The organism is Streptomyces sp. NPDC006687 (genome assembly GCF_040636215.1).
Taxonomy (GTDB): Bacteria; Actinomycetota; Actinomycetes; order Streptomycetales; family Streptomycetaceae; genus Streptomyces.
In genome coordinates, this window is sequence record NZ_JBEYJJ010000011.1 from 1 (window position 1) to 216,170 (window position 216,170).

178 protein-coding genes, 4 tRNA genes, 3 pseudogenes and 1 riboswitch are annotated in these 216,170 nt (G+C 73.1%); of the genes and pseudogenes, 116 read left to right on the forward strand and 69 right to left on the reverse strand.

Annotated features, from left to right (window positions below):
• Positions 1 to 267: 267 nt before the first annotated feature.
• The gene (locus ABZ716_RS15880) at positions 268 to 2,010 is read left to right on the forward strand and encodes an MFS transporter (RefSeq protein WP_358811406.1); all 1,743 of its coding nucleotides are present in this window, start codon (positions 268 to 270) and stop codon (positions 2,008 to 2,010) included.
• A gap of 55 nt (positions 2,011 to 2,065) precedes the next feature.
• On the forward strand, positions 2,066 to 2,287 hold the full coding sequence (locus tag ABZ716_RS15885; RefSeq protein ID WP_358959461.1) for a hypothetical protein: 222 nt from the start codon (positions 2,066 to 2,068) through the stop codon (positions 2,285 to 2,287).
• A 65-nt stretch (positions 2,288 to 2,352) separates the two neighbouring features.
• Here the strand turns inward: ABZ716_RS15885 and ABZ716_RS15890 are convergent.
• A tRNA-Arg gene (locus ABZ716_RS15890) sits at positions 2,353 to 2,425 on the reverse strand.
• A gap of 210 nt (positions 2,426 to 2,635) precedes the next feature.
• Here ABZ716_RS15890 and ABZ716_RS15895 point away from each other — a divergent pair.
• Entirely contained in the window at positions 2,636 to 3,853 is a 1,218-nt protein-coding gene (locus ABZ716_RS15895; protein ID WP_358959463.1) for a cytochrome P450, read from the forward strand.
• On the opposite strand, the gene ABZ716_RS15900 is transcribed toward ABZ716_RS15895, so the two are convergent.
• Together ABZ716_RS15900 and ABZ716_RS15905 are read right to left on the reverse strand one after the other, a co-directional pair.
• Positions 3,819 to 4,298 (reverse strand): RidA family protein, encoded by a 480-nt coding sequence (locus tag ABZ716_RS15900; protein ID WP_358959465.1) that lies wholly within the window; start codon positions 4,296 to 4,298, stop codon positions 3,819 to 3,821. The genes ABZ716_RS15895 and ABZ716_RS15900 overlap by 35 nt on opposite strands.
• Before the next feature lie 26 nt (positions 4,299 to 4,324).
• Entirely contained in the window at positions 4,325 to 5,602 is a 1,278-nt protein-coding gene (locus tag ABZ716_RS15905; RefSeq protein ID WP_358811328.1) for a M6 family metalloprotease domain-containing protein, read from the reverse strand.
• A gap of 306 nt (positions 5,603 to 5,908) precedes the next feature.
• Here ABZ716_RS15905 and ABZ716_RS15910 point away from each other — a divergent pair, with 306 nt between their 5' ends.
• From ABZ716_RS15910 to ABZ716_RS15925, 4 genes are all read left to right on the forward strand, one after another.
• On the forward strand, positions 5,909 to 6,553 hold the full coding sequence (locus ABZ716_RS15910; RefSeq protein WP_358959467.1) for a TetR/AcrR family transcriptional regulator: 645 nt from the start codon (positions 5,909 to 5,911) through the stop codon (positions 6,551 to 6,553).
• Positions 6,554 to 6,695: 142 nt separating this feature from the next.
• Positions 6,696 to 8,249: an MFS transporter gene (locus ABZ716_RS15915; protein WP_358811326.1), complete on the forward strand. Its 1,554-nt coding sequence runs from the start codon at positions 6,696 to 6,698 to the stop codon at positions 8,247 to 8,249.
• Positions 8,250 to 8,447: 198 nt separating this feature from the next.
• Positions 8,448 to 9,209 carry a class III extradiol ring-cleavage dioxygenase gene (locus ABZ716_RS15920; RefSeq protein WP_358811405.1) on the forward strand — a complete coding sequence of 254 codons (762 nt, stop codon included), beginning with the start codon at positions 8,448 to 8,450 and terminating at the stop codon, positions 9,207 to 9,209.
• Positions 9,210 to 9,586: 377 nt separating this feature from the next.
• Positions 9,587 to 10,564: a sigma-70 family RNA polymerase sigma factor gene (locus tag ABZ716_RS15925; RefSeq protein ID WP_351882639.1), complete on the forward strand. Its 978-nt coding sequence runs from the start codon at positions 9,587 to 9,589 to the stop codon at positions 10,562 to 10,564.
• 61 nt (positions 10,565 to 10,625) lie between these two features.
• Here the strand turns inward: ABZ716_RS15925 and ABZ716_RS15930 are convergent, their stop codons facing one another.
• Positions 10,626 to 11,588: a YafY family protein gene (locus ABZ716_RS15930; RefSeq protein WP_358811404.1), complete on the reverse strand. Its 963-nt coding sequence runs from the start codon at positions 11,586 to 11,588 to the stop codon at positions 10,626 to 10,628.
• Positions 11,589 to 11,647: 59 nt separating this feature from the next.
• On the opposite strand from ABZ716_RS15930, the gene ABZ716_RS15935 reads away from it, so the two are divergent.
• Entirely contained in the window at positions 11,648 to 13,216 is a 1,569-nt protein-coding gene (locus ABZ716_RS15935; protein ID WP_351882643.1) for an MFS transporter, read from the forward strand.
• A gap of 83 nt (positions 13,217 to 13,299) precedes the next feature.
• Here ABZ716_RS15935 and ABZ716_RS15940 read toward each other — a convergent pair whose 3' ends face one another.
• Complete coding sequence (locus tag ABZ716_RS15940; protein ID WP_358959471.1) at positions 13,300 to 14,094, reverse strand: DUF6227 family protein; 795 nt, start codon at positions 14,092 to 14,094, stop codon at positions 13,300 to 13,302.
• Positions 14,095 to 14,276: 182 nt separating this feature from the next.
• On the opposite strand from ABZ716_RS15940, the gene ABZ716_RS15945 reads away from it, so the two are divergent.
• Entirely contained in the window at positions 14,277 to 14,924 is a 648-nt protein-coding gene (locus tag ABZ716_RS15945; protein WP_358811322.1) for a vitamin K epoxide reductase family protein, read from the forward strand.
• Between the two features lie 107 nt (positions 14,925 to 15,031).
• Here the strand turns inward: ABZ716_RS15945 and ABZ716_RS15950 are convergent, their stop codons facing one another.
• Positions 15,032 to 15,442, reverse strand: a complete 411-nt coding sequence (locus ABZ716_RS15950) for a rodlin (protein WP_358811403.1) — start codon at positions 15,440 to 15,442, stop codon at positions 15,032 to 15,034.
• 282 nt (positions 15,443 to 15,724) lie between these two features.
• Here ABZ716_RS15950 and ABZ716_RS15955 point away from each other — a divergent pair, with 282 nt between their 5' ends.
• Both ABZ716_RS15955 and ABZ716_RS15960 read left to right on the forward strand, forming a co-directional pair.
• On the forward strand, positions 15,725 to 16,204 hold the full coding sequence (locus ABZ716_RS15955) for a hypothetical protein (RefSeq protein WP_358959473.1): 480 nt from the start codon (positions 15,725 to 15,727) through the stop codon (positions 16,202 to 16,204).
• Positions 16,205 to 16,365: 161 nt separating this feature from the next.
• A complete protein-coding gene (locus tag ABZ716_RS15960) occupies positions 16,366 to 16,608 on the forward strand; it encodes a chaplin (RefSeq protein WP_358811320.1) in 243 nt (80 codons plus the stop codon).
• Positions 16,609 to 16,702: 94 nt separating this feature from the next.
• Here ABZ716_RS15960 and ABZ716_RS15965 read toward each other — a convergent pair whose 3' ends face one another.
• From ABZ716_RS15965 to ABZ716_RS15985, 5 genes are all read right to left on the reverse strand, one after another.
• Entirely contained in the window at positions 16,703 to 17,044 is a 342-nt protein-coding gene (locus tag ABZ716_RS15965) for a hypothetical protein (protein ID WP_351882655.1), read from the reverse strand.
• Positions 17,045 to 17,230: 186 nt separating this feature from the next.
• Entirely contained in the window at positions 17,231 to 18,475 is a 1,245-nt protein-coding gene (locus tag ABZ716_RS15970) for a chaplin (protein WP_358811319.1), read from the reverse strand.
• Positions 18,476 to 18,595: 120 nt separating this feature from the next.
• Complete coding sequence (locus tag ABZ716_RS15975; RefSeq protein ID WP_358811318.1) at positions 18,596 to 18,829, reverse strand: chaplin; 234 nt, start codon at positions 18,827 to 18,829, stop codon at positions 18,596 to 18,598.
• A 213-nt stretch (positions 18,830 to 19,042) separates the two neighbouring features.
• A complete protein-coding gene (locus ABZ716_RS15980) occupies positions 19,043 to 19,453 on the reverse strand; it encodes a rodlin (protein WP_351882661.1) in 411 nt (136 codons plus the stop codon).
• Between the two features lie 118 nt (positions 19,454 to 19,571).
• Positions 19,572 to 19,805 carry a chaplin gene (locus ABZ716_RS15985; RefSeq protein WP_358811402.1) on the reverse strand — a complete coding sequence of 78 codons (234 nt, stop codon included), beginning with the start codon at positions 19,803 to 19,805 and terminating at the stop codon, positions 19,572 to 19,574.
• Between the two features lie 319 nt (positions 19,806 to 20,124).
• Here ABZ716_RS15985 and ABZ716_RS15990 point away from each other — a divergent pair, with 319 nt between their 5' ends.
• The 8 genes from ABZ716_RS15990 to ABZ716_RS16025 all read left to right on the forward strand — a co-directional run bounded on the left by ABZ716_RS15990 (position 20,125) and on the right by ABZ716_RS16025 (position 30,631).
• Positions 20,125 to 21,327 (forward strand): glycosyltransferase, encoded by a 1,203-nt coding sequence (locus tag ABZ716_RS15990; RefSeq protein ID WP_358959476.1) that lies wholly within the window; start codon positions 20,125 to 20,127, stop codon positions 21,325 to 21,327.
• 2 nt (positions 21,328 to 21,329) lie between these two features.
• Positions 21,330 to 22,901: an exopolysaccharide biosynthesis polyprenyl glycosylphosphotransferase gene (locus ABZ716_RS15995; protein WP_358959668.1), complete on the forward strand. Its 1,572-nt coding sequence runs from the start codon at positions 21,330 to 21,332 to the stop codon at positions 22,899 to 22,901.
• A gap of 84 nt (positions 22,902 to 22,985) precedes the next feature.
• Positions 22,986 to 24,593: an O-antigen ligase family protein gene (locus ABZ716_RS16000; protein WP_358959670.1), complete on the forward strand. Its 1,608-nt coding sequence runs from the start codon at positions 22,986 to 22,988 to the stop codon at positions 24,591 to 24,593.
• A gap of 473 nt (positions 24,594 to 25,066) precedes the next feature.
• On the forward strand, positions 25,067 to 26,749 hold the full coding sequence (locus ABZ716_RS16005) for a lipid II flippase MurJ (protein ID WP_358959478.1): 1,683 nt from the start codon (positions 25,067 to 25,069) through the stop codon (positions 26,747 to 26,749).
• The gene (locus tag ABZ716_RS16010) at positions 26,739 to 27,521 is read left to right on the forward strand and encodes a polysaccharide deacetylase family protein (RefSeq protein WP_358811314.1); all 783 of its coding nucleotides are present in this window, start codon (positions 26,739 to 26,741) and stop codon (positions 27,519 to 27,521) included. The genes ABZ716_RS16005 and ABZ716_RS16010 overlap by 11 nt, the downstream gene beginning before the upstream one ends.
• Positions 27,518 to 28,684: a glycosyltransferase gene (locus tag ABZ716_RS16015; protein ID WP_358959481.1), complete on the forward strand. Its 1,167-nt coding sequence runs from the start codon at positions 27,518 to 27,520 to the stop codon at positions 28,682 to 28,684. The genes ABZ716_RS16010 and ABZ716_RS16015 overlap by 4 nt, the downstream gene beginning before the upstream one ends.
• A gap of 76 nt (positions 28,685 to 28,760) precedes the next feature.
• Positions 28,761 to 29,492 carry a lipopolysaccharide biosynthesis protein gene (locus ABZ716_RS16020; RefSeq protein WP_358959483.1) on the forward strand — a complete coding sequence of 244 codons (732 nt, stop codon included), beginning with the start codon at positions 28,761 to 28,763 and terminating at the stop codon, positions 29,490 to 29,492.
• On the forward strand, positions 29,489 to 30,631 hold the full coding sequence (locus ABZ716_RS16025; protein WP_358959485.1) for a GNAT family N-acetyltransferase: 1,143 nt from the start codon (positions 29,489 to 29,491) through the stop codon (positions 30,629 to 30,631). The genes ABZ716_RS16020 and ABZ716_RS16025 overlap by 4 nt, the downstream gene beginning before the upstream one ends.
• A gap of 5 nt (positions 30,632 to 30,636) precedes the next feature.
• Here the strand turns inward: ABZ716_RS16025 and ABZ716_RS16030 are convergent, their stop codons facing one another.
• A complete protein-coding gene (locus tag ABZ716_RS16030; protein ID WP_358959488.1) occupies positions 30,637 to 32,082 on the reverse strand; it encodes a glycosyl hydrolase in 1,446 nt (481 codons plus the stop codon).
• 150 nt (positions 32,083 to 32,232) lie between these two features.
• Between ABZ716_RS16030 and ABZ716_RS16035 the strand changes: the two are divergent.
• The 4 genes and pseudogenes from ABZ716_RS16035 to ABZ716_RS16050 form a co-directional block, all read left to right on the forward strand.
• Positions 32,233 to 33,291 (forward strand): annotated as a pseudogene (locus tag ABZ716_RS16035) (ATP-grasp domain-containing protein); the annotation flags it as partial.
• A gap of 1,608 nt (positions 33,292 to 34,899) precedes the next feature.
• On the forward strand, positions 34,900 to 35,208 hold the full coding sequence (locus ABZ716_RS16040) for a hypothetical protein (protein ID WP_358959490.1): 309 nt from the start codon (positions 34,900 to 34,902) through the stop codon (positions 35,206 to 35,208).
• On the forward strand, positions 35,166 to 37,310 hold the full coding sequence (locus tag ABZ716_RS16045) for a SpoIIE family protein phosphatase (RefSeq protein WP_358959492.1): 2,145 nt from the start codon (positions 35,166 to 35,168) through the stop codon (positions 37,308 to 37,310). The genes ABZ716_RS16040 and ABZ716_RS16045 overlap by 43 nt, the downstream gene beginning before the upstream one ends.
• Before the next feature lie 133 nt (positions 37,311 to 37,443).
• Positions 37,444 to 37,584 carry a hypothetical protein gene (locus ABZ716_RS16050; RefSeq protein ID WP_358959494.1) on the forward strand — a complete coding sequence of 47 codons (141 nt, stop codon included), beginning with the start codon at positions 37,444 to 37,446 and terminating at the stop codon, positions 37,582 to 37,584.
• A 47-nt stretch (positions 37,585 to 37,631) separates the two neighbouring features.
• Here ABZ716_RS16050 and ABZ716_RS16055 read toward each other — a convergent pair whose 3' ends face one another.
• Positions 37,632 to 38,072: a DUF6299 family protein gene (locus ABZ716_RS16055; protein ID WP_358959496.1), complete on the reverse strand. Its 441-nt coding sequence runs from the start codon at positions 38,070 to 38,072 to the stop codon at positions 37,632 to 37,634.
• A gap of 519 nt (positions 38,073 to 38,591) precedes the next feature.
• Between ABZ716_RS16055 and ABZ716_RS16060 the strand changes: the two genes are divergently transcribed.
• Positions 38,592 to 39,086 carry a DUF5949 family protein gene (locus tag ABZ716_RS16060; protein ID WP_351882687.1) on the forward strand — a complete coding sequence of 165 codons (495 nt, stop codon included), beginning with the start codon at positions 38,592 to 38,594 and terminating at the stop codon, positions 39,084 to 39,086.
• A gap of 96 nt (positions 39,087 to 39,182) precedes the next feature.
• Here the strand turns inward: ABZ716_RS16060 and ABZ716_RS16065 are convergent, their stop codons facing one another.
• From ABZ716_RS16065 to ABZ716_RS16075, 3 genes are all read right to left on the reverse strand, one after another.
• The gene (locus ABZ716_RS16065; protein ID WP_358959498.1) at positions 39,183 to 40,439 is read right to left on the reverse strand and encodes a cytochrome P450; all 1,257 of its coding nucleotides are present in this window, start codon (positions 40,437 to 40,439) and stop codon (positions 39,183 to 39,185) included.
• A 145-nt stretch (positions 40,440 to 40,584) separates the two neighbouring features.
• Complete coding sequence (locus tag ABZ716_RS16070; RefSeq protein ID WP_358959502.1) at positions 40,585 to 41,742, reverse strand: low temperature requirement protein A; 1,158 nt, start codon at positions 41,740 to 41,742, stop codon at positions 40,585 to 40,587.
• A 626-nt stretch (positions 41,743 to 42,368) separates the two neighbouring features.
• Positions 42,369 to 42,692 (reverse strand): hypothetical protein, encoded by a 324-nt coding sequence (locus ABZ716_RS16075; protein ID WP_358959505.1) that lies wholly within the window; start codon positions 42,690 to 42,692, stop codon positions 42,369 to 42,371.
• Positions 42,693 to 42,898: 206 nt separating this feature from the next.
• Here ABZ716_RS16075 and ABZ716_RS16080 point away from each other — a divergent pair, with 206 nt between their 5' ends.
• Positions 42,899 to 43,105, forward strand: coding sequence for a hypothetical protein (locus ABZ716_RS16080; RefSeq protein WP_358959508.1), 207 nt, complete (start codon positions 42,899 to 42,901; stop codon positions 43,103 to 43,105).
• A gap of 13 nt (positions 43,106 to 43,118) precedes the next feature.
• Here the strand turns inward: ABZ716_RS16080 and mscL are convergent, their stop codons facing one another.
• From mscL to ABZ716_RS16115, 7 genes are all read right to left on the reverse strand, one after another.
• Positions 43,119 to 43,619 (reverse strand): large conductance mechanosensitive channel protein MscL, encoded by a 501-nt coding sequence (gene mscL, locus ABZ716_RS16085; RefSeq protein ID WP_358811301.1) that lies wholly within the window; start codon positions 43,617 to 43,619, stop codon positions 43,119 to 43,121.
• Positions 43,620 to 43,742: 123 nt separating this feature from the next.
• Positions 43,743 to 44,303, reverse strand: a complete 561-nt coding sequence (locus ABZ716_RS16090; protein ID WP_358811300.1) for a hypothetical protein — start codon at positions 44,301 to 44,303, stop codon at positions 43,743 to 43,745.
• Positions 44,304 to 44,464: 161 nt separating this feature from the next.
• Positions 44,465 to 45,022, reverse strand: coding sequence for a carboxymuconolactone decarboxylase family protein (locus ABZ716_RS16095; protein ID WP_358811299.1), 558 nt, complete (start codon positions 45,020 to 45,022; stop codon positions 44,465 to 44,467).
• 203 nt (positions 45,023 to 45,225) lie between these two features.
• Complete coding sequence (locus ABZ716_RS16100; RefSeq protein WP_358811298.1) at positions 45,226 to 46,059, reverse strand: S-methyl-5'-thioadenosine phosphorylase; 834 nt, start codon at positions 46,057 to 46,059, stop codon at positions 45,226 to 45,228.
• Positions 46,060 to 46,137: 78 nt separating this feature from the next.
• On the reverse strand, positions 46,138 to 46,449 hold the full coding sequence (locus tag ABZ716_RS16105; protein ID WP_351882707.1) for an FmdB family zinc ribbon protein: 312 nt from the start codon (positions 46,447 to 46,449) through the stop codon (positions 46,138 to 46,140).
• 67 nt (positions 46,450 to 46,516) lie between these two features.
• Positions 46,517 to 47,860: an MFS transporter gene (locus ABZ716_RS16110; protein WP_358959513.1), complete on the reverse strand. Its 1,344-nt coding sequence runs from the start codon at positions 47,858 to 47,860 to the stop codon at positions 46,517 to 46,519.
• A 416-nt stretch (positions 47,861 to 48,276) separates the two neighbouring features.
• Positions 48,277 to 49,782 (reverse strand): potassium/proton antiporter, encoded by a 1,506-nt coding sequence (locus ABZ716_RS16115; RefSeq protein WP_358959673.1) that lies wholly within the window; start codon positions 49,780 to 49,782, stop codon positions 48,277 to 48,279.
• Between the two features lie 236 nt (positions 49,783 to 50,018).
• Between ABZ716_RS16115 and ABZ716_RS16120 the strand changes: the two genes are divergently transcribed.
• Positions 50,019 to 52,901, forward strand: a complete 2,883-nt coding sequence (locus tag ABZ716_RS16120) for a penicillin acylase family protein (RefSeq protein WP_358959517.1) — start codon at positions 50,019 to 50,021, stop codon at positions 52,899 to 52,901.
• Positions 52,902 to 52,937: 36 nt separating this feature from the next.
• Here the strand turns inward: ABZ716_RS16120 and ABZ716_RS16125 are convergent, their stop codons facing one another.
• Positions 52,938 to 53,564 (reverse strand): 5-formyltetrahydrofolate cyclo-ligase, encoded by a 627-nt coding sequence (locus tag ABZ716_RS16125; protein WP_358959519.1) that lies wholly within the window; start codon positions 53,562 to 53,564, stop codon positions 52,938 to 52,940.
• Between the two features lie 94 nt (positions 53,565 to 53,658).
• Between ABZ716_RS16125 and galU the strand changes: the two genes are divergently transcribed.
• From galU to ABZ716_RS16160, 7 genes are all read left to right on the forward strand, one after another.
• On the forward strand, positions 53,659 to 54,561 hold the full coding sequence (gene galU / locus ABZ716_RS16130; RefSeq protein ID WP_351882715.1) for a UTP--glucose-1-phosphate uridylyltransferase GalU: 903 nt from the start codon (positions 53,659 to 53,661) through the stop codon (positions 54,559 to 54,561).
• Positions 54,562 to 54,565: 4 nt separating this feature from the next.
• A complete protein-coding gene (glp, locus tag ABZ716_RS16135; RefSeq protein WP_358959521.1) occupies positions 54,566 to 55,906 on the forward strand; it encodes a gephyrin-like molybdotransferase Glp in 1,341 nt (446 codons plus the stop codon).
• Positions 55,907 to 56,070: 164 nt separating this feature from the next.
• The gene (moaC, locus tag ABZ716_RS16140) at positions 56,071 to 56,550 is read left to right on the forward strand and encodes a cyclic pyranopterin monophosphate synthase MoaC (RefSeq protein WP_351882719.1); all 480 of its coding nucleotides are present in this window, start codon (positions 56,071 to 56,073) and stop codon (positions 56,548 to 56,550) included.
• Between the two features lie 104 nt (positions 56,551 to 56,654).
• Positions 56,655 to 57,146, forward strand: coding sequence for a MogA/MoaB family molybdenum cofactor biosynthesis protein (locus ABZ716_RS16145; protein WP_351882851.1), 492 nt, complete (start codon positions 56,655 to 56,657; stop codon positions 57,144 to 57,146).
• A gap of 17 nt (positions 57,147 to 57,163) precedes the next feature.
• Positions 57,164 to 57,784 (forward strand): GNAT family protein, encoded by a 621-nt coding sequence (locus ABZ716_RS16150; RefSeq protein ID WP_358959523.1) that lies wholly within the window; start codon positions 57,164 to 57,166, stop codon positions 57,782 to 57,784.
• Between the two features lie 154 nt (positions 57,785 to 57,938).
• Entirely contained in the window at positions 57,939 to 58,961 is a 1,023-nt protein-coding gene (locus ABZ716_RS16155) for a hypothetical protein (RefSeq protein WP_358959525.1), read from the forward strand.
• Between the two features lie 129 nt (positions 58,962 to 59,090).
• A tRNA-Ala gene (locus ABZ716_RS16160) sits at positions 59,091 to 59,164 on the forward strand.
• A gap of 225 nt (positions 59,165 to 59,389) precedes the next feature.
• On the opposite strand, the gene ABZ716_RS16165 is transcribed toward ABZ716_RS16160, so the two are convergent.
• Positions 59,390 to 59,899 (reverse strand): GNAT family N-acetyltransferase, encoded by a 510-nt coding sequence (locus ABZ716_RS16165; RefSeq protein WP_358811291.1) that lies wholly within the window; start codon positions 59,897 to 59,899, stop codon positions 59,390 to 59,392.
• A 38-nt stretch (positions 59,900 to 59,937) separates the two neighbouring features.
• On the opposite strand from ABZ716_RS16165, the gene ABZ716_RS16170 reads away from it, so the two are divergent.
• Positions 59,938 to 60,741, forward strand: coding sequence for an exodeoxyribonuclease III (locus tag ABZ716_RS16170; protein WP_358959527.1), 804 nt, complete (start codon positions 59,938 to 59,940; stop codon positions 60,739 to 60,741).
• On the opposite strand, the gene ABZ716_RS16175 is transcribed toward ABZ716_RS16170, so the two are convergent.
• A complete protein-coding gene (locus ABZ716_RS16175) occupies positions 60,723 to 61,445 on the reverse strand; it encodes a MerR family transcriptional regulator (protein WP_358959529.1) in 723 nt (240 codons plus the stop codon). The two genes, ABZ716_RS16170 and ABZ716_RS16175, sit on opposite strands and share 19 nt — an antisense overlap.
• Before the next feature lie 208 nt (positions 61,446 to 61,653).
• On the opposite strand from ABZ716_RS16175, the gene ABZ716_RS16180 reads away from it, so the two are divergent.
• From ABZ716_RS16180 to ABZ716_RS16190, 3 genes are read left to right on the forward strand one after another with little or no spacing between them, the layout of a single operon-like run.
• Positions 61,654 to 63,267 (forward strand): NAD(P)/FAD-dependent oxidoreductase, encoded by a 1,614-nt coding sequence (locus ABZ716_RS16180; protein WP_358959532.1) that lies wholly within the window; start codon positions 61,654 to 61,656, stop codon positions 63,265 to 63,267.
• Positions 63,264 to 64,256, forward strand: a complete 993-nt coding sequence (locus tag ABZ716_RS16185) for an alpha/beta hydrolase (RefSeq protein WP_358959534.1) — start codon at positions 63,264 to 63,266, stop codon at positions 64,254 to 64,256. Before ABZ716_RS16180 ends, ABZ716_RS16185 begins: the two co-directional genes overlap by 4 nt.
• Positions 64,253 to 65,140: an SDR family oxidoreductase gene (locus ABZ716_RS16190; RefSeq protein WP_358959536.1), complete on the forward strand. Its 888-nt coding sequence runs from the start codon at positions 64,253 to 64,255 to the stop codon at positions 65,138 to 65,140. The genes ABZ716_RS16185 and ABZ716_RS16190 overlap by 4 nt, the downstream gene beginning before the upstream one ends.
• Before the next feature lie 137 nt (positions 65,141 to 65,277).
• On the opposite strand, the gene ABZ716_RS16195 is transcribed toward ABZ716_RS16190, so the two are convergent.
• Complete coding sequence (locus ABZ716_RS16195) at positions 65,278 to 68,541, reverse strand: S41 family peptidase (protein WP_358959538.1); 3,264 nt, start codon at positions 68,539 to 68,541, stop codon at positions 65,278 to 65,280.
• A 207-nt stretch (positions 68,542 to 68,748) separates the two neighbouring features.
• Between ABZ716_RS16195 and ABZ716_RS16200 the strand changes: the two genes are divergently transcribed.
• Both ABZ716_RS16200 and ABZ716_RS16205 read left to right on the forward strand, forming a co-directional pair.
• Positions 68,749 to 69,327 (forward strand): TetR/AcrR family transcriptional regulator, encoded by a 579-nt coding sequence (locus tag ABZ716_RS16200; protein WP_358811399.1) that lies wholly within the window; start codon positions 68,749 to 68,751, stop codon positions 69,325 to 69,327.
• A gap of 163 nt (positions 69,328 to 69,490) precedes the next feature.
• Positions 69,491 to 71,701, forward strand: a complete 2,211-nt coding sequence (locus ABZ716_RS16205; protein ID WP_358959541.1) for an MMPL family transporter — start codon at positions 69,491 to 69,493, stop codon at positions 71,699 to 71,701.
• Positions 71,702 to 71,828: 127 nt separating this feature from the next.
• On the opposite strand, the gene ABZ716_RS16210 is transcribed toward ABZ716_RS16205, so the two are convergent.
• Positions 71,829 to 72,284, reverse strand: coding sequence for an SsgA family sporulation/cell division regulator (locus ABZ716_RS16210; RefSeq protein WP_358811284.1), 456 nt, complete (start codon positions 72,282 to 72,284; stop codon positions 71,829 to 71,831).
• Between the two features lie 176 nt (positions 72,285 to 72,460).
• Between ABZ716_RS16210 and ABZ716_RS16215 the strand changes: the two genes are divergently transcribed.
• From ABZ716_RS16215 to ABZ716_RS16230, 4 genes are read left to right on the forward strand one after another with little or no spacing between them, the layout of a single operon-like run.
• A complete protein-coding gene (locus tag ABZ716_RS16215) occupies positions 72,461 to 73,528 on the forward strand; it encodes an energy-coupling factor ABC transporter permease (protein WP_358959544.1) in 1,068 nt (355 codons plus the stop codon).
• Between the two features lies 1 nt (position 73,529).
• Positions 73,530 to 74,291 carry a cobalt ECF transporter T component CbiQ gene (gene cbiQ, locus ABZ716_RS16220; RefSeq protein WP_358811282.1) on the forward strand — a complete coding sequence of 254 codons (762 nt, stop codon included), beginning with the start codon at positions 73,530 to 73,532 and terminating at the stop codon, positions 74,289 to 74,291.
• Positions 74,279 to 75,088, forward strand: coding sequence for an ABC transporter ATP-binding protein (locus tag ABZ716_RS16225; protein WP_358811281.1), 810 nt, complete (start codon positions 74,279 to 74,281; stop codon positions 75,086 to 75,088). The genes cbiQ and ABZ716_RS16225 overlap by 13 nt, the downstream gene beginning before the upstream one ends.
• Before the next feature lie 22 nt (positions 75,089 to 75,110).
• Positions 75,111 to 76,274, forward strand: a complete 1,164-nt coding sequence (locus ABZ716_RS16230) for a serine hydrolase domain-containing protein (RefSeq protein ID WP_358959546.1) — start codon at positions 75,111 to 75,113, stop codon at positions 76,272 to 76,274.
• Positions 76,275 to 76,346: 72 nt separating this feature from the next.
• Here ABZ716_RS16230 and ABZ716_RS16235 read toward each other — a convergent pair whose 3' ends face one another.
• Positions 76,347 to 77,999 (reverse strand): penicillin-binding transpeptidase domain-containing protein, encoded by a 1,653-nt coding sequence (locus tag ABZ716_RS16235; RefSeq protein ID WP_358959548.1) that lies wholly within the window; start codon positions 77,997 to 77,999, stop codon positions 76,347 to 76,349.
• Positions 78,000 to 78,078: 79 nt separating this feature from the next.
• Entirely contained in the window at positions 78,079 to 79,797 is a 1,719-nt protein-coding gene (locus ABZ716_RS16240; RefSeq protein WP_358959676.1) for a phospholipid carrier-dependent glycosyltransferase, read from the reverse strand.
• 116 nt (positions 79,798 to 79,913) lie between these two features.
• Here ABZ716_RS16240 and rsmI point away from each other — a divergent pair, with 116 nt between their 5' ends.
• The 12 genes from rsmI (at position 79,914) to ABZ716_RS16300 (ending at position 95,118) form a co-directional block, all read left to right on the forward strand.
• Positions 79,914 to 80,810, forward strand: a complete 897-nt coding sequence (rsmI, locus tag ABZ716_RS16245; protein ID WP_358959551.1) for a 16S rRNA (cytidine(1402)-2'-O)-methyltransferase — start codon at positions 79,914 to 79,916, stop codon at positions 80,808 to 80,810.
• Positions 80,811 to 81,076: 266 nt separating this feature from the next.
• Positions 81,077 to 81,460: a hypothetical protein gene (locus tag ABZ716_RS16250; protein ID WP_358959679.1), complete on the forward strand. Its 384-nt coding sequence runs from the start codon at positions 81,077 to 81,079 to the stop codon at positions 81,458 to 81,460.
• A 9-nt stretch (positions 81,461 to 81,469) separates the two neighbouring features.
• Entirely contained in the window at positions 81,470 to 82,366 is an 897-nt protein-coding gene (locus tag ABZ716_RS16255) for a TatD family hydrolase (RefSeq protein ID WP_358959553.1), read from the forward strand.
• A 791-nt stretch (positions 82,367 to 83,157) separates the two neighbouring features.
• Positions 83,158 to 84,375, forward strand: coding sequence for a ubiquitin-like domain-containing protein (locus ABZ716_RS16260; RefSeq protein ID WP_358959682.1), 1,218 nt, complete (start codon positions 83,158 to 83,160; stop codon positions 84,373 to 84,375).
• Positions 84,376 to 84,491: 116 nt separating this feature from the next.
• Complete coding sequence (gene rsmA / locus ABZ716_RS16265; RefSeq protein WP_358811397.1) at positions 84,492 to 85,334, forward strand: 16S rRNA (adenine(1518)-N(6)/adenine(1519)-N(6))-dimethyltransferase RsmA; 843 nt, start codon at positions 84,492 to 84,494, stop codon at positions 85,332 to 85,334.
• Positions 85,331 to 86,278 (forward strand): 4-(cytidine 5'-diphospho)-2-C-methyl-D-erythritol kinase, encoded by a 948-nt coding sequence (locus ABZ716_RS16270; protein WP_358959556.1) that lies wholly within the window; start codon positions 85,331 to 85,333, stop codon positions 86,276 to 86,278. The genes rsmA and ABZ716_RS16270 overlap by 4 nt, the downstream gene beginning before the upstream one ends.
• A 156-nt stretch (positions 86,279 to 86,434) precedes the next feature.
• Positions 86,435 to 88,234: an ABC-F family ATP-binding cassette domain-containing protein gene (locus ABZ716_RS16275; protein ID WP_358811274.1), complete on the forward strand. Its 1,800-nt coding sequence runs from the start codon at positions 86,435 to 86,437 to the stop codon at positions 88,232 to 88,234.
• 173 nt (positions 88,235 to 88,407) lie between these two features.
• Positions 88,408 to 90,045 (forward strand): PQQ-binding-like beta-propeller repeat protein, encoded by a 1,638-nt coding sequence (locus ABZ716_RS16280; RefSeq protein WP_358959558.1) that lies wholly within the window; start codon positions 88,408 to 88,410, stop codon positions 90,043 to 90,045.
• 41 nt (positions 90,046 to 90,086) lie between these two features.
• Complete coding sequence (locus tag ABZ716_RS16285) at positions 90,087 to 91,817, forward strand: PQQ-binding-like beta-propeller repeat protein (RefSeq protein ID WP_358959561.1); 1,731 nt, start codon at positions 90,087 to 90,089, stop codon at positions 91,815 to 91,817.
• Positions 91,818 to 91,974: 157 nt separating this feature from the next.
• Complete coding sequence (locus tag ABZ716_RS16290; RefSeq protein WP_358959685.1) at positions 91,975 to 92,685, forward strand: LuxR C-terminal-related transcriptional regulator; 711 nt, start codon at positions 91,975 to 91,977, stop codon at positions 92,683 to 92,685.
• A 111-nt stretch (positions 92,686 to 92,796) separates the two neighbouring features.
• Positions 92,797 to 93,756 (forward strand): UDP-glucose 4-epimerase GalE, encoded by a 960-nt coding sequence (gene galE, locus ABZ716_RS16295; RefSeq protein WP_358811271.1) that lies wholly within the window; start codon positions 92,797 to 92,799, stop codon positions 93,754 to 93,756.
• 531 nt (positions 93,757 to 94,287) lie between these two features.
• Entirely contained in the window at positions 94,288 to 95,118 is an 831-nt protein-coding gene (locus ABZ716_RS16300; protein ID WP_358811270.1) for a response regulator transcription factor, read from the forward strand.
• Here the strand turns inward: ABZ716_RS16300 and ABZ716_RS16305 are convergent.
• Positions 95,077 to 95,574 carry a MarR family transcriptional regulator gene (locus ABZ716_RS16305; protein WP_344168491.1) on the reverse strand — a complete coding sequence of 166 codons (498 nt, stop codon included), beginning with the start codon at positions 95,572 to 95,574 and terminating at the stop codon, positions 95,077 to 95,079. The genes ABZ716_RS16300 and ABZ716_RS16305 overlap by 42 nt on opposite strands.
• 146 nt (positions 95,575 to 95,720) lie before the next feature.
• On the opposite strand from ABZ716_RS16305, the gene ABZ716_RS16310 reads away from it, so the two are divergent.
• Positions 95,721 to 96,587, forward strand: a complete 867-nt coding sequence (locus ABZ716_RS16310; protein WP_358811269.1) for a trans-aconitate 2-methyltransferase — start codon at positions 95,721 to 95,723, stop codon at positions 96,585 to 96,587.
• Positions 96,588 to 96,589: 2 nt separating this feature from the next.
• On the forward strand, positions 96,590 to 96,958 hold the full coding sequence (locus tag ABZ716_RS16315; protein WP_351882862.1) for a VOC family protein: 369 nt from the start codon (positions 96,590 to 96,592) through the stop codon (positions 96,956 to 96,958).
• Between the two features lie 87 nt (positions 96,959 to 97,045).
• Here ABZ716_RS16315 and ABZ716_RS16320 read toward each other — a convergent pair whose 3' ends face one another.
• The gene (locus ABZ716_RS16320) at positions 97,046 to 97,717 is read right to left on the reverse strand and encodes a TetR/AcrR family transcriptional regulator (protein ID WP_351882864.1); all 672 of its coding nucleotides are present in this window, start codon (positions 97,715 to 97,717) and stop codon (positions 97,046 to 97,048) included.
• On the reverse strand, positions 97,717 to 98,697 hold the full coding sequence (locus ABZ716_RS16325; RefSeq protein ID WP_358959563.1) for a fatty acid desaturase: 981 nt from the start codon (positions 98,695 to 98,697) through the stop codon (positions 97,717 to 97,719). Before ABZ716_RS16325 ends, ABZ716_RS16320 begins: the two co-directional genes overlap by 1 nt.
• 445 nt (positions 98,698 to 99,142) lie before the next feature.
• Between ABZ716_RS16325 and ppc the strand changes: the two genes are divergently transcribed.
• Positions 99,143 to 101,836, forward strand: coding sequence for a phosphoenolpyruvate carboxylase (gene ppc / locus ABZ716_RS16330; protein WP_358811395.1), 2,694 nt, complete (start codon positions 99,143 to 99,145; stop codon positions 101,834 to 101,836).
• 93 nt (positions 101,837 to 101,929) lie between these two features.
• On the opposite strand, the gene pth is transcribed toward ppc, so the two are convergent.
• The 6 genes and pseudogenes from pth to ABZ716_RS16360 all read right to left on the reverse strand — a co-directional run.
• Positions 101,930 to 102,520: an aminoacyl-tRNA hydrolase gene (gene pth / locus ABZ716_RS16335; RefSeq protein WP_358811267.1), complete on the reverse strand. Its 591-nt coding sequence runs from the start codon at positions 102,518 to 102,520 to the stop codon at positions 101,930 to 101,932.
• 116 nt (positions 102,521 to 102,636) lie between these two features.
• Positions 102,637 to 103,221, reverse strand: a complete 585-nt coding sequence (locus tag ABZ716_RS16340; protein ID WP_358811266.1) for a 50S ribosomal protein L25/general stress protein Ctc — start codon at positions 103,219 to 103,221, stop codon at positions 102,637 to 102,639.
• A 190-nt stretch (positions 103,222 to 103,411) separates the two neighbouring features.
• A complete protein-coding gene (locus tag ABZ716_RS16345) occupies positions 103,412 to 104,389 on the reverse strand; it encodes a ribose-phosphate diphosphokinase (RefSeq protein ID WP_351882780.1) in 978 nt (325 codons plus the stop codon).
• A gap of 146 nt (positions 104,390 to 104,535) precedes the next feature.
• Positions 104,536 to 105,972: a bifunctional UDP-N-acetylglucosamine diphosphorylase/glucosamine-1-phosphate N-acetyltransferase GlmU gene (glmU, locus tag ABZ716_RS16350; RefSeq protein WP_358811265.1), complete on the reverse strand. Its 1,437-nt coding sequence runs from the start codon at positions 105,970 to 105,972 to the stop codon at positions 104,536 to 104,538.
• A 109-nt stretch (positions 105,973 to 106,081) separates the two neighbouring features.
• Positions 106,082 to 106,152: transfer RNA gene (locus ABZ716_RS16355), tRNA-Gln, on the reverse strand.
• A 25-nt stretch (positions 106,153 to 106,177) separates the two neighbouring features.
• Positions 106,178 to 106,411: pseudogene (locus tag ABZ716_RS16360) on the reverse strand (hypothetical protein); the annotation flags it as partial.
• 103 nt (positions 106,412 to 106,514) lie between these two features.
• Between ABZ716_RS16360 and ABZ716_RS16365 the strand changes: the two are divergent.
• The gene (locus ABZ716_RS16365) at positions 106,515 to 107,771 is read left to right on the forward strand and encodes a histidine kinase (RefSeq protein WP_358959566.1); all 1,257 of its coding nucleotides are present in this window, start codon (positions 106,515 to 106,517) and stop codon (positions 107,769 to 107,771) included.
• Positions 107,772 to 107,792: 21 nt separating this feature from the next.
• On the opposite strand, the gene ABZ716_RS16370 is transcribed toward ABZ716_RS16365, so the two are convergent.
• Complete coding sequence (locus tag ABZ716_RS16370) at positions 107,793 to 108,326, reverse strand: SUKH-3 domain-containing protein (protein ID WP_351882788.1); 534 nt, start codon at positions 108,324 to 108,326, stop codon at positions 107,793 to 107,795.
• Between the two features lie 5 nt (positions 108,327 to 108,331).
• Positions 108,332 to 108,880 carry a YwqJ-related putative deaminase gene (locus ABZ716_RS16375; protein ID WP_358959569.1) on the reverse strand — a complete coding sequence of 183 codons (549 nt, stop codon included), beginning with the start codon at positions 108,878 to 108,880 and terminating at the stop codon, positions 108,332 to 108,334.
• A 229-nt stretch (positions 108,881 to 109,109) separates the two neighbouring features.
• Here ABZ716_RS16375 and ABZ716_RS16380 point away from each other — a divergent pair, with 229 nt between their 5' ends.
• The 3 genes from ABZ716_RS16380 (at position 109,110) to ABZ716_RS16390 (ending at position 113,891) form a co-directional block, all read left to right on the forward strand.
• A complete protein-coding gene (locus ABZ716_RS16380; RefSeq protein WP_358811261.1) occupies positions 109,110 to 110,123 on the forward strand; it encodes an SMI1/KNR4 family protein in 1,014 nt (337 codons plus the stop codon).
• A 7-nt stretch (positions 110,124 to 110,130) separates the two neighbouring features.
• Positions 110,131 to 112,857, forward strand: coding sequence for an SUKH-4 family immunity protein (locus ABZ716_RS16385; protein WP_358959572.1), 2,727 nt, complete (start codon positions 110,131 to 110,133; stop codon positions 112,855 to 112,857).
• 146 nt (positions 112,858 to 113,003) lie between these two features.
• On the forward strand, positions 113,004 to 113,891 hold the full coding sequence (locus ABZ716_RS16390) for a cellulose-binding protein (protein ID WP_358959574.1): 888 nt from the start codon (positions 113,004 to 113,006) through the stop codon (positions 113,889 to 113,891).
• A gap of 61 nt (positions 113,892 to 113,952) precedes the next feature.
• Here the strand turns inward: ABZ716_RS16390 and ABZ716_RS16395 are convergent, their stop codons facing one another.
• Both ABZ716_RS16395 and ABZ716_RS16400 read right to left on the reverse strand, forming a co-directional pair.
• Complete coding sequence (locus ABZ716_RS16395; RefSeq protein WP_358959576.1) at positions 113,953 to 114,825, reverse strand: hypothetical protein; 873 nt, start codon at positions 114,823 to 114,825, stop codon at positions 113,953 to 113,955.
• Between the two features lie 76 nt (positions 114,826 to 114,901).
• A complete protein-coding gene (locus ABZ716_RS16400) occupies positions 114,902 to 116,563 on the reverse strand; it encodes an MDR family MFS transporter (RefSeq protein ID WP_358959578.1) in 1,662 nt (553 codons plus the stop codon).
• 305 nt (positions 116,564 to 116,868) lie between these two features.
• On the opposite strand from ABZ716_RS16400, the gene ABZ716_RS16405 reads away from it, so the two are divergent.
• From ABZ716_RS16405 to ABZ716_RS16425, 5 genes are all read left to right on the forward strand, one after another.
• A complete protein-coding gene (locus ABZ716_RS16405) occupies positions 116,869 to 117,657 on the forward strand; it encodes an ABC transporter ATP-binding protein (protein ID WP_351882802.1) in 789 nt (262 codons plus the stop codon).
• Complete coding sequence (locus ABZ716_RS16410; RefSeq protein ID WP_358959580.1) at positions 117,654 to 120,227, forward strand: FtsX-like permease family protein; 2,574 nt, start codon at positions 117,654 to 117,656, stop codon at positions 120,225 to 120,227. Before ABZ716_RS16405 ends, ABZ716_RS16410 begins: the two co-directional genes overlap by 4 nt.
• Before the next feature lie 230 nt (positions 120,228 to 120,457).
• A complete protein-coding gene (mfd, locus tag ABZ716_RS16415) occupies positions 120,458 to 123,991 on the forward strand; it encodes a transcription-repair coupling factor (RefSeq protein ID WP_358959582.1) in 3,534 nt (1,177 codons plus the stop codon).
• A 168-nt stretch (positions 123,992 to 124,159) separates the two neighbouring features.
• Positions 124,160 to 124,765: a hypothetical protein gene (locus ABZ716_RS16420; RefSeq protein WP_358811254.1), complete on the forward strand. Its 606-nt coding sequence runs from the start codon at positions 124,160 to 124,162 to the stop codon at positions 124,763 to 124,765.
• Positions 124,762 to 126,288 (forward strand): serine/threonine-protein kinase, encoded by a 1,527-nt coding sequence (locus ABZ716_RS16425; protein ID WP_351882810.1) that lies wholly within the window; start codon positions 124,762 to 124,764, stop codon positions 126,286 to 126,288. The genes ABZ716_RS16420 and ABZ716_RS16425 overlap by 4 nt, the downstream gene beginning before the upstream one ends.
• Positions 126,289 to 126,315: 27 nt before the next feature.
• On the opposite strand, the gene ABZ716_RS16430 is transcribed toward ABZ716_RS16425, so the two are convergent.
• The gene (locus ABZ716_RS16430) at positions 126,316 to 128,733 is read right to left on the reverse strand and encodes a YfhO family protein (RefSeq protein WP_358959585.1); all 2,418 of its coding nucleotides are present in this window, start codon (positions 128,731 to 128,733) and stop codon (positions 126,316 to 126,318) included.
• 176 nt (positions 128,734 to 128,909) lie between these two features.
• Here ABZ716_RS16430 and ABZ716_RS16435 point away from each other — a divergent pair, with 176 nt between their 5' ends.
• The 9 genes from ABZ716_RS16435 (at position 128,910) to ABZ716_RS16475 (ending at position 138,071) form a co-directional block, all read left to right on the forward strand.
• Positions 128,910 to 129,533 carry a SurA N-terminal domain-containing protein gene (locus ABZ716_RS16435; RefSeq protein ID WP_358959587.1) on the forward strand — a complete coding sequence of 208 codons (624 nt, stop codon included), beginning with the start codon at positions 128,910 to 128,912 and terminating at the stop codon, positions 129,531 to 129,533.
• 28 nt (positions 129,534 to 129,561) lie between these two features.
• Positions 129,562 to 130,620: a nucleoside triphosphate pyrophosphohydrolase gene (locus ABZ716_RS16440; protein WP_358959590.1), complete on the forward strand. Its 1,059-nt coding sequence runs from the start codon at positions 129,562 to 129,564 to the stop codon at positions 130,618 to 130,620.
• A 76-nt stretch (positions 130,621 to 130,696) separates the two neighbouring features.
• Positions 130,697 to 131,986 carry a cytochrome P450 gene (locus ABZ716_RS16445; protein ID WP_358811249.1) on the forward strand — a complete coding sequence of 430 codons (1,290 nt, stop codon included), beginning with the start codon at positions 130,697 to 130,699 and terminating at the stop codon, positions 131,984 to 131,986.
• A gap of 118 nt (positions 131,987 to 132,104) precedes the next feature.
• Entirely contained in the window at positions 132,105 to 133,190 is a 1,086-nt protein-coding gene (locus ABZ716_RS16450) for a transglycosylase family protein (protein WP_358959592.1), read from the forward strand.
• 274 nt (positions 133,191 to 133,464) lie between these two features.
• Positions 133,465 to 133,634, forward strand: a riboswitch (cyclic di-AMP (ydaO/yuaA leader).
• A gap of 2 nt (positions 133,635 to 133,636) precedes the next feature.
• Positions 133,637 to 134,371, forward strand: a complete 735-nt coding sequence (locus tag ABZ716_RS16455) for a transglycosylase family protein (protein ID WP_358811247.1) — start codon at positions 133,637 to 133,639, stop codon at positions 134,369 to 134,371.
• A gap of 272 nt (positions 134,372 to 134,643) precedes the next feature.
• Positions 134,644 to 135,930, forward strand: a complete 1,287-nt coding sequence (gene eno, locus ABZ716_RS16460) for a phosphopyruvate hydratase (protein WP_030028493.1) — start codon at positions 134,644 to 134,646, stop codon at positions 135,928 to 135,930.
• A gap of 89 nt (positions 135,931 to 136,019) precedes the next feature.
• Complete coding sequence (locus ABZ716_RS16465; protein ID WP_358959594.1) at positions 136,020 to 136,508, forward strand: septum formation initiator family protein; 489 nt, start codon at positions 136,020 to 136,022, stop codon at positions 136,506 to 136,508.
• A 76-nt stretch (positions 136,509 to 136,584) separates the two neighbouring features.
• Positions 136,585 to 137,133 (forward strand): DUF501 domain-containing protein, encoded by a 549-nt coding sequence (locus tag ABZ716_RS16470; RefSeq protein ID WP_358811246.1) that lies wholly within the window; start codon positions 136,585 to 136,587, stop codon positions 137,131 to 137,133.
• Positions 137,130 to 138,071 carry a Ppx/GppA phosphatase family protein gene (locus ABZ716_RS16475; RefSeq protein ID WP_358811245.1) on the forward strand — a complete coding sequence of 314 codons (942 nt, stop codon included), beginning with the start codon at positions 137,130 to 137,132 and terminating at the stop codon, positions 138,069 to 138,071. The genes ABZ716_RS16470 and ABZ716_RS16475 overlap by 4 nt, the downstream gene beginning before the upstream one ends.
• A 59-nt stretch (positions 138,072 to 138,130) precedes the next feature.
• On the opposite strand, the gene ABZ716_RS16480 is transcribed toward ABZ716_RS16475, so the two are convergent.
• A complete protein-coding gene (locus ABZ716_RS16480) occupies positions 138,131 to 138,400 on the reverse strand; it encodes a type II toxin-antitoxin system RelE/ParE family toxin (protein WP_358959597.1) in 270 nt (89 codons plus the stop codon).
• Positions 138,397 to 138,483: pseudogene (locus ABZ716_RS16485) on the reverse strand (prevent-host-death protein); the annotation flags it as partial. The gene ABZ716_RS16480 and the pseudogene ABZ716_RS16485, both read right to left, overlap by 4 nt.
• A gap of 566 nt (positions 138,484 to 139,049) precedes the next feature.
• On the opposite strand from ABZ716_RS16485, the gene ABZ716_RS16490 reads away from it, so the two are divergent.
• Both ABZ716_RS16490 and ABZ716_RS16495 read left to right on the forward strand, forming a co-directional pair.
• Complete coding sequence (locus tag ABZ716_RS16490) at positions 139,050 to 140,435, forward strand: NAD(P)/FAD-dependent oxidoreductase (RefSeq protein ID WP_351889268.1); 1,386 nt, start codon at positions 139,050 to 139,052, stop codon at positions 140,433 to 140,435.
• A 231-nt stretch (positions 140,436 to 140,666) separates the two neighbouring features.
• A complete protein-coding gene (locus tag ABZ716_RS16495) occupies positions 140,667 to 142,049 on the forward strand; it encodes a cyclopropane-fatty-acyl-phospholipid synthase family protein (RefSeq protein WP_358811243.1) in 1,383 nt (460 codons plus the stop codon).
• Between the two features lie 82 nt (positions 142,050 to 142,131).
• Here ABZ716_RS16495 and ABZ716_RS16500 read toward each other — a convergent pair whose 3' ends face one another.
• Positions 142,132 to 144,681, reverse strand: a complete 2,550-nt coding sequence (locus ABZ716_RS16500) for an ABC transporter permease (RefSeq protein ID WP_358959599.1) — start codon at positions 144,679 to 144,681, stop codon at positions 142,132 to 142,134.
• 71 nt (positions 144,682 to 144,752) lie between these two features.
• Positions 144,753 to 145,520 carry an ABC transporter ATP-binding protein gene (locus ABZ716_RS16505; protein WP_358811394.1) on the reverse strand — a complete coding sequence of 256 codons (768 nt, stop codon included), beginning with the start codon at positions 145,518 to 145,520 and terminating at the stop codon, positions 144,753 to 144,755.
• 474 nt (positions 145,521 to 145,994) lie between these two features.
• Here ABZ716_RS16505 and ABZ716_RS16510 point away from each other — a divergent pair.
• Both ABZ716_RS16510 and ABZ716_RS16515 read left to right on the forward strand, forming a co-directional pair.
• Positions 145,995 to 146,076 (forward strand) — tRNA-Leu (locus ABZ716_RS16510).
• 109 nt (positions 146,077 to 146,185) lie between these two features.
• Positions 146,186 to 147,040, forward strand: a complete 855-nt coding sequence (locus ABZ716_RS16515; protein ID WP_358811241.1) for a Bax inhibitor-1/YccA family protein — start codon at positions 146,186 to 146,188, stop codon at positions 147,038 to 147,040.
• A 71-nt stretch (positions 147,041 to 147,111) separates the two neighbouring features.
• Here the strand turns inward: ABZ716_RS16515 and ABZ716_RS16520 are convergent, their stop codons facing one another.
• A complete protein-coding gene (locus ABZ716_RS16520) occupies positions 147,112 to 147,342 on the reverse strand; it encodes a DUF4287 domain-containing protein (protein WP_351889278.1) in 231 nt (76 codons plus the stop codon).
• Positions 147,343 to 147,440: 98 nt separating this feature from the next.
• Here ABZ716_RS16520 and ABZ716_RS16525 point away from each other — a divergent pair, with 98 nt between their 5' ends.
• Positions 147,441 to 147,794, forward strand: a complete 354-nt coding sequence (locus tag ABZ716_RS16525) for a hypothetical protein (RefSeq protein WP_358959603.1) — start codon at positions 147,441 to 147,443, stop codon at positions 147,792 to 147,794.
• Here ABZ716_RS16525 and ABZ716_RS16530 read toward each other — a convergent pair.
• From ABZ716_RS16530 to ABZ716_RS16540, 3 genes are all read right to left on the reverse strand, one after another.
• The gene (locus ABZ716_RS16530; RefSeq protein ID WP_358811393.1) at positions 147,778 to 148,608 is read right to left on the reverse strand and encodes a hypothetical protein; all 831 of its coding nucleotides are present in this window, start codon (positions 148,606 to 148,608) and stop codon (positions 147,778 to 147,780) included. The two genes, ABZ716_RS16525 and ABZ716_RS16530, sit on opposite strands and share 17 nt — an antisense overlap.
• Positions 148,609 to 149,054: 446 nt before the next feature.
• Entirely contained in the window at positions 149,055 to 150,275 is a 1,221-nt protein-coding gene (locus ABZ716_RS16535) for an acetyl-CoA C-acetyltransferase (RefSeq protein ID WP_358959606.1), read from the reverse strand.
• A 136-nt stretch (positions 150,276 to 150,411) separates the two neighbouring features.
• Positions 150,412 to 151,419, reverse strand: a complete 1,008-nt coding sequence (locus ABZ716_RS16540) for an SGNH/GDSL hydrolase family protein (RefSeq protein WP_351889285.1) — start codon at positions 151,417 to 151,419, stop codon at positions 150,412 to 150,414.
• A 124-nt stretch (positions 151,420 to 151,543) separates the two neighbouring features.
• Between ABZ716_RS16540 and ABZ716_RS16545 the strand changes: the two genes are divergently transcribed.
• Positions 151,544 to 152,929: a cystathionine beta-synthase gene (locus ABZ716_RS16545; RefSeq protein WP_351889399.1), complete on the forward strand. Its 1,386-nt coding sequence runs from the start codon at positions 151,544 to 151,546 to the stop codon at positions 152,927 to 152,929.
• Between the two features lie 433 nt (positions 152,930 to 153,362).
• Positions 153,363 to 154,205 (forward strand): MurR/RpiR family transcriptional regulator, encoded by an 843-nt coding sequence (locus ABZ716_RS16550; RefSeq protein WP_358811238.1) that lies wholly within the window; start codon positions 153,363 to 153,365, stop codon positions 154,203 to 154,205.
• A 10-nt stretch (positions 154,206 to 154,215) separates the two neighbouring features.
• On the opposite strand, the gene ABZ716_RS16555 is transcribed toward ABZ716_RS16550, so the two are convergent.
• Complete coding sequence (locus ABZ716_RS16555; protein WP_358959608.1) at positions 154,216 to 155,559, reverse strand: diaminopimelate decarboxylase; 1,344 nt, start codon at positions 155,557 to 155,559, stop codon at positions 154,216 to 154,218.
• Positions 155,560 to 155,663: 104 nt separating this feature from the next.
• Here ABZ716_RS16555 and hutU point away from each other — a divergent pair, with 104 nt between their 5' ends.
• From hutU to ABZ716_RS16595, 8 genes are all read left to right on the forward strand, one after another.
• The gene (gene hutU, locus ABZ716_RS16560; RefSeq protein WP_358811236.1) at positions 155,664 to 157,328 is read left to right on the forward strand and encodes a urocanate hydratase; all 1,665 of its coding nucleotides are present in this window, start codon (positions 155,664 to 155,666) and stop codon (positions 157,326 to 157,328) included.
• Between the two features lie 95 nt (positions 157,329 to 157,423).
• Complete coding sequence (locus tag ABZ716_RS16565; protein ID WP_358959687.1) at positions 157,424 to 158,614, forward strand: allantoate amidohydrolase; 1,191 nt, start codon at positions 157,424 to 157,426, stop codon at positions 158,612 to 158,614.
• On the forward strand, positions 158,605 to 159,969 hold the full coding sequence (locus ABZ716_RS16570) for a formimidoylglutamate deiminase (protein WP_358959610.1): 1,365 nt from the start codon (positions 158,605 to 158,607) through the stop codon (positions 159,967 to 159,969). Before ABZ716_RS16565 ends, ABZ716_RS16570 begins: the two co-directional genes overlap by 10 nt.
• Positions 159,970 to 159,983: 14 nt before the next feature.
• Entirely contained in the window at positions 159,984 to 161,162 is a 1,179-nt protein-coding gene (gene hutI / locus ABZ716_RS16575; RefSeq protein WP_358811234.1) for an imidazolonepropionase, read from the forward strand.
• A gap of 119 nt (positions 161,163 to 161,281) precedes the next feature.
• On the forward strand, positions 161,282 to 161,935 hold the full coding sequence (locus ABZ716_RS16580; RefSeq protein ID WP_358811233.1) for an LPXTG cell wall anchor domain-containing protein: 654 nt from the start codon (positions 161,282 to 161,284) through the stop codon (positions 161,933 to 161,935).
• Between the two features lie 14 nt (positions 161,936 to 161,949).
• Positions 161,950 to 162,933 (forward strand): hypothetical protein, encoded by a 984-nt coding sequence (locus ABZ716_RS16585; RefSeq protein WP_358959612.1) that lies wholly within the window; start codon positions 161,950 to 161,952, stop codon positions 162,931 to 162,933.
• The gene (locus tag ABZ716_RS16590) at positions 162,930 to 163,985 is read left to right on the forward strand and encodes a hypothetical protein (protein WP_358959615.1); all 1,056 of its coding nucleotides are present in this window, start codon (positions 162,930 to 162,932) and stop codon (positions 163,983 to 163,985) included. The genes ABZ716_RS16585 and ABZ716_RS16590 overlap by 4 nt, the downstream gene beginning before the upstream one ends.
• Complete coding sequence (locus ABZ716_RS16595; RefSeq protein ID WP_358959618.1) at positions 163,982 to 165,307, forward strand: hypothetical protein; 1,326 nt, start codon at positions 163,982 to 163,984, stop codon at positions 165,305 to 165,307. Before ABZ716_RS16590 ends, ABZ716_RS16595 begins: the two co-directional genes overlap by 4 nt.
• Positions 165,308 to 165,372: 65 nt before the next feature.
• Here ABZ716_RS16595 and ABZ716_RS16600 read toward each other — a convergent pair whose 3' ends face one another.
• Positions 165,373 to 166,890, reverse strand: coding sequence for an oligopeptide:H+ symporter (locus ABZ716_RS16600; RefSeq protein WP_358811229.1), 1,518 nt, complete (start codon positions 166,888 to 166,890; stop codon positions 165,373 to 165,375).
• Between the two features lie 471 nt (positions 166,891 to 167,361).
• Between ABZ716_RS16600 and ABZ716_RS16605 the strand changes: the two genes are divergently transcribed.
• On the forward strand, positions 167,362 to 168,039 hold the full coding sequence (locus tag ABZ716_RS16605) for a response regulator transcription factor (protein WP_351889311.1): 678 nt from the start codon (positions 167,362 to 167,364) through the stop codon (positions 168,037 to 168,039).
• A 67-nt stretch (positions 168,040 to 168,106) separates the two neighbouring features.
• Entirely contained in the window at positions 168,107 to 169,375 is a 1,269-nt protein-coding gene (locus ABZ716_RS16610; RefSeq protein WP_351889314.1) for an ATP-binding protein, read from the forward strand.
• A gap of 6 nt (positions 169,376 to 169,381) precedes the next feature.
• Here ABZ716_RS16610 and ABZ716_RS16615 read toward each other — a convergent pair whose 3' ends face one another.
• Positions 169,382 to 169,921, reverse strand: a complete 540-nt coding sequence (locus tag ABZ716_RS16615; RefSeq protein ID WP_358811228.1) for a GtrA family protein — start codon at positions 169,919 to 169,921, stop codon at positions 169,382 to 169,384.
• A gap of 255 nt (positions 169,922 to 170,176) precedes the next feature.
• Between ABZ716_RS16615 and ABZ716_RS16620 the strand changes: the two genes are divergently transcribed.
• The 4 genes from ABZ716_RS16620 (at position 170,177) to ABZ716_RS16635 (ending at position 174,243) form a co-directional block, all read left to right on the forward strand.
• A complete protein-coding gene (locus ABZ716_RS16620; RefSeq protein ID WP_358959690.1) occupies positions 170,177 to 171,295 on the forward strand; it encodes a 5-(carboxyamino)imidazole ribonucleotide synthase in 1,119 nt (372 codons plus the stop codon).
• Positions 171,292 to 171,819: a 5-(carboxyamino)imidazole ribonucleotide mutase gene (gene purE, locus ABZ716_RS16625; protein ID WP_351889318.1), complete on the forward strand. Its 528-nt coding sequence runs from the start codon at positions 171,292 to 171,294 to the stop codon at positions 171,817 to 171,819. Before ABZ716_RS16620 ends, purE begins: the two co-directional genes overlap by 4 nt.
• Positions 171,816 to 172,994 carry a dipeptidase gene (locus ABZ716_RS16630; protein WP_358959621.1) on the forward strand — a complete coding sequence of 393 codons (1,179 nt, stop codon included), beginning with the start codon at positions 171,816 to 171,818 and terminating at the stop codon, positions 172,992 to 172,994. Before purE ends, ABZ716_RS16630 begins: the two co-directional genes overlap by 4 nt.
• A gap of 172 nt (positions 172,995 to 173,166) precedes the next feature.
• The gene (locus tag ABZ716_RS16635; protein WP_358959624.1) at positions 173,167 to 174,243 is read left to right on the forward strand and encodes a membrane dipeptidase; all 1,077 of its coding nucleotides are present in this window, start codon (positions 173,167 to 173,169) and stop codon (positions 174,241 to 174,243) included.
• Here the strand turns inward: ABZ716_RS16635 and ABZ716_RS16640 are convergent.
• Together ABZ716_RS16640 and ABZ716_RS16645 are read right to left on the reverse strand one after the other, a co-directional pair.
• Positions 174,240 to 175,571, reverse strand: a complete 1,332-nt coding sequence (locus ABZ716_RS16640) for a glycosyltransferase family 87 protein (RefSeq protein ID WP_358959626.1) — start codon at positions 175,569 to 175,571, stop codon at positions 174,240 to 174,242. The two genes, ABZ716_RS16635 and ABZ716_RS16640, sit on opposite strands and share 4 nt — an antisense overlap.
• Positions 175,572 to 175,674: 103 nt before the next feature.
• Positions 175,675 to 177,018, reverse strand: coding sequence for a UDP-glucose/GDP-mannose dehydrogenase family protein (locus ABZ716_RS16645; RefSeq protein ID WP_358959628.1), 1,344 nt, complete (start codon positions 177,016 to 177,018; stop codon positions 175,675 to 175,677).
• 243 nt (positions 177,019 to 177,261) lie between these two features.
• On the opposite strand from ABZ716_RS16645, the gene ABZ716_RS16650 reads away from it, so the two are divergent.
• From ABZ716_RS16650 to ABZ716_RS16660, 3 genes are all read left to right on the forward strand, one after another.
• Positions 177,262 to 178,419, forward strand: a complete 1,158-nt coding sequence (locus tag ABZ716_RS16650) for an acyl-CoA dehydrogenase family protein (protein ID WP_042812866.1) — start codon at positions 177,262 to 177,264, stop codon at positions 178,417 to 178,419.
• A gap of 372 nt (positions 178,420 to 178,791) precedes the next feature.
• A complete protein-coding gene (locus ABZ716_RS16655; RefSeq protein WP_355968488.1) occupies positions 178,792 to 179,874 on the forward strand; it encodes an NDP-sugar synthase in 1,083 nt (360 codons plus the stop codon).
• 24 nt (positions 179,875 to 179,898) lie between these two features.
• The gene (locus ABZ716_RS16660; protein WP_351889332.1) at positions 179,899 to 180,705 is read left to right on the forward strand and encodes a polyprenol monophosphomannose synthase; all 807 of its coding nucleotides are present in this window, start codon (positions 179,899 to 179,901) and stop codon (positions 180,703 to 180,705) included.
• A gap of 67 nt (positions 180,706 to 180,772) precedes the next feature.
• Here ABZ716_RS16660 and ABZ716_RS16665 read toward each other — a convergent pair whose 3' ends face one another.
• Entirely contained in the window at positions 180,773 to 181,918 is a 1,146-nt protein-coding gene (locus tag ABZ716_RS16665; RefSeq protein ID WP_358959632.1) for an acyltransferase, read from the reverse strand.
• Between the two features lie 97 nt (positions 181,919 to 182,015).
• A complete protein-coding gene (locus ABZ716_RS16670; protein WP_358959635.1) occupies positions 182,016 to 183,377 on the reverse strand; it encodes an LCP family protein in 1,362 nt (453 codons plus the stop codon).
• Between the two features lie 106 nt (positions 183,378 to 183,483).
• Between ABZ716_RS16670 and ABZ716_RS16675 the strand changes: the two genes are divergently transcribed.
• From ABZ716_RS16675 to ABZ716_RS16685, 3 genes are all read left to right on the forward strand, one after another.
• Positions 183,484 to 184,020 carry an acyl-CoA thioesterase gene (locus ABZ716_RS16675; protein ID WP_358959638.1) on the forward strand — a complete coding sequence of 179 codons (537 nt, stop codon included), beginning with the start codon at positions 183,484 to 183,486 and terminating at the stop codon, positions 184,018 to 184,020.
• Positions 184,021 to 184,227: 207 nt separating this feature from the next.
• Positions 184,228 to 185,358: an acyltransferase gene (locus ABZ716_RS16680; RefSeq protein WP_358959640.1), complete on the forward strand. Its 1,131-nt coding sequence runs from the start codon at positions 184,228 to 184,230 to the stop codon at positions 185,356 to 185,358.
• A gap of 145 nt (positions 185,359 to 185,503) precedes the next feature.
• Positions 185,504 to 187,018, forward strand: a complete 1,515-nt coding sequence (locus ABZ716_RS16685) for a glycosyltransferase family 39 protein (protein ID WP_358959643.1) — start codon at positions 185,504 to 185,506, stop codon at positions 187,016 to 187,018.
• A gap of 15 nt (positions 187,019 to 187,033) precedes the next feature.
• Here the strand turns inward: ABZ716_RS16685 and ABZ716_RS16690 are convergent, their stop codons facing one another.
• The gene (locus ABZ716_RS16690) at positions 187,034 to 188,551 is read right to left on the reverse strand and encodes an LCP family protein (RefSeq protein ID WP_358959645.1); all 1,518 of its coding nucleotides are present in this window, start codon (positions 188,549 to 188,551) and stop codon (positions 187,034 to 187,036) included.
• Between the two features lie 144 nt (positions 188,552 to 188,695).
• Here ABZ716_RS16690 and ABZ716_RS16695 point away from each other — a divergent pair, with 144 nt between their 5' ends.
• A complete protein-coding gene (locus ABZ716_RS16695) occupies positions 188,696 to 189,721 on the forward strand; it encodes a glycosyltransferase family 2 protein (protein WP_358959648.1) in 1,026 nt (341 codons plus the stop codon).
• A gap of 120 nt (positions 189,722 to 189,841) precedes the next feature.
• Here the strand turns inward: ABZ716_RS16695 and ABZ716_RS16700 are convergent, their stop codons facing one another.
• The 4 genes from ABZ716_RS16700 to ABZ716_RS16715 form a co-directional block, all read right to left on the reverse strand.
• On the reverse strand, positions 189,842 to 191,362 hold the full coding sequence (locus ABZ716_RS16700) for an LCP family protein (RefSeq protein ID WP_358811390.1): 1,521 nt from the start codon (positions 191,360 to 191,362) through the stop codon (positions 189,842 to 189,844).
• A 353-nt stretch (positions 191,363 to 191,715) separates the two neighbouring features.
• Positions 191,716 to 193,470, reverse strand: coding sequence for an LCP family protein (locus ABZ716_RS16705; RefSeq protein ID WP_358959650.1), 1,755 nt, complete (start codon positions 193,468 to 193,470; stop codon positions 191,716 to 191,718).
• Between the two features lie 222 nt (positions 193,471 to 193,692).
• The gene (locus ABZ716_RS16710) at positions 193,693 to 194,946 is read right to left on the reverse strand and encodes an LCP family protein (protein WP_358959652.1); all 1,254 of its coding nucleotides are present in this window, start codon (positions 194,944 to 194,946) and stop codon (positions 193,693 to 193,695) included.
• Positions 194,947 to 195,154: 208 nt separating this feature from the next.
• Positions 195,155 to 195,904 (reverse strand): TIGR03089 family protein, encoded by a 750-nt coding sequence (locus ABZ716_RS16715; RefSeq protein WP_358959654.1) that lies wholly within the window; start codon positions 195,902 to 195,904, stop codon positions 195,155 to 195,157.
• A gap of 140 nt (positions 195,905 to 196,044) precedes the next feature.
• Between ABZ716_RS16715 and ABZ716_RS16720 the strand changes: the two genes are divergently transcribed.
• Together ABZ716_RS16720 and ABZ716_RS16725 are read left to right on the forward strand one after the other, a co-directional pair.
• Positions 196,045 to 197,466, forward strand: coding sequence for a peptidoglycan recognition protein (locus ABZ716_RS16720; RefSeq protein WP_358959656.1), 1,422 nt, complete (start codon positions 196,045 to 196,047; stop codon positions 197,464 to 197,466).
• Positions 197,467 to 197,636: 170 nt separating this feature from the next.
• Entirely contained in the window at positions 197,637 to 198,635 is a 999-nt protein-coding gene (locus ABZ716_RS16725; RefSeq protein ID WP_358811213.1) for a DNA-3-methyladenine glycosylase 2 family protein, read from the forward strand.
• A 30-nt stretch (positions 198,636 to 198,665) separates the two neighbouring features.
• Here ABZ716_RS16725 and ABZ716_RS16730 read toward each other — a convergent pair whose 3' ends face one another.
• The 3 genes from ABZ716_RS16730 to ABZ716_RS16740 are packed head-to-tail and all read right to left on the reverse strand — an operon-like array spanning position 198,666 to position 201,508.
• Entirely contained in the window at positions 198,666 to 199,961 is a 1,296-nt protein-coding gene (locus tag ABZ716_RS16730) for a coenzyme F420-0:L-glutamate ligase (RefSeq protein WP_358811212.1), read from the reverse strand.
• Positions 199,958 to 200,920 carry a 2-phospho-L-lactate transferase gene (gene cofD / locus ABZ716_RS16735; protein WP_358959658.1) on the reverse strand — a complete coding sequence of 321 codons (963 nt, stop codon included), beginning with the start codon at positions 200,918 to 200,920 and terminating at the stop codon, positions 199,958 to 199,960. Before cofD ends, ABZ716_RS16730 begins: the two co-directional genes overlap by 4 nt.
• Positions 200,921 to 200,941: 21 nt before the next feature.
• On the reverse strand, positions 200,942 to 201,508 hold the full coding sequence (locus ABZ716_RS16740) for a cysteine dioxygenase family protein (protein ID WP_358811210.1): 567 nt from the start codon (positions 201,506 to 201,508) through the stop codon (positions 200,942 to 200,944).
• A 649-nt stretch (positions 201,509 to 202,157) separates the two neighbouring features.
• Between ABZ716_RS16740 and ABZ716_RS16745 the strand changes: the two genes are divergently transcribed.
• From ABZ716_RS16745 to ABZ716_RS16755, 3 genes are all read left to right on the forward strand, one after another.
• Positions 202,158 to 202,421: a WhiB family transcriptional regulator gene (locus ABZ716_RS16745; protein ID WP_003983763.1), complete on the forward strand. Its 264-nt coding sequence runs from the start codon at positions 202,158 to 202,160 to the stop codon at positions 202,419 to 202,421.
• A 269-nt stretch (positions 202,422 to 202,690) separates the two neighbouring features.
• Positions 202,691 to 206,356 carry a glycosyltransferase family 2 protein gene (locus ABZ716_RS16750; protein WP_358959660.1) on the forward strand — a complete coding sequence of 1,222 codons (3,666 nt, stop codon included), beginning with the start codon at positions 202,691 to 202,693 and terminating at the stop codon, positions 206,354 to 206,356.
• The gene (locus ABZ716_RS16755; RefSeq protein WP_358811208.1) at positions 206,353 to 207,837 is read left to right on the forward strand and encodes a DUF5719 family protein; all 1,485 of its coding nucleotides are present in this window, start codon (positions 206,353 to 206,355) and stop codon (positions 207,835 to 207,837) included. Before ABZ716_RS16750 ends, ABZ716_RS16755 begins: the two co-directional genes overlap by 4 nt.
• Positions 207,838 to 207,859: 22 nt before the next feature.
• Here ABZ716_RS16755 and ABZ716_RS16760 read toward each other — a convergent pair whose 3' ends face one another.
• Positions 207,860 to 208,243: a metallopeptidase family protein gene (locus ABZ716_RS16760; RefSeq protein WP_351889411.1), complete on the reverse strand. Its 384-nt coding sequence runs from the start codon at positions 208,241 to 208,243 to the stop codon at positions 207,860 to 207,862.
• Positions 208,244 to 208,553: 310 nt separating this feature from the next.
• Between ABZ716_RS16760 and ABZ716_RS16765 the strand changes: the two genes are divergently transcribed.
• The 6 genes from ABZ716_RS16765 to ABZ716_RS16790 all read left to right on the forward strand — a co-directional run bounded on the left by ABZ716_RS16765 (position 208,554) and on the right by ABZ716_RS16790 (position 214,186).
• Positions 208,554 to 208,928, forward strand: a complete 375-nt coding sequence (locus tag ABZ716_RS16765) for a DUF3499 domain-containing protein (protein ID WP_351889374.1) — start codon at positions 208,554 to 208,556, stop codon at positions 208,926 to 208,928.
• Between the two features lie 78 nt (positions 208,929 to 209,006).
• Positions 209,007 to 210,377, forward strand: coding sequence for a phosphomannomutase/phosphoglucomutase (locus ABZ716_RS16770; protein ID WP_358811207.1), 1,371 nt, complete (start codon positions 209,007 to 209,009; stop codon positions 210,375 to 210,377).
• Positions 210,378 to 210,590: 213 nt separating this feature from the next.
• Positions 210,591 to 210,776 (forward strand): Trm112 family protein, encoded by a 186-nt coding sequence (locus tag ABZ716_RS16775; RefSeq protein WP_045947230.1) that lies wholly within the window; start codon positions 210,591 to 210,593, stop codon positions 210,774 to 210,776.
• A 61-nt stretch (positions 210,777 to 210,837) separates the two neighbouring features.
• A complete protein-coding gene (locus tag ABZ716_RS16780) occupies positions 210,838 to 211,971 on the forward strand; it encodes an SIS domain-containing protein (RefSeq protein ID WP_358811206.1) in 1,134 nt (377 codons plus the stop codon).
• Between the two features lie 46 nt (positions 211,972 to 212,017).
• On the forward strand, positions 212,018 to 213,175 hold the full coding sequence (gene manA, locus ABZ716_RS16785) for a mannose-6-phosphate isomerase, class I (RefSeq protein WP_358959662.1): 1,158 nt from the start codon (positions 212,018 to 212,020) through the stop codon (positions 213,173 to 213,175).
• Positions 213,176 to 213,250: 75 nt separating this feature from the next.
• Positions 213,251 to 214,186, forward strand: coding sequence for a cation diffusion facilitator family transporter (locus ABZ716_RS16790; protein WP_358811204.1), 936 nt, complete (start codon positions 213,251 to 213,253; stop codon positions 214,184 to 214,186).
• Between the two features lie 81 nt (positions 214,187 to 214,267).
• Here the strand turns inward: ABZ716_RS16790 and lepB are convergent, their stop codons facing one another.
• Positions 214,268 to 215,014 carry a signal peptidase I gene (lepB, locus tag ABZ716_RS16795; protein WP_358959663.1) on the reverse strand — a complete coding sequence of 249 codons (747 nt, stop codon included), beginning with the start codon at positions 215,012 to 215,014 and terminating at the stop codon, positions 214,268 to 214,270.
• A 314-nt stretch (positions 215,015 to 215,328) separates the two neighbouring features.
• Here lepB and ABZ716_RS16800 point away from each other — a divergent pair.
• Positions 215,329 to 216,170: adenosylhomocysteinase (locus ABZ716_RS16800; protein ID WP_358959665.1), on the forward strand; the 842-nt coding region annotated here is incomplete at its 3' end.

Genomic DNA, 216,170 nt, shown 5'->3' on the forward strand with positions numbered 1-216,170 from the left:
CCGCGTCGCCCGCCCCCGCCCGCGCCCCCTCCTCCCGCGCTCGCCGCCCCCCGCCCCGGCGGCCCCGGGCGGCGCCGCGCGGCGCCCGCCCCCCCCCCCCCGCCGCGTCCAGGAGCCGGCGCGACACGCGGGTGTCGTGCCGGGAAGAGAGCATCGGTCGTGACCACAGCAGAGCAGCACAGACCCGGGGGCCGCGTCCCCGGACAGAGACGGCACCCGTCCGACGACGGACCGTCCGACGACGGTCCCGGGGCCGGCGGCCGCGCCCTGGGCTGGGCCCGCCGCCACCCCGTGCCGGTCGCCGCCGCCGTGGCGGCCGTCCTCCATGTGGTCTGGTTCTTCTGCTTCGCCAACAGCGGCGGCGACCTGGCCGCACAGGACGCGTGGGCGGAGTTCGTCGGCCGGCACCCGGACACGGCGTACAACCTCGCCTGGTACGGGGGGATGCACCCGGTCTCGTACAGCGTCGTCTCCCCGTACGTCATGCACATGCTTGGCGTCCGGACGACGATGATGATCGCCGGGACCTGCTCGGCCGCCCTCCTCGCCCTGATCCTGACCCGCTGCCGGGGCGCCGTCCGGCAGCCCCTGTGGCCCGCCCTGGCCGGGGTGTACGGGCTGCTGTGCAACGCCCTCTCGGGCCGCGTCACCTTCGGGCTGGGCAGCCTGTTCGCGCTGGGGGCGGTGGCCGCCGTCTTCTGCTGGCCCCGCAAGTGGGCCCGCCGGCGCTGGGCCAAGGCCGCCGTCGCCGCCCCCCTGGCGGCGCTGGCCACCGCCGCGAGCCCGGTCGCGGGGCTGTTCCTCGGGGTGGTCGCGGCCGCGCTGTTCCTGAGCGGGCGGCGCCCGGGCGCGTACGCCCTCGGACTGGCGCCGGCGGCGGTGGTCGGACTGTCGGCCTGGCTCTTCCCGTTCTCCGGGACCCAGCCGATGAAGTTCGGCTCCGCCTGGGTGCCCTTCGTCTTCGGGCTGGCCATCGCCTTCCTCGTACCGAAGCGGTGGAAGACGGTCCGGATCGCCGCCGCCGTCTACACCCTCGGGGTGTTCCTGACCTGGGTGATCGACTCCCAGGTGGGTTCGAACGTCACCCGCATGGTGATGCTCTTCGGCGGGGCGGTGCTGCTCGCGGCCCTCCCGTACGAGGTGCCGCGCACCCGGCGCTGGTACGCCCTGCTGCTGGCCTTCAGCGGGCTGACCTTCTGGATCACCGTCAACAGCATCACCGACATCGTCCGCACCACCCCCCTCGCCGCCTGGAACCGGGAGCTGGCCCCGCTGGTCGACCAGCTCCAGAAGGCCGGCGCCGACCGGGGCCGGGTCGAGGTGGTCCCGGCCAGCAGCCACCGCGAGTCCTCCGCCTTCCCCGCGTACGTGAACCTCGCGCGCGGCTGGAACCGCCAGGCCGACCTGGAGCGCAACCCGCTCTTCTACGACGACACCCTCACCGCCGACAGCTACCGCGACTGGCTGGAGCGCTGGGCGGTGCACTACGTGGTCCTGCCCGCCGACCAGCCCGACTCGGGCGGGGCGGCGGAGGCGCAGCTGCTGCGCGGGGGGCTGCCGTACCTGCGGCAGATCTGGGGGGACGCGAACTGGCGGCTCTTCCAGGTGGACGACCCGACCAGCATGGTCACCGGGCCGGCGCGGGTGGTCCGGGCGGGCGCTGACCAGCTGGTCCTCGACGTCTCCGCGCCCGGCCGGGTCCTGGTGCGGATCCCGCACTCACCGTGGCTGGGCCTGGTGGACGGCGCGGGCAAGGCCGTGGAGCCCCCGCAGGAGACCCCGGCGTCGAAGGCCCGGGGCGCGGCGGGGTCGAAGGCGCCGAAGGAGTACGCGAACACCGCCGGCTGCCTGTCCAAGGCGACCGCCGACGCCGAGGGCGACACGTGGACGGAGCTCCTGGCCCCGGCGGCGGGGGAGTACCGCATCGCGGCGAAGTACCAGCTCCCCCGGGGTACGCCCTGCCCGGAGGAACTCCTCCGTCGGCCCGTTACGCCCCATCCGGGTGCATAGGGGGGCATCTCTGCATAGGATCCCAATTAGTCCACTCGAAGGAGTTGATGACGGGATGAGCAAAGAGCAGAACCAGGACGTCCAGGCCGCTGTCGCGAAGGCGGTGGAGCGCCTCCAGCTCCAGACCCGGCGCGACGCGGGCCACGGCCCCGACCACGGCTTCGAGGGCCCGCTCCACACCAAGGTGAAGGGCGGCGCCCACACCAAGGCATCCCTCAAGCGCTCCGGCACCCCCCAGGGCGACCGCATCGGCGAACGCAGCAAGGGCCTCAGCTGACCCAGGCCCCCGCCCCCCACACGGAAGACCCCCGGCCGCTCCCGGCCGGGGGTCTCCTGTCACTGTGCCCCCGGCAGGATTCGAACCTGCGACACCCGCTTTAGGAGAGCGGTGCTCTATCCCCTGAGCTACGAAGGCGGGGCCTCGGTGGAGGCCCGGAGCTGCCGTGGAGGCGGCCCAGGCACAGCGTAGCGGATCAGGTCGGGGCTCCGTCGGCCGTCGGCGGGGTTGGGCCGGAGGGGGACGCCGGTGGGGTGGGGGTGGTCGTGATCATGGCGGTGGGGGTGGCCCGCATAATCGGGGTAGGGGCAGCGCCGTACGTGAGGGGGAGATGTGACGGGTGCCGGGTTGGCCCAGCCGTTCGGGGCGGGGTTCCAGGAGGATCCGTACGGGGTCTACGCGCGGCTGCGCGCCCAGGGGTCCGTGCATCGCGTCGCGCTGCCCGACGAGGCGCCGGTGTGGCTCGTGACGCATGAGGCCGATGTGCGTGCGGGGCTGGCCGACGCCCGGTTCTCCGTCGACAAGCGGCATGCGCGGGGCGGGTTCCAGGGGTTCTCGCTGCCCCCGGCGCTCGACGCGAACCTGCTGAACGTCGGCCCCGAGGACCACCTCCGGCTGCGCCGCCTCGTCGCGCAGGGGTTCACCCCCCGCCGCGTCGAGGGGATGCGCACGGCGGTCCGGGCGGCGGTCGACGCGTGCGCGGACCGGCTCGTCGCGCGGGTGGAGTCCGACGGGGTCGCCGACGTGGTCGCCGAGTTCGCCGGGCCGCTGCCGCTGAAGGTCATCGGGGACCTGCTGGGCGTGCCGCAGGAGGCGTACGGGCGGTTCGCCGGGTGGATCGCCACCATGCTGGTGCCGGGCAGCCGCGAGGAGCTCGCGGGGGCGGTGCGGGAGGTCCACCGGTTCCTCGTCGAGCTGGTCGCCGCGCGCCGCGCCGCCCCGGGCGAGGACGTCCTGTCGGGGCTGGTCGCCGCGCGCGACGCCGGGGACCGGCTCAGCGAGGACGAGCTGGTCTCCCTCGCCTTCCTGATCCTGATGGCCGGCAGCGAGACCGTCCAACACCTGATCAGCGGCGGCCTGTTCACCCTCCTGACGCACGAGGAGGAGCTGGAGGCGCTCCGGGAGCGCCCCGGGCTGCTGCCGGAGGCCGTCGAGGAGCTCTTCCGGTACGCGGTCCCCAACCACAGCGCCATCCGCCGCTTCCCGACCGAGCCCGTCGAGATCGGCGGCGTACGGATCCCCGCGGGCGACACCGTGCTCTTCTCGCTCGCCTCCGCCCACCGGGACCCCGCCCGCTACCCCGAGCCCGACCGCTTCGACATCGGCCGGGCCGACAAGGCGCACCTGGCCCTCGGGCACGGGGTGCACTACTGCCTCGGCGCACCGCTGGCCCGTATGCAGGTCACCCTCGCACTGGAGGCCCTGCTCCGGCGGCTGCCCGGGCTGCGGCTGGCGGTGCCCGCGGACGAGCTGCGGTGGAGCACCACGTTTCGGTTCCGGGCGTTGCGCGCGCTGCCGGTGACGGGGGCGGTCACACCCCCATCGGGGTGTGCAGTTCCACGGTGAGTTCCAGTTCCACCGGGGCGTCCAGGGGCAGGGCGGCGACGCCGACCGCGCTGCGGGCGTGGATGCCCGCGTCGCCGAAGGCGGTGCCGAGGAGTTCGCTCGCGCCGTTGATCACGGCCGGCTGGCCGGTGAAGTCCGGGGTGCAGGCCACGTAGCCGACCACTTTGACCACCCGTTTCACCGCCGACAGGTCGCCCGCCACCGAGGCCACCGCGGCGAGGGCGTTCAGCGCGCACCGCCGGGCCAGTTCGGCGCCCTGCTCCGGGGTGACCTCGCCGCCCACCTTGCCGGTGCGCGGCAGTGCGCCGTCCACCATGGGCAGCTGGCCGGAGGTGTACACGTAGTGGCCGCTGACCACCGCCGGGACGTACACGGCGACGGGCGGGGCGACGGGGGGCAGGGCCAGCCCGGCGGCCGCCAGGCGTTCCTCGGGGGTCGTGTTCATGGGCGGGGGCTCCTCACGGACGGGGGTCAGGGGCGGGTGACGCGGATCCGGTAGCCGCCGCCCGGGAGGGCCGCCACCACCGAGACGGTGATGCGGGCCTTCTCGTCGGTGAAGCTCTCGCCCGGCCGGAACGGCGCGTCCGACAGTTCGGCGTGCACGTTGGGGCGGCGCGTGCAGCCGCCGCTGCCGGTCGCGCTGTCGGAGACGGTCACCGGCCCGCGCCCGGTGTCCACGTCCGAGTCGACCTTGTAGATCAGTACGCCGGGCTTGCAGACGGCCTCGTCGTTGCCGGCCCGGGTGCGGACCTCGATCGCGTAGCCGGCGCTCTCCGAGAGGGGGACGAAGGCCAGTTTGGTGCCGCCCGCCGAGGCGAGGGGGGTCAGCAGGTGTTCGCTGGTACCGGGCTTGGCGGCGCAGGAGATCTGGGATCCGTCGAGCCAGCCGAGCTTCCACTTGTGCCAGCCGAGGAGGTCGTTGTTGGCGCCCCAGTCCTCGCTCATGATGTCCCAGTGCCCGACCGTGCCGCCGCCTTCGGAGGTGTAGAGGTCGGGGAGTCCGAAGACGTGCCCGTTCTCGTGCGGCAGGACCCGGTAGCCGGTCTCGCGGTAGGAGCCGGAGCCGTCGTCCTGCCGGCTGTAGACGAAGGACGTGTTCGCCAGCGGCACCCCGTCGGCCATCGGGGCCTCGCCGTTGCCGGAGAAGGTGACGGACAGGACGGTGTCCAGGGCGGAGGGGCCGGCGTTCGGGGTGACCAGGACGTTGATCAGGTCGTAGCGGCTGAAGTCCACCTCGGGGTCGGCGGCCCGGGCGATGTGCTCGACGAGCTGCCGGTAGCCCGGCTCGTAGGCGGAGCCGCGCTCGATGCCGTACGCCGAGAAGGGCATCGGCATCCGCAGCCAGCCCCGTATCGGGGCCTCGGCCCGGTAGGTCAGCCGGCCGTAGGAGCTGGTGCGGAACCACTCGGAGGTCTGGGGGAAGAACTCCGCCAGCCGGTCCATGGCCGAGCCCTCGCCCTTGGCGTCGGGGAAGTCGATCATCAGGTTGAGGGCGCGGATCTCGCCCGTCGAGCGGGAGTACCCGGGTGCGGTGGGCAGGCCCTCCGACAGCTGCACGCCCATGGTCGCGGAGATCCGGCACGGTGCCAGGGCGGATTCGGCGCTGGTGGCCTTGGGGCCGGAGGTGGCGTGTCCGCGGGTGGGGAGGCCGCCGCTGGCGGTGGCGGTGACCCCCAAGGCCAGGGCGGTGAGGCCGATGAACGCGCTGGTGCGGCAGGGCCTGCGTATCCGGTGGCGGGTCTGCGGCATGGAGCTCGCCTTCGGGTGCGCGGCAGCCGGCCGGGTCCGGACTGCTCTGTGCGCTCACCCTCCGACGGCTGCGACACGCCCGCGCGTCGAAAGCGGCCGAATGGGACGAAAGTGCAGGGATCGGGTGTGGTTCAGCTCACACGGAGGAGTGAAATAACCGGGGACTGGTTCCCCGTTTGGAAGAGAGTCCCCACAAGCGGGGAGCAGGTCCCCGGTTCGGGGGCGGCTCGCCGGTTCGGGGGACCGGGTCCCGGGTCCTGGGACCGCTCACACATCCGTACGAGTTCCAGCCCAGGGAGGCCCGGAATGCAGAGCGCCACCGTCACGCGGGTACCCAAGCCGCGCGCCGACGCGGTCCGCAACCGGGAGCGGATCCTGGGGGCCGCCCGGGAGATGTTCGTCGAGTACGGCGCCGACGCCCCCCTCGACGAGATCGCCCGCCGGGCCGGCATCGGCAACGCCACCCTCTACCGGCACTTCCCCGACCGGGCCGACCTCGTCCACCACGTGGTGCTCTACGTGATGGACCGGGTCACCGCCCAGGCCGAGGACGCCCTCGCCGAGGAACCGGACGCCTTCGCCGCGCTCTGCCGCTTCGCGCACGCCGCCGTCGACGAGCGGATCGGCGCCCTGTGCCCGATGCTCTCGGACGGCTTCGACCACGACCACCCCGAACTCCTGTCCGCGCGCGAGGCGTTGGGGGGAGCCGTGGAGGAACTGGTCACCGCCGGCCGGCGCGCGGGGCTGCTCCGCGCCGACATCGGCACCGGCGACCTGATGCTCGCCCTGTCCCAGCTCGCCCGTCCCCTCCCCGGGACCGACTGCACCATGGTGAGCGGGTTCGTCCACCGCCACCTCCAGCTCTTCCTCGACGGGCTGCGGGCCCCGGCCCGCTCCCAACTCCCCGGCACCGCCGTCACGTTGCAGGACCTGAGCCGGAAAACCATGTGACGCGGCGCCCCCTCGTTCAGTAGCCTCGAAAACTGCCACTTTTCATTTCATTTCATCTCATCACCCTTCAGTCATTCCGCGGTCCTCGCGGAGCCTTTCTGCCTTCCCGTCTTTTTCGCCGTTCAGTGAAGTGGGTACCCCCATGTCCAAAACAGCCGCGTCCGCCTCGCCGGCTGCCGCCGCCCTCGCCGATCCCAGTCGCTGGAAGGCCCTGGTCTTCATCGCGCTGGCGCAGCTGATGGTCGTCCTCGACGCGACCATCGTGAACATCGCCCTGCCCTCCGCGCAGACCGACCTCGGCATATCCGACGGCAACCGCCAGTGGGTCATCACCGCCTACGCCCTGGCCTTCGGCGGACTGCTCCTCTTCGGCGGCCGCATCGCCGACAAGTGGGGCCGCAAGAACGCCTTCATCACCGGTCTCGCCGGCTTCGCCCTGGCCTCCGCGCTCGGCGGCGCCGCGAACGGTGAGGCGATGATGCTGGGCGCCCGCGCCCTCCAGGGCGCCTTCGGCGCGCTGCTCGCCCCGGCCGCGCTCTCCCTGCTGGCGGTCACCTTCACCGACGCCAAGGAGCGCGCGAAGGCGTTCGGCATCTACGGCGCGATCGCGGGCGGCGGCGGCGCCGTCGGCCTGATCCTCGGCGGCTTCCTGACCGAGTACCTCAACTGGCGCTGGACGTTCTTCGTCAACATCCCCTTCGCGATCGTCGCGGCCGCGGGCGCCTGGATGGTCATCCGCGAGCCGGCCGGCACCCGCAACGGCGCCCGCCTCGACATCCCCGGCGTGGTCCTGTCGACCCTGGGCCTGGTCTCGCTCGTGTACGGGTTCACCCGCGCCGAGTCGGCCGGCTGGACGGACGCGGTCACCGTGGGGCTGTTCGTCGCCTCCGTCGTCCTGCTCGCCGCCTTCGTCGCCGTCGAGTCCAAGGTGAAGTCCCCGCTGCTGCCGCTGCGCGTCCTGCTGGAGCGCAACCGCGGCGGTGTCTACCTCTCGCTGGGTCTCGCCGTCATCTCGATGTTCGGCCTGTTCCTCTTCCTCACCTACTACCTCCAGGTCGTGAAGGGCTTCTCGCCCGTCAAGACCGGCTTCGCCTTCCTGCCGATGATCGCGGGCATGATCACGGGCTCCACCCAGATCGGCGCCCGCCTCATGACCCGGGTCGCGCCCCGGCTGCTGATGGGCCCGGGCTTCCTGCTCGCCGCCACCGGGATGCTGCTGCTGACCCAGCTGGAGGTCGGCTCCTCCTACCCGGCGCTGATCCTGCCGGCGCAGCTGCTGCTGGGCCTCGGCATGGGCACGGCGTTCATGCCGGCCATGTCCCTGGCCACGTACGGGGTGAACCCGGCCGACGCCGGCGTGGCCTCGGCCATGGTCAACACCTCGCAGCAGGTCGGCGGCGCCATCGGTACCGCGCTGCTGAACACCATCGCTGCCTCGGCGACCACCGCGTACCTGACCGACCACGCCGCCCAGGCCGCGGCGGGCGGCTCCGCGGGCCGGCTGGTGCAGGCGCAGGCCATGGTGGAGGGCTACTCCTCGGCGATCTGGTGGGCCGTGGGCATCCTCGCGGTCAGCGCGACCCTCGCGTTCACCCTGATCACCACCGGCCGTCCGGGCCAGGGCGGCCCGGTGGCCGCGGGTTCCGGCGCGGACTCCGAGGAGGCCGAGTTCAAGGTCCCGGTGATCGCCCACTGACGGGGGCGCCGCTGGTACGGGAATGACTGAGAACCCCGCTTCGTTCAAATTTGAACGAAGCGGGGTTAGTCTTTTCGGGTGAACCCGTACGCCTCCCCGTGGACGACGTACCCGCACGACGTACGACGACGGCCCGAGGAGCGCCCCGTGACCACAGCCGCCACCCCCACCCCCACCCCCACCCCCACCCCCACCCGCATGCCAGCCCTGTACCTCAGCCACGGCGCGCCCCCGCTCGCCGACGACCCGCTGTGGCCCTCCGAACTCGCCGCCTGGTCGGCGGCCCTGCCCCGGCCGCGCGCCATCCTGATGGTCTCCGCCCACTGGGAGGAGGCCCCGCTGGCCCTCGGTGCCACCGAGCCGGCACCGCTCGTCTACGACTTCTGGGGCTTCCCCGAGCACTACTACCGGGTCCGCTACGAGGCCCCCGGCGCCCCGGAGCTCGCCGCCTCGGTCCGCGCCCTGCTGAAGGCCCCCGGCACCCCCGTCCAGGACATCCCGGACCGCGGGCTGGACCACGGCGCGTACGTCCCCCTCGTGGAGATGTACCCGGAAGCCGACATACCGGTCCTCCAGATCTCCCTGCCCACCCTGGACCCGGCCCGCCTGATGGACCTCGGCCGCAAGCTGGCCCCGCTGCGCGACGAGGGCGTCCTGATCGTCGGCAGCGGCTTCTTCACCCACAACCTGGCCGCCCTGCGGCACACCGGCCCTGGGGTCCCCGGCTGGTCGGCGGAGTTCGACGCCTGGGGCCGCGAGGCCCTGGCCGCGCGCGACATCGACGCCCTCCTCGACTTCGAGGCCAAGTCCCCGGCGGGCCGCCTGGCCCACCCCCGCACGGAACACTTCGCCCCCCTCTTCGTCACCCTCGGCGCCGCCGCGTCCGACCTCGGCGCCCAGACCACCCCGGTGGACGGCTTCTGGATGGGCCTGTCGAAGCGCTCGCTGCAGTTCGGCTAGGAGACCCTCACCCGGACGGGTGCGCGGCAGGCAACCGGAAACCGGTGCGGGCCGTCTTGCGGGGTAGGAGAGCGGGCTGTGGGCGCTGTCGGGGCGGATGTGCCGGGTGTGACGGCCGTCTCATCGCCGGCGTGGCCGCGCGGATCGCCCCGGGTACCCCGGAGCGGGTCTGACCTGCGCCTCTACGGGTTCTCGCGGCCCGCCGGACCCCCCGGGAGGGCGGCGCGGCGGGGCAGGATACTGCAAGATCCCGGAAAAGAGGGAGGCGTGTGGGAATTCTGTCCCGATTCCAGTCGTTGTTTCCCTCGGAAGCGGGCACTCGGGAGAGTGTCCGAAGACGCACCGCGACCGTTCATCGCATCGCAAGGGAGCACCGCATGGCAACCCGCGCCGTCGCCCGTCGTCAGTCCACGAGCAGCGCCCGCGACGCGGGCGGGGAGATCGTCGACCGCGACCTGGTCGGCATGTACCTGGACGAGATCGCGCGCACCCCGCTGCTGGACGCCGCGCGGGAAGTGGAGCTCTCCCAGATCATCGAGGCGGGCGTCTACGCCCGGCAGATCCTCGACGGCGAGGTCGAGCGTGACGGGGAGACCCCCGCGCGCGAGGAGCTGGAGGCCCTGGCCGCCGAGGGGGAGCGGGCCAAGGAGGTCTTCATCCGGTCCAACCTCCGCCTCGTCGTGGCCGTCGCCCGCCGCTACCCGCGCAGCGGGCTGCCCCTCCTCGACCTGATCCAGGAGGGCAACGCCGGCCTGGTCCGGGCCGTGGAGAAGTTCGACTACACCAAGGGCTTCAAGTTCTCCACGTACGCCACGTGGTGGATCCGCCAGGCCATCACCCGGTCCATCGCCGACCAGTCCCGCACCATCCGCCTCCCCGTCCACCTGGTGGAGGAGCTCGGCCGGATCCGCCGGATCCAGCGCGAGTTCAACCGCGAGAACGGCCGCGACCCGGAGCACGCCGAGATCGCCGCCGCACTGGACACCACCGAGAAGCGGGTCGGTGACGTCCTGGACTGGGCGCGCGACCCGGTCAGCCTCAACATGTCGGTGGACGACCAGGGTGAGACCCAGTTCGGCGACCTTCTGGAGGACACCGCCGCGATCTCCCCCGAGCAGTCGGTGCTCGCGCTGCTGCGCAGCGAGGAGCTGGAGGACCTCCTCGGCAAGCTGGACCAGCGCACGGCGTCGATCATCAAGATGCGCTACGGCATCGAGGACGGCCGCGAGCGGACCCTGACGGAGGTCGGCAAGCAGCACGGGCTGACCCGCGAGCGGATCCGCCAGATCGAGAAGCACGCGCTGCTGGAGCTGAAGCGGATGGCCCGCGACACCGGCTTCGACGCGGTGGCCTGACCCCCCTCCCCCCCCCAAGACGAGCCCCGGCACCTACCCCCCCAGGTGCCGGGGCTCCCCCCTACCCCGGCGCCCCGCCGCCCGACGCCGCCCCCGCCAGCCGGGCCGCCAGCGCGCCCGCCGCCCGCGCCAGCAGCTCCGGCCCCCGCACCGTGAACTCCAGCCCCGTCAGCGCCATCCGGGCCGCCAGCCACTCCGGCGAGTCCCCGCTCTCCAGCCGCACCCGGGACCCGTGCCCCTCCGCCACCGCCTCCTCCCGCAGCCACCCCGGCAGCTCCTGCGGCGGCGCCGCGAAGAAGACGTCCGCCCGGTAGGTCTCCGCGCCCCGCAGCCCGCGCCGGACGAACTCGGCCGCCTCCATCGGCAGGGGCCGCGGCGCGAACCGGGCCCCGGTCGGGAAGGGCTCGCTCACCCGGTCCACCCGGAAGGTGCGCCAGTCCTCCCGCTCCAGGTCGAAGGCGACCAGATACCAGCGGCTGCCCGTGCTGACGAGCCGGTACGGCTCCACCAGCCGCCGCGAGTCCGCCCCGTCCCGCGCCCGGTACGCGAACCGCAGCCGCTCCGGGCCCGCCACCGCCGCGGCCATCGCCGTCAGCGTCCGCGGATCCACACTCGGCCCGTCGCCCCGGGTCACCGCCACCGTGGCCGACTGCAGCGCCCCCACCCGGTGGCGCAGCCGGGCCGGAAGCACCTGCTCCAGCTTGGCCAGCGCCCGTACGGACGCCTCCTCGACCCCCTCGATCGCATGCCCGGCCCCCGCCCGCAGCCCCACCGCGATGGCCACGGCCTCCTCGTCGTCCAGCAGCAGCGGCGGCATCGCCGCCCCCGCCACCAGCCGGTACCCGCCGACCGCGCCCAGCGTGGCCTCCACCGGATAGCCCAGGTCACGCAGGCGCTCGATGTCCCGCCGGATCGTCCGCGCGCTCACGCCCAGCCGCTGCGCCAGCTCGCTTCCGGGCCACTCGCGCGGCGTCTGGAGCAGGGACAGCAGGGTGAGCAGCCGGGCCGGGGTGTCGTTCATGATGCAAGATTGCCAGGTAAATAGGACACACTCTGGCCTACATCCCGTCTACGTTTCTCCCCATGAGCACCGAGACGCCCACAGCATCGCCCGAGCGAGAAGACGGGCCCGTACGAGAAGAGGGGAACGCGGACGCCGGAGCAGCACCGGGCGACGCCCCCGCCCCGGCCACCCCCGACGCCCCGGCCGACCGCCTGCGCTGGCTGGCGCTCGCCATCGTGATGACCGCGTCCTTCATGGACCTGGTCGACGTCACGATCGTCAACATCGCGATACCCAGCATGCGCCAGGACTTCGGCGCCTCGACCAGCGCCATCCAGTGGATCACCGCCGGCTACGCGCTCGCCTTCGCCGCCGGCCTGATCACCGGCGGCCGTCTCGGTGACATCTACGGCCGCAAGCGGCTCTTCCTCGTCGGCGTCTTCGGCTTCACCGCCGCCTCCCTGCTCTGCGGCATCGCCGCCGACCCGGCCATGCTCGTCGCCTCCCGCCTCCTCCAGGGCGGTATGGCGGCGATGATGGTCCCGCAGGTCCTGGCGATCATCCACGTCACCTTCCCGCCGCACGAGCGCGGCAAGGTCTTCGGCATGTTCGGCGCGATCGTCGGCCTCGGCGCGGTCTCCGGTCCGCTGCTCGGCGCGCTGCTCACCGAGTGGAACCTCTTCGGTCTCGAATGGCGCACCATCTTCCTGATCAACCTGCCCGTCGGCATCGCCGCCGTGATCCTCGGCCGTAAGTTCATCACCGAGTCCAAGGCCCCCAAGGCCCTGCGCCTGGACCTGGCCGGCGTCGTCCTCGCCACCCTCGCCCTGGTCCTGCTGATCTACCCGCTCACCCAAGGCCGCGAGAACGACTGGCCGCTGTGGGGCTTCGTCTGCATGATCGCCTCACCCGTGGTCTTTGCCGTCTTCATCGCCTACGAGAAGTACAAGATCAAGAAGGACGGCTCCCCGCTCGTGGAGCTCTCCCTCTTCCAGGTCAAGAGCTTCGCCGGCGGTATCACCGTCCAGCTGGCCTTCGGCCTGGCGACCGGCATCTTCTTCCTGGTCTGGACGCTCTACATGCAGATGGGCCTCGGCTGGAGCCCGCTGCGCGCGGGCAGTACGGGGATCCCGTTCTCCATCGCCGTCTCCGTTGCCGCCGGCCTCTCCGTCGAGAAGCTCGTCCCCCGCTTCGGCCGCAAGGTGCTCCAGGCCGGCGCGCTGATCATGGCCGCGGGGCTGCTCCTGTACATCTGGGAGTCGCAGCGCTACGGCATGGAGATCGCCTCCTGGCAGATGGCCGCTCCGCTGATCGTCATGGGCGCCGGCATGGGCCTGATCGTCGCCCCGCTGAACGACACCATCCTGTCCCAGGTGCCGCGCGAGCACGCCGGTTCGGCCTCCGGCCTCATCAACACCACCGGCCAGATGGGCAACGCCCTCGGCCTGGCGCTGACCTCCGTGGTCTTCTTCGGGTCCATCGACGACGACCGCGTCCTCGGGGTCCCCTACGTCGAGGCGTTCCGCGGCGCGCTGTGGTGGGTCGTGGCGGTACTCGTCCTGATCTTCGCGGTGATGTTCGTCCTGCCGCGCAAGCAGGTCCCGCTCTCCGAGCGCGAGGGCGCCGTCGAAGCGGCCGTCCAGGTCTGAGCCGACGGGTTCCCCCGCCACGGCGGCCCGCCGCCCGGCCCCGCGCGGCCAGGGCGACGGGCCGCCGTCAAGTCGCGGCGGCGTTACCGGACGCGGGTGCGCAGTTCCATCGCCCCGCGGGCGGCGGCCTCGGTCGCGTACACCTCGCACATGTGCCGCCCGTCCGGCGTGGCCGTGTGCTCGACCTCCCACAGGCTGAGCTCGCTCCCGTCCAGCAGGACGAAGGCGTGCTCGTACAGGCTGAACCCGGCGTCCCGCCCGTCGGCCAGGCAGTGCCGGCCGCCGAACGCCTGGGTGATCTGGTGCGCGTACGCCGACCGCAGCAGCGCGGCCGTCTCCGGCCCGGGGCGGTCGGCGTTCTCCGCGCGCCGCAGCACCCGGCGGGCGTGGTCGGCGGACTCCTCCCCCGTGTAGGCGCGGTGGCGCTCCCCGGGGCCGGGGGCGGCGAACAGGGCGCTCAGCAGCGCCAGTTCCTCCTCCACTCCGTCCGCGTCCGCACCCCAGCCCGGCTCCTCGGGGCCGTCCGGCCCCAGGGAGGGGGCCGGTACCACGGCGGCCTCGCCGAACAGCCGGGCTCCGGCCAAGGAGAGCTCCTCCCGGCTGGCGAACACCTCGTGCCGGGCGTCGCCTTCGCTGCTCAGCCGGTACACCAGCTCCCACAGGGACACCGTCTCGCCGTCGGAGAGCAGGTAGGTGTGCCGGTGGGTCTCCCGCCACACGCCCGCCGACGGACTGTGGTGCGTGGTGTAGAGGGAGGAGCTGTGGGCGAGCGCGGCAGCGAGGCGCTCGACCAACGCGTCGGGAAGGTCGAAGGAGTTGAGGGCGCGGCCCAGGAGTCGGTCGAGGTGGGCCTCGGTTGTCTCGTACGGATCGCTCAAGGTGGGCTCCAGGCCGTCGCAGCTTGTCACTTCGCGGAAGCACAACGTAGCCCCTGGCTCTGACATCACGTCCGGGATTCGGTAAAACGTCCGGGAAGCGTCAGGGGTTCCCGCCACACCTTCAGGTCAACTTGCCCGGAAATGGCCAGGGTTCGCCCGGCCCGGCGGCCGTGGGCGGGAGCATGGGCGGCATGGCAACCGACACCGTGGACGTCCCGCGCCAGCGGCGGCGCTCCAGCACCTCCACCGAGGGCGAGCCCGACGCCCCCACCTCCCTGGCCTGGCTGCTGGTGGCCACCGGGGCCGCCGGACTCCTGGCCTCCTGGGTGATCACCCTCGACAAGTTCCTCCTGCTGGAGGACCCCGGCTTCAAACCCGCGTGCAGCCTCAACCCCGTCGTCTCCTGCGGCAGCGTCATGAAGAGCGCGCAGGCGGCCGTCTTCGGCTTCCCCAACCCGATGCTCGGACTGGCGGCCTACGGGGTCGTGGTCTGTGTGGGCGCGTCCCTGCTCGCGGGAGCCCGCCACCGCCGGTGGTTCTGGCTGGGACTCAACGCCGGGACCGCCTTCGGCACCGGCTTCTGTGCCTGGCTCATGGCCCAGTCGCTCTACGAGATCAACGCCCTGTGCCTGTGGTGCTGCCTGGCCTGGGTGGCGACGCTGCTGATGTTCTGGGCGGTCACGGCCCACAACGTCCGTACCGGCCGGCTGCCCGCGCCCGGCGCGCTGCGGACGTTCTTCACCGACTTCGCCTGGGCCCCGCCCGCCCTGCACCTCGGGGTGATCGGGATGCTGGTCCTGACCCGGTGGTGGGACTTCTGGACGGGCTGAGCCCGCCCCCGCACGCACGAGGGCCCCGGTGGCGCAATGCCACCGGGGCCCTCGTCACTTCGCTCCACGGGCTGACGCGGCCCTAGACCAGGAGGGGTGGAGCGGCGTCAGCTGCCCGCGGACGCGTTGCCGGAGAGCACCGGGATGTTGTCCAGGATGTGCGAGAGCGGCTCGTCGCCCTTGGCCTGGGTGGAGTTCTCGGTGCACTGCTGGTTCTGCGGGTTGGACAGGACGTTGATGTCCTGGACACCGACGTTGACCAGCGCCAGGATCGACTGGGCGTTGACCTTGACCGGCAGGCCGATGCAGGGCTTGTTCAGGGTGCCCTGGACCAGGCTGAGCTGGGGGCTCATGTCCCCGGCGGTCTTCTGGTTGCCGTAGATCTGCTGGGCGCCGTTGCCGTTGACGGTGTTGACCCCGTTGTCGTTGCCGATGGCCATGGCCGGGGCGGTGGCGGCAGCGCCGGCGCCGATGGCAACGGCGGAGACCGCGGCGGCGGTCATGATCTTCTTGAGCATCATTGATCCTTCAGTCGCACGAGTGCCCGCTAGTGGAGCGCCCTGATCAACCGGCCGCCGGGGGGGTTGGTTGCGGTGCTTCACTCAAACGGACCGTCGGGCGCGGGGTTTTCCCCGGCGCGGGTGAGGCCGCTGCGGACACCTGCGCGAAGCCCGTACGCAGCCCCTGGCGGGGGCGGGGGCGTTCAAGATCCTGTTGCGCTCCGTAGAGGGTGTTCGCACGGTGGGTGAGTAAGTGGACCGCCCCGGTCCGCTCGCGAGACCCTCCTCGAAGGATTTCCCATGCACTCCACCAAGGCGTTCCGCCTCCGTGTCCTCGTCCCGTCGGCCCTCGCCGTCGTCATACTGTCCGGCGCGGCCGCCCCGGCGGGTGCCGTGGACGGTCAGGGTGCCGCCGCCGTCGAGAAGAAGGCGGCGGCCGTGCAGCAGCAGATCGAACGGCTGGAGGAGGCGGCGCAATCCCGGGAGCGGGTCGCGGCCGGCCCGATCGACGACCTTCTCTCGGGGCTCACCAAGACCCTCACGGACCTGCTGAACTCGCTCACGGGCCTGCTCGGCGGGATCAAGCTGCCGGCGATCGAGATCCCCAAACTCCCCGAGATCAAACTCCCGGAGCTGCCGGTCAGCCTCCCGGCCACTCCGGCCACTCCGGCTACTCCGGCCACCCCGGCCACTCCAGCCACCCCGGCGGCCCCGGGGGCCGTTCCGGCCGTTCCGACCGTCCCCGACATCGAGATCCCCGAGATCCCCATCAGCAACTAGCGGCCGGGCCCGGCGGGCCCCGACCGGCAGGATGGTTACGACTATTCGGCTGAACAGGTCAGATCTGGCCGTGGGCCGTGTCGTTTTGGGAAGCTGGACCGTTTCGCTCGGTGTGAGCCCCGGGACCGGGGCAGGACATCGAACGAGAAGGTGCACTCCCCATGAACTCTGCTGCCAAGAAGGCCGCCGTGGCCCTGGCCTCCGCTGGTCTCGCCGTGGCCGGTGCCGCCGGTGCCGCCTCCGCCGACGCCCAGGCCGAGGGCGCGGCCGTGGGCTCCCCCGGTGTTCTCTCGGGCAACCTGGTGCAGGTGCCGGTCCACATCCCGGTCAACGTCTGCGGCAACTCCGTGAACGTCATCGGCGCCCTGAACCCGGCGTTCGGCAACGTCTGCCTCAACGACTGACGTCTTCGCAGTCGGCACCACGTGACCGTGGGCGCCACCGGCCTCGCCGGTGGCGCCCACGGTCGTGTCCGGAGCTGTTCTTCCCGCCTCCGGCTTACTTGCCCCCGTTGAGCTCCACTCCGCCGAGCAGCGGGGACGCCTTGGTCGCGCCGTTCGCCAGGCCCAGGGCGGTGCCGGGGACGTCGTTGCGGATCTTGTTGACGCCCTGCGCCGTGTGGACCACCTTCCCGAGGGTGTCGCCCTGTTCGGCCAGCGCGTTGCCCGCCGTCTGGGGGAGCGCCTCGGAGACCGGGTTCACGGCGTCCAGTACCTCGGTCAGTCCGCCCGTCGCGCTCATGGGGGGCATCGCAGGGGCGTCGGCCGCGAAGGCGGGGGCCGTGGCGCCGAGGGCGGCGACGGAGCCGACGACGACGGCGGCGACCTGGGAGAGCTTCATGGTCGAAATCCTCTTTCTATTCGTGGACCGGGCGGCAGCGGCGACCCGCGACCGGTTCGCCGCTTTCGCCTTGGCTAACGACTCCCGGCCGCTCCGGAAACGCCGGCGCGGCGGCGCACGGCAACGGCCGGAGAATCCGACGAGGGATTCTCCGGCCGATATTTCTTCCGATTACCGGTATTGCCGTCAGGAGAGCGCGGACCTCCGGTAGAGAATCGCGCCGCCCAGGACGAGCGCCGAGGCGAGGGCCGCCATGGCCCCCAGCTCACCCGCGCCGGTGGCCGCCAGCTGCGGCCCCGCCTGCACGGGGGCGGGCAGCGTGACGGGCGCCGGCAGCGTCACCGGCGGGGCGGGGGCCGGAGCGGGGGCCGGCACGGGAGCGGGCGCCGGAGCCGGGGGCAGGTGCACCGGGAGGTCGCCGGCGGGGGCGGCCGGGGGCTGGTCCGCCGGGACGGTGTCCGGTACGGGGACCGGAGCCGGGAGCGGCCGCTGCGGCTGGCTGCCGTGCGGGGGCCCGGAGGCCGGGATCTCCTCGGGGCCCGGGACCGGCGCCGGGAGGGTGTGCGGCTGCTCCCCGACGGGGGCGGGCAGCGTGTGGGCGTGCTCCTGCGGCGGTACGGGGACCTCGGCGGGCGGCGCCGGGGCGTGCTGCTGCGCCGGGGGCGGAACGGGGGCGGGCGCGGGGCGCGGGGCGGGCGCGGGGGGCGCCGGGTGCGGGGCCGGGGGCCTGCCGTGGTGGGCCGGCGGGTGGTCGTCGCACTCCTCCCCGCCGCCGCGCGGGCCGTGGTCCTCGTCGCCGGAGCCGCCGTAGGCGTCCTGGTGCCGCGCGTCGTCGTGGCGGGGCGCCGCGTGGCGCGGTACCTCGGGACGGGGGGCCTGGGGACCGGGCGCCGCGTGGCGCGGGGTCTCGGGACGAGGGGTCTGGGAACCGGGCGCCGCGTGGCGCGGGGTCTCCCGGCGGGGGAGCTCGGGGCGGGGTGCCGCGTGGCGGGGGGCGTGCGGGCGGGGTGCCTCGTCGCCGCGCTCCTCGTGGCCGCCCCCGTCCTCCCGGCGCTGCCCGGGCAGCGCGTGCCGGCCGCCGCCGTCCTGCCGCTCCTGGAGGTAGCGCTCGAACGCCTCGGCGTTCTCCGGGCTCAGGTAGCGCTCGTAGTCGTGGTGGCCCGCGTCGGAGCCGGTCACGTTGGCGCACTTGTTGCCCATCGCGGGGTTGAGCGCCCCGGCCGCGTCCACGCTGTTGCCGCACACGTTCGGCGAAAAGGTGATGGGTACCGAGACGCTGTTGCCGGACACCACGCCCGGTGAATGCGCGGCCTCGGCCATTGCCGCGGGATGCGCGTAGGCCGCGCCGGTCGCGATCGACAGCAAGCTCGACGCGGCAGCAGCCGTGAGCACCCCCTTGCCCAGTACCTGTCGGCTCAGTACCTGTCGCATGGGTCCTTCCCTGTCTACCGGCGCGGGGGCCGGTCCTTCAATCGAAGGTGGCCTCGGAATGCACCGCCGTGCACTCCGAGGCCACCGAGGAGGTCCGCCCTCGCGGGCTCAGGCGCTTCGTCAGCTGTTGACGCAGGTGTTGCCGAAGGCCGGGTTCAGCAGCCCGATGATGTTGACGGTGTTGCCGCAGACGTTCACGGGGATGTGCACGGGAACCTGGACGAGGTTCCCGGAGAGAACGCCCGGGGAACCGACGGCCTGGCCGTCGGCGACCGCGTCGGCCATGGCGGGGGAGGCGGCGCCGGCGGCGACGAGAACGCCGGCGGCCATCACCACTGCCTTCTTGTACTTCATTTTTTCGATCCTTCCCGCAGAGGTCTGTCCACTGCATCAATAACAACGAGTGGGTCGGGAAAAAGAAACCGTCGAAATGGCGGTCCATTCCCGCCCGGCGGTGCCGGGCAATGAATTCCGGCCCGTATTCGGAGGGGTGGAATTCGGGCTGATACGCGGCGAGGCCGCCGCGACCCGGGGGGTGCGACGGCCTCGCGCGGCGGGGCCTTCTCGTCAGCTGCCGGAGGAGACGTTGCCCGAGAGGACCGGGATGTTGTCCAGGATGTGCGAGAGGGCCTCGTCGCCCTTGGCCTGGGTGGAGTTCTCGGTGCACTGCTGGTTCTGCGGGCTGGACAGGACCGGGATGTCCTGGATGCCGACGTTGACCAGGGCCAGGATCGACTGGGCGTTGACCTTGGCCGGCAGGGCGATGCAGGGCTTGTTGAAGGAGCCCTGGATCAGCGCCATCTGCGGGCTCATGTTGCCGTAGGTCGCCTGGTTGCCGTAGATCTGCGCGGAGTTGTTGCCGTTGACGGTGTTGATGCCGTTGTCGTTGCCGACGGCCATCGCCTGCGGGGCCATGGCGGCGCCCAGGCCGACGGTGGAGGCGGCAACCGCTGCGCCGGCTACAAGCTTCTTGATCATTATCGTCCCTTTTTTGCAGGATTGCCCGGTACTGGAGCACCCGGATCAACGGCCCGGCTCGGGCTCGGGTTGCGTCACTTCACCCGGATGCCGCCGTTTCGGGCGGCGTGGTTGACGTTCAGGCGTTCACGCAGGTGTTGCCGAAGGCGGGGTTCAGGAACCCGACGAGCTGGGCGGTGTTGCCGCAGACGTTGACCGGGACGTCGACGGGCACCTGGACGAGGTTGCCGCTCAGCACGCCGGGGGAGCCGGCGGCGAGGCCCTCCGCCGTCGCGCCGCCGTGCGCGGAGGCGAGGCCCGCGCCGCCCGTCAGCAGTGCGGTCCCCGCGAGGGCCACGGTCGTGCCGCGCATCAGCCTCTTCTTCATCGCGGTATTCCTTTCGGGTCGAGCGCCGGACGGTGATGCGACCGCATAACGACCCGCCCGCCGACGGGGTGCGTGTTATCGCCCGAAAGGCCGTACGAGCGAGTCCGGCGTGATTTCCAGCCTGATTTCTGACAAAGTTCACTCCTGTTTTGCTCGCTTGATCGAAAATGGTTCACGGAATTCGGGCGGCCTATCCGTACGACAGTCTGAAAATATTAATAATCTCGGATATGGCTGCCCGCGTTACCCGGTGTGCTCTTCGTCCCGACAGACGCGCGCCGCTGAGCGCAGGAGACCGCTCCACGTGCCGAAACATCGCTCACCGGCCGGATCGACGGCCGCGCAGTCCTTCACCGTCCTGCACCTCGTCCAGCCCGTCGACGGCGGTGTCGCACGGGTCGTCACCGACCTCGCGGCGGCCCAGTCCGCCGCCGGGCTGCGCGTGGTCGTCGCCTGCCCCGACGCGGGCGTCCTCCCCGGCGGTGCCCGGGCCGCCGGGGCCGAGGTGCTCACCTGGCGGGCCGGGCGCTCGCCCGGACCGGGGCTGCCCGCCGAGGTGCTCGGCGCCGCCCGGCTGATCCGCCGGGTCCGCCCCGACTTGCTGCACGCCCACAGCGCCAAGGCCGGACTGGCCGGGCGGATGGCCGTACGGGGCAGCCTGCCGACGGTGTTCCAGCCGCACGCCTGGTCCTTCGACGCCGTCGGCGGCACCACCGCCGCCCTCGCCCTGCGCTGGGAGCGGGCCGGCGCACGCTGGGCCGACCGGGTGCTCTGCGTCAGCGAGGCCGAACGCCGGGCCGGACAGTCCGAGGGCATCCACGCCCGCTGGGCGGTCATCCGCAACGGCGTCGACCTCACCCGCTTCCGCCCCGGCCACGCCGACCGCGACCGCGACCGCGCCGAGGCCCGCGCCTGCCTCCGGCTGCCCGCCGCCCTCCAGGGCGCGGGCCCGCTCGCCGTCTGCGTCGGCCGGCTCTGCCCGCAGAAGGGCCAGGACGTCCTGATCCGGGCCTGGCCGGAGGTGTCGGCCACCGTCCCCGGCGCCCGTCTCGCCCTGGTCGGGGACGGTCCCGACGCCGAACGGCTGCGCCGCACCGCACCCCCGGGAGTCCACTTCGCGGGATCCGTCGCCGACATCCGACCGTGGCTTCGGGCCGCCGATCTCGTTGTACTGCCGTCGCGGTGGGAAGGCATGGCGCTCGCCCCCCTCGAAGCCATGGCCTGCGGCCGACCGGTCCTGGTCTCCGACGTCAGCGGTGCGCGGGAGAGCCTGCCGTCCGGCCACGGACGGCTCTGCCTGGTACCGCCGGATGACCCGACGGCGCTGGCCAAGGCCCTGGGACGGCTGCTCGCCGAACCGCGGCTGCTCACCGAACTCGGGGAGCAGGCCCAGCAGCACGCCCGGACCGAGTTCGACGTGCGGCGGACCACGGACGCGGTCACCGGCCTGTACCACGAACTGCTGGGCAGGTCCCGGCCCTTGAACCAGGAGCGCATCACCCGATGACGATGGACAGCGCAGCCGCCCGGCACACCGGGGGCCAGAGCGGCACGGGGCACGCCGGCGCCGGCTCCTTCGCCTCCGTGTCGCCGGCCGTCCCGCCGGCCGCCCCGCCCGCCGGGTCACCCCCGGTGAACCGCCGTGCCGCGACCGCCATCCACCCGCCGCGCCGGCCCCGGGCCGACCGGGCCCGTCCCGCCGTCCGCCCGGGCCGGGTCCGCCGCGGCCGCGGCCCCGCCGCGCTCCTGGCCGCCGACGCGCTGGCCGTCGTCGTCACCGTGGCCGCCCTGCCCGCGGCGCCGCTCCCGCCCGGGGCCATGGCGCCCGCCGCCGTCCTGCTCGCCGCCGCGGGCGCCGCCCTCCAGGCGCAGGGCGGCCTCTACCGGCCCCGCCTCGCGCCCTCCGCCCTCCTGGAACTGCCCGCCCTGGCCGGGCGGGCCGCCGCCCTGTGGTGCGGGGCCGCCGCCCTCCTCGCCGCCGCCGCGCCCGGGCGGGCGCTGGGCTGGAACGCCCTGCTGACCGCCGTCTGCCTCCAGGTGGTGCTGGCCTGCGCCGGGCGGGGGCTGGTGCACCAGGGGTGGCGCCGCTCCGCCGTGCGCCGTCCCGTCTCCACGCTCGTCGTCGGCCCCGGGGAGGGCGCCGGAGCCGTCGCCGCCGCCCTGCACCAACGCCCCGAGTACGGGCTGCGGCCCGTCGGGATCGCCGACACCGCCGAACCCGCCGAAGGGGAGGGCGGAGCGCTGCCCGTACTCGCCACCCACGAGGACGTCCGCCGGGCCGTCATCCAGAACTCCGTGCGCTGCGCCGTCCTCACCCGCCCGCCCGAGGCCGACGAGCGCACCGCCGCGCTGGTGCGCCTCTTCCACGACCACGGCTGCCGGCTCTGGCTCGCCGACCCCGCCGGCACCGCCAAGGTCACCGGAATGCGGCTCGCCCACCCCTCCGACCAGCTGTGGGGCCACGCCGTACAGCCCCTGCTGCCCCGCCCGGCCCGGCCGCTGGAGCGCTTCGCCAAGCGGGTGATCGACTCCGTCCTCGCCGCGCTCGCCCTGCTCGCCGCCGCCCCCGTCATGGGCGCCTGCGCCCTGGCCGTACGGCTCTCCGACGGGCCCGGGGTGATCTTCCGTCAGGAGCGGGTCGGCCTCTACGGGCGGCCGTTCACCCTGCTGAAGTTCCGCACCCTGAGCGCCGACCCGCACGAGTCCGCCACCCGCTGGACGGTGGCCGGCGACCGCCGGATGAGCCCCGTCGGCTCGTTCCTGCGCAAGTCCTCGCTGGACGAGCTGCCACAGCTGTGGAACGTGGTCCGCGGTGACATGAGCCTCGTCGGCCCCCGGCCCGAGCGCCCGTTCTTCGTCGCCAAGTTCACCAGCGTCCACCCCGGCTACGAGGCCCGCCACCGGATGCCCGTCGGCATCACCGGACTCGCCCAGATCAACGGGCTGCGCGGGGACACCTCCATCGAGGACCGGGCCCGCTTCGACAACCACTACATCGACACCTGGTCGCTCTGGCAGGACCTGTGGATCCTCGCCCGGACCGCCGCGTCCTTCTTCCGCTTCCGCCTGGGCGGGAGCTGAGCCATGACCCTCGCCGTCCCCGGACCCCTCCCGCTCAGCGGCGCGCTCACCGGTGCGGCCGCCGCGCTGCGCCGGCACTGGCCGCTGCTGCCGCTCGCCGCGACCGTCCTGTTCCTGCTCGCCCCGCTCCCCGCCGGCGACGCCACCGCCTCCGGGAAGGTCGGCCCCGCCGACGCCGCCTCCCTGCTGCTCGCGGTGGTCTGCGCCGTGCAGGCGCTGCGCGGCCGGGTGCGGACGCTGAACCCGCTGGGCGTGCTGGTGCTCGGGACTCCGGGGATCGGGCTCGCCGTCTCCACCGTGACCGCCGGTGACCCGTACGCCGCCCTGCCCGGGTTCGTGCGCTACCTCCAGGTGTTCGTGCTGGTCCCGGCCGCCGTGGTGCTGCTGGTGCGCGACGCCCGCGAGTTCCGGCTGGCCGCCGGGTGCTTCGTGGTCCTCGCGCTGGTGCAGGGAGCGGTGGGGGCCGTGCAGTACGCCACGCACACCGGGGCCTCGTACCAGGGCGAGGACATCCGCGCCGTGGGCACCTTCGGCCCCGGCGACGTCATGGGCATGGCCACCGTCGTCTCGTACGGGCTGATCGTCGCCACCGCCGCCGCGCTCGCGCCGGGGGTGTCCGCGAAGGTGCGGCGGGCCGCCGGGTGCTGCGCGCTGGCGCTGGCGGTGCCGCTGGTGCTGTCCTTCAGCCGGGGCGCGTGGATCGCGACGGCCGGGGCGGCGCTGCTGGTGATGTGCCTGGCGGGGATCCGGCGGGCGCTGGCGGTGCTGGTGGCGCTGGGCGCCCTGGGGGTGGTGCTCGTCGGCGGGCTGGGGCTGGGCTCGGAGATGGTCGCGGAGCGGCTCGGCTCCATCACCCAGGTCTCCAGCGCCCCCGACCAGTCGGTGACCGACCGCTACACGATGTGGGCCGCGGCGGAGTCGATGTGGCGCGAGCGGCCGGTGGTGGGTGTGGGGCTCAAGGGATTCCCCGCGCACCGCGACGGACACTCCTCGCTCGGCCTGTCCTCCGGCAGCGACACCGCGGGCGCGGGCCAGGCGTTCCTGAAGCAGCCGCTGCTGTCCCCGCACAACATGTACCTGCTGGTGCTGGGGGAGCAGGGGCTCGTCGGACTGCTCGCGCTGGTGGGCGGCTGGGCGGCCCTGCTGGTCGCGGGGCTGCGGCGGTACGCGGTGGCCTCCGGCGGGGCGGGTGGATCGGGTGGGGCTGTTTGGCCGGGTGCGCTGGGCGGGTCGGGCTGGGCCGACGGGGCTGATGCGCTGAGCGGGTCGGGCTGGGCTGGTGGGTCCGGTGGGTCCGGTGCGTCCGGTGCGTCCGGTGCGTCCGGTGCGTCCGGTGCGTCCGGTGGGTCCGGTGGGTCCGGTGGGTCCGGTGGTCTCGGCCGGTTCGGCAGCCTCGGTGGTCTCCGTGGCCCCGGCGGACCCGGCGGGTCCAGTGGCCCCGGCCGGTTCGGTGGTGCGGGTGGCTTCGGGGCCGGGGGGCGGGACTGCGGGCTGATCGCCATGGGGCTGTTCGTGTGGCAGCTGACCGACTTCCTGTACGCGGACATCGGCGGCCCCTCCACCGTGCTGACCGGTGTGATCATCGGTCTCGCGGCCTGGTGGGCCCTCCCCTCGCCCGACCCCGCAGCCCCGGCGCCCCCAGCCGGCCCGCCCCCAGCCGGCCCGCCCGCTGACGGGCCGGCCGTCCGGTGACCGACACGACGCCCTGGCGGCGGCCCGCGGCCCCGGCGACCGACCTCGCCGCGCCCGCGGGCCCCCGCACCACCCCGCCCACCCCCGCCGCGGACCCGGCGGGGGTTCCGGGCGTTCCGTACACGGCCGGGCTCCCGGGTCCGGCCGGGGCGCCGGGGGCCGCGCGGCTTCCCGGCGCGGCCGGGATCTCGTACACGGTCGGACTTCCCGGCGCCGCCGGGGCCGCGCGTTCGGCCGGGCTCGGGGGGCCCGCGGGGCTTCCGGGCGGGGCCGGGCGCCCCGGTCCGGCCGGGGTGCCGGGGGCCGCGCGGCCTCCGGGTACGGCTGGGACTCCGCGCACGGCCCGGACTCCGCGCGCGGCCGGGCGCCCGGGTCCGGCGGGGGTTCCGGGGCCGGCCGGGGCCGCCGGGGGATCCGGGCGGCGCCCCGCGGGGTCGGCCGGGCGGCCCGCGGGCGGGCCGGGGGCCGCCGGGGTGGCCGGGGCGGCAGGGCGGCGGCGGGGGGCCGGCAAGTCCGGCGGGGCCGTGCCGCTCGGGCGGTTCCTTGCCAAGGCCGCCGCCGTCACCGCCGGACTGACCGCCGCCGGAGCCGTGTTCGGCCTGGTCCGCGACCAGACCATCGCCCACCTCTTCGGCGCCGGCCACGACAGCGACGCGTTCCTCATCTCCTGGACCGTCCCCGAGATGGCCTCGACCCTGCTGATCGAGGACGCCATGGCCCTGCTGATGGTGCCCGCCTTCAGCCACGCCCTCGCCCGGCGCGCCGCCAGCCGGGCCGGCCTGACCCGCAAGGAGGCCCGCGCGGCGGACCCCGTACGCCTGCTCGTCGGGGCGACCCTGCCGCGCCTGATGGTCTTCCTCGCCGCCGTCGCCTCCGTCCTCGTCGTCGCCGCGCCCCTCGTCGTCAAGGTCCTGGCACCCGGTCTGCCCGACCCGGAACTGGCCGTCCAGTGCACCCGGATGACGGCCCTGACCGTCCTCACCTTCGGCATCGCCGGATACTTCAGCGCCGCCCTGCGCGCCCACCGGTCCTTCCTGCCGCCCGCCGCGATCTACGTCGCCTACAACGTCGGCATCATCGGCACGATGGTCACCCTGCACACCCTGTGGGGCGTCCGGGCGGCCGCCGCCGGAGTCGCCGTCGGCGGGGTGCTGATGGTGCTGGTCCAGCTGCCCGCCTTCATCCGCAACGTCGGCTTCGGACCGCCCCGCCCCAAGGCCGCCCCCCGCAGCCAGCGCGACCGCGACCGGCCCACCCTCATCGCCTTCGGGCTGATCGCCCCCGTCATCTCCTTCGCCGTCTTCCGCCAGTCCCAGGTCCTCGTCGAACGCTTCCTGGCCGCCTCCCTGCCCCCCGGCGCCATCTCGCACCTCAACTACGCGCAGAAGGTCGCGCAGATGCCGATGGTGCTCTCGCTGATGATCTGCACCGTCACCTTCCCCGTCGTCGCCCAGGCCATGGCCGGCGGCGAACGCGAAAAGGCCCGCCGGCGCGTCGAACAGGACCTCGCGCTCGCCTCCCTCGCCGTCCTGCTCGGCATGTCCCTGGTCATCGGCTACGCCCCCCAGATCATCGAAGTCCTCTTCGAACGCGGCGCCTTCACCCACCAGGACACCCTCACCACCGCGTCCGTCATGCGCGTCTACGGCCTCGGACTCCTCGGCCACTGCCTCGTCGGCGCCCTGTCCCGGCCCTTCTTCTCGACCGCCCGGCCCACCTGGTTCCCGGCGTTCGCGATGGGCGCCGGGCTGCTCGTCAACATCGCCGCCGGAGCCCTCTTCGTCCGCTGGTGGGGCACCTACGGCATCGCCGCCGCCAACGCCGCCGGCATCAGCACCACCGCCGCCCTGCTCCTGACCGGCATCGGCTCCCGCATCATCGCCATCCAGGCCCGCCGCGTCGCCGTCAGCATCGGCCGCCTCGCCGTCGCGGCCGCCTCCGCCTGCGCCACCGGCTGGCTCGCCGGCCCGATGATCCCCGACCCGCTGCTCAGCGCCGCCCTCGGCTGCCTGCTGGTCCCGGCGATGTTCGGAGCCACCGGACTGGCCATACGGGCCCTGGAGATCACCGCCCTGCCCGGCCAGATCGCCCAGCTGGCCACCCAGCTCGCCGCCCACACCGCCCAGCTCACCCAGAGGTTCCGCAATGCCCGCTGACACCGACACGGCACCCGCGGCCGTGGCGGCCGCCGCCCGCCGGACCCCGCTGCCGTGGGTCCTGATGTACCACTCCGTCGCCGAGTTCACCGACCCCGCCGAAGACCCGTACGGGATCACCGTCACCCCCGGCGCCCTGGAGACCCAGCTGCTGTGGCTGCGCTCCCGGGGCCTGCGCGGGGTGGCCGTCGGCGAACTGCTGCGCGCCCGCGCCGCCGGCCGCGGCCACGGGCTCGTCGGCCTCACCTTCGACGACGGCTACTGCGACTACCTGACCCGCGCCCTGCCCCTGCTGCGCCGCCTCGGCTTCACCTCCACCCTGTTCGTGCTGCCCGGGCGGCTCGGCGTCCACAACGCCTGGGACCCCCTCGGCCCCCGCAAACTCCTGCTGAGCGCCGAGCAGATCCGCGAGGTCGCCGCCGCAGGCCAGGAGATCGGCTCCCACGGGCTGCGCCACGAACACCTCACCGCCGCCTCCGACGACGTGCTCCAGCAGGAAGTACGCGGCAGCCGGGAGCTGCTGCGGGAGATCACCGGGACCCTGCCCCAGGGGTTCTGCTACCCGTACGGACACCTCGACGCCCGCGTCGTCGACGCCACCCGCGCCGCCGGGTACGGGTACGCCTGCGCGATCTCCCCCGGCCGGTACGCCGGCCTGCACGCCCTGCCCCGTACGCACATCAGCCAGGCCGACGGGGCCGCCCGGCTGCGGATCAAGGAGCTCCGGCACGGGGCGCGCGAGCTGCGCCGGAAGGTGCCGGTGCTGCGGTGAAGGCCCTCCACATCATCACCGGACTCGGCGTCGGCGGCGCCGAACAGCAACTGCGGCTGCTGCTGCGCCACCTGCCGATGGAATGCGACGTCCTGACCCTCACCAACCCCGGCCCGGTCGCCGACGGGCTGCGCGCCGACGGGGTCCGGGTCGTGCACCTGGGCATGCGCGGCAACCGCGACCTGGGCGCGCTCCCCAAGCTCGTCCGCTTCATCCGGCGCGGCCGCTACGACCTGGTCCACACCCACCTGTACCGGGCCTGCGTCTACGGCCGCCTCGCCGCCCGCCTCGCGGGCGTCGGGGTGGCGGTGGCCACCGAACACTCCCTGGGCGAGGCCGAGATCGAAGGCCGCCCGCTGACCGGCGGGGTCCGCGCCCTCTACCTGGCCAGCGAGCGGCTCGGCGCGGCGACCGTCGCCGTGTCGGACACCGTCGCCACCCGCCTCGAAGGGTGGGGGGTGCCCGCCGACCGGGTGCACGTGGTCCCGAACGGCATCGAGTCCGCCCGCTTCCGCTTCGACCCCGCCGTACGCCGCGCCACCCGCGCCCGCACCGGGCTCCCCGAACGGGCCTTCGTCGTGGGCGGGGTCGGGCGGCTGGTGCCGGGCAAGCGGTTCGACGTCCTCGTACGGGCCGTCGCCGCACTGCCGGGGGCGCACCTGCTGCTGGCCGGGGACGGCCCGGAGCGGGCCGCCCTGCGCACGCTCGCCGCCGAGCTGGGCGCGCAGTCGCGGATCCACCTCCTGGGGGAGCGGGACGCGCTGGGCGACAGCCCCGACGGGCGCACGGCCGGGATCCCCGCGCTGCTGGCCGCCATGGACGTCTTCGTGTCCCCCTCGCGGGAGGAGGCGTTCGGGCTCGCCGTGGTCGAGGCCCTGGCCGCCGGGCTGCCGGTGCTGCACGTGACCTGCCCCGCCATCGACGACCTCCCCGCCGCCCAGGCGCCGGGGGCGCGGCGGATCGGCGCCGGCACCGAGGAACTCGTCGCCGCGCTGCGGGGGCACATGGAGGCGGGGGCGCGCCGGCTGCCGGCGCCGCCGGTGGCGCGGCACTACGACATCACCCGGAGCGCGGCCCGGCTGCTGGACGTCTACGCGCTCGCGCTGGACGCGCCCGTACCCGTGCCCGCGCCTGCGGCGGGGCGCGACCTCACCGGCGGCTGAGCCCCGTCCCGTCGCCGCCCGTACGCACTTCCCTTTACCCCTTCCCCCTTCATCCAGGAAGCGAGCATCCGTCCTCATGGCCGACAGCGCCCACGAGAAGTCCGACCAGACGAAGCCCCACCAGACGAAGCCCGACCAGACGAAGCCCGACCACCGTTCGGGCAGGAAGCGAAGGTTCCTGCCACCGCCGGTGTGGTGGCCGCTGCCCGCCTGTGCGCTGCTCGGGCTGGCCGCCGGCGGGGCCTACGGGGTGCTCAAGGCGCCCGAGTACGCCGCCACCAGCTACGTCGTCGCCGTCCCGAACGAGACCACCGAACCCGCCACCGCCCAGGGCTTCGCCCAGGCGTACGGGCGCATCGCCACCAGCAGTTCCACCCTCGCCTACGCCCAGCCCCGCGCCGGCATCGGTGCCCGGCAGCTGCGCAGCCACGTCCAGGCCGAGACCTCCCCCGACTCCCCGATGATCGCGATCACCGGCACCTCCCGGAGCGCCTCCGAGGCCGCCGACATCGCCAACGCCGTTGCCGACGCCCTCTCGCTGAGCAGCAACCAGGCCGCCAAGCACACCGGTGTGCAGCTGATGCAGTTCAGCCAGGCCGTCGCGCCGGCCGAGCCGTCCTCCCCGTCCGCCGCGATCAGTGGCGCCGTCGGCCTGTGCGCCGGCGGGCTGCTCGGGGGCCTGTGGCTGCTGGCCCGGCCCGCCCGCCGCCGGCCGGAGGCGGTCACGCGCCCGGCGGGTGAGGAATACGCCGCGCTGCCCGCCCAGGGTGAGCCCGCCGAGGCCAAGGAGAAGGAGCCGGTGCGATGACGCGGGGCTCCACCGGGGCCCTGACGGTGACGCTGTGCCGGGACTCCCGGCAGTTCGCGGCGCTGGAGGAGTCCTGGGGCCGGCTCGTCCGCGAGTGCCCCACCGCCACCCCGTTCCAGAGCCACGCCTGGCTGCACTCGTGGTGGCTGTCGTACGGGAAGGACGGCCGGCTGCGGATCCTGCTCGTGCGGCGGGGCGAGGAGCTCGTGGGGGCGGCCGCGCTGATGCTCGTCCACCGGCCGCTGCCCCGGCTGGTGCCGCTGGGCGGGCAGATCACCGACTACTTCGACGTGCTCGTCTCGCGCGAGCACGCCGCGGAGGTCGTGCCGGCCCTGGCCCACGGGCTGCACCAGGCGGCCCGTCGCGCCGTGGTCGACCTGCGCGAGGTGCGGCCGGGGGCCGCCGCCGAAGCGGTGTTCGACGCCTGGCCCGGGGTGTCCAGCAGGCTGACCGACTCCACCTGCATGGAGCTGCCCGCGCTCCCCTTCGACCAGCTCGTCAAGCGGATGCCGTCCTCCGGTGCCCAGCGGGTGCGGGCCAAGCTGCGCAAGACCGACGCCGCCGGGATCGAGGAGCACGAGGTCACCGAGCACGAGGTGCCGCAGGCCGTACGGACCCTGCTGCGGCTGCACGAGAAGCAGTGGCGCGGCCGCGGGGTGACCCCGGAGCACCTGCGGCCCCGCTTCGCCGAGCACCTGACCCGGGCCACCCGGCGGATGGTGCGGACGGGGGAGGGGCGGCTGACGGAGTTCCGGCTGGACGGGAAGGTGGTGGCGGCCAACGTCACCCTGCTGTCCGCAGCGCTCAGCGGCGGCTACCTGTACGGCGCGGACCCGGACCTGCGCGAGCGGAAAGTCGATGTGTCGACACTGCTGCTGCGCTACGAGGCCGGGCGGGCGCTGGAGGAGGGCCGGCCGGTGGTGAGCTTCCTGCGGGGCAACGAGCCGTACAAGAACCACTGGCGGCCCGAGACGGTCGTCAACCAGCGCCTCCTGCTGGCCACGCACGCGCTCGCGCCCCTGATGCGGCTGCACGAGTCGCAGGTCATGGGGCGCGAGCGGGCGGTGGGGGCGCTGCGCGAGGCGCTGCCGGCCGCCCGGGACTGGCGGGCGCGGCTGAACGAACTGCGCGTGCGATGACCCGGCTAGAAGGGCCAGAACCGGAAGTCCCCGCTCCAGCCGCCGATGGTGACGCAGACCTGCTGCTTGCCCATCAGCTTCGACAGCCAGTCGCCGAAGTCGAGCGGGAGGCACCACTGCTTGCTGTTGAGGGGCGGCTGGGGCTCGGGCCGGGGCTTCTGGGGCTGCGGCTTGGGCAGCGGCTTCGGCGGCTGCGACACCGACGGGGTGGGCCGGGCGGGCTGGGACGGCTGAGGGTCGGGCTTGGGGACGACGGGGCTCGGGGACGGGACCTGCGGCGTCGGAACCTGCGGGCTGGGGACCTGCGGGCTCGGAACCTGCGGGGTCGGGAACTGGGGCGAGGGGACCTGGGGCGTCGGGATGGGCGGGGTGGGGACGGCGGGGGTCGGTACGACGGGCGTGGGGACCACCGGGGTCGGGATCACGGGCGTGGGAACCACCGGCGTGGGCACCACCGGGGTCGGTACCACCACCGGGCCGTGGTCGGACAGCGCGTCGCGGAACGCCTTCGCCGACCGGGGGTTCTGCTTGCACTGCCAGACGCCGTGCGGGCAGTAGTCGGTGATCGTGTGGTAGAGCGGGTGGTGCTCGTCGATCCACTGGAGCATGCGCCGCACGTACTCCGGGTTGTCCCCGTTGCGGAACAGCCCCCACTCCGGGTACGAGATCCGCTTGCCGTGTGCTTTCGCGAAGTCGACATGCTGCTGGAGCCCGTACGGCTGGCTGACGTGGTCGTCGAAGGTGCGGCCGGGGCCCTGGTCGTACGAATCCATGCCGATGATGTCGACGACGCCGTCACCCGGGTAGCACCGGGTCCAGGGGATCGCGTCGGTGCCCCGGTTCGGGGTGAAATCGAACTTGAACCGCTGACCGGGGACGGAGCGCATCGTGTTGACGACGCGCTTCCAGTACGCCTTCCAGTGCTCCGGGTCGGGGCCGCAGCGGTGGCTGTAGGTGGTGCCGTTCATCTCCCAGCCGAGCACGATCACCGTGTCCGGAACGCCCAGCTCCACCAGCCGTTCGGCCAGCCGCCGGAAGTGCCGGTCGTACTCGCCCTCCGCGCCGGCCCGGATCAGCTGGGCCACCTGCCAGTCGGGGAGCCGGTCCTCGTTGTGGGCCTGCATGGGGACGTTGAGGACGAACATCCGGTCGTCCTCCGCCCGCCGCCACCGCGCCCAGTCCTCCAGGAACGGGACGCGGCCCTCGATGCCGGGCCAGGAGTCACCGGGCAGGTAGGTGTGCCCGACGCGGATCTCCCGGCCGCCCAGCCAGCGCGACAGGGACGGGATGCGGGCCACTCCGGCCGGCCCGTAGTCGAGGTAGGCGCCGAAGGCGGTGTCGGAGTCCTTGGCCGGGTCGTCCGGGGCCGCGAGCGCCGCGCCGGTGGCGAGCAGGCCGGCCGTGACCGTACCGACGCAGGTGCTCACCAGGCGGTGGTGTGGTCTGGGCATGTCGTCTCCCGCGAGCTCGGCCGAACCGGTGTGCTTGCCACCGACGTTAGACATCACATGTGACGAACGGCCTGTCAGGTGGCCGCTGCCTAGGCCATTCGCAGCTGCGCATCCATCCCGCTTGGTCCGACTAGGTGAAAGTCCGCTTGTATGTACGCGTTCGACGGCCGTGTGCCCGCAGTCCTGCTCCGACTCGATCGCAATCCGTTCCACCACGGAACCCTCGGCGCCGTCAGATCCCTGGGGCGCGAGGGGGTGGAGGTGCACGCCGTCGCCGAAGCCGGGGCGGGGCCGGTGGGCCGCTCGCGCTACCTGCGCGCCACGCACCCCGGTCCGGCCGGCGGCCTGGACCCGCGGGAGCCCGAGGCGCTGGTGGAGTGCCTCGGCGCGGTGGCGGAGCGGATCGGCCGGCCGGCGGTGCTCTTCGCGATGGACGACCTGAGCGCCATCAGCGTGTCGCGCCTGGCATCGGTGCTGACGGATCGTTTCCGGATGCCCCATCAGCCCGACGACCTCCCCGCCCGGGTGGCCGACAAGGCCGAGCTGGCGCGGCTGTGCGCCCGCTGGGGCATCCCGCACCCGGAGACCGTGATCCCGCAGAGCGCGGCCGAGGCGGGGCGGGCCGTGTGGGAGCTGGGGCTGCCGGTGGTGGCGAAGTGGAGCCGGCCCTGGCTGCTGCCCGCCGGGAGCGGGCTGCGCAGCACCACCCTGGTGGACAGCGCCGCCGGGGCGCGGACGCTGTACGAACGCTCCGCCGAGGCCGGGAGCCGGCTGCTGCTCCAGCGGTTCCTGCCCGCGGGGCCCGACACGGACTGGTTCTTCCACGGGGCCTTCGCGCGCGGCGGCCGGCCCCTGCTGACCGGGACGGGCCGCAAGGAACTGGCGTGGCCGGTGCGCGCGGGGCTGACGGCGGTGGGCCGGTGGCTGACCGACCCGGCGCTGGAGGAGTCGGGCCTACGGCTCGCCGAGCGGCTCGGCTACGAGGGCATCCTGGACCTGGACTTCCGCCGCGACGAGCGGGGCACCTTCCGCCTGGTCGACTTCAACCCCCGCCCGGGGGCCCAGTTCCGCCTGTTCACGGACGACACGGGCCTGGACGTGGTCCGGGCGATGTACCTGGACCTGACCCACCAGCACGTCCCGCAGCGCACGGGCGGCCCGGGACGCGTCTTCGTGACGGAGAACTACGCCCTCCTGGCAACCCTCCGCACCCGCACCCTCCCACCCCTCCGCGGACGCGACCCCTCCGGCACGGGGGGCGCGGAGGCGGCCACGGGGCAGGGGAGTGCCGAGTCGGTCTCGGCGCGGTCGGGGGACGCGCCGTCAGGACCCGCGCGACCGGGGCCTGTAGGGGCGGCGGTTGGCGAGCCGGGGTGTGGAGCGTCCGGGTGTGTGGCGGTGGGTGAGGCCACCGGGCCGGGGTGTGTGCCGTCGGGTTCCGCGCGGCCCGGGCCCGTACGGGCGTCGGCCGGCGAGCGGGGGCGGGGAGCGCCCGCGCACGCGGCAGCGGAAGCGGCCGCCCGGCCGGGAGGTGCACCGTCGGGTTGCGCGCGGCCCCAGCCCGAGGGTGCGGCCGTCGGCGAGCCGGGGCGTGGAGCGCCCGGGTGCGTGGCGGCGGATGGGGTCACCGGGCGGGGGTGTGTGCCGTCGGGTTCCGCGCGGCCCGGGCCCGTACGGGCGTCGGCCGGCGAGCGGGGGCGGGTGGAGGCGGCCTGGTTCGCGGCCGACGACCCCGGGCCGTTCCTGGCGATGCTCCGCGCCTTCCTGGGCCGGGGGCTGGGCAAGGGGGCGCGCGCCCTACGCGGCGTTCCGGCACAGGGCCGCCGCACCGCCCTCGGGGTGTGGACCCCGCGCCAGCGCGGCGGGGAAGGCGAGCCGTGCGATGCCCTCGCGACGACCGCTCCGACGGCGTCCGCTCCCACGGCCGGGCCGGCGGCCGGGCCCGTCGCCGGGTTGGCGGCCGGACTAGCCACCGGCCGCCTGACCACGCCGGGCGTTCCGGCCCCGTCGGGGGCCCTGGCGGCCCCGGCATCCCCGGCGGAGCCGGACGAGCTGGTGTCGCGCTGACGGCTGGGTGACGGCGACCCGCCCCCCCACCCCCCCCGGGCGGGCGCTACACCCTCGCCCGGCACTGCGCCATCCGGCGTCTCATGGCCGAGCCTGACACCCCGCTGCCGACCGGCGCCCTGCGCGCTCACGGCCACCGGTTCCGGGTGCGGCCGCCGGACCGGCCTGCCCTTCGCCGCCGGGACCCGCGCCGGGCAGGCCGCCCCGCTCCCGCAGCGCCGGGTGGCCAGGCGGTCCCGGCTGCGCTGGACACGGCCCGCGCCCCTTGCGACGGCCGACGCTGCGGGCCTCGGACCGGCCGACGCTGCGGACGGCGGCCCCCGCCTGCGCCGTACAGCACCGCCCCGCAAGCGGTCCCGGCGGCGCTGGACCTCGTACCGCGCCCCCTGCGGCGGCCGGTGCTGGGGGCGGCCCTCGCCTGCCCCGTACAGCGCCGGCCGGGCCCGCCCCGCGCGGTGCGCAATCCGTGCGTGCCGGCTCGGGGACGGGGCGCCGCCACGGTCCCGGGCCCGTGCGGGGGCGGGCGTCCTCCCGGAGGCATCCGCGGAGCCGGCGGCTCCCTCATTCGGACCTTCCATGCGATTCGCGCGCGGCGCGGGCCGCACGGCGGGGAGACTGGTGGAGGGAGTCCGCGAGCGCCTCGGCGCGCGGGGTCCGCTGCCGGGCTCGACCGGCGGGGTCCGGCCCGTCCGGTGCCCGCCGGGCACCGGAGACGTATCTACGCTGAGATCCACCTGAGAGGGGTCCGCGATGGACGCGGAACGAGCACAGGGCGGCCGTGGCTGGGTGCGCATCCCCGCCAGCCGGGGGGAACAGCCCCCCTCGGGGGCGGCCACGCCGAAACCGTACGGATCGGGCCAGTACGGGGCAGGCCCGTACGGAGCGGGCACGCACCCCTCCGGCCCCTACCGCGCGGCGGGGGCGGCCGGGTCCGCGGACCCGGCGGCGATCTACCTCTCCCTCGTCAAGCGCTGGAGGGAGGCCGGACGCACCCTCCCGGGGCATCCTGACGAGGAATGGGAGCGTCTGATCTCGCAGCCGTGCTGGCCCGGCCGTTAGGTGGTGGGTGTCTCGTGGCAGCGGCGCAGCGGGACGGCGAGGGGCAGGGAGCGCCCGTACCCCGGACGGGCCCCGGCGAGCGGCTCGCGCTCAACGGCATGGGCAGCTTCGAATGGGACCTCGACAGCGGCACCCTCGCCCTGGACGAGGCCGGGCTGACCGTCTTCGACCTGGAGCCGGACGAGTTCGACCACACCCCCGAGGGCCTCGGCCTGCGGATCCCGGCCGACGACTCGGCCCGCCTGAACGACACCGTGACCGGCGTCCTCGCGGGCGGCGGCGAGACCTACGGCTCCTACTTCACCGTGCGCCGCCGCGACGGCCGCGACCAGTGGACGCACACCCAGGGCCGCGTGCTGCGCGCCCCCGACGGCAGACCCGTGCGCATCGTCGGCATCGTCCGCGACGCCACCGCCGAGCTCGCCCACGCGACGGTGCTGCGGAAGCTGGAGAACGCCCGCATCCAGCAGGCGGCCATCGTGCAGCGCACCACCGAGGCCCTGTCGCGGGCGGTGACCGTCGACGACGTGACGGCCGCCCTCACCGGCGCCGGCGCCCTGGAACGGCTCGGCGCCGACGGGCTGGCCCTGGGCCTCGTCGAGAACGACGCCATCAAGATCATCGCGCTGAGCGGGGAGTCCCTGGAGATCCTCGACGAACGCAAGTTCACCCGTCTGGACGGCTCCCTGCCGCTCTCCCAGGCCGTGATCACCCGCAAGGCCCGCTTCGTCACCTCCCTCACCGCGCTCGCCGACGAGTTCCCGCTGCTCGGCGACTACCTGCGCCGCATCCGCTTCGACGCCGCCGCCTACCTGCCGCTGATCGCCCAGGCCCGGGCCATCGGCGGGCTGGTGCTCTTCTACCGGCGGCGCACCGAGTTCAGCCCCGAGGAGCAGAACCTGTGCCTGGGCCTGGCCGGCATCGTCGCCCAGTCCCTCCAGCGGGCGCTCCTGTTCGACCAGGAGCGCGAGTTCGCCACCGGACTCCAGGCGTCGATGCTCCCGCGCCGCATCCCCGAGATCACCGGCGGGGAGATCGCCGTCCGCTACCACTCCGCCTGGAGCGGACGGGAGGTCGGCGGGGACTGGTACGACGTCATCTCCCTGCCCCGCGACCGCGTCGGCATCGTGGTGGGCGACGTCCAGGGCCATGACACGCACGCAGCCGCCATCATGGGCCAGCTGCGCATCGCGCTGCGCGCCTACGCGGGCGAGGGGCACCCGCCGTCCACCGTGCTGGCCAGGGCCTCCCGCTTCCTCGCCGAACTCGACACCGAACGCTTCGCCACCTGCATGTACGCCCAGGTCGACCTGGAGACCGGAGGCGTACGGGCGGTCCGCGCGGGCCACCTCGGCCCGCTGATCCGGCACACGGACGGGCGCACCGGCTGGCCCAACGTGCGCGGCGGCCTGCCGCTGGGGCTGGCCTCGGCGTTCGAGCAGGAGGAGTTCCCCGAGACCCGGCTGGACCTGGTCCCCGGCGAGACCCTCGTCCTGTGCACCGACGGGCTCGTCGAGGAGCCCGGCTCCACCATCACCGCCGGCATGGATGCCCTCGCCCACGCCGTGCGCACCGGGCCGCAGAGCCCCGGGGAACTCGCCGACCACCTCTCCGACCAGCTCTGGGAGCGCTGGGGCTCCGGCGACGACGTCGCCCTCCTCGTCCTGCGCCGGGCCCCCGACCCGGGAACCCACCGCGCCCCCCGCATCCACCAGTACGTCCACCAGGCCGACCCCGAGGGGCTCTCCGACGCCCGCTACGCCCTGCGGCAGGCCCTGCGTGACTGGAACATGGCCGAGCTGGCCGACGACGTCGAGCTGGCGGCGGGGGAGCTGCTGGTCAACGCCCTGCTGCACACGGACGGCGGGGCGGTGCTGACCATGGAGGTGCTGCCGGAGCCGGTGCGGCGGATCCGGCTGTGGGTCAAGGACCGCTCCAGCGTGTGGCCGCGCCGGCGCTCCCCGGGGGAGGCGGCGACCACGGGGCGCGGGCTGCTGCTGGTGGACGCGCTGGCCACGCACTGGGGGGTGGAGTCCCGGGGCGACGGCAAGGCGGTGTGGTGCGAGTTCGACGTGGGGAGCGCAGTGCGCGGCTCGGGGTGACCGTCCCGTCACGCGGAGTTGTGGGATGTGGGGAGCGGGGTGATGATTCGGCCATGAAACCGAAGCGTGGTCTTCCGTGCGGTGTCCGGAACGAGCCGTGCGCCGCCTGAACAGGGGCACCGTCACGGGCATCGTGGCAACGCTCCTGGTGCTGCTGCTGGCGGCCGGGGCGCAGGCGGTCGTGGACTGGACGACCGGGCGGCCGCACAGCGACCCCGGGTGCCAGACGGTCGCGTTCATGTCGATGACGGGCGTCGCGCCGGAGTGCCGGTAGCCGCCGCTACCGGCACTGCCATCCGCCTGTTGGCCTGCCGCCTGCGGCTAGCCGTGGTCGACGATCACCTCGATGTCCCGCCGGTCCTGGGCGACCGTGCTCAGCGCACGCGGCATCAGCCCGGCCATGTGGATCTCCTGGAGCTCCGCGACGGCGGACGCGGGACCCTCGTGCAGGCCGGCCGTCAGCGGGCTCACCGCCTTCCAGTCGTGCTCGCGGCCGTCGCAGAGGATCTCGCCGGCGCCGATGCTCAGGCGGGTGCCGTCCTGGACGACGGTCGCCTTGATCTGGACCGCCCCCGAGGACGGGGAGAGCTCGCAGTGGTAGCGGCCCGCGAGGACGACCTCGCCGTGTGGGGTGATGTGGGCCTGGGGCCGTACGGAAATCCCCTGCTGGTAAACGGTGGCCAGGGCGGGGGTGGCGAACAGGGCCGTGGAGGCCAGGGCGGAGAAGGCGGTCAGTGCCATTCGGCGGACGGGGGTGCGCATTCTTCCTCCGGGGTGGGGGTGGGCGGCGGAATTCCGCCGGAACGCATTGTGCTGGCAGTCGGCGGCCGGCTCCGTCCCCGCGCTCGTGTCGGTGGCGGCAATTTCCCCGCACGGGCGTGTGAGGGGTGGGCGAAAGGCGGCGAAGGCTGCCCGTGTGGGTGACTCCGTACGGGTGCAAGGGCGTCAACCCCGGCGCTACCTCGTACGGGGCGTCCGGGCGCATACGGGCGTACGGGGCGAGGGTGACTGCCACCCGGCGGCGACCTCCGACCGGCCGGAGGCCGTCACCCGGCCTTCTCCGTTTTCTCGCGGGGGTCGGTGAGCGGTTCGGGGGGATCGCCTTTGCGGAAAGTGTTCGAAATTTAGGAATTCCGACGCATGAGGCGGGGTGATGCGGGGTCACTGACAGCGCGAGAACGCGAACACGCGGGCGAATTCCGTAGGCGGATGCGGGCCGTGTAGTCCGCGCGGGTGAAAGGCCGTGAAAGGCCCCGGCGGGAGAGCACTAAGGTGCGGCGCATGACTTCAACGCAAGCCGAAACCGACCGCTCCCTGCTCGGCACTCTTTCCGTCCTCGCCTGGATCGGTGACCCCTCCGAGGGTCACGATGTCCCGTACCTCATCGCCTACACCCTCGGCGACGGCCCGCAGGGCCGGGAGGGCGGCGAGGCGGCCGCCCGCGGGCTGCTGGCGGAGATCGGCCTGCAGATCGGCGACGTCGTCATGGACGGCACGCGCAACCCGCGCACCTTCCCCGTGCAGATCCTGCTGGCCGACGACCAGATCGCGCTGACCCTGCCCGGCCTGAACGCCACCTGCACCGCCCCGCCGGAGTGGGTCGCCGCCGCCAACGAGAGCGGGCAGGCGTACTTCCTGTTCGCCACCCGCGCCTGGCCCGAGGCCGTTCCGGGCCAGGCCGTGACGCCCGAGCTGCTCCAGGCGTTCGCCGGCGACGAGGCGGTGCTCACCAGCAGCGCCCACTGCGTCCTCGCGGTGCAGAGCCTGCAGAAGTAGCCGCGGCGGCGGCCGCCGTCGCGCTCCGGCCGCCGGGCCCCCAGCCTGCCCGGCGGCCGGCCCCTTGATCGGAGCACCGCCCTGAGTAGGTCTGCGTCAGGGGCTGTCGAAGGCGAAGCGCAGCGAGCGGACACGGTTGTCGAAGTTGGACCCCGCCAGATCGGGCAGGCCCACCGCCCGCAGCCCCACCGGCCGGGTCAGCAGCTCCCGGAACAGGGCCTTCATCTCCACCCGCGCGAGATGGGCCCCCAGGCAGAAGTGCGGCCCGCCACCGCCGAAGCCCAGATGCGGGTTGGGCGAGCGGGTGATGTCGAAGGAGTCCGGGTCCGGGAAGACCGCCTCGTCGCGGTTGGCGGACGCGTAGTACAGCACCACCTTGTCCCCCGGCACGAACGCGTGGCCGCCCAGCGTGTGCTCAGCGATGACCGTCCGCCGGAACTGGATGATCGGCGTCGAATGGCGGATCATCTCGTCCACCGCGCCGTCCGCGTACTTCTCGAAGTCGGACAGCAGAAGGTCCCGCTGGGCGGGGAAATCCGTCAGCAGGGTCAGGCCGTGGGTGATGGCGTTGCGGGTGGTCTCCACCCCCGCCACCATCAGCAGGCTGAAGAAGGCCCCCAACTGGCGTGCGCCCAGCGCCTGCCCGTCCACGTTCGCGCAGACCAGCGCCGAGATCAGGTCGTCCGACGGGTTCCGGCGCCGCTCCCGCCCGATGCCCGCCACCATCCGCTGCATCCGGGCCAGCGCCCGCAGCCCCCGCCCGGGCATCCGCAGCCGCGACGCCAGGCCGCGCTCCACGCCGATGTTCTCCGAGGCGTGGTTGACCCGGTCGGCGATCTCCGCACGGTAGCGCTCGGGGATGCCCATCATGTTGCAGATGACCTCCAGCGGCAGCCGGGAGGACACCGCCGAGACGAACTCCTCGGGCCGGTGCTCCAGGACGTCGTCCACGATCCGGGCCGCCACCGCGTGGATGTCCTCCTCCGCGGCCGCCAGCAGCCGGGGCGTGAACGCCCGCTGCACGATCTTCCGCAACTGCGCGTGGTCGACGCCGTCCAGGTTGACCATCGAGTCCCCGAACAGGGCCCGCACCCAGCGGGCCGGCTCCGGCGTGGTGACGCCGGGAGCGCTCGCGAACACCTTGGGCAGCCGGCTGGCCTCCTGCACGTCCGCGTGCCGCACCAGAGCCCAGTGGCCGGTCCGGCCGCCGCCCTCCGGGACGAACGCCGGTGAGTTCAGGGCCCGCAGGCGGGCGAAGGCCGCGAGCCGCTCGGCGGGCGGCCGCTGCCAGAAGCCCGGCTCGGCCAGCTCCCCGCCGGGGCCGCTTCCGAGTCGCTGTGAGGGGAGTGTCATCCGAGGTGCCTCTCTGCCGTCGCCCGCCACCGTGGCGTCCTGCGCTGGAGAACGCCGCCGACACCACACCGGTGACGGCCCCACCCACCCCGTCCTCGTCCTCAGCCGCCGCCGCGAAGGGTGACGGCCCCGCCCACCCCCGGCCTCAGACGGCCGCAGGCGCCGAGCGCATCGCGAGAACCGTCCCCGCCGCCACGGCGCCCGCCGCCGCGAAGCCCGCGTACAGGACGGCGTACGTACCGGCCCAGGTGCAGCCGAGGATCGCGACGGCGGACAGCGGCAGCACCAGCTGCTGAGCCGCGCCCCGCTTGAAGTGCCGCGAGTGCAGCAGCCACACCGTCAGCAGGAACAGCGCCGCAGGGACGGTCACGGACGCGTTCGCCGCCACCTGCGAGATGTGCGCCTTGCCGATTGCGTGCTCCACCGCGACCTCGATACCCGCACCGATCGCCGCACCCGAGGCGAAGATCAGCAGATGGCCGTAGCCCCACGGGATGGCCTCCCGGTTGGAGTTCAGCCGCTCGTGCATGGGTACCGCGAAGTAGATCCACCACGCGGCGAAGACGATCAGCAGCCCGCCCGCGGCGATCGGCAACAGCACACCCAGCGCCTCGTGCTCGTCGATCGCCGACTTCACCGCCACCGTGCTCGCGGCGATCGTCTCGCCCAGCACGATGATGGTGAACAGGCCGTACCGCTCCGCGATGTGGTGGGCGTGCCACGGCGTCTGGTGCCCCCGCTCGGCCACCACCGGCACCATCAGCTCCGCCACCACCAGCACCAGAAACAGCCAGCGCTTCCAGCCGGCCGGCGCGAACAGCAGGGCCACCCAGCCGGCCTGGCACAGCACCAGCCCGGCCGCGTACGTCAGCGCCGAGGTCCGCGCCGCCCCGCTCTCCCCGGCCGCGGCCCGCAGCCACTGCGCCGTCAGCGCCACCCGCATGATCAGGTAGCCGATGACGGCCACCGTCCAGTCGTTCCCGTCGAAGGCCCGGCCGACGCCCGCCGCGTAGACGAGCACCCCGGCGATCTGCACGAGCGTCGTCACCCGGTAGGGCACGTCGTCGCAGTCGTAGGCGGAGGCGAACCAGGTGAAGTTCATCCACGCCCACCACACACCGAAGAAGACGAAGGAATAGCCGACCACGCCGCTTCCCGGATGCCCCTCCACCAGCGCGTGCACCAGCCGCTGCCCCGCCTGGGCGATCGCGACGACGAAGCACAGGTCGAAGAACAGCTCCAGGGTGGTCGCGGTCCGGTGGCCTTCGACGCGGCTTCGTGCGGTCATCGGTACGTACGCCATACCGCCCAGCACATCAGCCCCCGGCCGCCCCACGCCCGAGGCGCGCGGCCGCCTCCTCCCGGGTACCCCGGCCGGACGCGGGCACCGGGGAAGCGACCCGCAACCCGTGGATCACGTCCCGGTGCCCCCGAAGCCGAGGCGGTGTTCGCCACCCCCGGGAGGAAGGCGCGCAGGACCCGTTCGGAGCAACCAGGAGATCCGTATAACGGGCTGAAACAACACAAACCACCTAGCGTGGTGCCGTGTCCGAGCCCGCAGAAGTACTCGCCGCAGCCTCGCTGCCGCCACCCGGCGCACCGGTCCCGGCCCCCGCCCCGGCCTGCGCGCCGGCACCGAACGCGTCGGCACCGAACGCGCCGGCGCCGAACCGGAACCCGAGCGCTCCGCGAAGCTCAACGCCCCTCTCGCCGTCACCCTCACGCTGGTCATCGGACAGCTCGGGGCGCTGACCGTGACCGTCAACGAGTGGAAGAAGGGCAACACGGCCGCGGCGTGGGGCCGGGCGGGATTCCTGGTCCTGTCCTTCCCGGTCGTGACCGCCCTGTGGCCCCTCGACCCGGAGGACCGGTGACCATGGCCATCCCGACACTCACCCCGTCCCCGGCGCGCTCGCACCCGAAGGAGACCTACGGACCTGGGGCCCTCATCGGGGACTGGCGACCCGAGGACGAGGGCTCCTGGCAGTCCACCGGCCGCCGGGCGGCCCAGCGGAACCTCTTCGCGCTGCCCTCCGGTGGCGACCAGGGCAGCTTCTGGTCGTTCTTCGCGGGCTTCCTGGTGGCCTTCGCCTTCTCCGGCCTGGGCCACGGGTCGACCTTCCGGCAGATCCCCGTGATCTTCCGGGACCCGCACAGGCGCCGGGCCGTGGGGCAGGGTCCCGAGGCGGGGGCCGCCGCGCTGAAGCAGTCGGAGAGGGAGGCGGGCGCCGTCACCGGCTTCTCGTCCGCCATCGCTGCCTACGGCTTCTTCATCCCCGCCGTGTTCGCGGCCATGGCCGTCACGAGCGCCCTGTGGATGTTCATCGGCTTCTACGCGTCCTGCCTCACCGTCTGCTGGTGGCTCTACGCCCGCAGGGGCGCCCTCCGCCGAGCCGGACCGGGAGCGGGGCTGGAGGCCGGGCCCTGTCCCGGGCAGGGACCGGCCGTACTCTTGGGGCATGAGCACCGCCGCCTCCGACCCGCAGTCCCCCGAAGCCGAGCCCGAGCCCGCCCCGAAGCCCAGGCCGAAGCTGGTCTTCGACGACCCGCTGGACCGGCAGTCCTCGGACGACACCGACCGGGGCTGGGGGGAACGGCCGCCCGCCGGCGGAAGCGGGGCCGACCTGGCCCGCTTCCTCGACGAAAAGCCGCCGCACCACATCTGATCCGCCGCGGCGGTCAGAACCCCCCGCGCGCCCCCGGCGTCCTGGCGCTCTCCCCGTTCCCGCTGCGCTGCGCGACCAGGTGGTCGCGGATCTCCTTGAGCACCTCGAGCTCGGTGACCTCGATGGTCTCCTTCACGCCCTCCTTGGCCTTGCGGCGCGCCTCCATCCGCGACAGGTACTTCGCCATGGGCAGGACCATCAGGAAGTACACGACCGCGGCGGTGATCAGGAAGCTGAGCGTGGCGTTGAGGACCGAGCCCCACATGATGTTCACGCCGGTCGGCTCGCCCTTGGCGTCCACCCCACAAGGTGCCTTCAGGCACGAGGTGTAGACATCCAGGTTTTTTGTGCCGATGGCGCCCACAACCGGGCTGATGATGCCTTTCACGATCGAGTTCACGATGTTCGTGAACGCGGCGCCGATGACCACGGCCACGGCCAGGTCCACCACGTTGCCGCGCATCAGGAAGGCTTTGAAGCCCGCCAGGACGCTCTCCTTCTTCTTCTCGCTCATGACCGAGCCTCTCTTCGTCACTGCTGTACACGGAGCCAACGGTTCCGAAAGCTACGGCAGTGATGGCATGCCATGTCCAATCGGCGCCCACCCCAGAGCGACTCGGCTGAGCGCCAGTGCGAATCAGCACAGGGTCACCGCCAGCCGTGCCACCGCGCCCGCCCCCACCAGGGCCCGCGCGGTGTCCCGGGGCACCGACAGCACCACCAGCGCCCCACCGTCCTCCAGCCCCTTCTCCGGCGCCGGAACCTCCGCCACCCGGGCCCCCGACGCCACCACCCTCGGCGGCCCGCCGCGCTCAGCCGCCACCACATCCACCCGGTTCCCGGGACGCAGCAGCCGCACCGTGGCCGCGTCCGCGATGCGCACGGGAGCCGACACCATGCGCACCGCCGCAGGCGACGGCTTCACCTCGGGCGGAGCCGCGCCCCGGGAGGCACGCGCATCCGTCCCGCCCACGGCCAGGGCGGCGGCCACCACGGCCAGCCCCGCCGAGGCGACCCGGCGCCTGCGGCGCACTGCACGGCGCAGCCGCCCCCGGGCGCGGCCCACGCGCAGCGGCGGGAACGGCGGGACGGGCCGCGCCGGGCGGCACGCCGAGGACGGGGAGGACGAGCAGGACGGGGCAGAACCCGGGGAAGCCAGGGGAGCGGGGGAGGACGAGTCGGGAGAGGTCCTGGACATGCTGATCACCGCCGAAGGGGTCGAGGTCCGGTGTCCGGGTCCAGCGCCCGGACCCTCCCACGATCCGCCCCTTCGCCGGGAGCCGCTCCGGCCTGTGGACGATCCCCAGGTTGTGGACAACCCGTTCACCCCCAAGGGGGTGGGGCACCCGTGCCGTGCGCTCAGGCCCGGCCGGGCACCCGGCACGCCTCCGAGAACCCCTGGCCGGTCAGGCCGAACGCGCTGTTCACCCGCGAACGCCAGTTCTCCAGGGCGACCACGGCCGTGAGTTCGACGAACGCCGCCTCGCCGAGCCGCTCCACGAGCCCGGCCGCCATCTCGTCGGTGACCGCCGGCTCGGTCTCGGTCATCGCCTCCGCGTACTCCATGACCAGCAGTTCCAGCTCGGTGAACACCTCCCGGAACTCCCGCCACCGCGGCACCCGCTCGATCTTCTCCGGCGACAGGCCCAGCCTGTGACCCTCCCAGTAGCCGAAGTCCATGCACCAGGAGCAGTTGATCCGGGCGGCGCAGGACATCACCGCGAGGTGCTTCAGGCCGGCATCCAGCTTGTTCCACTTCGCCGCCCGCTGCTCCAACCGGGCGTACGAGAACAGCACGCGCGCGTTGTGACCGTACGCCTGGCCGGGGTCGAGCACCTTGCCGTAGGTGCGGCGGGAGTACCAGGCGACGACGCGCGTGAGGAGGGTGCGGGGCGGGTCGAGCGAGATACGCGGCATGGCGAGCCTCTTCCGTGAGGGGGGTCCCGTCGACCCCTTCGCCCGGGAGACAGGGCAGCCCGGCGGAATGTGACATCACCCGCGGCGCCGGTCCTCGCCACCGGCGCCGACCGCCGCCCAGCGCGCCCTCGAAGGCGGCGGTCGGAGCGTGGGCACGGGCCGCGCGCCGCCTCCACGGCGGCTGCGGCCCGTCTCCAGTGCGCCTACGGCAGCTCGATGCCGAGATCCCAACCGTCATGGGCGTGCGTGCACAGGCAGTCGCGGTCCGCGGTCGCGGGCAGGGCCGCCACCGCGTCGAACAGCACCTCGCGCAGCCGGCTGACGTTCTCGCCGAACACCTTCAGGACCTCCGTGTGCGAGACCCCTTCACCGGTCTCCGCGCCCGCGTCCAGGTCCGTCACCAGCGCCATCGACGTGTAGCAGAGCCCCAGCTCACGGGCGAGGACCGCCTCCGGGTGTCCGGTCATGCCGACCACCGACCAGCCGGCCGCGGCGTGCCACTGCGACTCCGCGCGCGTCGAGAACCGCGGCCCCTCGACGACGACCATGGTCCCCCCGTCCACCGGCTCCCACTCCCGCCCGCGCGCCGCCGCGAGCGCGACCGAGCGCCCCACCGGGCAGTACGGGTCGGCGAAGGTGGTGTGGACGACGTTGGGAACGCTGCCGTCCGGCAGCGGCTCCCCGTCGAAGAAGGTCTGGACGCGTGACTTCGTGCGGTCGACCAGCTGGTCCGGGACCAGCAGAGTGCCCGGCCCGTACTCCGCCCGCAGGCCGCCGACCGCGCACGGCCCCAGTACCTGCCGGACGCCGACCGAGCGCAGCGCCCACAGGTTGGCCCGGTAGTTGATCTTGTGCGGCGGAACGGTGTGGCTGCGCCCGTGCCGCGGCAGGAAAGCCACCTGGCGGCCGGCCAGCTCGCCCAGGTAGAGGGAGTCGCTCGGGGGCCCGTAGGGGGTCTCGACCTGGACCTCGGAGACGTCCTCCAGGAAGGAGTAGAAGCCCGAGCCGCCGATTACACCGATCTCTGCGTTCACCATGCGGCCACCCTAACGGGGGACACGAAAGGCCCCGCCGCCCGGTGAGGGCGAACGGGGCCTTGCGGAAGGCTTACGAGGTCAGGCGGCCGAGCTGGAGCTGCTGCCCGTGCTCGAGGACGTCGAGGAGGACGCGGCGGCCGGAGCCGAAGCGGTCGACGTCGTCGTGGACGACGAGGAGGACGGCTTCGAGGCGGGCGTGCTGCTCGACGAGGCGCCACGACTGTCGTTCCGGTAGAAACCGGAGCCCTTGAAGACGATGCCGACGGCGGAGAACACCTTCTTCAGGCGTCCGTCGCAGCTCGGGCAGACGGTCAGCGCGTCATCGGTGAACTTCTGCACGGCCTCAAGGCCCTCACCGCACTCGGTGCACTGGTACTGGTAGGTCGGCACGAATTTCCTCCTGGCACTCTCACTCAATGAGTGCTAACGACGCTCCATGGTGACCTATTCCGGCGGATCAGTCCACCGTCACAGGCGTGCGGTGACCGATCCCACGCTCCGCGGCGCGCTCGCGGCCGGCCTCCCCAGCCGTCGCGGAGGCCGTCTCGGCCGGAGCGGACGAGCTCACGATGCGGCTCGACGGGGCCTTCGGCGCCAGCTTCGCGCGCAGCGCCACCAGGGTGACGAGCGCCAGCGCGGTGGCGGCCAGCGGCACCAGGAAGCCGTACGAGGACCCGTGCGCGTCCGTCAGGCGGCCGGCCACGGTCACGGCGACGGCCTGCCCGAAGGCGACCGCACCGGTCAGCCAGGTGAACGCCTCGGTGCGCGAGGCGGCCGGGATCAGCTGTTCGATCATCGTGTAGCCGGTGATCAGCGCGGGTGCGATGCACAGGCCGACCAGCATGCCGACCGCGCCCATCAGGACGGCCGAGTTCACGGCCCACAGGACCGACGCGGCGGCGGTCAGGCCGGCGTAGCCCAGGATCAGGCGGCGGCGCGGGCCGATCTTCCAGGCGACGGCGCCCATGGTGATGCCCGCGATCATGTTGCCGGCCGCGAAGACGCCGTACAGCAGGCCGTTGGCGCCCGGGTTGCCGATCTCGTTGGCGAAGGCGGTGAGGGAGACCTGCATGCCGCCGAAGACGGCGCCGATACCGAGGAAGGCGACGATCAGGACGCGCAGCCCGGGGAACGACAGGGCCGAGGCGTGCTTCTCGCCGGCGTCCGTCGTCGGGGCGGTCTTCGGTTCGGTCGAGCGCTGGGCGGCGAAGAACAGGCCGCCGAGCAGGGTCAGGGCCGCCTCGGTGGCCAGGCCGGCCGCCGGGTGGACGCCCGTGCACAGCGCGGTGGCGAGCACCGGGCCGACGACGAAGGTGAACTCGTCCGTGACCGACTCGAACGCCGCCGCGGTCGCCAGCAGCGGCGAACCCTCCAGCTTGGCCGCCCAGCGGGTCCGGACCATGGGTCCGACCTGCGGGACGGAGGCGCCGGCCGGGACGGCGGCCAGCGCGAGCGCCCACAGCGGGGCGCCGAGGAGGGCCAGCGCGGTCAGAGCGGAGACCGCGGTGGCGTGGACGAGGACGACCGGCACCAGCACGGCGCTCTGGCCGCGGCGGTCGGTGAGCTTGCCCATGACCGGGGCGAACAGGGCCATGGAGACGCCGGTGACGGCGGAGACGATGCCGGCGTCGCCGTAGGAGCCGCTGGCGTGCTGGACGAGCAGCAGGATGCTGATGGTCAGCATGCCGAAGGGCAGGCGGGCGGCGAAGCCGGGGAGGACGAAGGAGAGGGCGCCGGGTGTGCGCAGGAGCTGCCCGTAACCGGGTCGGGCGGACGTGTCGGTCGTGACCGCGGATGTCACGGCCTGGCCTTTCCGCTGCCTGGTAGAGCGTCCCCGTCTGCGGACGGCGGGCCACCTTGTGAGCGGCCGCACCCGTACATGTGGGAGCCCCGAGAGCTGTCCTCTTGCGCAGAACCGAGTGATACCTGGGCGCCCACTGCGGGAGGGTGCCACGGCCGCTTTGCGGTCGCGCCAGCTCTGCGTCAGGCAGAGTTGGTTCGATCTGGTGTGCCTTCATCGTACAGGGGAATCCACTACCACGCCCTGTGATTACGGTGACAAGGCATGTCTTCACCTGCGATTAACTGGAACTTCGCATTCCGACCCTCGGAATTAGTGGTCAGGTCAGGGCCAAGCCACTGAAATTGGCTGATTTAGAATGCCGTTCCAACCGAAAACCGCCGTCCGGGCGGCGGTCCGCAGCCACACTCCGGTACCTAGAGTGACGTTCTGCCACCGGTTCCCAGCCACCCCGCGAGCTTGCCCCCGCGCGCCACCGCCCGCAGCCGGGCCTCGGCCGCGTCCCGGACCGGATCCGTGGCCACCACCAGCAGCTCGTCCCCCCGGCGCAGCACCGTCGACGGCGCCGGCACGAAGCTCGTCCCGTCCCGGACCACCAGCGTCACCGAGGCCCCGGCCGGCAGCCGCAGCTCCCCGACCTCCACGCCGTGCATCCGCGAGGCGCCCGGTATCGCGAAGGACAGCAGGTGCCCGCGCAGCTTCTCCAGCGGCGCGGACTCGATCCCCAGGTCGGCGGCGGCCTCGTCGGTGTCGCGCAGGTTCAGCTTCCGCGCCAGCCACGGCAGCGTCGGCCCCTGCACCAGCGTGTAGACGACGACCAGGACGAAGACGATGTTGAAGACCCGTTCGCTGCCCTCGATCCCGGTCACCATCGGGATCGTCGCCAGGATGATCGGTACGGCGCCGCGCAGCCCCGCCCACGACATCAGCACCTGCTCCTGCCAGGCGACCCGGAACGGCAGCAGGCTGACGAACACCTCCAGCGGCCGCGCCACCATCGTCAGCACCAGTCCGATGATCACCGCGGGCCAGAAGTCGCCGGCGAGCTCGTGCGGGGTCACCAGCAGGCCGAGCAGTACGAACATGCCGATCTGGGCGATCCAGCCGAGCCCGTCCGCGAACCCCCGCGTGGCCGGCCAGTGCGGCAGCTTCGCGTTCCCCAGCACCATCGCCGCCAGGTAGACCGCGAGGAAGCCGGAGCCGTGCGCCATCGCGCCGGCCGCGTACGCGGTGACGGCGATCGCCATCACCGCGATCGGGTACAGGCCGGAGGCGGGCAGTGCCACGTGCCGCAGCCCGTACGCCCCCAGGAAGCCCACCGCCAGACCGATCGCGGCACCGATCGCGAGCTCCAGCGCGATCTTGCCGACCAGCACGTACCAGGGGTCCACCGGCCCGACCGTCGCGAAGGCCACCACCAGGATGACCACCGGGGCGTCGTTGAAGCCGGACTCCGCCTCCAGGACGCCCGTCACACGGGAGGGGAGAGGGACTTTCCGCAGGACCGAGAAGACCGCCGCCGCGTCGGTCGAGGAGACGACCGCACCGATCAGCAGCGCCTGCCGCCATTCGAGTCCGACCAGGTAGTGCGCGCCGGCCGCGGTGACCCCCACGCTCACCGCGACTCCGACCAGCGACAGGACGATCGCCTGCGGCAGGGCCGGTCTGATCTCTTTCCACTTGGTGCCCAGACCGCCCTCGGCGAGGATGACGACGAGCGCGGCGTAACCGATGACCTGCGTCAGCTCGGCGTTGTCGAATACGACGTTGCCTATGCCGTCCTGGCCTATCGCGACGCCTATGCCGAGGTAGATGAGCAGGCTGGGGAGGCCGCTGCGTGAAGAGATGCGTACCGCCGCGACCGCGACGAGCAGCACGAGCGAGCAGACCAGCAGAAGCTCGTTGAGCGTGTGGACAGTCAGCGGGCGGCCCTTTCCTCAAAGCGCGCCGGACGGAACGTTCCGCCGGCGGCGTATTCGGCAAGTGCTTCGTTACCTTACCTAATCTTTGACGGACTCTTTACGCGATACCCACATTGTGAAACGGCAGTTCGCCCCTGTCCTATGGACCTTGACCCCTGGCGGATCAACGAAGGGGGTCCTGCGCCTATGGTTGCTCCCAGCACTCCCAGGACCACCCTGCCCCTCGAAGGACAGCGATGCCCGCCAACGAATCCGGACCTTCCGTCAAGAAGAAGGGACGACGCGCACGCCTGCTCGTGCTCGTCTTGGTCCTGGCGCTCTTGGCGGGCCTCGGCTACGGCGCGTACTGGAGCGTGGACACCGTGCGCGCTTCGTTCCCGCAGACCACCGGCTCCCTGAAGGTCCCCGGCCTGACCGGGACCGTCGACGTCAAGCGTGACGAGCACGGTATTCCCCAGCTCTACGCCGACAACGACGAGGACCTCTTCCGCGCGCAGGGCTTCGTGCACGCGCAGGACCGGTTCTGGGAGATGGACGTACGCCGTCACATGACCTCCGGCCGCCTGTCGGAGATGTTCGGCGCCGGCCAGGTCGAGACGGACGCCTTCCTGCGCACGCTCGGCTGGCGGCAGGTCGCGCAGGAGGAGTACGACAAGAAGCTCTCGCCGGAGACGAAGAAGAACCTCCAGGCGTACGCCGACGGGGTCAACGCGTACCTGAAGGGCAAGTCCGGCAAGGACCTCTCCGTCGAGCACGCCGCCCTCAAGATCACCGACGACTACAAGCCCGAGCAGTGGACGCCGGTCGACTCGGTGGCCTGGCTCAAGGCGATGGCCTGGGACCTGCGCGGCAACATGCAGGACGAGATCGACCGCTCGCTGATGTCGAACAAGCTCACGCAGGCGCAGATCGACGAGCTCTACCCGGCGTACCCCTTCGACCGGAACAAGCCGATCGTCGAGGGCGGCAGCGTCGCGGGCGGCAAGTACGCCCCCCAGGGCACCACGGGCTCTTCCTCGACGGGCGCCACCACCGGCACCACCGGCACGGGGACGGGTACGAGCACGGGTACGGGCTCCAGCGCGGCCACCGGCACGGGCTCGCAGGCCACCCCCAACGGCGCCGCCAACCCCGCCACCGGTCTCGCCGACAACGCGAGCGCCCAGGGCGCGACCGTCGGCCTGCGCACCCAGCTGACCGCCCTGGCCAAGACCCTGGACGACATCCCGGCCATCCTCGGCCCCAACGGCAGCGGCATCGGCTCCAACTCCTGGGTCGTCTCCGGCAAGTACACGACCACCGGCAAGCCGCTGCTGGCCAACGACCCGCACCTGTCCCCGCAGCTGCCGTCGGTCTGGTACCAGATGGGCCTGCACTGCCGCGCCGTCTCGGCCAAGTGCCAGTACGACGTCGCCGGCTTCACCTTCTCCGGCATGCCCGGCGTGGTCATCGGCCACAACGCCCAGATCGCCTGGGGCATGACCAACCTCGGCGCCGACGTCACCGACCTCTACCTGGAGCAGGTCCGTCCCGAGGGCTACGTCTACGACAACAAGGTCGTCCCCTTCACCACGCGTGAGGAGGAGATCAAGATCGCGGGCGGCTCGACCAAGAAGATCACCGTCCGCTCCACCAACAACGGACCGCTGATCTCCGACCGCAGCGAGGAACTGGAGACCGTCGGCTCCCGCGCCCCCGTCCCCAGCTCGGCCCCCGACCGCGGCACCGGCTACGCCGTCGCCCTGCGCTGGACCGCCCTGGACCCGGGCAAGTCGATGGACGCCGTCTTCAAGCTCGACCGGGCCAAGGACTTCCCGAGCTTCCGGGCCGCGGCCGCGGACTTCGAGGTCCCGTCGCAGAACCTCATCTACGCCGACAACCAGGGCCCCACCGGCAACATCGGCTACCAGGCCCCGGGCCGCATCCCGGTCCGCGGCCAGGGTGACGGCCGTATGCCGGCGCCCGGCTGGGACCCCAAGTACGCCTGGAAGGGCGGCCGCGACGGCAACGCCGGCTACATCCCGCAGAACGAGCTGCCCTGGGAGCTCAACCCGCAGCGCGGCTACATCGTCACCGCCAACCAGGCGGTCACCGAGTCGGGCACCGGCGCGGGCAAGTACCCGTACGTCCTGACCACCGACTGGGGCTACGGCGCCCGCAGCCAGCGGATCAACGACCTCATCGAGGCGAAGATCAAGGACAGCGGCAAGATCTCCACCGACGACATGCGCACCATGCAGATGGACAACAGCAGCGAGATCGCCGCGCTGCTCACCCCGATGCTGGCCAAGATCCCGGTCTCCGACCCGGACGTGCGATCGGCGCAGAAGCTGCTGGAGGGCTGGAACTACACCCAGGAGAACGACTCCGCGGCGGCCGCCTACTTCAACGCGGTCTGGCGCAACATCCTCAAGCTGGCGTTCGGCGACAAGATGCCGAAGGACCTGCGCGTCGAGGGCAGCTGCATGAACGTGATGGAGGAGGGCACCGGTCCGAACGACGACCTCGCCAAGACCGTCCGCGAGTGCGGCACCCGCGGCCCCGACTCCGCGCAGCCCGACGGCGGCGACCGCTGGTTCGAGGTCGTGCGCCGACTGGTCAAGGACGAGAAGTCGCCGTGGTGGACGGCCGCCCCGAAGACCGTCCACGACAAGCCCGTCAAGACCCGCGACGAGCTCTTCGCCCGGGCCATGGAAGACGCCCGCTGGGAGCTGACCGCCAAGCTCGGCAAGGACCAGTCGACCTGGAGCTGGGGCCGGCTGCACCAGCTGACGCTGAAGAACCAGACCATCGGCAAGGAGGGCCCGGGCTTCATGCAGTGGCTCCTCAACCGCGGCCCGTGGAACCTGGGCGGCGGCGAGGCCACCGTCAACGCCACCGGCTGGAACGCCTCCAGCGGGTACGACGTCACCTGGGTGCCGTCGATGCGGATGGTCGTCAACCTCAACGACCTGGACAAGTCCCGCTGGATCAACCTGACCGGCGCCTCGGGCCACGCGTACGACGGCACCTACACCGACCAGACGACCCTGTGGGCCAAGGGTGAACTGCTGGACTGGCCGTTCGGAAAGGGCGCTGTCGACAAGTCGACAGTGGACACCCTCACGCTCAAGCCGTGAGCGGTGCGCCCGCCCGGCGGTGATCCGGTGACGTGATCAGGCTGTGAAGCGCAGCACCCCCGACGGGGTGGCGACCGCCTGGACGGGGTGGTCGTGCGGTTCCTCCGGGACCCGCGCGACCACCTCTTCGTCATAGAGCAGCACCACCAGCGCCGGATGCGCGCCGGCCCGCTCCAGCCGGGCCAGCACCCGGTCGTACGAACCGCCGCCGCGCCCGAGCCGCATGCCGCGCCGGTCCACCGCCAGCCCGGGCAGCAGCACCGCGTCCGCCCCGGTGACCGCCTGCGGGCCCAGCGGCGGACCGGAGGGCTCCAGCAGCCGCATCTTCCCCGGGTGCGCGGCCTCGGCCAGGCTGCCCGGACCCTCGTACGCCGCCCAGTCGAGGTCGTTGTCGGGCAGCAGCAGGGGCAGCAGCACCCGCTTCCCGGCGTCACGCAGCGCGTCGAGCAGATCGCGGGTACCCGGCTCCGCGCCGACGGAGACGTACGCGGCCACCGTGCGCGCGTCGGCCAGTTCGGGCAGCGCCAGCGCCGAGCGCGCGAGCGCGCGGGCCGCCGTGCGGCGGGACTCGGGCGACAAGGCCCGGCGGGCGGCGAGCAGTTCCCGGCGCAGGGCGCCCTTCCCGGCAGGGAGGGGGAGCGGTCCGGACGGGTTCGTTACCACAGTTAGGTCACATTTCCTTTTCTATCAGGACAGAGTTGGATCTATTTGCCGGAATCTGGTCGGGTGTTCGGTACGACCCACTAGGGTTCTGCCCATGAATCAGTCGCACCCCGTGATCAAGAAGGCCGTCATTCCGGCTGCGGGCCTCGGTACCCGGTTCCTCCCCGCGACCAAGGCAACCCCGAAGGAAATGCTCCCGGTCGTGGACAAGCCGGCCATCCAGTACGTGGTCGAAGAGGCCGTCTCGGCCGGCCTGGACGACGTCCTCATGATCACAGGACGTAACAAGCGGGCTCTCGAAGACCACTTCGACCGCAACTACGAGCTGGAGTCGGCCCTGATCGCCAAGGGCGACGACGACCGGCTGAAGAAGGTCCAGGAGTCCAGCGACCTCGCCACCATGCACTACGTCCGCCAGGGCGACCCGCGCGGCCTCGGCCACGCCGTCCTGTGCGCCGAACCGCACGTGGGCGAAGAGCCCTTCGCGGTCCTGCTCGGCGACGACCTCATCGACCCGCGCGACCCGCTGCTGCGGCGGATGGTCGAGGTCCACGCGAAGACCGGCGGCACGGTCATCGCCCTGATGGAGGTCGACCCCGCGCACGTGCACCTCTACGGCTGCGCGGCCGTCGAGGCGACCGGCGAGGACGACGTCGTCCGCATCACCGGTCTCGTCGAGAAGCCCGAGCCCGCCGAGGCGCCCAGCAACTACGCGGTCATCGGACGCTACGTCCTGCACCCCGCGGTCTTCGGCATACTGCGGGAGACCGAGCCGGGCCGCGGTGGGGAGATCCAGCTCACCGACGCCCTGCAGAAGCTGGCCGCCGACGAGAGCGTGGGCGGCCCGGTGCACGGCGTCGTCTTCCGCGGCCGCCGCTACGACACCGGGGACCGGGGGGACTACCTGCGGGCCATCGTCCGACTCGCGTGCGAGCGTGAGGACCTGGGCCCGGAGTTCCGCACCTGGCTTCACCGTTACGTCACGGAGGAGATGTAGCAACGTGAGCAGAGCACCGCAGGACACCGGCCACCACCGCCTGTGGTCGGTGGACGAGCACCTCGCGGACGTACTCGCGACCGTCCGGCCGCTGGAGCCCATCGAGCTCCAGCTGCTCGACGCCCAGGGCTGTGTCCTGGTCGAGGACGTCACCGTGCCCGTCGCCCTCCCGCCCTTCGACAACAGCTCCATGGACGGGTACGCCGTCCGCACGGCCGACGTCCAGGGCGCGAGCGAGGAGTTCCCCGCGGTGCTCACGGTCATCGGGGACGTGGCGGCGGGCAGCGGTGAGCTGCCCACCGTCGGCCCCGGCCAGGCCGCCCGCATCATGACCGGCGCCCCCCTGCCGCCCGGAGCGGAAGCCGTCGTACCGGTCGAATGGACCGACGGCGGTACGGGTGGCGGCGCCGCCTCCGGGATGACCCCGGCCAGCGCCGCCCCCGAGGGCTCGGGCGGCGAGGTGCGGGTCCACCGCGCGGCCGAGGCGCGGGCGCACGTCCGCGCGCGCGGCAGCGACGTGCAGGCCGGTGACCTGGCGCTGGCCGCCGGCACGGTCCTCGGCCCGCCGCAGATCGCCCTGCTGGCGGCCATCGGCCGGGGCACGGTGCGGGTCCGGCCGCGTCCGCGCGTGGTCGTGCTGTCCACCGGCAGCGAGCTGGTCCAGCCGGGTGAGGCGCTGGCCGCCGGGACGATCTACGACTCCAACAGCTTCGCGCTGGCCGCCGCCGCCCGCGACGCGGGCGCCATCGCCTACCGGGTCGGCGCGGTCGCCGACGACGCCGACACGCTGCGCGCGGCCATCGAGGACCAGCTGATCCGCGCCGACCTGCTGGTCACCACGGGCGGGGTCAGCGTCGGCGCGTACGACGTGGTCAAGGAGGCCCTGACCATGGCCGCCGCCGGCGACGGCGAGGAGCCGCAGGCCGGCGGGGTGGACTTCCGCAAGCTCGCGATGCAGCCCGGCAAGCCGCAGGGCTTCGGCACGGTCGGCCCCGACCACACCCCGCTGCTGGCCCTGCCCGGCAACCCGGTGTCCTCGTATGTCTCCTTCGAGCTGTTCGTGCGCCCTGCGATCCGCGCGCTCATGGGGCTGCCGGCGTCGCAGGTCAGCAGGCCGGGCGTGCGGGCGGTGCTGAAGGCGGACGCGCCGCTGCGCTCCCCGGCCGCCCGGCGGCAGTTCCTGCGCGGGAAGTACGACCCCCAGGCGGGCACCGTCAGCCCGGTCGGCGGTTCGGGCTCGCACCTGATCGCCGCGCTGGCGCACGCCGACTCGCTGATGGTCGTACCGGAGGACGTCACCTCGGTGGAGCCGGGCACCGAGCTGGAAGTCATCCCGCTCGGCTAGCCGCCCCGCCCGCACGGGGCACCTGTCCGGCCGGCCGCGGCGCGCGGCCGGCCGTGCTGTTCGCCCAGTGGTCCTGCCCGGCTGCGGACCGCCCGGTGCGGGTAGCGTGTTGCACCACACAGGCTCCGTCGTTTCGGGGCCCGGAGCGGGAGCGGCACGTAGACATGAGTACGCACAGCAGGCTGACGCACATCGACGAGGCCGGCGCGGCCCGGATGGTCGACGTATCGACAAAAGACGTCACCACCCGCACGGCGCGCGCCAGCGGCCGCGTCCTGGTCTCTCCGCGGGTGATCGAACTGCTGCGTGGCGAGGGCATGCCCAAGGGCGACGCCCTCGCCACCGCGCGCATCGCCGGGATCATGGGGGCCAAGAAGACCCCCGACCTGATCCCGCTCTGCCACCCGCTGGCGGTCTCCGGGGTGAAGGTGGACCTCAAGGTTGCCGACGACGCCGTCGAGATCCTCGCCACCGTCAAGACCACCGACCGCACGGGCGTGGAGATGGAGGCGCTGACCGCGGTCGCCGTCGCCGGCCTCACCGTGATCGACATGGTGAAGGCCGTCGACAAGGGCGCGGTCATCACCGACGTCCGGGTGGAGGAGAAGACGGGCGGCAAGTCCGGCGACTGGACCCGGTCGTGACGCCCCCGCGCGGCGGCGAGGTCCACAGCCACGTGCCGCCGGTGGCCGAAGAGGCGCGAGGTGGGGCGGCCGACGCCGCCGCTGCGGCGCCCGCACCGCGCGGCCTGGTGGTCACCGCCTCCAACCGTGCCTCGCGGGGTGTGTACGAGGACAAGGGCGGCCCGCTGCTGGCCGAGGCCCTGGAGAAGCTGGGCTTCGCGGTCGACGGCCCGCGCGTGGTCCCGGACGGCGACCCCGTCGAGCAGGCGCTGCGCGAGGGTGTGGCCGCGGGGTACGAGGTCATCCTGACCACCGGCGGCACCGGCATCTCGCCGACCGACCGCACCCCGGAGGCGACCGCCCGCGTGCTGGACTACGAGGTTCCGGGCATCCCGCAGGCCATCCGCGCCGAGGGCCTCGCCAAGGTGCCGACCGCCGCCCTGTCGCGGGGTCTGGCCGGCGTGGCGGGCCGCACGCTGATCGTGAACCTGCCCGGCTCCACGGGCGGAGTCAAGGACGGCCTCGCGGTGCTGGCGCGGATCCTGCCGCACGCCGTCGACCAGATCCGGGGCGGCGACCACCCCAGACCGGACGCGGCCTCCGGGAGCCCGAGCTGAACGGCCCGACCTGGCCGGTGGTGCTGGCGGACGGCGACGTCACGCTGCGGCCGATAAAACTACGCGACCAGCGGGCCTGGCGTGAGGTCAACCGCCGCAACCGCGACTGGCTGCGGCCCTGGGAGGCCACCATCCCGCCGCCGGCGCCGTGGGGGCCGGTGATACACCGGCCGACGTACCGGCAGATGGTCCGCCACCTGAGGGCGGAGGCGCACGCGGGCCGGATGCTGCCCTTCGTCATCGAGTACCGGGGGCGGCTGGTCGGCCAGCTGACGGTCGCCGGGATCACCTGGGGATCGATGTGCGCCGCCCATGTGGGGTACTGGGTGGACCGTGACGTGGCGGGCCGCGGGGTGATGCCGACGGCCGTCGCGCTCGCCGTGGACCATTGCTTCCTGAAGGTCGGGCTGCACCGCATCGAGGTGTGCATCCGGCCCGAGAACGGGCCCAGCCGGCGGGTGGTGGAGAAGCTGGGCTTCCGTGAGGAGGGGCTGCGGCCGCGTTATCTGCATATCGACGGAGCGTGGCGCGACCACCTGGTCTTCGCGCTCACCGCCGAGGAGGTCCCGCAGGGGCTGCTGCGCCGCTGGCACCTGGCGCGCAGGAAGGAAAGCCCGCCGTCGGCGACCGCACCGTAAACCGGGTAATCGTAAATGCGTTCGAATTTGAGCTCGATTCGCCCATAACCTGATCCGAAGAATCACAAAAAAAGTCGGTGATATCAGCCGGATCGTGCGACACACCGGCCCAATTGGCTGATCCGGTCGGCCGCACCCCTCTACGGTGTGGGGTGTGAGCAGCAGCGGCCTCATCTACGCAGTCATCGTCGGGGCCTGGGCCGCCTACTTGGTGCCCATGTGGCTCCGGAGGCAGGACGAGCTGAACGAAGCGCGTCCGACGGAACGCTTCTCCACCGCCATCCGGCTGCTTTCCGGCCGGGCGGGAATGGAGCGCCGTTACGCCAAGGGGCTGCGTGAGCGCGGTGAAGTCCAGGCGGAGCCCCAGCCCTATGCGGACCCGGAAGCGGCGACGGAAACGGTGAATTCCGTGGACGCCGACGCCCGGGCCCTCGGCGTGTCCCCGACCAGGGCCCAGCCAAGATCGGTCGAGGTCGAAAGGGTCGAGCGGGTCCGGCGCCAGCAGCGCCTCCAGGTCCTGGCGCGCCGCCGGCGCACCACGGCCCTGCTCTTCCTCGCCTTCAGCGGCGGCGCGGTCGCCGCGGCCGTCGGCGGGCTGCGTTACCTGTGGGCGCCGGCCGTGCCCGCGCTGCTGCTGAGCGCCTACATCGTGCACCTGCGGGTGCAGGAGCGGCGGCGCTACGAGTTCACGATGGACCGCCGCCGCGCCGAGGCGGCCGCCCGCGCCCTGCGCGAGAGCCGTTCCCGCCACCGGGACCCCGAGCCCGCCGGTGCCGCCGAACCCGACCCCGCACCGCCGGTCTCCCCCCAGGAAGCCGGCCGCCGCGCGCTCGTCGAGCAGACCGACCACGCCGAGTGGGTCGACCAGCAGAGGGAGCGCGAGCGTGGCCCGGCGCGGGGTGACAGCTGGGAGCCCGTACCGGTCCCGCTGCCGACGTACGTGACGGCCCCGGTGGCCCCGCGCGCCACCGGCCCCGTCAACCCGGACGGCTGGAGCGCCACCCGTTCGAGCACCGCCGAGCCGACCAACCCCCGCCTGCGCGCCCAGCCCGGGCCGCCCCCGGCGAAGCCCGAGCCCCACCCCGCCACCCCGCGCCCGCGCGGCCGCGAGGCGGGCCGGACCCCGCTCTTCGACCAGTACGAGAGCGACGACCGCCCGCGCGCCGCGAACGAGTGACGGCCCCGGCACCCGGTGGCTGACCTGCGGTGACTCCGCCGGAATCAGTCGACGGGGGCCGGTGTCCCGCCGCCCGGGAACGCGTTTTGGAGCAGCGGCGCGGGGATGCTAATGTTTCACACGTCGCAAGGGCCTGTGGCGCAGTCTGGTAGCGCACCTCGTTCGCATCGAGGGGGTCTGGGGTTCAAATCCCCACAGGTCCACAGACGACAGTTCTTGAGTAGCTCTCAGGAATCGTCACGAGATCCCGTTCCGCCGAAAGGCGGGGCGGGATCTCGGCGTTTGTGGGTGCGTTCGAGAGGTGCCGGATGGTCCGTGCGGTCCTCCGCGCCCAGGATCGGACGCAGAGGCTCGCGTGTGCGCGGGGCTTCAGGCCGCCCCGCGCGTTGCCCTCGCGTTCCCGGGTCCGTCCCTCAGGGCGGTGGGGGTCAGGACAGGGTGGTGGGCGTCCGTAGCGGTTTGGCCATGCAGCGGCTTGATTCGTACGCGCGGTAGTAGCCGAACTTCTCCGACAGCGTGTACCCCGCCGACAGGTACAGGGCGATCGCCTCCGGCTGGCGGTCGCCGGTTTCCAGGACCATCCTGCGGCGGCCGGCCGCGGTCGCGTCGGCTTCCAGTTCGGCCAGGATGCGGCGGGCCAGGCCCTTGCCGCGGGCCTCGGGGACGACGTACATGCGCTTGATCTCCGCGTCGCCGTCCGAGTAGCCCTCGTCGTTGTGGTCCTGCGCACGCCAGGCGCCGCTCGCGAGGGGGGTGTCGGAGGCGTCGTAGGCGAGGAGGTAGAGGCCGGCCGGCGGGACGAACATCGCCGGGTCGAGGAAGGTGGCGTCGCCCTCGCCGTCGTAGCGCTCCTGGTATTCGAGCTGGACCTGGGCGTCGAGTTTCAGCGCGTCCGGGTGGTCGTACGGTACGGCGCGCAGGTGTATCCCGTGAGACATCAGAACATCGTACGGAAGGCTGCGGTTATCGTGCTGGGATGCTCACCGTGACCTCCGTGAATGTGAATGGGATCCGCGCCGCCGCGAAGAAGGGCTTCGTGGAGTGGCTCGCCGGATCCGACGCCGACGTCGTGTGCCTCCAGGAGGTACGGGCCGAGGAGGGGCAGATTCCGGTCGAGGCGCGGGAGCCCGAGGGCTGGCACACCGTGTTCGCGGCGGCCGCCGCCAAGGGGCGGGCGGGCGTCGCCGTGTATACGCGCAGGTCACCTGAACGGGTGCAGGTGGGCTTCGGCAGTGACGAGTTCGACGCGAGCGGGCGGTACATCGAGGTCGACCTTCCCGGGGTGACCGTGGCGAGCCTCTACCTGCCCTCCGGCGAGGCCGGGACGGAGAAGCAGGAGGAGAAGTACCGCTTCATGGCGGAGTTCCACACCTACCTCCAGGCGCTGAAGGTGCGGGCCGCCGCCGACGGGCGGGAGGTCGTGGTGTGCGGTGACTGGAACATCTGCCACCAGGAGGCCGACCTCAAGAACTGGAAGACCAACCGGAAGAACGCCGGCTTCCTGCCCGAGGAGCGGGAGTGGCTCGGGAAGGTGTATGCGGAGGCCGGGTACGTGGATGTGGTGCGCGTGCTGCACCCCGACACCGAGGGCCCGTACTCCTGGTGGTCCTACCGGGGGCGTGCCTTCGACAACGACGCCGGCTGGCGCATCGACCTCCAGGTCGCGACGCCGGGGCTGGCGGCGAAGGCCGTCAAGGCGTTCGTCGAGCGGGCGCAGACGCACCCGGAGCGGTGGTCGGACCACGCGCCGGTGACCGTCGTCTACGAGCTCGGCGTCTGAGGGGGCTGGGGCTCCCGGGGCGTCTGAGACGGCTGGGTGGCCTGGGGCGAGTCGGTGCCGGGGGCGCGTCGCTGGTGGAGGCGGTCCATCGCCATCGTGAGTTCCGCCTCGACCACGCTCTTGGCCAGCGGACGCAGCCGGCTGACGGCCTCCTCCCCCAGGTGGTCGGAGATCAGCTCGGTGAACAGTGCCGCCAGCGCGTCCGCGTGCTCGCGCACGCGGCGGCCCGTCTCCAGGACCGCGGCGAGCGGTACGCCCTCGCGGACCAGGGCGGAGGAGACGTCCAGCAGGCGCCGGCTGACGTGCACGATCTCCTCGCCGTCGGCTGCGAGGTAGCCGAGGTCGAGGGCGGCCGCCAGGTTCTCGGCGGTGACCTCGCCCTCGAAGTGGTCGGCCAGGGCCTCCGGCGACAGCCGCACGGGGGTCTCGTCCGACCAGCCCATGCCGAGCAGCTCGCCGAGCTGGCCGACGTCGCGGCCCTTCTCGAAGGCGGCGGTGAGTTCCGCGATGCCGCCGAGGGTGTGGCCGCGTTCCAGCAGGGCGGCGATGGTGCGCAGCCGGGCCAGGTGCTGGTCGTCGTACCAGGCGATGCGGCCCTCGCGGCGCGGTGGCGGCAGCAGCCTGCGCTCGCGGTAGAAGCGCAGGGTGCGCACCGGGATGCCGGCGGCCTCGGCCAGCTCCTGAGTCCGGTACTCGCGCGTCACAGCCGCCTCCGCCTCCCGTGTCCCCCGCGTCTCCACATGCGCAGCCTAGGGCGTACCGGCAGTAACTTTCCGGGCGCGACCCCTACCCATGGGTACGGAGCTGCTCTACCCTCCCGATTGTGCCAGTAATTGCTGGCAATGTTCGGATGAGTGTGACGGCGTGGCTTGACGTGGCTGGGACGGACTGCGGAAGCGGGAGGCGGCGGGCATGAGCGGCAGTGGCATGGACGGGCGGCGCGGAGACGGGCGCGAACACGTACGGGTGGCGGTGATCGGGTCCGGCTTCGGCGGGCTCGGCGCGGCCGTCCGGCTCCGGCGCGAGGGGATCACGGACTTCGTCGTCCTGGAACGGGCCGACTCCGTCGGCGGCACCTGGCGCGACAACAGCTACCCGGGATGCGCTTGCGACGTCCCCTCGCACCTGTACTCCTTCTCCTTCGCGCCCAACCCCGACTGGCCCCGCACCTTCTCCGGGCAGCCGGCCATCCGCGCCTACCTGGAACACGTCACCGACACCTTCGGGCTGCGGCCGCACATCCGCTTCGGCCACGAGGTGCTGATGATGCGCTGGGACGCCGAGGAGCTGCGCTGGGAGATCGACACCTCGGCGGGCGCCTTCACCGCCGACGTCGTGGTGTCGGCGACCGGCCCGCTGTCCGACCCGAAGCTGCCGGAGATCCCGGGGCTGGCCGGCTTCCCCGGCAAGGTGTTCCACTCCGCGCGCTGGGACCACGACTACGACCTGCGCGGCAAGCGGGTCGCGGTGATCGGTACGGGCGCCTCGGCGATCCAGATCGTGCCGGCCATCGCCCCGAAGACGGCCCGTCTGACGCTCTTCCAGCGCACCCCGCCGTGGGTCATGCCGCGTACCGACCGGGCCATCAGCTCACTGGAACGCACGCTGCACCGGCGGCTGCCCTTCACGCAGGCCGCGCGGCGGGGGCTGCTGTGGGGGATCCGGGAACTCCAGGTCAGCGCGTTCACCAAGCGGCCGAACCAGCTCGGGCTCGTCGAATCGCTGGCCAAGGCGAACATGGCGCGGTCCATCAAGGACCCGGCGCTGCGGGCCAAGCTGACGCCCTCGTACCGGATCGGCTGCAAGCGGATCCTGCTGTCCAGCGAGTACTACCCGGCGCTCGCCCGGCCCGATGTGGACCTCGTCGCCTCCGGGCTGAAGGAGGTCAGGGGCTCCGTCCTGGTGGCCGCCGACGGGACCGAGGCCGAAGTCGACGCGATCATCTTCGGCACCGGGTTCCACGTCACCGACATGCCGATCGCCGACCGGGTGGTCGGCGCGGACGGGCAGACGCTCGCGGACAGCTGGAAGGACGGGATGCAGGCACTGCGCGGGGCCACGGCCGCCGGCTTCCCGAACTGGATGACGATCATCGGACCGAACACCGGGCTCGGCAACAGCTCGATGATCCTGATGATCGAGTCCCAGCTGAACTACATGGCGGACTACCTGCGGCAGCTGTCCCTCCTCGGCGACGGCAGCCGCGGCGGCCGCACGGCGCTCGCCGCGCGCCCCTCCGCCGTCAACCAGTGGAACCGGCGGGTGCAGGCGCGCATGGAGCGGACGGTGTGGAACACGGGCGGCTGCACCAGCTGGTACTTGGACGCACAGGGCCGCAACACCACCGTGTGGCCGGGTACGACGGGTGAGTTCCGGCGCGAGACGTTGACGGTCGACCTGGCCGAGTACGAGGTCGTACGGGTACGGGGGCGCGACAGCGAGGCCCAGCGCCTCCCCGCTTCGGCCGCCGCCGCCGGCGCCGGTGCCGGCGTCGAGTCGGCCTCCGCCGGGGAGGGTGCCGCGTGAGCCGGCTGCCGTACATCACCGCCGGGCGGTACGCGCCTCCCGTCGCCGGCCGCGAACTGGTGGCCGTATCCGCCGACGGGTCCCGGCTGCACGTCGAGGTGCACGGGCCCGAGGGCGCCCCGGCCGTCGTCCTGTCCCACGGCTGGACCTGCTCCACCGCCTTCTGGGCCGCCCAGATCCGGGAACTGGCCCGCGACCACCGGGTCATCGCCTACGACCAACGCGGCCACGGCCGCAGTCCGGCGGCCGCCGCGTACAGCACCACCGCCCTCGCCGACGACCTGGTCGCCGTACTCGAAGCCACCCTCGCCCCCGGCGAGCGGGCCGTCGTCGCAGGTCACTCCATGGGCGGCATGACCGTCATGGCCGCCGCAGGCCGCCCCCGGTTCGCCGAGCACGCCGCGGCCGTCCTGTTGTGCAGCACCGGCAGCTCGGGGCTGGTCGCGGAGGCGACCGTGCTGCCGCTGCCCGCCGGCCGCGCGCGGACCCGTATGACCCAGGGGCTGCTGGGCTCGCCCGCTCCGCTCGGGCCGGTCACCCCCGTCACCCGGGCGGTGCTCAAGTACGCGACCATGGGCCCGGGGTCGTCGCCCGAACGGGTGGAAGCCTGCGCGCGAATCGTCCACGCCTGCCCCGCCGGGGTGCGCCGGGCCTGGTCGCGGGTCCTGGCCGGCCTCGACCTGGACGGCGGGGTGGCGCGGCTGACCGTACCCACGGCTGTCATCGTGGGCCGTGACGACCGGCTGACCCCCGTCGTGCACGCCCGGCGGCTCGCGGCCGCGCTGCCGGACTGCCTGGGGCTGACCGAGCTGACCGGAATGGGGCACATGACCCCGATCGAGGCACCCGAAGCGGTGAGTTCCGCCCTGCGTGAGTTGACGGCCCGGTACGTCACCGCGTCGGTGACACCGCCGCCCGTCGACGACACCATCGCGCCTCCGACCCCGACCCCGGCCCCGACCTCGACCGAGAAGGAGAAGACGCCGTGAGCGCTCGCAGCAGTCTGGAAGGACAGGTCGCCGTCGTCACCGGCGCCGCCCGCGGAGTCGGTGAGCTGCTCGCCCGCAAGCTGTCCGCGCGCGGTGCGAAGGTCGCGCTCGTCGGCCTGGAGCCGGAGGCGCTCAAGGAGGTCTCCGAGCGGCTGCACACCGACAGCGACCACTGGTACGCCGACGTCACCGACCACGAGGCGATGGCCCGGGTGGCGCAGGAGGTCAAGCAGCGCTTCGGCAGGGTGGACATCGTCGTCGCCAACGCGGGTGTCGCCTCGGGCGGCCCGTTCGTGGACTCCGATCCGGAGGCGTGGCGGCGGGTGATCGAGGTCAACCTGATCGGCGGGGCGGTCACCGCCCGCGCGTTCCTGCCCGTCCTCATGGAGAGCCGCGGCTACTTCCTCCAGATCGCCTCGCTCGCCGCGATCACCCCCGCGCCGATGATGTCGGCGTACTGCGCGTCCAAGTCCGGGGTCGAGGCGTTCGCGCACTGCCTGCGCGCCGAAGTCGGCTACAAGGGGGTCAAGGTCGGTGTCGGTTACCTCTCCTGGACCGACACCGACATGGTCCGCGGCGCCGACCAGCACGACGTGATGCGCGAACTGCGCGGGCGCCTGCCCTGGCCGGCGAACCGGACGTACCCGCTCGGACCGGCCGTGGACCGGATCGTCGCCGGGATCGAACGGCGTTCGGCACATGTGTACGCGCAGTGGTGGCTGCGCGGCACGCAGGGCGTACGGGGCTACCTGCCGGCGGTCATCGCCGCGGGCGGGCGGCGCGAGATGAAGCGGTTCGAACCCCGGCTGTCCGGAGTGCCCAAGGGGCTGGTCGGCGCGGGCGGCGCCGCCGACGAACAGGAGCGCACCCGCAGCGGCCGTTGATCAGAAGGCGGGGCATGTCCCACCGTGCCGACGGGGACTGACCGTCCGGACGCCAGCCGTCCGCGTGGAGCGCCGAGCGGCGCGGCCCGTACTCGTCACGGGCCGCGCCGCTCGCATCGCGTTCCTTTCGCCGTGCGCTACGGCCGCGGGGGCAGCTTCGGGCGGCGGCGGTCCGGGACGTCCGTGTAGCCGGGCGGGATCGCGGCCGGGTCCTGTTCCAGCAGCTCCAGCGCGAGGTACACCGCGTCGTCGAGCTGCGCGTGGCGGCCCTCCGCCCAGTCCAGCGGGGTGCGCATGATCTCCAGGTCCGGCTCCACGCCGTGGTTCTCCACCGACCACCCGTACTCGGGGAACCAGGCGGCGTTCATCGGCACGGTGATGACGGTGCCGTCGCCGAGGGTGTGCCGTCCGGTCATGCCGACCACCCCGCCCCAGGTGCGCTGGCCCACCACCGGTCCCAGGCCCAGCAGTTTGAACGCGGCGGTGATCATGTCCCCGTCGGAGGAAGTGGCCTCGTCGGCCAGGGCGACGATCGGTCCGCGCGGCGCGTTGGAGGCGTAACTCACCGGCTGGGCGTCGCGCGTCAGGTCCCAGCCGAGAATCGATCGGGTGAGTTTTTCGACGACCAGTTCACTGATGTGCCCGCCGGCGTTGCCGCGTACGTCCACGATCAGGGCGGGCCGGGACATCTCCATCCGCAGGTCGCGGTTGAACTGCGCCCAGCCCGAGCCGCCCATGTCGGGGATGTGCAGGTAGCCGCAGCGGCCGCCGCTGACCTCGCGGACCACGGCACGGCGCTTGGACACCCAGTCCTGGTAGCGCAGCGGCCGTTCGTCGACGAGCGGCATGACCGCCACGCGCCGGGAGCGGCCATCGCCCCCGGCCGGGGTGAACGTCAGCTCGACGGTGGTGCCGCCGGCCGCCGTGAGTAGCGGGTAGGGGCCCGTGACCGGGTCGACGGGACGGCCGTCGACGTGGGTGAGCACCGCGCCCTCGCGGATGCCGGTGCCGGCGAGGGGGGAGCGGGCCTTGGAGTCGGAGGACTCGCCGGGCAGGATGCGTGCGACCACCCACCCCTCCTCCCGGCGCACCAGGTTGGCGCCGAGCAGGCCGATCGCCCGCTGGTAGTGGGGCGGCCCCTCGTTGCGGCGGGCCGGGGAGACGTAGGCGTGCGAGGTGCCGAGTTCGCCGAGCACCTCCCGCAGCAGGTCGGCGAACTCGTCGGGGGAGGCGACCCGTTCGACCAGCGGCCGGTACTGGTCCAGGACGGCGTCCCAGTCGATGCCGCACATGTTCGGTTCCCAGAAGTACGCGCGGATCAGCCGTCCGGCCTCCGCGTACGCCTGGCGCCATTCGGCCGCCGGGTCGACCTCGTGCAGGATGCGGCGCAGGTCGAGGTAGACGGTGGAGTCGCCGTCACCCGATTCGGTGGCCGGTACGGCGCGCAGTTCACCGTCGTCGTTGACGACGAGCCGGGTGCCGTCGCCGCTGACCGAGAACCAGTCCAGCCCGGAGGCCAGTTCGCTCTTGCGGGCCTTGGTCATGTCGAAGTGCTCCAGCGTCGGCTTGCCGCTGGTGTCGGCCGGGTTGGCGAAGGTCTCGCCGAGCGCGCCCGAGATCGGCCAGCGCAGCCACACCAGTCCGCCGCCGTGCACCGGGTGCAGGGCCGAGTACTTCGACGCGGCCACGGGGAACGGGGTGACCCGGCTCTCCAGGCCCTCCACCTCCACGGTCACCGTCCCGTCGCCCTCGTCGGGCTCCCCCTCGACGGGGTCGAGCCCGCCCGCCGCCGGGCGGCCGTCGGGGGAGAAGGCGAAGGGGGAGGGCGTGGCGGAGGACAGCGGTACCAGGTACGGGCGGCAGCCCAGCGGGAAGGACAGGTCGCCGGTGTGGACGTCGTACACCGGGTCGAATCCGCGCCAGGACAGGAACGCGAGGTAGCGGCCGTCCCGCGTGAAGACCGGGTTCTCGTCGGCGAAGCGGCCGGTGGTGACGTCGACGACGGCGTGTGCGCCCGGCCCGGAGATCTTCGCCATCTTGATCTGCCGCAGCGAGTGGCCGATGCCCGGGTGCGACCAGGTCAGCCAGCAGCCGTCGGGGGAGAACGCGAGGTCGGTGACGGGCCCGTTGATGGACCGGATCAGCTCGGTGATCTCCCCGCCGGCCTCCTCCGTCGCGTCGAGCAGCAGCAGCCGTCCGTCGTTGGAGGCGATGGCGAGCCGCTCGCCGGCCGGGTCGGACAGCAGCTCGGTGACGCGGCCCAGCTCGCCCGAGGCCAGCCGGCGCGGCGCGCGCTCCCCGGTGGCGCGCGGGAGGTAGGCGATCTCGACGGCGTCCTCGCCCTCGGCGTCGGTGACGTACGCGACCTGGCCGCTGCTGCCGAGCATCTCCGGGAGCCGGACGCGCACGCCCGGGGTGTCGGCGATGGTGCGGGCCGGGCCGTCGCGGTGGGTGAGCCAGTACAGGCTGCCGCGGACGACGACGGCGCTGGCCCGCCCGGTGGTGTCCACGGAGAGGGAGTCCACGTTGCTGGCGGCCGGCACCTGGTACGTACGCCGTCCCGCGCGCGGGCCGCCGAGGCGGACGTCGAGCTTGCGCGGGGTGGAGTCCTCGGCGAGGGAGTCCACGAGCCACAGGTCGCCCGCGCACTGGTAGACGACGCGGGAGCCGTCGCTGGAGGCGTGGCGGGCGTAGAACTCGTCGTGGTCGGTGTGGCGGCGCAGGCCGGTGCCGTCGGGGAGGCAGGAGTAGAGGTTGCCGACGCCCTCGTGGTCGGAGAGGAAGGCGATGCGTCCGCCGACGAACATCGGTGCGTCGAGGTGGCCTTCGATGTCCTGGAGCAGGCGGGTGCCGTGCAGCCAGAGCCGGCCGGTGGCGCCGCCGCGGTAGCGCTTCCAGGCGGCGGGTTCGTGCGGGGGTTTGCCGGTCAGCAGCAGGGTGCGGTGCTCGCCGTCGGTGTCGGCGACCTGGATGTCGGAGACCGGGCCCCAGGGCAGGCGACCGCCGGGGCTGCCGTCGGTGGGCAGCTTGTAGGCCCAGGAGTAGTACGAGAACGGCTGCCCGTGCGAGGAGACGGCCAGGATGTTGCCGTCGGGGTCCCAGCCGCAGACGCGGGTGTCGCTGGAGCCCCAGTAGCTGAGCCGGCGGGCCGGGCCGCCGTCCACGGGGGCGAGGTGGATCTCGGGGTCGAGGCTGCGCCAGGTGGTGAAGGCGATGTGCCGTCCGTCGGGGGAGAAGCGGGGGTGGCCCACCCGGGTGCGGTCGACGGTGAGCCGCCAGGCCCGGCCCGGGGTGGCGCCCTCGGGGACCAGGGGGGCGACCCACAGGTCGTCCTCGGTGGCGAAGCACAGGAGTTCGTCGTGCAGGTGCGGGTAGCGGAGGTACGCGACGTCGTGGCTCACCCCCCAATGCTTTCCGGGCCAGGGGGGTGCGGCAACTCGTACAGGTGATCGCCGTGTGACGGACGCCACCGCCTCTAACGAAACGGAACGGTTTCGTTTCGTTAAGGTCGCGGGTAGGCTCCGGGGTATACCGGTGTACCGGTGTACGAAGCCGTTTCGTCCGGATGGGTGGTCGTGATGAAGGGAAGCTGCCGGGTCACCGACGCGATGTCGGCGCGGCGCAGCCGGATCACGCCCGAGCGGGAGGCCGAACTCCACGGGGCGGTCCTCGACCTCCTGCGCGAGGTCGGCTACGAGGCGCTGACCATGGACGCGGTCGCCGCCCGTACGAAGTCCAGCAAGGCCACCCTCTACCGCCAGTGGGGGAGCAAGCCGGAGCTGGTCGCGAAGGCCCTTCGATGTGCCCAGCCGGTTTCGCTGCGGGAGATCGACACGGGCACCCTGCGCGGTGACTTCGCCCTCATGGTCGAGCACTCCGACGAGGCGCAGATGGCCAAGGACACGGCCCTGATGCGGGGTCTGTCCCATGCCGTCCACGCGAGTCCGGAGCTGCACCGGGCCCTGCGCGACCTGCTGGTCGACCCGGAGATCAACGGCCTCCAGGCCATGCTCCGGCGCGCGGTGGAGCGGGGCGAGGTCCGGCCGGACTGTCCGGCGCTGGACTTCGTACCGCACATGCTCATCGGTGCGTTCATCGCACTGCCGCTGATCGAGGACCGGTCCGTCGACCGGGCGTTCCTCAACCAGTTCATCGACGCCGTGGTCTTCCCCGCCCTCGGCGTCTGACCCCTTCCCCGACGTACCGCACGTACTGCTCATACTGCCTGCTGCTCCTGACACGCCGCTCTCGTCGTCGGGCCGGCTTTCCACGCCCTGATCCGCCCACGGACCGCCCGCCGGCCCCTGGGCGCAGGATCCATCCCACGACCTGAAACGGGAGAACCACGACGTGGCCACCTTCCTCTACCGGCTCGGGCGCGGCGCTTTCAGGCGCCGCGGCCTCGTCGCCCTCATATGGGTGGCGCTGCTGGTCGCCGCCGGCTTCGGCGCGGCGACGGCCGCCGCGCCCACCTCCGGCTCGTTCTCGATCCCCGGCACCGAGGCCCAGCGGGCCTTCGACCTGCTGGACAAGAAGTTCCCGGGCATGTCCGCCGACGGCGCGACCGCCCGCATCGTCGTCAAGGCCCCGGCCGGGGCCAAGGTCACCGACCAGGGGCCCAAGGCCGAGGTCGAGAAGCTGATCTCCGGCCTGAAGCAGGGCGAGGGGGCCGCGCAGGTCGCCTCCGTCGACGACCCGTACCGGACGCAGGCGGTGAGCAAGGACGGCTCCACCACCTACATCACGGTGAAGTACAAGGTCAGCGGCATGGAGCTGAAGGACGTCACCCGTGACGCCCTCAAGGACTCCGGCCACGACGCGCAGAAGGCCGGCCTCCAGGTGGAGATCGGCGGCGACGCGCTGATGGAGGCACCCGAGACCGGTTCCGGCGAGGCCATCGGCATCCTGATCGCCGGCATCGTCCTGGTCATCACCTTCGGCTCGCTGATCGCGGCCGGGCTGCCGCTGCTGACCGCGCTGATCGGCGTCGGCATCGGCGTCTCCTCGATCACCGCACTCGCCAACGTGCTGGACCTCGGCTCCACCACCTCCACCCTCGCGATGATGATCGGCCTGGCGGTCGGCATCGACTACGCGCTGTTCATCGTCTCCCGCTACCGCGTGGAGCTCGCCGAGGGCCGCGACCGTGACGAGGCCGCCGGGCGCGCCGCCGGGACGGCCGGCTCCGCCGTCGTCTTCGCCGGTCTGACCGTGGTCATCGCCCTGGTGGGGCTGGCCGTCGTCAACATCCCGATGCTGACGAAGATGGGCTTCGCGGCGGCCGGCACGGTGGTCATCGCGGTGCTCGTCGCCCTGACGCTGGTCCCGGCCATCCTCGGCTTCGCGGGCCGCAAGGTGCTGCCCGCCGGCCAGAAGAGCAGGCTCTTCGGCAAGGGCCGCCCGGCCGGCGAGAAGGAGAAGCCGAACGGTGGCACCCGCTGGGCCAGCTTCGTGCTGCGCCGCCCGGTCACGGTGCTGCTGGCCGGTGTGATCGGCCTCGGCGCCATCGCGGTGCCGGCGAGCAAGCTGGAGATGGGCCTGCCGGACGACGGCTCCAAGCCGGTCTCCACCAGCCAGCGCAAGGCGTACGACATGCTGTCCGAGGGCTTCGGCCCGGGCTTCAACGGTCCGCTGATGGTGGTCGTGGACGGTGACAAGGCGCTCGCCGACAAGACCGCCGACCGGATCAAGGGGCTGGAGGGCGTGGTCGCGGTGACCCCGCCGCACCAGAACGAGGCCAAGGACGCCGCTGTCATCAGCGTGATCCCGAAGGAGCGTCCGTCCTCGACGCAGACCGAGGACCTGGTCCACAAGATCCGCGAGGGCAGCGACGGCGACGTGTTCGTCACCGGCGCGACGGCGATGAACATCGACTTCTCGCAGAAGATGAACGACGCGCTGCTGCCCTACCTGGCGCTCGTGGTGGGCCTCGCGTTCCTGCTGCTGATGCTGGTGTTCCGCTCGGTGCTGGTCCCGCTCAAGGCGGCGCTCGGCTTCCTGCTGTCGGTGGTCGCCGCGCTCGGCGCGGTCGTCGCGGTCTTCCAGTGGGGCTGGCTCGGTTCCGTCTTCGGGGTGGAGCAGACCGGTCCGATCATGTCGATGATGCCGATCTTCATGGTGGGCGTCGTGTTCGGCCTGGCGATGGACTACGAGGTCTTCCTGGTCACCCGGATGAGGGAGGCGTACGTCCACGGCGAGCGCCCCGGGCAGGCGGTGGTGACCGGATTCCGGTTCAGTGCCCGTGTGGTCGTGGCTGCGGCCGTCATCATGATCGCCGTCTTCTCCGGCTTCCTCGGCGCCAGCGACGCGATGGTCAAGATGATCGGCTTCGGTCTGGCCGTGGCCGTGCTGTTCGACGCCTTCGTGGTGCGCATGGCGATCGTGCCGGCGGTGCTGGCGCTGCTCGGCCACCGGGCCTGGTGGCTGCCGGGCTGGCTGGACCGGCTGCTGCCCAACGTGGACGTGGAGGGCGAGAGCCTGCGCAAGCACCTCGGGGACTCCGCGCCGGAGAGCGGCGCTCCGGAGGACCCCGACAAGCGGCGGGAGCTGGTCAACGCGTGATCCGTCACGTCTGATCTGTCGCGTGTGATCCGTCACGTGTCGCACGGTGTGTGCCGCGTCGGGTTACGCAGCACGGGAACCCCGGCCCCGCATCTGGAACCCCAGGTGCGGGGCCGGCCGCGTTCCGCTACGCCGTACGGGTGGCTGCGGGGCGGGCGCCGGAGCCGGCGGTGGTGGCGGCGTAGGTGAGCCGCAGGAAGCGGCGCAGTACCGCGCTGTCGAACTGGATGACGGCGACGCCCTCGGGGGAGTGGAACTCCACCACCACCTGCACCCGGCCGCAGGGCCAGATGCGTACGTCGCCGGTCCCGGTCGGCGCGAGCAGGCCCGCCTCCAGCAGGGCGCGGGGGAAGACCCACTCGTTGTCGGTGCCCTCGGGGGACAGCTCGGCCGGGAAGACGATCCGTACGGCCAGCGGCTCGGCCGGGGTGAACCGCAGGGCGGCCGGGATCGCGCGGTAGAGGGGGTCGTCGCTGATGACGCGGGCGGTGACGCGCTCCTCGACGGGCGCGGCGACGGCGGTGGCGGTGGCGGAGCCGGTGGCGCCGGCGCTGGCGGGTGGATTCTCGGCGGTGGCTGACATCGACCGGACTCCTCGAATCGGAACTTTTGCGTCCGTTTACCCGTCCAGCCTCGCACATTCCCACGAAACCGCACGGATCTATTTGTGCGGTGGCAGCTCTTGCCAATCATTTGCAAGTGGGCACTACTCTTGAACGGTTCAACATTCCGGTGAGGAAGAGGAAGCGGAGCCGCTCCATGCACGTGCCCGACGGATTCATCGACGCACCCGTCTCGGTGGCCGCAGGAGTCGCGGCCGCCGCCGCTGTCGCGGTCAGCCTGCGCGGTGCCCGCCGCGAGCTCGACGAACGCACCGCCCCGCTGGCCGGTCTCGTCGCCGCCTTCATCTTCGCCGTGCAGATGCTGAACTTCCCCGTCGCCGCCGGCACCAGCGGGCACCTCCTCGGCGGCGCGCTCGCCGCGATACTCGTCGGCCCGTACACCGGTGTGCTCTGCGTCTCCGTCGTCCTGCTGATGCAGGGCATCCTGTTCGCCGACGGCGGTCTGACGGCGCTCGGCGTCAACATCCTGAACATGGCCGTGGTGACCGTCCTGGTCTCCTACGCCGTCTTCCGCCTGCTGCTCAGGGTGCTGCCGGCCGGCCGGCGGTCGGTCACCGTCGCCGCCTTCGCCGGAGCCCTGCTCTCCGTGCCCGGCGCGGCCGTCATGTTCACCCTCCTCTACGCCCTCGGCGGCACCACCGACGTCCCGATCGGCAAGGTGTTCACCGCGATGGCCGGCGTCCATGTGCTCATCGGCATCGGCGAGGCGCTGATCACCGCCGCGACGGTGGGCGCCGTGATCGCCGTACGCCCCGACCTGGTGCACGGCGCTCGCGGGTTGGCCGCGCCGCTCAAGCTGCGGGTCGGCGGGGTGCTGGTCGACGCCCCGGCCGCGGCCCCCGTCACCGTCCCCGCCGCCCGGTCCGCCCGTTCCCCCCGCAGGCTGTGGCTGACCGGCCTGGTCACCGCCCTCGTCCTCGCCGGGTTCGTCTCCTTCTACGCCTCCAGCAGCCCGGACGGCCTGGAGAAGGTCGCCGCCGACAAGGGCATCGACGCCAAGGCGCGGCAGCACGCCGCCGCCGACTCGCCGCTCGCCGACTACAGCGTCAAGGACGTGGACGACGCCCGCCTGTCCGGCGGACTCGCCGGGGTCATCGGCGTGGGCGCGACGGTCGCCGTCGGCAGCGGGATCTTCTGGGCCGTGCGCCGCCGCCGAGCCCAGGACCTGACCGCGTCCGCCACGACCGCCCCTTCGGCCGGCTGACATGGGAGCGGGCCACGCGCACAAGCTCTACCGGCACGGGCACTCGCCCGTGCACGGGCTGCCGCCGCACTGCAAGATCGCCGCGACCGTCGCCTTCGTGATTGTCGTCGTATCGACACCGCGGGAGGCGATGTGGGCGTTCGGGCTGTACGCCGTCCTCCTCGCCGCCGTCGCCGTGGCCGCCCGGATCCCCGCCGGGTTCCTGCTGCGGCGGCTGCTGATCGAGGTGCCGTTCGTGCTGTTCGCGGTGCTCATGCCGTTCGTGTCGCAGGGCGAGCGGGTGGACGTCCTCGGCATGTCGCTGAGCGTCTCGGGGCTGTGGGGCGCCTGGAACGTCCTCGCCAAGGGCACTCTCGGCGTGGCCGCCTCCGTCCTCCTCGCCTCCACCACCGAACTGCGGGCGCTGCTGCTCGGCCTCCAGCGGCTGAAGCTGCCGCCGCTGCTCGTGCAGATCGCCTCGTTCATGATCCGCTACGGCGACGTCATCACCGACGAGCTGCGCCGGATGTCCATCGCCCGCCGCTCGCGCGGTTTCGAGGCGCGGGGGATCCAGCACTGGGGGGTGCTCGCCAAGACCGCCGGCGCCCTGTTCATCCGCTCCTACGAGCGCGGCGAGCGGGTCTACCTCGCGATGGTCAGCCGCGGCTACGCCGGTTCGATGCCGGTGATCGACGATGTCACGGCCACCCGCGCCCAGTGGGCGTACGCGGCCGTGCTGCCGGTGACGGCGCTGGCCGTCTGCATGATGGGATGGACGCTGTGACCGCTCTCTCCGCCTCCGACGCCTCCGCGGCATCCGCTGCCGTCAGCCGCCCCGTGCCTTCGCTGGAGGTGTCCGGCGTCGCGTACGCCTACCCGGACGGGCATCAGGCCCTCTTCGGCGTCGACCTCACCGTCGGGCGCGGCGAGCGGGTCGCCCTGCTCGGGCCCAACGGCGCCGGGAAGACCACTCTCGTGCTGCACCTCAACGGCATCCTGGGCGGCGGTGTCGGCTCGGTGACGGTGGCCGGACTGCCCGTGGAGAAGCGCAATCTCGCCGAGATCCGCCGCCGCGTCGGCATCGTCTTCCAGGATCCCGACGACCAGCTGTTCATGCCGACCGTCCGCGAGGACGTGGCCTTCGGCCCGGCGGCCGCCGGTCTGCGCGGCGCCGAACTGCAGACCCGGGTCGCCGAGGCCCTCGAACAGGTCGGCATGTCCGCCTTCGCCGACCGGCCGCCGCACCACCTGTCCTTCGGGCAGCGGCGCCGGGTGGCGGTGGCGACGGTGCTGGCGATGCGGCCGGAGATCCTCGTCCTGGACGAGCCCTCCTCCAACCTCGACCCCGCCTCGCGGCGCGAGCTGGCCGACATCCTGCGCGGGCTGGACGTCACCGTGCTGATGGTGACGCACGACCTGCCGTACGCCTTGGAGCTGTGTCCCCGCTCGGTGATCCTCAGCGAGGGAGTCATCGCCGCGGACGGGCGCACCCGGGACCTGCTGTGCGACGAGGAGCTGATGGGCGCGCACCGGCTGGAGCTGCCGTTCGGCTTCGACCCGCGTTCGGTGGCGGCGGCATAAGCGCAGGTCCGCGGTTGTTGGGGTGCTCGTGAACATCGAGGGTGTGGTGACCGAGGGCTTCGAGCCCGTACGAGAGGCGTTCGCGCGCAACTTCGAGGTGCTCGGAGACCGGGGCGCGGCCGTGGCCGTGTACCGGGACGGCCGCAAGGTCGTCGACCTGTGGGGCGGCACGAAGGACGCGGACGGGACCGAGCCCTGGGCCGAGGACACCGTGACGATCGTGCGGTCGGCGACCAAGGGCGTGGCCGCGGCGGTACCGCTGCTGCTGCACCAGCGCGGGCTGCTGGACCTGGACGCGCCGGTGGCCTCGTACTGGCCGGAGTTCAAGGCGGGCGGCAAGGAGCGGACGCTGGTGCGCCACCTGCTGGCGCACCAGGCCGGCGTTCCCGCCCTGGACCGCGGCCTGACGACGGCGCAGGCGGCGGACGGGGTGACGGGGGCGCGGGCGGTCGCCGCGCAGCGGGCGTTCTGGGAGCCGGGCACCGCGCACGGCTACCACGCGCAGACCTTCAGCTGGCTGGTGTCCGAGCTGGTGCTGCGGGCCACGGGGCGCACCGTGGGCGGGATCCTGGCCGAGGAGATGGCCGAGCCGCTGGGGCTGGACTTCTGGATCGGGCTGCCGGAGAGCGAGGCGCACCGGGTGGGCCGGGTGGCGCCGGTCGAGCCGCCGGCGAGCGCGGGGGTGCTCAGGACGCGGCCGAGGAGGAACGTTTCGGAGGCGTATGCCGACCCGGAGTCCCTGACCCGCCGCGCCTTCGCCGCCATCGACCCCCAGCCGGACGAGAACGACCCCGTCTACCAGGCGGCCGAGCTGCCGGGGTCGGCCGGCATCGGCACGGCCCGCGCCCTGGCCCGCTTCTACGCGGCGACCGTCGGGGTGGTGGAGGACGGGGCCCGGATCTTCACCCCGGCGACCACCGCGCTGGCCGGCACCGAGCTGGCGTCGGGCCCCGACCGGGTGCTGGTCGTCGGCACCCGCTTCGGCCCCGGCTACATGCTGCACGGGCCGGCGTCCCCGCTGCTGTCCCCGGCCTCCTTCGGCCACCCGGGCCGCGGCGGCTCGCTGGCCTTCGCGGACCCGGAGGCGGGCATCGGGTTCGGGTACGTCACCAACGCGCACGCCAAGTCGGTCACCGCCGATCCGCGCGCGCAGGCGCTGGTGCGGGCGCTGCGCGGCTGCCTGTAGCGCTTTGTCGCTTTAGCGGTTTTCAGTAGCGCTCGCGGACGTCGGCCGGTTCGGCGGCTGCGCGGGGCACGCTCAGCGGGCGTTGAGGACCGTGGCGACGATGGGGCCCGCCGCGTCCGCCCCGTGGCCGCCGCCTTCCACCATCGCCGCCGCCGCCACGTCGCCGCTGTAGCCCGTGAACCAGCTGTCCGGTGCCGCCGCGCCGTCGACCTCCGCCGAGCCGGTCTTCGCCCCCTTGTCGGAGCCGCCGACCGCGGCCATCGCCTTCGCCGCGGTGCCGCTGGCCGCCGTCTGCCGCATCATCCGCACCAGCTGCGCCGACACCCCCGGCGCCAGCGGACGGGAGGCCGTCGCCAGGGTGCGGCCGTCCAGGGACGCCTTGACCAGCACCGGCTGGCGGAACACCCCCGTGCGGGCGGTCGCCGTCACCGAGGCGATGTTCAGCGGGTTCATCTGGATGGCGCCCTGACCGATGTACTCCGCGGCGGCCGCCGGGCCCGAGGTCACCGGAACGGTGCCGTCCTGCGAGGGGATGCCCGTCTTCCAGTCCAGCCCGATGCCGAAGGCGTCCTTGGCCGTCCGCGGTAGCGCGCCGTTGTCCTTCACGTCGTCGATCAGGCTGATGAAGGCGGTGTTGCAGGACCGGGCGAAGCTGGTCGAGAAGGGCTGGCCCTGGAGCGAGAAGCCGCCCTGGTTGCGGAAGACCTTGCCGTCCCACGTGGCGCTCTCCGGGCACGCCGCCGGCCGGTCGGCCGCCACCAGGCCCTTCTCCAGCAGCATCGCGGCCGTCACGATCTTCATCGTGGAGCCGGGTGCCCGGCGTCCCTGCATCGCCGCGTTGAAGCCATCCTGGCGGTGGTTGGCCACCGCCAGGATGTCACCGGAGCTCGGCTGGACCGCGACCACCGAAGCCTCGGCGTACTGCCCCACCGCCTTCTCCGCCGCCGCCTGCACGTCGGCGTCGAGCACGGTCTGGAGCCGCCCCGGCTTGCCCTCGACCAGCGTCGCCAGGGTCCTGCGGGGGGCGTCGGCGGTGGCCGGTTCGATCCACACCTCGACGCCGGGGGTCCCGCCCGCCTTCTGCCCGTACGTCTTGCGCAGCGCGTCCAGCACCGGCCGCAGGGACGGGTACCGCTCGGGCGTCAGCTCCTTGCCGTGGCGGTCGACGGCCTGGACGGGCGGGCTGGCCGGGGTGCCCGCGTGCAGCCGTTCGTCCTTCTGGAGCTGCGGGTGGATCACCGAGGGCTGCCAGTCGACCAGCGGCTTGCCGCTGCTGGTGCCGCGCACGACGGTCAGCTGTGAGTCGTAGACGAAGGGCGTGGCCGTGCCGTCGTGGCTGATCTCCGCCTCGACCTTGAAGGGCACGGTCGTGCCGTTCGGGGCGCCGGGTGTGATGACCGCCTTGGTGACCACCCCCTTGGAGCGGAAATCGGCCACCGCCGGCTGCGCGGCCTGGGCGTTGTTCGTCAGGTCGGCCGCCGTGCGGGCGTCGCCGGACGCCCATGCGGCGAGGAACGCCCTGGCGACCTCGGCCGTCTCCTGGCCGGTGACAGGTCCGGTCGCCCGCTGCGCGGTGACCGCGCCGGCGTCCCCCGCCCCGTTTTTGCCCGCGCCGGTGCTCCCGTCGCCGCTGTCACCCACCAGGGTGAGTACCCCGTACGCCGTACCGCCGGCCATCGCCAGGAACACCCCGCCGACGATGGCACCCTTCGCCGCCCCGTTCACTCGCGTCCCCTCCCCAGGAGCCCGTTCTCTGAACGTGTTCAAAGAACTTGTGCGGCTCACCCTACGCGCCGGTACGCAGTCAGATCCAGGTGTCCAGCCACATCCGGCCACGCCACGAGTCCAGGGGCACGGACTGGCCCGTGTAGATCGGCCAGAAATAGATGAAGTTCCAGACGATCAGCAGCACCAGCACCCCCGCGCCGATGGCCCCCAGGGCCCGCCGCCGTTCGGAGGAACCCGACGGCCCCAGCAGGGCGCCGATCATCATCGCCACCGCCAGGCACAGGTACGGGACGAAGACCACCGCGTAGAAGTAGAAGATCGTCCGCTCCTGGTAGTTGAACCAGGGCAGCAGGCCCGCGGCCAGCGCGCACACGATCGCGCCCGCCCGCCAGTCGCGCCGGAAGAACCACCGCCACAGCACGTACAGCACCGCGAAGCAGCCCGCCCACCACAGCAGCGGCGTGCCCACGGCCAGCACCTCGCGGGCGCACTTGCCCGCCTCGGTCGCGGGGCAGCCGTCGGTGCCGGGCGAGGGGGACTCGTAGAAGTAGGAGACGGGACGGCCCAGGACCAGCCAGCTCCAGGGGTTGGACTGGTAGGTGTGGCCCGAGGTCAGGCCGACGTGGAACTTGTAGACCTCCGTCTCGTAGTGCCACAGGCTGCGCAACCACTCGGGCAGGAAGGACAGCGTGCTGTTCTGGTCGTACTTCGCGGCCCAGTCGCGGAAGTAGCCGCCCTTGCCGTTGTCCGGGCTGAGGATCCAGCCGAGCCAGGAGGCCAGGTACACGGCGACGGCCACCGGCACCGTCGAGAGGAAGCCGGGCAGCGCGTCGCGGCGCAGCATCGCCGCGTACGGGGCGCCCGCGCCGGCGGTGCGGCGTGCGGCCGCGTCCCACAGCACGCTCAGGATCCCGAAGAAGGCCAGCACCACCAGGCCGTTCCACTTGGTGCCGAACGCCAGCCCCAGGCAGACGCCGGCCAGCAGCCGGTACGGGCGCCAGCCCAGCCGCAGCGTCTCCGCGACCTGGGCGTCGGGGCGGGCGCGGCCCTCCTCGTCGACCGGGAGCGCCGCGGCCAGCCGGGCGCGTGTCCGGTCACGGTCGACGACCAGCGCCCCGAAGGCGGCCAGGACGAAGAACATCAGCACCAGGTCGAGCAGGGCGGTGCGGCTCATCACCAGGTGCAGGCCGTCGACCGCGAGCAGGGCGCCCGCCAGGCAGCCGAGGAAGGTGGAGCGGAACAGGCGCCGGCCGATGCGGCACAGCATCAGGACGGACAGGGTGCCGAGCACCGCCGTCATGAACCGCCAGCCGAACGGGTCGAACCCGAACATCCACTCGCCGAGGCCGATCACCCATTTGCCGACCGGCGGGTGCACGACGTAGCCGGGGTCGGCCGGCAGCGGGACCGCGTCGGGATTCGCGAGGATCGACTTGTCGACATCCTTGGGCCAGCTGGCCTCGTAGCCCTGCCGGATGGTGGCCCAGGCGTCCTTGGCGTAGTACGTCTCGTCGAATATCACCGCCTTCGGGCTGCCCAGGTGCACGAACCGCAGCACCCCCGCGACGGCCGCCACCAGCAGCGGCCCCGCCCACGCCATGACCCGCTGCCAGGTCCGCCGGCTCGCCTCCGGGATCCCGAGAGCCGCCCAGAGCTGGGCGGAGGGCCGGGCGTACGGGGGCACGAGGCGGGTGCGGACATCGGCCGCCGGCGCGGCCGGCGCGTAGCCGAACCCCCGCAGGCGGCGCAGCCACACGGGGCGCTCGTGCTCGGAGCCGCCTGCGCCCGGCGGCACGGGCGGGGCCCCCGCGGGGCTGGGCGACGGCGTCGCGGTACTGGTCACCGGATCATCGTAGGGAACGCCCCTGTGCGAACCCCAGTCCCCACGAGCCCCAATGAGAGGATGAGGCGGTGACTGCAGACCAGCCCCGCGCCGACCGATCCCCCTCCTCCCACGGCGTACTCGTCCTCGCCGGGACCCCGATCGGCGACCTCGCCGACGCCCCGCCGCGGCTCGCCGCCGAGCTGGAACGGGCCGAGGTGATCGCCGCCGAGGACACCCGGCGGCTGCGCCGGCTGACCCAGGGGCTGGGCGTGCACACCACCGGGCGCGTCCTGTCGTACTTCGAGGGCAACGAGTCCGCCCGCACCCCCGAGCTGGTCGAGGCCCTGGAGGCGGGCCGGCGGGTGCTTCTGGTCACCGACGCCGGGATGCCCTCGGTGTCCGACCCCGGTTACCGGCTGGTCGCGGCCGCGGTGGAGAAGGACATCAAGGTCACGGCCGTGCCCGGGCCCTCCGCCGTCCTCACCGCGCTCGCGCTCTCCGGGCTGCCGGTGGACCGCTTCTGCTTCGAGGGCTTCCTGCCGCGCAAGGCGGGCGAGCGCCTCGGGCGGCTCCGCGAGGTGGAGGGCGAGCGGCGAACGCTCGTCTACTTCGAGGCCCCGCACCGGCTCGATGACACCCTGGCGGCCATGGCCGAGGTGTTCGGCGCCGGCCGGCGGGCCGCCGTGTGCCGGGAGCTCACCAAGACCTACGAGGAGGTCAAGCGCGGCGGGCTCGGCGCGCTCGCCGAGTGGGCCGCCGAGGGGGTGCGCGGTGAGATCACCATCGTGGTCGAGGGTGCTCCCGCTCCAGGTCCGGCCGACCTGGACGACGAGGAACTGGTGCGCAGGGTGCGGGTGCGCGAGGAGGCGGGCGAGCGGCGCAAGGAGGCCATCGCGGCGGTCGCGGCCGAGGTCGGCGTACCCAAGCGGGATGTCTTCGACGCGGTGGTGGCGGCAAAGAATGCGGCACAGAAGATGCCGTAGATCGGTAAAGAGCTAACCTGAAAAGCAAAGCTCAGACCGCGCACCGGCCGCTTTGAGACATGACTGGCCCAAAGACAGTCCAACACTGGACAGGGCCTGATGCGCTCCCGCCCGAAGAGGCGTCCACTGGCAATGGCACCAGTGGAACAAGAGGAGCTCGCATGAGTGAGATCGCAGACACCCCGGTACCCGTCCCCGCCGCAGGTCCTGCCGCCGTGTCCACACCCGACGTGCCGACCGTGCACGAGTCCTACTCCTTCGCGTGCATGAAGTGCGGGTACGGCTGGGAGCAGTCCTACGCGATTGAGCACCACACCGACGGCAGCGGACAGCCGTTCATCATGTACATGGTGAACGGCGAGCGGGTTCCCTCCCCGCTGTCCAACCCGACCTGCCTGAACTGCGGCGGGCACGTCGTACGGATCATGCGGGCCGGCCAGGTCTCCCAGGTGAACGCGACCATCGACCGGATCTACCACCACCGCATCGCCCCCGGGATCGCCGGGCCGGTGCCCGCCGGCGAGAACCCGCCGCGTCCCCCGAGGCCGCGCAAGCCGTCGCACGACTCCCCGGGACCCGTCGCCGTCAACGAGCCGGGGCGCCGCCGCGGCCTCCTCGCCCGCCTGCTGGGGAAGCTGCGCCGGTCATAAGATCGGCCCATGAGCCCTAGCCCTTCGTCCTCCTCCGCCGCCGCCAAGGACGCTCCGCCCCCGCTGCCCGAACCGCTGCGGGTGGCGGTGGCCGACTCCCACACCCACCTCGACATGCAGTCCGGCACCGTCGAGGAGGGGCTGGCGAAGGCGGCGTCGGTGGGCGTGACCACCGTCGTGCAGGTGGGCTGCGACGTGAAGGGCTCGCGCTGGGCCGCCGAGACCGCGGCGGCCCACGCCAACGTCCACGCGGCGGTGGCGCTGCACCCGAACGAGGCACCCCGCATCGTCCTCGGAGACCCGGACGGCTGGTCGCGCCAGGGCGCCCGGGCCGGCGGCGGCGAGGGGGCGCTGGACGACGCCCTCGCGGAGATCGAGGCGCTGGCCGCTCTCGACCACGTCAAGGCGGTGGGCGAGACCGGACTCGACTACTTCCGCACCGGGCCCGAGGGGATGGCCGCGCAGGAGCGTTCCTTCCGGGCCCACATCGAGATCGCCAAGCGGCAGGGCAAGGCGCTGGTCATCCACGACCGCGACGCCCACGCCGATGTGCTGCGCGTGCTCCGCGAGGAGGGCGCGCCCGAGCGGACGGTCTTCCACTGCTATTCCGGCGACGCCCAGATGGCCCGGGAGTGCGCGGCCGCCGGGTACTACATGTCCTTCGCCGGCACCGTCACCTTCAAGAACGCGGCGCCGCTGCGCGAGGCCCTGGCGGTGGCCCCGCTGGAACTGGTGCTCGTCGAGACGGACGCGCCCTACCTGACCCCGGCGCCCTACCGGGGGCGGCCCAACGCGCCGTACCTCATCCCGCTGACGGTGCGGGCGATGGCGGCGGTGCGCGGCATCGACGAGGACGCCATGGCCACGGCCCTCGCGGCGAACACGGCACGCGCCTTCGACTACTGACCGACGGGCCGCCGCGGGCGCGGCGCGCGCGACGGTGCTGCTGCCTGCTGCCTGCTGCCTGCTGCCTGCTGCCTGCTGCCTGCCGTGCGCAGTGGCATGGCCGACATAGGGATACAAGGACATGCCGCCATAGCGATGTGGCGACATTTCGGTACGTCGCCGCGACACCTTCGGTACACCCGTTCGTTCGACACATTGCGTAGTCGAACGACTTTGGTGCGTGACGGCCGCTCCCGTTAGGGTGCCGTGCCCGAACCAGCCGGGGCCGGACCAGTGGAGCGAGCGACGTGAGCGATACGCAGGGCAGTCACCGCCGTGCCTCCTGGCCGCAGGCCGATCCGGACACCGGCCTGGACCCCGGCGCGCGGGACGAGGGCCCCGAGCCCGGTGTCCCCGCCCCCCGGGCCGAGGGCCGGCGCGCCGCGCGACGCCGGGCGGCGGCCGGCGCCGAGCGGGCCGACGCGGGCCCTGGCGGTGCGGGCCCGGGCACGGCCGTGCAGCCCGCCGGGCCCGGTACCGGCCGCCGCCGCGCCGGCTCCGCCCCGGACCCCGACCCCGCCCGCCGCCCCGGTGGAGGCGGCCGCCGCCGCGCCGCCGCCCCGGCAGCGCCCCCGCCCGCCGCCCCGCCCGCCCCCGCCGCGCCGCCGCCCGGCGGTGCCCCGGCCGCCGGCCCCGCCGAAGGCCACCGCCCCACCGGCCGCCGCCGCGCCCGCACCGACACCGCCCCCGCCCCGGACCCCGCCCCCGGCCGCCCCCCGGCCACGGGCCGCCGCCGGGCCGCCCCCGCCCCCATCCCCGTACTCGTCCCCGCCCCTGCCTCCGCGTCGGCTCCCGCGCCCGCCCCCGGCGCCGCCGCGGACAGACCCCTCCGGGCCCCCCGCCGCCGCGCCCGTGGCGCGGGCCCGGAGGCCGCCGGCCGGGACGGGTGGCGGCGAATCGTTCCGCAGGCGCTCGTCGTGGCCTTCCTCGCCGGCGGCACCACCGCCTTCGTCGCCGCCGACAAGTCCGTCCACCTCACCGTCGACGGCCGGCCCCGCACCCTCCACACCTTCGCCGGAAGCGTCGAGGACCTCCTCGACTCCCAGGGCCTCGGCGTCGGCCCCCACGACCTCGTCGCCCCCGCCCGCGGCTCCGCCCTGGAGGACGGCGAGGAGGTCGTCGTCCACTACGGCCGCCCCCTGCGCCTGACCCTCGACGGCACCAGCCGCCAGGTGTGGACCACCGCCCGCACCGTCGACGCCGCCCTGCGCCAGCTCGGTGTCCGCGTCGAAGGCGCCTTCCTCTCCGCCGCCCCCACCACCCCCGTCCCCCGCGCCGGAATGGCCCTGAGCGTGCGCACCGAACGCGGGATCACCTTCATGGCCGACGGCCGCGAACGCACCATCCGCACCAACGCCGCCACCGTCCGGGAAGCCCTCGACCAGGCCGGCATCACCCTCCGCGGCGAGGACACCACCTCCGTCCCCCCGGACTCCTTCCCCCGCGACGGCCAGACCGTCACCGTCCTGCGCATCACCGGCACCCGCGAGGTCCGCGAGGAACGCATCCCCTTCACCTCCGAACGCGTCGAGGACGACTCCCTCTTCGCCGGCACCGAGGTCGTCGAACGCGCCGGACGCCCCGGCGCGCGCCGGGTCACGTACGGGCTGCGCACCGTCAACGGGGTCCGCCAGCCCGCACGCAAGATCGCCGAGGAGGTGGTCCGCGAGCCCGTCAGCCAGCTGGTCAAGGTCGGCACCAAACCCCTGCCCGCCTCCGTCGCCGGAGCCGAGGGCCTCGACTGGAACGCCCTCGCCCAGTGCGAGTCCGGCGGCCGGCCCTCCGCCACCGACGCCTCGGGCACCTACGGCGGCCTCTACCAGTTCGACGTCACCACCTGGCAGGCCCTCGGGGGCAGCGGCCGCCCGCAGGACGCCCCGGCCGGGGAGCAGACGTTCCGGGCGAAGAAGCTCTACGTGCAGCGGGGGGCGAGTCCGTGGCCGCACTGCGGCCGTAGGCTTTACCGGTGAGCACCGCAGAGCAGCAGCAGCCCCCCGGCACCCCCGGCGCCCCCGGGACCCACGGCACGCCCGGCACCCCCCAGGCCCCCGAGGCCCCTTCCGACGCCCTCCTCGGCCCGGCCGACATCCGAGAGCTGGCCGCCGTCCTCGGCGTGCGCCCGACGAAGCAGAAGGGCCAGAACTTCGTCATCGACGCCAACACGGTCCGCCGGATCGTGCGCACCGCCGGGGTGCGCCCCGACGACGTGGTCGTCGAGGTCGGCCCGGGCCTCGGCTCGCTGACGCTCGCCCTGCTGGAGGCGGCCGACCGGGTCGTCGCCGTCGAGATCGACGACATCCTGGCCGCCGCGCTGCCCGCCACCATCGAGGCGCGGATGCCGCACAAGAAGGACCGCTTCGCGCTGGTCCACTCCGACGCGATGCTGGTCACCGAGCTGCCCGGCCCCGCGCCCACCGCGCTCGTCGCGAACCTGCCCTACAACGTGGCCGTGCCCGTGCTGCTGACCATGCTGGACCGTTTCCCCAGCATCGAGCGGACCCTCGTCATGGTCCAGGCCGAGGTCGCCGACCGGCTCGCCGCCCGCCCCGGCAACAAGGTGTACGGGGTCCCCTCCGTCAAGGCCAACTGGTACGCGGACGTCAAGCGCGCCGGATCCATCGGCCGCAACGTCTTCTGGCCCGCCCCGAACGTCGACTCCGGGCTCGTCTCCCTCGTCCGCCGCAGCGAACCGGTCGCCACCACCGCCTCCAAGACCGAGGTCTTCGCGGTCGTCGACGCGGCGTTCGCGCAGCGCCGCAAGGGCCTGCGCTCGGCGCTGTCCGGCTGGGCCGGGTCGGCGGCCGCCGCCGAGGCCGCGCTGACCGCCGCCGGGATCAGCCCGCTGGCCCGCGGCGAGTCCCTGACGGTCGAGGAGTTCGCGGCGATCGCCGAGCACAAGCCCTCCGACGCGCGGAAGCCCGCGCTGTGAGCGCCGCGCCGCACGCCGCCGCTCCGCACGCCGCCGCCGGGCCGGTGACCGTACGGGTCCCCGCGAAGGTCAACGTGCAGCTCGCCGTGGGCGCGGCCCGCGCCGACGGCTTCCACGACCTGGCCACCGTCTTCCTCGCCGTCTCCCTGTACGACGAGGTGACCGCGACCGCGACCTGCGGCGACGGGCCGACGGTCGGCTGCGAGGGCCCCGGCAGCGACCAGGTGCCGCTGGACCGCACGAACCTGGCGGCGCGGGCGGCCGAGCTGCTCGCCGCCCGCGCCGGGCTCACCCCCGCCGTCCACCTGCACATCGCCAAGAACATCCCCGTCGCCGGCGGGATGGCCGGCGGCAGCGCGGACGGCGCGGCGGCGCTGCTGGCATGCGACGCGCTGTGGGGGCTCGCCACCCCGCGCGAGGAACTGCTGGAGCTCTGCGCCGAGCTGGGCAGCGACGTCCCCTTCAGCCTGCTGGGCGGCGCGGCGCTGGGCACCGGACGGGGGGAGCTGCTGACGCCCGTCCCGGCGGGCCGCTTCCACTGGGTGTTCGCGGTGGCGCACGGCGGGCTGTCGACGCCGGCGGTGTTCCGCGAGTTCGACCGGCTGACGGAGGGTACGGCCGTACCGGCGCCGCGGGCCTCGGCGGAACTGCTGGCGGCCCTCGCCTCGGGCGACCCCGACGCGCTGGCCGCCGTCCTGCCGCGGTCCAACGGGCTCCAGCCGGCGGCGCTGTCGCTGCGGCCGGAGCTGGCGCGGACGCTGGAGGCGGGCGTGGCGGCCGGGGCCCTGGCCGGGCTGGTGTCCGGGTCCGGGCCCACGACGGCGTTCCTGGTGCGGGACGAGGAGGCCGGGCTCAAGGTGGCGGCGGAGCTCGACGCCTCCGGCACGTGCCGGGCCACCCGGGTGACCTCCTCGCCCGCGGCGGGGGCCACCGTACTGGCCTAGCGGCGGCGGGCCCGCCCTTCCCGCAGGCGCCGCCCCCGGGCCCCGCGCCCCCCACGCCTGCGGGGCTGGATATTGCCGCTGCGCGTTAGGCTGAGGGGCTGATCCACAGCCTCTCCCGGACCCGGTCCGGGGGTACCCCCACCTGGAGCGCGTCTGATGGCCGTCAATCTGGTCAATGTCGAGGCAGTCAGCAAGGTGTACGGCACCCGTACCCTGCTCGACGGCATCTCCCTCGGCGTATCCGAGGGCGACCGGATCGGTGTGGTCGGCCGCAACGGCGACGGGAAGACCACCCTCATCCGGATGCTCGCCAAGCTGGAGGAACCCGACAGCGGCCGGGTCACCCAGAGCGGCGGCACGCGGATGGGCGTCCTGACCCAGCACGACTCCCTCGACCCGGCGGCCACCATCCGCCACGAGATCATCGGCGACATGGCCGACCACGAGTGGGCCGGCAAGTCCGAGATCCGCGACGTGCTGACGGGCCTCTTCGGCGGCCTGGACCTGCCCGGCTTCGACCAGGGCCTGGACACCGTCATCGGACCGCTCTCCGGCGGCGAGCGGCGCCGTATCGCGCTCGCCAAGCTGCTCATCGCCGAGCAGGACCTCCTCGTCCTCGACGAGCCCACCAACCACCTCGACGTCGAGGGCATCTCCTGGCTGGCCGGCCACCTCCAGAGCCGCCGCAGCGCCCTCGTCTGCGTCACCCACGACCGCTGGTTCCTCGACCAGGTCTGCACCCGCATGTGGGACGTCCAGCGCGGCTCGGTCTACGAGTACGAGGGCGGCTACAGCGACTACGTCTTCGCCCGCGCCGAGCGCGAGCGGATCGCCGCCACCGAGGAGGTCAAGCGGCAGAACCTGATGCGCAAGGAGCTGGCCTGGCTGCGCCGCGGCGCCCCCGCGCGGACCTCCAAGCCCCGCTACCGCATCGAGGCCGCCAACGAGCTGATCGCCGACGTGCCGGAGCCGCGCGACAAGTCGGAGCTGATGCGCTTCGCCAACGCCCGCCTCGGCAAGACGGTCTTCGACCTGGAGGACGTCACCGTCCAGGCCGGCCCCAAGACCCTCCTCAAGCACCTCACCTGGCACCTGGGCCCCGGCGACCGCGTCGGCCTCGTCGGCGTCAACGGCGCGGGCAAGACCTCCCTGCTGCGGGCCCTCGCCGAGGCCGCCCGCACCCAGGGCGAGGTGCAGCCGGCGGCCGGTGAGATCACCGTCGGCAAGACCGTCCGCCTGGCCTACCTCTCCCAGGAGGTCGGCGAGCTCGACCCCTCGCTGCGCGTCCTGGAGGCCGTCCAGCGCGTCCGTGACCGCGTGGACCTCGGCAAGGGCCGGGAGATGACGGCCGGCCAGCTGTGCGAGCAGTTCGGCTTCACCAAGGAGAAGCAGTGGACGCCCGTCGGCGACCTGTCCGGCGGTGAGCGGCGCCGGCTGCAGATCCTGCGCCTGCTGATGGACGAGCCCAACGTCCTGTTCCTCGACGAGCCCACCAACGACCTCGACATCGAGACCCTCACCCAGCTGGAGGACCTCCTCGACGGCTGGCCCGGCTCGATGATCGTGATCTCCCACGACCGGTTCTTCATCGAGCGCACCACCGACACGGTGATGGCCCTGCTCGGCGACGCGTCCCTGCGGATGCTGCCGCGCGGTCTGGACGAGTACCTGGAGCGCCGCCGGCGGATGATCGAGACGGCCTCCCCGGCGCCGGCCCCGGCCGCCGCGGCCAAGCCGGCCTCCTCGGGGGACTCGCGCGCGGCGAAGAAGGAGCTCCAGAAGATCGAGCGCCAGCTCAACAAGATGTCCGACCGCGAGTCGCACCTGCACGCGCAGATCGCCGAGCACTCCACCGACTACGACAAGGTCGCCAAGCTCGACGCGGAGCTGCGCGAACTCATCTCCGAGCGCGACGACTTGGAGATGCGCTGGCTGGAACTGGCCGAGGACGCCTGAGCCGAGGGCCCCGTGCGGCCCGATAACAGGCGCGTCACGGGCCGGTCCGCCCTTGGGAACAGGGGTGCGACCGGCCCGTCGTGTACCGGCCACGGGTGATAGAAAGGGTCGGTTCTTTTCGATCTCCGGGTCCCTCCCGGCCACCGACCGCCTGAAGCCGAAGGTATGCGCTGATGACCGAGCCGCCCCAGCCGCCGCCGAACCAGCCGCCGTCCCCTTCCGGTTACGGACACCTCCCCGGCCCGCCGCAGCAGGCGTACGGCTACCCGCCGCAGGGCGGCAACCCGTACGCGCAGCAGCCGCCGACCGTCCCGCAGCCGCCGGTGCAGCCCGGCGGCTACGGCTTCCCGCCGCCCGGCGCGCCCGGTGCTCCCGGTGCGCCCGGCGGCCCGCCGTCCCGCCGCGGCAAGGGCCCGGTGATCATCGCGGCGGCCGTCGCGGGTGTCCTCGTCCTCGGCGGCGGCGCCTGGTTCGCCTTCGGCAGCGGCGACGACCCCAAGCGGCCCGTCGCGCAGGGCTCCGCCCCCGCCGACCCCAAGCCCTCCGGCTCCCCGTCCGTGGACAAGGGCGACGGCAGCGGCAACGGCGCCCCCGAGCAGACCGACCTCAACGCGGGCCGCAAGCCCGGCGAGGACAAGGTGCTCTGGCTCAAGACCGTCAAGCTCCAGGCCACCGGCGACATCGGCATCCCCACGAAGGGCCAGTGGGTGGTCGGCGACACCATCGCCAAGACCCTCGGCAACGCGGTCGTCGGCTACGGCGTGGCCGACGGCAAGGAGAAGTGGAAGATCGGCCTGCCGACGGAGGTCTGCGGGCTCGCCCCCCAGACCACCGCCGACGGCAAGACGGTCGTCATCGTCAAGGACGGCGCCGGCTCCAACGCCAACTGCAACCAGCTCAAGCAGATCGACCTCAAGGCCGGCAAGGAGGGCTGGACCAAGGAGGTCGTCAAGGAGGGCCTCTTCGACGGCGGCGGCAGCGCCGCCCTGAGCCTCACCGGCGACACCGTCGCCGTCAACCGGCTCGGCGGCACCAGCGCCTACCGCGTCAGCACCGGCGACAAGCTCTTCTCCGGCTCCGTACCCGAAGGCTGCCAGCCCACCCAGTACACCGCCGGCGGCGGCAAGATGCTCGGCACCGCCCTGTGCATGGACGCCGACCACACCATCGAGGTCCAGGACGCCGACCCCGTCACCGGCAAGAAGAGCTGGGCCTACCGCCTCGCCAAGGGCTGGCAGGTCAACGGCGTCTACTCCGTCTCCCCGGCCGTCCTCGACATCGGCAACCGCGAGACCAAGGAACGCGCCGTCATCGCCCTGACCGCGGACGGCAAGAAGCGCTCCACCATGGCCGCCGAGGGGAAGTTCGCCGTCAACTGCGGCGCCAGCATCCTGGACGACCTCCAGGGCTGCGGAGAGGCCGCGGTCGACGGCGACACCCTCTACCTGATGACCGACGGCGGCAAGAACGCCAACAACGAGATCGTCGCCTTCGACCTCGCCACCGGAAAGCCCAAGTGGCGCCAGGCCGCCGGCGACAAGCGGGGCCTGGCCCCGCTGAAGGCCGCGAACGGACAGCTGATCGCCTACCACAGCGGCGCCCTGGACGAGCCCGGCGAGATCGTCTCCTTCCCGGCGGCCGGCGGCGCACCCACGACGCTGCTGCGCCTGCCCTCCGGGCCGGCCGCGAAGATCGAGGGCTCCTTCCTGTTCTCCAGCAGGGCCTACGTCGACGGCCGCTTCTTCCTGTCCGTGACCTCGCTGGCCGGCAACAGCACGGACGAGAAGTTCCTGATGGCATTCGGCAAGTGAACGAGTCCACCGAGCCGCCCACCGAGAGGCAGTAGCAGCAGATGAGCACCCCGCCGCCCCCGAGCCAGCCGCCCGCCGGCGGTTTCGGCGGCCCCCCGCCGCCGCCCGGCCCCCCGCCGGGCCCGCCCCCGGCCCCCGGCGCCCCGCCGCAGCCGCCCGCCGCCCCGCCGCAGGCCCCGCAGCAGCCCGCGACCCAGCCCGCCCAGCCGGCCGCGCCGGCGGCCGGCGCCCAGCCCGGATACGGCTACCCGCAGCAGCCGCAGCCCGGTTACGGCTACCCGCAGCAGCCGGCCACGCTCCAGGCCCCGTCCCAGCCGCCCGCTGGCCCCGCGTCGGGCGGCGGCAACGACGTGCGCAACCAGCTGATGATCGTCGGCGCGGCCCTGCTGGCCATGGCGCTCATCATCGGCGGCGGCTTCTTCTACACCTCCGGCAGCGACGGCGGCGACACCCCGCCGGCCACCGCCGCGAGCGGCTCGGCCGACCCCAAGGCGCCGGCCCTGGCCGGCAGCGAGAAGCCCCCGGCCAACCCCAAGTCCAAGCCGCTGGTCAGCGTCACCACCCAGGTCCCCGGCTCCGACGTGGTCGGCGTCGACGGCTCCTGGCTGACCGACACCACCTACGTCAAGTCCGACCTGGGCAAGGTCGTCGGCTACAACCTCGTCGACGGCGGCAAGAAGTGGGAACTCCCGCTGAACGCCAACGTCTGCGGGGCCACCAAGCACATCAGCGACAACAAGACCGCCATCCTCTTCCAAGAGGCCCCGCCCACCGCCGACAAGAAGTACCCCCAGTGCACCCAGGTCGGCGTCATCGACCTGAACACCGGCAAGCTGCTGTGGTCCGCCACCGCCAAGTCCGCCACCGGCGGCGACAAGCCGGTGGCCTTCACCGAGGTCACCCTCAGCGGCCAGACCGTCGCCGCCGGCGGCCTCTACGGCGGCGCCGCCTGGAGCCTCGCCGACGGCAAGTCCCTGTGGACGCCCAAGACCGATGCCCAGGGCTGCTACGACCTCGGTTACGCGGGCGGCGAGGCCCTCGCCGTGCTCCGCAAGTGCGGCGGCGGCTCCGACGAGACCCTCTACGCCCAGGCCCTCGACCCCGCCAGCGGCGCGCCGAAGTACTCGTACAAGCTGTCCGCGGGCATCGAGTGGGCCGGCATCATCTCCACCAAGCCGCTCATCGTCGCCGCCAACGTCGGCAACACCGCGAAGAACGCCACCAACGTCAGCGACCTCTTCGTCCTCGACGACGCCGGCCAGCTCAAGACCCGTATCGGCCTGTCCTCGGGCAGCTACGCGCCCCGGTGCCCGGCGACCGAGGTCGAGCAGTGCACCAACATGGTCGTCGGCAACGGCAAGGTGTACCTGCCGACGTACGAGCACCAGAACCCGTCGTCCACCGCCGTGGGCCGCACCAACGAGATCGTCTCCTTCGACCTGGAGACCGGAAAGCCGACGAGCGACCGCGCCGACGCGGGCGAGAAGTTCGTCATGTACCCGCTGCGCATGGACGGGTCGAACATCATCGCCTACAAGGTGCCCCCGTACGACAACGGCGGGCAGGTCGTCAGCCTCGACGGCAAGACGATGAAGGAGACCCTCCTGATGCAGAACCCGACGGGCAGCCGGAGCCTGGAGCAGGGCTTCTCGCCGGACCGCTCCGAGATCCGCTACCACAACGGGCGCCTGTTCCTGGCCGAGAGCCTGGCGAGCAAGCCGTACTCCGACAAGGACAAGGACTACCTGTTCGTCTCCTTCACCGCGAGCTGACGCCCGTACGCCGACGCCCGTACGCAGCGCTCGCGGACAGCCGCGCGAAAGCCCCCGGCCGGTGCCACCGATCGGGGGCTTTCGCGCGGTAACCGCCGCACCCCGTCGAACAAGCGTGTAGCTTGCCGGGTCAGAAGGATCTGGGGTGGGAGCCTTGATGGGCGTACGGGTCGTGGTGGTCGACGAGCACCGTCTGCTGGCCGAGGCGCTCGCCTCGGCCCTGAAACTGCGCGGGCACCGGGTGCTCGCGGCGGCCGCGCCGGCGGCCGGCGCCGCCGAACTGGTCATCAGCCGCGCTCCGGAGGTGTGCCTGTTCGGCACCGCCGCCCCGGCGGAACCCGGGGTCTTCGAGCCGGTCGTGCGCATCAGGCGCGAGCGGCCGCAGATCGCCGTCGTGGTTCTCGGGCCGGTGCCCAGCCCGCGCGGGATCGCGGGCGCCTTCGCGGCGGGCGCCTGCGGCTACGTACGCCAGGACGAGCGCATCGAAGGCGTCGAGCGGGCCCTGGCCAAGGCGCGGGCCGGGGAGGTCGCCATCTCCCCGCAGCTGCTCCAGAGCGCCTTCGCCGAGCTCCTCAACCCCGCCGCCCAGCCCGACGACGAGGGCACCCGGCTGCTGCGGCTGCTGACCCCGCGCGAGGTGGAGGTGCTGGTGCGGGTGGCCGAGGGGGAGGACACCCGGCTGATCGCCGCCGGTATGGCCATCGCCCCGAGCACCGCGCGGACCCACGTCCAGCGGGTGCTGATGAAGCTGGGCGTAGGCTCACGGCTGGAGGCGGCCGCGCTGGCCGCCCGTACCGGACTGCTCGACCGGGCCGCCCCGCCCGTACCGCGGCAGCCGCAGCAGCCCGAGGACCGGTCTCGCTGCTGAGACCGGCCTCAGGCCGGCCAGGCGGCGGCGATTTCCCCGGAAGCGCGGAATCCGGTAAGCCAGACACCAGCACGCACAGCCGCGTGCTGTCCGCGAGAGGTTGGAGTACGAGTGAGCAAGTACCTGGTCACCGGTGGTGCGGGATACGTGGGCAGCGTCGTCGCCGCCCATCTGCTGGAGGCCGGACACGAGGTCACCGTCCTGGACGACCTCTCCACCGGCTTCGGCGAGGGCGTCCCCGCCGGCGCCACCCTGGTCAACGGCCGCATCCAGGACGCCGCCCGCCACCTGGACTCCTCCTACGACGCCGTCCTGCACTTCGCGGCCTCCTCGCAGGTCGGCGAGTCGGTGGTGAACCCCGGCAAGTACTGGGACAACAACGTCGGCGGCACCCTCGCCCTGCTCACCGCCATGCGCGAGGCCGGGGTGCGCACCCTCGTGTTCTCCTCCACCGCCGCCACCTACGGGGAGCCCACCGAGGGCGCGCTGACCGAGACCTCGGTCACCTCCCCCACCAACCCGTACGGCGCCTCCAAGCTGGCCGTCGACCACATGATCGCGGGGGAGTGCGCGGCGCACGGCCTCGCGGCGGTCTCGCTGCGCTACTTCAACGTGGCCGGCGCGTACAAGGAGTTCGGCGAGCGCCACGACCCCGAGACCCACCTGATCCCCCTGGTCCTCCAGGTCGCCCTGGGCGAGCGCGAGGCCATCTCGGTGTTCGGCGAGGACTACCCGACCCCCGACGGCACCTGCGTACGCGACTACATCCACGTCGCCGACCTCGCCGAGGCCCACCTCGCGGCGCTGCGCGTCGCGGCCGAGGGCGAGCACCTGATCTGCAACCTCGGCAACGGCAGCGGCTTCTCGGTCCGCGAGGTCATCGAGACGGTCCGCAAGGTCACCGGCCGGGAGATCCCCGAGGTCGTCGCCCCGCGCCGGGCCGGCGACCCGGCGGTCCTGGTCGCCTCCGCGCGCACCGCGCACGAGCGCCTCGGCTGGACCCCCAGCCGCCCGGACCTGACCGGCATCGTGACGGACGCCTGGAACTTCGCCCGCGCCCAGCGTTCCTGACGCCGCAGGCCCCCGGCGGCCCCCGCCGCGGGGCCCGTACGCCACGCGCCCCTGCGCCCCCTGTGCGCCGGGTTCCCCGTGACGCGCAGCGCCCCCCGCCCCTACCGGTGCGGGGGGCGCACGCATGGGGGGCGGGCGCGGTGGACGGGCGCTGCGCGCGGGCGCCCGGCGTGCGTACGCCGGGTGAACCGGGCCCCGTGCAACTGCCGCGGGCACGCACCGGTGCGAACATCACGCTTCCGTCCTTCCGGACAGGTGAAATCAGGCCACCCGCACGGCCGTTGCGGAGCCCGCGCCTCGCAAACCCCTCGGAAAACTTCTGCTATTCGGCCAACCGCGCAGCGCCGCCCGCTCTACGCTGATGCGTGACACCGGTGGGGGCCGGTGTTGATTCAGGGGTCGAGGCGCGCCGGGTACGGCGTCCGCTCCCGGGTAGGTGTACGGGTGTCGCGGCGGCGGCCGCGGCGGCCTGTGGACCCCGGTCCGGGTGCCGTACCCGTAGCAGTCCGTTCCCCGACCCTTGGGGGTTTTGTGGTGCGTATCCGGGTCCTGGTGGTCGACGACCACCGCATCTTCGCCGAATCGCTCGCCGCCGCGCTCGCGGCCGAGCCGGACGTGGACGTGTCCGCGGCCGGCAGCGGTCCCGCGGCCCAGCGCTGCCTCGAACGCGCCGCGGCGGAAGGCCGCCGCTACGACGTCCTGCTCGTCGACGCCGACCTCGGCGCGGCCGGCCCGCCGGGAGCACCGGCCCCGCCCGCCGCGCCCGGCCCGCCCGCCGGTACGGGGGCGGGCGCGGCCCTTCCCGTCCCCGGCCAGCGGGCGCCCGGCGCCCCGGGCCCGCCGCCGGCGGACGGGATCGCGCTGGTCGCCGGGGTGCGCACCGCCCACCCCGGCGTCCGTACGGTGGTCCTCGCCGAGCGGGACGACCCCCGCCGGGCCGCCCAGGCGCTCCAGGCGGGGGCCTCGGGGTGGGTGGCGAAGGACTGCTCGCTGTCGCGGCTGCTGGCCGTGATCCGGGGGGTGCTGCGCGAGGAGACGCACCTGCCGCCCGCGCTGCTCACGGGGGTGCTGCGGGAGCTGACGGCGGCCCGCAAGCACCGCACCGACAGCGAACGGCTGGTGGAGTCCCTCACCCCGCGCGAGCACGAGGTGCTGCGCTGCATGGTGGCGGGGCTGGGCCGCAAGGACGTCGCGGCGCGGCTGTTCCTGTCCCCGCACACGGTCCGCACCCATATGCAGAACGTGCTGGGCAAGCTGGGCGTGCACTCCACCCTGGCGGCGGTGGCCCTGGCCCGGCGGGCCGGGGTGCGGCCGGCGGAGCTAGCCGGGGATGTTGTCGAACGGAGCGGTCAACTGGCGTAGCAGGCCCGCGAGGTCGACGCGCTCGGCCGCGGAGAGCTGTGCCAGGATCGCCCGCTCCTGGGCGAGCAGCCCGGCCAGGGACTGGTCGGCGCGGTCGCGTCCCTCGGGGGTGAGCCGTACCAGGACCCCGCGCCGGTCGCTGGGGTCCGGCAGTCTTTCGACCAGGCCCTTCTTGGCCAGCCGGTCGATGCGGTTGGTCATGGTGCCGGAGGTGACGAGGGTCTGGGTGAGCAGTTGGCCGGGGGAGAGCTGGTACGGGGCTCCGGCGCGCCGCAGCGAGGTCAGGACGTCGAACTCCCAGGGTTCGAGGCCGTGCTCGGAGAAGGCCAGCCTGCGGGCGCGGTCGAGGTGGCGTGCGAGCCGGCTGACGCGGCTGAGCACTTCGAGCGGTTCCACGTCGAGGTCAGGGCGCTCTCTCCGCCATGCCGCGACCAGTCGGTCGACCTCGTCCTCCATGCCGATCAGTGTACGGGGTCTGTCGACATGAAGTCTCTTCAGATCAAGAATCTTGACATCGAGATATATTCTGGCGGAGCATGGGGCATGGAGGGGGCCGGAGCTGCTTCCGCTTCCGACCGCCCCACCAGTAGGGAGGCTCGAACATGCATTCCGATATCGCGCCGGCCGTGCGCCCCCACGCCCTGGACGGCGCCAGCTCGTCCGCACCCGTGTGGGACCCCCACCAGTACCTGCGGCACGCCGGCCACCGAACCCGCCCGTTCCTCGATCTGCTGACGCGCATATCAGACCTGCCCACCCCGTCCGCACGCATCGCCGACCTGGGCTGCGGCCCCGGCAACGTCACCGCCCTCCTCGCCGAGCGCTGGCCCCAGGCCCGTATCACCGGCTTCGACCTCTCCCCGGACATGCTCCGCCTCGCCGAAGCCGAGTACGCCGGGCCCACCGCCGGCGGTGGCCACCTCGACTTCCGCCCCGGCGACATCGCGACCTGGATGCCCGAGGAGACCTATGACCTGATCGTCTCCAACGCCGCCCTCCAGTGGGTGCCCAGCCACCCCGGCTCCTTCGCCGCCTGGATCAACGGCCTGCGCCCCGGCGGAACCTTCGCCTTCCAGATCCCCGGCAACTTCACCGCCCCCAGCCACCGCCTCCTCGCCGAGCTGTGCGACACCCCGCGCTGGCGCGAGCGGCTCGGCGGACACGGCGCCCGCTACATCCACGTCCTCGAACCCGCCGAGTACCTCGCCCGCTTCACCGAGCTCGGCTGCGCCGTCGACGTATGGGAGACCACCTACTACCAGATGCTCCAGGGCCCCGACCCCGTCCTCGACTGGGTCAAGGGCACCGCCCTGCGCCCCGTCCTCACCGCCCTCGGCGACGACCGCGACGCGGCCGAGCGGTTCCTCGCCGAATACCGCGAAGCCCTGCGCCTGGCCTACCCGCACGGCCCCAGGGGCACCGTCTTCCCCTTCCGCCGCATCTTCGCCATCGCGCGCAAGGAGGGATGACCGTGCTCACCGCCGTCGACCACGTGCAGCTCGCCGCGCCCCCGGGGTCGGAGGACCGGCTCCGCGCCTACTACGAGGGGGTCCTCGGCATGACCGAGATCTCCAAACCCCCGCTCCTCGCCGCCCGCGGGGGCTGCTGGTTCGCCGCGGGCGGCGTACAGCTGCACCTGGGAGTGGAGGAGGAGTTCCGGCCCGCCCGCAAGGCCCACCCCGGGCTGCGGGTCACCGGCATCGAGGAGTACGCCGGCAGACTCCGCGCGCGCGGAGCGGACGTCGTCTGGGACGAGGGCCTGCCGGGACACCGGCGTTTCTACTCCCACGACCCCGTCGGCAACCGGCTGGAGTTCCTGGAACCGCTCACCGGCCACTGAGCACCCGGCCGTCGCCCCGCGAACGGCGGCGCCCCGCCACCGGAGAACCCGGTGACGGGGCGCCGCCCCCGCGCGTACGGGAAAGGCTCAGCTCCTGCGGTGGCCCACCAGCCGCGGGCGCGCCTCCAGGTTCTCCAGCCCGTGCCAGGCCAGGTTCACCAGATGAGCCGCGACCTCCGCCTTCTTCGGCCGCCGCGTCTCCAGCCACCACTGCCCCGTCAGCGCCACCATCCCCACCAGCGCCTGCGCGTACAGCGGGGCCAGCTTCGGATCGAAACCCCGGGCCTTGAACTCCAGGCCCAGGATGTCCTCCACCTGCGTGGCGATATCGCTGATCAGCGACGCGAACGTGCCCGTGGACTGCGCGACGGGAGAATCCCGCACCAGGATCCGGAAGCCGTCGGTGTAGTTCTCGATGTAGTCCAGCAGCGCGAACGCCGCCTGCTCCAGCAGCTCGCGCGGGTGCCCGGCCGTCAGCGCGCCCGTCACCCCGTCCAGCAGCTGGCGCATCTCGCGGTCCACGACGACCGCGTAGAGGCCCTCCTTGCCGCCGAAGTGCTCGTACACCACCGGCTTCGACACCCCGGCCTTCGCCGCGATCTCCTCCACCGAGGTGCCCTCGAACCCCTTCGCGGCGAACAGCGTGCGGCCGATGTCCAGCAGCTGCTGGCGCCGCTCGGCGCCCGTCATCCGGACCCGGCGTCCCCGCCGGGGCTTGTCGCTGCTGGTAGTGCTGCCGTCGATCGCCACGTCCCCCATCATGCCGCGTTCGAGCTCGCGGCCTTGCGCCGGGCGTCGATCCGCGCCCCCGACGGCCACCGGACGTCCGAGGCCCAGCCCGCCAGCTCGAACCAGCGGATCAGCCGCGCACTGGAATCCACCTGCCCGCGCAGCACCCCGTGGCGCGCCGAGGTCGGGTCGGCGTGGTGCAGGTTGTGCCAGGACTCCCCGCACGACAGCACCGCCAGCCACCACACGTTGCCCGAGCGGTCGCGCGACTTGAACGGCCGCTTGCCCACCGCGTGACAGATCGAGTTGATCGACCACGTCACATGGTGCAGCAGCGCCACACGCACCATCGAACCCCAGAAGAAGGCCGTGAACGCGCCCCACCACGACATCGTCACCAGACCGCCCACCAGCGGCGGGATCGCCAGCGACAGCAGCGTCCACCAGACGAAGTCACGGCTGATCCGCCGGATCGCCGGGTCCTTGATCAGGTCCGGCGCGTACTTCTGCTGGTCGGTCTGCTCCTCGTCGAAGAGCCAGGCGATGTGCGCCCACCACAGGCCCTTCATCAGCGCCGGCACCGTCTCGCCGAACCGCCACGGCGAGTGCGGGTCACCCTCGTGGTCGGAGTACTTGTGGTGCTTGCGGTGGTCCGCCACCCAGCGCACCAGCGGCCCCTCCACGGCGAGCGAGCCCATCACCGCCAGCGCGATCCGCAGCGGCCGCTTCGCCTTGAAGGAACCGTGCGTGAAGTAGCGGTGGAAGCCGATGGTGATCCCGTGGCACGCCAGGAAGTACATGAACACCATCAGACCGAGGTCCAGCCAGCTCACCCCCCAGCCCCAGGCCAGCGGCACCGCCCCCAGCAGCGCCACGAAGGGGACGGTGATGAACAGAAGCAGCGCCACCTGCTCCACCGAGCGCTTGTGCTCACCGCCGCGCGTCGCGGACGGCGCGGAGGTGTCGGACGACGCCGGGGCGTCCTCCATCAGATCGGGACTGAGGGTCATCAGAAATCCCCTGGGGGGTGAGAAACGGGCAGAAGCCCTGGTCACAGCCCCCGCATACCTACGGGACCGTAACCTACGACAACGTAAGTATGGCAATTCCCTCCCGCACGGCAAGAGCAGCACGCCCGCAGCGCCCCCGGACGACCCCGGCGCCCCCCTCGCACCACGCCGATCCGCCAGCACACCGGCACGCTCTGCCAGGGCACAGGGACACGCCGCCTATCCTGGTGTCGTCGGACAGCGCGGTCCGCACGGGCAGCCCGGGCTGCGCACCACCAGCGGCACCGCCGGCACGCGCACCCCCGGGAGCCCACAGCCCAGTAGCGCTCGAACACTGCAAGGAGCCGCACCTGTGAGCAGTGCTGACCAGGCCCCCCTGGCCCCCGTCACCCAGCCCGCCGACCCGTCCGACCGCAAGCGCGCCGCGCAGACGGCCAACGCGGAACTGCGCGCCGACATCCGCCGCCTCGGCGACCTCCTCGGCGAGACCCTCGTACGCCAGGAGGGCCAGGACCTCCTCGACCTCGTCGAACGCGTCCGCGCACTGACCCGCACCGACGGCGAGGCCGCCGCCGCGCTGCTCGGCGACACCGACCTGGAGACCGCCGCCAAGCTGGTGCGCGCCTTCTCCACCTACTTCCACCTCGCCAACATCACCGAGCAGGTCCACCGCGGCAAGGAGCTGCGCGCCCACCGCGCCGCCGAAGGCGGGCTGCTGGCCCGCACCGCGGACATGCTCAAGGACGCCGACCCCGAACACCTGCGCGCGACGGTCAAGAACCTCAACGTCCGCCCGGTCTTCACGGCCCACCCCACCGAAGCGGCCCGCCGCAGCGTCCTCAACAAGCTCCGCCGCATCGCCGCCCTCCTCGAAGAGCCCGTCTCCGGAGCCGGCGACCGCCGCCGCCACGACCTGCGCCTCGCCGAGAACATCGACCTCGTCTGGCAGACCGACGAACTGCGCGTCGTCCGCCCCGAGCCCACCGACGAGGCCCGCAACGCCATCTACTACCTCGACGAGCTCCACGCCGACGCCGTCGGCGACGTCCTGGAGGACCTCTCCGCCGAACTCCAGCGCGTCGGCGTCGAGCTGCCCGCCGGCACCCGCCCGCTCACCTTCGGCACCTGGATCGGCGGCGACCGCGACGGCAACCCCAACGTCACCCCCGACGTCACCCGCGACGTCCTGATCCTCCAGCACGAACACGGCATCACCGACGCCCTCGAACTCGTCGACTTCCTGCGCGGACTGCTCTCCAACTCCATCCGCTACACCGGCGCCACCGAGGAGCTCCTCACCTCCCTCCAGGCCGACCTCGAACGCCTCCCGGAGATCAGCCCCCGCTACAAGCGCCTCAACGCGGAAGAGCCCTACCGCCTCAAGGCCACCTGCATCCGCCAGAAGCTCCTCAACACCCGCGAGCGCCTCGCCAAGGGCACCCCGCACGAGGAAGGCCGCGACTACCTCGGCACCGCCGAGCTCCTCGCCGACCTCACCCTCATCCAGACCTCCCTGCGCGAGCACCGCGGCGCCCTCTTCGCCGACGGCCGCATGGACCGCACCATCCGCACCATCGCCGCCTTCGGCCTCCAGCTCGCCACCATGGACGTACGGGAACACGCCGACGCCCACCACCACGCCCTCGGCCAGCTGTTCGACCGCCTCGGCGAGGAGTCCTGGCGCTACGCCGACATGCCCCGCGACTACCGGCAGAAGCTCCTCGCCAAGGAACTCCGCTCCCGCCGCCCCCTCGCCCCCACCCCGGCCCCCCTCGACCCGGCCGGCACCAAGACCCTCGGCGTCTTCTTCGCCATCAAGGACGCCTTCGAGAAGTTCGGCCCCGAGGTCATCGAGTCCTACATCATCTCGATGTGCCAGGGCGCCGACGACGTCTTCGCCGCCGCCGTCCTCGCCCGCGAAGCCGGCCTGATCGACCTCCACAACGGCTGGGCCAAGATCGGCATCGTGCCGCTGCTGGAGACCACCGACGAGCTCCGCGCCGCCGACGTCATCCTCGACGAGATGCTCGCCGACCCCTCCTACCGCCGCCTGGTCTCCCTGCGCGGCGACGTCCAGGAGGTCATGCTCGGCTACTCCGACTCCAGCAAGTTCGGCGGCATCACCACCAGCCAGTGGGAGATCCACCGCGCCCAGCGCCGGCTGCGCGACGTCGCCCACCGCCACGGCGTCCGCCTGCGCCTCTTCCACGGCCGCGGCGGCACCGTCGGCCGCGGCGGCGGCCCCTCCCACGACGCGATCCTCGCCCAGCCCTGGGGCACCCTCGAAGGCGAGATCAAGGTCACCGAACAGGGCGAGGTCATCTCCGACAAGTACCTCGTCCCGTCCCTCGCCCGCGAGAACCTCGAACTGACCGTCGCGGCCACCCTCCAGGCATCCGCCCTGCACACCGCGCCCCGCCAGTCCGACGACGACCTCGCCCGCTGGGACGCGGCCATGGACATCGTCTCCGACGCCGCCCACGCCGCCTACCGCGCGCTCGTCGAGGACCCCGACCTGCCCGCCTACTTCTTCGCCGCCACCCCCGTCGACCAGCTCGCCGACCTCCACCTCGGCTCCCGGCCCTCCCGCCGCCCCGACTCCGGCGCCGGCCTCGACGGACTGCGCGCCATCCCCTGGGTCTTCGGCTGGACCCAGTCCCGCCAGATCGTCCCCGGCTGGTACGGCGTCGGCTCCGGCCTCAAGGCCCTGCGCGAAGCCGGCCAGGACGCCGCCCTCGCCGAAATGGGCGAGAAGTGGCACTTCTTCCGCAACTTCCTGTCCAACGTCGAGATGACCCTCGCCAAGACCGACCTGCGCATCGCCCGCCACTACGTGGACACCCTCGTCCCGGACGACCTGAAGCACGTCTTCGCCCGCATCGAGGCCGAGCACGAACTCACCGTCCGCGAGGTCCTGCGCATCACCGGCGGCGAGAAGCTCCTCGACTCCCAGCCCGTCCTCCAGCAGACCTTCGCCGTCCGCGACGCCTACCTGGACCCGATCTCCTACCTCCAGGTCTCCCTGCTCGCCCGCCAGCGCGCCGCCGCCGCCCGCGGCGAAGCCCCCGACCCGCTGCTGGCGCGGGCGCTGCTGCTCACCGTCAACGGCGTCGCCGCCGGCCTGCGCAACACCGGCTGACCCCGCCCCGTACCCCGTACCCGGCCACGCCCGCACGACGGAGCCCCCCGCACCTTCCCGGCGCGGGGGGCTCCGCCGTCCACGGGGACGGCCTCAGGCGTTGTAGGCGGACTGCGCCCGCTCCAGACCCTCCTGGACCAGGCACTCCACCGCGTCCGCCGACCGGTCCACGAACCAGGCCAGCTCCTTGCGCTCCGCCGACGAGAAGTCCTTCAGCACGAAGTCCGCCACCTGCATCCGCCCCGGCGGCCGGCCGATCCCGCACCGCACCCGGTGGTAGTCGGCGCCCATCGCCTTCGTCATCGACTTCAGCCCGTTGTGGCCGTTGTCCCCGCCGCCCAGCTTCAGCCGCAGCGTCGCGTACTCGATGTCCAGCTCGTCGTGGACCGCCACGATCCGCTCCAGCGGCACCTTGTAGAAATCACGCAGCGCCGCCACCGGACCACCCGACAGGTTCATGAACGACATCGGCTTCGCGATCACCACCCGCCGGTTCGCCGGCCCCGGAGCGCCGATGCGGCCCTCCAGCACCTGCGCCCGCGCCTTGTGCGCCTTGAACCTGCCGCCGATCCGCTCGGCCAGCAGGTCGGCCACCATGAAGCCGATGTTGTGGCGGTTGCCCGCGTACTCCGCTCCCGGGTTCCCGAGACCGACGATCAGCCAGGGTGCCGCGTCGTCCGACATCAAAAGCTCCTTAACGGCTCCACCGCTTGACGGCTTCACAGAAGACGACCGCCGTCCCGCTCCAGTGGAGCCGGACGGCGGTCGGTCAGCAACTGCTGAGGGGGGAAGGGCGAGGATCAGCCCTCGGTGCCCTCGGCCGCCTCGGCGGCCGGCTCCTCGGCCTGCGGGGCGACGACCTGCAGAACGGCGGTCTCACCGTCGACGGCCAGGGTGGTGCCCTTCGGCAGGACCAGGTCCGAGGCGTGAATGGTGGCGCCGGCCTCCAGGCCCGCGATCGAGACGGTGACCTCGGTCGGGATGTGGGTGGCCTCGGCCTCGACGGTGATCGTCGTCAGCAGGGTCTCCAGCAGGTTGCCGCCCGGGGCCAGCTCGCCCTCGGTGACGACCGGAACCTCGACCGTGACCTTCTCGCCCTTCTGGACGATCAGGAAGTCGACGTGCAGGATGTTGCGCTTCAGCGGGTGACGCTGGACGGCCTTCGGGATGACCAGCTCGGTGCCGCCGTCGGCGATGTCCAGGGAGAGCAGGACGTTCGGGGTCTTCAGCGCCATCATCAGCGCGTGCGACTCGACACCGACGTGCTTCGGGGCGGTGCCGTGACCGTAGATGACACCCGGGGTCAGGGCGTCACGACGGGACTGGCGGGCAGAGCCCTTGCCGAAGTTGTCGCGGAGCTTCGCGGAAAGCTTGATCTCGGACATGTTCACTCCTCGTGGGGTGACAGAAAACGGACAGAAGTCACCCGGCCGAAACGGCCTGCTACGAAGAGCGCGTCGATAACGGAGCGTCCGTACCGGAAAACAGGTACGGCCTCCCTCGCCGAGCAACTCGTCGAGTGTACCCGGCGGGGGAGGCCGCGCCCAAAAGGATCTACCGCGCAGGCCCTACGGCCTACTGCTGCTCCTCGAACAGGCTCGTCACCGAACCGTCCTCGAAGACCTCACGCACCGCACGCGCGATCATCGGCGCGATCGACAGCACCGTGATCTTGTCGAGCTCCAGGTCCGAGGGGTCGGGCAGCGTGTTCGTGAAGATGAACTCGCTCACCTTCGAGTTCTTCAGGCGGTCGGCCGCCGGACCCGAGAGGATGCCGTGCGTCGCCGTCACGATCACGTCCTCCGCGCCGTGCGCGAACAGCGCGTCGGCCGCGGCGCAGATCGTGCCGCCCGTGTCGATCATGTCGTCGACCAGCACGCAGACGCGGCCCTTGACCTCACCGACGACCTCGTGGACCGTCACCTGGTTGGCCACGTCCTTGTCACGCCGCTTGTGCACGATCGCCAGCGGAGCGTCCAGACGGTCGCACCAGCGGTCGGCCACGCGCACCCGGCCCGCGTCCGGCGAGACCACCGTCAGCTTGCTGCGGTCCACCTTGGCGCCCACGTAGTCCGCGAGGACGTTCAGCGCCGACAGGTGGTCCACCGGGCCGTCGAAGAAGCCCTGGATCTGGTCCGTGTGCAGGTCCACCGTCAGGATCCGGTCCGCACCGGCCGTCTTCAGCAGATCCGCCACCAGACGCGCCGAGATCGGCTCACGGCCCTTGTGCTTCTTGTCCTGGCGGGCATACCCGTACGACGGGATGATCACCGTGATGGAGCGAGCCGACGCACGCTTCAGCGCGTCGATCATGATCAGCTGCTCCATGATCCACTTGTTGATCGGAGCCGTGTGGCTCTGGATCAGGAAGCAGTCCGCGCCACGAGCCGACTCCTGGAAGCGGACGTAGATCTCACCGTTCGCGAAGTCGAAAGCCTTGGTCGGCACCAGACTGACCCCCAGCTGGTGCGCCACCTCCTCGGCCAGCTCGGGGTGGGCGCGGCCGGAGAAGAGCATCAGCTTCTTCTCGCCGGTCGTCTTGATCCCGGTCACAGCACTGTCTCCTCAGACGTGTGAAAAGCTGCTCGCCCCCGTGCGCGTCCGTCCCGCACACGGTGAGCCAGCCGAATTGCGTGCACCTATCACGGTACGCCGTCGCGGGCGCACTCGTTTCCGGTCAGTTCACCTCAGCGGTGGACTCAGTCCTTCTCGGACGAGGACTGCGCCGCCGTGGCCGCCGCGCTCCCGGGCCGCTTGCGGGCCACCCAACCCTCGATATTCCGCTGCTGACCGCGTGCCACGGCCAGCGCACCCGCCGGAACGTCCTTCGTGATCACCGAGCCGGCAGCCGTGTAGGCACCGTCCCCGATCGTGACCGGCGCCACAAACATGTTGTCCGAACCCGTCTTGCAATGTGAGCCGACGGTGGTGTGGTGCTTGTGCTCGCCGTCGTAGTTCACGAAGACGCTCGCCGCGCCGATGTTCGTGTACTCGCCGATGGTCGCGTCCCCGACGTAGGACAGGTGCGGGACCTTCGTCCCCTCGCCGATCGTCGCGTTCTTCATCTCGACGTACGTGCCGGCCTTCGCCTTCAGCCCCAGGTTCGTCCCCGGACGCAGGTACGCGAACGGGCCGACCGACGCCTGGTCGCCGATCACCGCGCCGTCCGCCACCGTGTTGTCCACGCGGGCGCCCGCGCCCACCCGGGTGTCCTTCAGACGGGTGTTCGGGCCGACCTCGGCGCCCTCGCCGATGTGCGTCGCGCCCAGCAGCTGGGTGCCGGGGTGGATCAGCGCGTCCTGCCCGAAGGTGACGCCCACGTCGACGAAGGTCCCCGCCGGGTCCACGACCGTCACACCGGCGAGCATCGCCCGCTCCAGCAGACGCGCGTTCAGCAGCGCGCGCGCCTCGGCCAGCTGGACCCGGTTGTTGATCCCGAGGATCTCCCGGTGGTCGCCGCCGACCGCGGCGCCGACGCGGTGGCCGGCCTCGCGCAGGATCCCGAGGACGTCGGTGAGGTACTCCTCGCCCTGGCTGTTGTCGGTGCGGACCTTGCCGAGGGCGTCGGCGAGGAGGGTGCCGTCGAAGGCGAAGACCCCGGAGTTGATCTCGCGGATGGCGCGCTGGGCGTCGGTGGCGTCCTTGTGCTCGACGATGGCCGTGACGGCGCCGGTGGCCTCGTCGCGGACGATCCGGCCGTAGCCGGTGGAGTCGGGGACCTCGGCGGTCAGGACGGTGACGGCGTTGCCGTCGGCCTCGTGGGTGTCCGCGAGGGCGCGCAGGGTCGCGCCGGTGAGCAGCGGGGTGTCGCCGCAGACGACGATGACGGTGCCGGTGAGCGGGCCGCCGAGCTCTTCGAGGGCCATCCGGACGGCGTGGCCGGTGCCGTTCTGCTCGTACTGGGTGGCGGTGCGGACGCCGGCGTCGATGCCGGCGAGGTGCGCGGTCACCTGCTCGCGGGCGTGGCCCACGACGACCACGAGGTGGGTCGGGTCGAGCTCGCGGGAGGCGGCGACCACGTGACCGACGAGCGAGCGCCCGCAGATCTCGTGCAGGACCTTGGGAGTGGCCGACTTCATGCGGGTGCCCTCACCCGCTGCGAGTACGACGACGGCTGCCGGGCGGGTTGCGCTCACGGGTGTGCCCTTCGGCTTCGGGGGTGGACCCGTGAAGGATAGCGGGGGGTCACGGGCCGGAAACGAAGCCGGGTCCCGACCGCTGGGTCAGGACCCGAACTTGGGCATGCTCCCCTGCCAGGATTCGAACCCGGACATAAGGTACCAAAAACCTCAGTGCTGCCATTACACCACAGGGGAGGGTAAATCAACCCGAACCGGACATTTAGGTGTCCAGATTCGCGCTGGCCGCCCCTACTATGCCGTACCAGGCACCCTCGATGCGACGGTAGATGTCGGCGCTTTGGCTCACGTAAAGAACCAGGCAGCCGCGGTAGTTCCCACCCACGTTCTTGCGGGTGGTCTTGGGGGCGTGTTTCTTCAGCGTGGTTTTGGCGAGCTGACTCGGTTCCGCGCCGACGAGGCGGGTCCAGTACTCCTCGGCGGCCGCGATGTCGGATTCAGGTCTCGGTCGCGGGCGGTTCAGTCCTACGTGCGATTGCCCCGCGTTCGCCGGAATTCCGTTCGTGTCCGTGGTGGGGGTGCTGCGTACGCTGGGCCGTATGACCGGTACGGGGGAAGAGCGGGGCGGGCCCTGGTGGTGGGGGCGGCGGCGGGGGGCCGTGCTCGACGGGGGGCTGGCCTTGGTGTCGGCCGTCGAGTGCGCGGTGGAGGGGGTGCCGTTCGCGCGTGAGGCCGGGCTGCCGGTGGCGCTCGGCGTGGTGTTCGGGGTCGTGGTGGGGGCCGTGCTGGTGCTGCGGCGGCGGTGGCCGGTCGCCGTGGTGCTGGTGGGGATCGCGGTGACACCGGCGGCGATGGGGTTCCTGCTCGGGGTGGTGGGGCTGTACACGCTGGCCGCGTGCGAGGTGCCGCGGCGGATCACCGCCACGCTGGCCTCGATGTCGCTGGCGGGGACGTTCGTCGTCACGTACCTGAGGACCCGGGGGGACGTGGACGGGGAGGGCGCGCTGGTCTTCGTGCTGTCCGCGTTCATGGCGGTGGCGCTGACCGTGCCGCCGGTGCTGCTCGGGCTGTACGTGGGGGCGCGGCGGCGGCTGATGGAGAGCCTGCAGGAGCGGGCGGACTCGCTGGAGCGGGAGTTGTCGCTGCTGGCGGACCGGGCGGAGGAGCGGGCCGAGTGGGCGCGTCAGGAGGAGCGGACGCGGATCGCGCGGGAGATGCACGACGTGGTGGCGCACCGGGTGTCGCTGATGGTGGTCCATGCGGCGGCGTTGCAGGCGGTGGCGCGCAAGGACCCCGAGAAGGCGGTGCGGAACGCGGCGCTGGTGGGTGACATGGGGCGTCAGGCGTTGACGGAGCTGCGGGAGATGCTGGGGGTGCTGCGGGCGCCGGAGAAGCCGTCGGTGACGGCGGTGACTTCCGCGGCCGCGGTGGTGCCCGAGGCTCCGGTGGCTCCCCTGGGGGACGACGGGCCTTCGCTGGCGGAGCTGGAGGTGCTGGTGGGGCAGTCGCGGGCCGCGGGGATGAGCGTGGAGGTGGTGGTGCAGGGGGAGCGGGGCGCGTATCCCGCGGAGGTGGAGCAGACGGCGTACCGGGTGGTGCAGGAGGCGCTGACCAACTGCCACAAGCACGCTCCGGGCGCCCGGGTGGTCGTACGGCTGGCGCACCGGGAGGGGGAGGTGGCCATGCAGGTGGAGAACGGGCCGTGCGAGGGGGAGGCGCGGGGCGCGGATCTGCCGAGCGGGGGCAACGGGCTGGTGGGGATGCGGGAGCGGGTGCTGGCGCTGGGCGGGGTGTTCGTGTCGGGGCCGACGGACGGGGGCGGGTTCAGGGTGTCGGCGGTGTTGCCGTGCCGGTAGCCCCGCCCCCGGGGGCCGTGGTCAGGGGCCGGTGGTGAGGCGGGTGGGCTGGAGGCCGGTGAGGAGCAGGGTGAGGGCCTCGTCGAGGGTGGCGCCGAGGTACCAGTCGCCGGTGTGGTCGACGAGGTAGGTGCGGCCTTCGCGGTCGATGGCCAGGTGCGCGCCGCCGGCGGTGTCGGAGCCGAGGGGGCAGAGTTCGGTGGAGAGGGCTCGTCCGAGGTCGGCGAAGGTGCGGGCGAGGTGGAGCCCGGTGAGGGGGTCGAGGCGGACGGGGGTCGGGGCTATCTGGCGGCCCGGCCCGGGGGCGGTGACGGTCAGGCCGCCGAATTCGGCCCAGGCTTCGACGGCGGCGGGGAAGACGGTGTGGCGGTGGCCGGCCGGGGTGGTGTGGTCGCGCAGGGCGTCGGCCCAGTACTCGGCCTGCTTGATGTCCCAGCGGCCGGGTTCCCAGCCGGCGGTGCGCAGGGCGGCGTCGACGCCGACGGGGAAACGGGTGGCGGAGGAGCGGCCGTAGGAGGCGGCGCCGGGGGCTGCGGAGGCTGAAGGGGTGGTCATCGTGGCTACTCGGGCTGGGTGAGGTCGACGGGGCGTACGCCGAAGTGGGTGAGGAGCGCGTTGCAGGAGCGGCAGGGGGGTGCGTAGCTGCCGTGCAGCGGGTCGCCGTCCTCGCGGATGCGGCGGGCGGTGATCTTGGCGTGCTTCAGTGCGCGGCGGGCTTCGCCGGCGGTGAGGGGTTTGCGGGAGGCGCGTCTGCTGCGGGCGCCTTCGACGGTGGTGAGGTGGCGGGAGAGGAGTATCGCCTCGGGGCAGCGGCCGGTGAAGCGTTCCCGCTGGCCGCTGGTGAGGGTGTCGAGGAAGTCCTGGACGAGGGGGTGCAGGACGGGCGGCTGCTCGCCCTTGCCGGCGGTGCCGGTGAGGGTTTCGCCGCGTACGGAGAGGGCGGCGGCGACGGTGGGCAGGATCCCGTCGCGGCGGAAGCGCAGCAGGGGCGCGGTGTGCGGGCCGGCCGCGGTGCTCCAGCGCAGGCGCGGGTCGCCGGCGGGACCGGCTTCGGTGTGCTGTCCGCCGTCCGGGCGGGGTGTCAGGTGGTGCGTGGTCGCTGTCTGCATGGTGCCTCTTCCCTCCCGTGGCGGCGGTGGTGGCCGCGGTCGCGCACGCCCCCGTGTCGCGGGGACAGCCTGTCAAATGTCCGCTGTCGTGTGGAAGCGGGGTCGAATATTCGTATCAATTCGGATGTTCCCGTCGCGCACGCCCCCGTGGGGATCGGGGGCGGGTGGGGGTCTTGCCGGAGCGCATAGGCTGTGGTGAACCAGCCAGATCCAGCAGGGGGCCACCACCATGACGACAGGTCGGCTCGGGCAGCAGGCCGTGCCACCCAACGCCGCGTACGCGGGGCAGGTCGTGCATTTCCCGGACCCGGTCCGGGCCGCTCGGCATCCCCACGGGGTGCGGATGGACGGGGACGGTCATCCCGACTTCTCGCGGTACGCGCGTGCGGCCGTGGAGATCGCCGAGCCCCCGGAGGGTTTCGGCGCGGACGAGTTGCGGCTGACGGACTGCGTGTCCGCCAACGCGGCGATGCGCGCGGCGGGCCATCCCCTGTGGGACACGGTCGGACCGGTGGCGACTCCGCACGGCTGGACCTGGCACCACGTGGCGGGTTCGCGGCGGATGGAGCTGGTTCCCGTCGAGGTGAAGGCGCTGCTGCGGCACCACGCGGGTCTGGCGACGGCTCCGGTGGACCACGACAAGCGCGGCGGGCGTCCGCTCCAGGAGGTGCGGCCGGTGCACCTGGGGCTGCCGAAGTCCCTGGTGTCGGTGTCGGAGGCGCAGGTCCAGGGGGTCGAGGAGGACCTCGGGTACCGGCTGCCGGAGGCGTACCGCTCGTTCCTGAAGGCGGCGGGCGGGTGCGCGCCGGTGGGCGCGGGGCTGTTCGTGGAGCTGGGGATGCTGGTGGACCAGCCGTTCTTCACGGTGCGTGAGGAGGCGGCGGTCAACGACCTCGTCTACATCAACAAGTGTCTGCGGGACCACCTGACGAAGGACTACCTGTGCGTGGCCTTCGTGCAGGGCGGGCTGCTCGCGGTGAAGGTCCGCGGTGAGCAGGCCGGTTCCGTCTGGTTCTCCCCGTACGACGACGCGCGCGACCGGGACGGCTGGTCGGTGCAGGAGCGCGTGGAGCGGCTGTTGCTGCCGTGCGGTGCCGATTTCGATGCCTTCCTGGAGCGGTTGGCGGGGAACCCGCCGGAGCTGGAGACGGTGGCCGGTCTGATGGTGGACGGCGGATTCGCACGCTCGGTTGCAGTGTCGGAGTCGGTTCCGGTGGCTGACACCGGCATGGGTGAGGGGTGAGCGCGCCGTGGTGACGTTCGCGCAGGCGCAGGAGCGCGCCGAGGAGTGGATCAACGGGGACGTGCCCGGGTACCAGCAGCGTGAGGTGCGGGTACGGGAGTTCGGGCTGGGCTTCGTCGTGTGGGCGGAGGACCGGGCCGGGGGTCCGGTGTCGGGCGGTGGGCGGCAGCGGCTGGTCATCGCGCGGGACAGCGGTGAGGTGACGCTGTGGCCGGGGCTGCCGGTGGGTGAGGTGATCCGGCGGTACGAGGAGGAGTACGGGGCCGCTGCCGCGGCGGCTTCGGAGGCGTCGGTTCCGCCGCCGCGGATCGACTCGGAGCAGACGTCGTTCATCCTGAGTCCGCCGGAGTGGCTGCAGGAGGCGGCCGACCGGGCGGGGATTCCGCCGGTGGGTGCGGGTTCTGGGGCTGGGGTCGGTGCCGGGTCTTCCGGTGCGGGTTCTTCCGGTGCGGGTTCTTCCGGTTCTTCGGGTGCGGGTGCGGGTGCCGGGGCCGGTCCTTCGGGTGCCGGTGCCGGTGTGGGCGCCGGTGCCGGTGCTGGGGTGTCGGATGCCGTTCCGTCGGGGCGTGGGAGCGGCGACGGGGTGCCGGCCGGGTCCACGCCGTGGGCCGGGACGGATGTGAACCCCGGGGCCGACGACGCTTCCGTACCGCTGCCCGCGACGGTGTTCGCGCCGGCGCTGTCGGGTTCCGACCTGGATGACGCCCCGGTCTCCTCCGGGGTGGGTCCGGAGGCCAAGACCACGCTGATGGCGGGGGGCAGCCAGCTGCCCAGGACCGCCATCGCCCCGGCGCTGGACTTCCCGGCCGAGGCCGGGCGGGACGGCGGCACGCCGGTGGGCGGGGTGCCGCAGGGCGCCGGCCCGCAGCCGCCGGTGCCGCCGGTTCCGGGGGTGCCGACCGGGGGTCCCGGATCTGGTGCGCCTGGCGCGCCCGGTGCGCCTGGCGCGCCTGGGGCTTCGGGCGCTGGTGTGTCTGGTGGGCCTTGGGGGTCTGGTTCCTCTGGGGCGCCGGGTGCGGGTGCGGGTTCTGGTGCTCCCGGTGCTCCCGGTGCTCCCGGTGCTCCCGGTGCGCCCGGGGCTCCGGTGCCGCCTGCGCCGCCAGGGGCACCGGGTGCGCCTGTGGGGGCTCCTGGGGCGCCCGGAGGTGGGGCGTATGCCGCGACGATGCTGGCCGGGCCCGGAGCCGTGCCGCCGCCCGGGGCGCCGCCCGCGCCCCCGGGGCCTCCCGGGGCTCCGGCTGCTCCTGGTTCGGGTTCGCTCGGGGGCGGGCTGGACCATGCCGCGACGATGCTGGCCGGTCCGGCCGTCGTGGGACCGCCCCAGCCGCCGGGTCCGCCGGGGCCGCCCGGTGCGCCCGGGCAGCCCGGGCCTCCGCCGCCGCCCGCGCCTCCCGGAGCCCCTGGGGGTTCGCTCGGGGGTGGGCTGCAGCACGCCGCGACGATGCTGGCCGGTCCCGCCGTCGCGCAGCCGCCCGCGCCGCCCGGGGCTCCCGGTGCGCCGTCGGCCCCGCCCGCGCCTCCCGGTGTTCCCGGCGGCGGGCTGGACCATGCCGCGACGATGCTGGCCGGTCCCGCCGTCGTGCAGCCGCCCGCGCCGCCGGGGCCGCCCGGTGCGCCCGGTGCGCCCGGGGGTTCGCTCGGCGGTGGGGTGCAGCATGCCGCGACGATGCTGGCCGGGCCCGGGACCGTTCCGCCGCCCGGGCCGCCGTCCGCGCCGCCCGGGGGTCCGGCGGGGCAGCCGCAGGCCCCGTCCGGGCTGCCCACGGTCGGCCCCGGCTACCAGGCCGTGCTCCGCTACCGTGCGCCCGACGGCTCCGAGCAGCAGCTCATCCGCCGCTCGGCGCCCGGTACCCCGCACCCCGAGTGGCAGATCCTGTACGAGCTCCGCGCGATGAACGTGCCGCCCCAGCAGGTGCTGGAGCTGCACACCGAGCTGGCCTCCTGCGAGCTGCCCGGCGGTTACTGCGCCCGGATGATCCGGGAGACGTGGCCGCAGGTGCGGATCACGAGCGTGGCCCCGTACGGGACCGACCACGCCGGTCGCCAGCAGGGGATGCGGCACCTGCTCACCCATCAGGGTGAGCTGCACCAGGTGGCGGACGGGCCGGCGCGTCCGGCGCCGGTCCGGGCGCCGCTGCCGCAGGTCCCGCTCCAGCCGGCGATCCCGATGGACGCGATCGCGCAGGAGCTGGCCGGGGCGTTCGGGCCGCAGGGGGTGTTCCGTTTCGACCAGCGGGCGGTGTCGCGCCAGGGCGTGCCGGAGATCGTGGCGCAGACCCTGATGTGGGCGGGTCTGCCGGTCGATTTCGGGCCGTTCTTCTGGGCGCAGGCCGTGCCCGGGCAGCCGGTGCCGACCCTGGCCGAGCTGGCGGCGCAGCGGCAGGTGCAGCCGGCGTCGGACGCGGGCTCGTACCTGGTGATCGGCAGCGACTTCGGCAAGGCGCTGTGCGTGCAGTACGGGACGGCGCACATCGTGGCGGTGCCGGTGGAGGCCGGTCCCGGCGGGGCGCCCGTGCCGCCGCAGTTCGTCAATTCGAGCCTTCCGCAGTTCGCGCGGTCGCTGGCGATGCTGGGTCAGATGTGGCGGCTGCGACAGCACCTGACGCCGGAACAGGCCGGGCGCTGGACCGTCGATTTCCAGGCGAATCTGGCGGGGCTCGACAGTGCGGCGCTGGCGTCGCCGGAGAGCTGGTGGTCGGTGCTGCTGGAGCAGATGTGGGACGGACTGCTCTGAACCGGGCAGGTGTGTTGATCGTATGAATGGCCGGGCCGGGCTCCCCCGAAGGGGGGCGCGGCCCGGCCATTCAGGCTTCTGGCCGCAAATGACGCATCCTTGACGGGAATCCCCGCGAGAGAGGCGCTTCCAGGATGAGTGCACCCATGTCACCTCACGGACCTCAGGGTTTCTCGACCGTGCGCGGCGGCCGCGGTTACCGGCCGCAGGACGTCGACCGGTACGTCGCCCGGCTGGCCGGCAGCCGGGACGAGGCGTGGGAGCGGGTGGCGCGGCTGACCGTCCTGACGCGGCAGATGGAGCAGGAGGCGGAGCGGCTGCGCGCGGTGGTGGCGGCGCTGGCCCCGCAGACGTACGACGAGCTGAGCGAGCGGGCCCGGCGGATCCTGGCGCTGGCCCAGGAGGAGGCGGAGGTCCTGCGGGCCGAGGCGCGGGCGGACGCGGTGGAGGCGGCGGGGGCGGCCGAGGCGTACGCCGAGCGGGTGGCGGAGCTGGCCCGGCATGACGCCGAGGCGGTGCGGGAGCAGACCGAGGTGCGGGCGCGTCAGGGGCTGTTGCGGGCCCAGCGGGAGGCGGACGAGGTACGGGCGAAGGCCCGCGAGGACGCGGAGGGGTGGCGGGCCGAGGCCCAGGCGGGGCTGGCGGAGGCGCGGCGGCGTGCGCAGGCGCTGCTGGCGGAGCTGGAGCAGGACCAGGCGGAGCGGTGGGACGCGGCCGTGCGGGAGGCGGCGGCGCGGGAGGCCGAGCAGGAGGCGTGGTACGCCGAGCGGGAGCGGGAGGTGCAGGCGCGGCTGGCTCAGGCGCGGCGGGGGTTCGCCGAGGCGGAGGAGGCGGCGCGGCACGGGCAGGAGGACGCGGAGGCGCGGGCGGCTGAGCTGGTGGCGCAGGCGCGGGTGCGGCAGGAGCGGGTGGGGCGGGAGACGGAGCGGATCCTGCGCGAACACGCGGAGGCGCAGGAGGAGATGCGGGCGCACATGAGCCACGTCCGCTCCAGCCTGGCCGCCCTGACGGGGCGGGCACCGGCGGAGGGGTAGGGCCCGCCCTCGCCCGGGCGGGCCTTGGCGGCGGCCGGGCCTCCCCCCGGCCGCGGAACCCTCAGGCGCTGCCGCTGCCGCTGCCGCTGCCGCCACCGACGCCGACGCCGGCCCCGCCCCCGGCCGGCGGCGGGTAGTGGTACGGGTCGCTGCGCAGGCCGCGGGAGGTGACCACCAGCGTGAGCGGCGGCTGTGCGGCCGGGGGGAGGGGGGCCGCGAGGGCGCCCGTCGTGGGGTTCTGGGTGGTGGGGAGCTCGGTGTCGTTCACCGTCAGGCGGGGGGCGGTGAAGCCGCCGCCCTCGACGGTGAGCAGGCCGTCGGTGACGGTGGCGTGGGTGATCACCGGGTTGCCGCGGGTGGCCAACTTGTTGACCAGGTAGGCCCCCGCCGGAGCGCCGGTCAGCGCCCAGATCTCGGACGGCAGGTCGGGCAGGCCCGCGCTCACGTCGGAGAGGAAGAAGAGGACGACGTAGAGCATCGTCACCGCGCTCAGGGCCACGTACTGGAGGTCCATGAGGTCGGTGCGGCCGCTGTCGTTGGCGATGAGCTCCCGCAGGGGCCGGCGCCCGGTGTCGCTGGGTTTCGGGGCGGGTTTGGCCAGGGTGCCGTTCTCCACCCGGATCCCGACGACCGTCTTCGCCCCGATCAGGGCGAGGTACGGGCCGCCGAGCAGCGGGAGGTAGACGGAGGTGAGGGCGGAGAGCGGGCCGTGTGCGCCGCGGAACCAGCCGATGCCGCCGCCCGCCGTCAGCCCGTAGCCGAGGCAGGCGAGCAGCAGCCAGACCAGGATGACGGTCCAGGCCAGTGCCAGGGTCGTGGAGGTGGAGAGCCGGCCGTCGCGTCCGGTGACGAAGCCCGGATTGCGGTACAGGCGCAGTGCGAGGGGGCCGGCCAGGGCGGCGAGTAAGGCCAGTGCGCAGAGTGCGGATGTCATGTGGTTCCCCCCGGGATGCGGTCGTGGGGAGAGCCTCACCCGGAAAGGCGGGGCATGACAAGTTGTCAATCGGTGGTCATCGGTGTTCCGGCAGGACGGGGAACCGCCTGGGCGCTACGAGCAGCAGCACCAGCAGCGCCGCCACCCCGGCGAACGCCGCGCCGAGGAAGATGTGGTGCACCGCGGCCGCCACCGCCCCCCGCAGGTGCTCGGACGCGGCCCGCGAGAGGCTGCCCGGCTCGGCCAGGGCGCGGGATACGTCGTCCAGCCGGTGCGGCAGCCCTGGCAGGGACTCCCGCGCCAGCCGGGAGGCGACGGTGGCGTTGGCCACCGCCCCCATCAGCGCGGCCCCCACGGCCTGGCCGACGGTGCGGCAGAACAGCACGGAGGCGGTGGTCGTGCCGCGTTCGGCCCAGTCGACCGTGGACTGCACGCCCATCACCAGCGGCAGCTGGAACAGCCCGAGCGCGGCGCCGAGCAGCAGCATGATCAGCGCGGGCTGCCAGACGGGGGCGGGGTAGGGCAGCAAAGTGAAGGCGAACAGGACCAGCGCGGCCAGCCCCATGCCCAGGGCGGCGGTGTCACGGAAGCCGATCCTGCGGTACACGTGCTGGCAGACGGCGGCCGACAGGGGCCAGCTCAGCGTCATCAGGGCCGCCACCAGCCCCGCCCCCACCGGCCCGAGGCCGAGGACGGACTGGGCGTAGGTGGGCATGAACACCATCGGGGCGACCATCAGCAGCCCCAGCGCCCCCATCGCCAGGTTGACGGCGGCGATGGTCCGCCGGCGCCACACCCACCCGGGCAGGACCGGGTCGGCGGCCCGCCGCTCCACCCGGACGACGGCCGCCGCCAGCACCGCGCTCGCGCCCAGCAGCCCCAGCGAGGGCGCCGACAGCCAGGGCCAGGCGACGCCGCCCTGGACCAGGGCGAACAGCAGCAGCCCGCCGCACGCGAAGATCAGCAGCGCCCCCGCCCAGTCCACCGGGCCCCGGTGGGCGGGGGCGCGGCGGGGTTCGCGCAGGTGGCGGGCGGTCAGCCACAGGGCCAGCCCGGCCATCGGCACGTTGACCAGGAAGGTCCAGCGCCAGCCGGCGTAACCGGCGATCAGGCCGCCGAGGGCCGGGCCGATGAGCGCGCAGCCGGCCCAGACGGTGGTCATCCGGGCCTGGATGCGGGGGCGTTCGCGCAGCGGGTACAGGTCGGCGGCGAGGGTCTGCACGGTGCTCTGCAGGGCGCCGCCGCCCAGGCCCTGCACGATCCGGAAGGCGATCAGCGCGCCCATGCTCCAGGCGGAGGCGCAGAGCAGGGAGCCGGCCAGGAAGAGGGCCGTGCCGAAGAGGAGGACCGGTTTGCGGCCGAAGGTGTCGCTGAGCTTGCCGTAGACGGGGAGGGTGACGGTGACGGCGAGGAGGTAGCCGGAGAAGAGCCAGGAGAAGACCGAGAAGCCGCCGATGTCCCCGACGATCTGGGGGACGGCGGTGGAGACGATCGTGGTGTCGAGGGCGACCAGGGCCATGGACATCATCAGCGCCGCGACGACCCGGGCCGGTGGCCGGCCCGGTGCCGGGGTGCCGGCGTCCGCCTGGCCGGTGGAAACGTTTCCTCCCGGCCCCGCCTCGTCTGGGGAAGCGTTTCCGCCGCCCTCCGTCTCCCCGGCGGAAACGTTTCCCCCGGCTCCCGGGGTGCCGGCCGGCTCCCCGCCGGGAGCCGCGCCCCCGCTCTTGTCGGTCTCCACCGCATTCCCCCTTCGCCCGACGCGCAGACACCCTCTCACCCGGGGTGCGCCCGGCGGAATCCCCGTCTCATGCGGGTTCCCCGGGTCCGGTGTCCTCACCTCCACCCGGTTGCCCCGGGTCCGGTGTCCCCTACCTCCGGTCCGCCGGACGGGGGACGACCCCTAGGGGTCCCTCAGCATTTCGGCCCAGGGGCCTTTCGTCCCGGCGGAGGAGGCCGAAGGTCCTTTCGTCTCTTTAACTGGTCCACATGGGCGGCAGCCGGGCTGCGCCCGGAGTGCGTACACCAACAGGGGGAGAGACCACCGTGACAACGGCGATGACCGAGACCAGGCACGACGGCGGCGGGGGCCACGGCTCCGTGGCCGCCCGGGCACGCCAGGTCGTCAAGGCGTACGGCTCCGGCGAGACCCGCGTCGTCGCCCTCGACCACGTGGACGTGGACATCCACGCCGGCCAGTTCACCGCGATCATGGGCCCGTCCGGCTCCGGCAAGTCCACCCTCATGCACTGCCTGGCGGGCCTGGACACGGTGACCAGCGGCCGGATCCACCTGGAGGACACCGAGATCACCGGCCTGAAGGACAAGAAGCTCACCCAGCTGCGCCGCGACAAGATCGGCTTCATCTTCCAGGCGTTCAACCTCCTGCCGACGCTGAACGCCCTGGAGAACATCACCCTCCCGATGGACATAGCGGGCCGCAAGCCCGACCCGCAGTGGCTGGACCGGGTCGTGCAGACCGTGGGCCTCGCCGGGCGGCTCAAGCACCGCCCGACCGAGCTGTCCGGCGGGCAGCAGCAGCGTGTGGCGGTCGCCCGCGCCCTCGCCGCCCGCCCGGCGATCATCTTCGGCGACGAGCCCACCGGAAACCTGGACTCGCGGGCCGGCGCCGAGGTGCTCGGCTTCCTGCGCCAGTCGGTGGACGAGCTCGGCCAGACCATCGTGATGGTCACCCATGACCCGGTCGCCGCCTCCTACGCCGACCGCGTCATCTTCCTGGCCGACGGCCGCATCGTCGACGAGATGTACGCGCCCACCGCCGAGCAGGTCCTGGACCGGATGAAGGACTTCGACGCGCGCGGGCGGACCTCGTGACCGTCATGAAGACCGCGCGGCGCAACTTCTTCGCGCACAAGGGCCGGATGGCGCTGTCCGCCGTCGCCGTGCTGCTGTCCGTCGCCTTCGTCTGCGGGACCCTGGTGTTCACCGACACCATGAACACCACCTTCGACAAGCTGTTCGCCGTCACCAGCTCCGACGTCACCGTCAGCCCCAAGGACCCCGCCGACGGCGAGGACGACGCCGCCCGCGGCCGCCCGCGGACGCTGCCCGGCTCGGCCGTGGAGACGGTGCGCGGCGCCCAGGGCGTGAAGTCGGCCGAGGGCGGCGTCGTCTCGACGGCCGTCACGGTCGTCGACGCCAAGAACGAGAACATGGGCTCGACCACCGGCGCCCCGACCATCGCCGGGAACTGGACCGACGGCGAGCTCAAGTCCATGAAGATCAGCTCCGGCCGGCCCCCGCGCGGCCCGGCCGAGATGATGATCGACGCCGACACCGCCGAGAAGCACCACCTGAAGATCGGCGACGAGCTGCGCACCATCGCCGTCACCGGTGACATCCGGGCGCGGATCAGCGGTATCGCCTCCTTCACCGTCACCAACCCGGGCGCGGCGGTCGTCTACTTCGACACCGCCACCGCCCAGGAGAAGCTGCTCGGCGCGCCCGGCACCTTCACCCACGTCAGCGTCACCGCCCGGGACGGCGTCAGCGACGAGCAGCTGAAGAAGAACGTGGCCGCGGTCCTCGGCGCGGACACCTACAAGCTGCAGACCGCCAAGGAGGCCACGGCCGCCAACAAGAAGGACATGGGCTTCCTCGACGTCATGAAGTACGTGATGCTCGGCTTCGCCGGCATCGCCTTCCTCGTCGGCATCTTCCTGATCTTCAACACCTTCTCCATGCTGGTCGCCCAGCGCACCCGCGAGATCGGCCTGATGCGGGCCATCGGCTCCGACCGGGGCCAGATCAACCGCTCGGTGCTGCTGGAGGCCCTGCTGCTGGGTGTCGTCGGCTCCGCCGCGGGGGTCGCGGCGGGCGTCGGGCTGGCGGTCGGGCTGATGAAGCTGATGGGCCAGATGGGCATGCACCTGTCCACCGGTGACCTGACCGTCCGCTGGACGACCCCGGTCGCCGGCCTGGTCCTGGGCACCGTGGTCACCGTCGTCGCCGCCTACATCCCGGCCCGCCGGGCCGGCAAGGTCTCCCCGATGGCCGCCCTGCGCGACGCCGGCACCCCCGGCGACCGCAAGGCCGGCGCGGTCCGCGCGGTCCTCGGCCTGCTCCTCACCGCCGTCGGCGGCGCGGCCCTGTTCCTCGCGGGCTCCGCCGACCGGGCCGCCGCCGGCTCGCTCTGGCTGGCCGTCGGCGTCCTGTTCAGCCTCATCGGCTTCATCGTGATCGGCCCGCTGCTGGCGGGTGTGGTGGTCCGGCTGCTCGCCGCGCCCGTCCTGCGGCCCTTCGGCTCCGTCGGCCGGCTCGCCGAGCGCAACGCCCTGCGCAACCCGCGCCGTACGGGGGCCACCGCCGCTGCGCTGATGATCGGACTGGCGCTGGTGGCCTGCCTGTCGGTGGTCGGCTCCTCCATGGTGGCCTCCGCCACCGACGAGCTCGACCGCACCGTCGGCGCCGACTACATCGTCGCCTCCCAGGGCGCCCAGCCGCTGATGCCGCAGGCCGAGCAGGCCATGCGCGGGGTCAAGGGCCTGGACCACGTCACCGCCTACCGCGAGGCCGAGGCGCGGATCACCGTCCCGGACGGCACCTCCGCCCAGGACCGGCTCAGCGTCACCGACCCCTCCTACGCCCAGGACGTCCGCCGCAAGACGGTCGCGGGCAAGCACGAGGACGCGTACGCCCCCGGCTCGATGTCGGTCGGCTCCGAGTACGCCGACAAGCACCACGTGAAGGTCGGCGACGAGCTCGGCGTGGCCTTCACCGGCGGCAAGAGCGTCAAGCTGAGGGTCGCGGCGATCACCCTGGACGAGGGCAACCTCGACAAGGGCGCCAAGTACGTCAGCACCGCCGTCGCCGAGGCCAACGTGCCGGCCGACCAGCTGCCGCGTCCGGTGATGCTGCTGGCCAAGGCGGACAAGGGGCAGGCCGACAGCGCGTACGCGGCGCTGAAGAAGGCCATGGCCGAGTATCCGCAGTACAAGGTGCGCAACCAGACCGACTACAAGAAGGAGCTCAGGGACCAGGTCGGCCAGCTGCTCAACCTGGTCTACGGCCTCCTCGCCCTGGCGATCATCGTCGCGGTGCTGGGCGTCGTGAACACCCTGGCCCTGTCGGTCGTCGAGCGGACCCGCGAGATCGGCCTGATGCGCGCCATCGGCCTCTCCCGCCGCCAGCTGCGCCGGATGATCCGCCTGGAGTCGGTGGTCATCGCCCTCTTCGGCGCCCTGCTGGGCCTGGGCCTGGGCATGGGCTGGGGCGCCACCGCGCAGCAGCTCCTCGCCCTCCAGGGCCTGAAGGTGCTGGAGATCCCGTGGGCGACGATCCTCGGGGTCTTCGCCGGCTCGGCCCTGGTGGGCCTGTTCGCCGCACTGGTCCCGGCGTTCCGGGCGGGGCGGATGAACGTCCTGAACGCGATCGCCACCGAGTAGCCTCCGGCGGTCGTACGGGGGAACGGGGGAACCCGCCGGCCCCGGAGCATCCTCAGGGACGCTCCGGGGCCGGCGGCGTCCCGGGGGCCCGGCCGCGCTGTGGCCGGGCGGATCCCGCGCGCGGGCGGTGCGGCCGCGGCATAGGGTGGAACCCCCGGCCCGTTCACGTGTCGGGTGCTTCGCGTTGCCCGCCCCCCGCCCGCCCCTCCACCGGATGGAAAGCCGCTTTCATGAGCCTCACCGGACTCCTCGACGCCGTCACCCGGGACCCCGCCCTGGCCGAGGCGGTCACCGCGGCCGGGGACGGCAACCGCATGCACGTGGACCTCGTCGGCCCGCCCGCCGCCCGGCCCTTCGCGATCGCCGCGCTGGCCGCCCGCACCGGCCGCACCGTCCTCGCCGTGACCGCCACCGGCCGCGAGGCCGAGGACCTCGCCGCCGCCCTGCGCTCCCTGCTGCCGCCCGACCAGGTGGTGGACTACCCCTCCTGGGAGACCCTGCCGCACGAGCGCCTCAGCCCGCGCAGCGACACCGTCGGCCGCCGGATCGCCGTCCTGCGCCGCCTCGCGCACCCCCGCGCGGACGACCCGGCCGCCGGGCCCGTCTCGGTGGTCGTGGCCCCCATCCGCTCCGTGCTCCAGCCGCAGGTCAAGGGGCTGGGCGACCTCGTACCGGTCAGCCTGCGCCACGGCGAGAGCACCGACCTCGGCGCCGTCACCGAAGCCCTGGCGGCGGCCGCGTACGCCCGCGTGGAGCTGGTCGAGAAGCGCGGGGAGTTCGCCGTGCGCGGCGGCATCCTCGACGTGTTCCCGCCCACCGAGGAGCACCCGCTGCGCGTGGAGTTCTGGGGTGACGAGGTCGAGGAGATCCGTTACTTCAAGGTCGCCGACCAGCGCTCCCTGGAGATCGCCGAGCACGGCCTGTGGGCCCCGCCCTGCCGGGAGCTGCTGCTGACCGACCAGGTGCGCGAGCGGGCCGCCGCCCTCGCCGAGGCCCACCCCGAGCTGGGCGAACTGCTGCACAAGATCGCCGAGGGGATCGCGGTCGAGGGCATGGAGTCCCTCGCGCCCGTCCTCGTCGACGACATGGAGCTGCTCCTGGACGTCCTGCCGGCCGGGTCCATGGCCGTGGTCTGCGACCCCGAGCGGGTCCGCACCCGGGCCTCCGACCTGGTGGCCACCAGCCAGGAGTTCCTCATGGCCTCCTGGGCGGCCACCGCCGGCGGCGGCCAGGCCCCCATCGACGTGGGCGCGGCCTCGCTGCGCGGCATCGCGGACGTCCGCGACCACGCCCGCGAGCTCGGCATGATGTGGTGGTCGGTGTCCCCCTTCGCGGCGGACGACTCCGACCTGGCCCAGGACACCCTCAAGCTCGGCATGCACGCCCCCGAGGCGTACCGCGGCGACACCGCCCGCGCGCTCGCCGACACCAAGGGCTGGCTCGCCGACGGCTGGCACACCGTCTACCTCACCGAGGGCCACGGCCCGGCCGCCCGCACCGTCGAGGTGCTCGGCGGCGAGGGCATCCCGGCGCGGCTGGCGGCCGACCTGACGACCCTGGAGCCGTCCCTCGTCCACGTCTCCTGCGCCTCCCTCGACACCGGCTTCGTCGACCCGGGGCTGAAGCTCGCCGTCCTCACCGAGACCGACCTGACCGGCCAGCGCACCGCCACCAAGGACCTCGGCCGGATGCCCACCCGCCGCCGCAAGTCCATCGACCCCCTCACCCTGGAGACCGGCGACTACATCGTCCACGAGCAGCACGGCGTGGGCCGCTACATCGAGATGGTGCAGCGCACCGTGCAGGGCGCCACCCGCGAGTACCTCCTCGTCGAGTACGCCCCCGCCAAGCGCGGCCAGCCCGGCGACCGGCTGTACATCCCCACCGACCAGCTGGAGCAGGTCACCAAGTACGTCGGCGGCGAGGCCCCGACCCTGCACCGGCTCGGCGGCGCCGACTGGACGAAGACCAAGGCGCGGGCGAAGAAGGCCGTCAAGGAGATCGCCGCCGACCTGATCAAGCTGTACAGCGCGCGCATGGCGGCGCCCGGCCACAGCTTCGGCCCCGACACCCCCTGGCAGCGGGAGCTGGAGGACGCCTTCCCGTACGCGGAGACCCCCGACCAGCTCACCACCATCGCCGAGGTCAAGGAGGACATGGAGAAGTCCGTCCCCATGGACCGCCTGGTCTGCGGCGACGTCGGCTACGGCAAGACGGAGATCGCGGTCCGCGCGGCCTTCAAGGCGGTCCAGGACGGCAAGCAGGTCGCGGTCCTCGTCCCCACCACCCTGCTCGTGCAGCAGCACTTCGGCACCTTCTCCGAGCGCTACAGCCAGTTCCCCGTCAACGTGAAGGCGCTCTCCCGCTTCCAGACCGACACCGAGGCCAAGGCCACCCTGGAGGGCCTCAAGGAGGGCTCGGTCGACATCGTCATCGGCACGCACCGCCTCTTCTCGCAGGAGACCAAGTTCAAGGACCTTGGCCTGGTCATCGTCGACGAGGAGCAGCGGTTCGGCGTCGAGCACAAGGAGCAGCTGAAGAAGCTCCGCGCCAACGTGGACGTGCTGACCATGTCCGCCACCCCGATCCCGCGGACCCTGGAGATGGCGGTGACCGGCATCCGCGAGATGTCGACGATCACCACCCCGCCGGAGGAACGCCACCCGGTGCTCACCTTCGTCGGCCCGTACGAGGAGAAGCAGATCGGCGCGGCCATCCGGCGCGAGCTGCTGCGCGAGGGCCAGTGCTTCTACATCCACAACCGGGTCGAGTCCATCGACCGGGCGGCCGCCAGGCTGCGCGAGATCGTCCCCGAGGCGCGGATCGCGACGGCCCACGGGCAGATGTCCGAACAGGCCCTGGAACAGGTCGTGGTCGACTTCTGGGAGAAGAAGTTCGACGTCCTCGTCTCCACGACGATCGTCGAGTCGGGCATCGACATCTCCAACGCCAACACCCTCATCGTGGAGCGCGGCGACAACTTCGGCCTCTCGCAGCTGCACCAGCTGCGCGGCCGCGTCGGGCGCGGCCGCGAGCGCGGGTACGCGTACTTCCTCTACCCGCCGGAGAAGCCGCTGACGGAGACGGCGCACGAGCGGCTGGCCACCATCGCCCAGCACACCGAGATGGGCGCGGGCATGTACGTAGCGATGAAGGACCTGGAGATCCGCGGCGCGGGCAACCTGCTGGGCGGGGAGCAGTCCGGCCACATCGCGGGCGTCGGCTTCGACCTCTACATCCGGATGGTCGGCGAGGCCGTCGCCGACTACCGGGCCGCCGTGGAGGGCGGGGTGGAGGAGGAGCCGCCGCTGGAGGTGAAGATCGAACTGCCGGTCGACGCGCACGTCCCGCACGACTACGCCCCCGGCGAGCGGCTGCGCCTCCAGGCGTACCGGGCGATCGCCTCGGCGAACTCGGAGGCCGACATCAAGGCGGTTCGGGAGGAGCTCACCGACCGCTACGGCAAGCTCCCGGAGCCGGTGGAGAACCTGCTCCTGGTGGCGGGTCTGCGGATGCTGGCCCGCGCCTGCGGGGTCGGCGACATCACCCTCCAGGGCCCCAACATCCGCTTCGGCCCGGTGGAGCTGCGCGAGTCCCAGGAACTGCGCCTCAAGCGGCTCTACCCCGGCACGGTCCTCAAGCCGGCCACCTCCCAGATCCTGGTCCCCCGCCCCAAGACCTCCCGCGTGGGCGGCAAGCCCCTGGTCGGCCGCGAACTCCTGGCGTGGACGGGAGAGTTCCTCACCACCGTTCTCGGCTCGTGACCCCGGCCCCCGGGCCTGCCGGCCGGCAGGCCCGGGGGACAGGAGGGGCGGGGGAGGACGGTTGGGCAGCGAGGCTGCAACGGTTGGGGACATCCCCTCACGGGCGGCCGGAAACCGTGTATACGCTTCCTGCCGTCACCTTTTCCGTACGGCCCGTCAGGAGCAGCGATGCACGGCCACGGCATCCCGCCGCAGCAAGGCCCCCACGGCCACCGGCCCTTGTCCGGGGCGGCGCTGGCGCTGCGCGTGCTGTTCACGGCGTTGCCCCTTCTCACCTGCGGGTTCTTCGCCTGGGGCTCCCTGCTGCGGCTCGCCCTGCTCACCCGTAAGAGCCGGGACTGGGTGCTGCTGGTCGTCGGCGGGGTGCTGTCCGTCGTCTGGATCACCTTCATCGAGATGGACCCGACGGCCGAGACCGACGGCTGGCAGGGCAACCTCGGCGCGGGTGGCTCGATCTTCACCGGTTTCGCCGTCTGCGTGTACTACCTCGTCGCCGACATCCGCCACCACGAGACGAAGGCCCCGGCGGTGGCCGCCGCCCCCTGGTACCCGCCGCAGCAGCCGCAGACGGGCCCCTCCTACGGCTATCCGCCCGTCCCGCCGCAGCAGGCGCCCGCCCCCGTGCAGCCGCCGCGCATCGGGCAGGTCCGCGCCGAACTCGACGAGCTCAGCGAACTCCTGCGCAAGCAGACCCCGCAGACCCCGCCCGGCCCCCCGCGCCCCGGCGGCCCCTACCAGGACCCGAACAGCACGGCGATCCAGGACCCGCGGTGACCGTGACGACGACGGGCGAACGGATCATCGGCGAGCGCTACCAGCTCGCCACCCTCCTCGGCCAGGGCGGCATGGGCCAGGTGTGGACGGCCTACGACCAGCGCCTGGACCGCCGCGTCGCCGTCAAGCTGCTGCGCCCCGACAAGGTGGCCGGGCCCGGCACCGTCGCCGAGGAACTGCGCCGCCGCTTCGTCCGCGAATGCCGGGTCACGGCGCAGGTCGACCACCCCGGCCTGGTCACCGTCCACGACGCGGGCAACGACGGCGAGGAGCTGTACCTCGTCATGGGCTACGTCGAGGGCTCCAACCTCGCCGACCACCTCGCCGAGCACGAGCGCTACCCCTGGCCGTGGGCGGTCGCGGTGGCGGTGCAGCTGTGCGCGGTGCTGTCCGCCGTGCACGCGGTGCCGATCGTCCACCGCGACCTCAAGCCCCGCAACGTGATGGTCCGCCCGGACGGCACGGTCCTCGTCCTGGACCTCGGCGTCGCCTCCGTGATGGACACCGACACCACCCGCCTCACCAGCACCGGAACCCCCATCGGCAGCCCCGCGTACATGGCGCCCGAGCAGGCCATGGGCGGCGCGGTCGGCCCGTACACCGACCTGTACGCCCTCGGCGTGCTGCTGTACGAACTCCTCAGCGGCAACGTCCCCTTCGCCGGGTCCACCGCCCTCGGCGTACTGCACCGGCACCTGTACGAGCCCCCCGCCCCCGTACGCCCGCAGCGCCCGGAGATCCCGCAGGAGCTGGAGGCGGTGCTGATGCGCCTGCTCGCCAAGGACCCGCAGGACCGCCCGGGCTCCGCGCAGGAGGTCTACGAGGCCCTCGCCCCGCTGCTCCCGGCGCCCGGCAGCCGTCCCGTGGCCGGCCCCCTCGACCCCACCCGGCCGTTCCTGCGCCCGCAGGCGCCCTGGCCGGACCGGCCGGCCGCCGCCGTCCCCCCGATGCCGGCCACCGCACCGGCCCCGGCCCGGCCGGACATCCCCGGAGCGGTGGACGAGGCGCGCAAGCTGCTCGACCAGGGGCGGCTCACCCAGGCCGTGGACATCCTCGGCGGGATCCTCCCGGCGGCCGCCGCCGAGCACGGGGAACGCTCGCCGGTGGTGCGCAGCCTGCGCAAGCAGTACGCCGCCACGCTCATGGACGACGGCCAGTACCGCCGCGCCCTGCCCGAACTGAGGCGCCTCGCGGACGAGTTCCCAGCCGGGGACCCGCAGGCGCTGCGCTTCCGCTACGACGCCGCGCAGTGCCTGGAGCAGCTCGGCGAGCCCGCCGCGGCCCTGGCGGAATACCGGTCGCTGCTCCCGCTGTTCGAGAACCACTACGCCAACCCGGACCCGGGCCTGCCGCTGGAGGTCCGCCGCCGGATCGCGCACCTGCTGCTCTCCCTCGGGGACCGCGCGGCCGCCCACGACACCCTGCTCCGGCTCCTGTACGACGCGGACCGGGTGCACGGCCCGGCGCATCCGCTCCCGGTGGAGATCCGCCGGACCCTGCAGTGGCTGGGCCAGGTCCGCTGACCCCACACCGGCCCGGCCCGGGCCCCCTCAGCCGCGCCGGACGCGCGCCAGCAGCTCCGGGCGGCGCCTGAGCACCGCCAGGGCGGCCACCGTCAGCGCCGACAGCACCGCCAGGCCCGTGCCCGCCGCCAGCCCCGGCGGGGTGAACCCGCAGTGCAGGGTGGTGGTGCGCCCGTCCAGCGGCACGGCCAGCAGCCCCAGCCGGGCCCCGGCCGGCCGGCCGTCGCAGCTCCAGCCCGCGACGGCCGGTACCGCGACGACCGCGGTGCCGGTGCTGCCCGCCGGCAGGGTCGCCGTGAAGTCCGCGTCGCCGGCCCGGACCGAGGTGGCGGCCGGGCCGCGCAGGGCGGCCACCGCCGCGGTGAGCTTCGAGCGGTCCAGGCAGGACAGCGCCCACCGGGCGGGGGCCGGGCGGTCGAAGACCAGCTTCGAGGCGCTGCCGTGCGAGCGGCCCAGCGGCTGGAGCGCCGCCCGGTTCTTCGGCGGGCTGCCGTTCAGCCGGAAGGGGCGGCCGTCCGCGAGGCGGGCCGTCGCGTTGTACTCGGGCGCCCACAGGAAGGCGTCGGTCCCCGTCCGGCAGACCCCGGGCACGAGGGGGTCCTCGTACACCTTCGCGCCCAGCAGCAGCTCCTGGTTGGCGAACGGGGACTCGCCGAACTCCGGCGCCGGGCCCGCGGGCCGCACGGTGACCAGCGGCAGCGCCTCACCGCGGGCGATCTTCCCGTCCGGCTTCAGCCGCGCGCCGACCGAGAACAGCGCGTCCGTCACCGGATTGTCCAGGCTCTGCACGCTGCGCCCCCGCGAGGTCCAGCCCGCGCCCAGCGCCACCATCGTGCGGGTGAACACGTCCGGGGTGTGGCTGCTGTAGTAGGAGCCGCCCTCCCCGCCCAGCAGCAGCGGGTCGTTGCCCGACAGCGCGGGCCGGCCCGCGTCCGTGCGGTACGCCGGCCAGCCGTCGGCCCGGGTCAGGGCCCGCTCGCGGGAGGTGCTGGCGTGGGTCCAGGAGGGGTAGTCGTCCAGCCCCGCCAGCTTGCCCTTGTGCCCGTACGCCGTGGTCGCGGCGGCCTGCGCCACCAGGGCCGCCGCCAGTACGGCCGCCGCCGGCAGCAGCAGCCGCCGGTGGCGCAGCGCCCACCAGGCGCCCGCCGCCAGGGCCAGCCCGCCGCTGAACAGGGCGTAACCCCAGCCGGTGACCAGCGCGCTGCCCGCCCCCGCGCACGCCGCGGCCGCCGCCAGCAGCCCGGCCCCGCCCGCCAGCGCCCGCACCCCGTACGGCCCGGCGGCCAGCCCCGACCAGGCGGCGATGACCGCGATCCCGGCCAGCACGAAGGTCTGCCGGTACGGGCTGCCGTTCGGGGTGGCGAAGACGTGCCAGGCCAGATGGGTCGGCGCCCACTGCAAGGACAGCAGCACCGCCGCCACCAGCCCCGCCCACCACAGCCGGGTGCGCAGCGGCAGTGCCCGGTGGAAGGGCAGCGCCGTCACCAGCAGCAGGGTGCCCGTACCGATGAACACGGCGGGGGAGTTGAAGGAGTACGTGGCCGGCAGCAGCCGGGCGAACAGGTCCGGCCAGGGCGCCGGGGAGAACTCCTTGGACCAGCCCGGATACGCCTGCCGGGAGCTCAGGAACAGCGGCAGCAGCAGCGGCGCCGTCAGGGCCATGCCGAGCACGGTCGTCACCGCCGCCCGTCCGACCACCCGAAGCCGTACGCGCGCCCCCTCCCGGGTGAGCACCACCCGCACCACGAGCACCAGCGCCGCGCCCAGCGTGGCCATATAGGCGGTGTAGAAGTTCGCCGTCCAGCAGACGGCCACCACCCCCACCCCCAGCAGCGGCCGCCGCCCGCGCAGCGCCCACTCGCCGGTCAGGCACAGCAGCGGGAAGGCGATCAGCCCGTCCAGCCACATCGGGTTGTACGCGGCCTCGATCACCGACCAGCCGCACAGCGCGTACGAGGCCCCCAGCAGCCCCGCCGCCCACCACGGACCCGGCCGCTGGGACCGCAGCAGCCAGGCCATCGCGGCGGCGGCGGCCGCCATCTTCAGGACGGTGACGGCGTACACGGCGAGGTCGATGTCATGCCGCGGGAAGAGAGCGACCAACGGGGCGAAGGGGCTCGACAGGTACGTGCCGTAGTCCGCCAGGAAGCCGGTCCCGTACCCGGACTGCCAGTTGAACAGCAGTCCGCCCCGCGCCCGCCCGTGCAGCAGGTCCCACAGGTGCGCGTGGAAGGGCACGAACTGGTTGCCGAGGTCGTTGACGCTGCGGTGGCGGGGCCCGTACGGGAAGACCCGGGCGACGGCGTCCCCGGAGCACACGGCCACCGTCGTGACCAGGGCGGCGAACGCCGAGCCGAGCAGCCCCGGGCGGCGTCCGGAGCCGCGTGCGGGGGCCTGGGCGGGGCGCTGCGGGGTGTGGTGCGGGGCGAGTTGAGATGTCGACATGGTGGAACGACCTTCGCAGGAACGCGGAACTCCGCGATGGCCGGGGGGTGAACTCGTACCCCGACACCCTGGGAATCGTTGGTCGAACCGGTGGCTCGGGCCACCGTGACTGCATACCATCGATCACCGCACGGCCTTGTGCACCGACGCACAATCACCCGGCCCTGGAGGCTCCTTTGCACCGTCGCACAGCGCTCTCCGTATCCGCCGCCCTGCTCGCGGCGGCCCCCCTGCTGGCCGCCTGCTCGGGCGGGACCCGTCCCGGTACCGCGGCCGTCGTCGGCGGCGAGCGCATCACCACCTCCGCGCTCCAGGCCCAGGTCAACGACGTCCGCACCGCGCAGAACCGTTCCGAGCAGGGGGCGCGGCTGATCGGGGCGACCGCCGGGCTGGAGCGGCTCAAGCTCAACAAGATGATCCAGAGCGCGGTCCTGGAGCGGGCGGCCGACGACGCCGGGCTGAGCGTGAGCCCCAAGGAGATCGAGGACGTCCGCAAGGCGCAGCTCCAGCAGGTCGGCGGCGAGAAGGCGCTCGCCGCGGCGGCGCTGGAGCAGGCGCAGCTGGCCCCGGACCAGATCGACGCCGACACCCGCTTCAAGCTGCTGCGCGACAAGCTCTTCGCGCACTACGGCAGCCAGGACAAGGCGCTGGTGAAGCTCGGGGAGGCCGCGAAGGCCCTGCACATCGAGGTCAACCCGCGCTACGGCCGCTGGGACGAGAAGCAGATCCTGCTCGGCGACCAGCAGACGCCGTGGATCACCCAGCGGACGATGCCCGAGGCGGCCCCCGCCGGAGCCTGACGCCCGGGGGCGGGGGTAGGTTCGGAGGGTGACCGACCACACCGCCGAACCCGTCCCCGCCGCTGGATCTCCTCGTGCCGTTCCCGACGCCGTTCCGGCCGCCGTTCCCGGAGCCGTTCCCGACGCCGGGCGGATCGTCCTGCTGACCGCCAGCCACCGGGTCGCCCCCGGACTGCTGTCCTGGCCGGCCTGGCAGGTCCTGCACGCCGCGGACCGGGTGCTGTGCGCGGACCCGGGTCACCCGCAGCTCCCTTACCTGCGCGAAGCCGGGGTGGAGGTGGCGCGGGAGGCCCCCGACGCCGCCGCTCTCGTCGATGCCTGCGCCGGGGGCCGCACCATCGTGGTGATCCCGTCCGGCGAGGGCGACCAGCGGCTGACCGACGGTCTGGCCCGGCTGGCCGGCTCGGGCCGGGTGGCCATGCCGGACCTGGAGCTGCTGCCGGGTTCGTACGATCTGCCGGGGGCGCGGCTGCTGGACCTCGTACAGGTGATGGACCGGGTGCGCCGCGAGTGCCCGTGGACCTCCCGGCAGACGCACGAGGGGCTGGTGAAGTACGCCATCGAGGAGGCGTACGAGCTGGTCGAGGCGATCGAGGACGGCGACCGGGAAGCGCTGCGCGAGGAGCTGGGGGACGTGCTGCTCCAGGTGGTCTTCCACGCGCGCATCGCCGAGGAGGGCGGTGAGGGGGAGGACGCGGAGCCCTTCTCCGTCGACGACGTCGCCGGCGACCTGGTCGACAAGCTGGTCCGCCGCCACCCCCATGTCTTCGGGGACGCGACGGCCGAGTCCCCCGAGGACGTCAGCGCGCACTGGCAGGCCACCAAGGCGGTCGAGAAGCAGCGGGAGTCGGTCACCGACGGGATCCCGCTGGGCCAGCCCGGACTGGCGCTCGCGGCGAAGCTGGCCGGCCGGGCCCGCGCGGCCGGGCTCCCGGTGGACATCCCGCGCGGCGAGGGCATCGGCTACGAACTGCTGGCGCTCGCGGCGCGGGCCGAGGCGTCGGGCACCGACCCCGAGACGGCCCTGCGCGCGGCGGCCCGCGCCTACCGCGACGCCATCCGGGCGGCGGAACACCTCGACCCGTAGCCCCGGCCCGTCCCGGACCCTGCCCGGCCGTCACCGCGTGCGGGGTGAGCGGCGGGGGCCGGGATACCGTCGGCGGGTGCATGAGCAGACCCCCGACACCGCCCCCGCCCTCTTCGGCTGGGAGTTCGCCACCGATCCCTACCCCGCCTACGCCTGGCTGCGCGAGCACGCCCCGGTGCACCGGGCCACGCTGCCCAGCGGGGTCGAGGCGTGGCTGGTGACCCGGTACGCCGACGCCCGTCAGGCCCTCGCCGACCAGCGGCTGAGCAAGAACCCGGCGCACCACGCGGAGCCGGCGCACGCCAAGGGCAAGACCGGGATCCCGGGGGAGCGCAAGGCGGAGCTGATGACCCACCTGCTCAACATCGACCCCCCGGACCACACCCGGCTGCGCCGGCTGGTGTCGAAGGCGTTCACCCCCCGCCGTGTCGCGGAGTTCACCCCGCGGGTGCAGGAGCTGACCGACCACCTCATCGACAAGATCGTCGAGAAGGCCGGGACCGCGGAGAAGGGGGAGGCGGACCTCATCCACGAGTTCGCCTTCCCGCTCCCCATCTACGCCATCTGCGAGATGCTCGGCGTCCCGCGCGAGGACCAGGACGACTTCCGCGACTGGGCCGGGATGATGATCCGCCACGGCGGCGGTCCGCGCGGCGGGGTCGCCCGTTCCGTGAAGCGGATGCGCACCTATCTCGGGGAACTCATCCACCGTAAGCGGGACGATCTGGGCAATGACCTCATCTCTGACCTGATCCGGGCGAGCGACCACGGCGACCACCTGACGGAGGCCGAGGCCACCGCCATGGCCTTCATCCTCCTGTTCGCCGGCTTCGAGACGACGGTCAACCTCATCGGCAACGGCGTCCACTCCCTCTTCATGAACCCCGGCCAGCGCGTCCGCCTCCAGGACTCCCTCGCCGCGGGCGAGACCGCGCTGCTGGAGACCGGGATCGAGGAGCTGCTGCGCTACGACGGCCCGGTGGAGCTGGCCACCTGGCGGTTCGCCACCCGGCCGCTGACCCTCGGCGGGCAGGAGATCGCCGTCGGCGACCCCGTCCTCGTCGTCCTCGCGGCGGCCGACCGCGACCCGGCCCGCTTCACCGACCCGGACACCCTCGACCTCTCCCGGAGTGACAATCAGCACCTCGGATACGGGCACGGAATCCACTACTGCCTCGGCGCCCCGCTGGCCCGCCTGGAGGGCCAGACGGCGCTCGCGACTTTGCTGAAGCGTCTGCCGGATCTGGAACTTGCCGTTCCCCCCGCGGACCTGCGCTGGCGCGGCGGACTCATCATGCGGGGCCTGCGCACCCTCCCCGTCCGCTTCACAGTCCCGAACGTCCGGGACGGGCGCGAAGCCCGGTGAGGCGCCCGGCGGGGCCGCGGAACTGACCGGAATTCAGTCTTCGGCCGAACTTGTGACATCCGTTCGAAGGCGGCTAGGTTCTGCCGTTACCCCGCCGTTATACGAAAGGTGCAGCCTCATGCTTCCCGGGAACGGCCGCCACAGACGCCCCCGTCAGGTCCCCGCCCTCGTCGTCACAGCAGGAGTGACGGGCTCGGCCCTGGCCCTGCCGCTGCTCGCCGCCACCGGCGCGAACGCGGCCGACACAGCGACGTGGGACAAGGTCGCCGACTGCGAGAGCGGCGGCACCTGGAGCGCCAACTTCGGCAGCGGGGCCTACGGCGGGCTGCAGTTCACCCTGGAGCAGTGGAAGAACGCGGGCGGGCTGGAGTACGCCGAGCGCCCCGACCTCGCGAGCCGCTCGCAGCAGATAGCGGTCGCCGAGCGGGTGCTGGCGTCCCAGGGCCCCGAGGCGTGGCCGCTGTGCTCCGCCTCGGCGGGGCTGTCGAAGAACGGGCCGAAGGCCGACGTGGACACGGGCACCTCCAAGACCCCCGGGCCCGTCGGCTCCACCCCGACGCGTCCGGACTTCTCGGTGCCGGCCACCGGCGGGGACGGGCCCTCCACCGACTTCGGCGCGCCCACCCCGGCGCCCGGTACGCCGGCCCCCGGCGTGCTGCCGGACTACCCGCTCGGCGCCGTCAGCGGACTGCCCGTCATGCCCGAGCCGGACTACACCGTGCCGTCCACCCCGACCACCGGCCCCACCCCGACGCCCGCCACGCCGACGCCCACCAGCCCGGCGAACCCGGGCAACCAGGGCAACACCAACAACCCGGGCAACACGGGCAATTCCAGCAACCCGGCCGACCCGACGGCCCCCGCCACCACCCCTGCCACCCCGGGCGGGGCGACGCCCACGGTCCCCGCCACCCCGGGCGCCACCCCCTCCGCCTCCCCCACTCCGGCCGCCGGGGCCTCGGACGGTGGCGGCAAGCACCGCGGCCCCGCCGCCCTGGAGGTGCCGGCCGCCCCTGGCACGGCGTCAGCCGCCGCCCAGGACCCCACGTACACGGTGAAGCCGGGCGACAGCCTGACGGCCATCGCGGACGCCAACGGGCTCAAGGGCGGCTGGACCGCCCTCTACCAGGCCAACGAGCACGTCATCGGCACGGACGCGGACCTCATCAAGCCCGGCCAGAACCTGGATCTAACCAAGGAATAGGGGTAGTTCGGGCACCGATTATGGGCTGAATGTCCGTTATCGGAAAGTGAGACATGCATCTCTTCAGGACAACTGGCGTGTCTCGTTCCGGAACTTCCGCAAACCCCGTTCCGACCTGCGCAAACGTGCTCTTGAGGAACGCAAGTAGGCCGGTTTCTCCCCAAAATCACACGTTGAACATCGGGGAGAGACCTGTCTACCTTCTGAGTCGCCCGCCACCGCGGGCTCCTTCGACCGCATCGCCGAATCCTGCCGGCGGCCGGAGGGAACAGTCGTCGCGCAAGCGCCGTTGGCAGGAGCGGGGGAACCAAGGTAGGCGCCGGGAAAGGCCGTTGAGAGACGGCCCGCTGTACCGGCTTGGGGTGAAGACGCGCAACTGCGCGGCCGGGCAACTCATCCGCCCGAACCCGACAGCTCACCTCGAAGGCGTCGGTGAGGAGAACTCCATGCTGCTTTCCGGCAAGGGCAAGCACCGCCGCGGCTCCAAGGCCGTCCGTATCGTCACGCTCGCCGGTGTCGCCGGTGTGGCCGTCGCCGCCCCGCTGATGGCGGCCGGCTCCGCCAGCGCCGCGACCGTCTCGGAGTGGGACAAGGTCGCCTCGTGCGAGTCCGGCGGCAACTGGTCCATCAACACCGGCAACGGTTACTACGGCGGCCTCCAGTTCTCCGCCTCCACGTGGGCCGCGTACGGCGGCAAGGCGTACGCCGCGCAGGCCAACCAGGCCACCAAGTCCCAGCAGATAGCCATCGCCGAGAAGGTCCTCAAGGGCCAGGGCAAGGGCGCCTGGCCGTCCTGCGGCGTCGGCCTGTCCAACTCGGCCTACAACGGCGGCGGCTCGACCACCACCCCGGCCAAGCCGAAGCCGGAGACCAAGCCGGCCCCGGCCAAGCCCGCCCCGGCGAAGCCCTCCGCCCCGAAGGCCGACACCGAGACCAAGAGCACCGGCTCCGGCTCCGGCTGGACCCCGTCCAAGCCCGCCCCGGCCAAGCCGTCCGCCCCGAAGACCCAGACCCCGGCGACCGGCAACGGCTCGTACACGGTCCGGGAGGGCGACACCCTCGGCACCATCGCCGAGGCCAACGGCGTCAAGGGCGGCTGGGAGAAGCTGTTCGACCTGAACAAGGACACCGTCCAGGACGCCGACCTGATCTTCCCGGGCCAGAAGCTGAAGCTCAGCTGAATCCCCGCGTAACACCTGGCACCACCCGCACCACCAGGTACGGCTGAGGCATCGTCGCCCGGCGCGCATCCCGCGCGCCGGGCTTCGCCATGTCCGCGGCCAGGGCCCCCGTGCCAGGGGGCTATGTCCTGGAAGGCGGGTATTCGGACCCTTTTTCGTCCCAGGACCCGGGCGGTCGGCGGGCCCACCGCCCGGAGCCGGTTAGGCTCTAGTCGGCGAGGCCGTCCCAGGCCCCACGCCACCGCACACCCAGCGTCACATCCCAGAAGGAGATGCTCGTGCCGTCCATCGACGTCGTCGTAGCCCGGGAAATCCTGGACTCCCGAGGCAACCCCACGGTCGAGGTCGAGGTGGGCCTCGACGACGGCAGCACCGGCCGTGCTGCCGTTCCGTCCGGCGCCTCCACCGGTGCCTTCGAGGCCATCGAGCTCCGTGACGGTGACCCCAACCGTTACATGGGCAAGGGTGTCGAGAAGGCCGTCCTCGCGGTCATCGAGCAGATCGGCCCGGAGCTCGTCGGCTACGACGCCACCGAGCAGCGCCTGATCGACCAGGCCATGTTCGACCTCGACGCCACCGACAACAAGGGCTCCCTCGGCGCCAACGCCATCCTCGGCGTCTCCCTCGCCGTCGCCCACGCCGCGTCCGAGGCGTCGGACCTGCCGCTCTTCCGCTACCTCGGCGGCCCGAACGCGCACCTGCTGCCCGTCCCGATGATGAACATCCTCAACGGTGGGTCGCACGCCGACTCCAACGTGGACATCCAGGAGTTCATGATCGCCCCGATCGGCGCGGAGTCCTTCTCCGAAGCGCTGCGCTGGGGTGCGGAGGTCTACCACACCCTCAAGAAGGTCCTCCACACCAAGGGCCTGTCCACCGGCCTGGGCGACGAGGGCGGCTTCGCCCCGAACCTGGAGTCCAACCGCGCCGCGCTCGACCTCATCATCGAGGCCATCAAGCAGGCCGGCTACACCCCCGGCAAGGACATCGCGCTCGCGCTCGACGTCGCCGCGTCCGAGTTCTACAAGGACGGCAAGTACGAGTTCGAGGGCCAGTCCCGCTCGGCCGCCGAGATGACCGACTACTACGCCGAGCTCGTCGAGGCGTACCCGCTCGTCTCCATCGAGGACCCGCTCTTCGAGGACGACTGGGCCGGCTGGAAGACCATCACCGACCGCCTGGGCGCCAAGGTCCAGATCGTCGGCGACGACCTCTTCGTCACCAACCCCGAGCGCCTGGCCCGCGGTATCGAGGAGGGCTCCGCGAACGCCCTGCTCGTCAAGGTGAACCAGATCGGTTCGCTGACCGAGACCCTCGACGCCGTCGAGATGGCCCAGCGCAACGGCTTCAAGTGCATGATGTCCCACCGCTCCGGCGAGACCGAGGACGTCACCATCGCCGACCTCGCCGTCGCGGTGAACTGCGGACAGATCAAGACCGGCGCCCCGGCCCGCTCCGACCGCGTCGCCAAGTACAACCAGCTGCTGCGCATCGAGGAGATCCTCGACGACGCCGCCGTGTACGCCGGCCGCAGCGCCTTCCCGCGCTTCAAGGGCTGAGTCCTCGCCTGCCTCCCTACGTCCCCGCACTCGGTCCCGTACCGTGTGCGGGGACGTATTGCGTAGCGCGCACCAGGGGAGGCGGATCAATGGCCAGGAACCGGGATCGGTTCTCCACCTTCTCCACGGCGACCAGGCTCCGGCAGCTCGGCGAGCGGACCGCGGCCCACGTCTACCGCTCGCAGTCCCGCCGGGTCGTGCGCCGCAGCAGGCTCACCGGCCGGGCGGCGCTGCTGGTGCTCGTCCTCTGTACGCTGGTCGTCGCCCTCGCGTACCCGATGCGCCAGTACGTCTCCCAGCGCTCGGAGATCGCGGACCAGCAGCGGGCCGCCGCCACCGCGCGCAAGCGCCTGGAGCAGCTCCGCGACGAGAAGGCACGCTGGCAGGACCCCGCCTACGCGGAGCAGCAGGCGCGCAAGCACCTGCACTTCCTGCGGCCGGGGGAGGTCGGCTACATCATGACCGACCCCGGGGCCGCGGCCGCGGAGCACCGCCGCGGCGGCCAGGGCGGATCCGACCGCCCCTGGTACTCCAACGTCTGGGACGGGGTCGACAAGGCCGACCGCCCCGGCGACTGACCACCCATCACGACCGTCCCGTACGGGCGGCCGCCACGACCGCCCGTACCACCGAACGAAGAGACTCCCTCCAGGCATGCAGACGCCCCCGCCCCAGACCGACCGGACCGAGCCGACCGCCGCCGACATCGAGGCGTTCGAGCAGCAGCTCGGCCGCCCGCCGCGCGGGCTGCGCGCCATCGCGCACCGTTGCCCCTGCGGCCAGCCCGATGTCGTCGAGACGGCCCCGCGCCTCCCGGACGGCACCCCCTTCCCGACGCTGTACTACCTCACCTGCCCGCGCGCGGCCTCCGCGATCGGCACGCTGGAGGCCAACGGCGTGATGAAGGAGATGCAGGCCCGCCTCGCCGAGGACCCGGAGCTCGCCGCCGCCTACCGCCGGGCGCACGAGGACTACATCCAGCGGCGCGACGCCATCGAGGTGCTCCAGGGCTTCCCGAGCGCCGGCGGCATGCCGGACCGGGTGAAGTGCCTGCACGTGCTGGTCGGCCACTCGCTGGTGGCCGGGCCCGGGGTGAACCCGTTCGGCGACGAGGCGCTGGCGATGCTGCCCGAGTGGTGGGCCAAGGGCGCCTGCGTCACCCCGTGCGGGGAGAAGGCGCAGCAGGAGGGCGAGAGCGCATGACCCGGGTCGCCGCCGTCGACTGCGGTACGAACTCCATCCGCCTCCTCGTCGCCGACTGCCACCCGGACACCGGCGAGCTCGTCGAGCTCGACCGCCGGATGCAGGTCGTCCGGCTCGGCCAGGGCGTGGACAAGACCGGCCGGCTGGCCCCGGAGGCGCTGGAGCGCACCTTCGCGGCCTGCCGCGAGTACGCCCAGGTGATCAAGGAGCTGGGCGCCGAGCGGGTCCGCTTCGTGGCCACCTCGGCCTCGCGCGACGCCGAGAACCGCGAGGACTTCGTCCGGGGCGTCCTGGACATCCTGGGCGTGGAGCCCGAGGTGATCTCCGGGGACCAGGAGGCGGAGTTCTCCTTCACCGGCGCCACCAAGGAGCTCACCGGCGACACGGCGCTGGAGCGGCCGTTCCTGGTCGTGGACATCGGCGGCGGCTCGACCGAGTTCGTGGTCGGCGAGGAGCACGTGCGGGCCGCCCGCTCGGTCGACGTGGGCTGCGTCCGGATGACCGAGCGGCACCTGGTGGTGGACGGCGAGGTCACCGACCCGCCGGCCGCCGAGCAGATCGCCGCCATGCGCGCCGACATCGAGGCGGCCCTGGACCTGGCCGCCGAGGCGGTCCCCCTGGGCGAGGCCCGCACCCTGGTGGGCCTGGCGGGCTCGGTGACCACGGTCGCCGCGATCGCCCTGGGCCTGGAGCGGTACGAGTCGGCCCGCATCCACCACGCCCGCGTCTCCTACGACCAGGTCCGCGAGATCAGCACCCGCATGCTGACGGCCACCCACGCCGAACGCGCGGCCATCCCGGTGATGCACCCCGGCCGCGTCGACGTGATCGGCGCCGGCGCCCTGGTCCTCCTCGCGATCATGGAACGCGTCGGCGCGTCGGAGGTGGTGGTCTCGGAACACGACATCCTGGACGGCATCGCCTGGTCGGCGGCCTGAGGGGCGGCACCACGGAGCGGCGGCGCCCCGGTCGGCCGACCGGGGCGCCGCCGTCGCCTTCAGAGGGTGCGGTAGACGTCCCGGCGGTCGGCGGCCTTGACGACGGGGACGACGAGCTCTCCGTCCAGCACCCGATGGGCGATCCGGTAGCTGCCCACCCGGAGCCGGTAGAGGCCGGACGGCCCGGTGAGTTTCTCGATGTCTGCGTCCTCGCGGTAGGGACCGTCCCCCAGGGCGGTCAGCGCGGCGAGGATGCGCGTGGCGGCGGGCTTGTCGATCGCTCGAAGTTGTCGTCGCGCCGCGGTGGTGAAGCGGAACGCGCACTTCACGCTGCGCCGTCACCCCGTTCGCTGAAGAGGTCGGCCAGCAGCTCGGCCATGGTCACGGTCGGGCCGCCTTCGGCCAGCACGGCCAAACGTGTACACGCACGGGGTGGCGCCGAACGGACGGGCCGCCGCGTGGACCGAACCTTGAGCCGGTCGAGGCGGGTTCTGTGGCCGGGGTCGTGCCGGGGTGTGGCCGAATATCGGGTTCCGCCTGATGAGTGGCTGGTGGGGCGGGGGAGGGGGTCCGGGGCGGGGGCAGTGCGGGGGTCGCGCGGGGGTGGGCGGGCGGCCGAAAAGGCGCTGCTCGGCAAGAAGTTCGTGAAGTTCTTCACAAGGAAAAAGGGCCCTCCGGGTCAACAAGAGGGCCCTTCGACGGGTTCTCCAGGGTCGCAGGGTCGTTTCAGCACCTGTTTGTGCGATGCGGGGCCGCTGCGGGTTTCGTATCAGAGGTAAGGACGAACGCCAGTGGTCCAGTCCGGTCCGGGGGCTGGAGGCCAGTTCAGGGCGGGTGGACAACGAAATCCGTGCCACCGTGGTTCCCGTTGCGTGCCATGATCTGGGTCACGCGGGGCGCGCAGTGTAGCAGAGCTCTCCCAGGTTCTTGTGAAGGGGCTCACGAGCATCACTCCTTGGGGTGCTGGATACTCATCTCATGAGCACCACGGAGCGTCCCAGGATCCTCGTTGTAGGAGGTGGGTACGTAGGTCTGTACGCGGCCAAGCGCATCATGAAGAAGATGCGCTACGGCGAGGCGACCGTCACGGTCGTCGACCCGCGCTCGTACATGACCTACCAGCCCTTCCTCCCCGAAGTGGCCGCAGGCAGCATCTCGCCTCGGCACGTCGTCGTCCCGCTGCGACGCGTGCTGCCCAAGGCTGAGGTTCTCACCGGCCGGGTCACCAGCATCGACCAGGACCGCAAGGTCGCCGTCGTCACGCCGCTCGTCGGCGAGGCGTACGAGCTGCCCTTCGACTACCTGGTGATCGCGCTCGGCGCCGTCTCGCGCACCTTCCCGATCCCCGGCCTGGCCGAACAGGGCATCGGTATGAAGGGCGTCGAGGAGGGCATCGGTCTGCGCAACCACGTCCTCGAACAGCTCGACAAGGCGGAGTCCACGACGGACGAGAACGTCCGCCGCAAGGCCCTCACCTTCGTCTTCGTCGGCGGCGGCTTCGCCGGCGCCGAGACGATCGGCGAGGTCGAGGACATGGCCCGCGACGCCGCGAAGTACTACGCCACGATCAAGCGCGAGGACATGCGCTTCATCCTGGTCGACGCGGCCGACAAGATCCTTCCCGAGGTCGGGCCCAAGCTCGGCACCTGGGGCAAGGAGCACCTGGAGTCGCGCGGCATCGAGATCTACCTCAACACCTCCATGGACTCCTGCGTGGACGGCCACGTGGTGCTGAAGAACGGCCTCGAGGTCGACTCCAACACCATCGTGTGGACCGCCGGCGTCAAGCCGAACCCGGCGCTGGCCCGCTACGGCCTGCCGCTCGGCCCGCGCGGCCACGTGGACACCGCCCCGACCCTCCAGGTCCAGGGCACCGACTACATCTGGGCCGCCGGCGACAACGCCCAGGTCCCGGACGTCGCCGCCCGCAAGGCCGGCGTCGAGAACGCCTGGTGCCCGCCGAACGCCCAGCACGCGCTGCGCCAGGCCAAGGTCCTCGGCGACAACGTGGTCTCCGGTATGCGGGGCTTCCCGCAGAAGGAGTACGCGCACTCCAACAAGGGTGCGGTGGCCGGCCTCGGCCTCCACAAGGGCGTGGCGATGATCGTCATGGGCAAGATGAAGATCAAGCTCAAGGGCCGTCTCGCCTGGTACATGCACCGTGGCTACCACGGCATGGCCATGCCGACCTGGAACCGCAAGATCCGCGTCTTCGCGGACTGGACCCTCGGTATGTTCCTCAAGCGTGAGGTCGTCGCCCTCGGCGCCCTGGAGACCCCGCGCGAGGAGTTCTACGAGGCCGCCAAGCCGGCGCCGGCTCCGGCCGCCGCCGCTGCCCCGGCCGAGAAGGCCAAGGCGTCCTGACCCGGGGCACGGCTCCGGGTACCTGAGTACGACCCCGCAGGGGCCGTCCGCCATCCGTGGTGCGGGCGGCCCCTTCGGCGTACTCCGGCGCGGGCGCCGGTGCACGGGCACGGGCGCCGGTGCACGGCAGGGTCAAGGTGTGCTCAAGGTGCGGTCCAGGTGGGTGCCGCCGGCGAATGGCGCCGATCGCGGATGGGTAGCCCGTGGTCGGAACACCTTGGAGGTGCCTCGATGAACGACGCCGCGCCGCGGCTGGCAGCCCTTGCCGAAACCCTGCTGGGCGCCCCCCTGCCCGTCCGCATACGTGCCTGGGACGGCAGCGAGGCCGGCCCGCCGACCGGCCCCGCACTGGTGCTGACCCACCGGCGCGCCCTGCGTCACATGCTGTGGAAGCCCGGCGAGCTGGGGCTGGCCCGCGCCTGGGTGGCCGGGGACCTGACCGTCGAAGGCGACCTCTTCGAGGCGCTGGACCGGGTGGCCGGCCTGGTCTGGGAGCGCGAGCACACCGCAGCGCCCGCCCCCGTCCGCCGCCCCCGCGCCGGCCTGGCCAAGCTCGCCGCGCTGCGCCCGCACCTGCCCGCGCGCGCCTCGGGCTTCGCCGGCACCGCCGCGCTGCTGCGCGACCCGGCGACCCGGGCCGCCGTGCGGGAGCTCGTGGCCCTGGCCCGCCCCTGGACCCGGCCGGCGCCGCCGCCGGAGGAGGCCGTCCGCCCGGGCGGGACCCGCCACACCAAGAGCCGCGACCGCGACGCCATCAGCCACCACTACGACGTGGGCAACACCTTCTACGAGCGGGTCCTGGGCCCCTCGATGGTGTACTCCTGCGCCTACTGGACCGAGGGCGGCACCCTGGAGGACGCCCAGCGCGACAAGCTGGACCTGGTCTGCCGCAAGCTCGCCCTGCTGCCCGGCCAGCGGCTCCTGGACGTCGGCTGCGGCTGGGGCTCGATGGCCCTGCACGCCGCCCGCGAGTACGGGGTCCAGGTCACCGGCATCACCCTCTCCACCGAACAGGCCGCCTACGCCCGCAAGCGGATCGCCGAGGAGGGCCTGACCGACCGGATCGAGATCCGCGTCCAGGACTACCGGGACGTCAAGGACGGCCCCTACGACGCCATTTCCTCCATCGGCATGGCCGAACACGTCGGCTCGGAGCGCTACCGCGAGTACGCGGGCATCCTGCACGCGCTGCTGGTCCCCGGCGGCCGCCTGCTCAACCACCAGATCGGCCGGCCGCCAGAGCCCGACGAAGCGGCGTACGAGATCGACGAGTTCATCGACGCCTACGTCTTCCCCGACGGGGAGCTCTCCCCGGTCGGCACCACCGTCGGCGAGCTGGAGAAGGCCGGATTCGAGGTCCGCGACGTGGAGGCGCTGCGCGAGCACTACGCGCTGACCCTGCGGGCCTGGGTGACGCGGCTGGAGGAGCACTGGGACGAGGCCGTACGGCTCACCTCGCCGGGCAGGGCCCGGGTCTGGCTGCTGTACATGGCGGCCTCCGCGCTGGGCTTCGAGCACGCCCGCCTCGGGGTCAACCAGATCCTGGCGGTGAAGCCGGAGGCCGGCGGGGTCTCCCGGATGCCGCTGCGCTCGCGCGTCTGGGGCGGCGCGTAGCCCCGCGGCGCCGCCACGGCGACAACGCGAAGGGTCCCGGGGCGTGTCGCCCCGGGACCCTTCGCGTGTGCCGCCCGCTGCCCTACTCGGTCTTGATCGCGGTCAGCATGTTCAGCCGGGCGGCGCTGCGGGCCGGCCACATGGCGGCGAGCACACCGACGACGGCGGCCAGCAGGAGGAAGACGCCGAGCCGGCCGTACGGGACGATCAGCTCGTAGTCCGGCACCGCCTTGGCGAGGGTCGTGCCCACGGCCCAGGCCAGGAAGAGGCCGATGCCCATGCCGAGGACCGCGCCGAACAGCGAGATCACCACGGACTCCAGCCGGATCATGTTCTTGACCCGCGCCCGGTCGAGGCCGATCGCCCGCAGCATGCCGATCTCCTGGGTCCGCTCGAAGACGGACATGGCCAGGGTGTTGACCACGCCGAGCACCGAGATGATCAGCGCCATGCCGAGCAGGCCGTACATGATGTTCAGCATCATGTTGATGACGCCGCCCATCTCGTTGCGCATGTCCTGCTGGGTGGCGACGGTCATCGCCGGGTTCTTGCCGAGGGCGTCGATGACGGCCTGCTGCCCGGCCTTGGAGCCGCCGGCGGTGGCGTTGACGTAGACCTCGCGGACGTACTGCTGGTCGGAGTGGGAGCTGAGGATGGCGTTGTCCAGGACGTAGGGGGACAGCAGCCCCTCCAGGTCCTTGTAGACGGCGCCGACCTTGAGGGCGCCCTTGCTCCCGTCCTCGAACTGCACCTGGAGGGTGGAGCCGACGCTGAGGTGCTGCTTCTTCGCGGTGCTCTCGGCCACGGCGGTCTCGCCCTTGCCGAGGGCGGTCAGGGAGCCGGCCGTGACGTCGATGCGGAGGAGCTCGCCGATGGCGGCGGGGTTGACGCCGGAGACGGAGCGGTAGCTGTCACCGATCTTGACGTAGCCGTCGGCCTGCGGGGAGACCGCCTTGATGCCGGGGGCCTTGGCCAGGGTCTCGGCCACGGACTTGTCCAGGCCGCCGATGCCGCCGGCCATGGAGACCTTGTAGTCGGCCTTCAGCTTGTCGGTGCTCATCCGGTCCACGGCGGCGCCCATGGTGATGCCGAGCACCGACAGGGTGGTGACCAGGGTCAGGCCGATGGCCAGGGAGGCCGCGGTGACGGCGGTGCGGCGCGGGTTGCGGACGGCGTTCTGCGCGGCGAGCTTGCCGGGGACGCCGAACACCTTCTGCAGCAGCGGCCGGACGGCCCCGATGACCGGCCGGGACAGCAGCGGCAGCAGCACGATCATGCCGATGAGCATCAGGGCGGCGCCGGCGCCGATGACCATACGGCCGTCGCCGCCCATGGACACGCCGAGGAAGACGACGCCGATGCCGGCGAGGCTGACGAGCGTGCCGAGGACGTTGCGCAGGACCAGGGACTTGGCGCTGGCCGGCAGGTGGGCGCTGCCCATGGCGGCGACGGGGGCGATCCGCCCGGTGCGCCAGGCCGGAACCAGCGCGGCGAGGGTGGTGACGACGACGCCGATGACCAGGGCGGCGACGACCGTGCCCGGGGCGATGACGAGGTCCCCGTCGGGGATCTTCGCGTCGAGGGAGTCCATCAGGGAGCGCATCCCGACCGCCAGGCCGACGCCGGCGGCCAGGCCGATCGCGGCGGAGGTGGCGCCGATGACCAGGGCCTCGGCGAGCACCGAGCGGATGACCTGGCCGCGCTTGGCGCCGACGGCGCGCAGCAGGGCCAGTTCCCTGGTGCGCTGGGCGACCAGCATGGTGAAGGTGTTGTAGATCAGGAAGACGCCGACGAAGAGGGAGATGCCGGCGAAGGCGAGCAGCATGGTGCTGAAGCTGCTCATCTGCTTCTCGATGTCCTTGGCCTGCTGGGCGGCGAGTTCCTTGCCGGTGCGGGCGGTGGTGTGCTTGTCGTCGAGCAGCGGCTTGACGTCGGCGAGCAGCTGGTCGGCGGAGGTGCCGGCGGTGGCGGCGACGGCGAGCTCGTCGTAGTAGCCGGGCTGGAGGTAGAGGCCCTGGGCGACCTTGGTGTCGAAGAGGACCAGGCTGCCGCCGGCGTTGACGGCGCCGTCCTCGGTGGTGAAGACGCCGGCGAGGGTGAACTCGCGGACGGGGCCGTTGGTGGCGACGCGGACCTTGTCGCCGGTCTTGTAGCCGCCCTTCGCCGCGGACGCCTTGTCGAGGGCGATCTGGTCGTCCTTGGCCGGTCCGGCGCCGTCGGTGAAGGTGTAGCGGGGGTCCTTGCCGTCCTTGGCGGGGACGAAGTTGGAGCCCTTGTTGGCCCAGCCGGAGCCGATCAGCTTGCCGTTCTCGTCGCCGACGCCGGCGAAGCCCGAGACGCGGCCGGAGACGCTGTCGACGCCCTTGACGGCCTTGACCTTCTCCAGGGTCTGCTGGCTGATGCCGGGCTCGCCCTTCTTGGTGCCGTCCTCGTCGCGGGAGGGGCCCGTGGAGGTGACGGAGACGGCTATGCCGTCGTAGCTCTTGGCGGACTGGCCGGAGAGGGCCTTGCCGAGGGTGTCGGTGAAGACGAGGGTGCCGGAGACGAAGGCGACGCCGAGGGTGACGGCGAGGACCGTCATCAGCAGCCGGGCCTTGTGCGCGAGGACGTTGCGCAGGGCGGTACGGAACATGGGGTTATCAGTCCTGGGCTGGAAGCTGGAGGTCGGTGCGTGGCTTCGGTGGTCCGCGAGCGGGCGACCGGTCAGCTGGTGCGGCCCTTGGCGTCGAACGCCTTCATCCGGTCGAGGACGCCGTCCGCGGTGGGCGCGTACATCTCGTCGACGATGCGGCCGTCGGCGAGGAAGATGACCCGGTCCGCGTAGGAGGCGGCGACGGCGTCGTGGGTGACCATGACGACGGTCTGGCCGTGCTCGCGCACCGAGTTGCGCAGGAAGCCGAGGACCTCGGCGCCGGAGCGGGAGTCGAGGTTGCCGGTGGGCTCGTCGCCGAAGATGATCTCGGGCCGGGCGGCGAGGGCGCGGGCCACGGCCACGCGCTGCTGCTGGCCGCCGGAGAGCTGCGTGGGGCGGTGGGAGAGGCGGCCGGAGAGGCCGACCATGTTCACGACGGTGTCCAGCCACTGCCGGTCGGGCTTGCGGCCGGCGATGTCCATGGGGAGCGTGATGTTCTCCAGGGCGGTCAGGGTCGGCAGCAGGTTGAACGCCTGGAAGATGAAGCCGATCTTGTCGCGGCGCAGCTGGGTGAGCTGCTTGTCCTTGAGGGAGCCGAGCTCGGTGTCGCCGATGCGCACCGATCCGCTGGAGAAGGTGTCCAGGCCCGCGACGCAGTGCATCAGCGTCGACTTGCCGGAGCCCGAGGGGCCCATGATCGCGGTGAACTGGCCGCGGCCGAAGTCCACGGAGACGTTGTCCAGCGCGACCACCTGCGTCTCGCCCTGGCCGTACACCTTGGACAGCTGCGTGGCGCGGGCGGCCACGGTCTGGGCGGTGTGCTGGGGGGCGTAGTTCATGGCGGTCACGGGGGACTCCTGTCGAGCGGTGGTGCTGCGCGGTGGCGGGACCCTTCCATCCTCACAGCGGCCTTACCCCCGGGGGATCAGCCGCGGTGCCCGTTCGACGGCCCACCGGAGTCTGACCGCAGCGGCGGTCGTCTCCTCCTCTGGTATGACGCCGGTCCCCGGGACCACCCGGGGACCGGCACGGGGCACGCGGGGCGGGCGCGGGCCGGGTGCGGGGCGGTCGCGGGGCGGGGCCGGCACGCGGGGGGTGGCCCGGGGTGGCGCGGGGGCAGCGAAATCACGTCATTTGCGCGGCGGGGCCCGGCATGACCCTGAGCGCTGCCGACCGTGACTTATCGGTTCTGACGCCCACTCAATCGCCAATAAAATCAGACAACATCGGATAGACGGGCCCCTGGCGGCCCAGGTGTTCCGGATAGGCTCACCGCAGCGTTCAAGGCTTTACCACGGGGCCCGCTGCGCCCTGCCCGGATGGTGGAATGCAGACACGGCGAGCTTAAACCTCGCTGGCCCTCGGGCCGTGCCGGTTCAAGTCCGGCTCCGGGCACTCACACGCGCCGCGCCTTCCCAAGATCCTCCTCCAGCAGTAGGGTGCTTTTTTTGCGAACGCATTACCCTTGACGCGAGGCCGCGCCCTGTGGCCATGGAGGAGTGAGATGAGGAGCAGTAACCCGGTCTTCTCGCGACGGGGGTTCAGCCGTGACAACGGCGGCTACGCGGGCTTCGACGCGCAGCACGCGCAGGCCGGGACCGCGACCAACCCGTACGCGACGAATCCTTACGCCATCGACCCGACCACGGGGATGCCGGCCGCGCCGGCCCGCGGCAGTGTGATGACCATCGACGACGTCGTGAGCCGTACGGCCATGACGCTCGGCGCCCTGGTCGTCACCGCCACGATCGCCTGGCTGGCCCTGCCCGTCGACCCGGCGAACCTGAACAAGTCCTACGGCATCGCCATCGGCGCGGCCATCGTCGCCTTCGTCCTGGCGATGGTCCAGACCTTCAAGCGCAAGCCCTCCCCGGGGATCATCCTGGCCTACGCGGCCTTCGAGGGCTTCTTCCTCGGCGTCATCTCCGCGGCGACCAGCTACTACATGAGCCCGGGCGTGGTCATCCAGGCCGTGCTCGGCACGATGTGCGTCTTCGCCGCCGTGCTGGTGGCGTACAAGATGCGCTGGATCCGCGTCACGCGGCGCTTCACCGGCTTCGTGATGGCCGCGGCCCTCGGCTTCGTCCTGCTGATGCTGGCCAACGCGCTGTTCAGCCTCTTCGGCGGTGGCGACGGCCTCGGCTTCCGCAGCGGCCCGCTGGGCATCGTCTTCGGCATCGTCGGCGTGGTCCTGGGTGCTTGCTTCCTCGCCATGGACTTCAAGCAGGTCGAGGACGGCGTCACCTACGGCGCCCCCCGCGAGGAGGCGTGGCTGGCGGCCTTCGGCCTCACCATGACCCTGGTGTGGATCTACCTGGAGCTGCTGCGCCTGTTCCAGATCCTCTCCGGCGACGACTAGTCATACCGCAGTGACCTGGGGAAGGCCCCGCGAGCGATGCTCGCGGGGCCTTCCCGCATCTCGTCCCGCGCTCAGCCGAACCGGCGGGCCGCTCTGCGCAGCCCGTACTCGTGGACGATCGCCTTCGCCTGGCCGTACGACAGGTCGTGCGCGCCGAGCAGCCAGCTGACCTTCTCCTCGAACCGGAGGAGGGACGGGCCCTCGTCGACGGTGCGGAGCCAGTCGGAGATCTCACGACCGGTGGTCTGGGGAATTCTGTCGATCATGTTGCGGTGGGTCTGTTCGGAGAACTCAACGGACATGGGCGCCTCCGGGGGTATCGCCGTGTTCCCTTCACTGCACCGTGCCGGAGAGTTCGCCCGTTGGCAATGGTGCCCGGGCGGCGCGTAAGGTCGGCCGCGTGCTCGATACCTCGCCCCTGACCGCCGCCGTGGAACGTTTCGCCGACCGGCTGCGGGCCGCCCCGCAGAGCCGGCTGCGGCGGGGAGCCGCCGCCGAGGCCCTGGAGCTGGCCCGTGAGCTGGCCGTACGGGCGCAGGCCCTGGAGGACCCCTCGGGGGCGGCTCCGGCGCGCGTGATGCCCGATGAGGGGGTCTTCGTCGTCGGGGACCAGCTGGCGGTGGCCGGGCTGGACCTGGCCGAGGCCCTGCGCGCGGCGGACGGCGAGGGCCCTGACAGCGCGAAGGCCCCGTCCCGGGTGCTGGACGAGGCCGTGGCGCTGGTGGAGCAGGCGGAGATCAGAGCGATGCGATGACCCGGTCCGCGAGGATGTAGACGTTGCTGTCGGGGTCCTCGGCGTCACCGCACGAGAAGGTCAGCGCGTAGGCGCCGGAGATCCCCGAGCCGCCCAGCAGGACCGGGGCCGTGCCGGAGCGCAGAGCGTCGGCGAGGCGCTCGGCGGTCTCCCGGTGGCCCGGGGTCATGCACAGCGTGGTGCCGTCCGTGAACACGTATACGTCGAGGGTGCCCAGGGGGCCCGGACGGACGTCCGCGAGGGCCGTACGGGCCTCCGCGAGCTCCTCCAGGCGGCTGACGGTCCGCTCGTGGTCGGCGCCGGGGTGCGACTGCACCGGGACGAAGTCCGGGTGCGAGGGGTGGCGCCGGCGGGCCGCGGCCAGCTCGGCCGAGTCCTCCGGGAACTCGTCGGCGAGGTCGTCGCCCAGGACCGGCTCCAGGCCGACCAGGTCCGCCTGCCGGGGCAGGAAGACCGGGCCCTCCTCGCCGAGCCCGGGCAGCCCGCTCAGCAGGGATGTAGGGGCCTCCCCCGCGAAGCGAGGGGAAGCGTCGGCGGCGTCGCGGGCCTCCTGCGCGGCCCAGAAGGCCCGCGCTTCGGCCAGCTCGCGCTCGCGCTCCTCGGCGAGGGCGGCCGCCACGGCGGCTCGTATCTCGGCGGCGGGGGACTCCACGGCGCTGCGGGCGTGCGGGACGCTCGCGCCGCGGGCGTGGGCCGGCACGGCGAGCTCATCACGCAGGGCCGTGACCTGCTTGCGCAGGCCGTGGACGGCGTGCAGCGCAGCAGCGCCCACGGCCGTGGCAGCGGCCGTGGTCAGCAGCAGGGCAAGAGACATGGCGCTCACTGACTAACTCCTGGTTGATTCGATCCCCCGACTTCCTACATCAGCTTGTCCTGTGCTGGGAATGGCGTGCAGTGCATTACGTCATGAATTGGACAGGTCTTTCGTCCTTGAGCCCCCGGGGGGATGTCGCCTGACCTGCGCATATGCCGATCCCCCAGGACAAAGGTCACATCCTGGGGGCGATTCGGTCACAGGTCGGCCGCGACCGGATTGGACCTGGTGTCAGTACACCGTACGGACCTGGAGGATTCCTTGCGGGGGCTGGGGGCCCGGCTGGAGCGGTGCCGGACCCCTCACTCTGCGCGTTGTGGCGTGGGTCTCAGCCCATCCGCACGGCTCAGCTCAGGCGTTCGATCCTTTGGTCGCGCTGGGCTTCGCCACCGCTGCGGGCAGGTGCGCCCCTCGTTCCTCGGGGCGCCCCTACCCTCCGCTCCGGCTCAGCTCAGCCGCTCGATCACCATGGCCATGCCCTGGCCGCCGCCGACGCACATGGTCTCCAGGCCGAACTGCTTGTCGTGGAACTGGAGGCTGTTGATCAGCGTGCCGGTGATACGGGCACCGGTCATCCCGAACGGGTGACCGACGGCGATGGCGCCGCCGTTGACGTTCAGCTTCTCCAGGGGGATCTCCAGATCCCGGTAGGAGGGGATGACCTGGGCGGCGAACGCCTCGTTGATCTCGAACAGGTCGATGTCGCCGACGGTCAGCCCGGCCCGCTTCAGCGCCTGCTTCGACGCCTCGACCGGACCCAGGCCCATGATCTCGGGGGAGAGGGCGGTCACACCGGTGGACACGATCCGGGCCAGCGGGGTCAGGCCCAGCTCGCGCGCCTTGGTGTCGCTCATGATGACCAGCGCGGCGGCGCCGTCGTTCAGCGGGCAGCAGTTGGCGGCGGTGACCAGGCCGTCGGGGCGGAAGACGGGCTTGAGGCCCTCCACGCCCTCCAGGGTGACGCCGGCGCGCGGGCCGTCGTCCTTGCTGACGACCGTGCCGTCCGGGGTGGTGACCGGGGTGATCTCGCGGGCCCAGAAGCCGTTCTTGATGGCTTCCTCGGCGAGGTTCTGCGAGCGCACGCCGAACTCGTCCATGTCCCGGCGGGTCACGCCCTTGAGGCGGGCCAGGTTCTCGGCGGTCTGCCCCATGGCGATGTAGGCGTCGGGGACCAGACCGTCCTCGCGGGGGTCGTGCCAGTCGCTGCCCTCGCTCTGGGCGACGGCGGCCGTACGGGCCTCGGCCTCGGCGAAGAGCGGGTTGTGGGTGCCGGGCATGCCGTCGGAGGAGCCGTTGACGAACCGGGACACCGTCTCGACACCGGCGGAGATGAAGACGTCGCCCTCGCCCGCCTTGATGGCGTGCAGCGCCATGCGGGAGGTCTGGAGGGAGGAGGAGCAGTAACGGGTGATCGTGGTGCCGGGCAGGTAGTCCATGCCCATCTGCACCGCGACGATACGGGCCAGGTTGTGCCCCTGCTCCCCGCCGGGCAGACCGCAGCCGAGCATCAGGTCGTCGATCTGGCGCGGGTCCAGCTCGGGGATCTTGGCGAGGGCCGCCTGGATGATCGTGGCGGTCAGGTCGTCCGGCCGGACGTCCTTGAGGGACCCCTTGCCGGCGCGCCCGATGGGGGAGCGGGCGGTGGAAACGATGACGGCTTCGGGCATCGGGACTCCAAGGGGTGTGCGTGCGTCGTTGCGGGACCGCAAGCGAAGTTACCGCCCCGTACGGTCGAGGTCACCGTGGCGGTGGTGTGATGCCCGTCGCTCCGGGCGTCTTCCGCGCAGGCCGGGGCGGTCTCCCTCAGGGCCTCGACGGCTCCGCCGGTTCCGGTACGGCGTCCGACGGCAGGCGCCGGCGGCGGCGGTGCTTGAGCAGGGCCCAGGGCCCGCGGGCCGCGGTGACCTCCGTGCCCGGTTCGCCCGCCGCCGCGGACGCCGCCTGCGCCACCGGCAGCATGTCCTCGTTGCGGGAGACGTCCAGACGGTCCGACTCCGGCCATACCCCCAGGCTCGCGCACAGCGTCGGCAGGACGGCCATCGCCGCCGTCGCGTAGCCCTCCGCCGAGGGGTGGTAGGAGTCCGGGCCGAACATCTCCCGGGGGTTCGCCGCGAACTCCGGCCCCAGCATGTCGCCCATCGAGATGGTCCGCGCCCCCAGCGGGACCACGCCGACCGTCTGCGCGGCCGCCAGCTGCCGCGACACCCGCCGCGCCATCCACCGCAGCGGCTGGTACACCGGCTCGATCGTGCCCAGGTCGGGGCAGGTGCCGACCACCACCTCCGACCCGGCCAGCCGCAGCCGGCGTACGGCGGACGTCAGCAGCCGTACGGACTGGGTCAGCGGCATCCGCCGGGTCACGTCATTGGCCCCGATGATGATCACGGAGACGTCCGGCGCCGGGGCGTCGCCGTCCAGCAGCAGCGACACCTGGCGGTCCAGGTCGTCCGACCTCGCCCCCGACAGCGCCACGTTCCGCAGGATCACCGGCCGCTCCGCCACCGACGCCAGCCCCGACGCCAGCAGCGCCCCGGGCGTCTGGCGGGCCCGGTGCACGCCCAGACCGGCCGCCGTCGAGTCGCCCAGCATCGCCATCCGCAGCGGCCCCGGGCTCAGCTCCGGCCCGCCGAACTCGCTCCCGTAGAGGCCGTCCGCGCGCGGCGGATCCGGCAGGCCCGTCCCCACCGTCCGCTTGGCGAACTGCACCTCCGCCAGCACCAGCCCCACCGCGGCCACCCCGACCAGCCCGAGTCCGCCCCCGCCGTACGCTGCCCCCGCCGCGATCCGGCGGGCCGTTCTCGCCCTGGACACCTCTGAGGCCACCTCCTCTTCGTGTTGACCTTCCTGCCCCGTACGGCCGGTCGGCCAATCCCTTTCCGCTTACTCTGGCCGGACCTCCCGGAGAACCCGTGGAGTCCCCTTCTTGGAGAACATGGTGCAATTCCACGACTCGATGATCAGCCTCGTCGGCAACACCCCGCTGGTGAAGCTCAACCGCGTGACCGACGGCCTGCAGGCCACCGTGCTTGCCAAGGTCGAGTACTTCAACCCCGGTGGCTCCGTGAAGGACCGGATCGCCGTCCGGATGATCGAGGCCGCCGAGCAGAGCGGTGCCCTCAAGCCGGGCGGCACCATCGTGGAGCCGACCAGCGGCAACACGGGCGTCGGACTGGCGATCGTGGCCCAGCAGAAGGGCTACAAGTGCATCTTCGTCTGCCCTGACAAGGTCTCCCTCGACAAGATCAACGTGCTGCGCGCGTACGGCGCCGAGGTCGTGGTCTGCCCGACCGCCGTCGACCCCGAGCACCCGGACTCGTACTACAACGTCTCCGACCGCCTCGTCCGGGAGACCCCGGGCGCCTGGAAGCCGGACCAGTACAGCAACCCGAACAACCCCCGTTCGCACTACGAGACCACCGGTCCCGAGCTGTGGGAGCAGACGGACGGGAAGATCACGCACTTCGTGGCGGGCGTCGGCACCGGCGGCACCATCTCCGGCACCGGCAACTACCTCAAGGAGGTGTCCGGTGGAAAGGTCAAGGTCATCGGCGCCGACCCGGAGGGCTCGGTCTACTCCGGCGGCAGCGGCCGCCCGTACCTCGTCGAGGGTGTCGGCGAGGACTTCTGGCCCACCGCCTACGACCCGAACGTGACGGACGAGATCATCGCGGTGTCCGACAAGGACTCCTTCCAGATGACCCGCCGCCTCGCCAAGGAGGAGGGCCTGCTGGTCGGCGGCTCCTGCGGGATGGCCGTCGTCGCCGCCCTGCGCGCCGCCGAGGGGCTCGGCCCGGACGACGTGGTCGTGGTCCTGCTGCCCGACAGCGGCCGCGGCTACCTCAGCAAGATCTTCTCGGACGAGTGGATGGCCGGTCACGGCTTCCTGGAGGAGGCCGGCCCGGCCGCGCGCATCGGCGCCGTCCTCGCGGACAAGGAGGGCGGCATCCCCTCGCTCGTCCACATGCACCCCGAGGAGACCGTCGGCCAGGCCATCGAGGTCCTGCGCGAGTACGGCGTGTCGCAGATGCCGATCGTCAAGCCGGGCGCCGGCCACCCGGACGTCATGGCCGCCGAGGTCATCGGCTCCGTCGTGGAGAAGGAGCTGCTGGCCGCGCTGTTCGCGCAGCGCGCCTCGCTCGGCGACCCGCTGGAGAAGCACATGAGCGCGCCGCTGCCGCAGGTGGGTTCCGGTGAGCCGGTGTCCGAGCTGATGTCCGTGCTCGGTGAGGCCGACGCGGCCATCGTCCTGGTCGAGGGCAAGCCGACCGGTGTGGTCAGCCGCCAGGACCTGCTCGCCTTCCTGGCGAAGACCGCCAAGTAGGCCCGTCCGTCGTGCGCCGGGGTCCGGGGGTCCGTTCCCGGCCCTTGGCGCAAACGGTACGGCCCCGACATGTGACGGCAGCACCCGCTTAACACGCCACCGGCACAGTTGTCCTGTCGGCGGGACCCGCCCGGGAGACCGGGCCCCGGCCGGCGCCCCATGCGGCGTCTGCACGCCTTCCGGAGCGGCTCCCGGAACCGTGCCGGCGCCCCAGGACGCGGACGGCCCTGACCCGGCCCGTGTCCCCGGCGGGGCCGCTGCCGTCCCGCCCTCCGGGCCCGCCCGGGGGTGCAGCGGCCCCGCCGTTCCTCTCCCTCCCGCCGGGCTCCGGCTCTCCGCCCCTCCCGTATCCCGGGCTCCGGCTTGCCGTCCTGCATAAGCACATGCAGAGTGCACCCTGACTGAATAACCCACTCGGACGGAGGGGACGGCGATGAGCGACAGCCCGGCCGCCCGGCTGCAGAAGCTCTTCGAGGGGCACCGGCTGACGCCGACCCAGCGGCGGATCGCGCACTGCATGGTGCGCGGCGCGGCGGACGTGCCCTTCCTGTCCAGCGTGGAACTGGCCGAGCTGGCCGGGGTGAGCCAGCCGTCGGTCACCCGGTTCGCCGTCGCGCTCGGCTTCGACGGCTACCCCGCGCTCCGCCGCCACCTGCGCGACGTGGCTCCGGCCGAGCCGCCGCGGCCGGAGCGCGAGGAGCCGTACAACGAGTACCAGCAGGCCGTCGAGGGGGAGATCGAGAACCTGCGGCGGCTGGCGGCCATGCTCGCGGACCCCGCGCCGGTGGAGGAGGCGGGCCGGCTGCTCGCCGGGTCGTCCCCGCTGCCGGTGCTCGGGCTGCGGGCGGCGTCCTCGCAGGCGCGCGGGTTCGCGTACTTCGCCGCCAAGGTGCACCCGGACGTGCGCCTGCTCGACGAGGGCGGCTCGATGCTCGCCGACCGGATCGACGCGGCCGCCTCCGCCGGGGCCTCGGCCCTGCTGTGCTTCGCCCTGCCCCGGCATCCGCGCGAGGTGGTGGAGGCCCTGGAGCACGCGCGGCAGGCCGGGCTGACGACGGTGACGGTGGCCGACTCGGCGTTCGCGCCCGTCGCCCGCCACTGCGACCTGCTGATCCCGGCGCCGGTCGGCACCGGCCTGGCCTTCGACACGGCCTGCGCGCCGATGCTGCTGGGCCGGGTCCTGCTGGAGGCCATGGCGGACGCGCTGCCGGACGCCCAGGCCCGGCTGGAGTCCTTCGACGCCCGGGCCGCGGCGCGCGGGCTCTTCGTGGAGTGACCCGCCCCCGCTAGAGCAGCGCGTCCCGGAAGGCCCCGCCCGCTTCCGCCACCAGCTCGGCGGCGCTCTGCGCCGGGCGGGCCAGGGCGAAGCGGACGCCGCCCGCCGCGGCGGCGGTGAAACCGTGGACGGCGGGGCGCGGCAGGCTGTTGTAGCCGTAGGGGGCGGTGAAGAAGTACGCCCCCGTGTCCGGGACGGCGATCAGGTCGCCCGGGGCCAGCCCGGGCAGCTCCCGGGCGGTGGCCAGCAGGTCCCCCGCGAAGCAGGCGGGGCCCGCGATGTCCTGGGCCACCGGCGCGCCCGTCTTCGGGGTGCCGCGGGCGTCGTAGGGCAGGACCCGCAGGGGCCAGGCCGCCGGGGCGTAGACGGTGCGGGTGGCGATCTGGACCCCGGCGTGGGTGACGGCGATGGGGCGGCCGCCGGAGGTCTTGGTGTACTCGACGCGCGCGAGCACCGTCCCGTGCTTGGCCAGCAGGGCCCGGCCGAACTCGGTGACCAGCCCGTACGAGCCGTCGAACAGCGCCGGGACGGCCTCGCGCAGGGCGGCGGCGTACGCGGCGAACGTGGGGCTCTCCTCGTCGGAGGCGAAGTTCACCGGCAGGCCCCCGCCGATGTCGAGGGTGTCGATCTGGCGGCGTCCGGCGGCGGCGTTGATCTCCTCGGCGAGCGCGTGCAGCTCGCGTACCCCGCGCGCGATCAGCGGCAGCGGCAGGCCCTGGGAGCCGGAGTGGGTGTGCAGCCGGGTGAGCCAGGGACGGTCCAGGACGGCCCGTACGAGCCCGGCCCGGGCGCCCGGATCGCGCAGGGCGACGCCGAACTTCGAGGTGGCGGTGGCGGTGGAGAGGGCGTCGATGGCTCCGGCGCCGGTCTGGGGGTTGATCCGCAGGCCGAGCGGGGAGCGGGACGGGGCCGCCGCGAGCAGGGCGTCGAGCCGCTCCAGCTCCTGGTGGCTGTCGGCGTTGACGGCGATCCCGAGGGCGAGTGCCTCGCGCAGTTCGCCGGTGGTCTTGGCGGGGGAGTCCAGCACCGTCCGCCCGGCCGGGATCCCGGCGGCGCGGGCCAGCGCCAGTTCGCCGGGGGAGGCCACCTCGCAGCCCAGGCCGCACCCGTCGAGCAGCCGCAGTACGGGGACCAGGGGGGCGGCCTTGACGGCGAAGGCGTGCAGGACGGGCGTCCCGGGGGCCGTGACGGCGGCGAAGGCGCTGGTCAGGGCGGCGGCGGAGGCACGGATCCCGGCGGTGTCCAGCAGGCAGACCAGCGGCTCCGCGTCCAGCAGCCCCTGCTCCACGGCGGCCCGTACGGCCAGGTCGCGGCGCAGGGCCGGGTTCCGCAAGGCGTCCGTGTCCGCGTCCATGTCCGCCATCCCATCATCTGGTGGACCCGCGCGCAGCTGTTGACTGGATCTATTCAAGACGTCAGGATGTGAATAGACAGACCACATCCGGAGGAGGCACCGCCATGTCAGGACCCCGCCCCGTACGGGCCGCGCGAGGCACCGAGCTCAGCACCCTGGGATGGCAGCAGGAGGCCGCCCTGCGCATGCTGCAGAACAACCTCGACCCCGAGGTCGCCGAGCACCCCGACAAGCTCGTCGTCTACGGCGGCACCGGCAAGGCGGCCCGTGACTGGCGCTCCTTCGACGCGATGGTCCGCACCCTGCGCACCCTCAAGCAGGACGAGACCATGCTGGTCCAGTCCGGCCGCCCGGTCGGCGTGATGCAGACCCACGAGTGGGCCCCGCGCGTCCTGCTCGCCAACTCCAACCTGGTCGGCGACTGGGCCAACTGGGAGGAGTTCCGCCGCCTGGAGCAGCTGGGCCTGACCATGTACGGCCAGATGACGGCCGGTTCCTGGATCTACATCGGCACCCAGGGCATCCTCCAGGGCACGTACGAGACCTTCGCCGCCGTCGCCGCGAAGAAGTTCAACGGCACCCTGGCCGGCACCATCACCCTCACCGCCGGCCTCGGCGGCATGGGCGGCGCCCAGCCGCTCGCGGTGACGATGAACGACGGCGTCGCGATCTGCATCGACGTCGACCCGCGCGCCATCGAGCGCCGCATCGAGCACCGCTACCTGGACGTCAAGGCCGACAACCTCGCCCACGCCCTCCGGCTGGCCGTCGAGGCCCGCGACGCCCGCAAGCCGCTCTCCATCGGCCTGCTGGGCAACGCCGCCGAGCTGCTCCCGCAGATGCTCGCCGAGGGCGCTCCGGTCGACATCGTCACGGACCAGACCTCCGCCCACGACCCGCTGGCCTACCTGCCCGTCGGCATCGCCTTCGAGGACATGGCCGACGCCGCCGCCAAGGACCCGGCCGGCTTCACCACCCGCGCCCGCGAGTCCATGGCCCGCCACGTCGAGGCCATGGTCGGCTTCATGGACGCCGGCGCCGAGGTCTTCGACTACGGCAACTCCATCCGCGGCGAGGCCCAGCTGGCCGGCTACGACCGCGCCTTCGCCTTCCCCGGCTTCGTCCCCGCCTACATCCGGCCCCTCTTCTGCGAGGGCAAGGGCCCCTTCCGCTGGGCCGCCCTGTCCGGCGAGGCGTCCGACATCGCCAAGACCGACAAGGCCATGCTCGACCTCTTCCCGGAGAACGAGTCCCTGGCCCGCTGGATCAAGATGGCCGGCGAGCGCGTCCACTTCCAGGGCCTGCCCGCCCGCATCTGCTGGCTCGGCTACGGCGAGCGAGACAAGGCCGGCGAGCGCTTCAACGACATGGTCGCCTCCGGCGAGCTGGCCGCCCCGCTGGCCATCGGCCGCGACCACCTCGACTGCGGCTCGGTGGCCTCCCCGTACCGCGAGACCGAGGCCATGCTCGACGGCTCCGACGCGATCGCCGACTGGCCGCTGCTCAACGCCATGGTCAACGTCGCCTCCGGCGCCTCCTGGGTCTCCCTGCACCACGGCGGCGGCGTCGGCATGGGCCGCTCCATCCACGCGGGCCAGGTCACGGTCGCCGACGGCACCCCGCTGGCCGGCGAGAAGATCCGCCGCGTCCTGACGAACGACCCCGGCATGGGCGTCATCCGTCACGTGGACGCCGGATACGACATCGCCGAGTCCGTCGCCGACGAGCGCGGCGTCCGTATCCCCATGCGCGAGGGTGACCCGGCGTGACCCCCTCCAGCGGCACCGGCGAGGCGCACCGGGGCTCCGCCCCGGGCGCCCGCCCCGCCTCCGCCCCGGACCAGGGCGCGGCCTCCTTCCACGCCATGTGGGACGAGCTGCGCCCCATCGGCCGCCACGCGGACAGCGGCGGCTACCGCCGTTACGCCTGGACCGGCGCCGACGCCGACTGCCGGGCCTGGTTCCGGGCCCAGGCCGAGTTCCGCGGGCTCACCTACGAGGTCGACCGCAACGGCAACCAGTGGGCCTGGCTCGGCGACCCCCTGGCCGGGGACGCCGTCGTCACCGGCTCCCACCTGGACTCCGTCCCCGACGGCGGCGCCTTCGACGGCCCCCTCGGCGTGGTGTCCTCCTTCGCCGCCCTGGACGAGCTGCGCGCCCGGGGCACGGCCCTCACCCGGCCGGTGGCCGTCACCAACTTCGGCGACGAGGAAGGCGCCCGCTTCGGCCTCGCCTGCGTCGGCTCCCGGCTCGCCGCCGGACAGCTGACGAAGGAGAAGGCGTACGAGCTCCGCGACGGCGACGGCACCACCCTCCCGCAGGCGATGGAACGCGCCGGATACGACCCCGAGTCCATCGGCGCCGACCCCGAGCGGCTGGCCCGGATCGGCGCCTTCGTCGAACTCCACGTGGAACAGGGCCGCGCCCTGGACCTCTCCGGCGACCGGGTCGGCATCGCCTCCGCGATCTGGCCGCACGGCCGCTGGCGCTTCGACTTCCACGGCGAGGCCAACCACGCGGGCACCACCCGCCTGGTGGACCGCCGCGACCCGATGCTCACCTACGCGGCGACCGTCCTGGCCGCCCGTCAGGAAGCCGCCCTCGCCGGGGCCGTGGCCACCTTCGGGAAGATCGCCGTCGAGCCCAACGGGGTCAACGCCATCCCCTCCCTCGTGCGCGGCTGGCTCGACTCCCGGGCCGCCGACCAGGCCACCCTCGACACGGTCGTCACCGCCGTCGAGAAGGCCGCCCGGGAACAGGCCGGCCGGGACGGCGTCGACCTCGACGTGGTGCGGGAGTCCTTCACCCCGGTCGTCGAGTTCGAACACGCCCTGCGCGACGAGCTGAACCGGATCCTGGGCGGGGCCGTCCCCGTCCTCGGCACCGGGGCGGGACACGACGCCGGAATCCTCTCCGCCGCCGTCCCGACCGCCATGCTGTTCGTACGCAACCCCACCGGTGTCTCCCACTCCCCGCGGGAGTTCGCCGCCGAGGACGACTGCGTGGCCGGAGTCCTCGCCCTCGCCGACGTACTGGAAGGTCTCGCATGCCGCTGAAGGGGGACGTCCCGCCCGCGCGGAAGACGTACTGGCTGGAGCACGCCTGGCTCGGCGACCGCACCGAGCCGGGCGTGGCCCTCGACGTGACGGCCGACGGCCGCATCGCCGGACTGCGCCTGGAGGTCCCCACGCCGCCCCCCGGGGCGGAGGTGCTGCGCGGGCTCACGGTCCCCGGCCTGGCCAACGCCCACTCCCACGCCTTCCACCGGGCGCTGCGCTCCACCGTCCAGGTCGGTTCGGGCACCTTCTGGACCTGGCGCGAGGTCATGTACGGGGTGGCCCAGAACCTCACCCCCGAGAACTACTTCACCCTCGCCCGCGCCGTGTACGCGGAGATGGCGCTGGCCGGCATCACCAACGTCGGCGAGTTCCACTACGTCCACCACGCCCCCGGCGGCGCCCGCTACGCCGATCCCAACGCCATGGGCGAGGCGCTGATCGAGGCGGCCGCGGCGGCCGGCATCCGGATCACCCTCCTCGACACCGCCTACCTGGCCGCCGGCTTCGGCGAGGCCCCCAACGCCCACCAGCGGCGCTTCTCCGACGGCACCGCCGAGGCATGGGCCGAGCGCGCCGGTGCCCTGGTGCCCCGCGAGCACGCCCTGATCGGCGCGGCCGTGCACTCCGTACGCGCCGTCCCGGCCGGCCAGCTGGCCACCGTCGCCGCCTGGGCGCAGGAACGCCAGGCCCCGCTGCACGTGCACCTGTCGGAGCAGACGGCGGAGAACGACGCCTGTCTCGCAGCCCACGGACGCACCCCGACGCAGCTGCTCGCCGACCACGGGGTGCTCGGCCCGCGCACCACCGGCGTCCACAACACGCACCTGACGGACGGGGACATCGCCCTGCTCGGCGCGACCACCACCGGCACCTGCATGTGCCCGACCACCGAACGCGACCTCGCCGACGGCATCGGCCCGGCCGGGCGGCTCCAGCGCGCGGGCAGCCCGCTGTCCCTGGGCAGCGACAGCCACGCGGTGATCGACCTGCTGGAGGAGGCGCGGGCCATGGAGCTGAACGAGCGCCTGCGCAGCCGGACCCGGGGGCACTGGACGGCCAATGCCCTGCTGACGGCCGCCACCGCCGACGGCCACGCCTCCCTGGGCCGCCCGGACGCCGGCCGCCTGGAGGCCGGAGCCCTCGCCGACTTCACCACCATCGCCCTGGACACCGTCCGCACCGCCGGACCGGTGGCCAGGCTCGGCGCCGAGACGGCCGTCTTCGCGGCCTCCGCGGCCGATGTCCGCCATACGGTGGTGGGCGGCCGCCACGTGGTCCGCGACGGCGTCCACACCCTGGTCGGGGACGTCGCCGCAGCCCTGGCCGAAGCGATCGCAGCCGTCCGCGGCTGACGCGAGAGGAACCCATGACCACCACCCTCATCACGAACATCGGCAGCCTCGTCACCAACGATCCCGCCCTCGGTGACGGCACCCCCCTCGGCCTGATCGAGAACGCCGCCCTCGTGATCGACGGCGACACCGTCGCCTGGGCCGGCCCCGCCGGCCAGGCCCCGGCCGCCGACGCCGCGTTCGACGCGAAGGGCCGCGCCGTCATCCCCGGCTTCGTGGACTCCCACTCCCACCTGGTCTTCGCCGGTGACCGCACCGCCGAGTTCCACGCCCGGATGTCCGGCCGCGCCTACTCCGCCGGCGGCATCCGCACCACCGTCGCCGCCACCCGCGCCGCCACCGACGCCGAGCTGGAGGCCAACCTCGTCCGCCACCTGGACGAGGCCCTGCGCCAGGGCACCACCACCTTCGAGACCAAGTCCGGCTACGGCCTCACCGTCGCCGACGAGGCCCGCGCCCTGCGCATCGCCTCCGCCCACACCGACGAGGTCACCTACCTCGGCGCGCACATCGTCTCCCCCGACTACGCCGACGACCCGGCCGGCTATGTCGGCCTGGTCACCGGCGAGATGCTGGCGGCCTGCGCCCCGTACGCCCGCTGGGTGGACGTCTTCTGCGAGAAGGGCGCCTTCGACGGCGACCAGGCCCGCGCCATCCTCACCGCGGGCGCCGCCGCCGGCCTGATCCCCCGCGTCCACGCCAACCAGCTGTCCTACGGGCCGGGCGTGCAGCTCGCCGTGGAGCTGGAGGCCGCCTCGGCCGACCACTGCACCCACCTCACCGACGCCGACGTGGACGCCCTGGCCCAGGCGTCCGCCACCACGGTGGCCACCTTGCTGCCCGGCGCCGAGTTCTCCACCCGCGCCCAGTGGCCCGACGCGCGCCGCCTGCTCGACGCGGGCGCCACCGTCGCCCTGTCCACGGACTGCAACCCCGGTTCCTCGTACACGAGTTCCATGCCGTTCTGCATCGCCCTCGCCGTCCGGGACATGCGCATGACCCCCGACGAGGCCCTGTGGTCGGCCACCGCCGGCGGGGCCCGGGCGCTGCGCCGCCCGGACATCGGCCGCCTGGCCCCGGGCGCCCGCGCCGACCTGGCCCTCCTCGACGCCCCGAGCCACGTCCACCTCGCCTACCGGCCGGGCGTCCCGCTGGTGTCCGCCGTCTGGAACCGGGGGGTGCGCGCGGCCTGAGGGGCCTTTCGCGCCGGAGCGTCCCTTCGTCTTCCCTCCGCAAGGTCCCGGGCGTACCTTGAGCCACCAATCTGACATGGCGTCAGTAAGTCGTACCGTGGCCCGAGGGGAAGACGAAGGTGTCCGACCGGAAACGCTCCACCGCGCTCGCGCTGGCCTCCGCGCTGGCCGGATCCGCCGTACTGCTCGCCGCCCCCGCGGCCCACGCCGACGTCGTGGACGTCCAGTACGACTGCAAGACCCCCATCGGGGACAAGTCGGCGGTCTCGCCCATCGACATCAAGGCCGTCCAGGAGGGCGAGGGCTACAAGCTGACGATGTCCTTCCAGAAGGGCGTCTCCTCCAGCCCCATCGAACTCGGCAAGGGCGCGATGAGCCCCAGCGCCGTCATCCTGGCCGGGGGCGCGGAGCAGGCGTCGATACCGGTCTCCGGGCCGGCGAACGGGGAGGCGGTGCCCGCCAACACCCCGATCAAGATCAGTGACCTGTCGGGCAGCTACACCCCGAAGAAGAGCGGCAAGGTCACCTTCACCGCCGGGGTCCTCACCATCAAGGCCATGGGGACCACCACCACCTGCACCCCGGGCAACAGCCCCAAGCCCTCGCTGGAACTGGACGTGACGGCCGCCGCGGGCGCCGGCGACGCCACCCTTCCGCAGACCGGCCCCGCCGACTCCGCCCTGGCCTTCGGCACCCTCGGCGCCACCGTGGCGCTGTCCGGGGCCGCCGGAATGCTCTGGCTGACCCGGCGCGGCCGCCGCACCCCGTCCTGAACGGAGCGCCGCCCGTGCTCCGCATCCCCCCGCCCCGCACCCTCCGGCGCCTGGCCGCGCTGCTCCTGCTGACCGCCGCCGCCCTTCCGGTGGCGCCGGCCGCCGCCGCTGACGAGCCCGGCTGGACCGCCGGACCCGCCTCCGGGGGTGCCGGCGCCCGCCGGCCCTCCTTCTACCTCGCCGGGCCCGCCGGCGCCGTGCTGGAGGACCGCCTGGCCCTGGCCAACCCCGGCGACCGGGAGCGGACCCTCACCCTGCGCGGGGCCGACGCCGCCGGGTCCTGGATCAGCTTCGGCGCCGCCGCCACCGTGAAACTCCCGCCGCGCACCCGGGCGGTGGTCCCCTTCACCGTCACCGTGCCGCCCGCCTCCCCGCCCGGGGACCGCACCGCCGCCGTCGTCGCGGCGGAGGGCGGCCGCGAGGCGGTCGTACGGGTGGACCTGCGGGTCGGCGGCCCGGCCGTGGCGGCCCTCACCGTCGAGGAGGTCTCCGTACGGGGTCACGGCTTCGCCACCGCCGTCACCTACACCCTCGTCAACCGGGGCAACGTCCCGCTCACCCCCGCCCTCGCCCTGCACACCGAGGGCCGCCTCGGCGGGGCCACCGACCCGCGGGCCTCCCGCGCGCTGCCGGTGGAGCTGCCGCCGGGCCGCCGCCTCACCCTGACGGAGCCCTGGCCCGACGCCCCCGCCCTCGACCGGGTCACCCTCCGGCTCACCGCCACCGCCCCCGGCGCCGCCCCGGCCACCGCCACCGCAACGGCCTGGTTCGTGCCCGGGGGAAGGGCGGCGGCCCGGGCCGGGGCCGGCCTGCTGCTCCTGGCCGCGGGCGCGCCGTTCCTCGTACGGGCCCTGCGGCGCGGGCCGCCCCGCGCAGAGCCGTCCCCCGCAGAGCCGCCCCCCGCACAGCCGCCCCACGCAGAGCCGCACGAGCGGGCCGGGGGCCCGGGGGAGACCCGGGCCGCGTCCGCGACCGAGCTGACGGGAGCGCACAGGTGAGCCGCACGCCCGGCCCGAGGGCCGTATCCCGCGCCGGGGCAGCGCTGGCGGCCCTCGCCCTGGCCCTCCTGCCCGCGACCCCGGCTCCCGCCGCCGACGGGAACCCGACCGTCGCGCTCTCGCTCCAGGAGGCGGCCAAGGGCACCGAGCTGACCGCCACCGGTACCGGCTGGCGGGCCGGAACCCTGGTCATGCTGCTGGTCTGCGGCCAGAACATGATCGGCGGCACCAACAGCTGCGCCAACGCCGACGGGGTGGCCGTCTCCGTCGCCGGCGACGGCCGCTTCACGGCCCGGCTGCCGGTCACGGCGCCGCCCAAGCCCTGCCCCTGCGTGGTGAACGTGACCTCGGTCAACGGCGACCAGTCCACCGTCGCCGTCCCGCTGAAGATCACCGGTCATCCGGTGGCCGACCTGCCCCCCGAGTCCGGGACCGGCCGCCTCGCGCTGCTCACCGGAGCCCGCCTCAAGGGCGAGGACGGGGTGCTGACCTGGTTCGGGGCCCCGCCGTCGCGGAGGTTCACCGCCACCGTCGGCAACCTCGGCGCGGCGCCCGTCAAGGACCCGGTCTTCCAGCTCGGCACCGCCCACGGGGTCTTCGCCCCGCAGTGGGAGGAGGCCCGCTGGAAGGGCACCATCCCGCCCGGAGGCAGGGCGGAGGTGGGCCTGGACGTGGAGCTGCCGGCGGGCGCCCACGGCGACTACACGGTCTCCCTCAAGTACGGGGAGACCGTCCTGGCCACCCAGCCGTGGGGCGTGGACCGCCCGTACGGGGTGCTGCTGTTCTGGGCCCTGCTGCTGGTGGTCGTCCCGACGGCGCTGTTCCGGCTGGGCATGGCCCTCGTGGACCGCGTCCGCCCCCGCCCCGGCGCCCCCGGCCGCCACCGGGACACCGGCCCGGCCCCGGAACCGGCCCCGGCGGCCACGGCACCGGCCCTCCCGTGGTTCACCCCGGAACCCGCACCACAGCCACCTCAGCCACCACAGTCACCCCGGGCACCACAGCCATCCGCACCGTCCGATCACAGTCCGACGACGAAGGGACCCCAGTGAAGACCCAACGGAGGGCGAGTGCGGCGCTGGTCGCGCTGCTGCTCAGCGGCGCGGGTATCGCCGTGGCGGCTTCCCCCGCCCAGGCCGCCGACACCACGTTCAAGGTCAGGTGCGTGCCGCCGGCCGGCGGCGGCGACCCGGTGGAGGGCGAGACCACCGCCCGGATCACCGCACCCGCCACGGCCAAGGTCGGCGACGAGGTCGACGTCGCCTGGGAGACGGTGAAGCCGGCTTCGAACAACACCGACCTGATGGTGATACCGAAGGACTCGGTCCAGCCCACCGGCTGGCTCACCGCCGGCGACGGGGGAGGCGAGGTCAAGGTCGTCGGGGAGAAGAAGAACCCGGAGATCCCCAAGAAGGCCCCGATGGTCATGTCCGTCATGAAGGGCAAGCTGAAGCTGACCAAGGCGGGGAAGATCACCGTGACCCCCGGCAGGTACGAGGTGGCGGTGACCTTCTCCTTCGGCACCTTCGTCACCAAGTGCGCCCCGGTGGGCGAGGTGAGGGGCGGCGCCGTCATCGACGTCTCGGGCGGTACGACGGGCGGCACCACCGGCGGCACCACGGGCTCCACGACCGGCGGATCCACGACCGGCGGATCCACGACCACCGGCGGCTCCACCGGCTCCACCACCGGCGGCTCCAGCGGCCAGACCGACTTCCCCGGCAAGGCCGTCGACGTGACCTACGACTGCGGCCAGGTCGTGCCGGGCGGCATCAAGACCCCCGTGACCATCAGCGCCAGGAAGAACGGCGGCGACTACGCCCTCACCGTCAAGACCGCCAAGAACGCGATGGCCAGCCCCATGGCCCTCCCGGCCGGCGCCCTGAAGCCCTCGATGGACATCAAGCTCGGCGGTGCCGACAGCGGAACCGTCAAGGTCACCGGGCCGGCCAACGCCGAGCCGATCCCCGACAAGGCGCCGGTCAGCCTCAGCGACATGACCGGCACCTACAAGCCCGGAAAGTCCGGCAAGGTGACGCTCAGCCCCGACCAGCTCACCATCGACGTCACCATGTCCCCCGGTTCCACCCCGATCAACGTGCCCTGCAAGGCCACCGCCAGCGGGGTCTCCCTGGAGCTGGACACCGCCGCCCAGCCCGGCGGCTCCGGCTCCGCCACCGCCGGCTCCACCGGCTCCACCGGCGGCGGCTCCTCGGCCGCCGCCTCCGGCGGCCTCGCCGAGACGGGGGCCCAGGACGACGGCGGGCTCAGGGCCCTGGCCCTGGTCGCCGGCACGGTCATCCTGCTCGGCGGCGCGGTCTTCGCCTTCACCCCCTGGCGCCGCCTGCGCGGCGGCGCGCGCGGGGCGCGCTGACACGCGGACGGCCCGGCACACCTTCCGGTGTGCCGGGCCGTCCGTCAGCCACTGGGGGCGGTGCGTCAGTGCACGTCGCCCATGAGCGCCTGGACCTTCTTGCGGTACGCGTACACCGCGAAGCCGGCCAGCGCCGCGGCGGCGGCCTGGAAGCCGATCACCCACGTGCCGTTGAGGTCCACACCGGCGATCGACAGGATGCTGGTGGTGCAGTCACCGGCGGTGACCGCGAGGAACCAGACACCCATCATCTGGGAGGCGTACTTCTGCGGGGCCATCTTCGTGGTCACCGACAGGCCGACCGGGGAGACGCACAGCTCACCGATGGTCTGGATCATGTAGATCGAGACCAGCCACATCGGGGAGACCTTGGTGTCGCCCGTCGCCATGGCCATCGGGACGATGAAGACGAAGAACGAGGCACCGATCAGGACCAGGCCCATCGCGAACTTCACGATGGTGTTCGGCTCCTGGTTCTTACGGGCCAGCCACACCCACAGCCAGGCGAAGACCGGGGCCAGCGCCATCACGAACAGCGGGTTCAGCGACTGGTACCAGGTGGCCGAGAAGTCGAAGCCGAAGAGGGTGCCGGCGGTCTTGTCGTCCGCGAACAGCGACAGCGTGGAGCCGCCCTGGTCGTAGATCATCCAGAAGACGGCGGCCGCGATGAAGAAGAAGATGTAGGCGGTCATCTTGGACTGCTCGGCGCCCGTCAGCTCCTTGTCGCGCTTGATGCGCGCCAGGACGGCGACGGGGATGAACAGACCGGCCAGCGTCAGCGGGACCAGGGCCCAGTTCAGCGTGTAGGCACCCAGGGCGACCACGGCGCCGTAGAAGACGGCGATGCCCAGGACCGCGAAGAGGACCTTCGTGAGGACCGCCTTGCGCTCCTCCGGGGACAGCGGGTTGGGGACCAGGCTGCTCTTCGGGCTCAGGTGCTTGGTGCCGAGCAGGAACTGGGTCAGGCCCAGGCCCATGCCGAGGGCGGCCAGGGCGAAGCCCAGGTGCCAGTTGTGCTCCTTGCCGACCGTTCCGACGACCAGCGGGGCGACGAAGGCACCGAGGTTGATGCCGACGTAGAACAGCGTGAAGCCACCGTCACGGCGCGGGTCCTCCGGGCCGTCGTACAGGTGACCGACCATCGTGGAGATGTTGGCCTTCAGCAGACCCGAACCGGCCGCGACCAGGATCAGACCGACGAAGAACATCGCCTGGCCGGGGAGAGCCAGGGAGAGGTGACCAGCCATGATCACGAAGCCGGCGATCGCGACCGTCTTGCGGGCGCCCCAGACACGGTCACCGAACCAGCCGCCGGGCATGGCCATGAGGTACACCATGGACACGTACACGGAGTAGATGGCCGTCGTGGTGGCCGCGGTCATGGCCAGACCGCCGCCCTGGCTGCCCGTGGCGGCGTCGGCGCCGCCCGAGACCAGGTAGTAGACGAGAAGGGCGCGCATGCCGTAGTAGGAGAAGCGCTCCCACATCTCGGTCATGAACAGAGTGGCCAGGCCACGGGGGTGGCCGAAGAAGGTCTTTTCGGCGGCCGGGGACGCCGAGTCCTTCGTCAGGCTGGAAGCCATGGTCGATCCTTGCTTGCTCGGGACGCTCGGCTTCGTGAGCTGTTCAGCGCCCGGTGGGGGGTAGCCGGCACCGGCGACGGATGTCCCACCCCACGCCCTGGGGTCTCGTTCCCCGGTGTGACGGGGCGACGGGAAAGCCGTAACCGGGATCCACGCCCTGTGCGCATCCTCGCGCGCAGGGCCCGGCCCATAGGTCATTCACTGTCATCTGGGCCGGACGAAGCCGACCAGAGCAGAATTTGAGGTTCTTGGCTCGGATTTGAGCGCAAATATCCCCTCGGTAGTGCATCGGGCGTTCCGCCACCATACGACAGGACACCAATGCATATGGAAGGGCTTGAGATATGGATCACAGGCGAGACGGGAACCGATTCGTCAAGTTCGAAGGCCGATAGTAGTTAATAACCCCAGTTCGAGAGGGGTATCCAGGCAGGCCCCTCCTTGCACCCGCCGCGGACTACCATCACCCACATGACGCGTGTACTGCTCGCCGAGGACGACGCATCCATCTCGGAACCCCTGGCCCGCGCCCTGCGCCGGGAGGGCTACGAGGTCGAGGTCCGGGAGGACGGCCCCACCGCCCTGGAGGCCGGACTGCAGGGCGGCGTCGATCTCGTCGTCCTGGATCTCGGACTGCCCGGAATGGACGGCCTGGAGGTGGCCCGGCGACTGCGCGCCGAAGGCCACGGCTTCCCCATCCTGGTCCTGACCGCCCGGGCCGACGAGGTCGACACGGTGGTCGGCCTGGACGCCGGCGCCGACGACTACGTGACCAAGCCCTTCCGCCTCGCCGAGCTGCTCGCCCGGGTACGGGCCCTGCTGCGGCGCGGCGCCAACGACCCCGCCCAGGCGCCCGCCACCCACGGGGTGCGCATCGACGTCGAGTCCCACCGCGCCTGGATGGGCGAGGAGGAGCTCCAGCTCACCGCCAAGGAGTTCGACCTGCTGCGCGTCCTCGTCCGCGACGCCGGCCGGGTCGTCACCCGCGACCAGCTGATGCGCGAGGTCTGGGACACCACCTGGTGGTCCTCCACCAAGACCCTCGACATGCACATCTCCTGGCTCCGCAAGAAGCTGGGCGACGACGCCGCCAACCCCCGCTACATCGCCACCGTCCGGGGCGTCGGCTTCCGCTTCGAGAAGAGCTGACGTACCGCCCGCCCCGGGCGTACCGGCCCGGCGGGGCATGCCCGTCCGCTAGGGCATGCTCTAGGGCATGCGCCGCCGTCTGATCCATTCCACGCTCGCCGTGGTCCTCGTCGTGATCGCCGTGTTCGGGGTCTCCCTGGTCATCGTGGAGACCCGGACCATCACCAGCAGTGCCCAGGACCGCATCGGCTCCGCGGCGCTGCGCCTGCTGGGCGTGGTCGAGGCCGACGCCCTGGAGCACCGCAGGGTCGACGCCAGTTCGCTCTCCGAACAGCTGGACGTCGGCACGTACGCCCTGATCACCCTCCCCGGGCAGCCGCCCGTGGAGGTCGGCGACCGGATCCCCGACAACGTCATCCGGGGCACCGCGCGCGGGGAGCAGGGCGAGGTGGTGGTCGTCGAGGAGTCCCGCTCCACCGTCACCCGCGAGGTCGGGCGCACCCTGGCCGTGGTCGGCGCGGTGGCGCTGCTGGCCGTCGTCGCCGCCGTCCTCCTCGCCGTCCGCCAGGCCAACCGGCTGGCCTCCCCGCTGACCGACCTCGCCGAGACCGCCGAGCGGCTCGGCTCCGGCGACCCCCGGCCCCGGCACAAGCGCTACGGGGTCCCCGAGCTGGACCGCGTCGCCGATGTGCTCGACGCCAGCGCCGAGCGGATCGCGCGGATGCTCACCGCCGAGCGGCGCCTCGCCGCCGACGCCTCCCACCAGCTGCGCACCCCCCTGACCGCCCTGTCGATGCGGCTGGAGGAGATCACCGTCACCGACGACCTGGAGACCGTACGGGAGGAGGCGTCCATCGCCCTCACCCAGGTGGAGCGGCTCACGGACGTGGTCGAGCGGCTGCTGACGAACTCCCGCGATCCCCGCACCGGCTCCGCCGTCCCCTTCGACCTGGACGAGGTCGTCAAACAGCAGCTGGAGGAGTGGCGGCCGGCCTACCGCAGCGCCGGACGCGCCATCGTCCGCTCCGGCAAGACCGGCATGCGGGCCGTCGGCACCCCCGGAGCCGTCTCCCAGGTGCTGGCCACCCTCGTGGAGAACGCCCTGATGCACGGCGGCGGCACCGTCGCCCTGCGCACCCGCGTGACCGGCAACCAGGCCGTCATCGAGGTCACCGACGAGGGGCCCGGCGTCCCGCCCGACCTGGGCAACCGGATCTTCGAGCGGGCCATCAGCGGCCGCAACTCCACCGGCATCGGCCTGGCCGTCGCCCGGGACCTCGCGGAAGCGGACGGCGGCCGCCTGGAGCTCCTCCAGAGTCAGCCGCCGGTGTTCGCGCTCTTCCTCAGCCGGACCGCCCCCCGGCCCGCGGAGCCGGAGGAGCCGACGGTCAGGTAGCCGCCCTCAGGGGCGGTTGCCCGCCGGCAGCGGGGCGCGGGCCGCGGCGACGGCCGCCTCCTCGTGCCCGTCGCGCTGCTCCACCACCAGCGAGGGCGCGGCGTCCGTCGGCAGGGCCTTGAACACCCACGTCCGGTACGACCAGAACCGGAAGACGGTCGCCACCGCCATGCCGACGAACTTGAAGACGTTGTTCTGCAGCGAGCTGTCGAAGCCGAAGCCGTAGGTGGCGACGTAGAGCACACCGCTCTCGATGACCATGCCGATCACGCTGAAGAGCACGAAGAGGATCATCTCGCGGCGGCGGCTGCCCAGGTCGCGGTCACGGTAGGTGAAGTACCGGAAGCCCACGTAGTTCGTGATGATGGCCACCACGATGGCTATCACGTTCGCCCGGACCGTCTGGAGGTCCGTGGTGCTGCGCAGCAGGTTGAAGACGCCGAAGTTGACCAGGACGCCCGCGCCGCCGACCGCGCCGAACTTCACGGCCTCCCGCGCGAGGCCCCGCAAGCGCTCGGACAGCGGTACTGCGTTCGGGGTGCTCATGTGATGGTTCAGTCCCTGTCAGTCGTCGTGTGAGCCGCGGGGTGAGCCGTCAGTGCCCTCCGGGGGCGTATCACCCGATCTCGTCAACCCCACCATGTTAAGTGTCGCCCCGGCGGCCCCGGCGCGCCCCGGCAACCCTGGAAGCACCGCGCGCACCCGCCCCCGGGGCCGCACCGGCGGGTACGCGCCAGGGCTGCGTCCGGATGGCGGAATACCGGCGGATACCCTGGAGTGGTGACGTTTCCGGTAGTCGGCATGGTCGGCGGCGGTCAGCTCGCCCGCATGACCCACGAGGCGGGCATCCCCCTCGGCATCAGGTTCAAGATCCTCAGTGACACCCCCCAGGACTCGGCGGCCCAGGTCGTCAGCGACGTCGTCATCGGCGACTATCGCGACCTGGAGACGCTGCGCGCCTTCGCGCGCGGATGCGACGTGATCACCTTCGATCACGAGCACGTCCCCACCGAGCACCTCCGGGCCCTGGAGTCGGACGGCATCCCCGTCCGGCCGGGGCCCGACGCGTTGGTGCACGCCCAGGACAAGGGGGTGATGCGCGCCAAGCTCGACGAGATCGGCGCGCCCAGCCCCCGCCACCGGATCGTGAGCGATCCGGCGGACGTGGCGGCCTTCGCGGACGAGGTCGGCGGGTTCCCCGTCATCCTCAAGACGGTGCGCGGCGGCTACGACGGCAAGGGCGTGTGGTTCGTCCGCACCCCCCAGGACGCCGAGGCCCCGTTCAAGGCGGGCGTGCCGGTCCTCGCGGAGGAGAAGGTCGAGTACGTCCGCGAGCTCGCGGCCAACATCGTCCGCTCCCCGCACGGCCAGGCCGTGGCCTACCCCGTGGTGGAGTCCATCCAGGTGGACGGGGTGTGCGACACGGTGATCGCCCCCGCCCCGAACCTCTCCGAAGCCCTCGCGGGCGAGGCCCAGGCCCTGGCCCTGCGCATCGCCCAGGAGCTCGGCGTGACCGGCCACCTGGCCGTGGAGCTGTTCGAGACCACCGACGGCCGCATCCTCGTCAACGAACTGGCCATGCGCCCGCACAACAGCGGCCACTGGACCCAGGACGGTGCGGTCACCTCCCAGTTCGCCAACCACGTCCGCGCGGTCCTGGACCTCCCCCTGGGCGACCCGCGCCCCCGGGCCCGCTGGACCGTCATGGCGAACGTCCTCGGCGGGGACTACCCCGACATGTACGCGGCGTACCTGCACTGCATGGCCCACGACCCGCAGCTGAAGATCCACATGTACGGCAAGGACGTGAAACCGGGCCGCAAGGTCGGCCACGTCAACACCTACGGCGACGACCTGGACGATGTGCTGGAGCGCGCACGTCACGCAGCCGGCTACCTCAGAGGAACGATCACCGAATGAGCACCTCTCCCGTCGTGGGCATCGTCATGGGCTCGGACTCCGACTGGCCGGTCATGGAGGCCGCCGCCCAGGCGCTGGACGAGTTCGAGATCCCCTACGAGGTCGACGTCGTCTCCGCCCACCGGATGCCGCGCGAGATGGTCGCGTACGGGGAGCAGGCCGCCGGACGCGGCCTGAAGGCGATCATCGCCGGCGCGGGCGGGGCCGCCCACCTGCCCGGCATGCTCGCCTCCGTCACCCCGCTGCCCGTCATCGGCGTGCCGGTCCCGCTGAAGTACCTCGACGGCATGGACTCCCTGCTGTCGATCGTCCAGATGCCCGCCGGGGTTCCCGTCGCCACCGTCTCCGTCGCCGGAGCCCGCAACGCCGGCCTGCTCGCCGTGCGCATGCTCGCCGCGCACGACCCCGAGCTCCTCGGCCGGATGCGCGACTTCCAGCAGGAGCTGAACGACCAGGCCACCGAGAAGGGCAAGCGGCTGCGCACCAAGGTGGCCGGCGCGGAATCCTTCGGGTTCGGCAAGTGAGCGCCGCGGACCTGCTCGCCCAGGCCCGGGAGCTCCTCGCCGAGCACCCGGTCGCCGACGGCCACAACGACCTGCCCTGGGCCCTGCGCGAGCAGGTCCGCTACGACCTCGGCCGCCGCGACCTCGCCGGCGACCAGTCGGCCCACCTGCACACCGACCTCCCCCGGCTGCGCGCCGGGGGCGTCGGCGCGCAGTTCTGGTCCGTCTTCGTCCGCTCCGACTTCTCCGGCGACGAGGCCGTCAGCGCCACCCTGGAGCAGATCGACGCCGTCGCGCAGCTGATCGCCCGTTACCCCGGCGACCTCGTCCGGGCCCTGACGGCCGACGACATGGAAGCCGCCCGCGCCGACGGCCGGATCGCCTCCCTCATGGGCGCCGAGGGCGGCCACTCCATCAACAACTCCCTCGCCACCCTGCGCGCCCTGCACCAGCTCGGCGTGCGGTACATGACCCTCACCCACAACGACACCATCGACTGGGCGGACTCGGCGACCGACACCCCCCGCCACGGCGGCCTCACGGACTTCGGCCGCGAGGTGGTGCGAGAGATGAACCGCATCGGCATGCTCGTCGACCTCTCGCACGTCGCCGACACCACCATGCGCGACGCGCTCGCCGTCGCGGCCGCACCCGTGGTCTTCTCGCACTCCTCGGCCCGGGCGGTCTGCGACCACCCGCGCAACATCCCCGACGACGTGCTGGCGCAGCTGCCGGCCAACGGCGGCGTCGCGATGGCCACCTTCGTGCCGAAGTTCATCCTCCCGGCCGCCATCGAGTGGACCCTCGCCGCGGACGAGAACCTGCGCGCCCACGGCTTCCACCCCCTGGAGACCACCCCCGAGGCGATGGCCCTGCACCGGACCTTCGAAGCCGCTCACCCCCGCCCGATGGCCACCGCCGCCACCGTCGCCGACCACCTCGACCACATGCGCGAGGTCGCCGGCGTCGACCACATCGGCATCGGCGGCGACTTCGACGGCACCGCCTTCACCCCGGCCGGGCTGGACGACGTCTCCGGCTACCCGAACCTGATCGCGGAGCTCCTCCACCGCGGCTGGTCCCGCGCCGACCTGGCCAAGCTCACCTGGTCCAACGCCGTACGGGTGCTGCGCGACGCCGAAGCCGTCGCCCGGGACCTCTCGGCCACCCGCGGCCCGTCCAACGCGGTGCTCTGAGGGCTCTCCGGGGACAGCTGCGGCGCCAGGGGCGGGACCGGGAACACCCCGGTCCCGCCCCTGTCCCGTACGGCCGTACACCCGAACGCCACACTCGCCGGGCGGCACCCGCACCCCGCATGTCACGGTGGCCCCATATCTCCCTGCTGCCGCCGAGACCGGAGCGAATGCCATGGCCGACCTGCAGGATGAACCCCACAGCGTGGGTGTCGGAGCCGAAGACGCCCCCGTCACCGCCTCCGCGACGGCGGGCGGGTCCCTGGACCGCGCGGCCGCGCTGCTCGCCGCCCACCCCGTCGCCGACGGCTGCAACACCCTCGTCTGGACCCTGCGCCAGAGCCCTTACCACGACATCGACACCCCCGACACGGGCGTCGACACCGACATCCCCCGGCTGCGCGCCGGGGGAGTGGGCGCCCAGTTCTGGACCCTTCTCGTGCCCCCCGGCCCGCCCCGCGCGGAATCCTGCGCCCAGGCCGTGTGCGAGACCCTCGAACAGATCGACGCGGCCCGCGCCCTGATGCGCCGCTACCCCGACAGCCTCTACCTCGCGCTGACCCCCGACGACCTGGTCGACGCCCGCAACCGCGGCCGGATCGCCTCGTTCCTCGGCCCCGTCCCCGGCAGCACCCTCACCGGCTCCCTCGGCGCGCTGCGCGCCTTCCACGCCCTCGGCGTACGCCTGCTCGCACCCGCCGGAGCGCCCTGGGCCGAGGAGGGCCTGACGGCCTTCGGCCACGAGGTGGTCAAGGAGGCGAACCGGCTCGGGATCCTGCTCGACCTGACGGGCTGCCCGCCCGCCGCCGCCTGCCAGATCGCGGCCGCCTCCAAGGCGCCGGTGATCATCTCCAACACCGGCGCGGCCTCGCTCACCCCGCACCCCGCCAACGCCACCGACGAGGTCCTCCTCGCGCTCCGCGCGGCGGGCGGCCTGGCGATGGTCACCTTCGACACCGAACGCACCGGCGACTCCCTGCACGCCGTCGCCGACCACGTCGAACACGTCCGAGCCCTCATGGGACCGGAAGGCGTCGGCCTCGGCGCCGCCTTCGGATCCGAACCCGGAAGCCCCAGGCCGGCCGGGCTCGCCGACCCCTCCGGCTACCCGCGCCTGCTCGCCGAACTCCTCGAACGCGGCTGGCCGGAACCCGACCTCGCCCTCCTCACCTGGGGCAACGCCCAGCGCGTGCTGCGCGAGGCCGAGTTCACCGCCCGCGCCGCCCAGCACAAGGGCGGCCCCACCCCCTAGAGGGCCGCCGCCGCCCCGGGCCGCACGCTCGCCTCGGGCCGCGCGGCCGCCTTCGGCAGTACGGTCGCCTTCCACAGCCGGACGCCCGACCACACCGTCGCGCCCAGCAGCAGCGCGTTACGGGTGCAGAGCAGCACCGTGCCCAGCGTGCTGGCCGTGAGGATCTCCGTGTCGTACCAGACCGGGAAGATCAGCGTGGTCAGCGCGGTCGTCACGGCCAGCAGCCAGGCGACCGGCCGCTGGGTGGTGTGCTTCGAGGTCAGGCAGACGGCCGCGAGACCCAGCAGCCAGATCATGTACTGCGGGCTGATGACCCGGCTGGTGACGGTGAAGACCATCATCGCGCAGAGCGCGGCGTCGAAAGGCGTCGCGCCCGACCAGCGGTTGGCCCTCACCCGCCACAGCAGGAGCAGCAGGAAACCGGCCACCGTCAGCCCCACCGAGACCCGGGCGATGACCGACACGTACGGGCCCACGTACTCGAACGCCCCGTACTGGAAGTTGGTCCTTCCCGGCCACAGGTGCGTCAGCCGCGCCGCCATCAGCGCCGAACCGCCCAGCGACTCCACCTGCACACCCCGGTTGCCCTGGTTGCCCAGGAAGCCCAGGGTGTCCTCGAACAGGACCGCGAAGACCGCGAGCAGCGCCGCGCAGGACAGCGCCGCCGCCACGACGGCGTCCCGCGTGGACCGGCCGCGCGGGGTGCCGAGCAGGGTCAGCAGGGGCCACACCTTGACCATCGCCCCGATACCGGCGACGACCCCGGCCAGCCGGGGGCGGTGGCGCATGCAGAGCAGCGCGAAGACCGCGAACAGGGTGACGTGGATGTCGTACCGGGCGAACGGGGTCCCCATCATCAGCGGCAGCGTCACCAGCCACATCACCGCACCGGCCATGCTGCCGTCACCGCGCCGCGCCGCCCGCAGCAGACCCAGCAGGATCACCGCGTCACACAGCACCGTCAGGGCGACGAACGCCTGGAAATAGGTGAGGAACGGCAGGAGGTCCGGGGAGAGGAAGACGGCCGCGGCCGCCGGCGGGTACTGCCACATGACGTCGTGCTGCGGCATCGTCCAGTGGACCAGGACGTTGTACCAGTTGTGGTAGGTCATGGTGACCTCGACCCGGGCGTTGGCCGAGTGGCCGACCGCGTGGACGAGCGTCCACAGCATCGCCGCCCTCGTGACCAGCCAGACGCCCGCGATGCCCAGCAGGGCGCCGCGCCCGCGCAGGGCCGCGTCGAGGGATCCACGCCGCCGCACACGCCCGGCGGGCGCCGCCGGAGCGGCTGCGGAGGGGGGGACTGCGGGGCTGCGGGTGCTGGTCATCGGCGCGAAGTCTACCCAGCCGCCCGTTCCGCTTCGGCGCCCGAGCACCCGCCGCAGCCGCTCCGGCGGGCCCCTGCCCCGACGCCCTGAGGCCGTGTGCCGCTTATGCCTGCGGGCGTCCCATGGCCCGGTACGTCCAGCCGGCGCCCCGCCACAGCAGGGGGTCCAGCGCGTTCCGCCCGTCGAGGACGAGCCGGTCCGTGACGACGGCTCCCAGCTCGGCCGGGTCCAGCTCGCGGAACTCGCGCCACTCGGTGAGGTGCAGGACGACCTCCGCCCCGCGGGCGGCGGCCAGAGCCGAGTCCGCGTAGCCGAGGGTGGGGAAGACCCGGCGGGCGTTGTCCATCCCCTTGGGGTCGTAGACGGTGACCTGCCCGCCCTGGAGGTGGATCTGCCCGGCGACGTTCAGTGCGGGGGAGTCGCGCACGTCGTCCGAGTCCGGCTTGAAGGTGGCACCGAGCACCGCCACCCGCTTGCCGAGGAAGGAACCGCCCACCGCCTCGCGCGCCAGCTCCACCATGTGCCCGCGGCGCCGCATGTTGATCGAGTCGACCTCCCGCAGGAAGGTGAGCGCCTGGTCGGCGCCCAGCTCGCCGGCCCGCGCCATGAAGGCACGGATGTCCTTGGGCAGGCAGCCGCCGCCGAATCCGATCCCGGCGCGCAGGAACTTCGAGCCGATCCGCTCGTCGTAGCCGATGGCCTCGGCCAGCTTCACCACATCGCCGCCGGCGGCCTCGCACACCTCCGCCATGGCGTTGATGAAGGAGATCTTCGTGGCGAGGAAGGAGTTGGCGGCGGTCTTCACCAGCTCGGCCGTCGGGAAGTCGGTCACCACCAGCGGGGTGCCCTCCGCCATCGGCGTCGCGTACACCTCGCGCAGCAGCTTCTCCGCGCGCTCACCGCGTACGCCGATGACGATCCGGTCGGGGTGCAGGGTGTCCTGCACGGCGAAGCCCTCGCGCAGGAACTCCGGGTTCCACGCCAGCTCCACGTCGGCGGCCGCCGGGGCGAGCGCGGCGAGCTTCGCGGCGAGCCGGTCCGCCGAGCCCACCGGCACGGTGGACTTCCCCACCACCAGCGCGGCCCGCTTCAGGTGCGGGGCCAGCGACTCCAGCGCCGAGTCCACGTACGACATGTCACACGCGTACTCGCCGTGCTTCTGCGGGGTGTTCACGCACACGAAGTGCACGTCGCCGAACTCCCCGACCTCCTCCCACGACTGGGTGAACCGCAGCCGTCCGGTGGCCCCCGGAAGCCCCGCCACGTGCCGGCCGAGCAGTTCCTCCAGCCCCGGCTCGTACATCGGGACCCGGGCCGCGGCCAGCATCTCGATCTTCTCGGGCACCACGTCCAGCCCCAGCACCTCGAAGCCGAGCTCCGCCATGGCCGCGGCATGGGTGGCGCCCAGGTAACCGGTGCCGATCACAGTGATCTTGAGGGGGGCCATGGATGCTCCAGAGGTGCGGGGCCGTTTGCGGCCCCCGAGCATAGTCGGGCCGGTCTGCGGGGACGTTCCCCGGAGGACCCCGCTGTCACGCAGCTCACGTACGCGCCGCATATCGCTGGGGCGGCGCCGGGAACTAGAATTTGGGTTACTTAACGGTAGTTAGCATCCCGCGCCGGGCGCCTGTCAGCCACGCACCGCTGTCAGCCCGCCACTTCGGCGCCGCAGACTGGGGAGTGAAAGATCTTGGCGGGTTCTGCCGACTTCGACCTGTACCGCCCGGCCGAGGAGCACGACATGCTCCGCGAGTCGGTCCGCGCGCTCTGCGAGGCGAAGATCCTCCCGTTCGCGGCCGCGGTCGACGAGGAGGCCCGCTTCCCGCAGGAGGCACTCGACGCCCTCGTTGCCAACGACCTGCACGCGGTCCACGTGCCCGAGACCTACGGCGGCGCCGGCGCCGACGCCCTCGCGACGGTCATCGTGATCGAGGAAGTGGCCCGCGTCTGCGCCTCCTCCTCCCTGATCCCGGCCGTGAACAAGCTCGGCTCCCTCCCGGTGATCCTCTCCGGCTCCGAGGAGCTCAAGGCCAAGTACCTCGGCCCGCTGGCCAAGGGCGACGCGATGTTCTCCTACTGCCTCTCCGAGCCCGACGCGGGGTCCGACGCGGCCGGCATGAAGACCCGCGCGGTCCGCGACGGCGACTTCTGGGTCCTCAACGGCGTCAAGCGCTGGATCACCAACGCGGGCGTCTCCGACTACTACACGGTCATGGCCGTCACCGACCCCGAGAAGCGCTCCAAGGGCATCTCGGCCTTCGTCGTCGAGAAGTCGGACGAGGGCGTCTCCTTCGGCGCACCCGAGAAGAAGCTCGGCATCAAGGGCTCCCCGACGCGCGAGGTCTACCTCGACAACGTCCGCATCCCCGCCGACCGCATGATCGGCGCCGAGGGCACCGGCTTCGCCACCGCGATGAAGACCCTCGACCACACCCGCATCACCATCGCCGCCCAGGCCCTCGGCATCGCCCAGGGCGCCCTGGACTACGCCAAGGGCTACGTCCAGGAGCGCAAGCAGTTCGGCAAGCCGATCGGCGACTTCCAGGGCGTCCAGTTCATGCTCGCGGACATGGCCATGAAGATCGAGGCCGCCCGCCAGCTGACCTACGCCGCCGCGGCCAAGTCGGAACGCGTCGACAGCGACCTCACCTTCTTCGGCGCCGCCGCCAAGTGTTTCGCCTCCGACGTCGCGATGGAGGTCACCACGGACGCGGTCCAGCTCCTCGGCGGCTACGGCTACACCCGCGACTACCCGGTGGAGCGCATGATGCGCGACGCGAAGATCACGCAGATCTACGAGGGCACCAACCAGGTCCAGCGCATCGTCATGGCGCGCAACCTGCCGTAGCGCCGACCCGCCCGGTACCTCCACGACAAGGCCGCCGGCCCCCGCCGGGGGCCTTGTCGTGCGTACGGCCGCGGCCGGGCGGCCGGACTTGTGCGGCCCCTTTGTAACGATTCCCATCCAGCGGCGGGGCTGCCCGCGGGGCCGGGGCGGCGGGCGGGGCCCCGGAGTGCGCGAGGGGACTTCCCGTAGGGCGGTGATCCTCGCCCATGAGGAGGGGGCGGGCCGGAGGCCGTGCGTCCGCACCCCGTGGAACCCACCGTGACCGGAACGTTGCCGCAGGGGGCCCGGACGGGGCTCCGCCGGGCTTCGCACTATGCCGGATGGGCTAACTTTGAAGCTTCGTACGCCCGAACCGGTTGGGGAGAGAACAAAATGACGGAAGCGATCCTGCTGGTCGGCGGGCAGGGGACGCGACTGCGCCCCGTGACGGTGAACACCCCCAAGCCGATGGTTCCGGCAGCGGGCGTACCGTTCCTCGCCCACCAGATCGCCAGGGCCGCTGCCGCCGGTGTCACGCACATCGTGATGGCCACCTGCTACCTCGCCGAGGTCTTCGAGCCGTACTTCGGCGACGGCTCCGCCTTCGGCGTCAGCCTGGAGTACGTCGTCGAGGACGAGCCGCTCGGCACCGGCGGTGCCATCCGCAACGCCGCCGAGCGCCTGACCGGCGGCCCGGACTCCCCCGTCCTCGTCTTCAACGGGGACATCCTCACCGGTCTGGACATCGCCGGCCTGGTCGAGTCCCACCGGGCGGCCGACGCCGACGTCTCCCTCCACCTCGTCCGCGTGGAGGACCCGCGCGCCTTCGGCCTGGTTCCCACCGACCCCGACGGGCGCGTGCTGGCGTTCACCGAGAAGCCCGAGACGCCCGAAGAGATCGTCACCGACCAGATCAACGCCGGCTGCTACGTCTTCCGCCGCAGCGTTATCGACTCCATTCCGGCCGGCCGGCCGGTATCCGTCGAGCGCGAGACCTTCCCCGGCCTCCTCGCCTCCGGCGCCAAGCTGCACGGCGTCACCGAGGACACCTACTGGCTGGACCTCGGCAAGCCGGAGTCGTTCGTCCAGGCGTCCGCCGACCTGGTGCGCGGCGTCGTCTCCTCCCCGGCGGTCCCCGGCCCGCGCGGCGAGGCCCTGATCCTGCCCGGTGCCCAGGTGGCGGAAGGGGCCAAGCTGACGGGCGGTACCGTGGTGGGTGCCGGCGCCCGGATCGAAACGGGTGCGGTCGTCCAGGGCTCCATCGTGCTGGACGGCGCGGTCCTCGGCACGGACACGGTGATCAACGCCAGCCTCATCGGCGCCGGCGCCTCGGTCGGTTCGCGCACCGTCGTGACCGGTGCCGTCATCGGCGACGGTGCCGTCGTGGGGGCCGACAACGAACTCCGCGCCGGGGTGCGGGTGTGGTGCGAGGCCGAACTGCCCGACGCAGCCGTCCGCTTCTCCTCCGACCGGTGAACAACTCCAGTGAGGCATAACCCTGTGATAGGCGAGCAGCAGACTCCCCGCACGACCGACGTCGCCACCACCAAGCTCCCCGACACCTGGGCGCACACCCCCCTCACCGTGGTCATGCCGACCTACAACGAGGCCGGCAACCTCCCCGGCATGGTGCAGCTGCTCATGGACCTGGACCAGCCCGGCCTGCGCCTGCTGATCGTCGACGACTCCTCGCCCGACGGCACCGGAAAGATCGCCGACGAGCTCGCAGAGGGCTACCTCACCGAGACCGGCAAGCCGCGCATGTCGGTCCTGCACCGCACCGCCAAGGACGGCCTCGGCCGCGCCTACGCCGCCGGCATGGCCAAGGCCGTCGAGGAGGGCGCCGAGTACGTGCTCCAGATGGACGCGGACGGCTCCCACCCGGCCGGCAAGATCGCCGAGATGCTGGGCGTGGCCCGCTCCACCGGCGCCGGCCTGGTCGTGGGCTCCCGCTACGTGCCCGGCGGCACCCTCTCCGACGCCTGGGGCGCACACCGCAAGCTGCTCTCCCGCTGGGCCAACGCCTACGCGAGCACCATCCTGGGCACCCGCGTCCGCGACATCACGGGCGGCTTCAACCTGTGGAGCGCGGCCGCGCTGAAGGCGATCGACCTCGCGTCGATCGGCAGCGCCGGCTACAGCTTCCAGGTGGAGATGAAGTACAAGGCGCTGCGCCGCGGCTTCCCGGTGATGGAGGTCCCGATCCACTTCGAGGACCGTACCGTCGGCGAGTCGAAGATGAACCTGGCCGTGCAGCTGGAGTCCATCGCGATGCCGTGGAAGCTCCGCGCCCGCGCCGGCCGCTGACCCGGTACCGGAGATACGAACAAGGGGCACCCCCTCGGGGGTGCCCCTTCTCCGTGCCCGGCGGCCCTCAGGCCCTGACCGGGCGCCGTTCGAGCACGCGCTTGAGCGCGGCCGAGCCGGGCCGTTCCACGAACCGTACGACCAGGTAGGACGCCAGCAGCATCGAGCCGGTCATCGACAGGATCAGCACGTACGGGTCGACGTCCCCGGACCAGTGCTCCATCAGCGTCACGCCCACCTGCTGGTGCAGCAGGTACAGCGGGTACGACATGGCGCCCGCCACCGACAGCCAGCGCCAGTCGAGCCGGTCGAGCTTGCCCAGCGCGACCGCGGCCATCAGGGCGTAGAAGCAGGTCACCACCACGACGCAGACCTCCCAGGAGAGCTTGTCCCCGGGGCGGGTGTTCCAGCCGTGGATGTCGGTCATGTAGCGCTGCATCAGCAGCCAGGACAGGCCCAGCAGGAGCCACGGCTCGCCCACGCGGGCGCCCTCGCGGCGGATCAGGTAGAAGCAGATGCCGGAGACGAACAGCGGCGAGTACGTCTGGTTGGCCAGCGTCTCCAGCAGCGGCAGGCCGGAGGCGGGGGCGAGGATCGAGACCACGGTCCAGATCCAGCAGAAGTTCATGACCCGGCGGTACGTCAGGCCCTTCCAGGCGACGACCGCGAAGATCAGGTAGAACCGGGCCTCCGACCACAGCGTCCAGTAGGAGGGGTCGACAGAGGGGTTGTTCAGCGGCATCTGGACCATCGTCAGATTGGTCAGGATCTGGCTGAGGGTGGGGCCCTCGATGTCGTAGACGCCGGCACACACGGCCATGACGGTGCCGGTCACCAGGGCGCAGAACCAGTAGGCCGGACCGAGCCGGACCACTCGGCTGCGCAGGTAGCCGCCCAGGGGCCGGCCCCAGGCGGACATGCAGATGACGAAGCCGCTGATCATGAAGAACAGCTCGACGCCGAGCCAGCCGTAGCGCGAGGCCGTGGCCACCGGGCCGAACAGCTCCTCGTTCCCGGTACGGCCCCAGATCGCGGGGTGGACGTAGTGGGCGCTGAGGACCACCACGGCCGCCACGATGCGCAGGCCGTCCAGGACGCGCAGCCGCGGCCTGGGGCCGGACGCCGGGGTGCGCTGCTGCCGGATGATTGCTTCCGGCCGCCCTCCGTCCCGCCTGAGGTCACCGATTCCGGGCGGGGCCGCGGGCAAAGACATCAACGCTCCAGAGCAGGCGTGCACAAGGCGGATCAGTCTTGCGAAGAAGGCGCGGGGCTGTCCAGCGGACGCGGAACGAGTGCTTCATCTCACCCGGTCACTGCCCGCGTACGGTGACCTTCTGGTCGTTCTGGATCTCCCTGACGAGCTGCTGGACCTTCGCCTTGTCCCAGACGAGGTTGCCGCCGCGCTGGCCGGAGATCGGCATGTTCATCGACACGCCCTCACCGCTGTTGATGCCCTTCATGGCGAAGAACATCTCGCCCATGTCCCACAGCGACATGTCCTTGTCGACGATCAGGGTGTCCAGCCCGGCGCCCATCACCGGGTAGAGGGAGAAGGGGTTGAGGACGGTGCCCGGGGTGGCGGCCTGGCTGGCGAGGGCGGACAGGAACTTCTGCTGGTTCTTCGTCCGTTGGAGGTCCGACTCGGCGAAGGCGTAGCGGGTGCGGACGAAGGCCAGCGACTGCTCGCCGTTGAGGGTCTGGCGGCCCGCCTTGAAGTCGGCGCCGGACTTCTCGTCCTTGAAGCCCTTCTCGATGTCCAGCTCCACGCCGCCCAGCGCGTCCACGATGTTCGCGAAGCCGGCGAAGCCGATCTCGGCGTAGTGGTCGATGCGCAGGCCGGTGTTGAACTCGACCGTCCGCACCAGCAGTTCCGGGCCGTCGTCGGCGTACGCGGCGTTGAGCTTGGTCCGTCTGCCGGTGGCCGCGTACTTCTTGCCCGACTGGGAGCCGACGAAGGAGGGGATCTCCACGTCGGAGTCGCGGGGCAGCGAGACCATGGTGTTCCCGCTGGAGCACTTGGCCAGGACCATCATCGAGTCGGTGCGCTTGCCCTCGGCGGAGCCCGTGTGGAGCTTCTTCTTCTCCTCGTCGGACATGCCCTCGCGGCTGTCGGAGCCCACGATGAGGTAGGTGGTGCAGTCGCCTTCCTTGGGCCGCTCGATCACCTTGGACAGGTCGACCTCGCGGCGGACCTTGGAGTCGGCCCAGAAGTAGGTGCCGATCGTGGTCACCAGGAGTACGGAGACGATCGCGATCGACCCGATCTTGATCCGCTTGCGCCAGTCGACGACCACGCGGACGGGCACGGGGCCGTCGGGACCGCCCGGGCCGCCGGGCCGGCCGGGGCGCCCGGGGCCGCCCGGGCCCGCGGGGCGGCCGTAGACCTGGCCGGAGCTGTACCCGCTGTCGTACGCCGCGTCCGGGCCGCCCGGCCCCTGCTGCGGCGGCACCCCGTAGCCGGGCCGCGCACCCGGCGGCGGAGCCTGCGGCGGGACCGGGGGGCGGGCGGGACGGGGCTGCTGGCGCGGGGGCAGGGGTGCCTGCGGCTGCCGCTGGACGTGGCGCATCCGCTGCGCTCCCTCCGGCTGCGCCTGTCCGCTGCCGCGCCCGTACCCGTCATCGCGGCGGTCGTGCGCACCGCGCCCGCCGCCGGAACCGTCCCAGTCACTCATGCGCACAAGGATGCCCGGCCGGGCGCGCCCCGGGACACCCCGGTGGGGTCTTCGTACCGGTGCTGTTGCACACCTGATGCTTCCGGGACGCACTTAAGGTGGCTGCATGACACAGATAACGGAGGCTCCGGAGGGCAAGCCGATCTCGGCGTCCCGGACCACCCTCAGCCACATCATGACCGCCGCCGACACCAACCTCCTGGGCACCGTGCACGGCGGCGTGATCATGAAGCTGGTGGACGACGCGGCCGGCGCCGTGGCCGGGCGCCACTCCGGCGGCCCCGCCGTCACCGCCTCGATGGACGAGATGGCCTTCCTCGCCCCCGTCCGCGTCGGCGACCTCGTCCACGTGAAGGCTCAGTGCAACTGGACCGGCCGCACCTCCATGGAGATCGGCGTACGGGTCCTCGCGGAGCGCTGGAACGAATCCAACCCCGCCACCCATGTCGGCAGCGCCTACCTCGTCTTCGCGGCGGTGGACGCCGACGGCAAGCCTCGCGTGGTGCCGCCCGTCCTCCCGGAGACCGAGCAGGACGAGCGCCGCTACCAGGAGGCCCAGATCCGCCGCACCCACCGGCTGGCCCGCCGCCAGGCGATCATGTCCCTGCGCCAGGAGCGCGCCGCCCAGGGGTTCCAGGCGTGAGCCCGGAAGCGCGCGGATCGAATCGGGCGCGTGTTTCGAATCACGGAACCGTCATCCCGTCGTGCGGCGCCGTAAGCCGCCCGTAAGGTTGCGTCAGACGTCGGGGCGTGCTTGCCAGTGGATGCGACGTCGGATCCCCAGCCGGACACATCGCGGAGTCGAGCCCCCATGTCAGCTGTGATACCACCCCCGTCTGCGCTGGATGCCGTGCCCGCACGAACGCCCCCGCAGGCCGGGGGCGCCGCGCGCCGCCCCCGGCTCTACGTCCTGGACGGACTGCGGCTGATAGCGGCGCTCTCCGTGGTCTCCTTCCACTGGGCCGGCGTCAACATCCACCCCGAGGTGTGGGGCGCCACCCCGCGGACGCTGATGCCGAGCGTCCACCGGGTCGCCTCCTACGGGTGGATGGGCGTCCAACTGTTCTTCCTCATCAGCGGCTTCGTCATCTGCATGTCGTGCTGGGGCCGTTCTCCCCGGGACTACTTCACTTCGCGGGTCGTACGGCTCTACCCCGCCTACTGGGCCGGTATCGTCATCACCACCCTCGTGGTGAACTTCGCGGCCACCGTCCGCGCCAGCCGCAAGCCGATGAGTGTCAGCGACGTGCTGACCAACCTCACGATGCTGGAGCGCCCCCTCGGCGTGACCGAGGCCGACGGCGTGTACTGGACGCTCTGGATCGAGCTCCGTTTCTACCTGCTCTTCGCGATCGTCGCCGTCATGGGCCTGACGTACCGCCGGGTGCTGGCGTTCTGCGGGATCTGGACGATCCTCGCGGTGATCACGCCGAGTGCGGACAGCAAACTCATGGACACCGTCTTCATGCCGCAGGACGCCCCCTACTTCATCGCGGGCGTGGCGATGTACCTCATCTACCGGTTCGGCGTGAACCCACTGCTGCTCGCAGTGGTCGCCTTCTCCTGGCTGTTCGCGCAGAACCGGCTGCACATCACCGTCGGCGGATACGAGTACGAGGTGCACCACACGCTGTCCTGGCCGGTGATGGCGGCCGTTTCCGCCGCGGCCTTCCTCGTCATGCTCGCCGCGGCGATGGGCGCCCTCAACTGGATCCGCTGGAAGTGGCTCACGGTGGCCGGTGCGCTCACCTACCCCGTTTACCTGCTCCACCAGGAGCTCGGCTGGGCGATGATCCGCTGGGGCCGCAACCACGGCATCGCACCGTTCCAGCTGCTCGCCCTCTGTCTGGCCGTCATCCTGCTGCTCTCCTGGCTCGTCCACCGCTTCGCCGAGCGGCCGCTGTCGGCGGTGCTCAAGCGGTTGCTGGACGGGGCGAAGGTCTCGCTGCCCAAGAGCGATCCGCCCGTCCGCCCCAGGTGAGCGCGGGCCGCGCACCGCGGTGCGAACCGCCGCGGATTGGTTGCGGCCCCGGAGACTGATCTACCCTGGCACGTCGAGCCCCGGTTCGGATTTCCCATGCGCCGGCGCACCGCAGCCGTCCCGTGGACCCGGAAGGTACGAGCAGATGACGAGCAGGAGTACGGCTGCCATACCGGAGGCCAGCTCGGTCCACCGCGTGCCGCACCCGGCGACGGACGGCGCACCGGCTTCGCGGGCGGCCCGCTACGACTGGTTGTGGGCCGCGCTGCTGACGTTCGCCGTCGCGGCCTTCGGCATCAGCCGGGCACAGCCCTGGCGGGACGAGCTCGCGAGCTGGAACGCCGCCACCCGCAGCACCGGCGAGCTGGTCGGCATGCTGCGCCACGTGGACGCGGTGTCCGGTCTCTACTACCTGCTGCTGCACGGCTGGGTGTCCGTCTTCGGCGACTCCCTGGCGATGCTCAGGCTCCCTTCGGCGCTCGCCATGGCGGGCGCGGCGGCCTTCGCCGTCCTGGCGGCACGCCGGCTCTTCGACCGCCGCACGGCCGTCTTCACCGGTCTGCTCTTCGCCCTGCTGCCGGCGGCGTCCCGGTACGGTCAGGAGGCGCGGTCGTACGCCTTCGCCGTGCTGGCGGTCAGCGCCGCGACCTGGCTGCTGCTGCGGGCGCTGGAGCGGCCGGCACCGCGGCGCTGGGCGCCGTACGCGGTCACCGTGGCCGCGGCGGGGCTGTTCCACATGGTGTCGCTGCTCTTCCTGCTGCCGCACGCCATGATCGTGCTGCTGCGCTGGCAACGGGACCGCAAGGGGCGCACCCTCGTCACCTTCGCGGTGACAGTGGCGGTCGGCCTGCTCCCGGTGGTCCCGCTGGTGCTGCTGGGGCGGCGCCAGGCGGGGCGTCAGATCAGCTGGATCAAGACCCCGCACCTGCGGGACCTCGCCGACCTGTGGGGCAGCCTCTTCGGCGGTCCGACGGTCGGCCTGCTCCTGGCCGCGGTGGTGCTGCTGCCGCTCGGCTGGAACCGGGGTCGGCGGCCTGCGGTCGAGATGCTGCTGGCGGGGGCCGTACCGATCGTGGCGGCCTGGGTGGTCTCGCAGGGCAGCACCTCGTACTGGATCGACCGCTACCTGCTCTTCACGGTGCCCGCCTGGACGGTGCTCGCGGCGGCCGGACTGGCCGCGTTGCGGCCGCGGCCGGCCGGGACGCTCGCCCTCGCCGCGCTGGTCCTCCTCGGCCTGCCCGACCAGCGCCAGATGCGCACCCAGTGGTCCAAGGAAGAGCACGACGGGCGGGCCGCGGCGCGGGTCATCGCCGACGGCTACCGTCCGGGTGACGGGTTCGTGCCCCTGCGCGGTGAAGACAAGGTCTTCATGATCGACTTCCAGGTGGAGTACTTCCTGCCCGAGCGCGTCCGGCTGCGGGACGTCTTCGCCGAGCGCTCGGCGGTGGCGCGCGACGACCTGTTCACCGAGGAGTGCGCGCGGCCCGTGAGCTGCCTCGGCACCACCCGGCGGGTGTGGGTGGTGACCTGGAGCGGTACGGCCGACCCGTACCACAAGCTCCCCAAGGGGCAGGCCGAGGCGCTGAAGGGCCACTTCCGGGTCGCCGAGAGCCGGAGCGTGCACGGCCTGCAGGTCTCCCTGCTGGAGCGGGTGAAGTAGCGGCCGGCGCCGGCGCTACTTCCCGCACACCACCTGGTCGCCGGTGACCACGCCGAACTCGCCCTGGTAGGGGTCCTCGGCCCGTACCGGTACGACCTTGGTGTAGTCGGTGCCGGCGGTCACCAGTACCGTCCGGCCCTGCCCGGGGACCGCGCGCAGCTCGCTGCCGGGCAGCGACGTGGCCACCGTACGGGCGGAGCGGTCCCAGCGCGGGTCGTAGGAGATCACCGTGCGCCGGACGTCGCGGCGGGCGCCGCCGGCGGGGGTGCCGGTGGTGTCGAAGCCGGTGGCGCGCAGGGCGGCGTCCACCCGTCCGCCGAGCCCGTCGATGCGGGTGCCGTTCTCCACCTGGACCCGGACCTGCTGCGGGGGCACGTCCACCGGGACGGCCGTGGGCGCCGCGGCGGGCACGGGCCGGCCGGCGGCGGGCCCTCCGGGGCGGGCGGGGGCCAGCGCGCGGTCCTTGCGCAGGGCTTCGAAGAGCTGGGCGGCCTTGGGCTCGTCCCACTTGACGGTCGAGCCGATGCCCTTGACCGGGTACGCGGGGTCCCCGATGGGGACGGAGGCGAACTCGGAGGAGGAGGGGCTGAAGGCGCGCATGGCCTGCCCGAGCGCCAGCATCTGCTCGGAGCCGAAGTCCTTGTCGGCGCGCACCGAGCCGAGCAGGGTGGAGCTGACCTCCTTGAACTTCACCGGGTTGAGCAGCACCCCGCCGGTGGTGGCCTGCTTGATCAGGGCGGCGACGAACCGCTGCTGGCGCTGCATCCGGCCCAGGTCGGAGGCCCCGTCGACATGGCGGGAGCGGACGTACTGCAGGGCCTGGCCGCCGGTGAGGCGGTGGCTGCCGGGCAGCAGGTGCAGGCCGGTGTTCTGGTCGTGGAGGGCCTTGGCGGTGCAGATCTCGACCCCGCCCATGGCGTCGACGGTGCGCATGAAGCTGGTGAAGTCGACCTCCAGGTAGTGGTCGATCTTGACCCGGGTCATGTTCTCGACGGTCCGCACGGTCAGGTTCGGCCCGCCCTCGGCGTAGGCGGCGTTGAGCTTCACGGGGTGGGGGCGGTGGGGCGCGCCGGTGTCCGGGTCCGGGTGGGCGGGGAGTTCGGCGTAGCTGTCGCGGGGGAGGCTGACCACGCTGGCTCGCTGCTGGTCGGCGGACAGGTGCACCAGCATGATCGTGTCGGTGCAGTGGCAGGGCTCCCCGCCGAGGCGGTACTCGCGCTTCTCCTCCGGGGTGATCTTGTCGCGGCCGTCGGTGCCGACCAGCAGGAAGTTGACCCCGTGCCCGGCCTGGGGGCGGTTCTTCATGTCCTTGAAGGGGTCCACCCGCTGGATCCCGGTGTCCAGACCCGTCATCACGGCGTGCCCGACGGCCCCGGAGCCCAGGACCACCAGCGAGAAACCGGCCGCGATCCGTACGCCCCACCGGGGCCGGTCGCGCCGGCCGCGGGCCGTCCCGCCGCGGCCGGCGCCCTTGCGTGCGCGCTGCGGCTGGGCCGGCCCGGCGGGCCGGGTGGGACGGTGCGGCTGGGGCACGGGGGACACCTCCCGGTACGTCGGGCAGATTCATCGGAACAGTAGGCCCATACGATCAGCGTCTGTCCGTACCGCTCGTCCGCCGCGCAGCCGATTCCCCCGTACGCGGTAACGTGGCACCGGTACCCGACCGTGAAGGACGCCATGCCCGCCCAGCAGCCCGCAGTCTCGGTGATCATGCCGGTGCTCAACGAGGAGCGCCATCTGCGTGACTCCGTCCGGCACATCCTCGGACAGGATTACGCAGGCGAGATGGAGGTGGTGATCGCACTCGGGCCGTCCACGGACCGCACCGACGAGATCGCCGCCGAGCTCGTACGAGAAGACCCCCGCGTGCACACCGTCCCCAACCCCACCGGACGGACCCCGGCCGCCCTCAACGCCGCGATCAAGGCGTCCCGCCACCCGGTGGTGGTCCGCGTCGACGGGCACGGCATGCTCTCCGCCGACTACATCGCCACCGCCGTCCGCCTCCTGGAGGAGACCGGTGCGCAGAACGTCGGCGGCATCATGCACGCCGAGGGGGAGAACCCCTGGGAGGACGCCGTCGCCGCCGCGATGACCTCGAAGATCGGCGTCGGCAACGCGGCCTTCCACACCGGCGGCCAGGCCGGGCCCGCCGACACCGTCTACCTGGGCGTCTTCCGCCGCGAGGCCCTCGAACAGCAGGGCGGCTACAACGAGGAGTTCATCCGCGCCCAGGACTGGGAGCTGAACTTCCGCATCCGCGAGGCCGGCGGGCTGATCTGGTTCTCGCCCGAGCTGAAGGTCCAGTACCGCCCGCGTCCCTCCGTACGGGCCCTGGCCAAGCAGTACAAGGACTACGGGCGCTGGCGGCACGTGGTGGCCCGCTACCACCCCGGCTCCATCAACCTGCGCTACCTGGCCCCGCCGGCCGCCGTCTGCGCGATCGCGGCCGGGCTGGTCCTGGGCGCGGCCGTCACCCCCTGGGCGTTCGCCGTCCCGGCGGGCTACCTCGCGGCGATCACCGCCGGGTCCGTCCCGGCGGGCCGGGGGCTGTCGTGGAAGGCGCGGGCGCAGATCCCCGTGGCCCTCGCGACCATGCACATGAGCTGGGGCTACGGCTTCCTCACCAGCCCGCGCGCCCTGGCGCGGAAGGTCATCGCCAGCCGCCGCCCGGCGGTGCACCGCGACCCGTCCCAGGTCTGAGGCCGACGCCGCGCGGGCACCACGCGAAGGGGTGACCCGGTCCGTACGCGACCGGGTCACCCCTTCGTGTTTCAGCGCCCTCGTGTTTCGGCGCCTTCGTGTTTCAGGGCCGCCGGCAGGTCACCAGCGGTAGGGCTTGTAGACGTCCATGCAGGCGCCGGTGTCCGAACCGTTGAGCGCGTCGGCGGTGTCCGGGACCGACCCGGCCGCCGGCGGGGTCTGCTGCGGGAAGGTGTTGCCCTCGCGCCAGTCCGCGCCCACGATCAGGGTGATCTTCGAGACGGCGGACGACTCCTGCACCGCCGTGCCCGGGATGCCCAGGGACGCCGCCACGCTCTGCGCCTCGTCCGCCAGGTCCGGCGTCGGGTAGCGGACGACGGTGGTCTTCTCCGGGGTCAGCGCGGTGTCCGCCCTGGCCCCGGTGAAGCCCTTGGAGACCAGCACCTCCGTGATCGCGTTCGCCCGGTGCGGGGCCAGCGGCTGGTCGGCCGCGGTGCCGTTGACCACCGTGACGGCGATCTTGTCCGGGGCGGTGCCCGGAACCTTCGACGGCACCTGGCCGTTGGCCGCCGGCGGCTGCGAGCCGGCCGGCGCGGGCTGCGAGGCACCGCCGGAGGGCTGCGGGGCGGCGGGGCTCTGCGCGTTCTGCGGCTGGCCGTTCTTGTCGAAGGCGACGTCCTTGCGCAGCATCGTCCACAGCTTCTCGGCGTCCGGCTGGTTGACGATCAGCCGGTCCTCGTCGCGGGGATCCTGGTAGGTCGGCATCGTCGTCATCGTGATGCGGTTGGTCGGGACGTCCTTGAGCTGCATGGCCAGGTTGTAGAGCTTCTTGACCGAGCCGATCTCCTCGGAGACCTCCAGCGCCTTGGTCGCCGCCTCGGCCAGGTCCGTGATCCGGCCGACGTCGGTGAACGCGTTCTGGCTCTTGAGCTCGCGCATCATCGAGTTCATGTACATGTGCTGGGCCTGCGCCCGGCCCAGGTCGCTGCTGAAGGCGTGCCGGGTGCGCAGCCACTGGAGCGCCTGCTCGCCCTTGACGCGGGTGGTGCCCTTCTGGAGCTTGAGGCCGGAGCCGCCTCCGGAGGTGGGCAGCGGCCGGTCCCAGACGTTGTCCTTGACGCAGACCGGCACACCGCCGACCGCGTCCGCCATCTTCACGACACCGGAGAAGTCGATCATCATCCAGTGGTCGATGTAGACGTTGGTCAGCTTCTCCCACGTGGCCAGGGTGCAGCCGGGGCCGCCACGGCCGAGCGACTCGTTGATCATCGCGTAGGTCTTCTTGAACTTCTCGCCGGACTTGGGGTCCGTGCACTCGGGTATGTCGACCCGGGTGTCGCGCGGGATGCTCACCACCGAGGCGTTCTCCCGGTCGGCCGACACGTGCAGCAGCATCTGCACGTCCGCCAGCGGGGGGTTGCCGACGGTGTCGCGGCTGCCGCCGAGTTCCACGTTCTCCGGCTTGTTACGGCTGTCGGAGCCGATCAGCAGGATGTTCAGCGGACGCTGGCCCTTGGCGTTGGCGTGGGTCTTCTCCACACCGCTGTCGCCGCTCAGGCGCTGGCCGCTGCGGATGTTGCCGTCGAGATGACGGTAGTAGAGGTACCCGGCCGCCGCGGTCGCCAGGATCAGGAACGCCATGACGGACGCCACCCAGAACAGCACCCGCCGGCGGCGCCGGCGGACGGGGACGCCACCGCCCGGGGGCCGGGCGCCGCCGCCCGAACCGCCCCGTGGCGGGGGCACCGTGGCGGACGCCTTCCGCTTGCCGCCGTCGGATATGCCGTCGGCGGCCTTCTCGGGCGCCCCCTCCCCCCGCACGCTGCTGTGCACCACGCGTACCCCCCTCAAGATTTTCTGCTGATCGGTATGGTGCCGGTCCTGCCGGCCACCGCCCTAGACGGACGGTCTGTGGTGGACGGTCGGCGGGCGGCCCGGACGCCGCCCGCCCCTGCTGCGCCGCGCCGTCCCCGGGCCCGCTCCGGCGCGGGCGGTCACTTGGCGCAGACCGCCTTGTCCGCCTCGACCCGCTGGACCCCTTCGGGGGCCTGCTGCGGGGCCGCCGCGCCGAGCGGGGCGCCGGGCTCCTTGAAGTCGGAGCCCAGGGTCAGCTTCATCGGGGTCTTCGGCCCCGCGTCGACCGCGCCCGGCTTCAGGGCGGTGGCCGGCAGGCCCATCATGTCGGCCAGCGCCCGGGCCTGGTCGGCCTGGTTGGGCGCGTACTCCAGCTGTGTGGCGGCCAGCCGCGCCGAGGCGTTGCCGTGGTTGCCGGCCTTGTAGACGCCCTTGCTGTTCTGCAGCCAGGTCAGGGTGGTGGACGCCGAACCCGCGGGACCGCCGCCGTTGTACACGTCCACCCGGATGTCCCCGGCGGGGGCGCGGTTGCCCTGGAGCAGCGCGTTCTGCTTGTTCTTGGCGTCGGCCTCGGCCGCGTCCTTGGCGGCCTGCTCCTTCTTCTCGACCTCCGTGAGGGACACGTCCCCCCGGATCATCGCCAGGAGCGGGTCCGCCTGGGCGGAGTTCACGACCACCGTCGCCTTGCGGTTCACGGGCTCGGCCGGGTTGTCGACCACCGGCAGCGTGGTGAAGGTGACGTTCTTGGGGCTGATGTCCTTCAACTCGCCCGCGAGTGCGGTGAGCTTGCCGATCGAGCCGAGCCCCTGGTCCACGGTCAGCGACTTCGTCGCCGCCTCGGCCAGCGAGAAGAACTTCTTCGGACTGGTCAGCGTCTCCTTGGACTTCATCTCGCGCATCATCGAACCCAGGAACTGCTGCTGGGTCTTGATCCTGTCCAGGTCGCTCTCGTTGCCGAAGGAGTGCCGGGTGCGGACGAAGGCCAGCGCCTGCTCGCCCTCCAGCCGGTGCTCGCCCGCCTTCAGGTTCAGCTTCGAATCGCGGTCGTTGACATCCTTCGCCAGGCAGACCGGGACCCCGCCCACCGCCGTGCTCAGGTTCTTCACCGCGTTGAAGTCGACCATCATGAAGTTGTCGACGTCGATGCCGGTCAGCTGTTTGACCGTACGCATCGTGCAGCCCGGGTCGCGGCCCTCCTGGCCCAGGCTGTTGTTGAAGCGGGTGGCCCGGGTGCCGGGGATCTGCTTGACCGTGCCGTCGATCTTCGTGGGGCAGGCCGGGATGTCGGTGATCAGGTCGCGCGGGATGGACAGCGCGGTCGCGTTGCTGCGGTCCTTGGAGACGTGGAAGAGGATCGTGGTGTCGGCGTGGCCGACGCTCTCGGCGTCCCCGTAGCCCTCGTTGCCCTTGCCGCTGCGCTTGTCGGTGCCGATGACCAGGATGTTGATCGGCTGGTCCTTCTTGAACCCGCCGCCCGCGCCGCCGGTGTCGATGACCTTGAGGTTGCCGTTCAGGTGCTCGTAGTAGAGGTACGCGCCGACCCCGCCGGCGACCAGCAGGAACGCCAGGCTGCCGCCGGTGACGGTGAGCAGCCGCTTGCGGCGGTCCGCTCCGCCGCCGCCCTTGCGGGAGCGGCCGCCTCCGCGCCGTCCGCCGGGCGGGCCCTCGCCGCGGCGGGGCTTGGGGACGGCGGGGGAGGCGGCGGCGGGCGCCGAGGGGGCCGTGGACGTGGACGCCGAGGAGGAGGATCTGCGGGTCTTGCGGGGGGCGGAAGCCAGGCGTTGCTGCGGAGCGGAACGGCCCAGTTGCAGTTCGTAGTTGCCAGTGCGGGGATTGAGGACCCACTGGTCAGCGGGGTCGATCTCGTCCGCCCGCCCACGGCTTTGCGCATCCACGGTTGCTCGAATCCTCCGTCGGTGCTTCGCGACGCGCCTCCCCCCAGGCGCCCGGTCAACGATCCGGCTGCTGGTGCACGACCTCTTCGCAGCCGGTGCGCCGGATCGCTCACCTTATCCGGCCAGGTCAGCCGCAAACCATGCTGGTGACAAAATCCACTCACCTTAAAACGGCCCAAAGCGCCCATCCGGTCCGGTTGGGGGTCCGGCTTTTGGATTGCTTTACCGGCAGTCGACCGTGGCTGCCGTGGTTCCTGTGAAGGTGGGGGCGGGTGTGGGGGTGGGGGAGGTGCCGTTCCGGGTCGCGTTGCCGGTTCCGCTTCCGGTCTCGTTTCCGGTCCCCTCTCCGGTCCCCGAACCGCTGGGGGACGGGCTCGTGGACTCCGGATGGGGACTCGGGGTCGCCTCGGGGACGGCCACCGCCACCGGCCGGTCCGCCCGCAGCTGCTCGAAGAGCCGCGCCGCGTCCGGCTGCACCAGCTCGTCCCGGTTGGGGTCCGCCGCGTACGGGCGACGCGGCACCGTCAGGAACTTGACCTGGTCGGCCGGAATGTTCCGTACGCCCCGTACGAGGTCGTACAGCCCCCGCAGCGAGGCCAGGCCGGGGTCGGTGGTCACCGAGGAGGTCGCCGCGTCCAGCAGCGGATACAGCTTCCCCGGGTTCAGCAGCACCCCGTTGCTGCTCACCTTCTCCCACAGCGAGCCGAGGAACTGCTGCTGGCGCTCCATCCGTTCGGTGTCGCTGCCGTTGCCCAGGCTGTAGCGCGCCCGGACGAACCCCAGCGCCTGCTCCCCCCGCAGCACCTGCCGGCCCGCCGGCAGCCGCAGGTGCGCCTCGGCGTCGTCCATCGGCCTGCGCAGGCACACCTCCACCCCGCCGACGGCGTCGACCATCTGCTTGAACCCGCCGAAGTCCACCACCATGTGGTGGTCGACGCGGATCCCGGTCATCTTCTCGACCGCGCGGATCGTGCAGGCGGCCCCGCCCCACTGGAAGGCCCAGTTGAACTGCGCGAGCCGGTCCCCGGTGCGGGAACCGTCCTCGCCCAGGCATTCCGGCACCTCCGTCATCAGGTCCCGGGGGATCGACACCGCCGTCGCGCTGCGCCGGTCGGCGGTCAGGTGCAGCAGGATCGTGGTGTCCGAGCGCTGGGTTCCCCCGTCCTGCCCGTAGCCGGTGTTGCCCGTCCCGGAGCGCGAGTCGGAGCCGATCAGCAGGATGTTCTGCGCGCCCGACGCCAGGTGCGCCGGGCGCTCGCGTTCGTAGCGCCGCAGTTCGGCCGCGGCGGAGGTGTCCTCGGTGATGTTCCCGTCGAGCTTGGCGTACAGCCACCAGCCCGCCGCCGCCCCCGCCACGACCAGCAGGACGGCCCCGAGCCCGATCCAGCGCAGCAGCCGGCGCCGGCGGCCGCGGGGGGTCCTCCCCGCGCCCGCGGCCGCTCCAGCGCCGTCCGGTATGCCCGCGCCGTCCTTCACTCGCGCACCGTCCCCTCGCCGTACCGGCCACGGCTGCGCCGTACCCGGCAACGGGCCGTGCGGGTGAGCACGGCCTGGTCCCGATCCTCCTCCGGGGAGGGCCGGGCGGCCCGGGGGCGAGGGGTTGTCTAGACCCATGCGGGTGACAAATCGCCGGGAGCGGGCCGGAACGGGCGAGGCGGGGGCCGTGGGAACGGCCGGACCGCCCCTACACGGTGTGCGTCACGCGTTCGCTCGCCACCCGCTGGGCCAGCGCCTCCGGCGACAGCCGGTCCAGATGGCGGCACAGCACCACCGAGCCGCCCGTGGCCAGCGGCCCGTACAGACCCGCCGACAGCCCCTCCCAGCTGTCGAAGCCGAGCCCCGACAGCACCCGGGCGCCCTCGCCGAGCCCCCGCTTCGCCGCGTCCTCACGGGCCCGCTCCACCAGGGCCGCGTACGACAGCTCCGCGCCGTCGGCCACCAGCCCCGGCGCGTCCGCGTCGACCGGTACGAACGGGGCGAACCGGTCACCCTGTCCCGGCACCTCCACCGCGTAGTCCGCGAACCCGACCGGCGGCTGCGGGAACCGTCCGCCCAGCGGACGCAGCGCCAGCGCGACCCGCTCACCGGAACAGGCCCGGGCCTCCTCCAGGGTGTCCGGCCCGCTCACCACCAGGTCGGCGCCGGCGGGATCCCCGCCGACCTCCACGACCACCCCGACGGAAGCGCACGCGAGCAGCCAGACGGCGCTCTGCCAGTGCGCGGGCAGCAGCAGCGCCAGCCGGTCGCCCGGCTCGGCGCCCAGGTCGCCCTGGAGCAGATTGGCGGTCTTGGCCACCCAATTGGCGAAGGTGGCGACGGACAATTCGACGCGCTCGCCGGTGGCGTCGTCGTAGAAGGTGACGAGCGGGCGGCCCGGATCGGCGGCGAGCGCGGATCGCAGCAGGTCGGCAGGGGTGCGGTCAGTGGCGTTCACCCGCCCCAGCGTAACCGGCCCCCTCCCCCGGACGGGGGGAGGCGGCTCCCCCGTCCAGGGGAGGCCCGCCCGGCGCGCCGTCGGACGGTGCGTCAGTTCTCCGATGGCGCTGCGTGGTGGCTGCGCACAGCATCGCTTCCATGCGCGGATTCCTTGCTTCCTCGATCGGTGTCGTGACGGCCGCCGCCCTGGCGCTGCCGCTCACCCTCTCCACTCCGGCCCTGGCCGAGGCGGCCCCCGACGTGCCGGGGTCCACCCAGTCACTGCCGCTCGTCCCCCTCGGCCCCACCGGCGCCGCCCGCATCCCCGGCGTGCCCGGCATGAGCGCCTCGCCGGGCCTGGCCGAGACCCGCGGGCTGGCCCCGCGCGAGGTCAGGAGGTTCTCGCTGGTCGGGGTCGTCTGGGACGACGCCGCCGCGGAACTCGACGGCCGGGTCCAGATCCGTACCCGCTCCGTGGCCACCGGCGCCTGGTCCGACTGGCAGGACGTGGACACCCACAACGGCGAACACGCCGCCGACCCCGACGCGGCGGAGCGCGGCACCGGCCGCGTCCGCGGCGCCACCGCCCCGCTGTGGGTGGGCCCCTCCGACGGTGTGGAGGTCCGCGTCCGGGCGCAGCCCCCCGCCCGCGGCAGCCGCGCCGCCGACCACCCCGGGCGACTCCCGGCGGGGCTGCGCCTGGAACTCGTCAACCCCGACTCCGGGCAGGCGCACTCCGCTCCGGACGGCAAGAACGGCGCCCTGCGGTCCCCCGCGGAGCCGGCCCCGGAGGACGACAAGGGCGACACCCCCGCCGCCCTGCCCGAGATGTCCATGGAGGCGTCGGAGTCCTCCTCCGCCAACGTCCCGCACGCCGCCCTCGGCGCCCTGGAGATCAGCGCCCTCGGCAAGGAGGACGCCACCGCCGACGCCGTCCTCGCCACCGACGGCGAACTCACCGCCGCCGCCCGCCCCTACATCGGCCCCCGCCCGCGCATCGTCACCCGGCGCGGCTGGGGCGCGGACGAGTCCCTGCGCGAACCGGGCTTCGTCTACACGAGCACGGTCAAGGCCGCCTTCGTCCACCACACCGCCTCCGGCAACAACTACGCCTGCAAGGAAGCCCCGTCGGTGCTGCGCAGCCTCTACCGCTACCACGTGGTGAGCGAGGGCTGGCGGGACTTCGGCTACAACTTCGCCGTGGACAAGTGCGGGACGGTCTACGAGGGCCGGGCGGGCGGCGTCACCAAGCCGGTGCTCGGCGCCCACACCATGGGCTTCAACGCGGACAGCATGGGCGTCGCGGTGATCGGCACCTTCTCCTCGACGGCCCCGCCGAAGGCGGCGGTGGACGCGGTGGCCCGCGTCACGGCATGGAAGCTCGGCCTCTTCGGGGCGAATCCGAAGGGGAAGACCACGCTGCGATCGGGCGGCGGAAACCGCTACAAGAAGGGCAGCTACGTCAAGCTGAACGTCATCTCGGGCCACCGCGACGGCTTCGCCACAGAATGCCCGGGCCGCCTCCTCTACAACCAGCTCCCCCCGACCCGCACGGCGTCGGCCAAGCTCCAGGGGCGGTAGCCCGCCGGGCAGCAGTGAACAGCCGCCCGGTCTGCGGGGGCGGGACCTCACTGCCGGGAAACCCCAGAATAGAGGGCCGGCTCTTCGGCCCGCGCGGACCTGCCCCCACCCCCGGCGCGGGCGCAGCCGGCCCGCCCCGTCTCCTCCTCACCCCCCGCTACCCTCGAAGCATGGCCGGCCGATTCGATCCCCCCACCCGTACCGATCTGCGGGCCGGCCGTACCCCCGTGCCGGCCGGGGACGGGGTGCGGGGCGGCGGGGGGCTTCGGCGGGGGTGGAGTGCGGGCGGGGGCGTGGAGCTGGGGCTCGTGCTGGGGCCGCTGCGGCGGGGGCCCGGGGATCCGACGTTCCGGGTGACCCCCGACGGGTCCGTCTGGCGGGGTACCCGGACGCCGCTGGGCCCCGCCACCCTGCGGGTGTCCCGTACCCCGGACGGGGCGGAGGCCGAGGCGTGGGGGCCCGGGGCCGAGTGGGTGCTCGACGGGCTGCCCGCGCTGCTCGGCGCGGACGACGACCCGGCCGCCTTCGTGCCCCGCCACCGCCTCGTGCACGCCAGCCACCGCAGCCGTCCCGGGCTGCGCCTGACCCGTACCGGGCTGGTCCTGGAGTCGCTGATCCCGACCGTGCTGGAGCAGAAGGTCACCTCCGACGAGGCGTACCGCGCCTGGCGCCGCCTGGTCCGCCGGCACGGGGAGCCGGCCCCCGGCCCGGCCGGGCGGCCGGAGCTGTACGTGATGCCCTCCGCCCGCGCCTGGGCGCTGATCCCCTCCTGGGACTGGCACCGGGCCGGGGTGGACATGAAGCGTTCCGCCACCATCGTGCGGGCCGCCCGGGTGGCGGCCCGGCTGGAGGAGGCCGCCGCCATGGAGCTGCCGCAGGCGGCCGCCCGGCTGGAGGCCGTCCCCGGGATCGGGCCGTGGACCTCCGCCGAGACCCTCCAGCGCAGCAACGGCGCGGCGGACGCCGTCACCACCGGCGACCTTCACCTCCCCGGCATCATCGGCTACGCCCTGACGGGCAACCGCGACGCCGACGACGCCGAGATGCTGGAGCTCCTCGCCCCGTACGCGGGCCAGCGCCACCGTGCGGCCCGCCTCATCCTCCTGGCCGGCCACACGCCGCCCCGTCGCGCACCCCGGATGTACCGCAACGACATCGGCCTCATCTGAGGCCCCGGAGCACCGGCCCCGGGCACCGGCCTACCGCACCTCGACGAAGTCCTCCGCCGCCCGCGCCGGCCGCTCCGCCGGTGCCCCGGCCGGGTGGCCCACCGCGACGGCGCCCATCGGGTCCCAGTGCTCCGGCAGGCCGAGGACCTTGCGCACCACGTCCCGGCAGAACATCGTCGAGGACACCCACGCCGAGCCCAGCCGCTCCCCGGCCAGCGCGACCAGGAAGTTCTGCACGCCCGCGCCCGTCGCGACGACGAACATCTCCCGCTCGGCCGCGTCCCGCCGCGCGTGCCCGTAGTCGTGCGCCCCGTCCGTGACCATGCACGGAACCACCAGGTACGGGGCGTTACGCAGCACGTCCCCGCGCCGTACCCGCTTGGCGATGGACTCCTCGGACTTGCCGTCGCGCCGCAGGTCCGCGATCCACGCGTCCCGCATCGCGTCGAGCAGCTCCCGCCGCGCCCCCGCCGACTCCAGCAGGACGAACCGCCACGGCGTGGTGTGGTGCGGCGCCGGGGCCGTCACCGCCGCCGCCACCGCGCGCCGTACCGCGCCCGGGTCGACCGGCTCGTCGGTGAAGGCGCGGACGGTGCGGCGCTGGGTGACGGCTTCGCGTACCGCCTCCGAGGTGCCCAGCCGGAACATGTCGTCGGCCGGGTCCCGGACCAGGTCACGGGCCGTGGCGGTGCCGCCCACCACATGACCGAGCCCGCGGACGACCGCCACCGGCAGCCCGGCCGCCTTGCCCTTGACCAGGTCGCCGGCGGCCGCGAGTTCGTCCGCCGTGGCCACGACCGTGGCGGTCAGCGGGTTGCCGTGGGCGTCGGTGCCGCCGCGCAGGTCGTCCAGGACCCGCACCCCGGCCGCGCCGATGGCCACGTCCGTCAGCCCGGTGCGCCAGGGCCGGCCGAAGGTGTCGGTGACCACCACGCCGACGTCGACGCCGAGCAGCTCCCGCAGCCCCGCGCGCAGGGCCGCGGCCGAGGCGTCGGGGTCCTCGGGCAGCAGCAGTACGGTGCCGGGCTCGGTGTTCGAGGCGTCCACCCCGGCGGCCGCCATGACCAGCCCCTGCCGGTTCTCGGTGATCCGCAGCGCGCCCCGGCGGGCGACGACCCTGACGGTCTCCGCGTCGATGGCCTCCTCGCGGGAGCCGGCCCGTACGATCCGCCCCTCCGCCTTCGAGACGATCTTCGAGGTGACCAGCAGGACGTCCCCGTCCCGCAGACCGGGCGCGGCGTCGGCGATCAGCCGGGCCAGGTCGTCGCCGGGCCGGACCTCGGGGATGCCGGGGAGGGCGCGCACCTCGTACGAGGGGGTGGTCACCGGGCCGCCGGTCCGGCGAGGTCGAGCGCGGCGCGGGCCATGGCGGCGGTGGCCCCGGTGTCGGTCATCATCAGCGGCACGGCCCGGCAGGGGATGCCGGCGGCGGTGACGGTGTCGACGGTGTCGGCGTCGGAGGTGTCCACGAGCCAGCCGTCGAGCAGCCCGGACCCGTAGTGCAGGGCGACGGCGGCGGCCGTGGACTCCACGCCCACCGCCGCGAGCACCTTGTCGGCCATGCCGCGCACGGGTGCCCCGCCCACGATGGGGGAGAGGCCGACGACCGGGGCGGCGGCCTGGGCCACCGCTTCGCGGATGCCGGGGACGGCGAGGATGGTGCCGATGGAGACGACGGGGTTGGACGGCGGGAAGAGGATGACGTCCGCGGCCGCGATGGCCTCCAGTACGCCGGGCGCGGGCTTGGCCTGCTCGGCGCCGACGGGGACGACGGCCTCGGCGTCGAGGGAGGCGCGCAGCTTGACCCAGTACTCCTGGAAGTGGATGACGCGGCGCTCGCCGGTCTCCGGGTCGTTGACGGCGACGTGCGTCTCGACGCGGTCGTCGGACATGGGCAGCAGACGCACGCCCGGCTGCCAGCGGTCGCAGAGGGCCTCGGTGACGGCGCTGAGCGGGTAGCCGGCGTCGATCATCTGGGTGCGGACGATGTGGGTCGCGAAGTCGCGGTCGCCGAGGCCGAACCAGGAGGGTCCGACCCCGTACGCCGCGAGTTCCTCCTTGACGGTGAAGGACTCGTCGGTGCGGCCCCAGCCCTGCTCCTCGTTGATGCCACCGCCGAGGGTGTACATCACCGTGTCCAGGTCGGGGCAGACCTTCAGCCCGAACAGGTGGATGTCGTCACCGGTGTTGCCGATGACGGTGATGTCCGCGTCGGGCACCGCCGACTTCAGTCCGCGGAGGAAACGGGCGCCGCCGATACCGCCGGCCAGAACAACAATGCGCATGGAGCGAAGTCTGTCAGGCGGTCAGGCGGGTACGTGCTCGGGGCGGGCCGGGGAGCAGTTGTGCATCGGCATCTCGGTGAGGCCGGGGAAGTAGACGTGCAGGCTGACCGCTCCTTCGAGGCTGTCGTTGACGACCTCGTGGGCGTAGCCGGGGGCGAAGACGCGCTGGCCGCCGGGGCGGTGGGTGAGCCGTCCGCGGGCGGTGTGCTCGGTGAGCTCGCCGTCGAGGACGGTCAGGACGCCGGAGGAGGCGCCGTGGTCGTGGAGGCCGCTGCCCTGGCCGGGGACCCAGCTCAGCAGCCAGACCTCGTAGCCGGGGCCGGTGCGCAGGCGGTGGTACCAGCGGGTGGTGGCGTCGTAGCGGACCAGGTGCTCCCAGGAGGCGCGGTCCTCGGCGATGGAGCGGGCGAGGCCGGCGAACTCGGCGACGGTGGCCGGGTGCTCGCGGGCGGGCTGGAGCAGGTGCTGGACGGCGAGGATGTCGCCGGCGATCTGCAGGTCGCTCTCGACGGGAGCGGGAGCGGCGGGGGCCTTGGTCACGGCGGGAGCGGCGGGGGCGGCGACGGTGGAAGCGGGAGCGCTGTTCATCGTGGGAGGTGTCCTCGACGTATGTCAGTCGTGCGGGGCGGTTGCTGCGGGGGAGTAGCCGGTGCTCGGGGGAGCCGGGGGCTCCAGGGGCATCAACAGCTGCAACAGCAACAGCGAACCTGGGCAGCGCACAGGAACCCACGAATGGGGGTCCGGGTGGCGGCTGCGGGCGCTGACATGAGGACAAGGAGACCGGGCCTGGGGCCGGACTGTCAACCCAATGTCCGGATTGGGGACAAGTTTCACCCCATCCGGTCACTGACCGCGGAGAAAGGTTTGTGCAATCAAGGCCGGGGCATGTGCCGCTGCACGCACACCGGCGATGAGTCCGCTCAAACCTGCCGATGCCAAGCCGTGACCGGAATGTGATCCGCGCCGCATCTTCGGCTGGATTGCAACCCCTCCACGGAGTGACGCGTCGGCCAGGGAGAGAGGACCTGCTCACCAGGGTGCGGTGGCTTCTGTCACGATTTTTGCCGATATGAACACTTTCTGTATACGCTTGGTTCCGCCGAGTGAATAAGGCGCCCAATAGCAGATCCCGGCTTGACTGGGCAGAAGCCACGCACTTGTAATTTCACTCGTGTCGTTACCTGGCGATCAGTAACGGCAACACCACGGGGACGCACAGACAGAGCGAGGGGCGCACATGACCGAGCTGTTTCAGGAACTGCTGGTCGAGGAGGCGGACGAGGAGCTCGGATGGCAGGAGCGCGCTCTGTGCGCCCAGACCGACCCCGAATCCTTCTTTCCCGAGAAGGGCGGCTCCACCCGCGAGGCCAAGAAGGTCTGCCTCGCCTGTGAGGTCCGCTCCGAATGCCTGGAGTACGCCCTCGCCAACGACGAGCGATTCGGCATCTGGGGCGGCCTGTCCGAAAGAGAACGCCGCCGCCTGAAGAAGGCAGCGGTCTGACGGAACCGGCGGTCCGACCGGCCGCACCGCACCGCACCGCCCGGCACCACCCCCGGTCAACCGCGCTCCGCCGAGCGCCGCGACACCACAGCAGACCCAGCAAACGGTCCGCCTCCCGCACCTTCCCCGCAGGAGGCGGACCGTCGCGTTCAGGACCTTCCCAGCAGGAGGCGGAACAGCCCCTTCCCAGCCGTTAGTGTGGGGCGCTGTCCAGCAGCCTCCGAGGGCACAGCGCCCCCGGATCCCCAGGCCGGAGGGCCCGTACCGCGATGTCCCCGCACAGCAGCTCGCCGGTCTCCCACCAGGCGGCCGCCACCCCCGAGTTCCCCCGGCACGTCGTCACCGCGGTCCTCGTCGCCCACGACGGAGCCCGCTGGCTGCCCCGGACCCTCGCCGGACTCCTGGCCCAGGAACGCCCCGCGCAGGCCCACGTCGCCGCCGACACCGGCAGCTCCGACGCCTCCGCCCGCCTCCTCGCCGAAGCCCTCGGCGACGACCGCGTCCTGCACCTCGCCCGCCGCACCGGATTCGGCGCCGCCGTCGACGAGGCCGCCCGCCACGCCGGCACCCTCACCCCCGATGACCTCCCCTACCTCAAGCGCCCCAGCGGCTGGGACCCCGTCAGCCGCACCTGGAGCGACGACGCCTACGAGCTCCCCGACCTCCCCCACGGCGAACCCGTCCAGTGGCTCTGGCTCCTCCACGACGACAGCGCCCCCGAACCCGACGCCCTCACCGAACTCCTGCGCGTCGCCGACCAGAACCCCGAAGCCGCCGTCATCGGCCCCAAGCTCCGCGGCTGGTACGACGCCAAGCAGCTCCTCGAAGCCGGCGTCAGCATCGCCCGCAGCGGCCGCCGCTGGACTGGCCTCGACCGCCGCGAACAGGACCAGGGCCAGCACGACCAGGTCCGCCCCGTCCTCGCCGTCTCCACCGCCGGCATGCTGGTACGCCGCGACGTGTACGACGCCCTCGGCGGCTTCGACCGCCGCCTGCCCCTCATGCGCGACGACGTCGACCTCTGCTGGCGCGCCCACCACGCCGGGCACACCGTCCTCGTCGCCCCCGACGCAGTTCTGCGCCACGCCGAAGCCGCCGCCCGCGAACGCCGCACCGTCGACTGCGCCGGCCGCTCCTCCGTCGACCCCCACCGCGTCGACAAGGCCGGCGCCGTCCACACCCTGCTGGCCAACACCTCCGGCCGGGCCCTGCCCTACGTACTGCTCCGCCTGGTCCTCGGCACCCTCCTGCGCACCCTCGGCTACCTCATCGGCAAGGCCCCCGGCCAGGCCGCCGCCGAGTTCACCGGCCTGCTCGCCACCCTGCTGCGCCCCGGCCGGATCCTCGCCGCCCGCGCGGCCCGCCGCCGTCATGCCACGGTGCCCGCCTCCGAGCTGCGCCCCCTCTTCCCCCCGCCCGGCGCCACCCTGCGCGCGAGCGCCGAACAGCTCGCCGCCCACCTCGGCTCCGGCAGCGACACCGACACCGCCCCCAGCGGCCGGCACGGCGGCGCCGTCGAATCCGGGCCCGGCGGCGAGGACGCCGACTACCTCGACACCGAGCAGTTCGTCCGGCTCAAGCGGATCGCCCGCAAGCCCGCCCCCGTCCTCTTCGCCCTCCTGCTGCTGGTCTCCCTCGCCGCCTGCCGCGCCCTCATCGGCGGCGGCACCCTCATGGGCGGCGCCCTGCTGCCCGCCCCCGCGAGCGCCCTCGACCTGTGGCACCGCTACACCACCGACTGGCAGCCCGCCGGCACCGGCACCACCGCCGGCGCACCGCCCTACCTCGCCGTCCTGGCCGCCCTCTCCGCCGTGCTCTTCGGCTCCACCCAGGCCGCGCTGACCCTGCTGCTCGTCTGCTCGGTCCCGCTCGCCGGCCTCACCGCCTACTTCGCCTCCCGGCCGCTGGTCACCTCCCGGCTGCTGCGGGCCTGGGCCGCCGTCGCCTACGCCTTCCTCCCCGCCGTCACCGGAGCCCTCGCCGGCGGCCGCCTGGGCACGGCCGTCCTCGCCGTCCTGCTGCCCCTGCTCGCCCGCTCGGCCGTCACCGCCTTCGGCTTCGCCGGCCGCGACACCCCCGGCACCTGGCGCGCGGTGTGGACGTACACCCTGCTGCTGACCCTGGCCACCGCCTTCACCCCCGTCGTCTGGCCGCTGGCCGCCGCCCTCGGCGCCGGCGCGGTCCTGGTACGCCGCGCGCGCTGGACGACGTACGCCCCCCGGCTGCTGGCCACCCTCGCCGTACCCCTCCTCGTGCTCGCCCCCTGGTCGCTCGGCCTGCTCGCGCACCCCGGACGCCTCCTGCGCGAGGCCGGACTCCCCTACGGCAGCGGCTCCGCCACCCCCCTCGGCCTGCTGACCGCCGACCCCGGCGGCCCCGGCACCGCCGGCGGGATGCTCCTCGCCGGCACCCTGCTCGCCGCCCTCGCCGCCCTGCTGCGCGCCGACCGCCGCCTCGCCCTGGCCACCGCCTGGACCGCCGCCCTGGCCGGGCTGCTCCTCGCCGTCCTGCTGAACCGCACCGGCTGGGCCGGCCCCGGCACCCTCCTGTACGGGCTCGCGCTGATCGCCGCCGCCCTGGTCGGCGCGGACGGCGCCAAGGAGCGCGTCGCCGCCCGCAGCTTCGGCTGGCGCCAGCCGCTGGCCGCCCTGACCGCCCTGGCCGCGGCCGCCGGCCCGCTGCTCGCCGCGGCCGTCTGGACGGTCGCCGGCGCCGACGGGCCGATCGGGCGGCGCGACCCCGTACAGGTCCCGGCCTTCGTCGCCGCCCAATCCGACGACAGCAACCGCACCCGGACCCTCGTCCTCGGCGGCGACTCGCCCGCCACCGTCTCCTACACCCTGGTCCGCGGCGGCGGCGTCGGCCTCGGCGACGCCGAGGTCCTCGACGAGGCCGGCGCCGAGCCCCGCCTCACCCGGGCCGTCTCCAGCCTGGTCTCCGGCTCCGGCGCCGACCAGTCCGAGCAGCTCGCCGCGTTCGCCGTGCGGTACGTGATGATCCCGCCGGGCGGGCCCGCCCCCCTGCGCCGGATCCTCGACGGCACCCCGGGCCTCAAGCAGCACCACCAGGAGGACGGCACCGCCGTCTGGGAGGTCCAGCGCCTGCCCGCCCGCGTCGTGATCGTCCCCGCGAAGCAGGGCCAGGCCCCCATCGCCGTCGACGCCGGGCCCGTCGAGGCCCACGCGAAGATCCCGGCGGGCGAGGAGGGCCGCGTGCTGCGCCTCGCCGACCGCGCCGACCCGGGCTGGAAGGCCACCCTCGGCGGCAAGGCCCTCACCCCCGTCACCCTCGACGGCTGGGCGCAGGGCTTCCGCCTGCCCGCGGCCGGCGGCCGGCTGGACCTCGTCCACGAGGACTCCGTGACCCGCGACGCCTGGCACGGGACGCAGGGCCTGCTCGCCCTGGTCCTGCTGGTGATGGCCCTGCCGGGCCGCCGGGCCCGCCTGGACGACGACCTCCCCGAGGAGACCGCCCCCGCCGACGGCGGTGAGCCCGGCCAGGGCCGCCGGGCCCGCCGCCTGGCCGCGCAGCCGTCCGCCGAGCCCGAGCAGGGCGCGGCGGAGGCCGTCGTCGACCCGTACGCGCAGATCCCGGCGCAGCAGGTGTACGGGGAGGAGTCGTACGCCTACCAGGAGCCCTACCCCCACGAACCGCCGTACGAGGCGCCGTACGAGACCCCCTACGAGCCGCCGTACGGGCCCGGCCCCGAGCAGCACCAGCAGCAGCCCGGCCCGCAGCAGTACCCGCACGCCCCGCAGACCCCTCAGTACCCGGAGTACGGCGCATACGGCGGCCAGTACGGCGACTACGGCACCGCCCCGCAGCAGCAGCCGTTCCCGCACCAGCCCCAGCCCCCCGCGTACGAGTACGAGCCCCAGCAGTACGACACCTACGGACAGCCCCACCCGCGTCCGGACGGGAGCCCCCAGCCGTGAAGCAGCGCGCCCCCCTGACGCTCGCGGCCGCGACGGCGGCCCTCGCCGCCTGCTGCGGCCTGGCCTTCCTCACCGCCCCGGCACCCTCCGCCGCCCCGGCCGCCGACGCCCGGCGCGCGGCCGCCGCCCGGATGCCGGTGGAGCGGTCCGTCCTGGTCTGCCCGGCCCCCAGCTCCTCGGACATCGCCGAGACCACCTACACCTCCCTCACCCCCGGCAAGGCCGCAGGCAAGGGCACGGCCCGGCTCGCCACCAAGGAGGGCAAGGCCGTCCTGGAGCCCCGGCAGCCCGGCACCCCCGTCGCCGCCACCGCCTCCGGCGCCGAGGCCCCCGCGCTGACGGGCGTCGCCGAGGGCGCCCTGGCCCCCGGCTGGACCGCCCAGCAGACCACCAAGGTGGCGGTCGGCCAGAGCCGCGGCCTGCTCGGGCTCGCCTGCACCGCGCCCGGCACCGACTTCTGGTTCCCCGGCGTCAGCACCGCCAAGGGCCGCCAGGACTACGTCCACCTCACCAACCCCGACGACACCGTCGCCGAGGTGGACATCACCCTCTACGGCCCCGACGGCCTCCTCAAGCCCAAGCCGGGCACCGCCGACCCGGTCATCACGGTCGAACCCCACTCCACCACCAAGGTGTGGCTGGCCCCCCTCGCCGCCGACGCCCAGCTCCCGGACGTCACCGCGCACGTGACGACCAGCTCCGGCCGGGTCGGCGCCTCCACGCAGGTCTCCGAGGACGGTGTCGGTTCCGACTGGCTGCCGGCCTCCGCGGGCCCGGCCGGCTCCCTGGTCCTGCCCGGTATCCCGGCCGACGCCACCTCCGTCCGGCTGGTGGCTTTCGCCCCCGGCGAGGACGACGCGGACCTGAGCGTGAAGCTGTCCGGCCCGACCGGTCCGCTCAGCCCGGCCGGCAAGGAGCAGCTGCACGTCAAGGCCGGTATGACGGCCTCCCTGGACCTCGCCGACGTCACCCGCGGCGAGCCCGGCTCCCTCCTGCTGGCCCCCGCCGACCCGAAGAAGGCCGTACCGGTGGTGGCGGCGCTGCGCGTGGTCCGCGGGACCGGCGCCAAGCAGGAGGTGGCCTTCATCCCGGCGAGCCCCCCGGCCGGGGAACGGGCCACCGTCGCCGACAACCGCCCCGACGACAAGGCGACCACCCTCACCCTCACGGCCGCCGGCGCCGACGCCAAGGTCCGCGTCACCGCCTCACCCGGCACCGAGGGCGGTCAGCCGTCCGTCCAGGAACTCACCCTCAAGGCGGGCACCACCCGCGCCCTGACCCCGCCTCCGGCCCCGGCCGGCGGCAAGGGCCCGTACGGGCTGACCGTGGAGACCCTCTCCGGCGGCCCGGTCCACGCGGCCCGCACCCTGACGCTGCCGCAGGACGGGATCCCGATGTTCACCGTCCAGACCTTCGCGGACGACCGCTCCCGGGTCTCGGTGCCGCAGGCGGTCGAGGACCCGTCGATCCTGGTCCGCTGAGCGCAACGGCCGGTCGGCGGGCTCAGTCCTGCCCGTACCGCGGGTCGACCGTCTCCGGGGAGAGCCCCAGCAGCTCGGCGACCTGCTCCACGACGATCTCGTGCACCAGCAGGGCCCGGTCGTCGCGCGTCTTCGCCCGGATCTCCACCGGCCGCCGGAACACCACGATCCGCGCCGGCCGCCCGTCGCGGGCCTCGACCAGCCCGCCCAGCGGCACCGCCTCGTCGTTCCAGCCGCCGTCGGGGCCGCCGGGCGGTCCGGGCACGTCCGCGACGACGAACTCCACCTCGTCCAGCTGGGGCCAGCGCCGCTCCAGCCGCTCCACGGAATCCCGCACGAGGTCGCCGAACAGCTCCGCCCGGCTCGCCGACAGCGGCACCTGCGGCGGGGCCAGCGGCCCGCGCATCCCCCGGCCGTGCCGGTCGCGCCGCCGGGGTCTGGGCTCCGGCGGGGCCTGCGCGTCGGGTGCGGGGCGGGGAGGAAGCGAACTGTCCGTCACCCCGGCAGGGTAGCCCGCGCACGAGGACGCGCCACGGCCTCGATCCGGTCACGACCTGGTGTCGCGCCGGTGTCACCTCCCGGACGATCCGGGCGGGAACGCGCACCATTACGGAGTCGCTGCCCCCGTTCGTCACCGTCCCGGGGAGGCGACACGGGGGAGTGGCCGGGGGGAGAGTCGTCGCGGCCCGGTCAAGAGTGCGGTACCGTCCAACGTCGTGAGCCTTGTACGTCGCTGTTCGCGCACCGCGTGCGGCCGCCCTGCCGTCGCCACACTGACGTACGTCTACGCCGACTCGACCGCAGTTCTCGGCCCGCTCGCCACCTACGCCGAACCCCACTGCTATGACCTGTGCGCCGAGCACTCCGAGCGCCTGACCGCCCCGCGCGGCTGGGAGGTCGTCCGCCTGGCGGACGCGTCCGGCCCGTCCGCCCGCAGCGGCGACGACCTCGAAGCGCTGGCCAACGCTGTCCGCGAGGCGGCCCGTCCGCCCGAGCGCGCGGCCGAGGCCGGAGGGTCCGCCGGGGGCCGCCCGACGACGGGCGAGACGCGTCGCGGACACCTGCGCGTGCTGCGCTCGCCGGACTCCTGACATCCAGATCGTCTGAAAAGCCACTCTCCGTACAAGGTAGGTTTGCCCCACCGCACGGAACCTTCAGGAGGGCAGGCAGTGGCCGCAGATCTTTCGAACATCGTCAAGGCATACGACGTCCGCGGCGTCGTACCGGACGAGTGGGACGAGTCGCTGGCCGAACTGTTCGGCGCGGCCTTCGTCCAGGTCACCGGTGCGAGCGCCATCGTCGTCGGCCACGACATGCGGCCCTCCTCGCCCGCCCTGTCCGCCGCCTTCGCCCGGGGCGCGACCGCCCGTGGCGTGGACGTCACCCTCATCGGGCTGTGCTCCACCGACCAGCTGTACTACGCCTCCGGCATCCTGGACCTGCCCGGCGCCATGTTCACGGCCTCCCACAACCCGGCCCAGTACAACGGCATCAAGATGTGCCGCGCCGGCGCCGCCCCGGTCGGCCAGGACACCGGCCTGGCCACCATCCGCGAGCTCGCCGAGAAGTGGACCGACGAGGGCGCCCCGGAGATCCCCGCCGGCACCGTCCCCGGCACCGTCACGGAGCTCGACAGCCTCCCCGGCTACGCCGAGCACCTGAAGTCCCTGGTGGACCTGAGCGCGATCCGCCCGCTGAAGGTCGTGGTCGACGCCGGCAACGGCATGGGCGGCCACACCGTGCCCACCGTCTTCGCGGGCCTGCCGCTGGACCTCGTCCCGATGTACTTCGAGCTGGACGGCACCTTCCCGAACCACGAGGCCAACCCCCTCGACCCGAAGAACATCGTGGACCTCCAGGCCCGGGTGAAGGCGGAGGGCGCCGACCTCGGCCTCGCCTTCGACGGTGACGCCGACCGCTGCTTCGTCGTGGACGAGCGCGGCGAGGGCGTCTCCCCGTCCGCCATCACCGCCCTGGTCGCGGCCCGCGAGCTGGCCCGCAACGGCGGCACCGGCACGGTCATCCACAACCTGATCACCTCCTGGTCCGTCCCGGAGGTCGTCCGCGAGAACGGCGGCACGCCCGTCCGCACCCGCGTGGGCCACTCCTTCATCAAGGCCGAGATGGCCGCCTCCGGCGCGATCTTCGGCGGCGAGCACTCCGCGCACTACTACTTCAAGGACTTCTGGAACGCGGACACCGGCATGCTGGCCGCGCTCCACGTCCTCGCCGCCCTCGGCGGCCAGGAGGGCACCCTCTCCGACCTGGTCTCCTCCTACGACCGCTACACCGGCTCCGGCGAGATCAACTCCACCGTCGCCGACCAGGCCGGCCGCACCGCCGAGGTCAAGGCCGCCTTCGCGGGCCAGGAGGGCGTCACCTTCGACGAGCTGGACGGCCTGACCGTTTCCGCCGCCGACTGGTGGTTCAACCTCCGCCCCTCGAACACCGAGCCGCTCCTGCGCCTCAACGTCGAGGCCCGCGACGAGGCCACCCTGACCAGGATCCGCGACGAGGTCCTCACCCTCGTCCGCGCCTGACCCGCCCCTGATCGCAGCCTCGCCTGGGGGCGCCTCCCAGCGGTAGCTGGGGGAGTTCGAGGCGCGGGGCGCCGGGGGCAGAGCCCCGGAACGCACCCGCGCCTCGAACGCCATCGGCACCCCCGACGTCCCGGCCCCCCGCGCGGAGCAAGCGGTACGCTGACCTCGCCCGATCCGCACCCCCCCGATCCACCCCCGAAGGGACACCGCCTCATGCCGCTCGAAGCCGGCCTGCTGGAGATCCTCGCCTGCCCCGCCTGCCACGCCCCCTTCCAGGACAACTCGGCGGACGAGACCACCCCCGAGCTGGTCTGCACCGGCCAGGACTGCGGCCTCGCCTACCCGGTGCGCGACGGCATCCCGGTCCTCCTCGTCGACGAGGCCCGCCGCCCCGCCTGACCCGGCCCCGCGGCCACCCGCTCGACCAGCCTGGATCCGTCAACACCGCCGGAGGCCCCCCATGCTCGACGAGTCACTCCTCGACGCACCGGACGATCTCGCCCGCGCCGACCACCGCGGCCTGCTCCGCGGCGCCGCCGAGGCCGGGGCCACCGTGCGCACCGCCGCCCGGCACGCCGCCGAGGCGGGCCTCGGGGACCTGCACCCCGACGGGCGCCCCCGCGCCGTGCTCATCGCCGGCTCCGGCACCGCCGCCACCGGCGTCGCCGATCTCCTCGGCGCCCTCGCCGGAGCCACCGCCCCGGTCACCCGGCTGCACCCGACCGGCGTCGCGCCCGCCGCCGGAGCGCTGCGCTGGACCCTGCCCGGCTGGGCGGGCCCCGTGGACCTGCTGCTCATCGCCACCATCGACGGCAGCGAGCCCGGCCTCGGCCTCCTGGCCGAACAGGCGTACCGGCGCGGCTGCACGGTCGTCGCCGTCGCCCCCGAGCGCTCACCGCTCAGCGAGACCGTCGACGGAGCCCACGGACTCCTCGTACCGATGGCCAAGGCCCCGTACCAGGAGTACGACGAATCGGCCGCCGCCGGACCCGGCGCCCTGTGGGCCCTGCTCACCCCGCTGCTGGTGCTCCTCGACAAGGTCGGCCTGATCACCGCCGACCCCGACACCCTCCAGCGCGTGGCCGACCGCCTCGACCGCACCGCCGAACGCTGCGGCCCGGCCATCGCCACGTACTCCAACCCGGCCAAGACCCTCGCCGCCGAGCTCGCCGACTGCCTCCCCCTCGTCTGGAGCGAGGGCAGCGGCGCCGGACCGGTCGGCCGCCGCTTCGCCGCGACCCTGGCCGAGCTCGCCGGCCGCCCCGCGCTCGCCGCCGGCCTCCCCGAGGCACTGCCCGCGCACGGGGCCCTGCTGACGGGGGCCTTCGCCGGCGGAGCCGCCCCCGACGACTTCTTCCGCGACCGCGTCGAGGAGGCCCAGGCCCTGCGCGCCCGCGTCGTCCTGCTGCGCGACCGGCCCGCCGGCGGACTCACCGCCGCACCGGCCGCGCGCGAGCTCGCCCTCGGCAACGACACCGCCGTCAGCGAGCTCGAACCGGAGGAGGGCAGCGACCTGGAACAGCTCGCCGAACTCCTCGCCGTCACCGACTTCGCCAGCGCCTACCTGGCGCTCGCGGCACGGGGACACAGCTGAGGCACACACCCGTGCCCGCACCGCACCAGATCCAGGAAGAACCACGATGGACCGCCTCACGAACACGATCCGCCCCTACGCGTGGGGATCCACCACCCTGATCCCGGCCCTCCTGGGGGCCGAGCCCACCGGTGAACCCCAGGCCGAGATGTGGATGGGCGCCCACCCCGGCGCCCCCTCCCGCCTCGACCGCGGAGCCGGCGAGACCACCCTGGCGGCCGTCATCGCCGCGGACCCCGAGGGCGAGCTCGGCGCGGCCACCGTCGCCAAGTTCGGCCCCGGCCTGCCGTTCCTCCTCAAGCTCCTCGCCGCGGGCGCCCCGCTCTCCCTCCAGGTCCACCCCGACCTGGCCCAGGCCCAGGAGGGCTTCGCCGACGAGGAGCGCCGCGGCGTTCCCCTCGACGCGCCCCACCGCAACTACAAGGACGCCAACCACAAGCCCGAGATGATCTGCGCGCTCACCTCCTTCGACGGGCTGTGCGGCTTCCGCCCGCCGCTGGAGGCGGCCGCGCTCCTCGAAGGTCTCGGCGTCGACTCCCTCAAGCCGTACGCGGACCTGCTGCGCGCCCACCCCGAGGACGCGGCCCTGCGCGAGGTCCTCACCGCCGTCCTCACCGCCGACCGCGCGGAGATGGCCCACACCGTCGCCGAGACCGCGGCCGCCGCCGAACGCCTCGGCGGCCCGTACACCCCGTACGCCACGCTCGTCCACGAGTTCCCCGGCGACCCCGGCGTGATCGCGGCCATGCTCCTCAACCACGTACGGCTCCAGCCCGGCGAAGCCATGTTCCTGGGCGCCGGCGTCCCGCACGCCTACCTCGACGGCCTCGGCGTCGAACTCCTCGCCAACTCCGACAACGTGCTGCGCGCCGGGCTCACCCCCAAGCACGTCGACGTCCCCGAACTGCTGAAGGTCGCCGTCTTCGAGCCCAGCGCCCCCGGCATCCTGCGCCCCGAGGGCGACGGCGAGGAGGTCTACGAGGCCCCCATCGACGAGTTCCGCCTCTCCCGCTTCGTCCTGGCCCCCGGCGGCGCCCCCCGCCCCCTGCCGGACACCGCCCCGCAGATCCTGCTCTGCACCGCCGGCGCGCCCCGGGCCGGCGAACTGGCCCTCGCCCCCGGCGAGTCGGTATTCGTCCCCGCAGGCGAAAAGGTCGAACTGTCCGGATCCGGCACGGTCTTCCGTGCCACCGTGGTCCTCTGACGTGACGTCGGCCGAACGGCCGGCTGCAACAATGTGCGGCCGTAGCCAGTGGCCAGGAAAGGACACCCAGCACCCATGAGCGCGTCGGGCGGCACCAAGGCGATCGTGGCGGCACTCGCCGCCAACCTGGCCATCGCGGTGGCCAAGTTCGTGGCCTTCCTCTTCAGCGGCTCCTCCTCGATGCTCGCCGAGAGCGTCCACTCGGTCGCCGACTCCGGCAACCAGGGCCTGCTCCTCCTCGGCGGCAAGAAGGCCCAGCGCGAGGCCACCCCGCAACACCCCTTCGGGTACGGGCGCGAGCGCTACATCTACGCCTTCCTCGTCTCCATCGTGCTCTTCACCGTCGGCGGCATGTTCGCCCTCTACGAGGGCTACGAGAAGATCCACGACCCGCACCCCATCGAGTCCTGGTACTGGCCCGTCGGCGTCCTGGTCTTCGCGGTCATCGCCGAGGGCTACTCCTTCCGCACGGCCATCAAGGAGTCGAACGAGACCCGCGGCAGCCAGTCCTGGCGCCAGTTCGTCAAGAGCGCCAAGGCCCCCGAACTGCCCGTGGTCCTGCTGGAGGACCTCGGCGCGCTCGTCGGCCTGGTCCTCGCCCTGCTCGGCGTCGGCCTCGCCCTGCTCACCGGCGACGGCGTGTGGGACGGCGTCGGCACCCTCTGCATCGGCGCCCTGCTGATCGCCATCGCCGTCATCCTCGCCCTGGAGACCAAGTCCCTGCTGCTCGGCGAGTCCGCGGGCACGGCCGAGGTCGAGAAGATCAAGGCCGCCCTCGTCGACGGGGACACCGTCACCCGTGTGATCCACATGCGCACCCTGCACCTCGGCCCCGAGGAACTGCTGGTCGCCGCCAAGATCGCCGTCCGGCACGACGAGACCGCGACCGAGGTGGCCAACGCCATCAACGCCGCCGAGGCCCGTATCCGCGCGTCCGTCCCGATCGCCCGCGTGATCTACCTGGAGCCGGACATCTTCCACCCCGAGGCCGCCCGCCCCGACCCCCGCTGACCGTCCGCACCGCCGCCGCGCACACGAAGGCCCCCGCAGCTCGCACCGAGCCGCGGGGGCCTTCACCCGTACGAGGGGACGCTACGAGGGCACGTCCGCGCGCTCCCCGGCCCCCGCCGGAACGGAGACGGGGACGGAGACGGGAACGGCGGCGGAAGCCGAGGCGGAGGCGGGACCGGAGGCGGCCGCCCGCGCCGCCCGCCCGGCCCGCCGGGACATCAGCGCCAGCACCGCGCCCGCCACCAGCAACAGCCCACCGGCCAGCTGACCCCACACCGCCAGCTTCGCCATCGGGTACGTCACCACCTTCGCGACGACCCGGTCGGCCGGCACCGGCCCGTTGTTCGCGTACTGCGAGCCGTCCGAGTTCATCCGGTTGTCCCCCATGAGGAACAGGTACCCCTTGGGCACCTTCACGTCGAAGGCCACCGCCGACGGGTTCTTCCACTGCTCCAGGTACGGCTCGTCCAGCGGCTCACCGTTGAGCACCAGCCGGTACTGGCCGGCGGTCTTGCTGCTCGGCCTGTACCGGATGCGGTCACCGCCCACGGCGATGACGCGGTTCATCTGGGTCTTGGCCAGGGACCACGGAACGGGGGAGAGGACGATGTCCCCCCGGTGCACCTTCCCCGGCGACACCGGCTCCAGGTAGATGCCCTCCCCGTCGGTGTAGGTCGGCGCCATCTGCCAGCCGGCCGCCCTGCCCTCCGAGTAGCGCGACGGGGGGTCCACGGCCTTCGCCACCGTCACCCCGGCGAGGACGGCCGCTCCGAGCACCAGGAGGACGATCGCCGCGACCCCCCGCCCGCGTCCCGGCCTGTGTGTCATTTCGTCCCTTCCGATGTACCTGTCCAGGCATCGTAGGGCGACGCCGACGCCCCGAACGCCGTCGGGGCCCTGGTGCGCCCGGGTCGCGGATACCGATTCGGACACCGCGGGCACGCCCCCGGACCCCGTACCGGAGCGGCACCGCCCGGTGTAGATTCGTCCTCAGTGTCAGGCGTCGCCGCTGATGGCGGTCGGGCGGTCCTCGTGACCGGCCGAGGGGAGAGAGGGCCCCGCGGCGGACTGTGCTCGGCGCACCGGCCTGCCCGTGCGCGGCTCAGCCGTACCCACCTCTCGACCCATGAGGAGCAGCACCCATGGACTTCAAGGTCGCCGACCTTTCCCTTGCCGCTTTCGGCCGCAAGGAGATCACCCTGGCCGAGCACGAGATGCCGGGCCTGATGTCGATCCGCCGGGAGTACGCCGAGGCGCAGCCCCTGGCCGGCGCCCGTATCACCGGCTCCCTGCACATGACCGTGCAGACCGCCGTCCTCATCGAGACCCTGGTCGCGCTCGGTGCCGACGTCCGCTGGGCCTCCTGCAACATCTTCTCCACCCAGGACCACGCGGCCGCCGCCATCGCCGTCGGCCCGAACGGCACCCCGGAGAACCCGCAGGGCGTCCCCGTCTTCGCCTGGAAGGGCGAGACGCTGGAGGAGTACTGGTGGTGCACGGAGCAGGCGCTGACCTGGCCGAACACCCCCACCGGCGGCCCGAACATGATCCTGGACGACGGCGGTGACGCCACCCTCCTCGTCCACAAGGGCGTCGAGTTCGAGAAGGCCGGCGCGGCCCCGGACCCGTCCACCGCGGACTCCGAGGAGTACGCCCACATCCTCACCCTGCTGAACCGCACCCTCGGCGAGAACCCGCAGAAGTGGACGCAGCTCGCGTCCGAGATCCGCGGCGTGACGGAGGAGACCACCACCGGTGTCCACCGCCTCTACGAGATGATGGCCGAGGGGACCCTGCTCTTCCCGGCGATCAACGTGAACGACGCGGTGACGAAGTCGAAGTTCGACAACAAGTACGGCTGCCGGCACTCGCTGATCGACGGCATCAACCGTGCCACCGATGTCCTGATCGGCGGCAAGGTCGCGGTCGTCTGCGGTTACGGCGACGTCGGCAAGGGCTGTGCGGAGTCGCTGCGCGGTCAGGG

Excerpts from the sequence above, each read along its gene's own strand:
- ABZ716_RS15885 (WP_358959461.1), top strand. The coding sequence starts at position 2,066 with ATGAGCAAAGAGCAGAACCAGGACGTCCAGGCCGCTGTCGCGAAGGCG.
- ABZ716_RS15900 (WP_358959465.1), bottom strand. The coding sequence starts at position 4,298 with ATGAACACGACCCCCGAGGAACGCCTGGCGGCCGCCGGGCTGGCCCTG.
- ABZ716_RS15905 (WP_358811328.1), bottom strand. The coding sequence starts at position 5,602 with ATGCCGCAGACCCGCCACCGGATACGCAGGCCCTGCCGCACCAGCGCG.
- ABZ716_RS15910 (WP_358959467.1), top strand. The coding sequence starts at position 5,909 with ATGCAGAGCGCCACCGTCACGCGGGTACCCAAGCCGCGCGCCGACGCG.
- ABZ716_RS15915 (WP_358811326.1), top strand. The coding sequence starts at position 6,696 with ATGTCCAAAACAGCCGCGTCCGCCTCGCCGGCTGCCGCCGCCCTCGCC.
- ABZ716_RS15920 (WP_358811405.1), top strand. The coding sequence starts at position 8,448 with ATGCCAGCCCTGTACCTCAGCCACGGCGCGCCCCCGCTCGCCGACGAC.
- ABZ716_RS15925 (WP_351882639.1), top strand. The coding sequence starts at position 9,587 with ATGGCAACCCGCGCCGTCGCCCGTCGTCAGTCCACGAGCAGCGCCCGC.
- ABZ716_RS15935 (WP_351882643.1), top strand. The coding sequence starts at position 11,648 with ATGAGCACCGAGACGCCCACAGCATCGCCCGAGCGAGAAGACGGGCCC.
- ABZ716_RS15945 (WP_358811322.1), top strand. The coding sequence starts at position 14,277 with ATGGGCGGCATGGCAACCGACACCGTGGACGTCCCGCGCCAGCGGCGG.
- ABZ716_RS15950 (WP_358811403.1), bottom strand. The coding sequence starts at position 15,442 with ATGCTCAAGAAGATCATGACCGCCGCCGCGGTCTCCGCCGTTGCCATC.
- ABZ716_RS15955 (WP_358959473.1), top strand. The coding sequence starts at position 15,725 with ATGCACTCCACCAAGGCGTTCCGCCTCCGTGTCCTCGTCCCGTCGGCC.
- ABZ716_RS15960 (WP_358811320.1), top strand. The coding sequence starts at position 16,366 with ATGAACTCTGCTGCCAAGAAGGCCGCCGTGGCCCTGGCCTCCGCTGGT.
- ABZ716_RS15965 (WP_351882655.1), bottom strand. The coding sequence starts at position 17,044 with ATGAAGCTCTCCCAGGTCGCCGCCGTCGTCGTCGGCTCCGTCGCCGCC.
- ABZ716_RS15970 (WP_358811319.1), bottom strand. The coding sequence starts at position 18,475 with ATGCGACAGGTACTGAGCCGACAGGTACTGGGCAAGGGGGTGCTCACG.
- ABZ716_RS15975 (WP_358811318.1), bottom strand. The coding sequence starts at position 18,829 with ATGAAGTACAAGAAGGCAGTGGTGATGGCCGCCGGCGTTCTCGTCGCC.
- ABZ716_RS15980 (WP_351882661.1), bottom strand. The coding sequence starts at position 19,453 with ATGATCAAGAAGCTTGTAGCCGGCGCAGCGGTTGCCGCCTCCACCGTC.
- ABZ716_RS15985 (WP_358811402.1), bottom strand. The coding sequence starts at position 19,805 with ATGCGCGGCACGACCGTGGCCCTCGCGGGGACCGCACTGCTGACGGGC.
- ABZ716_RS15995 (WP_358959668.1), top strand. The coding sequence starts at position 21,330 with ATGGACAGCGCAGCCGCCCGGCACACCGGGGGCCAGAGCGGCACGGGG.
- ABZ716_RS16010 (WP_358811314.1), top strand. The coding sequence starts at position 26,739 with ATGCCCGCTGACACCGACACGGCACCCGCGGCCGTGGCGGCCGCCGCC.
- ABZ716_RS16020 (WP_358959483.1), top strand. The coding sequence starts at position 28,761 with ATGGCCGACAGCGCCCACGAGAAGTCCGACCAGACGAAGCCCCACCAG.
- ABZ716_RS16025 (WP_358959485.1), top strand. The coding sequence starts at position 29,489 with ATGACGCGGGGCTCCACCGGGGCCCTGACGGTGACGCTGTGCCGGGAC.
- ABZ716_RS16030 (WP_358959488.1), bottom strand. The coding sequence starts at position 32,082 with ATGCCCAGACCACACCACCGCCTGGTGAGCACCTGCGTCGGTACGGTC.
- ABZ716_RS16040 (WP_358959490.1), top strand. The coding sequence starts at position 34,900 with ATGGACGCGGAACGAGCACAGGGCGGCCGTGGCTGGGTGCGCATCCCC.
- ABZ716_RS16045 (WP_358959492.1), top strand. The coding sequence starts at position 35,166 with ATGGGAGCGTCTGATCTCGCAGCCGTGCTGGCCCGGCCGTTAGGTGGT.
- ABZ716_RS16055 (WP_358959496.1), bottom strand. The coding sequence starts at position 38,072 with ATGCGCACCCCCGTCCGCCGAATGGCACTGACCGCCTTCTCCGCCCTG.
- ABZ716_RS16060 (WP_351882687.1), top strand. The coding sequence starts at position 38,592 with ATGACTTCAACGCAAGCCGAAACCGACCGCTCCCTGCTCGGCACTCTT.
- ABZ716_RS16065 (WP_358959498.1), bottom strand. The coding sequence starts at position 40,439 with ATGACACTCCCCTCACAGCGACTCGGAAGCGGCCCCGGCGGGGAGCTG.
- ABZ716_RS16070 (WP_358959502.1), bottom strand. The coding sequence starts at position 41,742 with ATGGCGTACGTACCGATGACCGCACGAAGCCGCGTCGAAGGCCACCGG.
- ABZ716_RS16075 (WP_358959505.1), bottom strand. The coding sequence starts at position 42,692 with ATGGCGGACGAGAAGCCGGTGACGGCGCCCGCCTCCCTCTCCGACTGC.
- ABZ716_RS16080 (WP_358959508.1), top strand. The coding sequence starts at position 42,899 with ATGAGCACCGCCGCCTCCGACCCGCAGTCCCCCGAAGCCGAGCCCGAG.
- mscL (WP_358811301.1), bottom strand. The coding sequence starts at position 43,619 with ATGAGCGAGAAGAAGAAGGAGAGCGTCCTGGCGGGCTTCAAAGCCTTC.
- ABZ716_RS16090 (WP_358811300.1), bottom strand. The coding sequence starts at position 44,303 with ATGTCCAGGACCTCTCCCGACTCGTCCTCCCCCGCTCCCCTGGCTTCC.
- ABZ716_RS16095 (WP_358811299.1), bottom strand. The coding sequence starts at position 45,022 with ATGCCGCGTATCTCGCTCGACCCGCCCCGCACCCTCCTCACGCGCGTC.
- ABZ716_RS16100 (WP_358811298.1), bottom strand. The coding sequence starts at position 46,059 with ATGGTGAACGCAGAGATCGGTGTAATCGGCGGCTCGGGCTTCTACTCC.
- ABZ716_RS16120 (WP_358959517.1), top strand. The coding sequence starts at position 50,019 with ATGCCCGCCAACGAATCCGGACCTTCCGTCAAGAAGAAGGGACGACGC.
- galU (WP_351882715.1), top strand. The coding sequence starts at position 53,659 with ATGAATCAGTCGCACCCCGTGATCAAGAAGGCCGTCATTCCGGCTGCG.
- moaC (WP_351882719.1), top strand. The coding sequence starts at position 56,071 with ATGAGTACGCACAGCAGGCTGACGCACATCGACGAGGCCGGCGCGGCC.
- ABZ716_RS16165 (WP_358811291.1), bottom strand. The coding sequence starts at position 59,899 with ATGTCTCACGGGATACACCTGCGCGCCGTACCGTACGACCACCCGGAC.
- ABZ716_RS16170 (WP_358959527.1), top strand. The coding sequence starts at position 59,938 with ATGCTCACCGTGACCTCCGTGAATGTGAATGGGATCCGCGCCGCCGCG.
- ABZ716_RS16180 (WP_358959532.1), top strand. The coding sequence starts at position 61,654 with ATGAGCGGCAGTGGCATGGACGGGCGGCGCGGAGACGGGCGCGAACAC.
- ABZ716_RS16200 (WP_358811399.1), top strand. The coding sequence starts at position 68,749 with ATGTCGGCGCGGCGCAGCCGGATCACGCCCGAGCGGGAGGCCGAACTC.
- ABZ716_RS16210 (WP_358811284.1), bottom strand. The coding sequence starts at position 72,284 with ATGTCAGCCACCGCCGAGAATCCACCCGCCAGCGCCGGCGCCACCGGC.
- ABZ716_RS16215 (WP_358959544.1), top strand. The coding sequence starts at position 72,461 with ATGCACGTGCCCGACGGATTCATCGACGCACCCGTCTCGGTGGCCGCA.
- cbiQ (WP_358811282.1), top strand. The coding sequence starts at position 73,530 with ATGGGAGCGGGCCACGCGCACAAGCTCTACCGGCACGGGCACTCGCCC.
- ABZ716_RS16225 (WP_358811281.1), top strand. The coding sequence starts at position 74,279 with ATGGACGCTGTGACCGCTCTCTCCGCCTCCGACGCCTCCGCGGCATCC.
- ABZ716_RS16250 (WP_358959679.1), top strand. The coding sequence starts at position 81,077 with ATGAAGTGCGGGTACGGCTGGGAGCAGTCCTACGCGATTGAGCACCAC.
- ABZ716_RS16255 (WP_358959553.1), top strand. The coding sequence starts at position 81,470 with ATGAGCCCTAGCCCTTCGTCCTCCTCCGCCGCCGCCAAGGACGCTCCG.
- ABZ716_RS16275 (WP_358811274.1), top strand. The coding sequence starts at position 86,435 with ATGGCCGTCAATCTGGTCAATGTCGAGGCAGTCAGCAAGGTGTACGGC.
- ABZ716_RS16280 (WP_358959558.1), top strand. The coding sequence starts at position 88,408 with ATGACCGAGCCGCCCCAGCCGCCGCCGAACCAGCCGCCGTCCCCTTCC.
- ABZ716_RS16285 (WP_358959561.1), top strand. The coding sequence starts at position 90,087 with ATGAGCACCCCGCCGCCCCCGAGCCAGCCGCCCGCCGGCGGTTTCGGC.
- ABZ716_RS16290 (WP_358959685.1), top strand. The coding sequence starts at position 91,975 with ATGGGCGTACGGGTCGTGGTGGTCGACGAGCACCGTCTGCTGGCCGAG.
- ABZ716_RS16305 (WP_344168491.1), bottom strand. The coding sequence starts at position 95,574 with ATGGAGGACGAGGTCGACCGACTGGTCGCGGCATGGCGGAGAGAGCGC.
- ABZ716_RS16310 (WP_358811269.1), top strand. The coding sequence starts at position 95,721 with ATGCATTCCGATATCGCGCCGGCCGTGCGCCCCCACGCCCTGGACGGC.
- ABZ716_RS16320 (WP_351882864.1), bottom strand. The coding sequence starts at position 97,717 with ATGGGGGACGTGGCGATCGACGGCAGCACTACCAGCAGCGACAAGCCC.
- ABZ716_RS16325 (WP_358959563.1), bottom strand. The coding sequence starts at position 98,697 with ATGACCCTCAGTCCCGATCTGATGGAGGACGCCCCGGCGTCGTCCGAC.
- pth (WP_358811267.1), bottom strand. The coding sequence starts at position 102,520 with ATGTCGGACGACGCGGCACCCTGGCTGATCGTCGGTCTCGGGAACCCG.
- ABZ716_RS16340 (WP_358811266.1), bottom strand. The coding sequence starts at position 103,221 with ATGTCCGAGATCAAGCTTTCCGCGAAGCTCCGCGACAACTTCGGCAAG.
- ABZ716_RS16365 (WP_358959566.1), top strand. The coding sequence starts at position 106,515 with ATGACCGGTACGGGGGAAGAGCGGGGCGGGCCCTGGTGGTGGGGGCGG.
- ABZ716_RS16370 (WP_351882788.1), bottom strand. The coding sequence starts at position 108,326 with ATGACCACCCCTTCAGCCTCCGCAGCCCCCGGCGCCGCCTCCTACGGC.
- ABZ716_RS16375 (WP_358959569.1), bottom strand. The coding sequence starts at position 108,880 with ATGCAGACAGCGACCACGCACCACCTGACACCCCGCCCGGACGGCGGA.
- ABZ716_RS16380 (WP_358811261.1), top strand. The coding sequence starts at position 109,110 with ATGACGACAGGTCGGCTCGGGCAGCAGGCCGTGCCACCCAACGCCGCG.
- ABZ716_RS16390 (WP_358959574.1), top strand. The coding sequence starts at position 113,004 with ATGTCACCTCACGGACCTCAGGGTTTCTCGACCGTGCGCGGCGGCCGC.
- ABZ716_RS16395 (WP_358959576.1), bottom strand. The coding sequence starts at position 114,825 with ATGACATCCGCACTCTGCGCACTGGCCTTACTCGCCGCCCTGGCCGGC.
- mfd (WP_358959582.1), top strand. The coding sequence starts at position 120,458 with ATGAGCCTCACCGGACTCCTCGACGCCGTCACCCGGGACCCCGCCCTG.
- ABZ716_RS16420 (WP_358811254.1), top strand. The coding sequence starts at position 124,160 with ATGCACGGCCACGGCATCCCGCCGCAGCAAGGCCCCCACGGCCACCGG.
- ABZ716_RS16430 (WP_358959585.1), bottom strand. The coding sequence starts at position 128,733 with ATGTCGACATCTCAACTCGCCCCGCACCACACCCCGCAGCGCCCCGCC.
- ABZ716_RS16450 (WP_358959592.1), top strand. The coding sequence starts at position 132,105 with ATGCTTCCCGGGAACGGCCGCCACAGACGCCCCCGTCAGGTCCCCGCC.
- ABZ716_RS16455 (WP_358811247.1), top strand. The coding sequence starts at position 133,637 with ATGCTGCTTTCCGGCAAGGGCAAGCACCGCCGCGGCTCCAAGGCCGTC.
- eno (WP_030028493.1), top strand. The coding sequence starts at position 134,644 with ATGCTCGTGCCGTCCATCGACGTCGTCGTAGCCCGGGAAATCCTGGAC.
- ABZ716_RS16465 (WP_358959594.1), top strand. The coding sequence starts at position 136,020 with ATGGCCAGGAACCGGGATCGGTTCTCCACCTTCTCCACGGCGACCAGG.
- ABZ716_RS16470 (WP_358811246.1), top strand. The coding sequence starts at position 136,585 with ATGCAGACGCCCCCGCCCCAGACCGACCGGACCGAGCCGACCGCCGCC.
- ABZ716_RS16475 (WP_358811245.1), top strand. The coding sequence starts at position 137,130 with ATGACCCGGGTCGCCGCCGTCGACTGCGGTACGAACTCCATCCGCCTC.
- ABZ716_RS16490 (WP_351889268.1), top strand. The coding sequence starts at position 139,050 with ATGAGCACCACGGAGCGTCCCAGGATCCTCGTTGTAGGAGGTGGGTAC.
- ABZ716_RS16495 (WP_358811243.1), top strand. The coding sequence starts at position 140,667 with ATGAACGACGCCGCGCCGCGGCTGGCAGCCCTTGCCGAAACCCTGCTG.
- ABZ716_RS16500 (WP_358959599.1), bottom strand. The coding sequence starts at position 144,681 with ATGTTCCGTACCGCCCTGCGCAACGTCCTCGCGCACAAGGCCCGGCTG.
- ABZ716_RS16505 (WP_358811394.1), bottom strand. The coding sequence starts at position 145,520 with ATGAACTACGCCCCCCAGCACACCGCCCAGACCGTGGCCGCCCGCGCC.
- ABZ716_RS16515 (WP_358811241.1), top strand. The coding sequence starts at position 146,186 with ATGAGGAGCAGTAACCCGGTCTTCTCGCGACGGGGGTTCAGCCGTGAC.
- ABZ716_RS16520 (WP_351889278.1), bottom strand. The coding sequence starts at position 147,342 with ATGTCCGTTGAGTTCTCCGAACAGACCCACCGCAACATGATCGACAGA.
- ABZ716_RS16530 (WP_358811393.1), bottom strand. The coding sequence starts at position 148,608 with ATGTCTCTTGCCCTGCTGCTGACCACGGCCGCTGCCACGGCCGTGGGC.
- ABZ716_RS16535 (WP_358959606.1), bottom strand. The coding sequence starts at position 150,275 with ATGCCCGAAGCCGTCATCGTTTCCACCGCCCGCTCCCCCATCGGGCGC.
- ABZ716_RS16550 (WP_358811238.1), top strand. The coding sequence starts at position 153,363 with ATGAGCGACAGCCCGGCCGCCCGGCTGCAGAAGCTCTTCGAGGGGCAC.
- ABZ716_RS16555 (WP_358959608.1), bottom strand. The coding sequence starts at position 155,559 with ATGGACGCGGACACGGACGCCTTGCGGAACCCGGCCCTGCGCCGCGAC.
- hutU (WP_358811236.1), top strand. The coding sequence starts at position 155,664 with ATGTCAGGACCCCGCCCCGTACGGGCCGCGCGAGGCACCGAGCTCAGC.
- ABZ716_RS16565 (WP_358959687.1), top strand. The coding sequence starts at position 157,424 with ATGTGGGACGAGCTGCGCCCCATCGGCCGCCACGCGGACAGCGGCGGC.
- ABZ716_RS16570 (WP_358959610.1), top strand. The coding sequence starts at position 158,605 with ATGCCGCTGAAGGGGGACGTCCCGCCCGCGCGGAAGACGTACTGGCTG.
- hutI (WP_358811234.1), top strand. The coding sequence starts at position 159,984 with ATGACCACCACCCTCATCACGAACATCGGCAGCCTCGTCACCAACGAT.
- ABZ716_RS16600 (WP_358811229.1), bottom strand. The coding sequence starts at position 166,890 with ATGGCTTCCAGCCTGACGAAGGACTCGGCGTCCCCGGCCGCCGAAAAG.
- ABZ716_RS16605 (WP_351889311.1), top strand. The coding sequence starts at position 167,362 with ATGACGCGTGTACTGCTCGCCGAGGACGACGCATCCATCTCGGAACCC.
- ABZ716_RS16610 (WP_351889314.1), top strand. The coding sequence starts at position 168,107 with ATGCGCCGCCGTCTGATCCATTCCACGCTCGCCGTGGTCCTCGTCGTG.
- ABZ716_RS16615 (WP_358811228.1), bottom strand. The coding sequence starts at position 169,921 with ATGAGCACCCCGAACGCAGTACCGCTGTCCGAGCGCTTGCGGGGCCTC.
- ABZ716_RS16620 (WP_358959690.1), top strand. The coding sequence starts at position 170,177 with ATGGTCGGCGGCGGTCAGCTCGCCCGCATGACCCACGAGGCGGGCATC.
- purE (WP_351889318.1), top strand. The coding sequence starts at position 171,292 with ATGAGCACCTCTCCCGTCGTGGGCATCGTCATGGGCTCGGACTCCGAC.
- ABZ716_RS16635 (WP_358959624.1), top strand. The coding sequence starts at position 173,167 with ATGGCCGACCTGCAGGATGAACCCCACAGCGTGGGTGTCGGAGCCGAA.
- ABZ716_RS16640 (WP_358959626.1), bottom strand. The coding sequence starts at position 175,571 with ATGACCAGCACCCGCAGCCCCGCAGTCCCCCCCTCCGCAGCCGCTCCG.
- ABZ716_RS16645 (WP_358959628.1), bottom strand. The coding sequence starts at position 177,018 with ATGGCCCCCCTCAAGATCACTGTGATCGGCACCGGTTACCTGGGCGCC.
- ABZ716_RS16655 (WP_355968488.1), top strand. The coding sequence starts at position 178,792 with ATGACGGAAGCGATCCTGCTGGTCGGCGGGCAGGGGACGCGACTGCGC.
- ABZ716_RS16665 (WP_358959632.1), bottom strand. The coding sequence starts at position 181,918 with ATGTCTTTGCCCGCGGCCCCGCCCGGAATCGGTGACCTCAGGCGGGAC.
- ABZ716_RS16670 (WP_358959635.1), bottom strand. The coding sequence starts at position 183,377 with ATGAGTGACTGGGACGGTTCCGGCGGCGGGCGCGGTGCGCACGACCGC.
- ABZ716_RS16675 (WP_358959638.1), top strand. The coding sequence starts at position 183,484 with ATGACACAGATAACGGAGGCTCCGGAGGGCAAGCCGATCTCGGCGTCC.
- ABZ716_RS16685 (WP_358959643.1), top strand. The coding sequence starts at position 185,504 with ATGACGAGCAGGAGTACGGCTGCCATACCGGAGGCCAGCTCGGTCCAC.
- ABZ716_RS16695 (WP_358959648.1), top strand. The coding sequence starts at position 188,696 with ATGCCCGCCCAGCAGCCCGCAGTCTCGGTGATCATGCCGGTGCTCAAC.
- ABZ716_RS16700 (WP_358811390.1), bottom strand. The coding sequence starts at position 191,362 with ATGGCGTTCCTGATCCTGGCGACCGCGGCGGCCGGGTACCTCTACTAC.
- ABZ716_RS16720 (WP_358959656.1), top strand. The coding sequence starts at position 196,045 with ATGCGCGGATTCCTTGCTTCCTCGATCGGTGTCGTGACGGCCGCCGCC.
- ABZ716_RS16725 (WP_358811213.1), top strand. The coding sequence starts at position 197,637 with ATGGCCGGCCGATTCGATCCCCCCACCCGTACCGATCTGCGGGCCGGC.
- cofD (WP_358959658.1), bottom strand. The coding sequence starts at position 200,920 with ATGCGCATTGTTGTTCTGGCCGGCGGTATCGGCGGCGCCCGTTTCCTC.
- ABZ716_RS16740 (WP_358811210.1), bottom strand. The coding sequence starts at position 201,508 with ATGAACAGCGCTCCCGCTTCCACCGTCGCCGCCCCCGCCGCTCCCGCC.
- ABZ716_RS16745 (WP_003983763.1), top strand. The coding sequence starts at position 202,158 with ATGACCGAGCTGTTTCAGGAACTGCTGGTCGAGGAGGCGGACGAGGAG.
- ABZ716_RS16750 (WP_358959660.1), top strand. The coding sequence starts at position 202,691 with ATGTCCCCGCACAGCAGCTCGCCGGTCTCCCACCAGGCGGCCGCCACC.
- ABZ716_RS16760 (WP_351889411.1), bottom strand. The coding sequence starts at position 208,243 with ATGCGCGGGCCGCTGGCCCCGCCGCAGGTGCCGCTGTCGGCGAGCCGG.
- ABZ716_RS16775 (WP_045947230.1), top strand. The coding sequence starts at position 210,591 with ATGCCGCTCGAAGCCGGCCTGCTGGAGATCCTCGCCTGCCCCGCCTGC.
- ABZ716_RS16780 (WP_358811206.1), top strand. The coding sequence starts at position 210,838 with ATGCTCGACGAGTCACTCCTCGACGCACCGGACGATCTCGCCCGCGCC.
- manA (WP_358959662.1), top strand. The coding sequence starts at position 212,018 with ATGGACCGCCTCACGAACACGATCCGCCCCTACGCGTGGGGATCCACC.
- ABZ716_RS16790 (WP_358811204.1), top strand. The coding sequence starts at position 213,251 with ATGAGCGCGTCGGGCGGCACCAAGGCGATCGTGGCGGCACTCGCCGCC.
- lepB (WP_358959663.1), bottom strand. The coding sequence starts at position 215,014 with ATGACACACAGGCCGGGACGCGGGCGGGGGGTCGCGGCGATCGTCCTC.